Annotated in this window: 207 protein-coding genes (2 of these 207 only partly in view); 120 read left to right on the plus strand and 87 right to left on the minus strand. The window is 41.7% G+C overall.

Annotated features, from left to right (window positions below; all coding sequences use genetic code 11):
* The 27 genes from CXF81_RS14610 to tldD form a co-directional block, all read left to right on the plus strand.
* A protein-coding gene (locus tag CXF81_RS14610) for a BCCT family transporter (RefSeq protein WP_101182092.1) crosses the window boundary here: on the plus strand, nt 1-854 show its 3' portion. Its footprint begins 652 nt before the window's first position; only the last 854 of its 1,506 coding nucleotides appear in the window; its start codon lies off the left edge, out of view; its stop codon occupies nt 852-854.
* 88 nt (nt 855-942) lie between these two features.
* A complete protein-coding gene (locus tag CXF81_RS14615) occupies nt 943-1,731 on the plus strand; it encodes a hypothetical protein (protein ID WP_101182093.1) in 789 nt (262 codons plus the stop codon).
* Nucleotides 1,732-2,598: 867 nt separating this feature from the next.
* Nucleotides 2,599-3,591 (plus strand): biogenesis protein MshI, encoded by a 993-nt coding sequence (locus CXF81_RS14620; RefSeq protein ID WP_101182094.1) that lies wholly within the window; start codon nt 2,599-2,601, stop codon nt 3,589-3,591.
* The gene (locus tag CXF81_RS14625) at nt 3,588-4,202 is read left to right on the plus strand and encodes a PilN domain-containing protein (RefSeq protein ID WP_101182095.1); all 615 of its coding nucleotides are present in this window, start codon (nt 3,588-3,590) and stop codon (nt 4,200-4,202) included. The genes CXF81_RS14620 and CXF81_RS14625 overlap by 4 nt, the downstream gene beginning before the upstream one ends.
* Nucleotides 4,195-4,848 (plus strand): MSHA biogenesis protein MshJ, encoded by a 654-nt coding sequence (locus CXF81_RS14630; RefSeq protein ID WP_101182096.1) that lies wholly within the window; start codon nt 4,195-4,197, stop codon nt 4,846-4,848. Before CXF81_RS14625 ends, CXF81_RS14630 begins: the two co-directional genes overlap by 8 nt.
* On the plus strand, nt 4,838-5,230 hold the full coding sequence (locus tag CXF81_RS14635) for a hypothetical protein (protein WP_101182097.1): 393 nt from the start codon (nt 4,838-4,840) through the stop codon (nt 5,228-5,230). Before CXF81_RS14630 ends, CXF81_RS14635 begins: the two co-directional genes overlap by 11 nt.
* Nucleotides 5,223-6,896, plus strand: coding sequence for a pilus (MSHA type) biogenesis protein MshL (mshL, locus tag CXF81_RS14640; protein ID WP_198556414.1), 1,674 nt, complete (start codon nt 5,223-5,225; stop codon nt 6,894-6,896). The genes CXF81_RS14635 and mshL overlap by 8 nt, the downstream gene beginning before the upstream one ends.
* A gap of 2 nt (nt 6,897-6,898) precedes the next feature.
* Nucleotides 6,899-7,843 carry an ExeA family protein gene (locus CXF81_RS14645; RefSeq protein WP_101182098.1) on the plus strand — a complete coding sequence of 315 codons (945 nt, stop codon included), beginning with the start codon at nt 6,899-6,901 and terminating at the stop codon, nt 7,841-7,843.
* Nucleotides 7,840-9,078, plus strand: a complete 1,239-nt coding sequence (locus CXF81_RS14650; protein ID WP_101182099.1) for a lipopolysaccharide assembly protein LapB — start codon at nt 7,840-7,842, stop codon at nt 9,076-9,078. Before CXF81_RS14645 ends, CXF81_RS14650 begins: the two co-directional genes overlap by 4 nt.
* Nucleotides 9,079-9,081: 3 nt before the next feature.
* Nucleotides 9,082-10,914 (plus strand): GspE/PulE family protein, encoded by a 1,833-nt coding sequence (locus CXF81_RS14655; RefSeq protein WP_101182100.1) that lies wholly within the window; start codon nt 9,082-9,084, stop codon nt 10,912-10,914.
* Nucleotides 10,914-12,140 (plus strand): type II secretion system F family protein, encoded by a 1,227-nt coding sequence (locus CXF81_RS14660; protein WP_101182101.1) that lies wholly within the window; start codon nt 10,914-10,916, stop codon nt 12,138-12,140. The genes CXF81_RS14655 and CXF81_RS14660 overlap by 1 nt, the downstream gene beginning before the upstream one ends.
* Nucleotides 12,140-12,637: a hypothetical protein gene (locus CXF81_RS14665; RefSeq protein ID WP_101182102.1), complete on the plus strand. Its 498-nt coding sequence runs from the start codon at nt 12,140-12,142 to the stop codon at nt 12,635-12,637. Before CXF81_RS14660 ends, CXF81_RS14665 begins: the two co-directional genes overlap by 1 nt.
* Before the next feature lie 31 nt (nt 12,638-12,668).
* Nucleotides 12,669-13,274, plus strand: coding sequence for a Tfp pilus assembly protein FimT/FimU (locus CXF81_RS14670; RefSeq protein WP_101182103.1), 606 nt, complete (start codon nt 12,669-12,671; stop codon nt 13,272-13,274).
* 79 nt (nt 13,275-13,353) lie between these two features.
* On the plus strand, nt 13,354-13,854 hold the full coding sequence (locus tag CXF81_RS14675) for a prepilin-type N-terminal cleavage/methylation domain-containing protein (protein WP_304441724.1): 501 nt from the start codon (nt 13,354-13,356) through the stop codon (nt 13,852-13,854).
* Between the two features lie 23 nt (nt 13,855-13,877).
* Complete coding sequence (locus tag CXF81_RS14680; RefSeq protein WP_101182104.1) at nt 13,878-14,435, plus strand: Tfp pilus assembly protein FimT/FimU; 558 nt, start codon at nt 13,878-13,880, stop codon at nt 14,433-14,435.
* Entirely contained in the window at nt 14,425-15,066 is a 642-nt protein-coding gene (locus tag CXF81_RS14685; protein ID WP_101182105.1) for a prepilin-type N-terminal cleavage/methylation domain-containing protein, read from the plus strand. The genes CXF81_RS14680 and CXF81_RS14685 overlap by 11 nt, the downstream gene beginning before the upstream one ends.
* Entirely contained in the window at nt 15,066-15,938 is an 873-nt protein-coding gene (locus CXF81_RS14690; protein WP_101182106.1) for a prepilin-type N-terminal cleavage/methylation domain-containing protein, read from the plus strand. The genes CXF81_RS14685 and CXF81_RS14690 overlap by 1 nt, the downstream gene beginning before the upstream one ends.
* Nucleotides 15,928-16,419 (plus strand): type II secretory pathway component, encoded by a 492-nt coding sequence (locus CXF81_RS14695; RefSeq protein ID WP_232771946.1) that lies wholly within the window; start codon nt 15,928-15,930, stop codon nt 16,417-16,419. The genes CXF81_RS14690 and CXF81_RS14695 overlap by 11 nt, the downstream gene beginning before the upstream one ends.
* Nucleotides 16,420-16,422: 3 nt before the next feature.
* Nucleotides 16,423-21,855, plus strand: a complete 5,433-nt coding sequence (locus tag CXF81_RS14700) for a DUF6701 domain-containing protein (protein ID WP_232771947.1) — start codon at nt 16,423-16,425, stop codon at nt 21,853-21,855.
* A gap of 198 nt (nt 21,856-22,053) precedes the next feature.
* Nucleotides 22,054-23,097, plus strand: a complete 1,044-nt coding sequence (locus tag CXF81_RS14705) for a rod shape-determining protein (protein ID WP_006012812.1) — start codon at nt 22,054-22,056, stop codon at nt 23,095-23,097.
* Nucleotides 23,098-23,123: 26 nt separating this feature from the next.
* The gene (mreC, locus tag CXF81_RS14710) at nt 23,124-24,023 is read left to right on the plus strand and encodes a rod shape-determining protein MreC (RefSeq protein ID WP_101182108.1); all 900 of its coding nucleotides are present in this window, start codon (nt 23,124-23,126) and stop codon (nt 24,021-24,023) included.
* On the plus strand, nt 24,020-24,496 hold the full coding sequence (gene mreD, locus CXF81_RS14715) for a rod shape-determining protein MreD (RefSeq protein WP_101182109.1): 477 nt from the start codon (nt 24,020-24,022) through the stop codon (nt 24,494-24,496). The genes mreC and mreD overlap by 4 nt, the downstream gene beginning before the upstream one ends.
* Nucleotide 24,497: 1 nt before the next feature.
* The gene (locus tag CXF81_RS14720; RefSeq protein ID WP_101182110.1) at nt 24,498-25,082 is read left to right on the plus strand and encodes a nucleoside triphosphate pyrophosphatase; all 585 of its coding nucleotides are present in this window, start codon (nt 24,498-24,500) and stop codon (nt 25,080-25,082) included.
* Complete coding sequence (gene rng, locus CXF81_RS14725) at nt 25,079-26,545, plus strand: ribonuclease G (protein WP_101182111.1); 1,467 nt, start codon at nt 25,079-25,081, stop codon at nt 26,543-26,545. The genes CXF81_RS14720 and rng overlap by 4 nt, the downstream gene beginning before the upstream one ends.
* Complete coding sequence (locus CXF81_RS14730; protein WP_101182112.1) at nt 26,542-30,399, plus strand: YhdP family protein; 3,858 nt, start codon at nt 26,542-26,544, stop codon at nt 30,397-30,399. The genes rng and CXF81_RS14730 overlap by 4 nt, the downstream gene beginning before the upstream one ends.
* Nucleotides 30,399-31,232 (plus strand): carbon-nitrogen hydrolase family protein, encoded by an 834-nt coding sequence (locus CXF81_RS14735; RefSeq protein ID WP_101182113.1) that lies wholly within the window; start codon nt 30,399-30,401, stop codon nt 31,230-31,232. Before CXF81_RS14730 ends, CXF81_RS14735 begins: the two co-directional genes overlap by 1 nt.
* Nucleotides 31,229-32,674 (plus strand): metalloprotease TldD, encoded by a 1,446-nt coding sequence (gene tldD, locus CXF81_RS14740; protein WP_101182114.1) that lies wholly within the window; start codon nt 31,229-31,231, stop codon nt 32,672-32,674. Before CXF81_RS14735 ends, tldD begins: the two co-directional genes overlap by 4 nt.
* Before the next feature lie 46 nt (nt 32,675-32,720).
* On the opposite strand, the gene CXF81_RS14745 is transcribed toward tldD, so the two are convergent.
* Together CXF81_RS14745 and CXF81_RS14750 are read right to left on the minus strand one after the other, a co-directional pair.
* Complete coding sequence (locus tag CXF81_RS14745) at nt 32,721-33,470, minus strand: MBL fold metallo-hydrolase (RefSeq protein WP_101182339.1); 750 nt, start codon at nt 33,468-33,470, stop codon at nt 32,721-32,723.
* Between the two features lie 118 nt (nt 33,471-33,588).
* On the minus strand, nt 33,589-33,885 hold the full coding sequence (locus CXF81_RS14750) for a YebG family protein (protein ID WP_101182115.1): 297 nt from the start codon (nt 33,883-33,885) through the stop codon (nt 33,589-33,591).
* 337 nt (nt 33,886-34,222) lie between these two features.
* Here CXF81_RS14750 and CXF81_RS14755 point away from each other — a divergent pair, with 337 nt between their 5' ends.
* Both CXF81_RS14755 and CXF81_RS14760 read left to right on the plus strand, forming a co-directional pair.
* The gene (locus CXF81_RS14755) at nt 34,223-34,789 is read left to right on the plus strand and encodes an HAD family hydrolase (RefSeq protein ID WP_369828713.1); all 567 of its coding nucleotides are present in this window, start codon (nt 34,223-34,225) and stop codon (nt 34,787-34,789) included.
* 127 nt (nt 34,790-34,916) lie between these two features.
* On the plus strand, nt 34,917-36,644 hold the full coding sequence (locus CXF81_RS14760; RefSeq protein WP_101182117.1) for a helix-turn-helix domain-containing protein: 1,728 nt from the start codon (nt 34,917-34,919) through the stop codon (nt 36,642-36,644).
* Nucleotides 36,645-36,657: 13 nt separating this feature from the next.
* Here the strand turns inward: CXF81_RS14760 and CXF81_RS14765 are convergent, their stop codons facing one another.
* On the minus strand, nt 36,658-38,889 hold the full coding sequence (locus CXF81_RS14765; RefSeq protein ID WP_101182118.1) for a GspE/PulE family protein: 2,232 nt from the start codon (nt 38,887-38,889) through the stop codon (nt 36,658-36,660).
* Nucleotides 38,890-39,162: 273 nt separating this feature from the next.
* Nucleotides 39,163-41,445, minus strand: coding sequence for a peptidase U32 family protein (locus CXF81_RS14770; RefSeq protein WP_101182119.1), 2,283 nt, complete (start codon nt 41,443-41,445; stop codon nt 39,163-39,165).
* A 155-nt stretch (nt 41,446-41,600) separates the two neighbouring features.
* Here CXF81_RS14770 and CXF81_RS14775 point away from each other — a divergent pair, with 155 nt between their 5' ends.
* The 15 genes from CXF81_RS14775 to CXF81_RS14845 all read left to right on the plus strand — a co-directional run bounded on the left by CXF81_RS14775 (nt 41,601) and on the right by CXF81_RS14845 (nt 50,574).
* Complete coding sequence (locus CXF81_RS14775) at nt 41,601-42,251, plus strand: glutathione S-transferase (RefSeq protein ID WP_101182120.1); 651 nt, start codon at nt 41,601-41,603, stop codon at nt 42,249-42,251.
* Nucleotides 42,252-42,634: 383 nt separating this feature from the next.
* On the plus strand, nt 42,635-42,946 hold the full coding sequence (gene rpsJ, locus CXF81_RS14780) for a 30S ribosomal protein S10 (protein WP_006012796.1): 312 nt from the start codon (nt 42,635-42,637) through the stop codon (nt 42,944-42,946).
* A gap of 18 nt (nt 42,947-42,964) precedes the next feature.
* Nucleotides 42,965-43,603, plus strand: a complete 639-nt coding sequence (gene rplC / locus CXF81_RS14785; protein WP_006012790.1) for a 50S ribosomal protein L3 — start codon at nt 42,965-42,967, stop codon at nt 43,601-43,603.
* A gap of 17 nt (nt 43,604-43,620) precedes the next feature.
* A complete protein-coding gene (gene rplD, locus CXF81_RS14790; RefSeq protein ID WP_101182121.1) occupies nt 43,621-44,226 on the plus strand; it encodes a 50S ribosomal protein L4 in 606 nt (201 codons plus the stop codon).
* On the plus strand, nt 44,223-44,522 hold the full coding sequence (rplW, locus tag CXF81_RS14795; protein ID WP_006012785.1) for a 50S ribosomal protein L23: 300 nt from the start codon (nt 44,223-44,225) through the stop codon (nt 44,520-44,522). The genes rplD and rplW overlap by 4 nt, the downstream gene beginning before the upstream one ends.
* Nucleotides 44,523-44,536: 14 nt before the next feature.
* Nucleotides 44,537-45,361, plus strand: a complete 825-nt coding sequence (rplB, locus tag CXF81_RS14800) for a 50S ribosomal protein L2 (protein WP_006012782.1) — start codon at nt 44,537-44,539, stop codon at nt 45,359-45,361.
* A gap of 15 nt (nt 45,362-45,376) precedes the next feature.
* Nucleotides 45,377-45,652 (plus strand): 30S ribosomal protein S19, encoded by a 276-nt coding sequence (gene rpsS / locus CXF81_RS14805; protein ID WP_006012780.1) that lies wholly within the window; start codon nt 45,377-45,379, stop codon nt 45,650-45,652.
* A gap of 10 nt (nt 45,653-45,662) precedes the next feature.
* On the plus strand, nt 45,663-45,995 hold the full coding sequence (gene rplV / locus CXF81_RS14810) for a 50S ribosomal protein L22 (RefSeq protein ID WP_006012779.1): 333 nt from the start codon (nt 45,663-45,665) through the stop codon (nt 45,993-45,995).
* Nucleotides 45,996-46,004: 9 nt separating this feature from the next.
* Nucleotides 46,005-46,706: a 30S ribosomal protein S3 gene (rpsC, locus tag CXF81_RS14815; protein ID WP_006012777.1), complete on the plus strand. Its 702-nt coding sequence runs from the start codon at nt 46,005-46,007 to the stop codon at nt 46,704-46,706.
* Nucleotides 46,707-46,708: 2 nt separating this feature from the next.
* A complete protein-coding gene (gene rplP, locus CXF81_RS14820; RefSeq protein WP_026843313.1) occupies nt 46,709-47,122 on the plus strand; it encodes a 50S ribosomal protein L16 in 414 nt (137 codons plus the stop codon).
* Nucleotides 47,122-47,313 (plus strand): 50S ribosomal protein L29, encoded by a 192-nt coding sequence (rpmC, locus tag CXF81_RS14825; protein WP_006012771.1) that lies wholly within the window; start codon nt 47,122-47,124, stop codon nt 47,311-47,313. Before rplP ends, rpmC begins: the two co-directional genes overlap by 1 nt.
* Nucleotides 47,313-47,564 carry a 30S ribosomal protein S17 gene (gene rpsQ / locus CXF81_RS14830; protein ID WP_026843314.1) on the plus strand — a complete coding sequence of 84 codons (252 nt, stop codon included), beginning with the start codon at nt 47,313-47,315 and terminating at the stop codon, nt 47,562-47,564. The genes rpmC and rpsQ overlap by 1 nt, the downstream gene beginning before the upstream one ends.
* A 107-nt stretch (nt 47,565-47,671) precedes the next feature.
* Nucleotides 47,672-48,106: a Zn(2+)-responsive transcriptional regulator gene (zntR, locus tag CXF81_RS14835; RefSeq protein ID WP_232771948.1), complete on the plus strand. Its 435-nt coding sequence runs from the start codon at nt 47,672-47,674 to the stop codon at nt 48,104-48,106.
* Between the two features lies 1 nt (nt 48,107).
* Entirely contained in the window at nt 48,108-49,154 is a 1,047-nt protein-coding gene (locus CXF81_RS14840) for an SO_0444 family Cu/Zn efflux transporter (RefSeq protein WP_101182122.1), read from the plus strand.
* A 112-nt stretch (nt 49,155-49,266) separates the two neighbouring features.
* Complete coding sequence (locus CXF81_RS14845) at nt 49,267-50,574, plus strand: 3-deoxy-D-manno-octulosonic acid transferase (RefSeq protein ID WP_101182123.1); 1,308 nt, start codon at nt 49,267-49,269, stop codon at nt 50,572-50,574.
* Nucleotides 50,575-50,626: 52 nt separating this feature from the next.
* Here CXF81_RS14845 and CXF81_RS14850 read toward each other — a convergent pair whose 3' ends face one another.
* Nucleotides 50,627-52,798, minus strand: a complete 2,172-nt coding sequence (locus CXF81_RS14850; protein WP_101182124.1) for a M3 family metallopeptidase — start codon at nt 52,796-52,798, stop codon at nt 50,627-50,629.
* 340 nt (nt 52,799-53,138) lie between these two features.
* Here CXF81_RS14850 and CXF81_RS20550 point away from each other — a divergent pair, with 340 nt between their 5' ends.
* Entirely contained in the window at nt 53,139-53,813 is a 675-nt protein-coding gene (locus CXF81_RS20550; protein WP_101182125.1) for an OmpA family protein, read from the plus strand.
* Between the two features lie 96 nt (nt 53,814-53,909).
* Here CXF81_RS20550 and CXF81_RS14860 read toward each other — a convergent pair whose 3' ends face one another.
* On the minus strand, nt 53,910-54,692 hold the full coding sequence (locus CXF81_RS14860; RefSeq protein WP_101182126.1) for an RNA methyltransferase: 783 nt from the start codon (nt 54,690-54,692) through the stop codon (nt 53,910-53,912).
* A 199-nt stretch (nt 54,693-54,891) separates the two neighbouring features.
* Between CXF81_RS14860 and rlmE the strand changes: the two genes are divergently transcribed.
* A complete protein-coding gene (gene rlmE / locus CXF81_RS14865; protein ID WP_101182127.1) occupies nt 54,892-55,512 on the plus strand; it encodes a 23S rRNA (uridine(2552)-2'-O)-methyltransferase RlmE in 621 nt (206 codons plus the stop codon).
* Here the strand turns inward: rlmE and fdxA are convergent.
* Complete coding sequence (fdxA, locus tag CXF81_RS14870; RefSeq protein ID WP_101182128.1) at nt 55,509-55,832, minus strand: ferredoxin FdxA; 324 nt, start codon at nt 55,830-55,832, stop codon at nt 55,509-55,511. The two genes, rlmE and fdxA, sit on opposite strands and share 4 nt — an antisense overlap.
* Before the next feature lie 198 nt (nt 55,833-56,030).
* On the opposite strand from fdxA, the gene CXF81_RS14875 reads away from it, so the two are divergent.
* Nucleotides 56,031-57,653, plus strand: a complete 1,623-nt coding sequence (locus CXF81_RS14875; protein WP_101182129.1) for an NAD(P)/FAD-dependent oxidoreductase — start codon at nt 56,031-56,033, stop codon at nt 57,651-57,653.
* A gap of 68 nt (nt 57,654-57,721) precedes the next feature.
* Here CXF81_RS14875 and CXF81_RS14880 read toward each other — a convergent pair whose 3' ends face one another.
* A complete protein-coding gene (locus CXF81_RS14880) occupies nt 57,722-58,099 on the minus strand; it encodes a hypothetical protein (RefSeq protein WP_101182130.1) in 378 nt (125 codons plus the stop codon).
* 298 nt (nt 58,100-58,397) lie between these two features.
* Here CXF81_RS14880 and CXF81_RS14885 point away from each other — a divergent pair, with 298 nt between their 5' ends.
* A complete protein-coding gene (locus tag CXF81_RS14885; RefSeq protein ID WP_101182131.1) occupies nt 58,398-59,216 on the plus strand; it encodes an HAD family hydrolase in 819 nt (272 codons plus the stop codon).
* Between the two features lie 179 nt (nt 59,217-59,395).
* Nucleotides 59,396-60,025 carry a heme-binding protein gene (locus tag CXF81_RS14890; protein WP_101182132.1) on the plus strand — a complete coding sequence of 210 codons (630 nt, stop codon included), beginning with the start codon at nt 59,396-59,398 and terminating at the stop codon, nt 60,023-60,025.
* Between the two features lie 146 nt (nt 60,026-60,171).
* Here the strand turns inward: CXF81_RS14890 and purU are convergent, their stop codons facing one another.
* Nucleotides 60,172-61,020, minus strand: a complete 849-nt coding sequence (purU, locus tag CXF81_RS14895; protein ID WP_101182133.1) for a formyltetrahydrofolate deformylase — start codon at nt 61,018-61,020, stop codon at nt 60,172-60,174.
* Between the two features lie 308 nt (nt 61,021-61,328).
* Here purU and phbB point away from each other — a divergent pair, with 308 nt between their 5' ends.
* On the plus strand, nt 61,329-62,051 hold the full coding sequence (phbB, locus tag CXF81_RS14900; RefSeq protein WP_101182134.1) for an acetoacetyl-CoA reductase: 723 nt from the start codon (nt 61,329-61,331) through the stop codon (nt 62,049-62,051).
* Between the two features lie 218 nt (nt 62,052-62,269).
* On the opposite strand, the gene CXF81_RS14905 is transcribed toward phbB, so the two are convergent.
* From CXF81_RS14905 to CXF81_RS14935, 7 genes are all read right to left on the minus strand, one after another.
* Nucleotides 62,270-63,439 (minus strand): lytic murein transglycosylase, encoded by a 1,170-nt coding sequence (locus tag CXF81_RS14905; RefSeq protein WP_232771949.1) that lies wholly within the window; start codon nt 63,437-63,439, stop codon nt 62,270-62,272.
* A gap of 269 nt (nt 63,440-63,708) precedes the next feature.
* The gene (locus CXF81_RS14910) at nt 63,709-64,926 is read right to left on the minus strand and encodes a polyhydroxyalkanoate depolymerase (RefSeq protein ID WP_101182136.1); all 1,218 of its coding nucleotides are present in this window, start codon (nt 64,924-64,926) and stop codon (nt 63,709-63,711) included.
* 176 nt (nt 64,927-65,102) lie between these two features.
* Entirely contained in the window at nt 65,103-65,453 is a 351-nt protein-coding gene (locus tag CXF81_RS14915; RefSeq protein ID WP_101182137.1) for a phasin family protein, read from the minus strand.
* A gap of 33 nt (nt 65,454-65,486) precedes the next feature.
* Complete coding sequence (gene phaP / locus CXF81_RS14920; protein ID WP_101182138.1) at nt 65,487-66,236, minus strand: TIGR01841 family phasin; 750 nt, start codon at nt 66,234-66,236, stop codon at nt 65,487-65,489.
* 164 nt (nt 66,237-66,400) lie between these two features.
* Nucleotides 66,401-66,832 carry a polyhydroxyalkanoate synthesis repressor PhaR gene (gene phaR, locus CXF81_RS14925; RefSeq protein ID WP_101182139.1) on the minus strand — a complete coding sequence of 144 codons (432 nt, stop codon included), beginning with the start codon at nt 66,830-66,832 and terminating at the stop codon, nt 66,401-66,403.
* 122 nt (nt 66,833-66,954) lie between these two features.
* Complete coding sequence (locus CXF81_RS14930) at nt 66,955-68,772, minus strand: alpha/beta hydrolase (RefSeq protein ID WP_101182140.1); 1,818 nt, start codon at nt 68,770-68,772, stop codon at nt 66,955-66,957.
* Between the two features lie 66 nt (nt 68,773-68,838).
* Nucleotides 68,839-69,075 carry a hypothetical protein gene (locus CXF81_RS14935; protein WP_101182141.1) on the minus strand — a complete coding sequence of 79 codons (237 nt, stop codon included), beginning with the start codon at nt 69,073-69,075 and terminating at the stop codon, nt 68,839-68,841.
* Between the two features lie 364 nt (nt 69,076-69,439).
* Between CXF81_RS14935 and mrcB the strand changes: the two genes are divergently transcribed.
* The 3 genes from mrcB (at nt 69,440) to CXF81_RS14950 (ending at nt 73,672) form a co-directional block, all read left to right on the plus strand.
* Entirely contained in the window at nt 69,440-71,779 is a 2,340-nt protein-coding gene (gene mrcB, locus CXF81_RS14940) for a penicillin-binding protein 1B (RefSeq protein ID WP_101182142.1), read from the plus strand.
* Nucleotides 71,780-72,055: 276 nt separating this feature from the next.
* Complete coding sequence (gene glnK / locus CXF81_RS14945; protein ID WP_101182143.1) at nt 72,056-72,394, plus strand: P-II family nitrogen regulator; 339 nt, start codon at nt 72,056-72,058, stop codon at nt 72,392-72,394.
* A 30-nt stretch (nt 72,395-72,424) separates the two neighbouring features.
* Complete coding sequence (locus CXF81_RS14950; protein WP_101182144.1) at nt 72,425-73,672, plus strand: ammonium transporter; 1,248 nt, start codon at nt 72,425-72,427, stop codon at nt 73,670-73,672.
* Between the two features lie 168 nt (nt 73,673-73,840).
* Here the strand turns inward: CXF81_RS14950 and CXF81_RS14955 are convergent, their stop codons facing one another.
* Nucleotides 73,841-74,608 carry an exodeoxyribonuclease III gene (locus tag CXF81_RS14955; protein ID WP_101182145.1) on the minus strand — a complete coding sequence of 256 codons (768 nt, stop codon included), beginning with the start codon at nt 74,606-74,608 and terminating at the stop codon, nt 73,841-73,843.
* 375 nt (nt 74,609-74,983) lie between these two features.
* On the opposite strand from CXF81_RS14955, the gene ggt reads away from it, so the two are divergent.
* The 7 genes from ggt (at nt 74,984) to CXF81_RS14990 (ending at nt 82,395) form a co-directional block, all read left to right on the plus strand.
* Nucleotides 74,984-76,690: a gamma-glutamyltransferase gene (ggt, locus tag CXF81_RS14960; protein ID WP_101182146.1), complete on the plus strand. Its 1,707-nt coding sequence runs from the start codon at nt 74,984-74,986 to the stop codon at nt 76,688-76,690.
* A 3-nt stretch (nt 76,691-76,693) separates the two neighbouring features.
* Nucleotides 76,694-77,635, plus strand: a complete 942-nt coding sequence (locus CXF81_RS14965; protein ID WP_101182147.1) for a Dyp-type peroxidase — start codon at nt 76,694-76,696, stop codon at nt 77,633-77,635.
* A complete protein-coding gene (locus CXF81_RS14970; protein WP_101182148.1) occupies nt 77,632-78,438 on the plus strand; it encodes an ABC transporter ATP-binding protein in 807 nt (268 codons plus the stop codon). Before CXF81_RS14965 ends, CXF81_RS14970 begins: the two co-directional genes overlap by 4 nt.
* Nucleotides 78,435-79,775, plus strand: coding sequence for an ABC transporter permease (locus CXF81_RS14975; protein ID WP_101182149.1), 1,341 nt, complete (start codon nt 78,435-78,437; stop codon nt 79,773-79,775). The genes CXF81_RS14970 and CXF81_RS14975 overlap by 4 nt, the downstream gene beginning before the upstream one ends.
* 129 nt (nt 79,776-79,904) lie before the next feature.
* Entirely contained in the window at nt 79,905-80,864 is a 960-nt protein-coding gene (locus CXF81_RS14980) for a chemotaxis protein CheV (protein ID WP_101182150.1), read from the plus strand.
* 161 nt (nt 80,865-81,025) lie between these two features.
* Nucleotides 81,026-81,634 carry a hypothetical protein gene (locus CXF81_RS14985; RefSeq protein ID WP_101182151.1) on the plus strand — a complete coding sequence of 203 codons (609 nt, stop codon included), beginning with the start codon at nt 81,026-81,028 and terminating at the stop codon, nt 81,632-81,634.
* Between the two features lie 137 nt (nt 81,635-81,771).
* Entirely contained in the window at nt 81,772-82,395 is a 624-nt protein-coding gene (locus tag CXF81_RS14990; protein WP_101182152.1) for a lysoplasmalogenase, read from the plus strand.
* Between the two features lie 86 nt (nt 82,396-82,481).
* On the opposite strand, the gene CXF81_RS14995 is transcribed toward CXF81_RS14990, so the two are convergent.
* Nucleotides 82,482-82,949, minus strand: coding sequence for a phosphate-starvation-inducible protein PsiE (locus CXF81_RS14995; protein WP_232771951.1), 468 nt, complete (start codon nt 82,947-82,949; stop codon nt 82,482-82,484).
* Entirely contained in the window at nt 82,942-83,394 is a 453-nt protein-coding gene (locus CXF81_RS15000; RefSeq protein WP_101182154.1) for a malate synthase, read from the minus strand. Before CXF81_RS15000 ends, CXF81_RS14995 begins: the two co-directional genes overlap by 8 nt.
* Nucleotides 83,395-83,886: 492 nt before the next feature.
* Between CXF81_RS15000 and CXF81_RS15005 the strand changes: the two genes are divergently transcribed.
* Nucleotides 83,887-85,482, plus strand: coding sequence for a long-chain fatty acid--CoA ligase (locus CXF81_RS15005; protein ID WP_304441725.1), 1,596 nt, complete (start codon nt 83,887-83,889; stop codon nt 85,480-85,482).
* Nucleotides 85,483-85,851: 369 nt separating this feature from the next.
* Here CXF81_RS15005 and CXF81_RS15010 read toward each other — a convergent pair whose 3' ends face one another.
* A complete protein-coding gene (locus CXF81_RS15010) occupies nt 85,852-86,478 on the minus strand; it encodes a TetR/AcrR family transcriptional regulator (RefSeq protein WP_101182156.1) in 627 nt (208 codons plus the stop codon).
* 175 nt (nt 86,479-86,653) lie between these two features.
* Here CXF81_RS15010 and CXF81_RS19940 point away from each other — a divergent pair, with 175 nt between their 5' ends.
* The 3 genes from CXF81_RS19940 to CXF81_RS15020 all read left to right on the plus strand — a co-directional run bounded on the left by CXF81_RS19940 (nt 86,654) and on the right by CXF81_RS15020 (nt 90,061).
* Nucleotides 86,654-86,812, plus strand: coding sequence for a hypothetical protein (locus CXF81_RS19940; protein ID WP_157825570.1), 159 nt, complete (start codon nt 86,654-86,656; stop codon nt 86,810-86,812).
* Nucleotides 86,813-86,816: 4 nt separating this feature from the next.
* Nucleotides 86,817-88,043, plus strand: coding sequence for an FAD-binding oxidoreductase (locus CXF81_RS15015; protein ID WP_232771953.1), 1,227 nt, complete (start codon nt 86,817-86,819; stop codon nt 88,041-88,043).
* A 602-nt stretch (nt 88,044-88,645) separates the two neighbouring features.
* Nucleotides 88,646-90,061: an MATE family efflux transporter gene (locus CXF81_RS15020; protein WP_232771954.1), complete on the plus strand. Its 1,416-nt coding sequence runs from the start codon at nt 88,646-88,648 to the stop codon at nt 90,059-90,061.
* A gap of 214 nt (nt 90,062-90,275) precedes the next feature.
* On the opposite strand, the gene yeiP is transcribed toward CXF81_RS15020, so the two are convergent.
* From yeiP to CXF81_RS15045, 5 genes are all read right to left on the minus strand, one after another.
* Nucleotides 90,276-90,842 (minus strand): elongation factor P-like protein YeiP, encoded by a 567-nt coding sequence (gene yeiP, locus CXF81_RS15025; RefSeq protein ID WP_101182158.1) that lies wholly within the window; start codon nt 90,840-90,842, stop codon nt 90,276-90,278.
* A 125-nt stretch (nt 90,843-90,967) separates the two neighbouring features.
* On the minus strand, nt 90,968-92,008 hold the full coding sequence (locus tag CXF81_RS15030) for an adenylate/guanylate cyclase domain-containing protein (protein ID WP_101182159.1): 1,041 nt from the start codon (nt 92,006-92,008) through the stop codon (nt 90,968-90,970).
* Nucleotides 92,009-92,023: 15 nt separating this feature from the next.
* On the minus strand, nt 92,024-93,316 hold the full coding sequence (gene hemL / locus CXF81_RS15035) for a glutamate-1-semialdehyde 2,1-aminomutase (RefSeq protein ID WP_101182160.1): 1,293 nt from the start codon (nt 93,314-93,316) through the stop codon (nt 92,024-92,026).
* Nucleotides 93,317-93,318: 2 nt separating this feature from the next.
* A complete protein-coding gene (locus CXF81_RS15040; protein ID WP_101182342.1) occupies nt 93,319-94,335 on the minus strand; it encodes an aspartate carbamoyltransferase in 1,017 nt (338 codons plus the stop codon).
* A gap of 139 nt (nt 94,336-94,474) precedes the next feature.
* Nucleotides 94,475-95,143 carry a TetR/AcrR family transcriptional regulator gene (locus CXF81_RS15045; RefSeq protein ID WP_101182343.1) on the minus strand — a complete coding sequence of 223 codons (669 nt, stop codon included), beginning with the start codon at nt 95,141-95,143 and terminating at the stop codon, nt 94,475-94,477.
* A gap of 304 nt (nt 95,144-95,447) precedes the next feature.
* Between CXF81_RS15045 and CXF81_RS15050 the strand changes: the two genes are divergently transcribed.
* The 3 genes from CXF81_RS15050 to CXF81_RS15060 all read left to right on the plus strand — a co-directional run bounded on the left by CXF81_RS15050 (nt 95,448) and on the right by CXF81_RS15060 (nt 100,660).
* On the plus strand, nt 95,448-96,710 hold the full coding sequence (locus tag CXF81_RS15050; protein WP_101182161.1) for an efflux RND transporter periplasmic adaptor subunit: 1,263 nt from the start codon (nt 95,448-95,450) through the stop codon (nt 96,708-96,710).
* A gap of 3 nt (nt 96,711-96,713) precedes the next feature.
* Entirely contained in the window at nt 96,714-99,857 is a 3,144-nt protein-coding gene (locus CXF81_RS15055) for an efflux RND transporter permease subunit (RefSeq protein WP_101182162.1), read from the plus strand.
* A gap of 104 nt (nt 99,858-99,961) precedes the next feature.
* Nucleotides 99,962-100,660 carry a DUF2982 domain-containing protein gene (locus CXF81_RS15060; protein ID WP_101182163.1) on the plus strand — a complete coding sequence of 233 codons (699 nt, stop codon included), beginning with the start codon at nt 99,962-99,964 and terminating at the stop codon, nt 100,658-100,660.
* Between the two features lie 11 nt (nt 100,661-100,671).
* Here the strand turns inward: CXF81_RS15060 and CXF81_RS15065 are convergent, their stop codons facing one another.
* Entirely contained in the window at nt 100,672-103,821 is a 3,150-nt protein-coding gene (locus CXF81_RS15065; protein ID WP_101182164.1) for a hybrid sensor histidine kinase/response regulator, read from the minus strand.
* 137 nt (nt 103,822-103,958) lie between these two features.
* Here CXF81_RS15065 and parC point away from each other — a divergent pair, with 137 nt between their 5' ends.
* On the plus strand, nt 103,959-106,289 hold the full coding sequence (gene parC, locus CXF81_RS15070) for a DNA topoisomerase IV subunit A (RefSeq protein ID WP_101182165.1): 2,331 nt from the start codon (nt 103,959-103,961) through the stop codon (nt 106,287-106,289).
* A 108-nt stretch (nt 106,290-106,397) separates the two neighbouring features.
* Here the strand turns inward: parC and CXF81_RS15075 are convergent, their stop codons facing one another.
* Nucleotides 106,398-106,913, minus strand: coding sequence for a CBS domain-containing protein (locus tag CXF81_RS15075; protein ID WP_232771955.1), 516 nt, complete (start codon nt 106,911-106,913; stop codon nt 106,398-106,400).
* A gap of 192 nt (nt 106,914-107,105) precedes the next feature.
* On the opposite strand from CXF81_RS15075, the gene CXF81_RS15080 reads away from it, so the two are divergent.
* The 4 genes from CXF81_RS15080 (at nt 107,106) to CXF81_RS15095 (ending at nt 110,242) form a co-directional block, all read left to right on the plus strand.
* Nucleotides 107,106-107,612: a DUF3087 domain-containing protein gene (locus CXF81_RS15080; protein WP_101182166.1), complete on the plus strand. Its 507-nt coding sequence runs from the start codon at nt 107,106-107,108 to the stop codon at nt 107,610-107,612.
* A 229-nt stretch (nt 107,613-107,841) separates the two neighbouring features.
* Nucleotides 107,842-108,747, plus strand: a complete 906-nt coding sequence (gene rimK / locus CXF81_RS15085) for a 30S ribosomal protein S6--L-glutamate ligase (RefSeq protein WP_101182167.1) — start codon at nt 107,842-107,844, stop codon at nt 108,745-108,747.
* Nucleotides 108,748-108,749: 2 nt separating this feature from the next.
* A complete protein-coding gene (locus CXF81_RS15090) occupies nt 108,750-109,766 on the plus strand; it encodes a succinylglutamate desuccinylase/aspartoacylase family protein (protein ID WP_101182168.1) in 1,017 nt (338 codons plus the stop codon).
* Between the two features lie 44 nt (nt 109,767-109,810).
* The gene (locus CXF81_RS15095; protein WP_101182169.1) at nt 109,811-110,242 is read left to right on the plus strand and encodes a RimK/LysX family protein; all 432 of its coding nucleotides are present in this window, start codon (nt 109,811-109,813) and stop codon (nt 110,240-110,242) included.
* Between the two features lie 64 nt (nt 110,243-110,306).
* On the opposite strand, the gene CXF81_RS15100 is transcribed toward CXF81_RS15095, so the two are convergent.
* The 8 genes from CXF81_RS15100 to rpe all read right to left on the minus strand — a co-directional run bounded on the left by CXF81_RS15100 (nt 110,307) and on the right by rpe (nt 118,868).
* The gene (locus CXF81_RS15100) at nt 110,307-111,113 is read right to left on the minus strand and encodes a DUF1338 domain-containing protein (protein WP_101182170.1); all 807 of its coding nucleotides are present in this window, start codon (nt 111,111-111,113) and stop codon (nt 110,307-110,309) included.
* Between the two features lie 19 nt (nt 111,114-111,132).
* The gene (gene astD, locus CXF81_RS15105) at nt 111,133-112,605 is read right to left on the minus strand and encodes a succinylglutamate-semialdehyde dehydrogenase (RefSeq protein WP_101182171.1); all 1,473 of its coding nucleotides are present in this window, start codon (nt 112,603-112,605) and stop codon (nt 111,133-111,135) included.
* Between the two features lie 8 nt (nt 112,606-112,613).
* Nucleotides 112,614-113,648 (minus strand): arginine N-succinyltransferase, encoded by a 1,035-nt coding sequence (gene astA, locus CXF81_RS15110; protein WP_101182172.1) that lies wholly within the window; start codon nt 113,646-113,648, stop codon nt 112,614-112,616.
* 40 nt (nt 113,649-113,688) lie between these two features.
* Nucleotides 113,689-114,894, minus strand: a complete 1,206-nt coding sequence (locus CXF81_RS15115) for an aspartate aminotransferase family protein (RefSeq protein ID WP_101182173.1) — start codon at nt 114,892-114,894, stop codon at nt 113,689-113,691.
* Between the two features lie 371 nt (nt 114,895-115,265).
* Nucleotides 115,266-116,447, minus strand: a complete 1,182-nt coding sequence (locus tag CXF81_RS15120) for an HDOD domain-containing protein (protein WP_232771956.1) — start codon at nt 116,445-116,447, stop codon at nt 115,266-115,268.
* A gap of 55 nt (nt 116,448-116,502) precedes the next feature.
* Nucleotides 116,503-117,078 carry an aminodeoxychorismate/anthranilate synthase component II gene (locus tag CXF81_RS15125; RefSeq protein ID WP_101182175.1) on the minus strand — a complete coding sequence of 192 codons (576 nt, stop codon included), beginning with the start codon at nt 117,076-117,078 and terminating at the stop codon, nt 116,503-116,505.
* Nucleotides 117,079-117,176: 98 nt separating this feature from the next.
* Nucleotides 117,177-118,184, minus strand: a complete 1,008-nt coding sequence (trpS, locus tag CXF81_RS15130) for a tryptophan--tRNA ligase (RefSeq protein ID WP_101182176.1) — start codon at nt 118,182-118,184, stop codon at nt 117,177-117,179.
* A gap of 21 nt (nt 118,185-118,205) precedes the next feature.
* Nucleotides 118,206-118,868 (minus strand): ribulose-phosphate 3-epimerase, encoded by a 663-nt coding sequence (gene rpe / locus CXF81_RS15135; protein ID WP_101182177.1) that lies wholly within the window; start codon nt 118,866-118,868, stop codon nt 118,206-118,208.
* A 393-nt stretch (nt 118,869-119,261) separates the two neighbouring features.
* On the opposite strand from rpe, the gene CXF81_RS15140 reads away from it, so the two are divergent.
* The 3 genes from CXF81_RS15140 to CXF81_RS15150 all read left to right on the plus strand — a co-directional run bounded on the left by CXF81_RS15140 (nt 119,262) and on the right by CXF81_RS15150 (nt 120,679).
* A complete protein-coding gene (locus tag CXF81_RS15140; protein ID WP_101182178.1) occupies nt 119,262-119,903 on the plus strand; it encodes a TorF family putative porin in 642 nt (213 codons plus the stop codon).
* 275 nt (nt 119,904-120,178) lie between these two features.
* On the plus strand, nt 120,179-120,484 hold the full coding sequence (locus CXF81_RS15145; protein WP_101182179.1) for a hypothetical protein: 306 nt from the start codon (nt 120,179-120,181) through the stop codon (nt 120,482-120,484).
* Between the two features lie 12 nt (nt 120,485-120,496).
* Nucleotides 120,497-120,679 (plus strand): DUF2970 domain-containing protein, encoded by a 183-nt coding sequence (locus CXF81_RS15150; RefSeq protein ID WP_255409454.1) that lies wholly within the window; start codon nt 120,497-120,499, stop codon nt 120,677-120,679.
* A 33-nt stretch (nt 120,680-120,712) separates the two neighbouring features.
* On the opposite strand, the gene CXF81_RS15155 is transcribed toward CXF81_RS15150, so the two are convergent.
* The 11 genes from CXF81_RS15155 to pilM all read right to left on the minus strand — a co-directional run bounded on the left by CXF81_RS15155 (nt 120,713) and on the right by pilM (nt 132,485).
* The gene (locus CXF81_RS15155) at nt 120,713-123,073 is read right to left on the minus strand and encodes a bifunctional diguanylate cyclase/phosphodiesterase (RefSeq protein WP_198556415.1); all 2,361 of its coding nucleotides are present in this window, start codon (nt 123,071-123,073) and stop codon (nt 120,713-120,715) included.
* Between the two features lie 188 nt (nt 123,074-123,261).
* A complete protein-coding gene (locus CXF81_RS19945) occupies nt 123,262-123,420 on the minus strand; it encodes a hypothetical protein (protein WP_157825572.1) in 159 nt (52 codons plus the stop codon).
* A gap of 42 nt (nt 123,421-123,462) precedes the next feature.
* Nucleotides 123,463-124,296: a Dam family site-specific DNA-(adenine-N6)-methyltransferase gene (locus CXF81_RS15160; RefSeq protein ID WP_101182181.1), complete on the minus strand. Its 834-nt coding sequence runs from the start codon at nt 124,294-124,296 to the stop codon at nt 123,463-123,465.
* 56 nt (nt 124,297-124,352) lie between these two features.
* Nucleotides 124,353-125,918, minus strand: a complete 1,566-nt coding sequence (locus CXF81_RS15165) for an SPOR domain-containing protein (RefSeq protein ID WP_101182182.1) — start codon at nt 125,916-125,918, stop codon at nt 124,353-124,355.
* A 51-nt stretch (nt 125,919-125,969) separates the two neighbouring features.
* Entirely contained in the window at nt 125,970-127,043 is a 1,074-nt protein-coding gene (gene aroB, locus CXF81_RS15170) for a 3-dehydroquinate synthase (RefSeq protein ID WP_101182183.1), read from the minus strand.
* A gap of 40 nt (nt 127,044-127,083) precedes the next feature.
* Complete coding sequence (aroK, locus tag CXF81_RS15175; RefSeq protein ID WP_006011165.1) at nt 127,084-127,599, minus strand: shikimate kinase AroK; 516 nt, start codon at nt 127,597-127,599, stop codon at nt 127,084-127,086.
* Nucleotides 127,600-127,897: 298 nt separating this feature from the next.
* On the minus strand, nt 127,898-129,658 hold the full coding sequence (locus CXF81_RS15180) for a type IV pilus secretin PilQ (RefSeq protein ID WP_101182184.1): 1,761 nt from the start codon (nt 129,656-129,658) through the stop codon (nt 127,898-127,900).
* On the minus strand, nt 129,651-130,229 hold the full coding sequence (locus CXF81_RS15185) for a pilus assembly protein PilP (protein ID WP_101182185.1): 579 nt from the start codon (nt 130,227-130,229) through the stop codon (nt 129,651-129,653). The genes CXF81_RS15180 and CXF81_RS15185 overlap by 8 nt, the downstream gene beginning before the upstream one ends.
* Nucleotides 130,229-130,846, minus strand: coding sequence for a type 4a pilus biogenesis protein PilO (locus tag CXF81_RS15190; RefSeq protein ID WP_101182186.1), 618 nt, complete (start codon nt 130,844-130,846; stop codon nt 130,229-130,231). Before CXF81_RS15190 ends, CXF81_RS15185 begins: the two co-directional genes overlap by 1 nt.
* On the minus strand, nt 130,846-131,433 hold the full coding sequence (locus CXF81_RS15195; RefSeq protein WP_101182187.1) for a PilN domain-containing protein: 588 nt from the start codon (nt 131,431-131,433) through the stop codon (nt 130,846-130,848). The genes CXF81_RS15190 and CXF81_RS15195 overlap by 1 nt, the downstream gene beginning before the upstream one ends.
* Nucleotides 131,421-132,485 (minus strand): type IV pilus biogenesis protein PilM, encoded by a 1,065-nt coding sequence (pilM, locus tag CXF81_RS15200; RefSeq protein ID WP_101182188.1) that lies wholly within the window; start codon nt 132,483-132,485, stop codon nt 131,421-131,423. Before pilM ends, CXF81_RS15195 begins: the two co-directional genes overlap by 13 nt.
* Before the next feature lie 138 nt (nt 132,486-132,623).
* On the opposite strand from pilM, the gene CXF81_RS15205 reads away from it, so the two are divergent.
* From CXF81_RS15205 to CXF81_RS15230, 6 genes are all read left to right on the plus strand, one after another.
* On the plus strand, nt 132,624-135,299 hold the full coding sequence (locus CXF81_RS15205) for a penicillin-binding protein 1A (protein WP_101182189.1): 2,676 nt from the start codon (nt 132,624-132,626) through the stop codon (nt 135,297-135,299).
* A 197-nt stretch (nt 135,300-135,496) separates the two neighbouring features.
* Nucleotides 135,497-137,191: an NAD-dependent malic enzyme gene (locus CXF81_RS15210; protein ID WP_101182190.1), complete on the plus strand. Its 1,695-nt coding sequence runs from the start codon at nt 135,497-135,499 to the stop codon at nt 137,189-137,191.
* 262 nt (nt 137,192-137,453) lie between these two features.
* A complete protein-coding gene (locus tag CXF81_RS15215) occupies nt 137,454-138,527 on the plus strand; it encodes an efflux RND transporter periplasmic adaptor subunit (protein WP_101182191.1) in 1,074 nt (357 codons plus the stop codon).
* Nucleotides 138,528-138,614: 87 nt separating this feature from the next.
* Nucleotides 138,615-141,932: an efflux RND transporter permease subunit gene (locus CXF81_RS15220; protein WP_101182192.1), complete on the plus strand. Its 3,318-nt coding sequence runs from the start codon at nt 138,615-138,617 to the stop codon at nt 141,930-141,932.
* Complete coding sequence (locus tag CXF81_RS15225; RefSeq protein WP_101182193.1) at nt 141,929-145,018, plus strand: efflux RND transporter permease subunit; 3,090 nt, start codon at nt 141,929-141,931, stop codon at nt 145,016-145,018. Before CXF81_RS15220 ends, CXF81_RS15225 begins: the two co-directional genes overlap by 4 nt.
* Before the next feature lie 128 nt (nt 145,019-145,146).
* Complete coding sequence (locus CXF81_RS15230) at nt 145,147-146,598, plus strand: hypothetical protein (RefSeq protein ID WP_101182194.1); 1,452 nt, start codon at nt 145,147-145,149, stop codon at nt 146,596-146,598.
* Nucleotides 146,599-146,665: 67 nt separating this feature from the next.
* Here CXF81_RS15230 and argA read toward each other — a convergent pair whose 3' ends face one another.
* The 7 genes from argA to CXF81_RS15270 form a co-directional block, all read right to left on the minus strand.
* Complete coding sequence (argA, locus tag CXF81_RS15235) at nt 146,666-147,985, minus strand: amino-acid N-acetyltransferase (RefSeq protein ID WP_101182195.1); 1,320 nt, start codon at nt 147,983-147,985, stop codon at nt 146,666-146,668.
* Between the two features lie 40 nt (nt 147,986-148,025).
* Nucleotides 148,026-149,411, minus strand: coding sequence for an argininosuccinate lyase (argH, locus tag CXF81_RS15240; protein WP_101182196.1), 1,386 nt, complete (start codon nt 149,409-149,411; stop codon nt 148,026-148,028).
* A gap of 9 nt (nt 149,412-149,420) precedes the next feature.
* Nucleotides 149,421-150,641 (minus strand): argininosuccinate synthase, encoded by a 1,221-nt coding sequence (locus tag CXF81_RS15245; RefSeq protein WP_101182197.1) that lies wholly within the window; start codon nt 150,639-150,641, stop codon nt 149,421-149,423.
* Between the two features lie 92 nt (nt 150,642-150,733).
* The gene (locus CXF81_RS15250) at nt 150,734-151,654 is read right to left on the minus strand and encodes an ornithine carbamoyltransferase (protein ID WP_101182198.1); all 921 of its coding nucleotides are present in this window, start codon (nt 151,652-151,654) and stop codon (nt 150,734-150,736) included.
* 70 nt (nt 151,655-151,724) lie between these two features.
* Nucleotides 151,725-152,540 carry an acetylglutamate kinase gene (argB, locus tag CXF81_RS15255; RefSeq protein WP_101182199.1) on the minus strand — a complete coding sequence of 272 codons (816 nt, stop codon included), beginning with the start codon at nt 152,538-152,540 and terminating at the stop codon, nt 151,725-151,727.
* A gap of 2 nt (nt 152,541-152,542) precedes the next feature.
* Complete coding sequence (gene argC / locus CXF81_RS15260; protein WP_101182200.1) at nt 152,543-153,556, minus strand: N-acetyl-gamma-glutamyl-phosphate reductase; 1,014 nt, start codon at nt 153,554-153,556, stop codon at nt 152,543-152,545.
* A gap of 662 nt (nt 153,557-154,218) precedes the next feature.
* Nucleotides 154,219-155,022 (minus strand): Spy/CpxP family protein refolding chaperone, encoded by an 804-nt coding sequence (locus CXF81_RS15270; RefSeq protein ID WP_101182202.1) that lies wholly within the window; start codon nt 155,020-155,022, stop codon nt 154,219-154,221.
* Between the two features lie 282 nt (nt 155,023-155,304).
* Between CXF81_RS15270 and CXF81_RS15275 the strand changes: the two genes are divergently transcribed.
* Genes CXF81_RS15275 through CXF81_RS15285 form a run of 3 tightly spaced genes read left to right on the plus strand, consistent with a single transcriptional unit; the run spans nt 155,305 to nt 158,520 of the window.
* Nucleotides 155,305-155,991 (plus strand): response regulator transcription factor, encoded by a 687-nt coding sequence (locus CXF81_RS15275; RefSeq protein ID WP_101182203.1) that lies wholly within the window; start codon nt 155,305-155,307, stop codon nt 155,989-155,991.
* On the plus strand, nt 155,991-157,484 hold the full coding sequence (locus CXF81_RS15280) for an ATP-binding protein (protein WP_101182204.1): 1,494 nt from the start codon (nt 155,991-155,993) through the stop codon (nt 157,482-157,484). The genes CXF81_RS15275 and CXF81_RS15280 overlap by 1 nt, the downstream gene beginning before the upstream one ends.
* A gap of 7 nt (nt 157,485-157,491) precedes the next feature.
* A complete protein-coding gene (locus CXF81_RS15285; protein ID WP_101182205.1) occupies nt 157,492-158,520 on the plus strand; it encodes an alpha/beta fold hydrolase in 1,029 nt (342 codons plus the stop codon).
* Between the two features lie 29 nt (nt 158,521-158,549).
* Here CXF81_RS15285 and CXF81_RS15290 read toward each other — a convergent pair whose 3' ends face one another.
* From CXF81_RS15290 to CXF81_RS15310, 5 genes are all read right to left on the minus strand, one after another.
* Nucleotides 158,550-159,023, minus strand: coding sequence for a tRNA (cytidine(34)-2'-O)-methyltransferase (locus tag CXF81_RS15290; RefSeq protein WP_101182206.1), 474 nt, complete (start codon nt 159,021-159,023; stop codon nt 158,550-158,552).
* Nucleotides 159,024-159,068: 45 nt separating this feature from the next.
* A complete protein-coding gene (gpsA, locus tag CXF81_RS15295) occupies nt 159,069-160,091 on the minus strand; it encodes an NAD(P)H-dependent glycerol-3-phosphate dehydrogenase (protein WP_101182207.1) in 1,023 nt (340 codons plus the stop codon).
* A 6-nt stretch (nt 160,092-160,097) separates the two neighbouring features.
* Nucleotides 160,098-160,610: a protein-export chaperone SecB gene (gene secB, locus CXF81_RS15300; RefSeq protein ID WP_101182208.1), complete on the minus strand. Its 513-nt coding sequence runs from the start codon at nt 160,608-160,610 to the stop codon at nt 160,098-160,100.
* A gap of 133 nt (nt 160,611-160,743) precedes the next feature.
* A complete protein-coding gene (gene grxC, locus CXF81_RS15305) occupies nt 160,744-161,001 on the minus strand; it encodes a glutaredoxin 3 (RefSeq protein WP_101182209.1) in 258 nt (85 codons plus the stop codon).
* A gap of 14 nt (nt 161,002-161,015) precedes the next feature.
* Nucleotides 161,016-161,450 carry a rhodanese-like domain-containing protein gene (locus CXF81_RS15310; RefSeq protein ID WP_101182210.1) on the minus strand — a complete coding sequence of 145 codons (435 nt, stop codon included), beginning with the start codon at nt 161,448-161,450 and terminating at the stop codon, nt 161,016-161,018.
* A 281-nt stretch (nt 161,451-161,731) separates the two neighbouring features.
* On the opposite strand from CXF81_RS15310, the gene gpmI reads away from it, so the two are divergent.
* Nucleotides 161,732-163,267, plus strand: coding sequence for a 2,3-bisphosphoglycerate-independent phosphoglycerate mutase (gene gpmI, locus CXF81_RS15315; RefSeq protein ID WP_101182211.1), 1,536 nt, complete (start codon nt 161,732-161,734; stop codon nt 163,265-163,267).
* Nucleotides 163,268-163,290: 23 nt separating this feature from the next.
* On the plus strand, nt 163,291-164,442 hold the full coding sequence (locus tag CXF81_RS15320) for a murein hydrolase activator EnvC (RefSeq protein WP_101182212.1): 1,152 nt from the start codon (nt 163,291-163,293) through the stop codon (nt 164,440-164,442).
* Here the strand turns inward: CXF81_RS15320 and CXF81_RS15325 are convergent.
* Nucleotides 164,434-165,639, minus strand: coding sequence for an Nramp family divalent metal transporter (locus CXF81_RS15325; RefSeq protein ID WP_101182213.1), 1,206 nt, complete (start codon nt 165,637-165,639; stop codon nt 164,434-164,436). The genes CXF81_RS15320 and CXF81_RS15325 overlap by 9 nt on opposite strands.
* A gap of 105 nt (nt 165,640-165,744) precedes the next feature.
* Between CXF81_RS15325 and CXF81_RS15330 the strand changes: the two genes are divergently transcribed.
* The gene (locus CXF81_RS15330; protein ID WP_101182214.1) at nt 165,745-166,380 is read left to right on the plus strand and encodes a UPF0149 family protein; all 636 of its coding nucleotides are present in this window, start codon (nt 165,745-165,747) and stop codon (nt 166,378-166,380) included.
* A 140-nt stretch (nt 166,381-166,520) separates the two neighbouring features.
* Here CXF81_RS15330 and CXF81_RS15335 read toward each other — a convergent pair whose 3' ends face one another.
* Complete coding sequence (locus CXF81_RS15335) at nt 166,521-166,949, minus strand: CopD family protein (protein ID WP_101182215.1); 429 nt, start codon at nt 166,947-166,949, stop codon at nt 166,521-166,523.
* Between the two features lie 18 nt (nt 166,950-166,967).
* A complete protein-coding gene (locus tag CXF81_RS15340) occupies nt 166,968-168,674 on the minus strand; it encodes a chloride channel protein (protein ID WP_101182216.1) in 1,707 nt (568 codons plus the stop codon).
* A 138-nt stretch (nt 168,675-168,812) separates the two neighbouring features.
* On the opposite strand from CXF81_RS15340, the gene CXF81_RS15345 reads away from it, so the two are divergent.
* Both CXF81_RS15345 and erpA read left to right on the plus strand, forming a co-directional pair.
* Entirely contained in the window at nt 168,813-169,523 is a 711-nt protein-coding gene (locus CXF81_RS15345; protein ID WP_101182217.1) for a DUF6776 family protein, read from the plus strand.
* Nucleotides 169,524-169,604: 81 nt separating this feature from the next.
* Nucleotides 169,605-169,949 (plus strand): iron-sulfur cluster insertion protein ErpA, encoded by a 345-nt coding sequence (erpA, locus tag CXF81_RS15350; protein ID WP_101182218.1) that lies wholly within the window; start codon nt 169,605-169,607, stop codon nt 169,947-169,949.
* A 202-nt stretch (nt 169,950-170,151) separates the two neighbouring features.
* Here erpA and CXF81_RS15355 read toward each other — a convergent pair whose 3' ends face one another.
* A complete protein-coding gene (locus tag CXF81_RS15355; protein ID WP_232771957.1) occupies nt 170,152-171,249 on the minus strand; it encodes a hypothetical protein in 1,098 nt (365 codons plus the stop codon).
* 223 nt (nt 171,250-171,472) lie between these two features.
* Between CXF81_RS15355 and tatA the strand changes: the two genes are divergently transcribed.
* The 7 genes from tatA to hemB all read left to right on the plus strand — a co-directional run bounded on the left by tatA (nt 171,473) and on the right by hemB (nt 178,560).
* The gene (tatA, locus tag CXF81_RS15360) at nt 171,473-171,730 is read left to right on the plus strand and encodes a twin-arginine translocase TatA/TatE family subunit (protein ID WP_101182220.1); all 258 of its coding nucleotides are present in this window, start codon (nt 171,473-171,475) and stop codon (nt 171,728-171,730) included.
* 3 nt (nt 171,731-171,733) lie between these two features.
* Entirely contained in the window at nt 171,734-172,051 is a 318-nt protein-coding gene (tatB, locus tag CXF81_RS15365) for a Sec-independent protein translocase protein TatB (protein ID WP_101182221.1), read from the plus strand.
* Nucleotides 172,035-172,844, plus strand: coding sequence for a twin-arginine translocase subunit TatC (gene tatC / locus CXF81_RS15370; RefSeq protein ID WP_101182222.1), 810 nt, complete (start codon nt 172,035-172,037; stop codon nt 172,842-172,844). Before tatB ends, tatC begins: the two co-directional genes overlap by 17 nt.
* 79 nt (nt 172,845-172,923) lie before the next feature.
* Entirely contained in the window at nt 172,924-173,721 is a 798-nt protein-coding gene (locus CXF81_RS15375; RefSeq protein ID WP_101182223.1) for a TatD family hydrolase, read from the plus strand.
* The gene (locus tag CXF81_RS15380) at nt 173,721-175,628 is read left to right on the plus strand and encodes a diguanylate cyclase (protein WP_101182224.1); all 1,908 of its coding nucleotides are present in this window, start codon (nt 173,721-173,723) and stop codon (nt 175,626-175,628) included. The genes CXF81_RS15375 and CXF81_RS15380 overlap by 1 nt, the downstream gene beginning before the upstream one ends.
* Complete coding sequence (locus CXF81_RS15385; protein ID WP_101182225.1) at nt 175,625-177,544, plus strand: diguanylate cyclase; 1,920 nt, start codon at nt 175,625-175,627, stop codon at nt 177,542-177,544. Before CXF81_RS15380 ends, CXF81_RS15385 begins: the two co-directional genes overlap by 4 nt.
* A gap of 20 nt (nt 177,545-177,564) precedes the next feature.
* The gene (gene hemB, locus CXF81_RS15390; RefSeq protein ID WP_101182226.1) at nt 177,565-178,560 is read left to right on the plus strand and encodes a porphobilinogen synthase; all 996 of its coding nucleotides are present in this window, start codon (nt 177,565-177,567) and stop codon (nt 178,558-178,560) included.
* Nucleotides 178,561-178,600: 40 nt separating this feature from the next.
* On the opposite strand, the gene panC is transcribed toward hemB, so the two are convergent.
* The 7 genes from panC to sfsA form a co-directional block, all read right to left on the minus strand.
* Nucleotides 178,601-179,449, minus strand: coding sequence for a pantoate--beta-alanine ligase (gene panC / locus CXF81_RS15395; RefSeq protein WP_101182227.1), 849 nt, complete (start codon nt 179,447-179,449; stop codon nt 178,601-178,603).
* Between the two features lie 5 nt (nt 179,450-179,454).
* The gene (gene panB, locus CXF81_RS15400) at nt 179,455-180,249 is read right to left on the minus strand and encodes a 3-methyl-2-oxobutanoate hydroxymethyltransferase (protein WP_101182228.1); all 795 of its coding nucleotides are present in this window, start codon (nt 180,247-180,249) and stop codon (nt 179,455-179,457) included.
* 17 nt (nt 180,250-180,266) lie between these two features.
* A complete protein-coding gene (gene folK / locus CXF81_RS15405) occupies nt 180,267-180,794 on the minus strand; it encodes a 2-amino-4-hydroxy-6-hydroxymethyldihydropteridine diphosphokinase (RefSeq protein WP_101182229.1) in 528 nt (175 codons plus the stop codon).
* A 2-nt stretch (nt 180,795-180,796) separates the two neighbouring features.
* A complete protein-coding gene (gene pcnB, locus CXF81_RS15410) occupies nt 180,797-182,179 on the minus strand; it encodes a polynucleotide adenylyltransferase PcnB (protein WP_101182230.1) in 1,383 nt (460 codons plus the stop codon).
* Between the two features lie 156 nt (nt 182,180-182,335).
* On the minus strand, nt 182,336-183,268 hold the full coding sequence (gene gluQRS, locus CXF81_RS15415) for a tRNA glutamyl-Q(34) synthetase GluQRS (protein ID WP_232771958.1): 933 nt from the start codon (nt 183,266-183,268) through the stop codon (nt 182,336-182,338).
* 62 nt (nt 183,269-183,330) lie between these two features.
* Nucleotides 183,331-183,771 carry an RNA polymerase-binding protein DksA gene (gene dksA / locus CXF81_RS15420; protein WP_101182231.1) on the minus strand — a complete coding sequence of 147 codons (441 nt, stop codon included), beginning with the start codon at nt 183,769-183,771 and terminating at the stop codon, nt 183,331-183,333.
* Between the two features lie 190 nt (nt 183,772-183,961).
* Entirely contained in the window at nt 183,962-184,663 is a 702-nt protein-coding gene (gene sfsA, locus CXF81_RS15425) for a DNA/RNA nuclease SfsA (RefSeq protein WP_101182232.1), read from the minus strand.
* A gap of 189 nt (nt 184,664-184,852) precedes the next feature.
* Between sfsA and pepB the strand changes: the two genes are divergently transcribed.
* From pepB to CXF81_RS15440, 3 genes are all read left to right on the plus strand, one after another.
* Complete coding sequence (pepB, locus tag CXF81_RS15430; protein WP_101182233.1) at nt 184,853-186,133, plus strand: aminopeptidase PepB; 1,281 nt, start codon at nt 184,853-184,855, stop codon at nt 186,131-186,133.
* A gap of 278 nt (nt 186,134-186,411) precedes the next feature.
* A complete protein-coding gene (locus tag CXF81_RS15435; RefSeq protein ID WP_304441728.1) occupies nt 186,412-187,008 on the plus strand; it encodes a YhgN family NAAT transporter in 597 nt (198 codons plus the stop codon).
* A 51-nt stretch (nt 187,009-187,059) separates the two neighbouring features.
* Complete coding sequence (locus CXF81_RS15440; RefSeq protein ID WP_101182234.1) at nt 187,060-187,680, plus strand: YjaG family protein; 621 nt, start codon at nt 187,060-187,062, stop codon at nt 187,678-187,680.
* Nucleotides 187,681-187,792: 112 nt separating this feature from the next.
* Here CXF81_RS15440 and rsmD read toward each other — a convergent pair whose 3' ends face one another.
* Entirely contained in the window at nt 187,793-188,380 is a 588-nt protein-coding gene (gene rsmD, locus CXF81_RS15445) for a 16S rRNA (guanine(966)-N(2))-methyltransferase RsmD (RefSeq protein WP_101182235.1), read from the minus strand.
* A gap of 83 nt (nt 188,381-188,463) precedes the next feature.
* On the opposite strand from rsmD, the gene ftsY reads away from it, so the two are divergent.
* Genes ftsY through ftsX form a run of 3 tightly spaced genes read left to right on the plus strand, consistent with a single transcriptional unit; the run spans nt 188,464 to nt 191,389 of the window.
* Nucleotides 188,464-189,702 (plus strand): signal recognition particle-docking protein FtsY, encoded by a 1,239-nt coding sequence (ftsY, locus tag CXF81_RS15450; protein ID WP_101182236.1) that lies wholly within the window; start codon nt 188,464-188,466, stop codon nt 189,700-189,702.
* A 17-nt stretch (nt 189,703-189,719) separates the two neighbouring features.
* Nucleotides 189,720-190,412: a cell division ATP-binding protein FtsE gene (ftsE, locus tag CXF81_RS15455; RefSeq protein WP_101182237.1), complete on the plus strand. Its 693-nt coding sequence runs from the start codon at nt 189,720-189,722 to the stop codon at nt 190,410-190,412.
* Nucleotides 190,409-191,389 (plus strand): permease-like cell division protein FtsX, encoded by a 981-nt coding sequence (gene ftsX / locus CXF81_RS15460; RefSeq protein WP_101182238.1) that lies wholly within the window; start codon nt 190,409-190,411, stop codon nt 191,387-191,389. Before ftsE ends, ftsX begins: the two co-directional genes overlap by 4 nt.
* Before the next feature lie 36 nt (nt 191,390-191,425).
* Here ftsX and CXF81_RS15465 read toward each other — a convergent pair whose 3' ends face one another.
* Both CXF81_RS15465 and CXF81_RS15470 read right to left on the minus strand, forming a co-directional pair.
* Nucleotides 191,426-192,667, minus strand: coding sequence for an EAL and HDOD domain-containing protein (locus CXF81_RS15465; protein WP_101182239.1), 1,242 nt, complete (start codon nt 192,665-192,667; stop codon nt 191,426-191,428).
* Between the two features lie 21 nt (nt 192,668-192,688).
* Nucleotides 192,689-193,918, minus strand: a complete 1,230-nt coding sequence (locus CXF81_RS15470) for an EAL and HDOD domain-containing protein (RefSeq protein ID WP_101182240.1) — start codon at nt 193,916-193,918, stop codon at nt 192,689-192,691.
* A gap of 316 nt (nt 193,919-194,234) precedes the next feature.
* Between CXF81_RS15470 and rpoH the strand changes: the two genes are divergently transcribed.
* Nucleotides 194,235-195,086 (plus strand): RNA polymerase sigma factor RpoH, encoded by an 852-nt coding sequence (gene rpoH / locus CXF81_RS15475; protein WP_101182241.1) that lies wholly within the window; start codon nt 194,235-194,237, stop codon nt 195,084-195,086.
* Between the two features lie 154 nt (nt 195,087-195,240).
* On the plus strand, nt 195,241-195,681 hold the full coding sequence (locus CXF81_RS15480) for a DoxX family protein (RefSeq protein ID WP_101182242.1): 441 nt from the start codon (nt 195,241-195,243) through the stop codon (nt 195,679-195,681).
* Nucleotides 195,682-195,735: 54 nt separating this feature from the next.
* On the opposite strand, the gene CXF81_RS15485 is transcribed toward CXF81_RS15480, so the two are convergent.
* The 4 genes from CXF81_RS15485 to metJ form a co-directional block, all read right to left on the minus strand.
* The gene (locus tag CXF81_RS15485) at nt 195,736-196,644 is read right to left on the minus strand and encodes a bifunctional GNAT family N-acetyltransferase/thioesterase (protein WP_101182243.1); all 909 of its coding nucleotides are present in this window, start codon (nt 196,642-196,644) and stop codon (nt 195,736-195,738) included.
* A 134-nt stretch (nt 196,645-196,778) separates the two neighbouring features.
* On the minus strand, nt 196,779-197,216 hold the full coding sequence (gene dtd / locus CXF81_RS15490) for a D-aminoacyl-tRNA deacylase (RefSeq protein ID WP_101182244.1): 438 nt from the start codon (nt 197,214-197,216) through the stop codon (nt 196,779-196,781).
* Nucleotides 197,213-198,268 (minus strand): prolyl aminopeptidase, encoded by a 1,056-nt coding sequence (gene pip, locus CXF81_RS15495; RefSeq protein ID WP_232771959.1) that lies wholly within the window; start codon nt 198,266-198,268, stop codon nt 197,213-197,215. The genes dtd and pip overlap by 4 nt, the downstream gene beginning before the upstream one ends.
* Nucleotides 198,269-198,462: 194 nt before the next feature.
* Entirely contained in the window at nt 198,463-198,783 is a 321-nt protein-coding gene (gene metJ / locus CXF81_RS15500; protein ID WP_101182245.1) for a met regulon transcriptional regulator MetJ, read from the minus strand.
* A gap of 139 nt (nt 198,784-198,922) precedes the next feature.
* On the opposite strand from metJ, the gene metF reads away from it, so the two are divergent.
* The 3 genes from metF to CXF81_RS19950 all read left to right on the plus strand — a co-directional run bounded on the left by metF (nt 198,923) and on the right by CXF81_RS19950 (nt 201,155).
* Nucleotides 198,923-199,810: a methylenetetrahydrofolate reductase gene (gene metF, locus CXF81_RS15505; protein ID WP_101182246.1), complete on the plus strand. Its 888-nt coding sequence runs from the start codon at nt 198,923-198,925 to the stop codon at nt 199,808-199,810.
* A 193-nt stretch (nt 199,811-200,003) separates the two neighbouring features.
* A complete protein-coding gene (locus CXF81_RS15510) occupies nt 200,004-200,975 on the plus strand; it encodes a virulence factor BrkB family protein (RefSeq protein WP_232771972.1) in 972 nt (323 codons plus the stop codon).
* 33 nt (nt 200,976-201,008) lie between these two features.
* Nucleotides 201,009-201,155, plus strand: a complete 147-nt coding sequence (locus CXF81_RS19950; protein WP_157825573.1) for a hypothetical protein — start codon at nt 201,009-201,011, stop codon at nt 201,153-201,155.
* Here the strand turns inward: CXF81_RS19950 and CXF81_RS15515 are convergent.
* Together CXF81_RS15515 and mutH are read right to left on the minus strand one after the other, a co-directional pair.
* Entirely contained in the window at nt 201,152-201,397 is a 246-nt protein-coding gene (locus CXF81_RS15515) for a YfhL family 4Fe-4S dicluster ferredoxin (protein WP_101182248.1), read from the minus strand. The two genes, CXF81_RS19950 and CXF81_RS15515, sit on opposite strands and share 4 nt — an antisense overlap.
* A 151-nt stretch (nt 201,398-201,548) precedes the next feature.
* A complete protein-coding gene (gene mutH, locus CXF81_RS15520; RefSeq protein WP_101182249.1) occupies nt 201,549-202,235 on the minus strand; it encodes a DNA mismatch repair endonuclease MutH in 687 nt (228 codons plus the stop codon).
* 107 nt (nt 202,236-202,342) lie between these two features.
* On the opposite strand from mutH, the gene rppH reads away from it, so the two are divergent.
* The 5 genes from rppH (at nt 202,343) to CXF81_RS15545 (ending at nt 207,816) form a co-directional block, all read left to right on the plus strand.
* Nucleotides 202,343-202,888, plus strand: a complete 546-nt coding sequence (gene rppH, locus CXF81_RS15525; protein WP_101182250.1) for an RNA pyrophosphohydrolase — start codon at nt 202,343-202,345, stop codon at nt 202,886-202,888.
* Nucleotides 202,889-202,952: 64 nt separating this feature from the next.
* Nucleotides 202,953-205,241, plus strand: coding sequence for a phosphoenolpyruvate--protein phosphotransferase (ptsP, locus tag CXF81_RS15530; RefSeq protein ID WP_101182251.1), 2,289 nt, complete (start codon nt 202,953-202,955; stop codon nt 205,239-205,241).
* A 47-nt stretch (nt 205,242-205,288) separates the two neighbouring features.
* A complete protein-coding gene (locus CXF81_RS15535) occupies nt 205,289-206,095 on the plus strand; it encodes a sulfite exporter TauE/SafE family protein (protein WP_101182252.1) in 807 nt (268 codons plus the stop codon).
* A gap of 3 nt (nt 206,096-206,098) precedes the next feature.
* Nucleotides 206,099-206,908, plus strand: coding sequence for a prolipoprotein diacylglyceryl transferase (gene lgt / locus CXF81_RS15540; protein WP_101182253.1), 810 nt, complete (start codon nt 206,099-206,101; stop codon nt 206,906-206,908).
* A gap of 56 nt (nt 206,909-206,964) precedes the next feature.
* Nucleotides 206,965-207,816: a thymidylate synthase gene (locus CXF81_RS15545; protein ID WP_101182254.1), complete on the plus strand. Its 852-nt coding sequence runs from the start codon at nt 206,965-206,967 to the stop codon at nt 207,814-207,816.
* A gap of 79 nt (nt 207,817-207,895) precedes the next feature.
* On the opposite strand, the gene CXF81_RS15550 is transcribed toward CXF81_RS15545, so the two are convergent.
* The 5 genes from CXF81_RS15550 to rapA all read right to left on the minus strand — a co-directional run bounded on the left by CXF81_RS15550 (nt 207,896) and on the right by rapA (nt 215,733).
* Nucleotides 207,896-208,219 carry a hypothetical protein gene (locus CXF81_RS15550; RefSeq protein WP_101182255.1) on the minus strand — a complete coding sequence of 108 codons (324 nt, stop codon included), beginning with the start codon at nt 208,217-208,219 and terminating at the stop codon, nt 207,896-207,898.
* 142 nt (nt 208,220-208,361) lie between these two features.
* Nucleotides 208,362-209,342, minus strand: coding sequence for a DUF3530 family protein (locus CXF81_RS15555; protein WP_232771960.1), 981 nt, complete (start codon nt 209,340-209,342; stop codon nt 208,362-208,364).
* A gap of 148 nt (nt 209,343-209,490) precedes the next feature.
* On the minus strand, nt 209,491-211,926 hold the full coding sequence (locus CXF81_RS15560) for a TonB-dependent receptor (RefSeq protein WP_101182257.1): 2,436 nt from the start codon (nt 211,924-211,926) through the stop codon (nt 209,491-209,493).
* Between the two features lie 311 nt (nt 211,927-212,237).
* On the minus strand, nt 212,238-212,906 hold the full coding sequence (locus CXF81_RS15565) for an RluA family pseudouridine synthase (RefSeq protein ID WP_101182258.1): 669 nt from the start codon (nt 212,904-212,906) through the stop codon (nt 212,238-212,240).
* A 1-nt stretch (nt 212,907) separates the two neighbouring features.
* Complete coding sequence (gene rapA / locus CXF81_RS15570; RefSeq protein WP_101182259.1) at nt 212,908-215,733, minus strand: RNA polymerase-associated protein RapA; 2,826 nt, start codon at nt 215,731-215,733, stop codon at nt 212,908-212,910.
* 265 nt (nt 215,734-215,998) lie between these two features.
* Between rapA and CXF81_RS15575 the strand changes: the two genes are divergently transcribed.
* Nucleotides 215,999-216,355 carry a hypothetical protein gene (locus CXF81_RS15575; RefSeq protein WP_198556416.1) on the plus strand — a complete coding sequence of 119 codons (357 nt, stop codon included), beginning with the start codon at nt 215,999-216,001 and terminating at the stop codon, nt 216,353-216,355.
* Nucleotides 216,355-217,740, plus strand: coding sequence for a PhoH family protein (locus CXF81_RS15580; RefSeq protein WP_101182260.1), 1,386 nt, complete (start codon nt 216,355-216,357; stop codon nt 217,738-217,740). The genes CXF81_RS15575 and CXF81_RS15580 overlap by 1 nt, the downstream gene beginning before the upstream one ends.
* Nucleotides 217,741-217,917: 177 nt before the next feature.
* On the opposite strand, the gene CXF81_RS20725 is transcribed toward CXF81_RS15580, so the two are convergent.
* Complete coding sequence (locus CXF81_RS20725) at nt 217,918-218,202, minus strand: S24 family peptidase (RefSeq protein WP_157825574.1); 285 nt, start codon at nt 218,200-218,202, stop codon at nt 217,918-217,920.
* Nucleotides 218,203-218,605: 403 nt separating this feature from the next.
* On the opposite strand from CXF81_RS20725, the gene CXF81_RS15590 reads away from it, so the two are divergent.
* From CXF81_RS15590 to CXF81_RS15600, 3 genes are all read left to right on the plus strand, one after another.
* On the plus strand, nt 218,606-219,541 hold the full coding sequence (locus CXF81_RS15590) for a diguanylate cyclase (RefSeq protein WP_101182262.1): 936 nt from the start codon (nt 218,606-218,608) through the stop codon (nt 219,539-219,541).
* A 247-nt stretch (nt 219,542-219,788) separates the two neighbouring features.
* On the plus strand, nt 219,789-222,344 hold the full coding sequence (locus CXF81_RS15595) for a TonB-dependent receptor (protein WP_232771961.1): 2,556 nt from the start codon (nt 219,789-219,791) through the stop codon (nt 222,342-222,344).
* A 410-nt stretch (nt 222,345-222,754) separates the two neighbouring features.
* On the plus strand, nt 222,755-224,164 hold the full coding sequence (locus CXF81_RS15600; RefSeq protein ID WP_101182350.1) for a sugar porter family MFS transporter: 1,410 nt from the start codon (nt 222,755-222,757) through the stop codon (nt 224,162-224,164).
* A 46-nt stretch (nt 224,165-224,210) separates the two neighbouring features.
* Here the strand turns inward: CXF81_RS15600 and CXF81_RS15605 are convergent, their stop codons facing one another.
* A complete protein-coding gene (locus CXF81_RS15605) occupies nt 224,211-225,059 on the minus strand; it encodes a crotonase/enoyl-CoA hydratase family protein (RefSeq protein ID WP_101182263.1) in 849 nt (282 codons plus the stop codon).
* A 220-nt stretch (nt 225,060-225,279) separates the two neighbouring features.
* Between CXF81_RS15605 and CXF81_RS15610 the strand changes: the two genes are divergently transcribed.
* The 3 genes from CXF81_RS15610 to CXF81_RS15620 are packed head-to-tail and all read left to right on the plus strand — an operon-like array spanning nt 225,280 to nt 228,418.
* Complete coding sequence (locus CXF81_RS15610) at nt 225,280-226,839, plus strand: alpha/beta hydrolase-fold protein (protein WP_101182264.1); 1,560 nt, start codon at nt 225,280-225,282, stop codon at nt 226,837-226,839.
* 20 nt (nt 226,840-226,859) lie between these two features.
* Entirely contained in the window at nt 226,860-228,065 is a 1,206-nt protein-coding gene (locus CXF81_RS15615; RefSeq protein WP_101182265.1) for a trans-acting enoyl reductase family protein, read from the plus strand.
* A gap of 56 nt (nt 228,066-228,121) precedes the next feature.
* Entirely contained in the window at nt 228,122-228,418 is a 297-nt protein-coding gene (locus CXF81_RS15620; RefSeq protein WP_101182266.1) for a hypothetical protein, read from the plus strand.
* A 9-nt stretch (nt 228,419-228,427) separates the two neighbouring features.
* On the opposite strand, the gene CXF81_RS15625 is transcribed toward CXF81_RS15620, so the two are convergent.
* The gene (locus tag CXF81_RS15625) at nt 228,428-229,552 is read right to left on the minus strand and encodes a MalY/PatB family protein (protein WP_101182267.1); all 1,125 of its coding nucleotides are present in this window, start codon (nt 229,550-229,552) and stop codon (nt 228,428-228,430) included.
* Between the two features lie 240 nt (nt 229,553-229,792).
* A protein-coding gene (locus CXF81_RS15630) for an efflux RND transporter permease subunit (protein ID WP_101182268.1) crosses the window boundary here: on the minus strand, nt 229,793-230,686 show its final stretch. 2,217 nt of this gene lie beyond the right edge of the window; only the last 894 of its 3,111 coding nucleotides appear in the window; the start codon falls outside the window, past its right edge; it ends in the stop codon at nt 229,793-229,795.

A 230,686-nucleotide genomic window follows, 5' to 3' on the forward strand; every position in this document is an offset into this window, starting at 1 on the left:
TAATTGGCATTGAATCAAATTTTACGCTTGAGGTTCTCGTGGTCTGCACGTGTGTTGCTATTTTTGCAACAAGTGTTTATTTTGGCTTAGAAAAAGGCATGAAACGATTGAGTTCAGCGAATGTTTGGTTATCGTTCTTTTTGCTGGCATTTCTCCTGTTTGCAGGCCCAACCGTATTTATATTTAAAGCGAGTATAAGTGGTCTAGGCACTGTTTTACAAAACTTCATTCAAATGAATACTTGGGCAGACCCTTTCACAGAATCGAATTTTGTTGAAAACTGGACTGTTTTTTATTGGGCTTGGTGGGTTGCCTTTGGTCCATTTGTGGGTATTTTTGTTACTCGTATATCAAAGGGGAGAACCATGAAAGAAGTCATCGTTGGTATGCTTACCTTTGGTACTATAGGTGGCTCACTGTTTTATATGATTTTTGGTAATTTCTCGTTATATCAACAGCTTTCAGGTAATTTGGATGTGATAACGCTAATGAATGAAAGTGGTATACCTGAAGCGATTATTACCGTGTTTGAACAATTACCCCTGTCTAATATTGTTATTGGCTTGTTCTGTATTGTTTGTATTATTTTTGTTGCAACAACTTATGATGCAGCTTCTTATGTTCTTGCTAGCAGTGCAACGGCTGAACTGCCTGTGGGAGAGGATCCTCATCGTCTTCACAGAACATTTTGGGCCTTAACATTGGCATTGTTGCCTATTTGTTTGATGTATGTAGGGGGCCTCAAAGTAGCGCAAACTGCAGTGTTAGTTGTGTCATTACCTATTTTATTTGTATATATGATAATGACTTACTCGTTCTTGAGCTCATTAAAAAAGGACTATGGGACGACTTAAGCAGAATCAAGGTTAAGCAACATTAATTTCAACAAATAGCTTCAGGTCCACTGGAGCTAATATTCTTCCCTATCTCGGCGTATTTGTTATGAAAACTTTGCCATCACCCTCTTTTACTATTCCTAAATTAGGTATTATTGCCGCCCCTGGCTGGATTGATCCAACCGCTAGAGAATTTTCCAGCTTATCCAACCAAGTGATTGATATAGCTCAAACGATTATGCCCCCGGTAGGTTTTGATTATAGCTTTGAACAAATAGAGCAAGTAGAACCCCATATTGAAACTGCAGCTCAGTTATTGAAAGAAGCGGGTAGTGAGCTAATCATTCAGGTAGGCCCCGCTTTTGCTTATTTTAATAACTATACAGCCGCAGGAGCTCGGGCATTGCAACAGCGTTTAACGGATGCTTGTGGATGCAAAGTTATACTCAATGGTGTTGCTGTACTTGATGCCATTCAGGACTTGGCGCGTAAGCGTGTCATTCTAGCCTGTCCTTATTATGATGAACAATGGAAATCACGTTTTTTAACATTTTTACAATCCGTAGATGTAGTTATTGAGGGCTGTCAAACCTTCACAGAGCAAGGGCTATTTGCTTCACAACAAGAAGTTGACGCTCGCCATTATCATTTTAGTGAAAAAGAAATAAAACAAAGTATTCGCCTAGCCCGAGCGTCGGCACCGAATGCTGAATTGGTTTTAGTCGGGGGCGCGGGGCTTAGGTTCTTAAACATTATAGAGGGGCTAGAACAAGAATTTGGTGTGCCAGTAGTGTCTGCCGATGTTGCCTTGCATTGGGCCACTGCAAAAGCACTAAATATTGAGATTACAGATAAACATCTTGGTCGGTTATTGCGCTCCATTAAACCAAGCTAAGTCTTGCTACCTAGCTTTCTTACAATGTATTAAACATCACATTGATTATTGCCGCTTTGGCCTCTAGGGCGTTTGCTCAGCATGTTAAGTTATGTATTGCTTATATGCGTGAATACTTGCCTAGACCGCGTCATTTGCGACTCCTTTCGCGAGTAAAAAAAAAGTCAGAACAGGGCCTCATATTACTACTTTTGTCTATATTTTAAGGCTCGCAACCGTTAGTTTCTTTGACGTGCTGAGTATGCTTAGCAATGAATGTTAATGACCTTGTGTCCTAGCTACAAGCAAGGTCAAAATACATGAAATAGGAAGCGTTGAGAGGACTTTTGCGTCTTTTTATAAAATATCCCAAGGATTACCTTCAAAGAAAATAACCGCTTCGAAAAATCCAGCAGCATCGATAAATTGTTTATTCACCGAGTTTTTGTTGATAGATCAAGCGCTGTTAATCAATAAAATCGGATGATAGAAACTTATCTCCTTGCTTATTTTTTTATTTAGCGCTTAACAAAGATGATTTTTGTCGCATTAGATAATTCAAAATTGAGCATAAAATGTCCATAAAGGTCGTGTTCGAAGTCAATTGCAGTAAGTCTCTGCGCAATATTAGAGCAAATTGTATATGTATTGATACGTATGCGTCTGGCAACACGGTGTCCGTTTTTACATACGTAAACACTAAAACCGATCACATACACTTATATCGTAATTAAAAAACGTTAAAAGTTAAGAGAATTGTTTCCAAGTCGATAAACCCACGAGAGGGTGAAATACAATATTCGTATTTAACATCATACTTATTGGCGGAGAGGCACTTTATTGATGGTTTTTATGATAGCGAAAATAACTAATAGGCACGAGTAATTTATGCGTTTGAGTTGGCGACAACTTGTAAAGTCAAAATTAAAAGGAAAGTCATCGTACTTTTCTATCGGCATCGCTTTTTCTGGCGAAAGTGTACTTTTGTGCGCTTTACAAAAGCAGGACGATGAATTGCTTTGGGTATTGGACGCGAGCTTTAGCCACTCAAATTGGCAAGGGCAGTTGGCAGACTATGTTCAACGCCACAAGCTAGCGAATACAGATTGCTATGTGTCACTAACGTCACATTGGTATCAGTTGTTACAAGTCGAGAAACCTAAGGTACCTGATAATGAAGTTTATGCTGCACTTGGGTGGCCATTAAAAGACTTACTGCCGCCAAATACTGAGTATGTTTATGACTATTTAACGCCACCTATGCAGGTCGCTGGACAGTCAAAACTCAGCGTCGTTGCCATACCCCACAAAGACATCAACAATATTAGCAAGGGTATTTACGACGCAGATCTAACCTTGAAAAGTATTTTAATTGAAGAAACGGCGACGGTTGAACTGACACCAACATCAGATGATGCGGTCATTAGTTTGGTTCAAGAGCATGGCGAAGAAATTGTTTTAAATATTGTTAAAAATAATCAGTTGTACTTTACGCGACGCCTTAGGGGATTTGAAAACCTTGGAAGCTATAGTGAAAAAGAGCTCTCAATGGGTATTACTGAATCTCTCTGTGTGCAAATACAACGCTCCATGGACTATTTTGAGAGTCAATTGAGACAACCACCGGTGCGACAATTACTGCTTAAATTAGATACCACCTTAGCAGAACAGCTTGCAAGTCAGATCCAAGAAAGCATGGGGTTAACAGTCAATGCTTTTGAACCTGAAATAATCTGTGGCTCTGGCTTCAATTTCAAAATGGCTAGTTTTTCTTGTCTCGGTGCTGCATACGTCAAACAATCATTAATAACCGAGCAAAAACAGCTTAAGCAAGATGATACCAAAACAACGAGTCCAAAAAGGGTAGAGGTGTCCTCATGAACACACGTATTAACCTTTATAGGGACGAATTTAAACCCCAGTTTATATGGATCTCTGCAACCAACACGATGGTTTTTGGGCTCATCGCTTTGCTGATTATGGGCGCTACACATTTTGGTTTTTGGCAAGGACAACAAACACGTTTGCAAGAATTGTCAAAGGTGGAAAGTAGTATTGAAGCCAAGAAAAAAGAACTTAAGGAATTAACGGAGCAGCTGATGTTGCGTCAAAAAAATCCTGTTTTGTTGGCTGAGTTAAGTAAACAAAAATTGAGACTGTCGACCGCAAAACACCTCGCTGATAAGCTCAGAAATTTAAGTAAACTCCAAGATAAGCCTTTATCTAGTGCATTAACCTCGTTTGCAGAGGTAAACAATAACGATGTATGGCTAACAACATTTAAAGTTAACGATACCGACATCGTAATAGAGGGCAATATTAATCAGCCTGGTGCACTGCCGACCTGGCTGAAAGCTATTGGCAAAACCGATTTCTTTAATAATCGTGATTTTCGCACTGCCACTGTGTTTAGAGCAGACCAGCAATTGAGCTTTAAGATTGAAAGTAAAGTCTCCCAGAAACAGGCCGCGCAAGGGGAAACCAATGAGTAATTTTACGGATAACCTCGAGGCACGTTTCAATGCTATTTCGGAGCGAGAGCAAAAACTATTGTTTTATGCGGTTCCTTTTGTAATTTGTTTTGTTTTCATTTTAGGGTTAATCGAGCCGACCATTATGCAGACAATTGACACCCGTGATGAAATAAATATCAAAAAGCTTGGCCTCGTTGATGCATCTAACAATGTCGACATAGTGAAAGCCCAGCTCAGCCTGAATCCAGACATGGAAACAAGAAATCAAATTAACGGCGTTAATGAACAAATTGTGATATTAGAAAAACTGTTTGCTAACGAACTAGAGCAACTGGTGCCCCCTTACGCAATGCCTTTAGTACTTGAGCAATTATTAGCTAAAGCGAAAAAGCTGCGATTAATGAGTATGTCCTCTATACCGCCTAGCAATATTTTTAACGATGATGAAAATGCCATTGGTCCTGAATTATTTAAACACGGACTAAAAATTAGATTTGAAGGTTCATTTTTTGATACGCGTGACTTCTTGATCTCGGCAGAACAAATGGGCTGGAAATTACACTGGCGCGAAATTCTGTTTGAAGTGAATGAGTACCCACAAGCGCAAGTTGATATTGAGTTATTTACCTTAAGTAAAAGTGAGGCTTATATCAATGTTAATTAATAAATCGAGTAGGTTCTGTGGTGGTATTGCACTATTAATCACGCTGTTAATTGCACAATTTAGCGTTGCCATGAGGGTGCATGCAGAGACATTAAGTGATCCGATGCGTCCGCCAGGTAAAAGTGAACGCTTGCTCAATCCTGCTGAATCAAAGGTCGATACGTCAATTAATGTCACCGCGGTGTTCAAAAAAAATCAGACATTTTATGCTGTGATTAATAATAATTGGTTAGAAAGAGGTCAAAAAGTGGGCGCGTGGCGCGTGACCGAGATCACCAATTCCGGCGTATTTTTGAAGAATGAGAATGAACCGGAGGCAATGCCTCTACGGTTTTTGGTAAATGAAAAAAGCGATTTTAAGAAGCAGACAAATAATGAATAATTTACGAATCTGCAAAGCATTAAGTCTTTGTTTTATTGCGGTTTCACTGGCAGGGTGTCAAGCACCTGTTAGTAGTCACGTTGAAAAGTCACTGGCCAAAGAGTTAGATGCCCAAATGCGAGCGCCAGAACCTCAACCCAACCCTGAATTAGAGGCTGCGGTATCTGATTACCTGCTTGCTGGCGAGACAGCGAAGCCGAACAATACTCTATTTTTGGCGGATAAATACGACATTAATGCCAGACAAATTGATGCGGTTAGTTTCTTTTCAGGCTTAGTTAAAGACACACCTTTCTCGGTTGCTATGCACCCCGACATAAATGGTCTTATCTCCCTTGACTTAAAACAAGTTGACCTTGAGACAATTTTTGAACTTGTTTCTGACCTCTATGGCTTTCATATCGACCGCATTGGCAATATTTATAAGGTGTTTCCAGCGGGTATTCGCACCGAAACGTTCTCAATTAATTATTTGTTGATGCAGCGCGACGGCAGTACTCAAACCAGTATTATTTCTGGTGGAGTCTCTGAAAATTCGAGTAATAATAACAACAATGGCAACAATAATGGTGGCTCTAACAATTTCAGCGGAAATTCTCAGGTAAGTAACAATCAAGGTGGCAACAATGCTGGAAGGGCCAATGGTTCTAATGGCACCTCAATTACTACACGCACTGAGACGAATTTTTGGGCGAATCTCGAAACCAGTTTGAAAGAAATGCTGGGTACCGAAAAAGGTCGCTCCGTGCTTGTCTCGCCACAAGCGGGTTTAGTTACCGTGCGAGCTTTACCGAGTGAATTAAAGACAATTGGTAATTTCTTGAGCATCTCGGAGGAAAGCTTACAACGCCAAGTTATTATTGAGGCGCGCATCTTGGAAGTGATATTAGACGATGAATATCAACAAGGTATTAACTGGACGCAAGTACTCTCTAGTGCTGGTAGCACAGATCTCAATTTCTCTACTTCAGCTGGGAATTTTGCAAACGATGTAACAGCTTCCTTAGGTGGCCTCACAAGCTTGTCTTTCTTAAATAAAGATTTTAGTGGCGTGCTTAACTTGTTAGACACACAAGGCAAGGTGCAAGTACTTTCAAGCCCACGCGTGACGGCAATTAATAATCAAAAAGCCGTTATTAAAGTAGGTAACGACGAGTATTTTGTTACCGATGTGTCTACCTCAAACACGATCACGGCAAGTTCAACCTCGATTACACCTGATATTGGTTTAACGCCTTTCTTCAGTGGTATTGCACTTGATGTAACACCACAAATTGACGCCAACGGCAGTATTTTATTGCATATTCATCCGTCTGTCATTGAAACACAAGAGCAAGAAAAAGTGATTACATTGAACGAAGAGCAATATATTTTGCCTTTAGCTCAGAGCACTATTCGGGAATCAGACACCATTATTCGGGCAATGTCGGGCGAAATTGTGGTTATTGGCGGTTTAATGCAGTCGATTATCACAACAGAAAACTCACAAACACCGTTGCTAGGTGATATCCCGATTTTGGGTAACTTATTCAAAAGCAAACGTGAAAAAGAAACCAAAAAAGAACTTATTATTTTGCTGAAGCCAACCGTCGTTGGCAAAAACACCATGCGTCAGCAAATTGAAACCAGTCGTGCACAAATGGCCGATTGGTTGTACGTGGAATAATCATGTATTTATATCACTTTGGTATCAGAGAATTGCCTTTTACGCTCACCCCAAATACGAGTTATTACTTTGGGCTACCGAGTCATAAAGAAGCAATTGAAGTATTGTCCACGGCACTTAAAAGTGGCGAAGGATTCATCAAAGTGACGGGTGAAGTAGGCGCGGGTAAAACACTTATTTGCAGAAAGCTTCTAAACGAACTTCCTGATGGATTTGTCACTGCCTATATTCCAAACCCATATTTATCGCCGGCTGAATTACGTCGTTCAGTAGCAGCGGAGTTAAACGTCAAATTACCGGAGGGAACTGACCAGCAAGAGTTCACTCAATTGATTCAGCGGCGTCTGTTCGAAATTCATAAGCAACAAAAAAATGCCGTCCTTATTATCGACGAAGCACAAGCGTTACCGGATGAAAGTATCGAAGCGCTTCGTCTAATGACGAACTTAGAGACAGAATCACAAAAACTGTTGCAAGTTGTTTTGTTTGGACAACCTGAATTGGACGACAAACTAAAGCAACCTAAACTACGCCAGTTACTGCAGCGCATCACCTTTTCTTATAAATTAAAATTAATGGATGCTGACCAGCTCTATCAATATGTTCGCCACAGAATGGCTGTCGCTGGTTATCGAGTAGAAGGCTTGTTTGATGAAGCCTGTTGTGAGCTATTACATAAAGCCAGCGGCGGTACGCCAAGAATAGTCAACGTGTTGTGTCATAAATCACTCATGTTAGCTTATGGTGAAGGCGTGCAAAAAATCACATTAAACCATGTAAGAGCTGCTATTGGCGACACTGAAGCCACCTGCCCTAATGGTAAAAAAAGACCATGGGCTTGGTTGACAACCTCACTTTTTATTGCAGCCTCGGTCGTGTTGTTGGTGCTCACAAACAGCCCTGAGAATGTTAACTTGGTAAATTTGGGTTTAGGTTGGGTTAAATGAGTGTTGTAAATAAAATGCTTAAGGATCTTGAACAACGGGGCAATAAATCAGTTTACGAAGCTGATTATGTGCCTATGGAAACCCATATAGCAAGGTCACGAAAGTTTTATGTTGGTACTTTGGTGCTTGTCATCGTCACTGGTGCAATGACGTGGTTCTTGTTGCCAAAGCAGAGTATTGACGAAAAGGGCGATTCAATGGTCAGTGCTGCGTCCAACTTAATTACCCTGCCAGTGAATGAGTCTCCAGGTGCCGGTACTGACAGATTGTTACAAGAAATACCTGATAGTTCTCAAGAGCAGATCGTCTCAAGTGAACTTGATAAGGCCACGCTAATTAGTTTAGAAAGCGCAAAGCGGGCGGCAGCGGCTACCGCAATTGCAGAAGCCAAATTGGCAGAAGTGAACCGAGAGCTAGAACAGCAGATACAGCGTGTCACGGCAAAGGCGGCAGACATTCAGCAAGCAGAACAAAAAGTGGCCTTAGCAGCTCCAACAATACAGCAACCAGAGCAGCAACCAGAGCAGCAACCAGAGCAGCAAATAAAAGCCCAAATAACAGATACCGACACTGCCGTTCAAGTTAAGCTCAAAACCGCAACTGAAGTGGCCAAGTTCGCGATCGAAAAGCCGGTTTTCAACGTGACTCCAAGCAATAAGAGTGCCTCTACTCACCGTATGTTAGAGCAACGCATTCAGTTATCACTAAAGAATGGTGATACCGCAACAGCAATCAAGGACCTCAATAGTTTAATTGCGTTGGAGCCAAGAAACGCCAGTGCTCGAAAACGCCTGGCGAGTCTTGAGTTCGCTCAAGGCAATCCAACCAGAGCTGCGTTTTTATTGGATCAAGGTATTAAGTTGTTACCCCACGATAGCAGTGTGCGGCTAATGCAGGCGCGTTTGCTGTTTCGTGAAAATAGAAATACGCAAGCGCTAACATTGCTTATTGAGCACCCTAAAAACATGATTGCAGATGATGAGTTACTTAGCTTTCGTGCCGCACTTGCCGAAAAACAAGAAGATTACGCAACGTCTTTACAAGATTATGCCGTTTTACTGCAACGCCAGCCAGACAATGCACGTTGGATGCTGGGCTTGGCAATTAGTCAAGACAAGCAAAAAATGCATGCACAAGCCGTTGTTACTTACAGAAAAGTCAAATCATCGAATCAGTTATCAACTCAGGTTGTCAGCTTTGTTGATGGACGCTTAGCAGCTTTGGTAGGGTCATAAAATATGAAAATTCGATTAGGTGACTTGTTAGTCCAAAATAATTTAATTAATGATGAACAATTGAAAACAGCGCTGTCAGAACAGCGTCAATCGGGTCGTAAGTTAGGTGCAACCTTGATTACCCTGAATATGGTAAGTGAAGGGCAATTACTTGAGTTGTTATCAAAGCATTTAAATGTCCCCTTGATTAATATAGATGATTATCGTGTCGACCCCGAGGCGGTTAAGTTGCTTCCAGAAATTCAAGCGCGCAGATACCGTGCACTGGTGCTGGATGATAAAGGCGACAGGTTACTGGTGGGCATGAGTGATCCGGGCGATATAAATGCAGTGGATGACCTCACTAACCGCCTACCTAAACCAATTGAAATAGCCGTGGTTAGCGAAACGCAGTTATTTGCAGCTTACGAAAACTTTTACCGCAAAACCGAAGAAATTGCCTCATTCGCACAAGAATTAGCGGAAGAGTATGACGATTCACAAGACTTTGAACTTAATATTGGTGTTGATGGCGAACAAGATACCGCCGTTGCTAAACTGCTACATTCTATATTTGAAGATGCAGTCCTAGCTAAGGCATCGGATATACATATTGAACCTGAAGAAAATCAACTGCGCATTCGCCAGCGTGTTGATGGTCAGTTGCAAGAAACGGTCATACCCGAGCGCAACATTGCAGCAGCATTGGTGCTGCGATTAAAACTGATGTCGGGTCTGGATATCTCAGAGAAGCGTTTACCGCAAGATGGTCGTGCGCAGATAAAAATAAAAGGTCGCGTTATTGATGTTCGTTTATCGACTATGCCGGTGCAAAACGGCGAGTCAGTGGTAATGCGCTTACTTGACCAATCAGAGGGTATTTTAACACTAACTCAAACAGGTATGCCGCCAAGTATCGTTAAGCGATATAGAAGGCTATTGCAACGACCGCATGGCATGATCCTGGTCACCGGGCCAACGGGTTCAGGTAAAACTACCACGTTATATGGTTCACTGTCTGAGCTGAATAAGCCACACTCAAAAATAATTACAGTTGAAGACCCGGTTGAATACCGACTACCACGGATTAACCAAGTACAAGTTAATCCCAAAATTGACTTAACATTTTCGCGCGTTCTCAGAACTACGCTTCGCCAAGATCCTGATATTATTATGGTCGGTGAAATGCGTGACAAAGAAACTGTCGAAATTGGTCTTCGAGGCGCATTAACCGGTCACTTAGTGCTCTCTACTCTGCACACTAATGACAGTATTAGTAGTGCTATTCGTTTACTGGATATGGGTGCTCCTGGTTATTTAGTTGCCAGTTCACTGCGGGCAATAATCGCGCAACGACTCGTGCGACGTATATGTGATAACTGCAGTGTGGATGAAGAAGTCTCTAAGGAAGCTCATTTTTGGCTTAAAACGCTCAACGAAGACATCTCTAATATTACATTCAAAAAAGGCGCAGGCTGTCAAAAATGTAACCAAAGTGGTTATCGTGGACGTGTTGGTGTATTTGAATTACTCGAAATGACTGAAGCCATGATGAGTGCGTTAAAAAATAACGATACAAGTGCTTTCTCAGATGCTGCGCGCCTTAGTCCTGACTATAAACCATTGGCCCATTCGGCATTACTTTACGCCAAAGAGGGAATTACGAGTATTGATGAGGTCTTAAAACTGGTCGAAATGGTCGGTGATATGAAAGATGAAGACGATATCGAACACGCGGCAGAGGATGACATCCCCGCGGCGTTAATTCCACAACCTGAACCCGCACAGTCGAAGCTGTCTGATAGTCTGCAAAACGATTTTGGTCCATCAGGTTTATCACTCGAGGATGATAACTAATGGCCTTCTTTGCTTACAAGGGACGGGAGCAAGGCGGTGTGCTGGTTGACGGAACGATCGACGCGAGTGACGCCGCAACCGCCGCAAAAATGCTGACGACAAGGAATATCATCCCTGTTGATATTAAGGCGGTATCCAGTAAGTTGGAAAAAAAGGAAGGATCCAGTGATTTCGGCTTATTTGTTCCGCAAATCAGTATTGACGATTTAGTTATTTTTGCTCGCCAAATGCACTCATTGGCAAAAGCCGGTATACCCATTATTCGGTCTGTTGCTGGATTGGCGAATACAAACTCAAAACGTATGCGCCATGCACTTAACGCCGTTATTGAACAATTAGAACGTGGCCGAAATTTATCTTCTGCACTTGCTCAGCACCCAAAAATTTTCAATCAACTTTTCGTCAGCGTGGTGCACGTAGGCGAAAATACAGGTCGTTTGGATGATGCTTTTATGCAACTTGCACAATACCTGCAGAGAGAACAAGAAACTCGTAAACAGATAAAAGCAGCAACACGTTATCCCATGTTTGTCGTATTTGCCCTATTCGCAGCCCTCATTGTTATGAATATTTTTGTTATTCCTGTATTTGCCGGTATGTTTGAAAAGTTTGATGCCGAGTTGCCTGCTATGACCTTGTTTTTAATAGGAATGTCTAACTTCTTTGTTACCAAGTGGTGGGTCCTGATTATCCTTGGTATGGTATGTTTTTTCATAACAAGGCGCTATCTTGATACTAAACAAGGGCGTTACAAATGGGATAAGTTAATACTAGAGGTTCCATTGGTGGGTTCGATCATAGAACGCTCTTTGTTAGGTCGCTTTGCTCGCAGTTTTTCTATGATGCTAAAAGCGGGGGTGCCATTAACGACAGCATTGAATTTAGTTGCTGATGCGGTCAGTAATAGTTACATGAGAAAAGCCATCCTTGGTATGCGTCAACGGATTGAAAAAGGTGAAAATTTGTCTCGTGTAGCCCAGTCCAGTGGTTTGTTTACGCCATTGGTTATGCAAATGATTAATGTAGGTGAAGAAACGGGTCGTGTTGACGAGTTGTTGAAGGAAGTCGCTGAGTTTTATGAGCGCGAGGTTGAATATGACTTAAAGAGTCTAACCTCAAAGATAGAACCTATTTTGATAGCCATTGTGGCAGCTATGGTGTTGGTATTGGCGTTAGGCATATTCACACCTATGTGGGACATGATGAGCGTTGTGCAAGGTAAATAATGTCAAGCAGGCTGTTTCGCTTCGTGTGCGTGCTAATTGTCATCATGATGATAGCGGCGGGTCTTTACAAAAGCCTGTTGAGCGGCAATCGCGATACATGGCAAAACGTGGGTTTTGAAAATGTACAAGCAGCGATGGAGAAAGGCTTAGCTCAGATGCACTGGCAGTGGCAGTTCGAAGGTCGACCGAATTCGATTTTGTATGGAACGTCAAATGCTAAACGCGTTGAGCGTATTGAAATTAATAACAAAGGTTGGCCTGATTTGGCACAATCTAACGGAGCTTGCAGTGCTTTTTTAAATATATTTGCAGGCTCAGTAGTAGTTGAAGTAGGGGCCTTAGAACTTGATGTCAATGTTGAGAAACAGTTAGGTATCAAAATTGAGTTGATAGTACTACAGAGCGTTAATGACTCAAGCGAACTAGTCGATATATGTCGTTATAGTCGAAAAGGTCAAAAGTTTGAATATCATCTTGGCACAGGAAATGTGTTTTAAGATCCAATTGAATTAAATGGTAGGAGACATCATGGCAACGGTTAACGATCTGAAACAACAAGGCTTTACGCTAATAGAACTGATTATTGTTGTTGTTATTCTTGGGCTTCTAGCAGCAACGGCAATACCGCGCTTCTTGGATGTGCCCAAAGATGCTGAAGATGCCACTGTTGAGGGCGTTGCGGGTGGTTTTGCGACAAGCGTTGGTTTGGTTCGCGCGCAGTGGGAAATCGAAGGTCGGCCGCAGGACAACAACGATAACAATTTGAGTTTTGTGACCATTGAAGGGCTTTTAATTGGTGTCGATAGTGATACCGGTTATCCAACGGGTCAATTAAATAATGATACCAGTTCTGAAGACGACAGCATGAGTCGCTTGGACTGTGAAAGTATCTTTAACCTAATTATGCAGAGTGCACCAACGATTACGTCAACCTGGAGTACGCAGGCAGTAAAAGATTTTCGATACTTCACGAATGTGAATGAAAATGCAGGTTCGGGTGGTAACGATGTTTGTCATTACTATCTCACTCAAACTGTAAAGAACAACACTAATGAGCCGACTACCACGGATGTAGGGAACGGCTTTGTTTATGACCCACGGATTGGTCAGGTGATTGTATTTAGTAATAACTAGATAAATAGACATTACTCCATATTGTTATAACGTTTTAACTTTTAAATTTAATAAAAACATCCAATTCGAAGGAATTATTATGAAAAACCAAATGAGCAAGCAAAAAGGCTTCACGTTAATCGAACTAATCATTGTTATCGTGATACTAGGTATACTGGCTGTAACTGCAGCGCCCCGTTTTATTGACTTGCAGGCTGATGCTCGTGCAAAAACCCTTGAAGGTGTTAAAGCAGCTTTACAAGGTGCTTCACAGCTGGTCTATGCTAAAGCGGCTATCGCTGCCCAGCAAACCTCTGCAACGGCTACAACCACACTTTCCTCAGGTGTGACCTTGGCTACTGTGTATGGTTACCCATCGGCAACGGCTATAACGGGTGCGGCTGATGCTGAGGCCGAAGTAGCTAAATTCTTAGATTTGAGCACGGACGACTTTGACATTACTGATCCAACGACGCCTGCAACTAGTTTCATTATCACTTTTACGGGAAAACTAGTCGGTGACGCATGTTATGTTGCTTACACAACGGCAGCCTCGGCAAGTGCTCCACCACTTATTGATACAGTGTCAACTGGTTGCTAATTAAGTAAGCTAATGAAATGACAATGTTAAGGCACTTATCGGTTCCTAAATACACAAAAGCTCAAGGCGGGTTTACCCTCCTTGAGCTTGTTGTTGTGATGATTATTCTTGGTATTTTAGCTGTCTATGCTGCACCTAAGTTCAGCGGTGCTGGCGGCTATTCTGAATATACTTATCAAAACCGACTTATATCCGTGTTACGCAATATGCAAATTAGAGCCATGCAGGATTCACGTCCTTTGTTTTGTCATCGAATAAATTTTATTAACACAAGTAGCCAAGTCGGCTTCGGTCCTGCCTCAAGTAATTATGCATCAGGCAACGAATCGGGTACTTGCGCTAGTTCCATTGATTATAGCTCCCCAGAATATTTAAGAACCTCGGCTACAGAAATACTAGAAGCAAACGTATTAATGACTGCCTTTGATGGCTCAACATCTATTGGTGCTATTGATTTTGATTCCTTTGGTTCGCCACAAACAACCGCATCTAATTGCAGTGCCGGATGCACGATCACTTTTACTGGCGTGGCCGCTGCACAAGTTTGTATTAAATCGGAAGGCTTTATTCATGCGTGTTAATTTAGCCAATCAAACTCAGCTTGCGCGCTCTGTATCTATCAGAGCACAGCGTGGTTTCACCTTGATTGAACTGATTGTGGGTATTGTTATTTTTTCAATCGCCATGGTTTTGGTGGTTAGTTTTTTACAACCGCAAGTGAAAAAGGGTATTGATCCTATTTGGCAAGTACGAGCTGCGTCGTTAGGGCAATCGTTGAGTAATGAAATTTTAGCCAAATCCTTCGACCAACACTCAAATCAGGTTGGCGGCATGCTGCGATGCAATGAAAGCGTATTAGAACCGGCAGTGCCTTGCACCAGCAGCGATGATCTTGGTCCTGACGCTGGCGAGGATCGTGGCTCATTCAATGACGTTGATGATTACCACGGACTTAATGTTACTGGGGTATTGATTTTAAATTCACTGGGCTTAACTACCAACGTAGATGGTGTCAACATTTATGCCGGCTTTACTGCCCAAGTTAGCGTGTTCTACGATCAGAACTTTGACGGCATTAATGACGCAGACCTCGACCAAGATGGCGTTTTGGAGGACCCCGCATATGTTGCAAACAAGAAACTGGTGGCAGTCACTATTACAACGCCCGGTGGTGAGCGCATCAGAATGACAAGCTTAAAGGGTAATTTTTAATGGTTACTGCAAGAGCAAAACTTAGCAATAAAGACGGATTTACCTTAGTTGAATTAGTCGTGGTGTTGGTTGTATTAGCGATTGTGTCGGTCGGTATGGCCCGCTTTATTCGCTCATCTACGCAAATTTTCATTGACGCTAGCGAGCGTGAACAATTGTTGCGAGAAGGCAGCTTTGCGGTTGAACGAATTAATCGCGAAATTTCGGCGGCAGTGCCAAATTCAGTTCGACTCACGGGCAACGCTTCGGTTCATTGTCTGCAGTTTGTGCCAATCCGTTGGAGCTCATTTTACCTAACGCTGCCACTGACGCCAAGCAGTGATCGTGAAATCGATATTATCGAAATGCAAGACCTTGCTGGTAATGTGTTTTCCCCCGATGCAGGAAGTGACTATGTATTGGTTTATCCAACAAGCTCCAATGACGTGTATTCAAATACGAGCAATCGACGTCAGCTAATTAACGCCTGTAGCGACGATGGTGATGGCAATTGCGAAACCAACGATGATACTGACAGCGTGGTCCAACTGACAGTGGATGGCGCATTTTCCCAAGCTAGCCCTGCAAGACGTATTTATATTGCCAATTCAGCGGTAAATTACTGCGTCCGAAATAATGCGATTTATCGCCATGAGTCAGCTATCTCGGCAACCCAAACAACCTTTAGTAGCGGGGGCGTGTTGATGGCAGAAAACCTAGCCAATCAATTAAGTGCAAACCCTAATGCAGCAAATTCTAATAGTAAAAATCCGTTCAGAATTGTTGATGCTTCTTTGCGCCGAAATGCGTACACACAAACCCAGTTTATTTTTACCCGAGATGGTGAAAACATGACGTTTACTCAGGAGATACATGTTCCCAATGTCCCTTAGTAAAAGTATAAAAAATACACATGCTGTGCAGTCACTACGCTATCGCAATAATAGACTTCGTTCGGCTCAGCACCAGCATGGCAGTATGATTGTGATGGCCTTGTTTGCCATTATCGTTTTGACGCTATTAGCTGGCACGCTAGTTAATATGATCAGTACGTCGTCCAACTCAATCCTGTATGAAGTGTATGGCGTGCGTGCAAAAAATGCAGCGCAGGTAGGTATTCAAGAATTAGCTATGGCCTCCTTTCCGCTCGGAACGGGCCCACAACAATGCAATCAAGTTATTGCAAACTCCGCCACCTTTGGATCAATTGCTGGATTTCAGGCTTGTGAGTTTAGTGCAAGATGCACCACAACAGATATTAACTTTAACGGTGAAGACTATCGTTATTATCGCTTTTCGAGCTCAGGAAGCTGCGGATTCAATGGCATTGTTGTGAGTCGCACATTGTCAGTTGACGCTATGCAAGAGAATTAGAATATGAAAAACCAGAGTTTACAAAGCCTTAAAATAATAGCAATAAGCTTATTATTTATGGTTCCGACAGAAGTCATGGCTGTAACTTGCCTCGATGTTTTTCCAACGGTATTGTCATCTTCGGCAAATAATGGAAAAGTTAAGTTTGAGCAGGAGGTTCGTATTGATGGAACCAACGGTACAATCGATATTAGTATTGATGAAGATCAAACCAGCGGCTCAGCGTTAAGTTGTGTATCTCAACAATGCCAAGACTCAGGGACTAGGGCCAATGCATTGACCTTACCCAATTTTCAGAAGTCGAGCTCAAATCAAGACGAGAAAGCTGATAACGGCGACTCACTCAATATTCCTCAGGGCTCATATCATAAAGTTGAAGCAAAGTATCAAGCGAGTATACGCTTTACTCAAAACAGCCAAGATACCTTTATCAAAGAATTAAAAGCAGATGAGAGTTCAACGATCACATTCGATGCCGGTGTTTATTGGATTGAGAAAATCACGCTTAAATACCGAGCAAATATTGTAATTAACGGCAACGACAAAGTCATTTTAATAACCAAAGAAAAAGAGTTAAACAACAATGAGGTGTCTTACAACGTCAACGGAACCGCAGACCAGCTAGTAATAGTCGCCTATGAAGATGTCGAGTTTGGGTATAAAACCAGTCTTAAGGGCTTCATTTATGCAGACAAAAAAATCGAGCTAGAAAATGACAGTGCTTTTGAAGGCGCAATACATTCTGACGATATTAAGTTTAAGTACAAGGCATCCATTAATGACGCTCGTTCAACTATTGAGAGTGCTAACTTTAATGGTCTATGTACGGTAAGTCCGACCTCTAATCTCAGCGGTAACTTGATTATTGATAACACTTTTGAGGCTTACCTTTCGACTGATGATTCTGTGCAAGGTGTTTTTCTTAGTTCAGGAAATAACTGGCAAACCACTTATACGTTGCTAAGTCAGTTAACGCCAGGACAGGATTATTATTTACATATTAAAGCTGAAGACACGGGTGGAGCTGCGGGTTTTCTGGGCGATTTTGAAATAACGGGCACAGAACATACATTTTCTAATGGTCTTACTACCCTGACAACTAATACCACTGACTGGACGGTGAGCACCATCGGTTGGAATAATTATCAAACGCCGAACTCTTATGGTTCGAACGGATCTGCGCCGTGGGGAACAAGATCGAGTATAGATGCAAATGCCGAATGGATATGGTCATCAAATAATAACGACGATAATGCCACTTACTTTTCAACTCATATTATGGTGCCACCACTAGAGCCGTTGCTTGATTATCGTTTTGATGAATGCAGCTTAAATGGAGTGTCTGGAGATATTGTTGATCAAACAGGTAATTTCAATGGCGGGTCTAATGGCGTTTCAGACCCGATAGACGACGCAGTAATAAATAAATCTCTCGATTTAAGCGCAACTGATATCAGTGATTGGATTAGTGTTCCGAGCAGTGTAATTGATGGTATAGATGATTTCTCAATAGCGGTGTGGTTTAAAACGTCGGTAACGAAGTCTCAACAAGAAATACTACACGCACTTGGCAGTGATACTAATGACGACGAGTTAGAAATTTTCTTAAAGGACAGCAATATTGTTTATGTGAAAGTAAAGGGTAGCAGTGAAGAGCTTCTCAGTACTATCAACCTGACTGATGACAACTGGCATCACATGGTGCTCACAAGAGTTGGCCAAGATGTCTGCTTGTTTATAGATGGTGCCCAGCAACAATGCAAAAATAGTGTTAATTCTGGAATATTGTCAGTAACTAATGCAAATGCGATAGTGATTGGGCAAGAACAGGATGCTTTTGGTGGCAGTTTTACTGACGCGCAAAGCTTTGTTGGACAGTTAGATGAATTTAAAATTTTTGGCAAGAAAATCGCTGATATACAAATTTATAATATGTATCAAAACGAATTAGCCGGTAACAATTATGATGCTAGTCTGCGAGATGCGGTGCAGTGTGCCAATATTTGTTACGCTACCCCGGGTGAGTTAAACACCGTTGGCATTAGAATTGACGGCAGCAACGGAGCTGATGTGTCGCAGATAACCTCGACATCTCAAGCGTTAGAAATCCGGGCTGCTTGGCTTGCTGCAGGATCACCAGCATCAGGTTTGATAGATACTGGCAGGTATAATGTTGCCGCAAGTGGTTCAAGCACAGTTGACCGTATTGACTTTGGTGGAAGTCCTAGGAACTTTGCAGGCACGTTACCTTATCCGGGTATAGCGGGGGTTGGAGACGAGAGCTATTCAGATTTCTTAGTCCATACTGCCGGAACAATGAGTCTCGAGGCTGGGGAATACACAATCTATGTTGAGAGTGATGATGGCTTCAGTTTTGTGATGGATACACTGTCTGGCGACACTGTTTCATTTATTAAATTTGGTAAATCAAGCGCCGGTGCAGCAAACGAACTCCGGTTTGAAGGATCAACTGGCAATGCAAGCTCCGGCGGCTCTTTTACGTTAAGTCAATACTCTGTGTTTGAGATTGCAGCCGTATTTTTTGAACGTGGAGGCGGCGATTTTTTAGAAGTATCTATAATTAACGATACTATTACCTCCACCACAGGGACAGACTATGAAATTTTGCGCAACGGTGCTGTCAGCGATAAGGTAAAGTTTGGTCAATGCGCCTCGCCAGGGGCCCTATTAGAGTATCGTTTTGAGGAGAATACTTGGACTGGTAGCGCGGGTGAAATCATAGACAGCAGCGGCAACGGCTATAATGCAACGGTTATCAGCAATTCCATACCTGAAGTTACCGCTCCAGCCGTGGCTGGTAATCCTGGAACGTGTGGTTATGCAAGTCAAAACGATGGTTCCATTCAAGTCACGGGATTGCCATTAGATACGACTACGGCGGGCGTGAAAACGACAGTAACATTCTGGATGAATTGGGATGGAACAAACAATGTTATGCCGATGGGGTGGAGCATGCATGACGTTTGGATGAGAGACGGTGCAATAGGATTTAATACTGCTAATAGCGATCTTTATGGTATTTCAAGTGCGAATCTGGCTAACGTATGGCGCCATGTTGCGCTTGAATTTACCAATGGCAGTGTTACTAGTAATCGCATATATATAGACGGCGCAGAACAAGCCTTATCACAGCAAATAGGAACGCCAAATAATACCAACGCTATCGTTAATTCAGAAATGCGTGTTGGAGGCTGGTCCAACACTGGCGGATTTAATTTTCACGGTTTACTAGATGAGTTCAGAGTATACGAAGGCGCCCTGAGCCAAGCTCAAATTCAGATAATCATGGGCGAAACACATACTTGTAATGACCCTGTCATACACCATTATGAAATTGTTCACGATGGCCAAGGTTTAACCTGTGATACGGAATTGGTTGTTGTGAATGCATGTGCGAATGCCAGTTGTTCAACGTTAAGTACGCAGCCTGTCACGCTTGATTTTCTTGTTGACGGCACGGTGATAAGTTCGCCGGCATTCACTGGCAGTACCACCGTTAGCGTCAATAATACCGATGTTGAGACGGTAAGCTTTTCACTATCAAGCACCTCAATTACAGCTTCTAACTCAGTAGTATGCGACGATAGCAGCGGCAGTTCTTGTGAGATGGAGTTTACTAATGCGGGTTTTAGGTTTCTCTCCGGTGCAGGAAATGAGACGACCTTACCTAATCAAACTTCAGGCGCTGTCTTCAGTGACACGTTAAAGCTGCAAGCCGTGCAAGACGAAAATGGTGTATGTACTGGCTTATTTACCGGTAATCATGATATTGACTTATCGCAAGAAAATGTCGAACCAGGCGGTACCAATGGTCTTAATTTTACTGTTGATGGTGCTATTATCGCGAAACACTCAAGCGTCAGCAGCACTACATTGAACTTTGGTGCCCAGAGTATTGCTATTATACCAACCCCGATATATCACGATGCAGGACAAATTCGTTTACGTGCAAGGTATGATCAGGCCAGCGTGACAATGCTATCGGGCAGTAGCAATACGTTTTGGGTCAGTCCCGCCGAACTTCAGGTTAGCGCATCGTTAGGGGGAACTGCACTAAATGCAGCTACCGCAAATGCAACGGTGACCCATGAAGCCGGTGGAGATTTCGATCTAAGGGTAACGGCCTTAAATAGCCTTGGCGTTATTACACAGAATTATTCACCCGGACAAATACAGTTAATGCTGACTCGCATTGGCCCAATATTAACAGGTAGTGTGGACGGTAATCTGCGCTATGGAGGGGGCAGCATGATAGCCGCGAGCGTCAGTCCTGCGTTTCAGAATGCAACTCTTACTGCTTTTTCATCTGGGGTGTCTGCATATAATGCAGCGCAATATTCAGAAGTAGGTTTGCTTAACCTAGATATTCAAGACAGCAATTATGCCAGTGCTAATATTGTTATTCCTGCTACGGCAATCAATATTGGTCGTTTTATTCCTGATTACTTTACCCAAACAGTCGTCGATGATGGTTATTTTATTGCCACATGCAATGCGTCAACAGCATATGCTGCGTACAGCGGTCAAATGGACGAAGCTAGCAATAGCATGGGTGCTATTTCATACTTAAGTAATCCCATCTTGGCCATTACGGCCTACAACAAACAAGGCAATATTACCCAAAACTATTACCAGGACAGTCAGGGTAGTAGCAATGATTACATGAAGCTCAGTGCTTCAAATATTAACTTGATTACCCCGACCTTTGACGAAATAGCGGTAGGCGTTGATAGTAACAAACTTCCCTTAACGGCCAGTGTGAATACAGGTACCTTGAGTCAAACTAACTTGACCGCGTTATCTAGTGGTGCTGCATTACCCAAAGGCGTGCTGCACTATCAATTATCAGGTGCCGACCACTTTTTCTACAACCGATCTGCTAACGCATTAGTCGCTCCATTTACATCGGATATCAATTTTTCTGTCGCGAATATTACAGATACTGACAATGTAGGCGTAACAACCACAGTTGATGCGTCACCAACAGGTGTTGAAATTCGATTTGGTCGTTTGCTATTGGAAAATAGCTTTGGACCGGAAACTTCAAATTTCCCGCAACCGATGCAAATTGAACACTTTGATGGTACTACGTTTGTTGCCACCCCGGATGACAATTGCGCTGGTTACGATGCAGGTAAAATATCACTTACCCATATTAGCTTAGATCCTGGACTGACCAATGTACTTGGCGGAATGGGACGTTTCCTTAGCGGTAAAACCCAGATAATTGAATTGCAAGCTCCGGGTGCTGGAAATCAAGGTCAGATAGGTGTGTCATATGACGCCTATGATTGGTTTAAATATGATTGGGCCGACGACGGTGCTTATGATAACAGTCCTTCAGCTGTCGCCACATTTGGTATTTTCCGTGGAAACGATCGCACAATACACTGGCGCGAAGTCTTTAACGATTAGAAGCCTCTAGCGATTAGACGTCTTTACCGTTTTTGAAGTCATTAATGACTAAATTTTGCAGGCATTGCTTGCCCTTATCACAAGGCGTTGGTAAAATTAGCGAATTAGCCCTATAATTCTGTTCTAACTGCCCACTAGTTCTTTTTTCAACTGAATTTGTGGTCCCAAAAAATAACAAAAATAACGCAAAGGCATTCCATGTTTAAAAAGCTTCGAGGCATGTTCTCAAACGACCTTTCGATCGATTTAGGTACCGCGAACACGCTTATCTACATAAAGGATCAAGGTATTGTCCTCAACGAACCATCAGTAGTGGCTATACGCCAAGAGCGAGCAGGTGGTCCAAAAAGTGTGGCTGCAGTAGGCCACGAAGCGAAGCAAATGCTGGGCCGAACGCCGGGAAACATCAAGGCTATTCGACCTATGAAAGACGGCGTTATTGCCGATTTTTACGTGACCGAAAAAATGCTTCAACATTTTATCAAGCAAGTCCACGATAATAACTTCCTCAGACCAAGTCCTCGCGTCTTGGTTTGCGTGCCGTGCGGTTCAACGCAAGTCGAGCGCCGTGCAATTCGCGAGTCAGCATTGGGTGCTGGTGCTCGTGAAGTTTACTTAATTGACGAGCCAATGGCTGCTGCTATTGGTGCTGGCTTGCCTGTATCTGAAGCAACCGGTTCAATGGTTGTCGATATCGGCGGTGGTACAACCGAAGTGGCTATCATTTCTTTGAATGGTGTGGTGTATTCTTCATCAGTCAGAATTGGCGGTGATAAATTTGACGAAGCTATCATTAACTACATCCGCAGAAATTTTGGGTCGCTCATTGGCGAAGCTACCGCAGAGCGAATTAAGCACGAGATTGGTACTGCCTATCCTGGTGAAGAAGTAAGAGAGATTGAAGTTCGCGGCCGTAATCTTGCGGAAGGCGTTCCTCGTGGCTTTATTCTTAACAGCAACGAAATTTTGGAAGCACTACAAGAACCATTGTCAGGGATCGTCAGTGCAGTTATGGTTGCCTTAGAGCAGTCTCCACCAGAACTTGCATCGGATATTTCCGAACGTGGCATGGTGCTAACGGGTGGTGGTGCATTGTTAAAAGATCTCGATCGTTTATTAATGGAAGAAACCGGTATCCCAGTCGTTATTGCTGATGACCCTCTTACCTGTGTTGCTCGTGGTGGTGGTAAAGCATTCGACATGATTGATTTACATGGTGGCGACTTATTTAGTTATGAATAAGGTCTGGCGTTAGCCTTTATCTTAATATGAATGAAGTTTTTGCTCGTGGCCCAAGTTTATTTGTTAGATTAGCTATTATTTTGGTGCTATCCCTTGGCGCCATGATTGTAGATACCAAAGTGGCTAACTTTGCCACGGTAAGAACTTATCTGAACTCAATGGTAAGCCCGCTGCAATACATTGCGAACTTGCCAGGTGCGATGCTGAGCTGGAGTGCAGATCGTTTTAGTTCGCGCCAAACACTGCTAAAAAACAATGAAAAACTAACCAACCAAGTTACCTTGATGAGCGAGCAACTCCAGCGGTTTCGCATATTAGAACAAGAAAATAAAAACTTGCGCAAACTGCTTGATGCGCCAGTGCGCGACAGCATGCACAAGATGATCACTGAACTTATGGCCGTTGATACCAGTCCCTACAGCCATCAAATTGTGATAAATAAAGGGGCCTTAGATGGTGTTTTCCTGAGTCAGTCAGTGTTAGATGACAGCGGCATTGTTGGTCAAATATCTGAAGTTGGCACCACCAATAGTAGGGTGTTATTAATATCTGACGTTACGCATGCTATCCCCGTTAGAATTGAGCGTAACAATGTGCGTTTTATCGCCGTAGGTGACGGTAGCCTAGATTCCCTGCAACTGCAGCATGTGCCTCACAGCGCAGATATTGAAGAAGGCGATATACTTGTCTCATCTGGACTCGGAGAGGTTTTCCCTGAAGGTTATCCAGTTGGCACAATCACTAAAATTATACGCAACGAAAGTAGACCTTTTGCAGAAGTCACTGCAACACCATTTGCAAAGTTAGATCGTATAAAATACCTATTGCTCCTTTGGCCTCAAGAAACGGCTCCAGCAGGTGCTATTGCGCCAGATATGATATTAACTAATGCGGTATCGCCTCAAGACACAGAGGGGACGCTGTGAAGTTAAATCAGACGCTGATCCCGGCAAGCATCATTGTGGCGTTTATTTTGCAAATTATGCCGATGCCTGCATCTATTGATGTTTATCGACCGGATTGGTTGTTATTACTGTTATGTTATTGGACGATGGCGCTACCCAACCGAGTTGGTGTCGGCGCAACCGCTATTTGTGGGGTGGTTTTAGATGTGCTTTATGGCACTTCTTTGGGCGTGCATAGTTTTGCAATGGTCATTCCGGTGTATTTAGTTGCCGCTAACTATCAACGTTTTAGAAACTACAGTGTGGTGCAGCAAGCCATCATGATTTTTATCTTATCGATGCTCTATCATATGCTTGTTTACTGGCTACAATATTGGTTAACTGGCGTGCAGTTTAGATTCGAGTTTTTGTGGCCGGTTATCACATCTGTATTTTTGTGGCCTTGGTTGTTCTGGTTTCTAAGACGTTACCGCAGATTACTCCGAGTCACCTAATATGCCTAACTTGAGTGACTTACCTAAAGTCATCCTAGCGTCGGCCTCCAGCCGTCGCCATGCACTTCTATCGTACCTGCTTAGCGATTTTGAGATCCAAATGGCTGACATCGATGAAACGCCTTTTTCAGGTGAGTTGCCCGAGGCTCTTGTTCGCCGGTTAGCCAATTCAAAAGCGCATTCAATATGGCTTAAAAATCCAGATTCGATAGTTATTGGGGCTGATACTATTGTTACCTTAGGTGATGAAATTTTTGGTAAACCACTCAGCCAAAATGATAGTATGAGAGTCTTAAAAAAGTTATCTAGACAGCGTCATATTGTTATGACGAGTGTCGCAATGTTTGGTGCAGATAAAAAAATATCGAAAGTGGTGAAAACTGAAGTCGAATTTACTAGTCTGTCTGAGAAGCAAATAAACGCCTATTGGCAAACGGGCGAGCCCCAAGACAAGGCTGGTAGTTACGCTATTCAGGGCATAGGCGGCAAATTCGTCAAACAAATTAATGGCAGCTATAGCAACGTTGTTGGGCTACCTTTAGTTGAAACACAATTAATGTTAGCACAAATGGGAATACATGAATGAGCGCAGAACTGTTAATTAATGTGACGCCATCGGAATCCAGAGTGGCTTTAATCGAGAATGGTATTCTACAAGAAATTCACATCGAAAGGCACACGAAAAGAGGCTTAGTAGGGAATATTTATCGCGGCAAAGTCAGTCGGGTGTTGCCTGGGATGCAAGCCGCCTTTGTTGATATTGGCTTGGATAAGGCTGCATTTTTACATGCCTCGGACATTGCAGTACATGATGAAATTGCGGTTGAAGTATCTGAAACTGTCATAGAAAAAAAAGACATAAGAGAATTAGTTAGAGATGGTCAGGACATTGTTGTTCAGGTCGTCAAAGATCCTCTCGGCACCAAAGGCGCACGTTTAACAACAGACATTACGTTACCTTCGCGCTATTTGGTATTTATGCCTAATGTCACGCATGTCGGTATTTCACAACGTATCGAGGATGCATCAGAACGTGAGCGCTTAAAGAGCTTAGTTGAATCCTTGTGTGATGAAAATGGCGGCTTTATTTTACGCACGGCAGCGGAAGGTGTCTCTGAAACTGAACTGCATCAAGATGCCGATTTTTTACGTCGTTTGTGGGCAAAAATTCAATCACGTCTTAAACTTAAAAAAACCCATGTGTTGTATGAAGATTTACCATTAGCACGTCGTGTATTAAGAGATTTTGTTGGCACAGAATTAGATCGCATTCGAATTGATTCAAAGTTATCTTTTACCGAATTGCAGCAGTTCACCAAAGACTATGTTCCAGAACTCAGTGATAAACTTGAATACTATACAGGTGAACGCCCCATTTTCGATTTATATGATGTTGAAAATGAGGCTCAACGCATACTGGAAAGGCGAGTTGATCTTAAATCAGGCGGTTATCTAATTATCGATCAAACCGAAGCTATGACAACGATAGATATCAATACGGGCGCTTTTGTTGGTCATCGTAATTTAGAAGAAACCATCTTTAATACCAATATTGAAGCCACATTGTCCATTGCTAGGCAACTGCGTTTGCGCAACTTAGGTGGCATGATACTTATCGATTTTATCGACATGATGGAACAAGATCACAAAAGACGTGTCCTACATAGTCTAGAGGGCGCAATGAGCAAAGATCGAGCAAAGTCGAATATTCATGGTTTCACTGCCTTGGGTTTAATCGAAATGACTCGCAAGCGCACCAGAGAAAGCCTTGAGCATATTTTATGTGGTGAATGTCCGGCATGCAAAGGACGCGGCAGTATCAAAACAGTTGAAACCATTTGTTTTGAAATAATGCGTGAAATTGTCAGAGTGAATCGCGCTTACGAAGCGGATAAATTCGTCGTTTATGCATCGTCCATTGTTGCTGATGCACTTCTAGGTGAGGAATCTCATATGTTGGCCGAATTGGAAGTCTTCGTGTCCAAGCAAATTAAAATACAAACGGAGTTGTTGTATCATCAAGACAAATTTGATGTGGTAATGATGTGAATAGACTGTCAAGTGTAGCAACTTATATTGTTCGAAAAATATGGACACTCATTGCGATTACGCTAGTTTTATTCGCGCTTTTGATGAGCCTGCTACGCTATTCTTTGCCGTTACTAAACGACAAAAAACAAATTTTTGAAGACTATGCACAAACAAAATATGGCGTCGGTCTGCAAATTAAATCGATTTCTGCTTCTTGGCAGGGCGTTGGTCCTGCGCTCGTGCTCGAAGGTGTTACCCTTGAACAGAGTGAAAATTCACCTATTCAGTTGAATATCAGAGATATTTATATCCAAATTGATTTTTGGGATTCGTTGATAACGCGTCAAGTCTCGTCAAAAAGCTTTAGTTTGGATGGTTTGTCATTAGATATTGATTTACAACAAATTCAAACCTCAGGCAATGACTTTCCAATTCTTGATGCCTTGGAAGGGCTTTTTCTTGAGCAATTACAAACCTTTTCCTTGGTTAATAGTGAAGTAACAATTAGCGGGGAAAACAACCGTCAATCTTTTAATATCGCTAATTTATCGTGGATAAATAAAGGAGAACGTCATCAAGGATCTGGGCTTATTACGGTGTCTGAGATTGCAACCAATTCAGCGGTTTTTGTCATTGATCTAAAAGGTCGAGCCGATAATTTTGATGGAACTATTTATGCGAAAGCTGATGAATTGGATATATCGCCTTGGATCAATGAGTTTTCTGCTCTGGAGAGCGAATTGCTTGAGGGCAGAGCAAACTTTGAGTTTTGGGCTGATATTAATCGTAAAACTATTACGAAGGTGTACGGCAATATAAAACCAACCAGATTTATTTGGAAGCAAGATGAAGTTGACCTAACTAGTGGCATAGAATCAGGCGTGTTTGTCGCCCAGCCAGTGGATAATAAATGGCTGTTTAACGTCAACGATCTCACTGTCTCCGTTTATGACAAAACCATAATGACGAATTGGAAAGGGTCTATTTCCAAAAAGGGCGAATTGCAAGTTCAAGCTGCAGATAGCTTCGCCATAACACCGCTACTGCCAATCGTTGGCTTGTTCAATAGTAATTTACTCGAACATCTTAAAGATCTTAAACCAACCAGTACAATTTCAGATCTAGCTATTCAAAAAAGGCCCACAGGCGTTGCTGCACATTTTAATATAAACGACATTCAGTGGAGTTCTAGTCAACAAGTGCCTGGACTTTCAAGTTTAGATGCTGAATTTTCATGGCAAAAAAATACGGGTGCTATTCATGTATTGGGTAATAATATTGAGATAAAGGCTAACAAAATTTTTGCGCAAACCTTAAATATCGACAGTATTGATTTGCCCATTCAATTTTATCAAACCGATGATACTTGGATTATTTCTTCAACATCGGGTGCCATCGAGCTACCTGAAACTTCTATTAAGCCTACGTTTGAATATCAGGTTAATAATGACTTTTTATCTCTTGCTACTGATGTTGGTGAATTAGATGTATCGCATATTCGACGGTTTTTGCCATTGGAACCCTATCTTGGTGAAGGTGTTAGTCAGTATCTCAATGATGCCTTTTATGCTCAAGGTAAAATAGTAGGAGCTCAACTACTTTGGCATGGTAAGTTGAGTCAATTTCCGTTTACGCAAAATCAAGGCATCTTTCAAGCGAGTGTAGCAATACAAAATGCAGACTTTTCTTTTAGTCGCAGTTGGCCGAGCGTCAATGGCTTGGATATTGATTTGAGCTTTGAAAACTTGGGCTTATCAATGCAGAGTTCGGCGGCGACTATTGGAAGCTTGGAAGTACTAGATCTAAAAGGCTACATTCCATTATTTATTGCGGGCGCTGATCTTATTATTGAAGCGACGGCGACTGGCTCGGGCGATGATGTTTCGAAATTACTTACCAATAGCAGTTTGTCGGATGGCTTAGGAAAGATATTAAGTACAGATATTATCGTGAGCAACGATTTAACCACAAGACTTTCGTTATACATTCCTCTTGATGCTCCGCAGCAGACATCGGCCAGCGGCATTGTTACCTTGGTCGACAATTTTGTGCAAATTCCAAGTTTGTTAATAGACTTAGAGAATGTCGATGGACGCATAACATTCGACAATGATAACGTCACTTTTTCTGCTCTACAGGCCAATTTGCTTGGACAAGCTATTGTTGCTGATTTCAACGGTGCTAATATCAATAACGAATATCGTTTTGATGTATCGGTCGATGGAAATTGGGACTTAAAGCCGTTATTCCCGTTTGTAAGTGATGAATTGGGCGACTATGTGAATGGAAGAGCGACATGGAGCTCGGCTATCAACGTTGCGATAGGAAAAGAAGACTTTTCTTATATGGCTACATTGTTTACTAAATTAGATGAAGTCAGTTCTAGGTTACCAGCCCCCTTTGACAAAAAACAAGGAGATAACAAAACAATCAAGCTTAACGCTAGCGGTAATACACAAGCCTCAACTATAAAACTTGCCTTTGGTGAACAGATCCGCTTTGACGGTATTTTACCGCATAAAGAAATGCAGTTTAGTCGAGCGCATCTAGCGATTGGAGAAACTGATTTTGTTGGCAGAGGTGTGGGTTTTAGTGTCAGTGCGAAGTTACCAAAAATATACTTGGCTACTTGGTATCAGAGCATTTCAGCTCTACTCGCCGGTGTTTCTGATGATAATTCATCAGATCGAAAACCAATATTGGCCGCACCGCAACGTATTTTTATTGAAACTGAAAATTTGATTTTTGCAGGCCAAGCCCTGACCGATGTAAACGTGGCAGTAAAAACCACTAACAACGACTGGATACTTGATGTTTTGTCTGATGAAGCCAAAGCACAAATAATATTTCATAATCGTTGGATAGAGGAAGGAATTGAAATAGATGCTGACTTCGTCCGGTTTGATACATGGGTGGAGCAAGACAATCAGCCACGGCCCGAAATAGAACCGCAATCATTGCCTCGCATTAGAATTAATTGCAAAGAATGCCAAGTATTCGGTAATCATCTAGGCGAAATTAAGTTTGAGAGTTTTCCTAACAATGACGGTTTGAGAATAGAAGATATTCAAATCAATGGCCCGAACGGCAATATTCGTGCAAACGGCCAGTGGTATAACCGTAACGATGATCACTATACCTTCATTAATGGTGATTTAAAAAGCGAAGATTTTGGTGCGTTTTTAAAAGATTTTCAATTTGACTCTGGGATCAAAGACAGTGGAGCAGATATGGATTTTGCGTTTACTTGGAAAGCGTCTCCATTCGACTTTTCATTTGACCACTTAGATGGTGAAATGCAGTGGCAATTATCAGATGGTTATATAACTGAAGTCAGTGACAAAGGCTCACGCATCTTCACACTTTTGAGTTTAGATTCACTTGTTCGGAAATTAAGTTTAGATTTCAGAGATGTGTTTGCTAAAGGTTTCTTTTATGATGAGATGCAAGGCAGCTTACAAATTACAGAGGGCAAAGCAGATACCCGAGATACCAAGATAGATGGTGGAGCCGGTGAGATGGAAATTTATGGCTACACAGATTTGGTGGCTAAAGAGCTTAATTATAATGTGAGTTTTACCCCAAATGTAACCGGTAACCTGCCAGTGTTGGTCTACTTTATGGTTAATCCACCTACCGCGCTGGCGGCGTTGGCTCTAGATCAAGTTTTAACATCGGCTAAAGTGATTTCCAACGTCAATTATAGTATTACAGGCACTTTAGAGGCTCCTATACTAATCGAAACAGGAAGAGAGAGCACAGAAGTGGCGCTGCCAGCAAGAAGAGATCCATTGCCTGAAGTTGATAATAATTTTATGCCGCCAACCAAGGAAGACACACTAATGATGGAAGTGAACGATGGTGCTGAGTAATGACTGACCTAGTCGCCATTCAAATAACCTCGACACCGAGCATCGAACAAAATTTGGCATTGATTGAACGACAACTACTCCAGCTGCACGACAAGCAGCAGTTGGTCGTTTTACCCGAGTGTTTTGCTTTCTTCGGTGCCCGCGATAAGAAACAAGTCGATATTGCCGAAACTCTTGATGATGGACCAATACAGGCTGCGTTGTCGGCGTTCGCAAAGCGCTATAATAAGTGGATTGTCGCCGGTACGCTACCAATCAAACCTTTCAAAAGTGACGTTGTGACCGCTGAGGCCTCGAAATTCTATGCGGCGAGTTTGGTTTATAACAACGAAGGTGTGGTTGTTAGCCGTTATGACAAAATTCATTTATTTGATGTCAATGTTAATGACAACATAGGTCACTATGAGGAGTCCGCAACGACCTTACCTGGTGAAAATGTGGTTACTTTCGAGAGTCCTTGGGGCACTGTGGGTCAGATAGTTTGTTATGACCTGCGTTTCCCAGAGCTAATTCAAAAAATGCCGCAGCTTGACATATTAGTCGTTCCCAGTGCATTTACGTGCCGCACCGGTGAGGCTCACTGGCACCCCTTGTTGCAAGCTCGGAGTATCGAAAATCAGTGTTATGTAGTAGCATCTGACCAAACTGGCGTTCATAATAATGGACGCGAAACCTATGGAAATAGTTGTATTTATTCTCCATGGGGAGAATTACTTGCTAATCTACCGAGTCGTCAAGGTTGGATTGCAGCTAAATATGACAATGCATTATTGCTTAATATTCGCAAAGAAATGCCAATACAACAACATAAACATAATAGGAAACAATTTTGAGCCAATCTGTCGAACACAATCTTCTTACGGCCTCAGGGATTGACAAAAATAGGCTCTCTTGTTTATTAGAGGATGTGTTTTCGCATCAAGCCAATTTTGCCGATCTATACTTTCAGTCGAGTCAGCATGAGAGCTGGGTATTGGAAGATGGGATTGTTAAAGACGGTAGTTACAATATAGAGAGAGGCGTTGGTGTCCGTGTGATATCCGGTGAAAAAACGGGATTTGCTTACTCTGATGAAATTTCAAGTCGTGCTTTAGTAGATGCTTGCAAGGCTGCTAAGGGAATAGCACCTGCTGGAGGTATACAAAGGGTCGATGCGTTTACTGCTGTGAACCATAAGTCATTATACACTGAAAAAAATCCAATTTTGAGCATGCAAGATAGTGCCAAAATTACGCTTCTACAAACCGTAGATCGCTACATTAGAAAAACGGCTCCGCACGCAACTCAAGTGGTTGTTAGTTTAAGCGGTGTTTATGAAGAGGTATTAGTTGCGGCCACTGATGGTACTTTTGCAACTGATATTCGCCCACTTATTCGCTTAAACTGCTCGGTGTTACTTGAAAAAGAGGGCAAACGAGAGCGTGGAAGCGCAGGTGCGGGTGGACGTCGCACCTACGATTACTTTGAAAGTATCGTCAAGGACAATAAACCGTTATATGAACAGCTTGCAGATGAAGCGATACATATGGCCGAAGTCAATTTAGCTGCTGTTCCAGCACCCGCAGGAAAAATGCCGGTTGTTCTTGGCAGTGGTTGGCCCGGTGTGCTTTTACATGAAGCTGTTGGCCACGGACTTGAAGGGGATTTCAATCGCAAAGGTGCGTCAACATTTAGTGGGCGTATGGGGCAGCAAGTGGCAGCTAAAGGCGTCACCGTTATTGATGATGGCACGATGGTAGACCGTCGCGGATCATTATCAGTTGATGATGAAGGCGTGCCGACTCAGCGCAACGTGCTTATTGAAGATGGCGTGTTAAAGGGTTACATGCAAGACAAGCACAACGCTTCCTTAATGGGCTTAAGCCCCACTGGCAATGGACGACGCGAAAGCTATGCACATTTGCCAATGCCGCGCATGACAAATACCTATATGCTCGCGGGTAAGCATAGCCCCGAAGATATTATTGCATCAGTAGAGAGAGGCATTTATGCTCCTAACTTTGGTGGTGGTCAGGTCGATATTACTTCTGGCAAATTTGTATTCTCTACTTCTGAAGCTTACTTAATCGTAAATGGGAAAGTAACTACACCAATAAAAGGCGCAACGCTAATTGGTAACGGACCTGAAGTTATGAAGCAAATTTCTATGATAGGAAATGACTTATCATTAGATATGGGTATCGGTGTTTGTGGTAAAGATGGACAATCACTGCCTGTCGGTGTTGGGCAACCGACTCTGAAAGTGGATAAACTCACCGTAGGCGGAACCGCCTAAGCAATTCATTTCATAATAGGGGCTAGGATTTACTTCTTGGTCCCAGTTATCTTCCCAGTAACTTTCTCTTGATCATTCTGATCACCGCTACTTTATTTGTCTCTGGGGATATTGGCGCCTTGTTAAGTAAATCGGCATAGTCATGGTCGGTAAGCTTCAACTCACTTACATGCGCCATCATAACCGAATTTGGCTGCAATGCTTGTAGCTTTAAAAGAGACTGTTTGTAGAGCTCTGGTATGTAAACTGGAAAAGGAGGAGACAGTTTGTTTTTGACTTTAACAATGAGATCGGCGACATAAATACGCTTGCTTGGTGTATGCATAATCGATAGGTCTCTATCGGTATGTCCAGGAGTTTCGAACACTTGCCAATCATCAAAGCCGGGAACGGTTTGACTATCACCTAATGTCACGTCTGGATGCAAATGTGCTGGATACCAAATATTCTTCCTTGGCCGTTTCATTTTACCGGCTACCCAGAGTGCAAGCATAATATCGATAGCGTGAGCAAATCGGCCTTTGACACCTCTATACCATTGTCCCTCGCGCTTACAACTGACAATTTTGCAATTTGTTACCTTTCTCAAATAATGCGCGCAGCCAGCATGATCAGGATGCATGTGAGTAACAATGACGACTTTTAAGTCAGTCAGTGGACGTTTAAGCTCCTGTGTGAAAAACGTCTGCAATGTTTTAAAGTCGGCTTTGGAGCAACCGTCTAGTAACATGCACTTATCGGGATATTCAACTAAAAAGATGTTTTGTATAAACCCTTTTAATACATGAATTTTCATTGCAAACAGCACTCAACAAACTGATCATACCAGTTTTAATCCTACTCTTTTATCTGCTGACTCACTAATTTTTTTGGTGATGGTTACTTATTAGTGAGGGCAGTCTTTTAGGGTTGTACTATTTTTTTTTCTTTGCTGAGGATAATTCTACTACTTCGGCTGATTCGACTTCAAGAATACCGTCAACTTCACCCCCCTTCATTATCTTCATGACAGACTCTTTATTTTTGGATAACAGAATGCCTAACTCTTCAGAAATTGCTTCATCAAGCTCAATACCTTTGGCTGCTAAATAAGCACTAAGGTTGTCGGCAACCTCTAACATTTTGTCGTACTTATCAGCCTCTTTCTTATCTGTTGTCACCAATTTCTCAACTCCTTTATGCTGAACCACATACTGAGTGATAACTGCCATAATGGCCTCCATGATTTTTAATAAATAAAACTAAGAGTTACACTATACATATAATCACTGTATAAATAAACAGTTTATTGAGTGCATTGCTAGCCTAGATCTAGGTGAGCAATACCTTATATAAATAGATGTTAATACATTTGAACTATTACGCGGTTTGTACAGAACAAGTGTTGTTAATGTTTATTTGTGCAGTGTATTTATTAAGTGTATTTATTAAGTGGTTATATTAGTACTGACGCTAACTTATTTGTAATGATTTTTTGCATACGAAATTATACAGTCTAATCTGGTCAATAAATCTCTACTTTTTTAAAAATAGCGATAGGAGTGGTATATCAAATTTCAATTTACTCAGGTTAAAGGCATCATTTTTGATTTGGACGATACTCTGGTGCAAACAGGTCTGGATTTCGCTGCAATTAAGCGCGATATAGGCTGTCCAGTTAAAGAGGATATTCTCACTTTTATTAGCAATTTGTCTTGTTCTAAACAACAAAGCGAAGCAAATAGAATTGTTCTTGAACATGAACTGCATGACGCACAGACGTCAGTTTGGTTACCCGGCGCTGAGGCTTTTGTTGAGGTAGCAAGACAACATGCGTTGCCTCTGGCGATTGTGACTCGTAATTGCAGGCAGGCAACTGAGCTCAAACTGAACAGGAATAATATTGGCATCGACATCGTTATTACTCGTGAAGACGCTCCCGCTAAACCAGACCCGACGGCGTTACTTAGCATTGCTGATTGTTGGCGAATCGCAACTCATGAAATTGCTTATTTGGGTGATTATATCTATGACATTCAAGCCGCTCATAATGCAGATATGCAGGCTTGGTTATACACCTACCAAGCAGGTATTAGTGACTACAAAACGTGCTTGTCCTATATCAAAAAAACTTAAGACCTCGGATTTCAGAGTCCTGAGAGCTGCCTTCAGATATACCCTTCCTTTGATCAGTTGTTTATAGCGTGCTAAGTTAGCAATATGTATTAATGAATAAGCGCTTATTTAGTACAGGGAAGGTCGTATGTTTAGTGAACAAGTTAGTTACTCAAATGGGTATTTCTACTCACTTCTTGGCTTTGTGATATGCAGCCTTATTCTCTTGTTACTTGCTATTATTTTCTACTCTTTTTATAAAAAGCTGCTTTTAAAATACCAACACCTGATCCAAGAATTTAACACCCTTAACACTCGAAAAAAAGAAATATTGGATACGCTTAATTTTCAGCAAATTAGCGTGACTAATATTGGTGCAACAATTCAGTCGGTGATTACCGAGGAGTTTGAACAGCAAAACAGCGCACTGTTTTACGCCAACGAAGACAGTGAGCGAAGAGAGTCAAAAAAACACAACTGGCGTAAAGTATCGGAATTAGCTGAGCGACTCGCCTACTTTACATTACGAAATCAGAAAAGAGACGGCATTGATATTGCGGTTAGCACTAAATTGGTGTTTGCAGACAACGAAATGATGCTGAATGCGATACTCGCTCCGAAAGGTCAGCAGTTGGACCTTTTACAACAGGGCCATAGTATGCTCAATATACCTAAAGGGATGCTGGATAAAATAGTCAGAGGTTTGATACTACACGCCTCAAAAGTCGCACATCCAAAAACCACATTGAGCCTTCGTTGTGATGCTTGTGTCACTAGTTTTAATTTTAGTGTGACGGCCTGGGGTAAGGGAATAAGTAGCCAAGAAATTCATAATATTCATTTGTCTGTGCGCACTAATCCACGCTTCCATAATGCTAAACGAGCTGAAGACAATGAAGGTGATTTAAATTTAGCCAGTATTTACAGACTTGTTATCCAGTTTGGCGGTTCCGTCAAACTAGTCAGTGCTCTCAATTATACCACCGTGATTTATGTCTCTTTACCTGCAAGTTTCAGTGCTATAGCATCAGATAATATGGAACCTGCAGTGGTTCATGAGTCTCATCAAATAGGCACTTTAGAGCCTGTTGAACGCGGCAAACCGAAAGTGCTGATTATCGACCAAAATGAAACCAGTCAGATGATAATGCACAGAGCATTGCAATCAAACTATCTATGTTTTGCCTGCATAACACCTTTGGAGTCGATGCAGCTAATACACAAATTGCAGCCGTCAGTTATTTTGCTAGACCAAATATTGCCGGACATGGATCCCTTAGAGTTGATTAAACTCATTCGAGAAAATCCACAATCCGAAAATATACCGATAGTCATTAGCTGCGGTATCGCCGCTCAAAGTTTTAGGTTGTCGGCCCTAAGGTTAGGTGCCTGTTATATTATAGAAAAACCATTAAGGCCAACAGAATTGCAATTAACGGTTACTGGTTTAATCGAGCAGCAACAGCGAGTCGAAGAAAAAGTAGGAGAAAAGCTATCCGAATATCATCGTCAGCAACTTGATGTACCCCAAGCGGCTACTTTTGATAACGATAAAGGTAGAAGTTTCATTATTCGTTTTAATAAAATGATGGCCGAAAATTTTGCCAATGATCAATTCACTCGTGAAATTGCGGCCCACCATATGAATGTTTGTTTACGGACTTTGAATAGAAGGTTAAGTGAGTATTACTCACATAACTTTAAAGAGCATTTAAAAAAATATCGACTAGAGAAGGCGAAAAATCTACTAAATAAAGGCTATACAATCAATGAAGCTTCGTTAGAGGTGGGTTTTAGTTCAGCCTCTTACTTTAGTACTTGTTTTAAAGCAGAGTATGGTTTTGCGCCATCAAGACTGGTGGCGCAATTTGCATAAGCAAAGGTTTACATTAATGAACACCGCCACCTAATATTTGCACTTGGGCAATATCAGTATCGCCTTTCAATAGTTTAAGAATGGCATCTTGGATTAGCGTTCTCATGCCATCCGTTGCTGCTTGTGCTTTCATTTCCGGAACTGACGCTTCTTTGTAAACCATCCCTCTTAATTCGTTCGACATGCCGAGTAATTCGTGAACCCCCGTTCTGCCTTTATAACCTGTGCCGCCACAAGTATCGCAACCTGCTCCACGAGTGAGCTCGATGTCAGCATCAAAATCTATTTTTAATTCATCCAAATAGCTTTCACCATATTGGCGTCGAATAAATGCTTTGTCATCAACACTGGCGTTGTACGTTTCTTTACAGTCAGGACATATGGTTCTAATTAAACGCTGCGCTAATATACCCACACAAGCGTCGGCAAAGTTAACGGGATCCAAACCTAAATCGAGTAAACGCGTAATAGTTTCAGGTGCGGAGTTAGTATGCAGAGTTGATAATACTAAGTGACCCGTTAACGACGCTTCAATACCAGCATGCGCAGTCTCTTTATCACGCATCTCACCTATCAGTATTATGTCTGGGTCGGCACGCAAGAATGCTCTCAACGCATTAGCAAAGGTAAAGCCAATTTTGGGCGCTACTTGCACTTGCTGTAGTCCCGGCTGAGTAATTTCCACCGGATCTTCAGCAGTCCAAATCTTCTTATCAGGTGTATTCAGATAGCCCAACACAGCGTGTAACGTGGTGGTTTTTCCAGAGCCTGTGGGTCCCACAACGAGAAGAATGCCGTGTGGATTTTTAATCATGAGTTCTAACATGTCCATATTGCGCGGCGACAAATTCATCTTGCCAATAGGCATTGCACCCCCTGTCGCCAATATACGCATAACAACACCTTCACCAGCAATGGTGGGGATTGTGGCAACACGTACCTCGACAGGCTGACCAGACATCTTAAAGGTTAACTTACCATCTTGTGGCACGCGCTTTTCTGCGATATTCATGCTCGCCATGATTTTTATCCGCGCAACTACCGCATTATGGTGGGAACCAGGTACTTGATTGATGTCACGTATGACACCATCAACACGCATTCTTACGCGAGTAGGTGCACCCTTCTCAGGATCAACATGAATATCAGACGCGTTTAATCTTTTGGCATCATGTAATACACGACTAACCAATCGAACAACGGCGGGGGCGTCATCAGCAAGATCATCTCCCAGATCTTCAATTTCTTCACCGCTTGTACCAATTTCATCCAGAATTTCGTCTAGTTCACCGGGTCCAGACCCGCCTATATTGGCGCCTAGGTACTGCAAAATATGAGTTGGAAGGCCAACCGCAATTTCATAACTATCAATGCCTAACGCGCTTTCTATTTCCATTAAGAGCGTGGCGTTATTAGGCTCAGCCATCAACACAATAGGACTGTCATTAATATCCGATACAACGGCTACGTGATTGCGCTTCAAATAAGATAGATTGAGTCTGCTATCGCTCTGATACAAATGATACTTATCAGGCATATACCCGATAAAGGGGACTTGATAATGCACCGATATGGCGTTGCCAATCTCATCTTCAGCGATGCGCTGTTCTGATATAAGGCGTTGAATAACTTGTTTAGTAGTGGCTTGGTTTTCTGATAGTTCGTCGATAATTTTTTGCGACGTGAGTCCTCTATGAATTAAATATTCGAATTGATGTTTAGTGCCACCTAATTCATATCGGAATTTATCACCGAGTATTTGTGCAACCTTAACCGCAATTTCTACGTCTTTATCGTTGAATGGTGAATCATTTTTGTTAATAATTTGCATGACACCCATCAATACATCGGCATTAATAACGGGGACACACAGTATATTACGGGTTTTGAAAGTACCTGACTTGTCGAATTGTCCTGCAAACCTAAGCCTTGGATGCACTGAAGCTAGCTGCTCAGCGTTATAAGGATCGTCTATCACTAGCGGGCGTTGCGCTAATGCGACATAACCGGCAATGGAGAGTGGGCTTATCGGTACTTTAATTTGTTTGGTTTCTTTTCCGGTTTTAAATCGGGCTACCAGATCTTGATGTTGCCGTCTGCGTTGAAACAAGCTCATCCGTTGCGCGCCAAAAATCTGTAATATGATAGGCTCAACTTGTGCGTAAGCAGCCATCAGTGTTGGATGCGCATCCAACTGAGCTTGCAGGTTATCTATGGCTGGTTGATGCGCCGTACTTTCAATCATATAAAATCTTTTTTCCTCGATATGCGATTATCATAGAGTGATACCGCTTGTAGACCCAGACTAAATTTGAATACATACGTATAGCTAAGCTATCGGCAACGTTGCAAAAAATCGTGATTTTTTCTTAATTTGCAGCAAATTAGCTGCACTTTTGAGCAATTAACTCTTACTATAATTAAATTAATGTATGAATTGTAGACGACTAGTCGGACAGTTTCCTTATGTTAGTCAGGCGGCGGCATTCCGGCATACATGATGCTAAATGACGGAGCCCTATAAGCCGTTGTGATATTGCACATTGGTTGATTGTGGCACTAGCGTGTTTAAGTTCGCTTCTACTGTTGTATTGCCGTTAAGTAGCTGTTCGAACTGAGCAATCAGTTGCTCCTTATCGGGAGACATTTTGTCACCGGCGCCTATATTGGTTAAATCAATCATAAAACCATCAAACAGGTACGCTAAATCGTTAATAATTTCCATATTCATAAACTGATCTTGATTATAGATACTCGGATAACCTGCTTTTTGTTTATCGATGGCGAATGAGTCGCCTTTAAGGTTGGTTATGCTAGTCGATTTGTCACAAGACAGCATGCAGCCATTATCAATACGCGGCTTTTCACAGCCAACACTTTGTTGGAAGAAACATTGACGGCTCGTCATCAATAAAATGGGATGGTAAATGCTGTACATCATTTTAAAGTTTTTAGGACGTGCGATGGTTTGAATTTGTTGTCTGTTAATCTCATTAGAAATGAACGCACCACTGCAATTAAAGGTTTCTTGCATCGCTAATAATGCATATGAGTTTGTCGTATTTAAAAATGGACCTGCAATCCACTCGATACCGAGTTCGAAAGCGCGGTATGCAATACCGGTATTATTAGTCACAATGAGCTTAGGTTTTACTTGCTCTAAAATAGTAAGGGCAACATCGTAGTCTTTGCCAATCAAGACCGGTGGAAACCATGGAATTAAACGCGGATTTCTTTGCAAAAAATCAACATACTCGGTGCAGCCGCGTTTATAAGCGTCAGGTAATTTAAAGTAAATGTCAGCGTCGGTACTACCGGCTAAATGCACGTCGCTTTTGTCACAAATTAATAAAGACAATTTAGGCGACGCATCCATGTCTGCTTTTGGGTTTTTCTCAAGTCTTGGCAGCGTCACTTCTGGCAGCACTGCTTTGCTGTCATTTAATATAAGGGCTAATTCGTTTTTAAGTGCCGTAAGTGAACTAAATACTAAACTCAGGTTTGGCTTAACAGCGCCTGCATCAATTGTCGTTAGCGTGTAACGCGCGTTGTTAAAACTTTTGAAGCGCTTATCCAGCGTGACCATGTCGATGTTAGGCTCTTTGCTATTAATCAAGGGTTGGTTTGACAGCACTGTTATGGTTCTTTTATTACTTGGTGAACCAGGTAATAACCCATCTTCTTCAATCGTCGCTATTATCCTTAATGGGCTTCCAACTTCGCCACTAAAACGCAAACTCAACGATGCTTTGTCGACGCTCAAATGTTTTATTTTGTCAAAAACGGTTGCATTAATTTCCTCTTTTTCATGTTGCAGTTCTTGTTTTGCATCATAAATTTGTACGACCGAAATCGCATTTTTAGCAGCAATTATGTGATTGATTGAGTTATCTCGAGGGTTTTCAATAAACATCGATTGATTTAAGTCGCCGCGTAAAAAAGCATTGGTCAAATCCCGATTAAAAACTTTATACAGTCGTTCACCATCTTGAGTTAACTTGCCGGTCTGCAAATAACCATCGATTTGTTTACGGAAACTATCCACTACGGTATGCACATAACTCGCGCCTTTGATTCGTCCCTCAATCTTAAATGAATGAACACCTGCATCAATTAATGCGGGTAGGTCGAAAAAGGCCGAATTATCCTTAATGTTCAGTGGAAAATTATTGCCAGTTGCTGTGGTTTCATATTCTTCTCGACACGCTTGACTGCAGCGTCCACGATTTCCTGAATTGCCCACACTTGCCGAACTTGAATAACATAGACCTGAGAATGCGACACACAGAGAACCGTGAACAAACACCTCAGTTAATATATTGTGCTGCGACCCTGTCGCTGCCATTTCGGTTATTTCACGCAAGTTTAATTCTCTGGATAAATTAACCCGCGTTGCGCCTAATTTTTTAAGAAAAGGAATTTGGCCGATATTGTGTGTGGTCATTTGCGTTGAAGCGTGAATATTAAGCGTTGGAAAATATTTTTTAATGAGGTAAAACATGCCAATATCTTGCACAATTACAGCATCTAAAGTGGTGTTAGCTAATTTACTTAGCAACTTAGCCATCGTTTTGAATTCACGCTCCAAAATCACAATATTTAAGGTCAAAAATATTTCACAGTCATACTGATGAGCTAAACGAATAACACCCACGAGTTCATCAAATGATATATTTGATGCACGGTTGCGTGCATTAAAGCTATCCAAACCACAATAGACCGCATCGGCACCTGCTATAATTGCCGCTTTAATTGCTTCGATATCGCCACCCGGTGCTAACAACTCAATGTTTGAACTCATTTTCATCACTTATAACTATTATTATGTCGAATTAATTTTAAGAAGATCTTACCTGTATATTTACCGTCTTTATACCGATAAAGTGTATAGCGGGTAGAATATCGCTTTTAACTTGCTATATGCGCAAAAAATCAACTAAGTAGGGGACTATTTGAATGGCTTTACCGATCTTATATTCTCTTAGACACTGTCCCTTCGCAATGCGGGCAAGACTTGCGATTTTTAGGTCAAAACAAGCGGTTGAGTTACGTGATGTTAAATTAACAAATAAACCAGCCGCCATGCTTGTTGCTTCTGCAAAAGGTACTGTGCCTATCTTGGTGGTGTCGCCCAAACAAGTCATAGACGAAAGCCTCGACGTTATGCTGTGGACTCTAGGTAAGAGTGATCCCGCGAATTTACTGCTGCAAAGTGCAAGCAAGCTTCCCGACCTCTTAGCTTTTATTGCTGTGTATGACCTTGAATTTAAGCCTTGCATAGAGCGCTATAAAGCGGCAAAGCGTTATCATGAAACCAATGTAGAGGCATGCAGAAAAGCCTGTGAAGCGTATATTCAAGACTTAGAACAGCGCTTATCCGAACATGACTATATTTTTGGTGAACATGAAAGTATAGCTGACATCGCAATATTCCCATTTATCCGTCAATTCGCCAAAGTTGAGCGCCAATGGTACGTACAGTCCTCTTATCCAAACCTTAAACGTTGGCTAAACCGGTATTTGCAAAGTGGCATGTTCAATAAAGTGATGACGCTATACCCAATATGGGAAGAGGGCAATGAGGCGGTGGTATTTTGTGGCGATTAGTTACTACTTTATTTGCGGATATAGTCGGGGTGCTGCTGTGTTATTCGCATTTAGTTCTTGCCTTCCTGCTCAATGTCTGTATTATTTGCGCCCACTGTCTCCACGGGTGCTTTTAAAGCACTTTACAAAAGACATTGTTTAGCGGGTTAAGTAACTAGGTCTATAAGCTTATGCTTCTTTAGTTACACGCCACGTAGCAAGCAAACTGATTACACTAGTATTAATTTACTTGGGGTAAACTAACAGCAAGCAACACGCTAACATATGAACAGGACCTCAATTGTAGGTCAATGGTTTACGCACATCTTTTCATCCGCGCTTTTTAAGAAGGCAGTAGGAGTGAAAAGGTGATTTATTTTGTTCTTTCGATTGGAGCTTTATCGATGCCAAATCAAAGAATTCGTATTCGCTTAAAAGCGTTTGATCACAAGTTGATCGATCAGTCTACAGCAGAGATTGTAGAAACCGCGAAACGCACTGGCGCACAAGTATCGGGTCCAATTCCGTTACCAACACGCAAAGAGCGCTACACGGTTCTAACTTCTCCGCACGTTAATAAAGACGCACGAGATCAGTACGAAATCCGCACACACAAACGTTTAGTAGATATCATTGAACCGACTGATAAAACAGTTGATGCATTGATGAGATTGGACTTGGCTGCCGGCGTTGATGTTCAAATCAGCCTGGGCTAACAAGAGAGGGTAATAACAATGTCGATTGGTCTTATCGGTCGTAAAGTGGGCATGACTCGTATCTTCACAGAAGATGGCGTATCTATCCCTGTAACTGTTATTGAAGCGACCCCTAACCGTGTTACTCAGTTACGTACTGAGGAAACTGACGGTTATCGTGCACTACAAGTTACCGCTGGCACTAAAAAAGCCAACCGCGTCAATAAAGCTTCTGCAGGACATTTTGCAAAAGCTGGCGTGGAAGCAGGCCGCGGCTTGTGGGAATTCCGCCTAAACGAAAGTGAAGGTGGTGATATTGAAGTAGGCAGTGAAATCACTGTTGAGATCTTCAATGACACGAAGAAAGTCGATGTAGCAGGTACATCTAAAGGTAAAGGTTTTGCCGGTGTAATCAAGCGTTGGAATTTTAGTCATCAACGCATGACACACGGTAACTCACTATCTCACCGTGCTCCAGGGTCAATTGGTCAGAACCAATCACCTGGTAAAGTATTTAAAGGCAAGAAGATGGCAGGTCAGCTTGGTAACAAGCGCATCACCACTCAGTCTTTAGAACTAGTTCGCGTAGATGCTGAAAACAACCTTTTATTAATTAAAGGTGCCGTACCTGGCGCAACTGGCAGTGACGTTATCGTCTTGCCAGCTGGCAAAGCGTAACGTCTGGGAGTAATCTGATGGAATTAACATTGAAAGACGCGAAAGGCGCTCTTGAAGTATCCGACACTACCTTTGGACGTGAATTCAACGAAGCACTTGTACATCAAGTGGTTGTTGCATTCGGTGCAGGTGCTCGTCAGGGTACTAAAGCGCAAAAAAGTCGCGCTGAAGTACGTGGTGGTGGTAAGAAACCATGGCGTCAAAAAGGAACAGGCCGAGCTCGCGCTGGTACTATCCGAAGCCCAATTTGGGTTGGTGGTGGTCGTGCATTCGCAGCTAAGCCGCGTGACTTTGAACAAAAAGTTAACAAGAAGATGTACCGTGGTGCGATCCAAAGCATCTTATCTGAGTTGGTACGTCAAGAACGCTTAATTGTTGTTGAAAAATTTGGTGTTGAAACACCAAAAACGAAGGAACTTTTAGCTAAATTGAATGAATACGGCTTAACTGATGTATTAATTGTTACTCCTGAAGTAGATGAGAACTTGTTCTTAGCTTCACGTAACCTTTACAAAGTTGATGTTCGTGACGTTCAAGGAATTGACCCAGTAAGCTTAATCGCATTTGATAAAGTGTTGATTACAGCTGAAGCCGTTAAGCAACTTGAGGAGGCATTAGCATGAACGAAGAACGTTTATTAAAAGTCCTGTTAGCACCTCATGTTTCAGAGAAGGCGACTATGGCTGCTGAAGCAAGCAACACAGTTGTTTTCAAAGTTCTTAAAGACGCGAGCAAAGCAGAGATCAAAGCTGCAGTTGAAAAATTGTTTGAAGTTGAAGTGAACTCTGTTCGTACCCTAGTATGCAAAGGTAAAACTAAGCGTCATGGGCAATCTTTTGGCAAACGCAGTGACTGGAAAAAAGCATATGTTATGCTTAAAGAAGGTCAGGATATTGACTTTGCCGGTGCTACTGAGTAAGAAGGGGATTAGAAATGCCATTATTGAAAGCTAAGCCAACTTCTGCAGGTCGTCGTCACGTTGTTCAGGTCATTAATCCTGATTTGCATAAAGGTGCTCCACATGCTCCTTTACTTGATAAATTAAGCAAATCTGGTGGCCGTAATAACAATGGTCGTATTACTGTTCGTCATATTGGTGGTGGTCACAAACAACACTATCGTATAATTGACTTCAAACGTAATAAAGACGGTATTCCAGCAAAAATTGAGCGTTTAGAATATGATCCAAATCGTTCGTCTAATATCGCTTTGGTATTATACACAGACGGTGAACGTCGTTATATTTTAGCACCGAAAGGCGCTAAAACAGGCGATGCTATCCAGTCTGGTGCTGATGCACCGATTAAAGCAGGTAATGCAATGCCAATGCGCAACATGCCTGTCGGTTCAACAGTACACGCGATTGAAATGAAGCCAGGCAAAGGTGCACAAATTGCACGTTCTGCTGGTCAGTATGCACAAATCCTTGCAAGAGATGGAGCGTATATAACATTACGTCTCAAATCTGGCGAGGTGCGTAAAGTATTATCTGATTGCCGTGCAACTATCGGTGAAGTAGGTAACGCTGAGCATATGCTTCGTTCACTAGGTAAGGCCGGTGCTACTCGCTGGCGTGGTGTTAGACCAACAGTTCGTGGTGTTGCCATGAACCCGGTTGATCACCCGCACGGTGGTGGTGAAGGTCGTACATCTGGTGGTCGTCATCCAGTGTCACCTTGGGGTGTACCTACCAAAGGTAAGAAGACCCGAAGTAACAAGCGTACTGATAAACTTATCGTACGTCGTCGTAATAAATAACAGCGAGGATTCACCATGCCACGTTCTCTCAAGAAAGGTCCTTTTATTGACCTGCACTTGCTGAAGAAGGTAGAAGCTGCAGTGGAAAAGGGCGAAAAGAAACCAATTAAGACTTGGTCTCGTCGCTCTATGATCATCCCAGATATGATTGGGTTGACCATTGCGGTTCATAACGGTCGCCAGCACGTACCTGTTTTCGTCAGTGACGAAATGGTTGGCCATAAGTTGGGCGAGTTTGCGCCAACGCGTACTTTTCGCGGCCATGTCGCAGATAAGAAAGCCAAGAGATAAGGGGAATAAAATGGAAGCATTAGCTAAACACCGTTTTGCTCGTACGTCACCTCAAAAGGCACGCTTGGTAGCAGATCAAATCCGCGGATTACACGTTGAAAAAGCTTTAGAAGTTTTAACGTATAGCCCAAAGAAAAGCGCTGCGCTGATCAAGAAAGTGCTTGAGTCAGCAATCGCCAACGCTGAAAACAATGAAGGTGCAGATATTGACGAGTTGTCGATATTCAAAATTTTTGTTGACGAAGGCCCGACTATGAAGCGAATCAAAACACGTGCTAAAGGCCGTGCTGATCGTATCTTTAAGCGTAGCAGTCACATTACTGTGGTTGTAGCAGATAACTAGGAGTAGATTATGGGACAGAAAGTACATCCTACCGGTATACGCCTGGGTATCAGCAAGCCATGGACGTCTACTTGGTACGCTAATACAGCAGAGTATGCAGATAACTTGTTTAACGACCATCAGGTCCGTCAATATTTGACGAAACAGTTAAAGAGCGCGTCACTTTCGAAAATCGTTATTGAACGCCCAGCGAAGAGTATTCGTGTGACTATTCACACTGCTCGTCCGGGTGTTGTTATCGGTAAGAAGGGAGAAGACGTAGAGAAGCTTCGCAATCATGTTTCTAAGCTAGCCGGTGTGCCAGCCCAGATCAACATTGCCGAAGTTCGTAAACCCGAGCTAGATGCACAGCTTGTTGCTGACAGCATTTCAAGCCAGCTTGAACGTCGTGTTATGTTCCGTCGCGCTATGAAGCGTGCCGTACAAAATGCAATGCGTTTGGGTGCACTTGGTATCAAAGTTCAAGTAAGTGGCCGTTTAGGTGGTGCAGAAATTGCCCGTGCTGAATGGTATCGTGAAGGTCGCGTACCTTTACACACTTTCCGTGCTGACATCGACTATGCAACGTCTGAAGCAGCAACGACTTACGGTATCATTGGCGTGAAAGTCTGGATCTTTAAAGGTGAAGTATTAGGCGGTTTGCCTCTTACACAAGAGCAACCAGCTCCTGCACCTAAGAAGAAAGGCCGCAACGCTAAACGAGAGGGCTAATCATGTTACAACCAAAGCGTACGAAATTTCGTAAAATGCATAAAGGTCGTAACCGTGGTCTTGCTATTGCCGGAGGCAAAGTAAGCTTCGGGACTTATGCTTTAAAAGCTGTCGCGCGCGGTCGTATGACCGCACGTCAAATTGAAGCAGCTCGTCGTGCTATGACTCGTCACGTTAAACGTCAAGGTAAAATTTGGATTCGAGTTTTCCCTGACAAGCCAATTACACAGAAGCCTTTGGAAGTTCGTCAAGGTAAAGGTAAAGGTAACGTCGAGTACTGGGTATGCCAAATTCAACCAGGACGTGTGTTATATGAAATGGAAGGTGTTCCAGAATCTATAGCTCGTGAAGCGTTTGCATTGGCTGCGTCGAAATTGCCATTTAAAACAACCTTTGTAACTCGGACGGTGATGTAATGAAAGCTACTGAACTTAAACAGAAAAGTGTAGAAGAGTTGAACGTGGAGTTGATTAGTTTGTTTCGTGAACAATTTAATCTTCGCATGCAACATTCTACTGGCCAGCTTGAAAAAACTGACCAATTAAGAACAGTACGTCGCAGCATCGCACGTGTTAAAACTATTTTAACTCAAAAGGCTGACGCGTAATGACTGAACAGAAGATTCGTACAGTACAAGGCCGTGTAACTAGTAACAAAATGGATAAAACCATCACTGTTATGGTTGAGAGAACTGTTAAGCACCCAATTTACGGGAAGTTTATCAAGCGCTCAACTAAGCTACACGCCCACGACGAAGCTAACGTGTGTAATGAAGGCGATATAGTAAATATTACTGAATGTCGTCCTCTTTCTAAGTCTAAGACTTGGATGTTAGTTGACGTTGTGACCAAAGCTTAATTAAAAGCAAATTAAAAAAGGCGCTACCTTGCGAGGCTAGCGCCTTTTTTTTATCTTTTATTATCTGCATTAATTTCTTGACCTTAGATGTTACTCTAAGGTGTACAGTGTCTGTCTTGAATGATGATTTGGGTGCTAAAATGAAGATTAGTGAACTAGCAAAGCGGGCGGGAATGAGCGCTCACACCGTCAGATATTATGAAAAAGTGGGCTTACTGACTCCTTCACAGCGCACTGAGAGTAATTACCGTGTGTACACTAAAGATGATGTCATTACCGCTGATTTTATCAAACGCAGTAAAGAGTGTGGATTCAGTTTAGCTGAAACCGCGTCATTGCTCGCAATTAAAAATGACAAAAGCCAGCATGTATGCGCGGAGGCAAAACAAATTACACAAACAAAAATACTAGAAATAGCTGCGCAGATTGAAAAGTTAAAAAAGATGCAAAATACACTAACCGAGCTTGAAGCTTTTTGCTGCGGTGGACAAGAAAGTGCTGTGTTTTGTTCAATAATATCGTCCTTAGAGCAGGAGAGCTGATATGTTGGTACTCAATAATTTTGTTTTATTGTTCGTTGAAGCGTCCCCGTTCTTACTAGCGGGTATGTTGATAGCCGGTATTATCCATCAATTTGTACCAAAAAATTGGATAGAGAAAACCTTAGGAAGCAAGGGCTCTATTGTCAATGCAGCGCTCATTGGTGCGCCACTTCCGTTGTGCTCATGTTCTGTTATTCCTGTCGCAATGGGGATCAGGCGTAGTGGTGCGAGTAAAGCCAGCACGGCCAGCTTTTTAGTTGCCACGCCCGAAACAGGTGTTGACTCTATAGGCATAACATACGCCTTAATGGGCCCGGTAATGGCTATTGCTCGTCCTGTTGCGGCCATCTTTTCTGCACTATGCGCTGGAATGTTGGTACACCTATTTGGTACTAAGGAGACGGCTAAAAATACACCCAAGCTTATTGCACAGCAACAATCATCGAGCTGTTGTCACCCCTCTGATTCTGATGTTTTATCCATTAAACAAAAAGTCATATTTTCTTTTGCGTTTGGTTTCGGGCAACTATTGAGAGACTTTATGCTCTGGTTTGTGCTTGGGATTTTTTTTGCTGCGCTGGTCACCACGTTCGTTCCACCGTCTTTCTTTACTCAGCATGGTCAAGGCGTTTTCGCAATGTTGGTAGTCGTACTAGTTTCAATTCCGATGTACGTTTGCGCTACTGCTTCAACTCCTATAGCAGTGGGTTTGTTATTGTCAGGGATATCACCGGGAGCGGCTCTGGTGTTTATGCTTACAGGGCCTGCGACTAATATCGCCACGTTAATGGTGATAAAAAACGAATTAGGTAAGCGGGAGCTTATACTTTATCTCATTGCGATCGCAACGAGCGCTATTTTTGCCGGATTAACTCTTGATTCGCTGTTTACCTATTTTAATTGGCAACTAGACTTATCACTCGGAGTACATTCTGACATGGTGGGCGCGGTGTATCAGGGAAGTGCTCTAATCTTAGCGGGCTTAATTCTGTTGCAGATGCAGAAACGGTATTTACCTCGCATTTTTAGCGCCAACACCTCAGTATAATTCGAGATAACTGTTGAGCGTATTTAAAATAGATTAATTAGCTCAGTATGTGGCTATACTCATAATAAGCATATTGGTAACAACAACTCACTTTGGCATTAACTCGGAATTTATGAATACACCTTATACGCATCGTTGGTATCATTTTATATGGCGTTGGTGTTACACCCTTGTGCTTATCTTACTGTTGCCCCTTGGGTTGCTCAAACTGCTATTAAAATCGGATAAAACCGAAGGGCAGCGAAACCATAATCGTGAACGTTTTGGTTTTATAGGCAAGCCAACGACGCAAGGCATCTTAGTGCACTGCGTATCAGTGGGTGAGGTCAATGCTGCGAAGAATATTGTACTGCACTTGCAACAGCTCTACCCTAAACTTCCTGTGACCATATCAACCACGTCATCAACAGGTGCTAAACAAGCGCATGCTGTTTTCGCGGATAGTGTTCAACACCGGTATTTACCCGTTGATATTCCTGTCTGTATGTGGCTCTTCTTTTACAAACTTCAGCCTAAGCTGGTATTAGTAACCGAAGTTGAAATTTGGCCAAATATGCTTCATCAATGCTTTCGCCGTAATATCCCCGCGGTCTTGATCAATGGCAGAATGACCAACGATTCGCTTAAAAATTATCAGCGTTTAGCCTTTTTATTTAGACCTAGTTTGCGTAAGTTCTCACGCATTTGTACACAAGGTCAGCAAGACTTTGATAATTTTCTAAAGTTAGGTGTTTATAAACCAAATTTGACACTAACTAACAATATGAAGTTTGATCTCGAATTGGATCCACAAGATGAGATTAAGGCTATATTATTAACGCAGCAACTTGGACTCACTGAGCAAGCCGTTTTAGTTGCAGGCAGTACGCATGATCTAGAAGAAAGCATGTGTTTAGATTCGTTTAAAAAATTACGTATTACCCACAGTAATATGGTTCTAATCGTTGTGCCTCGCCATCCGCATCGTTTTGAAAAGGTTGTACAACTCTGTCAAGCGACCGGTTACGTCGTGGTTAAGGTAAGTGAATTAGCCAAAAAACCTTTGCAAACTACGCCAGATATTCTAGTTGTCGACGCTATGGGCTGGCTAAAGGCATGTTATCAATTGGCTTCTTGTGCCTTCGTGGGTGGCAGTTTTGCGCCCCGAGGTGGACATAACGCACTTGAGCCTGCTTTATATGGTGTTCCAACAATGATGGGTCCTAGTATTTTCAACAATCCAGTTATTTGTGATGCATTAGCAACGGCCGGTGGATTGAAAATCTTATCGGCATCAGAACAAATCGCTGATACTGCGTTGGAATGGTTAAATAATGCAGATGTCGCGCAACGAGCAGGTTTGGCAAATAAACGAGTGATAGAGCAAAATCGAGGCGCTATTGATCAAACAATAGAAGCAATAGGCGAGGTTTTTCAATAAAAAAGGAGCATATGGTATGCTCCTTTGTCGGCTTAACGTTTGGTTACGTTAATTAGTCACTTGAGGTCACTGGGAAGCCTCGGTCACGCATCAGTGCTTCTACTTTGGCATCTCTACCTCTGAACTTACGATACGCTTCCTCTGGGTCCATTGCGTTGCGCACAGAAAACAGGTACTTGACTAGTCGGTCAGCTACCTCTTTATCATAAAAACCACCGGGTGCTTCAGCAAACGCCTCGGCCGCATCAGAGGTTAATACTTCTGCCCACATGTACCCATAATATGCCGCCGCATAACCTTCGCCCGAAAATATGTGTCCGAACTGAGTTGTCCTGTGACGCATGACTATTTCTTTGGGCATACCTAGACGGCCTAATTCATCGCGCTCAAAACTATCGGGTTCAATTTTAGCTGGATCAGTCGTATGATAGAGTAAATCCATAATCGCAGACGCCATATACTCTGTTGTTTTAAAGCCTTCATTAAACGTAGACGCATTCTTAATCTTTGTCACTAAATCTTGTGGAATTGGCTCACCTGTTTTGTAGTGAACCAAGTAATTGTTAATGACCTCATCAGTTAACAACCAACGTTCGAGTAACTGCGACTGAAATTCCGTGTAGTCGCGTACCCCAGAGTGTGAACTTGGGTAAGCAACGGTAGCTGATAAGAAATGCAACGCATGTCCAAATTCATGAAAATAGGTTTCAGCATCATCCCATGAAATCAACGTCGGCTCGCCTTCAGGGCCCTTCACAAAGTTGGAGTTATTTGACGACAACACAGTCTGCTTGCCATCAAATGTGGTATAGCTTCGGTAAGTTGTTGCCCAAGCGCCTGAGCGTTTGCCTTGTCTAGCGAATGGGTCCAAGTACCATAGTCCAATATGCTCACCGCTGGTCTTGTCGGTCACATCCCATACTTTTACTTCGGGGTTAAATACCGGCACTTTGCCATCTGCTACTGGGGTAAATTCAAAGTTGAATAATTCACCTGCAACAAAAAACATCGCTTCGCGCAGTTTGCCTAGCTGTAAGTATTGTTTTACTTCATCAGAATCTAGTGCGTATTTATCTTTACGTACTTTTTCCGCATAAAAACGATAGTCCCAAGGCTCTATAGTAATACTTGCACCTTCAGCGTCCGCGATAGCTTGCATGTCAGCGACTTCTTCTTTGACTCGTGCAATGGCAGCCGGCCATACTTTTTCCATTAGGTCCATCGCACGTTCTGGTGTTTTCGCCATGCGATCCTCCAAACGCCACTGTGCATAATTGTCATAACCTAACAATGTAATGCGCTCATGACGTAACGTTAGAATTTTCTTGACCAATTCATTGTTATCGTACTCGTCGCCATTATCGCCGCGACTGTAATACGTATTCCACACTTTTTCACGTAATCCTCTATCTTCAGAATAAGTCAGAAAAGGGTCCATTGAAGAACGTGTGTTAGTAATCGCATACTTACCTTTATTGTCACGTATATCAGCCATTCCTGCGGCTGCATTGACAAATGATTGAGGTAAGCCAGTGAGCTGGTCCTGGTTTAAATACAGGACATAGTTTTCTTCATCCGCAAGGACATTGTTTGAAAACTGAGTATGCAGTGAAGCAAGTTCTTGGTTAATGTCGGCATAACGTTTTTTATCTTCATCGTTTAGTGTTGCGCCATTTCTTGCAAACCCATTGTATCTCATCCAAGTAATACGTTGTTCTTCACTGGTGAGTGACTTCAATTCTTCGCTTCTATATACCGCTTGAACACGTTCAAACAGATTTTTATTTTGTATTATTTTTGAAGAAAAAGCAGAAATTATAGGTGCCATTTCTTGTTGAATTTTTCTAAACTCGGGAGTCGAGTTGTTCGAACTCCATATTCCATAATAAGTGAACACGCGATCTAGCTCGCTGCCCGCGCGTTCCATTTCGACGATGGTGTTTTGAAATGTCGCTGGTTCTGGATTATTGGCTATTTTATCAATTTCAGCTAAATTCAGCTCCATGCCTTTTTCTAGTGCAGGCTTTAAGTCCGCTAGGGACATTTTATCAAAAGCGGGAACACCGCTATATGGTCCGGTGAATTCAGCAAGTAGCACATTGTCCATGCTTTGTGCTATTGCGGTCTCTGCCACAGCTTGTTCCGGTGCGCTGGGTTTGTCAGAGCAAGCAGCCATCGAAAGCGCTAGTGCGAGCACAGAAAGCGTTAATACCGCCTTTTTCATATCGTTTCCCTTTTTAATTATTATTAGCATTTTATTTAGCTTTATACTTCTTATCTTAAGATAAGGTTGTGTGCAATAGTAGGCATTCACTATGCACTTGGCAAGTTTGACCTGTATACTTTTGTACAGCTCTGTTGCCCGTTCGCTAAAATCACTTGACTACTGCACTTGTGTTTACGGTAGACTACAATGACAAGTTGAGAAGGGCACTAAATATCTCGGGGTCATAGCTTAATCCCATTATGGACTCAGAACTAAATGCTATTCACTCAAAGAGACTCACCAATCATAAATAAACAGTCGTTACTCACTATATTCAAATAAGTATAAAGGAAATTAAATGAAAATTTTAAGCGGAGCTATTTCTCTCTCCTGTCTTCTGCTAGTTACATCTTGCGCCACTTACGACCCTTACACGGGCGAGCAAGAAGTCAGTAAGGCAGGCAAAGGCGCAGGTATTGGCGCAGGTGTTGCTGCAGTTGTTGCCTATCTGGCAAATAAAGATAAGGATTCAGGGAAACGCAATGAAAGAATACTCAAAGCTGCTGCGGGTGGAGCTGCGGTTGGGGGCAGTATTGGTTATTATATGGATGTTCAAGAAGCGAAGCTAAGAGAACAATTACGAGGGTCCGGGGTAAGTGTTGAACGCGACGGCGACAATATTAATCTTATTATGCCTGGCAATATCACGTTCGCTTCGGGTAACGCTGATATCGCTCAAGGTTTTCTGCCCGTTTTAGATTCAGTCACTTTAGTGTTGACTGAGTTTAACAAAACATTAGTTGTTGTTAGCGGACACACAGACAGCACGGGTTCTGATTCTTTAAATCAAACCTTATCTGAAAAACGCGCGCAATCAGTGTCTGATTATTTTTACAAAAGCGGTATTATTAGAGACAGATTGGATGTTATTGGATTTGGTGAAACCCAAGCTATAGCAAGCAATACAACAGAACAAGGCAAGCAGCAAAATCGAAGAGTTGAAATTGCGCTGCTCCCAATCACTCAGCCTTAATTCGTTCAACTGACATAAAACGGACACAGTAACCTTACCAAGTGTGAGGTTGCTGTGTATCAAAAGTCAATAAAGGCTAGTCGCAAACTTGCCTCTTTAAACTGACAACTGATAAGCACATATACTTACCGCACTGGCTAAGTTGAGTGAGTCAATACTGCCGTTGCCTAAGATAGTAAAAGCATCTGCATTAGAGGCTGACAGTGCGTGAATCGGGACTCCGCGTGCTTCATTTCCAAATAAATAACACTCGTAATGAGCGAACTCACCGGTGTGGATATTGCTACCGTTTAAATCTAAATAAGCGAACTTGTCAAAACGAGTCGATAAATCGTCAAGCTCTATTTCTAGCTCAACAGGCACATGAAAAATAGCCCCCATACTCGCTCTCACTACTTTTGAATTGAATGGATCAACACTGTTGGGGCTGAGTAATAAACGAAAATTACCGAACCAAGCGAGGCTCCTTAAAATAGTGCCTAAATTTCCAGGGTCTTGTACTTCATGCAGATAAATACAGCGCTCGTGTTGTTTGGGAATATGTTGATCAGCTTTCATTTTAGTCGCATTGGGCAGCGGCACGCACGCAATTATCCCTTGTGGAGTTTTGGTGTCGCTAAGTTGTGCCATTTGTTTTTTGTTAATCGTCAATACTGTAAACTGGGCGGTTAACATGCTTGCCCACTCTGCATATTCTTCTGTTACATAAAGTGTCACATCTTTTACATTAGACTGTTGTTGAATACTTCTTTGTAGCTGGTCGCTTCGTAACTGAGCCTTTTGTAACTCAAGAATAAGATGCTCGCCCTCTACTAAATAATAGCCTAGCTGTGCGCGGTATTTTTTTTGATGCAGCTTCTTAACATCATCTAGTTTCATATAACGTTGCCTTTAAGTCCTTGTTGCGGTTTTAATTGTAGCGGTTTGAGTAATTTAAGTCAGGCAAAAAAAGTCAAATTTTGTTTATTCGAGTTAGTTTAAAATAAAAAACCGATTTAACAGCGCAAGGAATTTGCAAATCTGCTTTGCAAGTTTACAATACGTGCTGTTTCAGCGATATTAATAGTATATTCACTCTATGGCTCGATCAAAAACCAGTAAACAATGGATGGACGAACACGTCAACGACCCTTACGTAAAGAAGGCAAAAATTGACGGCTATCGTTCTCGCGCCAGTTATAAAATTATCGAAATCAACGAAAAAGATAAGATAATTCGCGCTGGTAATATCGTCATGGATTTAGGCTCTGCACCTGGCGGTTGGTCGCAAGTTGTAGCGCCATTGGTCGGTGATCTAGGGCGTGTTATTGCGTCGGATATCCTGCCTATGGATGGCATAATAGGGGTCACCTTTATTCAAGGTGATTTCACTGAAGCCGAGGTTTACGATGACATTCTAAGTACGCTGAATGGCGATAAGGTCGACGTTGTTGTTTCTGATATGTCACCTAACCTCAGCGGTGTAAATACCACCGACCAATATTCCTCTATATATCTTGTAGAGTTAGCCCTTGATATGGCCCGTAACGTGCTAAAACCGGGCGGTAGTTTTTGTGCAAAAGTGTTTCAAGGTGTGGGTTATGAAGAATATGCCAAAGAAGTCAGAAAGTCGTTTGATAAAGTGGTGGTTCGCAAACCTGCGGCTTCTCGTGCGCGGTCTCGTGAAGTTTACATAGTGGGTAAAGGCTTTAAGGGCTAACGCTCAAGTAACGCTAGCTTGTCGTCAACACCGTTCCATTTGTCCGCATCAGCGGGGGCAGGCTTAATGTCTATAATATTTGGCCATTCTTGACACAACTGGGCATTAAGTTCTAAAAAGTTAAGTTGTTCTGGTGGCAGTTTAGTGTCCTGATAAATGGCCTCGGCTGGACACTCAGCGACGCACAAGTCACAGTCGATACAAATAGCAGGATCGATAACTAAAAAATTGGGTCCTTCAAAAAACGCATCAACCGGACAAACGGCAACACAATCTGTGTATTTACATTTAATGCAATTGTCGGTTACTACAAAGGTCATGGTGGCTTAACTATCAAATCATTTTACGTTGCCACGATTGTAAAGTAGCAGTGTTAAAACACAAGTTTCTTTGCGACATTGTTTGGTTCAAGGTATCGATTTAGTTAATTACACAGGACTATCTAAACAAGGCCAACTGTTTTAAAATAGCGCGCCCTGACAGAAAGGCTGTCCGGCGTTACAAAGAGTAAGAGTATTATGCTGCGTTTAACCGATATTAAATTACCCCTCGATCATGATGAGCAGGCACTTGAGCTTGCCATTTTAAGCAAACTTGACATTAGCAAGAGCACTCTATTGTCATTTGACTTATTTAAACGGGGTTATGACGCACGCAATAATAGAAATATTCAGCTCATCTATACGCTCGACGTTGAGGTAGAAAAGCAGGAAGAATTATTAGCACAGTTTAGCCGTGATCCACATGTGCGCTTAACACCCGATATGCGCTATAAGTTCGTTGCCCAAGCCCCTGCGGATCTTACCCATCGGCCCGTCGTTGTTGGTCTTGGCCCCTGTGGTTTATTTGCGGCTTTGATTTTGGCACAAATGGGTTTTAAACCTATTATCTTAGAACGTGGAAAGGCCGTACGTGAACGCACAAAAGACACCTTTGGTTTTTGGCGCAAACAAGAGCTCAATCCAGAATCAAATGTGCAATTTGGTGAGGGTGGAGCCGGTACTTTTTCAGATGGTAAACTGTATAGCCAGGTTAAGGATCGCAAGCATTATGGTCGCAAGGTGCTGCACGAATTTGTCGCCGCCGGTGCACCTGAGGAAATCATGTATGTGAGTAAGCCGCATATAGGTACTTTTAAACTGGTAAACATGGTCGAAAAAATGCGCGAGCAAATTATTGCGCTAGGAGGCGAGTTCCGCTTTAGTACGAGAGTCGAAAAATTAGATTTAGAGCCTGATAATAAAAATTATAAAATCAAAGGATTATATTTGTCAGGAGGCGATTACATAAGCTGTAAACAGGTTATTTTGGCTATTGGCCATAGTGCTCGTGATACCTTCACTGCACTCTATGAACAAGGTGTTTACATTGAAGCCAAACCTTTTTCGATAGGTTTTCGCATTGAACATGAACAAAGTATGATTGATCGCAGCCGCTTTGGTGATAATGTAGGCAACCCAATTTTGGGTGCAGCCGACTACAAGCTCGTGCATCACTGTAAAAATGGCCGCACGGTATATAGTTTTTGCATGTGTCCTGGTGGTACTGTGGTAGCTGCAGCATCCGAGCCCGGTCGAGTGGTCACAAATGGAATGAGCCAATACTCAAGGCACGAACGCAATGCCAATAGCGCTATTGTTGTTGGAGTGACGCCTGAAGAGGACTACCCGGGTCATCCTTTGGCAGGAATTGAATTGCAACGCAGTTTGGAAGCCTTGGCATTTGCCGTTGGAGGCGAGAATTATCATGCGCCGGCTCAGTTAATTGGTGACTTTTTAACTGGGAAACCCAGTGCCGAAATCGGTGTGGTTAAACCTTCATATACGCCAGGCATCACGCTAACTGATTTGAGTAAAGTGGTACCTGATTATGTTATTCATGCGATTCGTGAAGCCATTCCCGCTTTTGATCGTCAAATAAAAGGATTTGCTAAACAAGACGGTTTATTAACTGGGGTTGAAACCCGCACCTCTTCACCTATCTGCATCAAGCGCGGGACCGACTATCAAAGTGTGAATGTGCAAGGCTTATATCCTGCAGGAGAGGGAGCGGGCTATGCTGGAGGCATATGGTCAGCTGGAATTGATGGCATACGTGTAGCCGAAGCAGTCGCGTTAGCTATTGCAGGCGAAGCGTCGTAAAAAATATGAACGTGTAACCGTTCTGCAAGTTACTCGCCAGCATTGATGTCTTTATATCTGGATTACGTTTACCCCCCTAACATGTCCCGAAGCTTGCGTTCTGCCAATTCCGCAGGCGTTAAACTGTGTTCATGGTTGCTACTTTGCACTTCTGCCTCGTCACCAAACAAAGCCGCTAATTGGGCTTCTGCATTCCCTTTCTTTTGCGTTTTTATTGCAAAAACTTGTTCTGATGGTGAAAAGTAATCACAAAAATTTGCTTTCTCTGTGTCTGTTACATCCTCTGCACTGGGTTCGTTACATCCATTTCGACCGTCAAATTCTCTACACATTTTGCAAACATGTTGATCGGCATTACAAACAGAGCAATCTTCGCGCCGCGACATCGGGAAAATAACGTTTTCAAGCAGATTTCCACATTGCCAACAACTAAGCTTTTGAGACATAAATAGTGCTCCTAAAAGTTAATGTTTTTGCCTAACACCAGACTAAAACAAACAGAATTTGAGTCAACTTATTGAATATAAATGTAATACCCAATAAAATCATAATATCGATATCACAATAATTATCTTGAGGTTTTGACTAATTTCAAGCGAAGTTTGTTTAGTGTTAGGCATAAGTAATACTCATTCACTGGCATATAAACTAAATTGTCTTTTAACACGTAGTGTATTGACATACTATCCATTTTAAACGCAGGGCCAAAATTTTCGCCCGTTATACTGAGCTATAGACATATTTATGCATCTCATTTTTTTTGATTTAGATGGCACCCTATTAAACGATGCATCTGAAATATCTCCCTTTACCAAAGAGACCCTTATCCTATTGCGAGAAAATGACATAGCCTATACTGTGGCGACAGGGCGAACTATGCTGTCGGCTCGAGAGATTGTTGAAGGTCATGATTTTAATTTACCTCAAATTTACAATAATGGGGTAACAGTGTGGGATCCTAAAATTCAACAACTCACACTGGAAAATCTGCTTAATCACGCTGAAGTAGCTACGATAATTGATTTAGCACTTTCACACAGAATTACGCCTTTTGTTAATACTATCGAAAACCATCATCACTTTATTTTTCACACTGACACACGTCACGATGTCGAAAGAGATCTAGTTCGTAAATATTTTTCTCGTACCAAAGCCAAACTTTTACCGCTAGACGCACTGCCGGTCGACAGTCAAGTGACTAATATTAGTATGATTGGTTGCGCTGATACTATTAATGAAATGTGGTTAGAACTTAATACACACCCAAATCTAATTGCCTACTCCGGACCAACTACGGAGGGTGACACTTTTAGATGGATGGATATTCACCATTGTCGCGCTAGTAAGGGCAATGCGGTTACCAATTTAAAAAAGCAATTAGGCGCCAGTAACATTATTTGCTTTGGTGATGGTGATAACGATTTGAGTATGTTTGCGCTTGCAGATGAAAGTTATGCCCCAGAAAACGCAAAAGCCGAAATTAAAAATTCTGCTAGCGCTGTCATTGGGCATAATCACAAGGATGGCATAGCACACTTTTTGCGTGAACGCTTCTCGCTATAAAAGCCCTAAGGCATCCTTGTGCTAAAAGTAAATGGATTTAATCGTCTGCCAACTATCATACTTTTTTTAAAAGTTTTCGAATCATGTATGCAATGCGGCATCAATTGCTTTCTCTATACAAGCGCTTACGCGCTTTACAAAGCTGGCTTTGAAATAGAAGCATAAACTAAGGATTTAAAGTGAAATCACTATTACCAATATTTGCATCAATTTTTGTGGCGGGATGTTCTGTGGTCGGTCAAAGTAATGTAGATACTGCACCCTATACTGTACTGAAATCTGACGATATTCAGAAAATTGAAGTTCGCAAATATGATTCAATGATATTGGTTTCAACAAGTATGTCTGGAAAAAATGGTAACAGTGCATTTAGAGAATTATTTAAATACATTGGCGGCGCGAATGAGGGCGCAACGCAGATAGCCATGACTGCTCCGGTTATCATGGATAATAAAAAAATCACAAAAAAAGGCACGGAAATTTCGATGACCGCTCCTGTGTTTATGAATGAAAGCGCTGACACTTCCTTAATGTCATTCGTTATGCCCAACGATTTCACCCTAGAGACGACGCCGAAACCCACTAATCCTGATGTTAAGGTGAGTGAACTTAAAGACTACAAAGTCGCTGCTATTCAGTTTAGTGGCACACTCAGTGACAGCAACGTAGATGAACACACAATAATTCTCAGCGCTTGGATTACTAATAACGGCTATACCGCTATAAATAAGCCGGTAAAAGCTGGCTACAACGGACCTTTTACTCTGCCAATGATGCGCCGAAATGAAGTGTTGATTGAGGTTAGATAGTCTCCCTTTACTGTGCCAATAATACACAGACTGAGAAACATAAAAACTAGACCTGAATAATGTTTTCAAGGATCCAAGCGGCTGTTGACTCAACGTCGATATTTTTTAACGATGCTCAGGCTGCGTTTTTAATTTAAAACAGCTACCTACGCAAATACCAACGTTTTGTTCTGATGGATAATAATGCGGTCCTGTAAGTGATATCGAATACCATTGGCTAATGCATTCACTTCACACCGCTTACCCTTTCGCACCATATCTTGAGCAGAGTCACTGTGACTAATACGCAAGACTTCCTGTTCAATTATGGGCCCATCATCAAGATCGGAAGTCACGTAATGACAGGTAGCACCAATTAACTTTACACCTCTTTCATAAGCCTGTTGATAAGGCTTTGCACCAGCGAAAGAGGGTAGAAAACTATGGTGGATATTGATCGCTTTCCCAGCCAGTTTGTGGCACAGATAATTTGGCACGATTTGCATGAATCGGGCCAGTACTGTTAAATCTATTTGATAATATTCGAGTAAACTCTCTACTTCCTTAAATGCTTTTGTTTTATCTGAAAAGTCAATAAAGTGAAACGGAACTTTATACCAGTCAGCATACTCTCGCATCGTTTCATGGTTGGCGATAATACATGGAATGTTGCATTGCAGTTCGCCAGTGTGCCATCGATGTAGTACATCAATTAAGCAATGAGACTCCCTGCTTGCCAACAGAGCAACGTTCATATTTTTCTGTGAATCATTAAGGGTCCAGCGCATCTCATAACGTTCGGCTACTTTACTAAACGCGCTTACAAAGTGCTCATGATCCACTGCAATCGACTTCGCATCTATTTCGTGGCGCATAAAAAACCGATTAAGTTGCAAGTCTGAGTGATGACTGGCTTCGAGAATGTTCGCGCCATACTCTGAGAGGAATTGCGATACAGCAGCCACTAGTCCAGTTTGGTCGGGACAATCGATAACAAGGCGGTAAGTAGATTGCAAAGCCAGTTTTCCTTTTGCGCAGATAAAGTTATGTTATGGATCCAAAGTATACCGTGAGTACTTTTTAATTGATAACGTATTTTACGGTCTACATTTTGCTTTGTTGAAATAAAGGTCAGGCTTTATTGTGATCTATATCAATTCCGTTGTCGCTAAATATAGCGGATAGACTAAAGTTTATAGCGGATAGACTATAGTTGCATTATTGTCATATGTAATTTGTATTATAGATATTTAACAAATAAGCAGTGAACGAATTTAGGGCCGTATTTTATTTAACAATTAAGTCACGCAAAAAAGGAATGGATATGACTAGAGTAGCATTAGTTACAGGCGGAACTCGTGGAATTGGTGAAGCGATTTGTAAGAAGCTTTTCGAGAAAGGTTACAAAGTTGTTGCTAATTACGGAGGTAATGATGTTAAAGCCACTGAATTTACTGTACGAACTGGTATTCCAGCAGCAAAATTTGATGTATCAAATTTTGAGCAAACAGCTGCTGGAATAGCTAAAATTGAAAGTGAATATGGTCCAATTGATATTTTAGTCAATAACGCCGGAATTACTAGAGATGGCACAATGCACCGAATGAGTTTTGAGCAATGGAATGCTGTTATTCAAACCAACTTGGCTTCTTGTTTTAATACTTGTCGTGCGGTGATTGATGGCATGCGTAGCAGAGACTTTGGTCGTATCGTTAACGTCGGATCCGTAAACGGTCAAGCAGGTCAATATGGCCAGGTTAACTACGCTGCCGCTAAGTCGGGTATCCATGGCTTTACTAAAGCACTGGCGTTAGAAAGTGCGAGTAAAGGTATTACTGTAAATGCTATTGCTCCTGGATACGTCGACACCGATATGGTGCGAGCGGTACCGCCAGAGGTTTTGGTGAAAATTATCAGAACCATCCCGGTGGGCCGTTTAGGTAAACCTGAAGATATTGCAAACAGTGTGGCTTTTTTAGTCGATGACGAATCAAGCTTTATTACTGGGTCAACATTGTCCATTAATGGTGGTCAACATATGTATTAAATTGGTGCATGAGCACCAATATGTATCAATTAGTTGCGTGATTAACTGCTTTATCATTTTTAATATACGGAACTAATTGTGAATACAAACGTGTAAATAAGGAGGCTATGTGGCCTCCTTATTTATCTCTACTAGTGACGTTGACGTCAGCAGAGAAAGCACCTAAAAAGAAGCACCTAAAAAGAAGCACCTAAAAAGAAGCACCTAAAAAGAAGCACCTAAAAAGCAAGTATGGCGTTGAAGGTCGCGGTTGACGGAAATCCATCGGCGATCATATTATTACGATCTTGAAATTCACGAATACCGGCTCTAGTTGCAGGGCCAATAATGCCGTCTGCACCACCAACATTTATACCCATGCCATTTAACTTGCGTTGCATTTGCGCCATTTGGTTAATGCTATACTTGGGTAATTCAGGTAAAGGCTTACTCAACTCATCATTACCCAAAATACGATTGGCAAGTTGTCCAACAGCAATGCCGTAAAACTCCGAATTATTCCATCTCAAAATGACATTAAAGTTGTGATAGGTCAAAAATACAGGTCCTTTATAACCAGCGGGCACAATTAATTTTGATGGAATGTCGGATTGTCCAATCGTTCTGCCATCGGCTTTTGTAATATGTAAATCCGACCAGTGGCTAACCGGTTTTCTTTCATTAGTGACGCTGGCATAATTGAAGTCGGCGGGCAGCAATACCTCACGGCCCCATCTTAGTCCGGGTTTCCAACCTAGTTGGTTCAAAAAATTAGCAGCCGAAGTGAGTGCATCTTTTTCGCTATTCCATAGGTCTGCTTTACCATCACCGTCGCCGTCGATGGCATATTTGGTGTAAGCGGTGGGCATAAACTGTGTATGTCCCATAGCCCCAGCCCACGAGCCAATCATTTGTTCTTTGCTAAGCGACTCTCTATCCATGAGTTTCAGTGCAAGCATTAACTCGCCAGTGAAATAGTCGCTGCGACGAGGGTCACAAGCCAATGTTGCCAATGAATCAAGTGTCGACATTTTACCTTTATAGGTGCCGAAATTAGTTTCAAGGCCCCAAAATGCAAGCAAATAATGCCCCGGAATTCCATATTTTTTGGTCAATCCGGTTAAAAATTCTTGGTTCTCAATTAAGGCTTTGCGGCCTTTTTCAATACGCCATTTATTCACTCTAGCGCTGTAATAACTGGGGAATGTTTGCACAAATTCAGGTTGATTACGGTCATACTCTAACACTTTTGGAACTTGCATTAAGTTGGGGATTTCAGCCGCTATACGAGTTTCTGAAACGCCTTGCTGGGATGCGATTTGTGCAAGTGACACTTTGCATTCAGCAAAATTTTGCTGTTTTTTGGCTGACGGGTCCACCATTGTTTGTGCGTAGGACAAGGTTGACATTGAGACTGCGATTAAAAGCGAAGATATGTAAATAAGTACACGAAATTTTCGCATCTTTGATGACCTGTTAATTTGAGAAAGCGGTCGAAACATAATAGTAATTATCCCTAATGCTAAAAATATCAATTGCTTTGACTACATTAAACGTAGGTTAAATGCAGATACATAGATTATTACTCATACTGACCATCAAATATACAAAAAGTGCGAGAGTTCGCACTTTTCGATTGTTGTTAACGCCATCACCGGGCTATATATTTACACGCATTTCAGGAATATTTATCAATAAATTCTGTTACTAATGGGCGGATATTCTTACGGTACATCGAGCCACTAAATATCCCGTAGTGACCAGCACCTAGCTGGGTATGATGTTTACGCATATTTTTTGGTATTTTTTGGCAAATATCTTGAGCAGCTTCAGTTTGCCCAATACCACAAATATCGTCTTCCGCACCCTCAACTGTCATCAGCGGCGTATTGGTAATTGCATTAAAGTCAACAGGCTTGCCAGCATATGTGATGGTTCCATTGGCTAACTCGTTATTTTTGAATACACGCTCGATGGTTTCTAAATAAAACTCTGCTGGCATATCTAAAACAGACAAATACTCATCGTAGAACGCTCTAAAGCGATCGGTATCTTCTGTCTCACCAATTAATAAATTCTGAAAATACTCCTGATGCTTCTTAATGTGAGTTTCCTTATTCATTGAAAGAAACCCACCGAGTTGCATAAATCCAGGGTAAACCTTTCTGCCCTCACCAGAATAACCTGTCGGAACTGTTTGAATAGCAACATTTTCAAACCAGCTCATTGGGTGTTCGTGTGAAAATTCATTCACCCGAGTTGGATTTTTACTAGTATCAATCGGACCTGCCATTAAGGTCAATGACTTCGGTATATTAGGATTTTTTTCTTGTGCCATCACTGCTGTTGCAATTAATGCTTGCACAGTAGGCTGGCAAATAGCAATCAAATGCGTTTCGGGCCCTAAATTGTTCATAAAATCGATTAAATAACTGACATAACAATCGAATGAGAATGGACCTTCTTCTAATGGAACGTCACGTGCGTCGAGCCAATCAGTAATATAAACTTCGTGGCGCGGTAAGAGAGCTTCAACAGTGCCTTTCAATAGAGTCGAATGGTGTCCAGATAGCGGTGCGACTAGCAGCACTTTGTCTTTGTCAGTTTGTCCTGCTTTGCTAAAATGAATTAGATTGCAAAAGGGTTTTCCTAATACTATTTCTTCTTTAACGGCCACCGCTTTACCATTTACATCAACCGTTGTGATATGAAAACCTAATTTGTCATAACGCTGTGTGAGTCGCATCGCTGATTCAAGCGTGGCGCTCGCAACACGGCCGCTCCAAGTATGCGAATATGGATTACTGGGATGTGAAATAAGCTCGTTAAGGAAGTAAAAACCTTCGCTCATTAATTGTCCGCTTTTTGCAAAATAATCGAATGCTTGATACTTCATCACGTCTCCTAATGCTCCAATGCAAGCAACCGAATTGGGCAGATGCTGGATAATTGCTTTTTAACAGTTATTGTTGAGTAAAAAAAACTCCAATTACCGAGATTGTCAAATCCCTGTGATTGGAGTTACTTTATATCTTTATACAAACCTAATCGGTGAGCACAGACCATGACGTATTACTTAGGTGTAGCAGCGGCAGACATTTTAGCTGTCATGCTTTCACTGAAGCCTTTAATCATTTCACCGGCTTTAGTTTGAGCACCGGAGACGAGAGTGTAAGTCTCTTTTGCTGATTCAGTTACCGTTGCTTGTAGACCTTCCAAATACGCTTTTTGTGCTTCAGCTAGGCTAGTTACGTCTTTTTGCTTGCTCACAGTTTCAGCAAATGAAACGCCACCGCTTAAAAGCGTTGAGAAAAGTGCATTTTGTTTTTCAGCAAGTGCTTGAAGAATAGACATATTTAGTGTCGCTAATTCAGTAACAGGTTTCATTGACTCTGTAAGTTGTTCGTTTACTTTATCTAACATGATGTATCTCCACTATTTAAGAATAAAATTTAATTAAGCTTTCGTCACAGGTGCTGATTTACTATCAGATACCGTTTTAACGTCATCAGCTTTTGTTTTTGCCGGTGCTTTTACTTCTTCAGCACTTAGCGTTACAACTGGCTTCGCTGCAGATTTAGCGACTGGCTTTTTCACTTCCACTGTCGGCGTTTGTTTGGTTTTGGTCGCTGTTTTTGCTAGTTCTGCTTTTTGTACCGTATCTGCTTTAATCGCAGGGGCTGCTTTAACCGCAGAAGTGGCATGAACGACAGGTGCTGCCTTCGCAGCAGGTGCTGCCTTCGCAACAGGTGCGGCCTTCGCAGCAGGTGCTGCCTTCGCAGCAGGTGCTGCCTTCGCAACAGGTGCGGCCTTCGCAGCTGGTGCGGCCTTCGCAACAGGTGCTGCTTTCACAACGGGTGCTGTTTTAACTGTCTCTTTCGCTACTACACTCGCGGTTTCATAGCCTGACTTTAATGCGTCAGTATATTTTTGCGAAACAGCACTTATCGTGTTGTACGTATTTGTAGTTGTACCGGTTAAACGCTCTCTTAACGATTCAGCATAAACTGCTTGAGCGGCCAATATGTCTTTCATTTCTGTTTGTTGGGCGATGGTTTGCATCAACTTAACACTGTCATCAATCAACCCAGAGAAAAATAGGGTTTGTTGCTTAGTCACTGCTTCCATTGCCTTAACATTAGCAGCGAGCAGCTCACTAGCTGGCTGTGATGAGTTTCTCATTTGTTTTGAAAATTGACCAAACATACCTGTTTCCCCTATTGTCTAACTAAGCTTTGCTGCGCTGCAACATTTCGTATATTCAAATAATAGACAAACTACAGAGAAGATCAAGTATTATTTTGCTGCGCTGCAACATATTATTGAGATGGAATAAAGTATTTGAGTGGAAAAACAGTTAATTAATTGTTTTAACTGTCTTTTTTATTTTTCGGGTTTGCGTTCCAAGCCGACATATTTTGCTCCATAATCTTTGAAAACATGCCGATTGGGCTGTTGTCGACCATATTCTTCATTAATCCTTGCACTTTATCTTGCTGTTCTATGAACTGAACAATGCTTTGTTCGAGGTACTGCCTAACGAACACTTCCATATCACTATCGTAAAACCGGATAAGTTGTTTCAACAACACATCGGTTAAAAGTGATTGTTGTTCATTTGCTTCGGACTCACTAATAATTTGCAAGAGTACCGACTTTGTAATGTCCGCGTCTGTTTTTGAATCCACTATTTTGAATTCAATCCGGTCATTTATCAGTATTTTAATAAAATCCAAATTAACATACTTGCTCTGTGAACTATCGTACAAACGGCGATTCGGATATTTTTTGATTAAGACCAAGTTAACCTCTAAGAAATAAAAAACAACAAATTACAGTGTAAAATAATAAGCCTCATTTTTGAGAGCCATCAGGTTAGCCTAATTTATCAAAAATTGCATGGCTTTGAGGCAATCTTGTTTTATTATTCATCTAGGCGTTTGAGCACATAGTCTCCTGGTGCGTCCATAATGGCCGGATATCGCTTACTCTTGCCTGGTTGTAGCGCATTAATTTTGTGTCCTGACGCAGATTGCATCCACTGATGCCAATCTGGCCACCAAGACCCTTTATGCTCTTTTGCTCCCTCTAACCAGTCTTGCGCTGAATCCGGAAGTTCATCATTTATCCAGTGCGGGTACTTTCCCCCTTCTGTCGGATTGATGACTCCTGCTAAATGCCCTGAGCCAGCCAGTACAAAGCGGCAATCGCCTGCAACAATTTTGGTTCCTTCATAAGCACCTTGCCAAAGCACGATATGGTCGGCGATGGTGGATAAAAAATAGCTTGGCATATCAATGTTACCTAAATCAATCGGAATATCATCAATAACTAAGGCCCCCGGATCCTTTAACTTATTTTCCCAATAAGTAGTGCGTAAGTACTGCTTGAGGCAAGCCGATGGAATATTAGTTGCGTCGCTATTCCAATAGAGGATATCAAAGGGCGCTGGGTCTTTACCTTTTAGATAGTTTTCGATAAAGAATGACCAAAATAAGCTGTTTTCGCGCAGCAAACTAAAACTCATACCCGTAATCCGCCCGTCGAAAACACCATTATTTTCAGCGTTTTTTTCAACTATCGGTAGCATATCCTCTGAGAAGTAATTACCAACTTCGCCGGGTTCACTAAAGTCTAATAATGTGGTTAGGAAAGTAAGCGAAGCAATGGATTCATCACCAATGGCCCTTAAATAGGCCGCAGTCATTGAACATAGAGTACCGCCAACACAAAAACCGGTTAGATTAACTTGTTTTTGTTTAGTTATTGCTTTGATTATCTCAATAGCCGCCAATGAGCCTTTGCGCATGTAATCTGTGAAATCGTAATCTGCTAATTCGGAGGTAGGGTTGACCCAAGAGATCATAAACACGCAATAACCTGCATTTAGCAACCCGCGCACCATTGACTTCTTTTCATCCAAATCAAGAACATAGTATTTGTTAATGAAAGGTGGCGTTATCAAAATAGGTATTTGATAGTGCTTTTCTTGAGTGGGTGTATAGTGAATTAGTTGGATCAGTTCATTCTGAAAAATTACCTTTCCGGGGGTATTCGCCAAATTTTCACCAAGCGTAAAAGCATTGCTGTCACTTTGGCGCATTTTAAACGCCTCCAACGGACTTTTCTCTAAGTCTTCCAGAAAATTTTGCATGCCTTTCACTAAGTTTTCGCCTTTGCTTTTAATCACTTCTTCGCAAACTTCTGGATTGGTTAAGATAAAGTTCGTCGGCGCTAGCGAATTAATATATTGACGAGTAAAAAACTTTGCTTGCTTGGCTGCTTTTTCATCACTAAATTCTAGCGTATCAATCATATTGTTGAGCATGTCTGAATTGACTAAATAGGACTCTTTTATATAATGGAATACCGGGTTGTCTTCCCAATCACTGTGCTCGAATCGGCGGTCGCCGGATGTCGTTTTAGGTGCTGTGGCTCCTGTATCGATTGTTTCAGCATTTGCAGCCAGAGCCTGACCCATCATTGCTTTGGAGGCTTGTTGCCATAAATCGGCTTGTTTTTGCATGTATTGCATTTGCTGTTGAATAAGTTTATTCGAATCAACTTTAATATCACCGTTTAGCAGCGAGGCTAATTTTTGCGGGTCGAACATGCCGGGTGCTGTCGCTCCAGCGCCTTCTGCCGTTTTGTTTGTTCTCGTCAACACCTCTTTGGCCAAGGCATTAAAAACGGTCGCATATTTCTCAATGTAAGCTAAAACTTCACTCTCATCAGTACCCATTTGATTCTCCATTGTGACGTGCTAACTGCCATTATTAGTCGCTATTAATGACAATATTATTCGTTACTAAGATTTATTCTGGCCTTTCAAAAAGCCATCCATCATTTTTTGATAGGCCGTAAAGCCGGTCAATCCAGTTTCTAATGAAGGTTTAATAAATGTTTCAAAGGCTTTTTGTGGATCTTCCGCACATTTTTCTGCAAGATCCGCTGTTATTGTTGAATGTAATTGACTAAAATCAGGCAGACCGAAAATTTCTCTGGCCTCGGCGGGGCTTAAGTCTAATTCAATTTTGACTTTCATAACCTTCCCTCCAAAATAAACCGTAATACAGATAAATAGCTTGTTAAAATACCAGTGGGTATTGCGCTTTCTGTTACTGCTGAACTTTTAGCCTATGTTGCAGCCCAAACAATGTCTATAGTTTTCGGTCATTATAATCGGAATTATCCAAGATTAGCTTGCGTCACATCATATTTTCTATGCTTAGCTTGCCTTATATTATGATCCTCAGCATGCAAAAATGTCTTTGCCAGGGTCACTTAACAACGATAACGTGGCAATTTATCAGTAGAATGCGCTAAGCTATAAATACGGTAATTGATAACTACAGTTATTTATGAAGAGAACAACATAATGAGAACAACATAATGAGAACATTTACGCTTTGAAGATAATAGAAATACCTCTACTTCCATTTAGGTGGTTAAAACGTCATTTTTGGAAGCTTTTTATTGTCCTCTTGGTGGCTTCTTCAGCCTATGTTATTTATGTCGATGCGCAAGTAAAACAAAGGTTCGAAGGAAACAAGTGGCAGGTGCCTGCGCAAATATTTGCGCGTCCGTTGACGCTGCAAGTTAAGCAAGAAATCAGCATTGATGAAGTCAAAGATGAATTGAGTCTGCTGGGTTATCGCAAAGTTGCTGCGGCTCAATCGACAGGTGAATATCAGATTTATTCAAATCAGCTTCGAATTCAACGCCGAGCTTTTCATTTTCCTAATGGTTTTGAACCAGAGCGAGATATACGCATTACTTGGCAAGGAGTGCGCATTATAAAAATTGAATACCTGATAGGGAAGGGGGCTAATCCGACTTCAAAATCGCTTGCTTTAATACGATTAGAGCCTTGGTTAGTGTCTCGTTTAGTGAATGGGCTTGAAGAAGATCGCATGCTAGTTGGCAGGGATAATATTCCCAAGCTATTACAAAAAGCATTGGTGATTGTCGAAGACAGAGACTTTTACCAACATTACGGCATTGCACCCACATCAATCATTCGAGCTTTATTTGCGAATATAATTGCAGGTAGAACCGTGCAGGGTGGCAGTACATTAACCCAACAGTTGGCTAAAAACTTTTTTCTCACCCGTGAACGCTCATATATTCGAAAAGCCAAAGAAGCAGTTATGGCGATCGTTATTGATGCTAGATATCACAAAGATGAAATCATTAATGCGTATATAAATGAAGTCTTTCTCGGCCAAAATGGCGCTGTTGCAGTGCATGGTTTTGGTTTAGCCAGTCACTTCTATTTTGATAAGCCATTGGCCGAGCTTACTATTCCTGAAATAGCCACGTTGATAGGTTTGGTCAAAGGCCCTTCATTTTATTCACCAAGTAAACATCCTGAACGTGCGTTGAAACGTCGTAATGTGGTGTTACGTTTGTTGTTTGAGGCCAATGAAATTGGTAGTAGCGATTATGCAGCCTACGTAGCTACGCCCTTAAATACAGCTAGTAGTGACAGTCTGGCAAGTGGTCAGCATCCCGCATTCATGGACAAAGTACGCGACGAACTCAACACAGTGATTAGTCGTCGTTCAGAACAATTATCCGGCGTTAAACTTTATACAACCTTGGATATTAACGCGCAACGCCGCGCCGAAGAAGCCCTCAAAGAACAAGTTGAGAGTATTTCACAAAAGCGCAACCAAGCTAAGTTGCAAGCTGCAATGGTGGTATCCGATGTAAAAACCGGTGAGATCAGAGCGATAGTGGGTGGTAAAAAAACCACATTTAGTGGCTTTAATCGTGCGTTAAATGCCTACCGGCCGATAGGCTCATTGGTAAAACCTGCTGTTTATTTGTCAGCTTTAGAGGATCCAGAACATTATAATTTAGCGACCATGCTCGAAGACACACCAGTAAAAATGCGCAGTACTGGTGGTAAATATTGGGAGCCGCTAAACGCTGACAAAGAGTTTCGTGGTCAAGTCGCATTAATTGAAGCCTTGATTAAATCGTATAATGTGCCAAGCGTTAAACTTGGCATGGCCGTAGGTTTAGACGAAGTGGCTCACACTATCAATCGACTAGGGGTTGATAAGGATATAACAAAAGTACCAGCGCTTACCTTAGGCGCCATCGATTTGTCTGTGTTGCAGGTAAATCAAATGTACCAAACGATTGCTAACAATGGAGTGCTGAATAAACTGCACAGCTTAACGGCTGTGACATCAAACGAAAACGAATTGCTTTATTTACGGGATGTTAAAAGTGAAATTCGGGCTGATGAGTCGGCAACCTATTTAATTAATTATGCGTTGCATAAAGTCACGCTGGAGGGCACTGCTAGTGCAGTAAGAAAAGCCTTCCCGAATATCAATATGGCGGGTAAAACGGGCACAACTAATGATTATCGGGATAGTTGGTTTGCGGGTTTTGATAGAAATTTGGTCACTGCTGTGTGGATGGGATCGGATGACAACTCTCCCATTAATTTGTCGGGTGCGAGCGGCGCCATGCAAGTATTTATTGCCTTTCAGAAAAAACAATCTCCTAAGAATTTATCTCGACGTTTTCCCGAAGGGTTAGGAATTGCGCACTTCGACGCACATACCGGTAAACTCTCTACACCAGGTTGTGGTGATATTTTAAGCGTGCCAGCAATTCTTGGCGCGCTACCTGCACAAGCCAAGGAAAAAGCCTGCGATGGCAAATCAGCTATTAAAACGCAAGCTAAAAAGAAGCCGAAAACACTTTGGGAGAAATTGTTTGGAAACTAAATTTTGCCGTAATAAACGCAGTATGACCTAACATAATATTGTCCAACACAATCTGAATTCAAGTAAATCACGATCCGCACATTCTGCTTTATCATCCTAACTGCGTCTTTATGGGGCAAACATTTCAATTTGCACCATTACGGTGCTTTAGATTCCCGTTATACCACTCTAATAAAATCTATCTTTATGATTTAACTGACTATTAACTATTGGCATCGGTCTTGAATAAGTAATTTCAAACTTACTATCTCTTTTTGAATTACGCAGGAGCACACTATGAAATTAGTCACCGCAATCATTAAGCCTTTTAAGCTCGATGATGTTCGTGAAGCTATCTCTGAAATCGGAATTGACGGTTTAACCGTCACCGAGGTCAAGGGGTTTGGTCGTCAAAAAGGTCACACTGAGCTATACCGCGGCGCTGAATATCAGGTTGATTTTTTACCTAAAGTTAAACTTGAAATCGCTGTTAACGATGATCAAGTTGAGCGATTGGTTGAAGCCATTGTTGGTGCAGCTAAAACAGGCAAAATTGGTGACGGAAAAGTATTCGTCTATGACTTAGAACAAGCTGTGCGTATTCGTACTGGCGAAGCAGACGCTGACGCTCTTTAAGTCGCGTAGCTAGATAATCGGAGAACAAAAATGGAAATAACATTCGAGCTTGGGTATGCACTAGATACCTTTTACTTTTTAATTTGTGGTGTGTTGGTAATGTGGATGGCCGCCGGTTTTACAATGTTAGAAGCGGGCCTTGTGCGCGCTAAAAATACAACCGAAATATTAACTAAGAACGTCGCACTTTACGCAATCGCAAGTATCATGTACATGGTTTGCGGTTACAGCATCATGTATGGTGGAAGCGATTTCGTTTTCTTCCTAGACGGAATTAGTGCTGATGGCGCAACCGGTGTTGCTGAGGATGCAGCAACATATGCACCTGCAGCTGACTTTTTCTTCCAAGTCGTATTCGTAGCAACGGCTATGTCAATTGTATCTGGTGCAGTTGCTGAGCGAATGAAGTTGTGGTCATTTTTAATCTTTGCCGTTTTTCTTACCGCGTTTATTTACCCAATGGAAGGTAGCTGGACTTGGGGTGGCGAAGCCGTATTTGGTTTGTACACCTTAGCCGATTTTGGTTTCTCAGACTTTGCAGGTTCAGGTATTGTGCACATGGCAGGTGCATCTGCAGCATTAGCGGGTGTTATCGTCCTAGGAGCTCGCAAAGGTAAATATGGTCCGGATGGCAAAGTGAACGCTATTCCAGGTGCAAATCTACCAATGGCAGCGCTCGGTACATTTATTTTATGGATGGGTTGGTTTGGATTCAATGGTGGTTCAGTACTAGCAACTGCGACCGTTGAAAGTGCCAACAGCGTAGCTGTTGTATTCATGAACACCAATATGGCTGCTGCTGGTGGTTTAGTTGCCGCACTATTACTTGCTAGGGTATTGTTTGGCAAAGCTGACTTAACGATGGCATTAAATGGTGCATTGGCTGGATTGGTCGCGATTACGGCTGAGCCTTCTACACCAACACCATTGGTAGCCGCAGTCATTGGTGCATGTGGTGGTTTGATTGTGGTCGGCAGCATTCTCGCACTAGACAAGTTTAAAATCGATGATCCGGTGGGCGCTATTTCAGTCCACGGTGTTGTTGGTTTGTTTGGTTTATTAGTTGTTCCATTGACTAACCCAGCGGCTAAGTTTGGTGGTCAGCTCCTAGGTGCCGCGACTATCTTTATATGGGTATTTGGAGCCAGTCTTGTTGTTTGGTTGGCAATAAAAGCGGTTATGGGTGTCAGGGTCACTGATGAAGAAGAGTTTGAAGGTGTTGACATGAGTGAGTGTGGATTAGAAGCTTATCCAGACTTTACGACTAGCCGTCAATAATCGGATTCGATAAAAGTTAAAGCGCTAGCAAAGGAAAGCTAGCTCTGTCAGGGAAATTCAAGGAAGATGAAAGGAAGCAAGAGTTGGCGTGAAAATAACAATAACTACACGCCAACCGTTAATGTAAGCATGACGATTAGCCTCGATTTATCGAGGCTTTTTTGTGTATTAATTAAGTGACAACTGCACACTAACAGGACAGTGATCTGAACCATGAATGTCGTTGTGAATATCCGCAGCACCGATCTGTTCCTGTAGTTTGTGGGATACCAAAAAGTAATCAAGTCTCCAACCTATGTTACGTATCCTTGCACCTGCTCGATAACTCCACCAACTGTACTTTACTGTGTCAGGGTATAAATGCCGAAAAGTATCCACGTATCCTGCTGCAATGAGGTTGTCTAAACCGTCTATTTCTTTCTGTGTATAACCCGCGCTCTTATTATAATTGGGTTTGGGTCGAGCGATATCAATGTCACGATGAGCCACATTTAAATCACCACATACGACAACTGGCTTTCGTGCTTCGAGCTGTTTCACATAACTTAGAAAATCAGCATCCCACTGTGTACGATACGACAAACGCTTTAAACTATCGCCGGAATTAGGGGTGTAAACCGTCACCAAATAGAACGCATCAAATTCTGCACACAATACACGACCTTCTTGGTCATGTTCTTCGATACCGATGTCTCTTGTTACATCAATGGGTTTGACTCGGGTAATGATACTGGTGCCAGAATAACCTTTTTTTATGGCTGAGTTTGTGAATACATGATATCCCTTTAGGTCGCACAAGGCCTCGATCACTTGATCATCTTGTGCTTTCGTTTCCTGTAAACATAGAACGTCACACTCTAGTGAAGCTAAAGACTCAAAAAAGTCTTTTTTTATCGCGGCTCGAACGCCATTAACGTTCCAAGATACTAATTTCATCAAGCTCTCCAATGTTGCTACTTAATTTTTGATAGGCCTGTATTGTATACATTAACCAGTTAATGCCAAGTGATGCTGAGTCGTTCTTTGTAGAGTAAAACCACTCGTATTAATCCCAACGTTCTTTATTTTCAGCAGATTCACTTTCTTGGCCGCGCTCACTACCCTCTGGACTATCTAATAATAGGGTCTACATCAATGGACAAACTTTATAGGATCCGTTGCAAGTAGTCTCAAATTCCCTTTCGCACTCTTCGCAAAACGGCGTTACACTGTTGTTATGACATCTGTTTGAATACTAAATTAAGAATAGATATCAATTAAACCAAACCAAATTAAATTAAATTAAATTAAATTAAATATAAAGAGTGCAGCATGCTTAAGTCGATTAAATCTAACTCTGTTCTGTTTTCTACTATGTTAATAACCTTACTTACTAGTCATGCTATTGCATACGACCGCATAACAGGCGAAACTTTTGCTAGTCGGTCTGAAGTGATTGCGCAAAATGGAATGGCGGCAACCAGCCAACCTTTAGCTACTCAAGTTGCCTTGGATGTTTTGAAAAGTGGAGGCAATGCCGTTGATGCAGCTATCGCTGCAAATGCCATGCTGGGTTTAGTTGAACCCACAGGTAGCGGCATAGGAGGAGACTTATTTGCTATTGTTTGGGATGCTGAAACTAAAAAATTGTATGGGCTAAATGCATCAGGACGCTCGCCAAAAGGGCTCACTCGTGACTATTTTGCTCAGAAAGGCTTGGATAAAATTCCGGCCTTTGGTCCATTACCTGTATCTGTGCCTGGCGCAGTTGATGGTTGGTTCATGTTAAATGAACGATTTGGCTCAAAGCCGATGCAAGAACTGCTTGCTCCGTCAATACGTTATGCTCGTAACGGCTTTCCTGTATCGGAAATCATTGCCTACTATTTTGAAATGAACCAAAAGCGCATAGGGCACTATCCGGGCTTTGAAGAAACCTTCACTATTGATGGAAAAACACCGAAGAAAGGCCAAATTTTCAAAAATCCAAACCTTGCAGCGACTTATGAAAAATTAGCAACCGGCGGTCGCGATGCATTTTATAAAGGCGATATTGCGCGCACTATTAGCGGATTTATGCAAAGCCAAAATGGATTGCTCAGTTATCAAGATCTAGCATCACACACATCAGAGTGGGTTGAGCCTGTATCGACTAATTACCGTGGTTATGACGTGTGGGAATTACCGCCTAATGGTCAAGGAATTGCCGCTTTGCAAATCCTTAATATATTGGAATTATACGATATTGAAAGTATGCAGCGCGATAGCGCGGAGTTTATACACATTTTCGTTGAAGCCAAGAAGCTTGCATTTGAAGATCGAGCTAAGTTTTATGCTGATCCTGACTTTAATCAAATTCCAGTCGACTGGTTAATTTCCAAAGAATATGCAGAAAAACGTCAAAAGCGGATCAATCCGAATAAATCGTCAAAGCGCGTGGACGCAGGTAAAAATGAAGGCGACACTATTTATCTAACTGTTGCCGACAGTCAAGGCAATATGGTGTCACTAATTCAAAGTAATTATCGAGGCATGGGTTCAGGTATGATCCCCACCGATTTGGGCTTTGTTTTGCAAAACCGTGGCGAAATGTTTTCCCTTGATAAAAACCATTTTAATTCTTTAGAACCCGGGAAGCGGCCGTTTCATACCATTATTCCCGCGTTTGTCACTCGCAATAATAAACCACTGATGAGCTTTGGTGTAATGGGTGGGGGAACGCAACCACAAATGCATGCACAAATTATTATTAATATGATTGATTTCGGTATGAATTTACAAGAGGCAGGTGACGCGCCGCGCATCTTACATAGTGGCTCCAGCTCACCCGAGGGAGATATTATGACCGACGGTGGCTACATTAGTTTAGAATCTGGGTTTTCCGCAAAAACACGTCGCGATTTGCTTAAAAAGGGACATACTATAAAAGATGTTTCAGGTGCTTTCGGTGGCTATCAAGCAATCATGCTAGACGATAAAAACAAAGTGTATTATGGTGCATCTGAAACTAGAAAAGACGGTCAAGCCGCAGGATACTAATTAATGAGTCAACCGCAAAAGGGTGTTTGTGCAGAGCCAAATTTGCATGCTCAATATTTGCTGTTTAACGTCGTCGATGACGACTTTCCGGCAATGCGTGAAAAGCTATCTCGTTTGCTTGATTTATTTGAGCATTTTGATGATGAACACTATGAAGCAATGGTGTCTGGTGTGATTGCCATAGGGTCAAGCTTTTGGTCTGAAATTTATCCGCACAGTTCGCCACAAGAATTAGTCGGTTTTCCAGATATGCAGAGCGAAGATCGTTGCGCGCCGGTCCTTCCTTGTGATTTGTTTATTCAAATTAGAGCGGATCGCCTCGATATTTGTCACGCCGTTGGTATTGAAGTGCTTGATCTACTGCGGGTACATGTTGAGTTAGTGGAGCAGGTTAGTGCCTTCCGATATCTTGATGGTAGAGATTTAACTGGTTTTCTGGATGGTGAAGACAATCCAAGAGGCATGAAAAAGATTGATATTGCCGTGGTCGGCGACAATGATCCAGAGTACAAGGGCGGTAGCTATATTCATATTCAGCGCTACCGTCATGATATGAGCCGTTGGAACGCACTTTCATTACGCCGCCAAGAGGGTGTTATGGGGAAAACTAAAGAGCATAATTTGCCTTTGGTCGACAGTGGGCGTTCATCACACAGTTTTCGTACTAAATTGACTGGCCTCAATGGCGAATACCCCAGTTTATTAAAGCAAAGTATGCCTTATGGTGACATGTTAATGCAGGGCTTATTTTTCGTTAGCTGCGCAAATAGCAGTAAATCATTTAGCAATATGCTGCACAGTCGCATTTTTGGAGATGAAATGGGGCATTATGACCGACTTCTGGATTATTCTAATGCGGAAACTGGAGCGGCTTTTTTTGCTCCATCAATCCAATTTATTAAACGTCATGCAAAAGAATACGACGATGAAAAATTTTCTTTTTGAGTAATTTACTCAATGAAGCTGGGGCTGATGGTTCCACACAGCCTTCAAAAAATCCTGTAAATACGCTCTTTAATGAGCAATCACCAGCGGTCCTTGTTGAATCAGTTGTGTTTTCCTACGTTTCGGGTAAGCGCATAATAGATATTAAAAAATGGCGTCTGAATAAATCAGAACATGTATTCTTATACGGCCCATCTGGTTGCGGTAAGAGTACTCTGTTGAACTTGTTTTCAGGTATTTTAACGCCGCAGCAAGGCAGTGTTAGTATTTTAAATACAGATATTACGGGCCTAAAACCGAGTAAACGAGATTGCTTTAGGGCTCAACATATTGGTGTGGTTTTTCAGCAATTTAATTTAGTTCCCTATCTAAGCGTGCTTGATAATATTCGACTGGCAATGCATTTTGCAAATGATGGCGCTGACAAACAAAGCACAGATAAAAAAAGCACGACCAAACAAGAACGCATAATCTCGATGCTGCAAGCCTTACAACTGCCCATAGATTGCATACAACGAAAAGCCAGTGAATTGAGCGTTGGGCAACAACAACGGGTAGCAATAGCCCGCGCATTGATTAATAAACCCGATGTGCTGATTGTTGATGAACCCACCTCAGCCCTTGATGCATCGGCGAAAGATGCCTTTATGAAGGTGCTTATTGAAACGGCAAAAAGTTCGAATGCTGCGCTAATTTTTGTCAGTCATGATCAGTCTTTAGCTAGCCATTTCAAACGTATTGAAGCGTTGTTTGATATCAACGATAGCGCTGCGTTAGGACCTGAATTGGATAGCAAAGTATGATTTTGAATGTTGCCAAACAAAGTTTATTGCACAGAAAAGTGTCAGTATTGCTGACGTTTTTAGCCTTGTTAGTCAGTGTTTCTTTATTGGTGTCTATCGAGCATATTCGAAAAGAAGCAAAAAACAGCTTTTACCGCACGGTTTCGGGTGTTGATTTAATTGTGGGCGCTCGAACAGGGCAAATCAATTTACTGTTAAGTTCAGTGTTCAGAGTGGGTGCCAACGCCAACTCCGTTAGTTGGCAAAGCTACCAGCGCATTATTGCTAATCCACAAGTAGATTGGGCTATTCCGCTGTCCCTAGGAGATTCGCACAAAGGTTTCGCAGTCATCGGCACAACCAATGATTATTTTGAGCACTATCGCTATGGTGACAAACGCAAGCTGAGCTTTCAAACCGGTGGACGTTTTACCAATAGTGACGTTAACGAGCATAAACAAGTGACGTCCATGAATAATCACTTCGATGTTGTTTTAGGTGCAGATGCAGCCAAGCAATTAAATTATCAAGTGGGCGAGCAAATTATTATGTCTCATGGTGTTGGTAAAGTGAGTTTTAGTCATCATGCTGAACACCTCTTTACTGTTGTTGGTATTTTGCAGTTTACAGGCACACCAGTTGACCAAGGCGTGCATGCTGGTTTGAACGCCATAGAGTCGATTCATGCACAGCCAAAAACAAGCTTGGCTAAAAAAAACCGTTCTCAGACTAGTTTGAGAACGTCTAAACAAGCGCAAGATCATAATCATGATGAGCATGATGAGCATGATGAGCATGATGAATATGGACTTGCACAGCCGACTCAAGTTTCGGCTTTTATGCTCGGACTTAAGTCACGTATTGCTGTTCTGCAAGTTCAACGACAAGTAAATCAAGACAAACTCGAACCACTGTCAGCTATTATTCCCGGTGTTGCCCTAGGTGAACTTTGGCGTTTGGTTGGTGCGGTTGAAAACGTATTGCGTATTATCTCAGCCGCAGTGCTGATTGCCAGTTTATTAGGCCTTAGCACAATGTTATTAGCTTCTTTGCGTGAGCGTAAGGCAGAGATTAGTGTGTTGAGAATTATGGGTGCAAAACCCAGCTTTGTATTCTGGCTGCTGCAATTAGAAGCGCTCAGTATCGCATTGGGTGCGTGTGTTATCGCCGTTGTGTTAGTCACGGGCACAATCTTTCTTAGTAATGATTGGTTGTTGGCAGAATATGGCCTGTCGTTGAGTGTAAATATTCTTTCGATACATACCTTGTGGGTAATTGGGGCGGTACTAATAGCGACATTTGTAATTGCCTTAATACCCAGCATCGGCGCATACCGCAGCGCGCGTGCGTTAGCCTAATTTATGTTGCCAAGGGCGCGGCTGAACTATTCTTAGAAAGGGCTAATAAACCCGCATTATCGGGCGATACCCTATAATAGTAATCAGACGATTTTTGTTCTGTATCTTTTTCGTATTCTAGAGAGTGTTATGTCTAATCTAATGTCATCAATTGATCAACGCACCAAGCTAGTGGGTGAAAATCGGCTAGAATTGCTGATGTTTAAGTTAGGTTCACGCCACACATTTGCGCTCAATGTATTCAAAGTTAGAGAAGTGATTACAGTTCCACCGTTAAATCAAATGCCTGGATCGCACCATCATATTAAAGGCGTAACGAATTATAGGGGCGGATCGATACCTATTATCGATTTAAGGACGGCTATTCATTTGAGCAATAACAATGATCATTATGAGGCTCAAAACGTCATCATCACCGAATATAATAGAAGCGTACAAGGGTTTCTAATTGGGCAAATAATGAACATCGTGAATACGTCATGGAGTGATATTCAACCGCCGCCATCTTCGGCCGGTAAGAATAACTATTTAACCGCTTTCACTAGAGTAGAAAACGATGGCCAAATAGAACTGGTAGAGATCATTGATGTTGAAAAAGTGCTTTCAGAAATTATTCATTATGATACCTCGATTTCAGAAGGCCTTTTAGATTCGGATATAAAAGAAAGCTTAATTGGTCAAAAGGTATTGGTGGTGGACGATTCTGCAACCGCTCTATGGCAAATTCGCGAGACACTGACGCAGTTAGGTATTGAAATTATCGAAGAAAAGGACGGACTGAGAGCGTTGAATCTTTTGAAAAGCTGGGCAGATGAAGGTAAAACAGTCACTGATGAAATTTTAATGATGTTTACTGATGCCGAAATGCCGCAAATGGATGGTTATCGACTCACCGCAGAAGTACGAAAAGACGAACGAATGTCTACTTTATTTATTGCGCTGAATACCTCGTTAAGTGGCAGTTTTAATGCAGCCATGGTTGAAAAAGTAGGATGCAATAGATTTATTTCCAAATTCCAGCCGGATTTGTTAGTCGAGGTTGTGCAAGAACGAATGAGAGAAGTGTTGAATGATAAGCACCTAGAATAAGGACCTAAGATAACTACTTTGCGCCACTTATACATCTGCTAATAGTTTGAATACAACAAGCATTGGCTGCTAGCTGCTCCCTTTAAGGAGGCAGTACTGGGCTTTTGCTTTAAAATCAAATAACCTAACGCATACGTTTACCGATTAGGCTCCCAATTTTTATGAAATCAGTTACGATTATAGCAATCACTTTTAACTTTTTACTCTGCCTCCCTGTCCTAGCGACAAACGTTGTCAAGTCAGCCCCGCTAGTTTCTATTCCCACGCATGATAACTTTTTCAATAGTATAGCGACGTTATGTGGCAAAGCATTCGAGGGCAAAGTTGTGTTTGATAACGATCCCAGTCCGACATTTGACAATAAACTGGTGATGCACGTCAGAAAATGCTCAGGTACACAATTACAAATTCCTTTGCATGTTGGAAACGATGCTTCACGCACGTGGATCATTAGCAAAACCGGAAGTGGTTTGAGTTTGAAGCATGACCATAGAAAGGAAGATGGCAGTGACGATCCGTTAACTATGTATGGTGGGCATACACTTGACGCCGGTCATGTTCAGGCGCAGTCGTTTCCAGCAGACCAGTATTCAAAAGAACTATTTACTCGAAGTGGGATCCCTCAATCGGCGGGCAATACGTGGCAGATGTCGATTTATGCTGAAAAGTTTACCTATAGAATGGTGCGTGAGGGCAGAGAGTTTCGCGTTGATTTCGACTTAACTAACCCTACTGAAGCGCCTGAAGCACCTTGGGGCTATGCTGACTGAAGTTAATTAGCTCTTCAGCATGACTGTGATTAGCGCAGAGGCTAAGTTCATTAGGTTTAGCCACGGGCACTTAATTTGAATAAAAAAGGGCTTTATGCCACAGTGCGATCATACTAAAACAACAAAAAGGTAATAAAATGCAAGCTATATACAATGCTTTATTCTTTGCCTTTTCATTACTGTACCTAGTGCTACTTTCTTTTGACCCACTGATGATATCTTGGCTCATCAAAATTTTACCGATCCTAATTTTAGTTATCGCCGTTGCCAACACACCAGTTTCTTCTAGCAGAACGCTATTGCTTTTAGCACTCGCATTCAGTGCCACCGGCGATGTTTTGCTCGAACAAGGTTTATTTATATTTGGCATAGCTGCATTTTTAATAGCTCAGTTACACTACGGCGTATTTTTTGCACGCAACTGGTCGTCAGTGACAACGCGTTGGCCCATTTCAGCATCCATTCTAATTTTTATGTTAGCAATGGCTTTTTTATTAAGCCCTCATTTAGGCGAACTTAACACCCCTGTTTTTGCTTACTTAGTGGTTATTGGTTTGATGGGACTTTTAGCTACTCAATCGGAGATGCCGCTCAAATGGGCTGTATTAGGGGCCTTTGTATTTATACTATCAGATTCTCTTATTGCCATTGACCGCTTCTTACAGCCCCTGCCATTGAGTAGCTATTTAGTCATGATAACTTATTACTGTGCGCAATGGATGCTCATTCAAGGTGCGTTGAATAAATGTAAATCGGCCTAGTTGAGTGGAGGACGAATATAGTTCAATTTGAGGCCCCCCCACTATTTTTGATTATGCTGTGTTGCATCGCGTATTAGTGTGTTTTATCAATCCTTGCGCATTCGGATAATAATAACCGCAGCAATCGCTAGTACCAGAATTGCAATTGCCTCATACAATATATTTTCAGGCGCCATATCCTTACCTTGCAAAATAATCAATCGTGCTATGGCTGTTATGGCAATAAAAATAGGGTAAACGAAAACGGAGCGACGATCTGAATAGAATATCGCCACCATGGCAATAACTTCTAAGTACAGAAACATAAGTAGTATATCGGCAAGACTAATGGTCTGTGCACGATAAAAGGTTTGAACTTCGAAGGCAACGCCTCCCAGCGTCATTAGAACCACAAGGGTCAACAATACCCGCTCAATCAGCTGAAAAATACCGAGTGCAAAAAAATTTTCGATTTTATTTGAGCCGGGTGCTTTGGAATTGCTATCAGGCTTTCGTTCTGAAGCTTGATTACTATTTTCTTTTTCGTTTGACGACATAATTGATAAATTACTCAATAAAATAATCGTCGTCCGCTTTAGAAGTAAATGTGCTCTGCGCGGGGAATTCGATATGTATCGATGCTCCAGCTCGGTTCATATAATTGCGGGTATTAAGAACTAATTCGATATGAACATTATTTTCTTTGAGCACTATTGATTCTGGAGTATCTTTGTGACCTGCAAAGGCAACAAACTGTTTTGGCTGCGCTAAACCACAGTGAGTACCATCCGCAAAGAAGGCCATTATATGGCGAAAGTAAATAACGTATTCTTTGACATCCTCGTGTGAACCATCCTGTAATGCAAAGTACTGGTCTAGGATTTTGCTTGGCTCGAGGCAACCATCAAGTACATCATAACTTGTATTGTGGTCTATCTGGCCAAAAAGAATGGCCAGCTCAGGGGCAAATAACGGCTTTTGAATGTCGAGGCGGTTAACGTCAGCGATTGGCATGCTCATAATGTATTCTCCGATGTGTATCAATTAGGTCTTTGCAATTTCAATATCATAAGCATAACCTAATTTGATAAATAATTTCACAAAGGAAATTATACAGAGTGAATTTTACAAAAAACAAAGCACTTTGAACCCGTCGTATTTTATTTAATAATGCCCTGTGGCCTTCTACCGAGGAAGGTAGTCATCAAATTTATGCTAAAAATACTAACAGCAAAAGACATTATTCCGAACACAATGAGTGCTACAAAAGCAGAAAAAATTCAGGTTTGATGTTGATGTAAAATCATTTAATTTGTGTCATATCTTGTAAATTTGCGACAAAACACTGAGCTTAAAAACTGCCCGAAGCTCAAGATAATCAGTTTGTTGTCCTCCAAATACCAAACAAATTATTCCTATTGCATAGAGCCGACTCATGGTTTATTTTGTTGTATTGGGCAATACAACGAATAATAAAAATAGAAGAGACCTATGCTTGGACAAATGATGAATATGCCGCTCACTATTGGTAGCTTGATCGACCACGCCGCTCGTTTTCACAGCAGCGGCGAGATTATCTCGGTCGAGACAACAGGTGGGATCGAGAACACCACATGGGGCGAAGTGGGGGCCAATGCGCATCGGTTGTCATCAGCACTACGCAAATTGGGGCTTGGAAAAAGCGCGCGCTGCGGCACAATTGCGTGGAATAACCGACGCCACCTCGAGATCTACTTTGGCGTGGCTGGAGGTGGGTTGGTCTGTCACACGATCAATCCGCGTATGGGGGCTGAGCAAATGGTCTATGTGATAAACCATGCTGAAGATCAGGTGTTGTTTATTGATGCTACGTTTGTGCCTGCTGCGGGCAAACTGACACCGGCACTCAAGTACTGCAAACACATTGTCATGCTAGGACCTCGTGACGAGGCAGCTGCACAGACTATTCCTGGGCTGATATTCTATGACGAGCTTTTAGAAACGGGTGATGCCTTAGAGGCTTGGCCAGACATTGATGAACAATCAGCGGCTAACTTATGCTATACCTCTGGCACCACAGGTGACCCCAAGGGCGTGCTGTATTCACACCGTTCGACGGTTTTGCACACGCTTTCTGGAAACCAGCCTGACGGGCTTAATATCTCCGCTAAGGATACTGTGCTACCTGTTGTGCCTATGTTTCATGTTAACGCTTGGGGTGTGCCGTATATTGCGGCGATAACGGGTTGTAAGTTGGTGCTGCCGGGGCCAAATTTAGACGGTAAAAGCCTTGTAAACCTGATTGATATTTCCAGTACGACGCTAGCGCTAGGTGTTCCGACAATATGGATGGGACTGCTTGGCGCTCTCAAAGAAACGGGATCGAAAATGCCTAGCCTCAAACGAACAGTGGTAGGCGGTTCTGCGTTACCGCCCTCAATGATCCCCGAATTTGCGGAATATGGTGTTGAGTTGATACACGCTTGGGGGATGACCGAAACCTCACCTGTAGGGTCTATGAATCAGCTACTACAGCGGCACACTAAAATGTCAGTGCAAGAGCAGGCAATACTGCGTCTTGGTCAGGGACGTCCGCTATTTGGCGTAGATCTGCGTTTGGTAGATGAAGTTGGAAGTATATTGCCCCACGACGGCATAGCCCAGGGTGATCTTCAAATTCGAGGTCTGTGGGTTATTGATACTTACTTTGGGAAAGATACATCTGCCCTCACGGCAGACGGCTGGTTTGACACCGGCGATGTGGCCACAATTGATGCCGAGGGCTTTATGATTATCCGTGATCGCTCCAAGGATATTATTAAGTCCGGAGGTGAGTGGATTTCAACGGTTACCTTAGAAAACATAGCGATATCTCATCCAGCGATCTCCAACGCTGCGGCCATTGCCGCGTTACATGAAAAATGGGACGAACGCCCTATCCTTATCGCAGTGAAGTCGGCGGAAGTAAGTGAGGAAGATCTGTTGGCCTTCTACAAGGGCAAGATTGAAAGTTGGCAAATACCGGACCGCGTAATTTTTGCAGACGCACTACCGATAGGATCGACAGGAAAAGTCCAGAAGAACAAGTTACGCGATGAGTATGGTCAGATTTTACTGCCCAAATCTTAACTGGTTATTTTCTAAAATGACGATAAAGCGCGTGATGGGTGGTTTGACCCCATAAGCGCCTGTCACATTCTGCCAAAAGCGGGAAACTGGCGCCTGCGCAAACGGGCGATTTTTGTCAGTCATTTACTGATAGAACTCTTGGGACGGCATTGCTACGTAATTACAACAAACCGCACTCCGATTCATTAGTGTAAATGTCAGCCAATTTGTCTGATTTTAGTAACGTATCACATCATTAGCCTATAAACGTTGTAAAGTAAACAGATGCAAGCTGAGCTTTATTTTCGTTACTATCAATGATGTTCCAAAGTCAGTTCAAGCGCTAATTCGAGCATTAATTCGAGCACAATACATGTTGATTAAATATTCTTAAGCACCCAGTGATGACTCTATTAACAAGTCTAAATATGCGTCCAGTAGACACTCATGTCCAGCCCATTGATATTCGCTTATTGTAATGAGATTCAGTGCAATACCATTCATATGGCAAATTACACCTTGAATTATTTTAAGTAACTGTTCGTCAGATTTCTCAGCAAATACCAGCTGAGTTAATGGCAAGAACACGTTATTCATGCGCACTTCAATATCAGCGTGATGAATGAAATAACTACTTTCAGATCCTGGACTATCTTCATTCAAAAATACCATACGGAAACGCGCTGGATGCTTAAACCAGTAATTCAAGTATTCATAGCAGGCGACTCTAAACTTATCGTGATGTGTGTTTTCAGCTGACACTTTTTCTTGCAGCCCGACAAATAACTCAACAATAAACTCATCCCAAATATGGTGAAGGATTGCGTTCTTGTTGGCGAAGTACTTATATAGGGTCATCACTCCCATACCAACATCCGCCGCAATTCTGCGCATGGAAACCGAATCAACACCTTCTTCATGAAATAATTTTTTAGCGGCTTCAATAATTCGTTTTTCTTTTAGCTCTGCTGCTTCAGGATCTTGCTTAGGCCTGCCTTTTTTAACGCTCTGCGTGATAAAGTCCTCCTCATATCATCGTATCTACCGTGGTTACTTTACGCTTTTCAAAAGGTCTAGGTCAAATTTTTCTTGACTTAAGGGTACGCGTACGACTAATTTATGTAATAATTGATTTAACTAATCATTAAACAAATACTTCCATTCACAATGGGATTAGTAAGGGAGCGCATACATGTCTGATTCTATAATAAATGCAATGAAAAAAAACCACTCTTTCTGGCAGCACAAGTACGCTAATTATAAGGCTAATGATGCTTTACCTGAAGGTCAGTACGAAGTTGATGTATTGGTCGTTGGTGGGGGGGTTTACCGGGCTGACGGCAGCACGTGAAATAATGAGAGACACACCTGAAAAGAAGGTGATGGTAGTGGACGCCAATGAAGTAGGTTTTGGTGCTTCGGGAAGAAACGGGGGCTTTAGCATGACATTATTCGGAATGGAACCGGAGACTACGGTGATGCGTTGGGGTAAAAGTAAGACGCAAGAAGCTCAGAATTATATGCAACAAGCGGTGGCATATGTTCACGACTTGGTTGAGAAAGAAAACTTGGATTCTGACTACGAGCATACCGGTATGTGGCGGGTTGCGTATAGTGAAAGCCAAGAGAAGCGATTGAAAAAAACCTATGATCTACTTACCAGTCTTGCCAAACCAAACAGTTATCAATTTTATGACCAAAGCAAAGTAAGGGAAAAGCTAAATGCACCGCAAATAAGAGCTGCTATCTTTGAACCTGAAACAGGCATCCTTGACCCTTGCAAACATGTTCGGGCTATTAAACAGTTAGCTGAAAAAGCAGGCGCTAAGATCTACGAAAACACAGCTGTTGTTGATATCCGCAAAGGAGGTGACGGTACCATCGTTAAGACGAACCAATCCACCATAAACGCCAAAAAGCTAATACTAGCAACCAATGCTTGGTCTCACACCTTAGCAGGACCCAAGAAAATACGTAATCGCCAACGACCTGCCTGGACCTATCAAATTGTCTCAGAGCCTTTAACAAAAGAAGAATGGCAAACTCTTGGTTGGCAAGATCGAATGTCCATCGAAGATAATCGACAGCTTGTGCATTATTTACGCATCACAAAATGCGGGCGTATCACCATAGGGGGAGGTGATATAGCGTATGAATATGGCAAAGAAATGGATAAGTGGCATGATCCTAAAATTTGGCAAGCGCTCGAAGATCATTTTCACTGGCTTTTTCCGACATTGAAACACAAGAAAGTCGATTACAAGTGGGGTGGTGCCGTTTCTGCCAATTTTGATATGGTGCCTGAAATCGGCTTTATCGGAGATGAGAATATAATCTATTCAAGCGGTTGTATTGGGCACGGTGTTTCTTTAACGCAATTGAATGGTCGATTGATCGCTGACCTTATCTCAGGCATTGATAGTGATATTAGTAAATTCTGGATTGTGAATCGTAAGGCTTTGCCAATGCCTCCGGGCAATTTCCTCGCCTACCTGGGGGTAAAAACCCTTACCGGTATACTTAAAGGCGTAGACTGGTACGAAGAAAGAGGGCTTAAATCCCGAGTACCCTCGCCGCACTAACCTGCAATTTAGCCATGTCGATTATATCATGGCAATATTATATGGAGTTATTTTGTTTACTGCTCTTACAGCCAAGAAACGATACTTTAAAGCGCTGCATGGCTGTACAGAGGAAAATACTTTATGTCTGCAATAGGTCGATACTTGTCCTTTTAGCTGGGAGCAAGAGTGACAATTTATTCGCAAAAATCAGCTCAATTGAAGTAAGTCCCACTGACGGCTTTTGGCACTATGCGACCGTGACGAGCTTAAAGCTTATGTCAGCCATGTCGGTTTAGATGTCATTAGCATATCAACCACTGATGCACTTCTAATCCTTAATACTTAGTCTCAAACTTTCATATATCCGGACAATCTATAAATAGTTAATTGTGCAAACAATCCCGTATTCCAAGACCGCAGCATATGCAGTATAATTTAATACTTATTTCGGCGCCCTTCCCTCTGGTATCGTTTATCGGACAAGCGCGTATAAAACCCATTGATCCCAAGTCGCCGGACGACTTCACACTGTTTTTTCATCATGCTGTAAAATATAATTACGATATTAAAAGAAGAATGAGTCATGCGTAGTGTTCCAAAGACGTTTAAAACAGATAATTATGCAGATTAATGTTCCGTTGACTGCCATGTTATATAAATTACGAAATAACAACACCTCAACTTTTCGGCAAAGCGTAAAACTTGCGTGGCCTATTTCGCTGCAAAGTATTCTGGTCACCATGCTGGGCATGAGCGACATTATGATGGTTGGTCATCTGGGGGACGCAGCGGTTGCGTCTGTTGGATTAGGTAACCGTATTCAGTTCGTTGTGCTGATCATCTTGTCTGGTCTTGCTACTGGCGTGGGAGTGCTCTCTGCGCAGTATTATGGTGCAGGTAAACTTACTCGCGTCAGTCCGGTAATCATTAAGGTTCTGATTATTGGAACTGGGCTTTTATTGCCGGTGGTGTTGCTGACCTTTTTTTTCGGCGATGTTATTGTTGGTTTAGGTACCACTGACCCTGCAATAATTAATACAGGCAAACAATATCTGTGGGTTACTATGCCCAGCTTAGCGTTCGTATTAATCGTCATGGTTTTTGAGAACGCCCTGCGTGGTTTCAGTCAGGTAAGGCTCTCTATGGCGCTCGGTAGTATTGCTATTATTATTAATATTGCGCTCAACTACTGGCTAATTAACGGCGGGTTAGGGGTGGATGCATTGGGCGTGCTCGGTGCGGCTTGGGCAACCTTTATAGCTCGAGCAATTCACGCCGTAATGATTGTATTTTTTCTAGCTAAAAGTAAGCATATTGTTTTTCCTACGGGTCTTACTGGAAATGACTTTTATGACATAAAACAGTGGTCACATTTAATTAAACTAGTGTGGCCGTTGATGGTGAGCTTCGGAGTCTGGTCATTAGGTACATTTGTGTATCAGCTCATATATGGTCGTATTGGCACACAAGAACTCGCTGTCATGAGTTTAATGGCGCCGCTGGAAGGTTTATTAGTCGCCTTCTTTTTTGGTTTTGCTTCTGCTTGTTCCATTATGATTGGCCAGCGACTTGGACAAAACGATTTCATGTCTGCTTGGTCTGTAGCGCGAGGTTTTGCGATTAGTGCGCCCATCGTGACACTTTTCTTAGGGCTACTGATGCTGAGTTTGGAATCTTTAATGTTCATGCCCTACGCCAATTTGGACCAGGGTACCTTGTCGGTCGCCCACGATATTTTTATACTGATTACATTTGGTACCTGTATAAAAGTATTTAACATGACAGCTTCGATGGGAATTTTGCGCGCTGGGGGAGATAACAAACACTGTTTGCTCATCGACTTCTCCGGCATGTGGATAATTGGCATTCCATTAACCTTTGCAGCTGCATTTTATTTTGCCTTGCCGATATATTGGGTAGTGTTGATCACTTATTCAGAGGAGATCGTCAAGTCGGTCCTGTTTTTTTACCGGGTCAAGGCAAGATATTGGCAACGTAACCTTACCGCGCATTCAGGTCCACAGGAGGTGATTTAATGCTCAATACACATACTCTTAGCGCTGCTAAGTCCTTATTTGATTGAGAGAATTTTGCTACTGTGTTCAGCTCGGTAAAAATTCAAGAGGGAGTCATGTTACGTTATTTAGGTGGGCAGAAGTTTAGGACAAATGGACCCTTCACTACAATTGAAGCTCACAATAGTGTTGAGTGAGTTATGGCACTCATTACGAAGTGCCATAACAGAGAACCTTAAGCTCTGCTGGTAAACTTAACGTCTGTCGTATTAACTTTTATTTTTTCGCCAGTTGAAATATATTCTGGCACCTGCACGGTTAAGCCAGTGGATAGTAATGCTGGTTTTGTGCGAGCACTAGCAGATGCGCCTTTGATCGAAGGGTCTGTTTCAGTAATAACTAAGTCAACTGAAGCCGGTAATTCAATACCGACTGGCTTATCATCGACGATTAATAGCTGCAGACCGATGGTTTCTTCAGTAATAAATAAAAGCTCATCGCTAATCGTCTCTTTATCTATCGAATAAGGGGTGTAATCTTCATTATCCATAAAGACATACTCGTCGCCATCGTTATATGAAAACATCACTTTCTTCTTGCTAAATTCGGCAGTATGTATCATCTCATCTGCTTTGAAACTTTCATCTGCTTTAGCGCCTGTGGCAACTTCATATAAACGCATTCTATATAAACTTGCACCTGCTCTGCCGCTAGGCGTCAGTTTTGTGATGTCTTTTACAAAATATACTTTCCCATTCAGTTCAATGGCGGCATTTTTCTTTATTTCACTGGCTTTTGGCATACTGCTCTCGTTAAGATCGGTAATAAAATTCGGGTTTGTTTAAAAATACAGCGGTCTAAGTGGATGATATACCATTTTTGTATGTCATGTCTGCTATTGATAGCTAGGCATGGCTTTACCTGTGGCTAATCATGTCCGAGTTGCAGTGCGCCGTCCCATTTTTCAGGTACGCCATGCAATATGAGTTGTTCAGTCCACTTGATATGATGTTTGAGGATAGGATCTTTTGGGCTCAACTTCTTGGCCGTACGAAATACGTCGAGTGCGCCTCGTAAGTTTCCTTCGATGCGCAAATCCAAACCTCGTTGAATAGCTTCAGCGTTATTGAGTCGTTGTTTTTGTAATTCATCGGGTAAATGTGACAGCACTTCAACAAGCTTTAACGGTTCGGTGCGTCCTTTCACTCTAACCCAATCGATAGTGCGAGAGGCAAATGCGTACTCTGCTGTTGCTACTAATTGATCTGTCACAATAATATCGACATTATATACGGGGGCAAGTGTTTCAAGGCGTTGTGCAATATTGACACTATCACCGATAACGGTTGTATCCATTCTATCGTCGGAGCCTACTGTACCGATTATAACGGGGCCAAAATGAATACCAATACCGATATTGACAGCACTATAACCACTTTTTTCACGATGTTGATTATATAAAAATAATGCACGTCTAAGGCCAATGGCAGCTCGGATAGAGTCTTGTGCTTTGTCGCAATCAGACCCTTCTGGATTATCGAATAGCGCCATGATGGCATCACCAATAAATTTATCAATAAAGCCTTTATTGTCATGAATAGGGGCATTCATCCGCAAGAAATATGAATTTAGAAAATTCATTAATTCCTGCGGACTCATTTTTTCAGAGAGACCAGTAAACCCACGGATATCGCAGAACATAATGGCGACATTGTCTTCGTCTGCATAACCGAGTTCGATTGATTGCCCTTGCTTGTAAATATGCTCTACGAATTGGCGCGGAACAAACTTTTGAAAGTTTTGGTTAAGATGCATCGCTTGGTCAGCTTTTTGCTGATAAGACTGCTTTTCGGAGTCAGTATATTGCACCAGTTTATTGTTAATGCGCTTCGCTTTGCGCAGGGTAATTAACCAGAGCGCAGTGCTAATAATCGCATAAATTGATAAACCAATAACCCAAAAGAGCACAGACCTGACTTCCCTTTACTTTGCCGTAATTTGTTTGAATGCCCTATCGGCTGCTTCAATCGTTGCTTCAACAACATCAATAGTGTGCATTTTAGAAACAAAACCTGCTTCATAAGATGCCGGTGCGAAGTAAACACCTTCGTTGAGCATTGCATGATAGAACTGATTGAACTGGGCTGTATTGCAATTGATTGCTTGCTGGTAATTAGTCACACGTTCAACGTCAGTGAAAAATAGTCCGAACATACTACCAGCGACATTTATGTTCATAGGTATATTATTTCTATGTGCTGTATCTCTTATACCTTCTGCCAATATTTTCGTATTTTCAAAAATACTGTCATAAAAACCAGGCTCGGCTAATTGTGATAGCGCTGCAAGGCCTGCCGCCATTGCAATTGGGTTGCCTGATAGCGTGCCTGCTTGATATATAGGACCCGTTGGGGCTATGTGCGTTAATATTTTCTTTTTACCGCCAAAAGCACCTACTGGCATGCCTCCACCAATGACTTTACCGAGACATGTAAGATCAGGTTCCACGCCGTAACGTTCCTGAGCGCCACCTAAAGAGACTCTAAATCCGGTCATAACTTCATCGAAAATAAGCAGTGCACCATAGTGGTCACAAATACCACGTAAACCTTCAAGAAAGCCTTCAACTGGTGGTATACAATTCATATTACCGGCCACCGGTTCAACTATAATGCAGGAGATATCGTCGCCATGTTCGTCAAATGCGGCTTGTACAGAATCTAGGTTATTAAAATCGACCGTTAAGGTATGCTTGGCAAAGTCATCGGGTACACCTGGAGAGCTAGGCACGCCTAAAGTAAGCGCACCAGATCCGGCTTTCACTAGCAAAGAGTCAGCATGGCCGTGGTAACAACCTTCAAACTTCAATATTTTGTCTCTGGCGGTATAGCCACGAGCAAGCCGTATAGCGCTCATTGTGGCTTCGGTACCTGAATTTACCATGCGTACCATTTCCATTGACGGTACTAACTTACTGACTAATTCGGCCATGATAATTTCGGCTTCGGTCGGGGCACCATAACTCAAGCCAAATGCAGAGGCGTCAATAACCGCTTGTCTAACTTTTGCGTTATTGTGACCTAGTACCATTGGTCCCCAAGAATTGATGTAGTCAATATAGCGATTACCATCGACATCCCACATGTAAGGGCCATCAGCCCTGTTAATAAATCGAGGAGTGCCACCTACTGCTTTAAATGCACGAACGGGTGAATTCACGCCGCCGGGAATAGTAATTTGAGCTCTTGCGAAAAGTGTTTCAGAATGGGTTGTCATAGTTAGCTTTGGCCTTTATTGCTGTACCAGTTCACGGGTCTATCAAAATTGGAGACTTTATCTTCAACGCCTAATGTCAGGGCAAACAATGCCATTCTGACCAACACGCCGTTATCAGTTTGTCTAAAAATCGCCAGATTTGGATTAAGATTTAAATCATTATCAAGTTCGTTTGCTTCCGCTCTCGAATCTCTAGGGAGGGGATGCATGATGACAGTCTTTGATTGGAAGTGTTTCGTATATGTTTGTTGATTTAAGCGAAACTTTCCGCGGTATTTGTTTGCTTCATCTTGCGATGGAAAACGCTCTTCTTGAATACGAGTTTGATAACAAATATCTGCATTGAAACTCCCTTCTAATTGCTCAGTGATTGTCAGCTTGTGACCTGCGTTTGTGATCATATCGCAAATGTAAGCGGGCATGCTTAATTCTTGCGGTGAAATGAAAGTGAAGTGCACATTTTTGTAAAAGCACAACAGTTTCGATAAAGAGTGTACGGTGCGACCGTATTTAAGATCGCCAATCATGGCAATATTTAAACCATCAATGCCTTCACTATGAAATTTTCTTTCTTTTTCTATAGTGTATAAATCAAGTAATGCTTGAGTCGGATGCTCGTTCGTACCATCGCCCCCGTTGATAACCGGAACTCGACTTCCTTCGGCAAATTCGGCGACTGAACCTTCTTGCGGATGGCGCATGGCGATGATATCTGAATAACCGCTTAGCACCCTAGCTGTATCATATAAAGACTCGCCCTTTGCTAGGGCGGAGTTACTCATGCCTGTGGTTTCTCGCACTTCGCCTCCAAGCAAGTTGAATGCGGTGCCAAAGCTGACTCGAGTTCTTGTACTTGGTTCGAAAAATAAGTTACCTAATATCGCACCTTCAAGCACTTGTGTGCGTTTTTTGCGAAGCGCATACGGCAACATGCTGTCAGCTACCAAAAAGACTTTTTCAATAGCTTCTCGATCGAATTGCGCGACACTTAACACGTGTTTACCGGTAAATTGAGTCATCAAAACGACGCCTTTATTGATTAAATATTCACTGCCGCGTAGTTTATCAAAAAAATGCAGGCTAGATGCTAAATTTTCGTCAATATCAGATAAAGGCGTCAGCACTTGTTGTGCTAGATCATAAGCGCTTCACATCGCTCTAGTATGTAAATAATTCGGCAATTTTGAGCGTTTTCTTAACGACCTTGTGCGCATAGGCTTCCAATGCTTCTGGTTTCTGTTCATAAGCTAAGCCGAGCATACTAAGCATGTGATAATTACCTTTCAAAAGATTAAAAAAATCAGTAGAAAGTTCTCTGGCGTCAGACTCTAATAGACCACACTCGGGGTGTTTCATTAATAAGTCTTTTACCAAATTGATGCTATGCAATGGTCCTGCCTCATAAAATAGTTGCGCTAAATGCAGGTTATTCTTTGATTCACCCATAACCACAGAGTACATAGCTATGACACGTTTATCGTTGAGTAGTTGGATAAAATTAAAGGCAATAGAATAAAGAGTTTCGTCAAGCGAATTAGAATCGATACAAACAGCCGCTTTTTCAATCCTGTATTCCTCACACTTACTTTCAATAACCGCAGTGTATAGCACGTCTTTATTTTTAAAATGCGAATAAACAGTTTGCTTGGAAACACAGCTTTGTTTTGCCACTGCATCCATAGAGGTGCGATCATAGCCTTGCTGCAAAAATAGTTCTCCTGCGTGATGCAGTATTTGCTTGCGTTTTTGGCTACTCTTTGGCCTGCCGATTATTTTTAGTCGGCTTTGCGATGGCGAATTTTTAGCTGATGTGGTTAACATAGTCATAAGGTTTTTACTGCATGTAAATTTTTTCACAATCGAGAAAGACATCTCGTGTCGATCTAAAGTAGCACAAAATCAGTAATCATACTAGACGGTCTAGTATTTATAGTCTAGCATGACCAGCGTTGCAATTGTGACACGACTTCATGTGGCACAATTGCAAAAGCGACAATTATAAAAGTGTTTCTATATATTTTGCTTCTAATAGTAAATGGAAGTAACCACTTTCACCGTTTTCAATAAGCTGGGACTAAGCTAACAGGCAGTAAAATAATATGACATTCTCTATAGCATTGAATTTAAAAACATGAGTATTAATACAGATCCTGATGGGAGCAATCCGTCAAGCTCAAGTTTGCATTCAGAGCAAGCTTCGACTCGGCCATCTTACCAAGATATGAAAGCACAAAATCAAATAAATCAGATAAATAGCGGTAAGTTCTCGCTGCTTGTTCTTTGTGTAAGCAGTTTTTTAGTGTTAATCGTATTGATTTTATTTTCGGGTGATAAAACGGCCACTGCATTTGCCGACGAGCAATCACTAATTATCCAAAATGCCAAAGTAAATGTGCAATCACTTTCTATTCAACCGTCTTACATAAAACAACGCAAAGTATATGGCTTAATTGAGTCTGCAAAACAAGCTAATCTGGGGTTTGAACTTTCTGGCGTTATCGATGAAACACCGGTTATGGAAGGCGAAAGAGTGGTCAAAGGTCAGGTTTTAGCGACTCTCGACAAGCAGAGACTATTTGCCCAAAGGAAAGAACTTGATGCTACGTTAGTAAGAGCGATAGCAGATGCAACACTGGCCAGTTTGTCGGCCAAACGCACCGCTGAATTAGTTAATAAACGCTTGGAACCGGAGCAGAGGCTAGATGAGGTCAATGCGAATTTAAACGCTGCAAACGCGTTAGTGAATGAGGTAAAAGCGAGGCACGAAAGCCTTGATGTCGAACTTCGGAAGTCGTCGCTAGTCGCCCCTTTTAGTGGCCAGGTTGTGCAGCAGTTATTAGATGTAGGCACAGTGGTAACGACAGGCCAAGCGGTATTTTCGCTAATGGCTGAAATGGACTTAGAGGCAAGAATAGGATTACCAACCCGATCTTCTCTAGCATTGAATTTAGGTCAACGCTATGAATTGAACTACGCAGGGGAAACGCTATCGGCAACATTAATTTCAATCGCGACACAACGAAATAGAGCCACTCGAGCGGTGGACGCTTTGTTTAAGATTGATGCACAAGCGGCACAAAAACGTTATCTTATGTCTGGCGATCTGGTGTCATTGTCAGTCGACGTAGAAATTGAAAAACAGGGTGCATGGATCCCTATGAGCGCATTATCTAATGGAGTTAGAGGCTTGTGGACTCTGTTTATAATTGACAAATCAAGCGGCACTCAAATTATTCAACCTCGCAGTGTGTCTGTCGAATATATGGGGCAAGAACGTGCATTTGTGTCAGGCCCTATTGCGCAGGATGAGTTGCTAGTTGTATCCGGTTTGCATCGATTAACGCCTAACCAGGTAGTGCAAAATATGCAAGTGATCAACACGGCGAGAAACTAGATAATGTCGACTGCGCAACATAATTCACCTTGGTATACGACGTTCTTTCGTCGCGGGCACTTGCTTGCTCTAAGTATTATCATCATTCTGGTCGCAGGTTTGTCGGCAGTGATAAACCTGCCACGTTTAGAAGACCCTCGTATCGATTTGCGTAATGTCACTGTTCTTACATCCTACCCTGGAGCGTCGGCGGAACGAGTTGAAGCCTTAGTATCAGATGTTCTTGAAGATGAACTGCGTGAGTTGTATGAAATTAAGGAAATCAAATCTACATCAAAAGCCGGATTCTCTAGCGTAGTGGTTGAATTACAAGATTGGGTCGACGATTCAACTAACCAGCAAATATTTTCAAAAATCAGAGATAGCCTCGAAAACGCTTCTGTCAGATTACCGGTTGGCGCGAGTAAGCCAATTTTAGAAGATAAGCGCGGAGCGACCGCATTTACTATGTTAATTTCGATTGACGCGGACATGCCAGAGACCACCTCATTGTCAGCTTCAGGAAGACTCGCTAGCGAGTTAGTAGATCGAGTGCGAAACGTGCCAGGCACAGAATTGGTGCGTTTATATGGAAACCCAATAGAAGAAGTTGTTGTTGCGCTCGATCCCCAAGCACTCGCTTCTGTAGGCTTAAGTATTGGCCAAGTTAGTGAGCGTATACGCACAGCCGACTCCAAGTTACCCGCTGGAATACTTCGGACATCACAAAAAAATATTCGAGTACAAGTGGCTGAACCACTTGAAAGCTTAAATATTATTGCGAATATTCCGCTCGTTGCCGCTGACGGTAGTTATTTGCGTTTAGCCGACGTCGCGACGATTGAGCAGTCTTGGCAAACACCAGAGCGCGAGTTTGCGATTGTCGACGGTCGGCGCACGATATTTATGGCAGCCCGCATGCAAAGCACTGTGCGGGTCGACCAATGGACAGAAGCTGTTAACAAAAAGATCACAGGTTTTAATAACGAGTTTGATGGCACTGCTCAAGCCAATATTGTGTTTGAACAAAATCAGTATACCCAAGCTCGGCTAACTGAATTAACCGAAAACTTGCTGTTGGGCTGTGTGGTTGTGATGCTAGTGATTCTTGTGTTTATGGGAGCTAAAGCAAGTTGGATAGTTGGCCTTGCTCTGCCGTTATGTGCTGCCTTTGCCATTTTCTCCTTAAGCTTTTTTGACCAACAAATTCATCAAATGTCTATTTTTGGTATCATTATTGCGATTGGTCTACTGATTGACAATGCGATTGTCATTACAGATGAAATTAGGTTAAACCTCCTTGACCAGAGCATAACCAGATTGCAAGCGCTTGAAAAATCCGTGAAGCATCTGTTTGCTCCTTTATTAGCGTCGACCCTGACAACGGTACTGGGTTTTATGCCGATTTTTTTATTGACCGGCAATATTGGCGACTTCATAGGCGCAATTGCCATCAGTGTGGTCATGGCATTGCTAGGTTCCTTAGCTATTTCACTGACTATCATCGCAGCCCTAGCAGCTAGGTATTTGCCCAGGGATGGCACAAGTGAACATGCTTGGTATCGCCGCGGTTGGCAGATGCCAGCGGTTTCATATCAATTCTCTCGATTGTTGGGTCGGTCAATAAAGCGACCTTTCCTCGTATTGTCCGTCATTGTCGTATTTTGTTTATCTGGTTTCGTTCTCTCCCAGCAACTACCCAGTGTCTTCTTTCCGAGTGCGGACAGAGATCAGTTTGAAATTTATGTATGGTTGCCAAACGGTACCTCAATCAATCAGACCAAAAAAGTAGCGCTAGGCATTGATGTACTGATCCGAGACAAACAAGAAGTACAACAAGTCACTTGGTTAGTAGGGGCGTCCACACCGTCCATATATTACAACCAGGTGATGTCACGAGATAACTCTCCTGAGTTTGCCAATGCTGTTGTTACGACCAATTCCATTTCCCAGGCTGCAGCGCTCATACCAACATTGCAATATGAATTACAAGATGCTTATCCAAATGCTCGCATCGTAGTAAGAGCATTTGGGCAAGGCCCGCCGATACCAGCGCCCATTGAAGTGGATGTATTCGGGCCAGACATTGACACGCTAAACGCCCTCGGTGAACAAGTTCGCTTGGCGATGACCAACGTTCCTGGTATTACGCAAACGATTGCGACTATCACTACTGGCGAACCAGAACTGCAATATGATGTGTCCGAAAACGAGTCATATATTGCACAATTGTCATTGACCGATATTGCTCAGCAACTACAATTAGCCTTAGCCGGAACAACCGGTGGTTCAGTATTGCAGGGCACTGAAGAGTTACCTGTTAGAGTCAGAGTTAACCAAAATCAACGCAGTGACATGAAAGAACTCGATGCTATGCCGTTGATGAACCAAGCATTGATGCAAAACCGAGCGAGTATAGGGGTTGCTGCGCTGGGTGAATTCACTCTACTGCCTAGTATTAGCGGTATTACTCGGGTGGACGGTGAACGTGTGAACAAGGTTCAGGCCTTCTTATTACCCGGCGTTCCCGCTATTGATGCTAGTGAGCAACTGCGAGAGTTGCTAGAAAACGGTGATTTTGTGCTGCCAAAAGGTTATCGACTGAAAATGGCGGGTGACGCGGATGAACAAAAACAAGCATTGGGTCAGTTGGCAACCTATGCACCTGTATTGTTGGTGCTAATGGTCACCGTATTAATTCTGACCTTTAATAGCGTGAGGTTTGCTGCTGTCATCGCAATGGTCGCGATATTGTCTGTCGGACTCGGCATGTTTAGTTTATGGGTGTCGGGCTTGCCCATTGGTTTCAATCCGTTATTAGGCAGCGCCGGTTTGATTGGTGTCGCCATCAACGGATCTATCGTAGTAATTGCCGCTATTAACGGTAATGTTAAAGCTAAAAGCGGTGATACTAGGGCTATTGTTGAAGAAACCATGAGTTGTAGTCGTCATATTTTATCCACAACTTTCACCACCGTGGGTGGTTTGATCCCTCTATTATTATTCTCTCAAGGTTCCTTTTGGCCGCCCCTTGCGGTTGTGTTAGCCGGTGGTGTAGGCTTCTCCGTTATTCTGTCATTATTTTTCACTCCCACTATCGTTGCATTAATGTGTAGAATACGTACTAGAAAACTACAAAAACGAGCGCACAAGACTGCACATGCCTAAATTTCTCCAACAAATTAAAGATTGGTGGCAAACAGATTGTGCTTTTTGCCGCCGTTCACGTTATATATGGTTATGGGGCTTAATTATGTTGGTATTTTATTTATATGTCTGGACCTGAATCCGAATTCGAATCGATTTTTATTAAAGCAGCATCATCTCACAATGCAATGACCTCGATTTTAATTGGGTCTGGCTTGGTCACGCTTGGTGCCTTTGCGTGTGTTGTATTACCAACACTATTTTTTCTTCCTGGTGTGTTTATTATCTGTGGCGGTATTGTTGGCCTTATTATTGGATTTTTTAAGTTAAGAGAGCCTAAGCACAGTCTTGAGTTAACCCGCGAACATATCATCTATTATCACCGACGCGGAAAGTGGCGTATTTCTTGGGAAAATATTCAGCGTATTGATGTACCTCGGATCACCAAAGGCATGGAGCAAGTCGACCTTGAAATGATAGGCTTTAAGTTGCGTGATGCCGATATTTTTCTGGATGAAATTTCACCGCGGTTAATTACCTATTTGCTGATGGAACAGCGTCCTTTAACGATGCAAAACCGCGCTCATAACGCTACAACAAGTCGGTCTTATGGTGCTGATATGATTGAGGATGAAACGTTTTTGCGAACCAGTGGTGAAACAGTAAAAGGCGTGTCTGCGATGTTTGGTCACCGAATGGGGAAACTTCGGAATCAACTGGGTTATGATATTTTTATTTCGACTAACGAAATCGACAGGGACGTCACGAAATTCATTTCGCTATTAAAAGACTGTCAGGATTCTGCGAGCAAACCGAAGACCTGATATTAATTTACTTAATCCTGGCCGCTGTGTTTTGACGGAAACTGCAGCGTATCATGCCATTGCTCTAAAATGGCTTCTGCCTCTACCAAAAGGGTAGATATTAATTTTGTCAATGATTGATACTGCTGTCGTTTTAAGTTGCTCTCCGTTTCGTAGCAGACTTTTTGAAAGCGAGTGGCACCTATATATGCGCTAGCGCCATGGAGTTTATGAATGCACTGTTGCAATGCCACAAAATCCTGCTTTTGCCAATGTAACTCTATTTCTGTGATGCTGCTGGGCAATATAGCGATAAATCCGGCAAGAAACTCACGAGCACCCTCATCGCTGCCGCGCGCCTTAGCAATTGCAATTTGCCAATTTATGGCTAGATTTTTAGTTTCAACAAATTCAGTTTTTCGGCACCAGCGTTTAATAGTGTTAACCAAGGTTTCTAAATCAACAGGTTTGGGCAGAAAATCATCCATTCCCGAAGACAAAAAACGTTCTTGTTCTTCACGGAACGCATGTGCCGTGATGGCTACAATCGGGGTGCCCATATTAAGTTCAGTTTGCCGTATATGTTTAGTTGCTTGGAGTCCATCCATTGTGGGCATTTGGATATCCATTAATATGAGGTCGTACTCGTTTTGCTTACACAAAGTGATTGCGTCAGCCCCGCAACTCGCTGTATGAAGGGCAGAGGGGGAGTCTCTTAACCAAGTTTCCAACAGTTTTAAGTTCAAAGGCATGTCGTCTACGGCCAATATGCGCACAGCAGGCAGCGATTTCGGCTCCGCTTTACTGTCTTTTTCGGCTGATTCAAGCTGTACTGTGTTTAGGTTATTAATGTTTTTTAAGGATAATGGCGAACGGATGACGATGGGCTGATTAACGACTCTGCCAATTTTCTGTTGTTCTGGCGGTGGGCCAGAAAAAATTAGCGCTGTTTTTTGCGAGCTAAGTTTCAATATTCGATTAATAATGCTGGTTCGATGGGCAATATATCGCATGGGTAAAGAGGCAAAAATATAGTCAAACGAAATATTCGACTGTTCAAAAGCGCTTATTGAATCATATGAGTAAGTGCTAAAACCAACACTTTTGAGCAGCCTACATGTGATTTTTCTACTTTGGGGAATAGGATCATAGATACCGGCTATTTTTGACACGAAACGATTCTGCACAACCGGTATTACTTGATCATTGACTTTTTTGAATGGCAGGTCTATCGTGAATTTACTGCCTTTGGAATAATGGCTTTGAACTTCAATGCTGCCCCTCATTAAAAATACAAGTTCTTGGCATATAACCAAACCCAATCCAGTACCTTGAAAGGATCTGTTTAATTCGTCATCAAGTTGATTAAATGGCTTAAATAATTTCTCCTTGTCTAAATTACTTATACCTATACCAGTATCTTCAACTTCAAAAGACAGCATATAGTTGTCATCGCCAAATTGTAACGATTTTGCGCGTAATACTATTTGGCCGTAATTGGTAAATTTTAATGCGTTACTTAGCAAGTTACTCATCAGTTGTTTAAGCTTAAAATTATCGCCTATTAGGACAGAGGGAAGCGTATCAATATCAAATATGAACTCTAATTGTTTCAAATGCGCAGACTTCGCCATCAAGCTTGCAATATCTTCGAATGCGTCTCGTGGTGAAAACGGCTTCTGATTAATGGTCAGTTTACCTGCTTCCATTTTGGAAAAGTCGAGAATGTCATTTACGATGGTCAATAAGTCGGACGCAGCGCTATTGATAATGCGCACATGTTCATCGCGTTCAGTTTCATTGGTTTTGCTTTCCAACTCACTACTAAAGCCAATAATGGCATTCAAGGGTGTTCGAATTTCATGTGACATATTGGCTAAAAATTGACTCTTAACTTTGCTCGCTTTGACTGCTTCTCTGCGAGCGATATCTAAGTGCACGTTTTGTTCTTCAATTAGATAAAAGTTATTTTCAGCATCGTTGGATGCTTGGCGGATTTCTCTCTCGAGACTGAATCTAACTTTCAGAATTATAGCTAATACAAAACATAAGGTTTGTGCCAATAATGCAGACTGAAATACGTAGGTTGTAAAAGAGTTAATCGGCAACCTGCCAGCAATAAATAGCGAACTAATAATCGAGCCCAAGCTTAAAAAAACCCAGCCTACCAAGACTGTTTTGGCGGGCGAAAATGCCTGATTTATATTTCTTATTGTGAACATGATATTAACAAGGACGGTCGCAAAACCGACAGTGCGGACAAGCGTGGCTTGTCCAAACTCGCTAAACCAGCCAAATAAAACAATGATAAAAGTGAAAACAAGTATTATGAATAACAACTTTAATGCTAAATAAACGCTACTAAAACTGCTTGGTTTAGGCAGAAAGGTGAGCGTAAATAAACTGGCAGATGCACAAATTAGGGGCGTTAGCAGATCGACGCGTTGGAAAAAACTCAAGGCGTGCCATTGTTTTGGCAATAATTGTACATGCCCACTCCATACCATATGCCACAAAAATAATAGGCAAACAAGCGTAAACAAAGCAATTGCACTGACTTCTCTTTTATCGATCAATACGAAGATGCAATACATTGCAATAACCAGCAGGGCGCCATAAAAAGTCCCCCAAATTAAGTAATCTAGTAGGGTTTCATACCGATGCTGTTCCTCACTCATCAATCGCACTGGCGCAATGATAGGAATGTACTTCGCTTTGACGAATAGATAGACTTGATACGCCTGTTCACTATCAAGAGTGACCCTAAACGTTGGAGTGCGATAGAAGTGATTGCTTTGCTCGCGACCACCACGGAGTCGCTCTAGCACTTTTCCATTTGAAACCAAATAGAAATCAACTTGGTCAAGTTGAGAAAAGTTAACATTGAGAACCCAACTTTGCGTATTCGAGAGATTTGTCACTTCTGCGTATAACCACACACCAGCACGATTGAACCCATAATTGGGAATAGTGTAGCTTTGATAGGAGAGATTAGTGCGGCTCAATTTGAACTCGTCAAAACTCAAAGCACGACCTTGTTGAGGGTAAACAGCAATTGCAGACGAAATGTTCACCTTAGATGAATCGTCTATTAATTTGACGGTCTCTATTGCTTGTGCATAAAACACTAAAAAGAATAGTGTGAATGCCAGTAACGCACGTATTTTTATTAGCTTAGACACAAGAATTGTTATGCTTAATTCGAAAATAATATAACATGATGCTAATATAGATTCTGCGGCATCATATGTACAGCCTGTTAGCCTAGCTACTGAGCAGTTTTTTGATTTTATCAAATAAGAATAAATAAAAGTCAATCATGAGCAATGAAATAACCATTAATACTGACGGTATTGAACAACTACCCCTAAGTCGGTTTGCTGAAGACGCATACCTCAACTATTCCATGTATGTCATCATGGACAGAGCATTACCGCATGTTGGTGATGGGCTCAAGCCGGTTCAACGGCGAATTATTTACGCTATGTCTGAACTTGGACTGAGCAATAACGCCAAATATAAAAAGTCAGCAAGGACGGTTGGTGACGTATTAGGTAAGTTCCACCCTCATGGTGACTCGGCTTGCTATGAAGCAATGGTGTTGATGGCGCAGCCGTTTTCTTATCGATATCCATTGGTCGATGGTCAAGGTAACTGGGGTGCACCAGATGATCCTAAGTCTTTCGCTGCGATGCGTTACACCGAATCGAGACTCAGTAAGTTTAGTGAAATATTACTGACTGAATTAGGGCAAGGCACTGCAGACTGGCAGCCAAACTTTGATGGCACCCTAGATGAACCCAAAGTATTACCAGCAAGACTTCCGCATATTCTATTGAATGGTATTACAGGTATTGCCGTTGGTATGGCCACCGATGTACCCCCTCATAATGTGCGTGAAGTAGCTAATGCCTGTGCATTACTGCTCGATAACAGCCGTGCTGAACTAAGTGAATTATTAGCCCATGTTCAAGGCCCTGATTATCCAACTGATGCTGAAATTATTACACCGCGCAGCGATATACAAAAGATTTACGAAACTGGCCGTGGTTCAATTAAAATGCGCGCCGTTTACCATGACGAAGGTGGCGATATCATAGTGACGGCGCTTCCTCATCAGGTTTCTGGTGGTAAAGTGTTAGAGCAAATTGCGGGTCAAATGCAAGCCAAAAAGTTGCCAATGGTGAGTGATTTACGTGACGAGTCTGATCATGAAAACCCAACACGTTTGTTAATTACACCACGTTCCAATCGCGTTGATGTTCATCAGCTTATGCAGCACTTGTTTGCCACAACCGATTTAGAAAAAAGCTATCGTGTAAATATTAACATGATAGGTCTTGATGGCCGTCCTCAGGTTAAAGACCTGCGTTCTATTTTGACCGAATGGTTAGTCTTCAGAAAAGACACCGTGACGCGTCGCTTGCAATATCGATTAGACAAAATACTTGCGCGCTTACACATTCTCGAAGGTTTGCTTATCGCATTTTTGAATATTGATGAAGTTATTCACATTATTCGCACAGAAGATAAACCTAAACCTTTCTTGATGGAGAGATTTAGTCTAACAGACACCCAAGCTGAAGCTATCCTTGAATTAAAACTACGTCATTTAGCGAAGCTTGAAGAATTTAGGATAACCGGTGAACAAGAAGAGCTAGCCAAAGAGCGCGACAGCTTGCAACTGCTATTGGGTTCTGAACGTCGTTTAAAAACGCTAATTAAGAAAGAACTTTTAGCCGATGCTGAAAAATATGGCGACGATCGTCGCAGCCCAATTGTTGAACGCGCAGAATCAAAAGCTATTTCTGAGAAAGAACTTGTTCCCTCAGAAGCGGTTACTGTTGTAGTTTCCGACAAGGGTTGGGCACGTTGTGCAAAAGGCCATGATATCGATGTTGAAGGCCTGAGTTACAAATCCAGCGATAAATTCCTTTGCAGTGCGAAAGGCCGAAGTACACAACTGGTTGCCTTTATTGATTCATCAGGTCGAGCATTTTCTTGTGATGCGCATGCATTGCCCTCCGCTAGAAGCCAGGGTGAACCTTTAACTGGGCGCTTTAGCATTGTAGGTGGGGAAAATATAGAACATGTCATTATGGGTGCTGATGATAAACAATACCTGTTTGGTTCTGATGCCGGTTATGGCTTTGTTGGTAAGTTTTCTGACATGCTGAGTAAGGCCAAAGCGGGCAAAGCCTTCGTTTCACTGCCACGTGCCGCAAAAGTGATACGTCCCCAACCGGTCTCCAATGTCAAAACCGACTGGTGTTTGTGTATCTCCAATGAGGGTAGGATGTTGCTTTTCCCACTTAAAGACTTACCCGTGTTAAGCAAAGGTAAAGGAAATAAGTTAATGAACATTCCATCTGCTAAGGCGAAAACGCGAGAAGAATACCTAACGGTGTTAACGGTTGTGCCTGACGGTGCTGACATTAAAGTGTTTGCTGGTAAACGAGGAATGACCTTAAGTGCAAAAGATTTAACTCACTATCAAGGTGAACGCGGTCGCAGAGGAAACAAATTACCCCGTGGACTGCAGCGTGTAGACGCAGTTGAAATAGAAGATAAAAAAGTAGTAACCGAGTCCCAATCTTCTGATTTAAAGATAGATAAAAAAAGTAGTGATATACCTACAAATGATGAGTAGTGACGTAAATACAAGTTATTAGTAGTTAGATAACTACTAATAACTAACACGTACATACCTTAATTACTGTGATCGGCATATTGTGAATCATCTTTGTGCTCGACGTTATCAATTATTGTGCGTCACTTTTTCGTACAGCCACTTTAATAGATCGCGCCAACTCACTACACCGATAGGGTTATTTTTACTATCAACAACGGGTAAGCAAGAAATTTTGTTTTCATAAAACAGTTCGATTGCCTCGCGCAACGACGTGTTCTCATGGACACAAATGAGTTTTCTATTCATTATTTGATGAACCCGTTTGTTTAACGTTGCTAAGTCTTTTGCCGTTGCTGAGGGCAGGTCGACGTTAGGATGAATTGCTTTGGTATAATCACGGTCAGAAATAACACCAGCAAGTTCCCCCGTATTATTAACCACCATAAGATGATGAAATGAATTTTTCTCAAACAATTCCTTTACCGTTGTTAATCTATCGTCGATGTGAACGGAGATAACGTTTGTCGACATTAAAGCGTCAATATTCAAGTTTGTTTCACCCGTGTTTTTACGTCCTGACAATATAGCTAGTTCGACGTAAATAGACAATGCAATGTTGATAAGATACTCAGCACATAACATATGGTTAGTGTTCCACTATTAATAACTAATAACTAATAACTAATAACTAATAACTAATAACTAATAACTAATAATTAATAACTAATAACGAAAGCAAATCAAAAAGACGTGATATATTGATTTGCTCGTTCGTTCGCTTGTTTCGTTACCATATTCGGTACTGTCTTTTAAATATCTAACTTTTAGGTTTTTATGCAACTCATTGATATCAATAAAAAACGTTACCGCCGTCATTTAAACTATACAATAGTTGCCTGTGTTATCTCTTTAACCGTGGGTTGTTTGGTCATTTCCCAACTACTAATAGCGGTATTTCCGGATGAAAGCGGCAGTCATTTTCATTGGAATCTGACGGGTGTTGTGATTACAAGTTTGCTAATTGGATTGATTCTCAACAAATACCGCAGCCACGATTTCATGACTGAAGTCGCTTATGTTTGGGATCTGAAGCAAGTACTGAATCGAATCAACCGTAAAATGCTAAAACTCAAAGCGGCCGCTCAAGAAGGCAATGTTAATGCATTACTCGCTATTAATTATAGCTACGCAGGCTCACGTCTTCTGTGGCAGTTAGACGACAACCTAATTATTATGGATCAACTGGCTATTGACCAAGCTGAAATTGATAGTTTAGCCATGACGTATAATTTGACGCTCAAGGCTGAAGATTATGATGAGGCTGTTTTAAAACAATTCTAGTGCCTCAAATTGCGTTTGGTTTGGCAAGCCGGCGCTGACCATTGTTGGTGATTCGTTTTCCCCAGTAGCCTGTTCTAAGGTATTTTTAGGACCCATGCGCATCCTTACAGTGTGATTATTGTAGCTGTATCAACAATCAAGAGTATCGTTAAATAAAACAAATAAAAGTATTCAAACACCAATTTTAAGGATATACACTTGCACTATAATACATTGCAAAAGGAATATTATGAAAATTGCTGTTTTGTCACGCAATCCTAAACTCTACTCAACTAGACGATTTGTCGAAGCTGGTGAAAATTTAGGCCATCAAGTCGAAGTCATCGACACGATGCATTGTTATATGGATGTAACTAGCAGCCGCCCTTCGGTTCGCTACAAAGGTAAAGCGCTACCACGTTATGACGCTATTATTCCACGGATAGGCGCGTCTGTTACCTTTTACGGCACTTCTGTCGTTCGTCAATTTGAAATGATGGGAACTTATTCAATTAACGAATCTGTTGCTATTAGTCGCTCAAGAGATAAATTACGTTCTTTGCAATTACTATCACGCAAAGGTATTGGGATGCCTCGAACTGGTTTTGCTAATCACCCTGACAGAATTGACGACTTAATTAAAAATGTCGGCGGTGCGCCAGTCGTTATTAAACTGCTGGAAGGAACCCAAGGTATCGGTGTTGTCTTGGCCGATACAGCTAAAGCAGCTGAGGCTATCATTGAGGCATTTATGGGACTTAAAGCGAGTATTTTAGTACAAGAATACATTGAAGAGGCAGGTGGAGCAGACATACGTTGTCTCGTTGTTGGCGGTAAAGTTATTGCAGCAATGAAGCGCCAAGGTGGACCGGGAGAATTTCGCTCGAATTTGCACCGAGGTGGCACGGCAAGCCTAGTCCGTTTATCTCCTGCTGAACGCAAAACTGCCGTGGATGCGGCAAAAACGATGGGCTTGAATATGTGTGGTGTTGATATATTGCGTTCAAAAAGTGGCCCTATGGTGATGGAAGTAAATTCCTCACCAGGATTAGAAGGTATAGAAAGCGCGACCGGTAAAGATATTGCCGGCATGATTATCGACTTCATTGCAAACACTGCTACCCCAAACAAAACAAAAACGATAGGTAAAGGTTAAACATGAAACGCGAAAACTTCACGATTGGTGGGGAAGTTATTAAACCAGGTGAACAGAAACGTTTGCAGTTGCAAATGCCTCCATTATACACCGACACTAGTATGGGTATCCCTGTCTTTGTGCAGCACGGTAAGCGCCCAGGACCTACGTTGTTCGTGAGCGCTGCCATTCATGGTGACGAACTAAACGGTATTGAAATCGTTAGCCGTTTAATTAAAACTCGGGCGATACAAAGTATTCGCGGTACCTTAATTGCGATACCAATGGTAAACGTGTACGGCGTTCTTAATCAAAGCCGTTATCTGCCCGACCGCAGAGATTTAAACCGCTGCTTTCCGGGTAGTAAAAAAGGCTCACTAGCCGGACGCATAGCCCGTTTATTTTTAGATGAGATAGTCAGTAAGTGTGATTACGGTATCGACCTTCATACAGGTGCTATACATCGCTCTAATTTGCCGCAAATACGCGCTAACTTGGATGATCAAGCGACACGAGAAATGGCAGAAGCCTTTGGTGTTCCAGTTTTACTTAATGCTGACATTCGAGATGGGTCGTTGCGCCAAGCCGCTGCAGATGAGGGCGCCAAAGTGCTTCTCTATGAAGCAGGCCAAGCGTTACGTTATGATGAGTTTTCAATCTCAGTTGGGGTAAAGGGTATTATCAAAGTAATGCGTCATGTTGGCATGCTAAATAGGACTAAGGTCGAAGGGCATCGGATTAAGCCCTTTGTTGCAAGACAAAGTGGCTGGGTAAGAGCCAACGAAAGTGGGTTTGTGATGCATAAGGCCCAGTTGGGTGACCATGTCGTCAAGGGAGATGTGCTGGCTGTTATTTCAAACCCATTTGGTGAGTTATTAGGGACGATTGACTCTCCTAGCACAGGTGTTGTTATTGGTAAGCAAAATATACCATTGGCGCAAGAGGGTGAAGCCATATATCACATTGCTTACTTTACAAAACCTGACGAGGTAGCAGAGCATGTTGAAATGTTGCAAGACAACTTAATTGTGGTTGATTAAGCAACTGATATGCGTGTCTAACTTTTACTATTGAGAGGTCCAAAATGAATGAAAAGCGTATTGTTGGTAATTTAGAGTTATGTGACTTGCCTGAGTTAGGGATAAAAGGACTGCATGTTAGAGTCGATACAGGCGCAACAACGTCATCTTTGCATGTGGACAACATCGAAGAAATTGATATTGGCGAGGATACATGGATCAAATTTGATATTCATCCTGATATCCACGATGTAAAGAAACTGATCCGCTGCCAAGCAAAAGTGGCAGGTCAACGTAAGGTTAAAAGCTCTACGGCGACCAGCCAGCGCCGCTATGTTATTGAAACAGATATCGTAATGGCAGATCAGCGTTGGCAAATTCAATTAACTTTAACGGATCGTTCTGAAATGACCTACTTGATGTTATTTGGACGCGAAGCAATGGCGGGCAAATTCATTGTTGATCCCCAGCTTGAGTATTTACTCAAGAAGGTATAGACAAGCGTCATCGAAAAAGCCAGATGAGACTCATATGAAATTAAATGAGTCTTGATAATGTTAATTATTGGGCGTTAGTGCTTTCAAAAATCTTATCAGCAGAAGCTGCCACAAATCCTTGATAATACTCTCCATTTGCCATTTTATAACGTTGGGCGAGTTCATAAAAGCAACTAGGAATGGACACTGTAGCGTCAGCGAAAACAACTTCAGATGAATCAGCCATGGTTGAAGATTGAGCCAAACAAACCTCTTCTCCCCCTTTGATTTCTCCACCAGATGAATTTAACGTAAACCCAGCCTGCTTTAAAATGTCATTCACTTCGGTCAGTTCATTAATGTTGTTTAAGTGATTAACACTAACAGTAAAGTGATTTGCTCGATAGCCCCAAGCGGCCATCCATGCTGCATATTCTGATTCGGCTAATAAGGTTTTATAGTCTTCATGTGAAACCGTCCAATGTGTTCCTGAATACAGGAAATTGTCTGCTTCAACAGTTTGCACGGTAACAGTGCCGATCATCTTATTAATAATCGCCTGCGCCGTCTCGCTGAGTTCTTCTACTCTCAACTCGCTAATAAATACCTTCGCTTGCGCCGTATCTGGATGCTCAAAGTGTTGTGCTGTCAGTTTTTTTGTTGCAAAGTCATAATCTCCTTTTTGCTCATAGCCAAGTGCAAGAAAGTGTGCCGCTAGCTTTTTCAAATTCACGCTTTGAAGGTTGAATGTACGTAAAGCAATATGGTCATTAATAATATCTGACTCGCCAGTTTTGGCGCCTAATAGTTCATGAATATTGCTCGCTGATGGCGTTATTTGAATATAGTCTTGCCAAAGCCCTTGGAACAATTTATTGATGTCTGTGTGCATGTTTATTCCTTAAAATCTATTAAAACTTGAGACCGGGACTAAGTGTAGACGGTAACGTAACTACATCCAGTTCTACCGAAGCAACTGGATAAGCACAGTAGTCAGCGGCATAATAAGCACTTGCTCTATGGTTCCCACTTTCTCCAATGCCACCAAAAGGTGCTGCACTGCTAGCGCCTGTAATAGGACGGTTCCAGTTGACAATACCAGCTCTAATACGTGCTAAGAAATACTCATAATCTGCTTTCGAGTCGCTTAACAAACCCGCAGACAAACCAAAGCTGGTATTATTCGCATGCGTAATTGCATCATCGAAATTGCTATATCTGATGACTTTCAAAAGTGGTCCGAAATGTTCCTCATCAGGCATATCATCAAGTATTGCTGTTACATCAATTATACCAGGGGTAACGAAGCCCGTATCTTTATCTGTGTGTTCAAGTGCCAGTAAACTTGTTGCACCTAAGCCCAAAAGTTGCTGCTGAGCGTTCGCCATTCCAGCAGCGGCAGTTGAACTTATCATCGATCCCATGAAGGGCTGTTCTTGCGCATCATAATGACCAACTTGAATACTTTTGGTCACCGCCAACAATCGTGCTAACAAAATATCACCTTGTTCGTTGTTTTGAATAAACAAACGTCGTGCACAAGTACAGCGCTGTCCACTAGTGACAAAAGCAGACTGCACAATGTCATGTACAGCAGCGTCAATATTAGCAACGTCTTTCACTATTAATGGGTTATTGCCGCCCATTTCGAGCGCTAAGATTTTGCCTGGATGACCGGCAAATTGTTCATGCAATATTTTACCTGTTCGAGAGCTGCCGGTGAAAAACAAACCATCAATATTAGGGTGACTGGCAAGTGCCTTGCCGGTTTCAACCTGACCTTGAATAAGATTTAACACGCCATTTGGTAAGCCCGCTTTTTGCCATAATTGAACAATGAATTCGGCAACCATTGGGGTTAAATCGCTAGGCTTAAATACAATTGTATTTCCTGCGATCAGTGCTGGAACGATATGTCCGTTGGGCAAATGGCCAGGAAAATTATAGGGGCCAAACACGGCCACGACACCATGTGGTTTATGTCTGATTATTGCTTGGCCAATAGGCATGGCATTTTCAACAGTACCTGTACGTTCGTTGTAAGCTTTTTCAGAAATCGCAATTTTTCCTATCATTGCGCCAACTTCGGTAGCTGTTTCCCATTCGGGTTTTCCGGTTTCCTTTGCAATAATTTTCGCCAACTCAGTTTTGCTTTCACCTAGTAATTCAGCAAATTGCTTTATGATGCTTAAACGTTCTTCAACCGACTTCAAAGACCAGGCAGGGAATGCATTTCGAGCAGCTACAACCGCTTCATTTACTTGTGCTTCAGATGCTGATTTTGCCGACCAAATCACGACATTTTTTGCAGGGTCGAGAGAATTAATCGCATGGCCTAAGCCCTCTATCCATTGACCATTGATAAAGTGTGTTGAATTTGACATGTGTGCTCCTAATGCTTTGTGTTAGCTGGCGAGAAACGAATTGAATCGCCATCTTTTATACCTAATGCCTCAGCACTAACTCGTTCAATTGCAACGCGATTACCGTCGACATAGGCGATTTCTGCGATACAAGCTCTGAAGTCTTGTATGGACGTATTAATAGCAAAGCAGGTTTCACCGTCTGTTTGAGCGAGGTTGTCGTTGATGACGACAGATGCTTTGCGACTGGCTTGTACTGTTGCGATGTTTTTAACATCCGCTTCTACAGTGGGACCGGCGTCAAAAATATCCACATAACCACGGCACTTAAATCCTTCTTGCTCAAGCAAACACAGAGCTGGTTTAGTTTTTTCGTGTACCTTTCCGATACAGTCTTGCGCCGCTTTACTGAGTAAATTAACGTAAATAGGGTATTTGGGCATCAGTTCAGCAATGAATACTTTGTTGCCGATACCGGTTAGATAGTCAGCAGTAGGGAAATCCATTGAGAAGAAATTTTCTTCGAGCCAAGCCCAAAATGGCGAAAGTCCTTTGTCATCGCTAACGCCACGCATTTCAGCGATAACAACATCAGCAAAACGTTCTTTGTGTTCAGCCATGAAAAGAAAGCGCATTTTGGATAGAAAGCGACCATTAAGACCTTTCCGCGCATTTTCTCTTAAAAATAAGGTGCAAATTTCACTTACGCCTGTGTAATCATTACAAAAGTGCAGTATATCGACGGTGTTATGCACATTTAATTCACGCGACGCATGTACCACCTTGCTTATATGGTAATGATAAAACGCATCTTGCAGGCCAACTGTTGCTTCAATACCAGTAGTACCGACAACTTCACCGGTTTCTGTATCTTCCATTACGAATAGGTAGCTTTGCATACCTGGTTCTGTTGGCGTCGATTGAACCGCTGCTTCAGCGTTTGTGATTTTACGGCGCAACAATTCTTCATTCACCGGCAGTGAAGTGAAACCGATACCCGACTCTTTCGCTATCTCATACAGCGTCTGATAATCAGACGCTTTAATTGGTCGAATAATTTTCATCAAATGATCCCTGTGCTTATCAAAGACAAGCTAAAAAAGACTAACCGGCAACGACTGAGGCAACCGCCTTCTCGAAACGAGCTAAACCTTCAATGATATCTTCATCGGGGATAACCAAAGATGGAGCAAAACGAATAACATTCATACCAGCAATTAAACACATAAGACGTTGCTCATTCGCCGCGACCATGAAGTCGCGGGCACGGCCGGCATATTTTTCATTTAACGCACAACCTAACAACATGCCTTTGCCACGTATTTCACTGAATACATGATACTTTTCATTAATTGCACCTAAAATTTCTCGATATAATGCTTCTTTCTTGAGCACTCCAGCGAAAACTTCCGGTTGGTTAATAACGTCCAAGACTCTTTCAGCGACCGCACATGCTAGTGGATTACCACCATATGTACTGCCATGAGTACCTGGTTTTAGGCTGCTAGCTATCGCGTCAGTGGTAAGCATAGCACCAATTGGAAAGCCGCCACCTAATGACTTAGCTGAGGTCAAAATGTCAGGTGTAACATCAACATCCATATAAGCAAATAAATAGCCTGTTCTACCAACACCACTTTGTACTTCATCAAAAATCAATAGTGCATTATGTTTATCACAAAGTTCTCTGACACCCCTCACGAATGCAGGGTCTGGCACGATTATCCCACCTTCACCTTGCAATGGCTCCATCATAATTGCGCAAGTGCGCTCTGACATCATGCTTGCCAGCATTTCTAGGTTATTGTATTCGCAATGCTCAATACCGCCGGGCTTCGGACCAAACCCGTCTGAATAGGCAGGTTGACCGCCCACGGTCACTGTGAAGAAAGTACGACCATGAAAGCCTTGTTTAAAGGCAATAATTTGGTCCTTGCTTTCGTTGTGATGATCAATAGCAAATCTGCGCGCTAGTTTCAATGCAGCCTCGTTTGCTTCTGCACCTGAATTAGCGAAGTACACTTTATCCGCAAAAGTAGCATCACATAATTTTTTAGCTAATCTGATTGCGGGCTCGTTAGTAAATACATTACTTAAATGCCACAATTTATTGCCTTGTTCTTGTAAAACGCTAACCAGTTCTGGATGACAATGGCCAAGAACGTTAACCGCAATACCGCCTGCAAAATCGATGTACTCATTGCCTTCTTGATCCCAAACGCGAGACCCTTCACCACGCACCGGCACCATTTGTGCAGGATTGTAGTTAGGCACCATTACATCATCAAACGTTGAACGAGTCACTTGCATGTTATACACCTCTTTGCTTAGCTATTCTGCACTCACACAATATTAGATGTATGAGTAATCTGAAGGTGTATTATGCCAGAAGAGACAGTTAAAGCAATCAACTTATTAGTCGCAAAGCCAGTAAAACTAGGGGGTGTGAACTGATTTGCAGAATTAGTGAATATTTATTTTAGGGGCAATATAGCGAAGAAAATAACCAGGTTTTGGTGTACGAGTACTGGCCGTAATGGCTTACAGACAAGCTACATATTTTCAAATGGGACTAATAACGCCGCAATCGTTGGCTTACACGCATCATATTTAGGCATATTCATGCAAAAGTACGTTGCTCAAACAACACCCCTGATTGCCTAATTAGAATGATAAATCGCTCAGTCGTTGCGCGCTCTTAGTGATTGTTGGATCTCAGGAATTTTAATTTCAAGCCCAGTTAAATTGGTTTTCATCAACAGCACGACATCGTCTGAAACGATACCAAAGTTGCGTAAATACAGCAACGATGCTTGTTTGGATATTAAGTTATTTCCTTTCATCATTTTAAATTGCATATAGCCCTGGCAACGAAACAATAAATTGGTTAGAGGATGTAAGTTTTTCTCTTTTACGTGTGCAAAGCTTATTTCTTTTATGCGAGTGTAATCTTCAAAGCCAATACCAATCATCAACCAACGGCACTTTAAGCTTGCAACTATGTCGCTGTTAAGTTTATCAGCGTAGCGATGCCATAATGAGATAAGATACTTGTGCGAAGGTACCAGTGTGTTAAGGGCTTCCGCTTGAACTGGATTATTTTTCCTTTGCTCTTCGATGATTTTTTCGCGTAGTTTACCTTCGAATGCTTTTAGATACATTGTGGTAATTGCACTGCGCCCGATGGTACTCATCAAACCGATGTTATACCCTAGATACCATTTCATTCCTTCTTTTTCGGCAACGGCTCGGCACGCTTTACCTGTGCCCAGAGTATATTCCCAAAGGTGCTTTTGTAATTCTGGAAATAGCGCTGATTTTGGCGGCAAACTGCGCTTTGCAATTAATGCGGGCAGCAAGGTGCGCAGACTTTCTATTCCAATGAAGCTCAGTGCACTGCGCAAAGTATCGATGACGATTAGTCTACCTTTTGAATCAAAACGACGATATGTTGGTTGTTTTATAAAGCTGACAATGGCATCTGACAGCCAATTTAATTCTTTAATAAAGACTTCTAGGCGAGATATCGAACAGGACTCTGTGTACAAAACATCTAAAATTTTACCTATGGATGGATCGAACCCAAGGACTTTCTCTAATACGTACGAGGTATTTCTAAATCTTTCAGCAAGATCATTCATAAGACCGACATGAAATTCAGCTTCAACTTGTTGAATAAACAAATGTTGTTTGTAATTTTTTTCTTCACGATTCTTTATGGTAACTTCTTCGACAAACAACAATTCTCTACGAGCGTCAGCTTGCTCTGACTCTTCCATAATGCGTTGTTTCTCAGTTTTTTTACCCGTCAGAAGAATAGCTTCATCCGAGCTGATGAGAAGGTGCTCGAATCTATTATTCATAGTCGAGGCTAATTGAGATACGCTTAACTTCATGTCGTTGTTCTACATCCGTCGTCTATTTTCTTAAAAAATTATTCAAAATTTTATGACCTTCCTGAGTTAACAATGATTCAGGGTGAAACTGAACACCAAATATAGGCATTGTTTTGTGCTGAATTCCCATTATCTCTGTATCGCCACTTTCGCTGCAAACTGCAGTAATTTCTAGCCGTTCAGGTAGTGTTTCTAATTCTAACAGCAAAGAATGGTATCTTGTTGCTGTAAATATACTCTGGATCCCTTCAAAGATCCCATGTGCATGTTTTACTTCTACTTCTGAAGTTTTACCATGTTTGATATTTTTTGCACGTACTACTTTGGCACCAAAGACCTGCCCTATCGCCTGATGGCCCAAGCATACTCCTAAAAGCGGGACTTTTCCTGCAAATGCTGCAATTGCATCTAAGCAAATACCCGATTCATTCGGTGAACATGGACCAGGAGATATCACTAAATGTGTAAATTCTAGTTCCTGTAGTTCACTAATACTAAGCTCATCATTTTTGATGACTTTTACCCTAGCACCTAACTCTTCAAAATAGCGCACTAAATTGAAGGTAAAAGAGTCATAATTATCAATGATTAAAACCATGTTAGTAACTCCAATGGCAAAGCTTGTTTTGCAAGCAAATCATATTCGTTTATAGCCAAGTCAATGCCTAGAGCTGGATAGAAATCCAGGGTACGGGGTTATGGTGCGACAAACCCAAGTGCTTTATATGTTTTTGCGAGCGTCACTGATGCTTTTTCCCTGGCTTTTATAGCGCTAGCTCGCAAAACATCATGTAAATAACTTTGGTCGGTGCGAATCCGAGCATATTCTGTCTGAATAGGAGAAAGCATAGAAACAACAGCCTCAGCAACATCACCTTTTAAGTGCCCATACATCTTGTCTTGGTATTGTGGGACCAAGCTCTCAATTGACTGTCCTGTTGTACAAGACAGTAACGATAATAAACTTGATACACCCGGCTTTTCAGCAACATCAAAATAAATACGTGCTTGCTCATCACTGTCAGTAACGGCACGCTTAATTTTTTTGCTCAGCTTTTTCGGATCGTCCAATAAGCCAATCACATTATTTGGATTATCATCCGATTTTGACATTTTTTTCAAGGGATCTTGTAAGCTCATAATACGAGCACCTGATTCAGGAATAAACGGGTCAGGGATGGTGAATATGTCACCATAGATATTATTGAATCGAGTTGCGATGTCTCGAGTTAATTCCAAATGCTGCTTTTGATCTTCACCGACAGGGACTTTATTTGCCTGATAAATCAGTATATCAGCAGCTTGAAGCACAGGATAGCTATACAAACCAACGTTGATATTTGACGCATTCTTTTGTGATTTATCCTTAAACTGTGTCATCCGATTGAGCTCGCCCATTTGCGTATAACAATTGAGTACCCAGCTTAGTTGCGCATGCTCCGGCACGTGAGACTGCAAAAAAATACTACTTTTTTTAGGATCAATACCGCAGGCTAGATATAATGCTAAGCCATCAAGGCAGGCTTGATTTAGCGCCGTAGGGTCCTGCCTAACTGTAATGGCATGCAAATCAACAATCATGTACAGGCAATCGTTGTCGTCTTGCATATTTACCCACTGCCGCAGGGCTCCCATATAGTTGCCCATGGTAAGTTGACCGGAAGGTTGGCAACCACTTAAAACGATCGGTTTTTGCAAGCTCATTTTGTTTACGACTTCCTCATGTTATTTACATTGATTTTTCATTGCCGCGATAGTGTCGGCGTAATTATCGGTATTGAATATAGCAGAACCTGCAACGAACATGTCCGCGCCTGCATCCCAAACCGACTTGATATTGTCGACCTTTATACCACCATCAACTTCTATTCGAATATTGAGACTTTTTGCCTCTATTATCTTCTTTAACTGTGTAATTTTAGTCAGTGTATTTTCGATGAAAGATTGCCCGCCAAACCCAGGGTTAACTGACATTAACAAAACATAATCAAGTTTTTCAAGGACACAATCCAGAACGTGTAATGGCGTTCCGGGGTTCAATGCCAGTCCGGCTTTGCAACCATTATTTTTAATTAATTGGATACTGCGGTCCAGATGCATCGTTGCTTCAGGGTGAAAACTAATCATACTTGCGCCAGCTTTTGCAAAAGCCTCGATCATAGAATCAACTGGCTGGACCATTAAATGCACGTCAATATCCGCCTTGATACCATATTTGCGCAATGCTTCACAAATCATTGGGCCGAAAGAAAGGTTAGGAACGTAATGATTGTCCATTACGTCAAAGTGAACTATATCTGCCCCAGAATCGAGCACGTTTTGAACATCTTGTCCTAAACAAGCAAAATCAGCGGACAGGATGGATGGTGCAATTAATGGTGTATGCATTAGTTAATCCCAAATCCCTTCAGTTTACCGAACTTTTGTGATTGACAAAAGCCTTAACCGCGCACTTTATTGGTGAGCATGCATCAAATTGGGGCATTTTTATTCACTAAATCAATTCAATGCGCCAAAAGTTTTTATGTAGCAAAACATAAAAATCAAAAAAATCTTTAAAATTCAATGTGATAATTTTTATTATACCGTTTTTTATATTTAGGCACTACTTTTGCTATACCTAATCCATACACGGATTATACAAATAAAATGAGTGAATGTTGTATTAACAACATAAATAAATTATCAATTTAATACGTAGCAGCATGGCAAAACAAATAATAATAATAAGACGACAAGAAGAAACCGCTTTAACAACTTGGAACCTTACGGAGAACTCACATGAAAACTTTTAAACACGCAGCAATAGCTGCCACAATTTTGACAGCAACGCTAACAAGCCAATCTGCAATAGCGGGTTGGTCAGCAAACATCGGTCTTGTTTCTGATTATCATTTCCGTGGTATTCAACAAACTGAGTCCGCGTCAGCTTATGCTGGTGTTGATTACGCCGCTGATTCTGGCTTTTATGTCGGTGCTTGGTCTGCTGAAGTGGAAGATGGGCTTGAAGTCGACTTATATGGAGGTTATGGCCTCGAATTAGAAAGTGGCATCTCGCTGGACGCCAATTTCGTTAGCTATCAATATACCGGTGACTTTGACAGTGCTTACAATGAAATTGGAGTAAGCGCTAGTTATGGTTTATTTTCGGTCGGATACGTTAACGGTAAGTGGGATGGTGCAGTAGGTGACGAGGATGCAACCGAAGGAGACTATACGTTAGTTACACTGGGTGTCGAGAAAAACGGATGGTCTGCAACTATTGGTTCTTGGGGCAAAACGTTCGATGGTGAGTATGCTGAAATTGCATATGGTACTGACATTGGCGGATTTGATGTTGGCGTAGGCCTTGTAGTCAGCGGTTCTGATTTAGATGACAGCGAATCGTTATACCTTTCGCTTAGCAAATCATTTGAGCTATAACGTAACACGTTAGGATTATATATAAAAAACCCTGCAAGCCTCAAGGCTTGCAGGGTTTTTTATTAATGATTAAATATTGTGCATTTTGACTTTTGCGTTATACTAACGTCTAACGTTTCATTTATTTATTGAACTACTATTGAACTACGATGTCATTATTGGTTCATAGGGTTAATGTTTGCATTTTCCAGCCTACCACAACGTGTTCGTACATAGCGTGTTCGTTTGTTATTGTATTTATAAAAGAGCATGTCGGTAAGAGTATAAAATTGAATATGAAGAGCCAGATAAGTAGAATAGCGCCAAGAAAAGCAACATTGATAAAATCAGTGTCCGTTGGCCTCTGCCTAATGCTTGGTATCTACTTTACTATTTTTTCTATTCAGCCATCTATAGGCAGTTGTAGCCAAAGCGATTTTGCAGTGCAAACAGATGAAAATGGCTTACCTGTAAGTATTCAATGTTCGCGCAAAGGCAACGAAGTAAGTTGGTTGGCGTGGATCACAAACAAGTCTACATCTAATCAGTTTCATTTTCTTGATTTGTTAGAGTTGCTCTCGCAAATTGGGTCTGATGAATAATAGGTAGTGTTAGTGCTCAAAAAATGGTTTCGATTAGTAAAAAGTGTATCCGCAAGTATGTTAGGCGTACAATCTCAAAAGAGTTACGAAGAAGATTTTACTGAACAATCAGCGGTCCCGTTCGTTGTTACCGGTATTGTTCTGGTCATAGTGTTTGTGGTAAGCCTTATTTTACTAGTTAGTTTTTTAGTTTAACTAATATTATCTATTTCTAGTTGCGCATGTGTATTATGGCTTGCCGTTCTCTTGTAAAAATACGACTAAGTCTTCATGTATAATGGGCTTAGAAATGAAATATCCTTGAATAAAATCACAACCCAATTTTCCTAATTGTTCAAATTGCTCTTGCGTTTCGGCTCCCTCCGCAACGACGGGAACAGAAAAACTGTGGATCATCTGAGTTAGTGAACCAACAATTCTTTGCTGTCTTGTATCGACGTCAATTTTGTCAAGCAGAGAGCGGTCTAGTTTAACCGTATTGTAATTGAATGAAGCCAAGTACGACAGAGAAGAATATCCTGCACCAAAATCATCTATCGCTACCCTAAACCCAATGCTAGCTGCCATTTCTATCCAAGCCTTAGCTTGTTTAAAGTTAGTAATTAACGTGGTTTCGGTTATTTCAAGTTCGATACGGTTCGGACTGACTTTATGGATTTCTAGCTGGTTAACAAGTAATTCAAGCGCTCTGTCATCAACTAGTTGGGAAGGACTTAAGTTAACTGAAATAACAACATCGCTGCGTCCAATACTCGTTAAATATGTCGCTTCTTGTATTACGTTGTTAACAATCCATTCGAACAATTTATTCATATTTTCACTTTCTTCCAGCACATCTATAAATGTTGGCGGTGGAATAAAGCCCAGCTCTGGATGCTTCCAACGGCAAAGCGCTTCAATTTTAGTTACTTTTCTCGTGTAACTGTCAACAATGGGTTGATAGACCAGAAATAGCTGCCCGTCTGCAAGTGATGCAAGAAAATCATTTTTGATAGTAAATTTTAACTGTGCTCGGGCTCTCATCGATTCATCAAAAAATTTATATCTGTTTTTTCCTTCTTCCTTCGCTTGATACATAGCAATATCAGCATATCTTAGTAATTGGTCTGCATCGATTGCTTTGGCTTTTTGGAGTGCAATACCAATACTGGCGCTAATCACGATATTCGTCTCATAAACATGAAACGGAGCTGCAAATAGTTGTACCAGTGATTCAGCCATTTGAAACAAGATTTTTTCACTGCTATAGTCGGTATAACAGATAACAAATTCATCGCCACCTATCCGATAGACCTTGATGAATTTGTTGGAAACCCCTTTTAAGCGATAACCTATTTTCTTTAACATAATATCGCCAGCTTCATGACCTAAATTATCATTAACAGGTTTAAATCCATCTAAATCTAAGAAAAAGATAGCAACATTCAATGATGACTCTGTATTGCGTATATGCCAAAGGTCATCCACCAGTACATTGCGTGTAAATAGACCTGTTATGCCGTCAATAGTGGCTTGACGCAGCAGTCTTTTCTGCGAAAAATCGAGCTCACGCTCATAGGATTCGAGCATGTCAATTGCATTTCTAAATTCATCTTCAAGGTCATGCAGTTCGTCATTAAACTTTCGCTTGCCGGATTGTCCAAGACGAAACCTAGCCGTATTATATTCTTTATTTGCAATCAGCCTTATGGCTCTGCGTAATTTGTTTATTTGTGAAATAGGGATGATTGAAAAAGTTATTAGAGTCAGTAAAATTCCCAATGTGACTGTCATAAAGATAATGATGATTTGTTCTTTTTGATGATTTTGCTCGGCAACAACGGATGTGACATCGCGTATAAATATAACCTTTAGATTAGAGCCAACTACGCTTAAGGTTTCAAACCAGATGAAAAATTCTCTTCCGTCAAAGGATTTTATTATCCCTTGTGTTTCAGCCTGTGTCAGTTCATCTTGTGTTAGTTGCGTCTTTAATAGGGCGTCAATTCGTCCAAGTCCGGTCATTATTTCTGTGCTATAACGCTTCAGATTGAGCTGATTTGTGATTGGTTCCTCGTTAGGTGCCAATACACCAACATCACTACCTACCATTTGATATAAAAATTCAATTGACGGCGCAATGTCAGCAACAAGAGTTAGCGACGCTATTTTACGACCAAACATAACTGGAACCGACGAGGCTAGCTCACAAATGCGATGGCATATTATAGCTGATTTTGCCTGTGAACTAGCAAACACCTCCTGCCGTAACAAAGTAGTTTCTTGTGCAGGAAAGTCGCCAAACTCGAATGTTTGCTCTGAGTTAGTAATAGACATAGAGGATAAACCGAAGCTGAGCTGGAGCCGAGGCCAAATTCCTTCGAAATAAGACGCTGCTTCTTGTGGTGTTTTATTCCCTAAACCACCGAGTGTAAAGACCTCTTCAGCAGTCAGTACTTGCTCTTTTAGCTGCTGTTGCAATAATAATTGAGCTACTTGCAAATGCGATTTTTTAATCGCTTTAACGTTTTCTATAAAACGTTTAGATTGCTGCGCTGTGACGAATCCATAGGACGCACTTAGCGACACAATGGCTACGACAATGACCAATAGAAGAGTCTTAAATAATAAACCGCGGATTCGAATCATGAACTAAATTTTGTAAACCAATTCCGTTGAAAGCAAAGTCCAATACCTTTTTTCAAATGCTTAAGGCTGCAATATAGAGCAGGGAGCAACCAAGCAGAACCCCCAACAAAGTGAACTTGACTGTTTAGGCTAACCTTCTTGTTTATTACCTAATTCAGTACGAATGTATAGTGTCGAGCTTTATCTGCTCGATAAAGTAAACCAAGCGGTTGTGCTTGGGCACGGCCGATATCATACAAATTCGCTGTTAATTTATCATATCGCGCCAATAGCGTCACTGGATTATCGACGCCATATCTTATAGTCATATAATTGCCTGCAAGAGGGCGTTTATTTAATATACCAGTTAATCACTTAGTTTCATTGCAAAAAACAGCAATGAGTTCTCTTACTGGCTTCCGGTTGAGGGGATTTTGACTGATCAATCGCCGGGCAAAAAAACTATTAAATTTTGCGCCTCGATATAAACGCCGCGAAAGCGGCGTATCGTGGTTACTGATAATCACCGTCACTGGACGTTTCGCTACAATGTCGAGCACTGTTTGTGCCAATTTTTCTTGAGCATCTAAGCTAAATCCGCTTGTTGCGTACTGAGTAAATGACGCTGTTTTGCTAATAGGAATGTATGGTGGATCGCAATAAATGACACTGTTATCAGGCGCTTTTTTGATGACTTCAACATAATCTAAATTAGTGAATTCAGCTTTAGCAAAACGCTCGGCAAAATAAGCAATTTCTGCCGATGGCATTTTTGGCTTTACATAGCGGCCAAAAGGCACATTAAAACCACCTTTGCGGTTGTAACGACATAAACCATTGTAGCCGTGGCGATTGAGATAAACAAACAACAAGGCTCTTCGAAATGCATCATCAGTGGCATTAAACTCCTCTCGACGCTGGTAATAGAAATCTGAATCGTTTGACTCTGGCGTGAATAATGGAGCTAATGCAGTAACAAAATGCTGTGATGAGTGTTGAACCAATTTGTACAAATCAACCAAATCGGTATTAATGTCGTTAAGTTGATAATTATCGTATTGCGCATTTAACGCGATAGAGCCGGCGCCAAAAAAAGGTTCGATGAGTTTTGGTGATTTAGGTAAGTGAGGGAGAATATGCTCAAGCAGAGAGTATTTGCCGCCGGCCCATTTCAAAAAGGCCCTGTTTTTAGTATTTTTATTCACGACTGTGATTCAAACTGCAACGTGTTTTGAAAAGTGGCGCTACAGTACCATAAAATCTAACGATTTCGTATTTCCAGCTTTATTTGTTTCAAGTCTTTTGCGAATGGTTGTGTCGTTTGCAATGACGATGGCAATAATTCGACAGCTTGGCGTGTTGCATTCAAGGAAGTAAAGCGCTGATTCAATAAAACCACATGCCAAGCGCCGCTGTATCTCGTGGTTTGATAAACCCATATCAAATCTTGCAATTGATTATCCACAATAAATTCATTTAATACACGTCTATTTTGAATGCCGGAGAGCTGCAATAACACGCCCGGTTCTGGCAATGCCAACAACATTGCCTCATCAAATTCGTATAAGCGATTATCCCTTAGGTCCTGTTTTTCTTGAGCTGCAGCTTGTTCTGGCAAAGTCGATAAAGTATCGTCAGATGCCAAAGTATCAATAGCTAGCTGCTCTTCTTGTGAAGGAGTCAATAATTGATTGCCCAATGTCGCATCAAGTTGTTCAACACTAATAATATCTAGAACCGCGAAATCACCGTCAGTCCCATAAGCGTCGATGACGTCGTCGTTTGCGACGGGTGTTACTTCGTCCAAGTTTGTGATGACCCCAGCATCCTGGTCTTGCGCAGTCCGCTGCCCGTTAATATTATCGTTAAGTGATTTAATTTTATCATTGCTAGTTTGCTTAGCGTCATCCCATGAAGTGATTAACTGAACCTTATCTTTAGTTGAATTCGAATGTAAATTGGACTGTATCTCCGCTGGTGTAGATAACTGCATTGATTCTTGTTTACTTAGGGATGAGTCAGTGAACTTTTCTTTTGTCTGCTCTTTTGTTGTTATTTCTTTGTCTAACTGCTCGTTTAACAGCGCCAACTTGTCAGTATTAAGTTGGGCTTCCGGTGGCAGAGTTCCTGTTTGTAGCAATGATTTTGCATGGTCTGGATATTGCCAACTCATGAGACCGATAAAAACCGACAGCAGTAGAACTAATATGCTCACAATAAACCATTTTTGGGTAACAATAGGCGGTGAAAATTCGTCTCGCTTAAATAAGGCGAGAGAAAATGAGGGACGTTCCTCAGCCATGAGGCTCTCTAATGCATTTACGTCGAACTTTGTTGAATCTATAGATTGAGTGGACAAAAGCACTGGACGACTACTGTTGCGCTTAGGAAGCCACTTTTTAGCCTTTTCTGCCCAAACTGTCTCACCAAAAAGTATGACGTTAACGTGATGATTTTGTGATTGTGTCTTACTCTCTGTTACCCAGTCCCATAGTTCTTGTAAAAATGCATTTGGAAGCGTTTGAGCTTGCTTAATACAGAGTAAATAGGGGCCTGGTTGCTCGTGTAAATCTTTGAGGAGTTCTTTCAATGGTCGAACAAAGCTACCTACTTTTTGGCCCAAAAGTTGACGACAAATAATTCGTCGAAAATCAGGCGACTCCATGCTTAGCTCAGAAGTGAAATAGGAAATTTCAGTGTTTTCTTTTTGCATCGACAAAAAATCTTCGAGGGTTCTTTGTTGCTGTGCAATACTGTCCCCGCTTACAAATATAAGCTGAGAAGAATAATTAACTAAGTGTTCCAATCGTTCTTGCAATTCTGACAAACAGTCATGTCCTTTTAAACTTGGTCTTACAAATTTTTGCAGCAGTTTGGGCTAGTTCAATATAGCCGTCAATTCTTCATTTTTAACGTCATCTATTATTTTAGCACGGCCTATAGATGTCGGAACGATGAATCGCATTTTACCGGATAGTACCTTTTTATCGTGCTGCATATGCGCAATATAGATGTCTGCAGACATATCTGCCGGTCCCGAAATCGGTAAGTTAAATAACGTCAATAGCCTTTGTATGCGACTGGATTCTGACATTGATATCCAATTACGCAGCACTGCCAGCTTTGTTGCAAGTGCCATGCCAGCAGCAACAGCCTCACCATGTAGCCAGACACCATAGCCTTTTTCAGCTTCTATAGCGTGACCAAAGGTGTGCCCAAGATTCAATAAAGCTCTAACGCCATGCTCTTTTTCATCTAAATTTACGACTTCAGCTTTTATCGCGCAACATTTTGTAATGAGATATCGCAGAGCGTCAGGGTCGCGATTTTTTATAGCTGTAGTTTGATTCTCAATCCAAGTAAAGAAATCTCCATCATACATTATCCCATATTTTATGACTTCAGCCATACCGGCAGAGAATTCTCTTTCGGGTAATGTAGACAGCGAGTTAGTATCAATAAATACCGCTTTGGGCTGATAAAAAGCACCAATCATATTCTTACCAAGAGGATGATTTACCGCTGTTTTCCCGCCAACGGAGGAATCAACTTGCGACAGTAGTGTTGTCGGTACCTGAATGAATGGTATTCCTCGCTGATAACAAGCAGCAGCAAAACCGCCCATATCACCAATAACTCCGCCACCCAAAGCAATCAGTGTTGTGTCTCTCGCTGCTCTATTTTCAAGTAACTGAGTTAACACAACATTGAAGTATTCCACTGTTTTGTATTGTTCGCCATCGGGCAGAATAATATCGAAGGAACTTATACCTGCGTTATTTAATGGCTTTTTTATGTTATTTAAAAACAGCGGCGCGACGGTTTCGTTGGTGACAATTGCGCATTGTTTTCCTTGAATAGCAGAAAGTAAAAAACCGGCTTGATTAAACAAACCGGTTTCAATGTAGATAGGGTAGCTACGCTCTCCCAAATCAACGTTTAATGTGGGCATGGCGCATTATCCTTCCTAAAAAATCCTAAAAATTAACCTGTTACAAACCGATTTTACTGATGATTTGGTTTGCTACTGCGCGTGCGCTTTGGTCATCCGTTTCAACTACATAATCAGCAACCTCTGTGTACAAAGGGTTACGTTCATCAGCTAAATCTCTCAACACTTGCTCAGGGTCATTATTCTGAAGAAGAGGGCGGCGCTTATCACGCTGAGTTCTAGCGACTTGTTTATCAATAGTTGTTTGCAAATACACTACGATGCCTCGTGCTGAAAGTCTATTTCTCACATTTTTTGAGACAATAGAACCTCCACCCGTGGCTAAAACGATACCTTGTTTATCTGTGAGGTCGTTTATGATGTCTTCTTCACGCTTGCGAAAACCATCTTCTCCTTCGAGATCAAAAATCCAGGCAATATCTGCGCCAGTGCGCTTTTCTATTTCCTGATCAGAGTCGTAAAAATCGAGGTGAAGTTCGTCTGCAAGATGTCTACCGATAGTACTCTTTCCTGCTCCCATTGGGCCAACAAGAAATATATTACGTTTTTCAGCCATGTCTGATTGATTCACATTCTTTATAAATGATTGAAGTCGGCTTGGTGTATTCGTAACAAGCAACTTTAACTACCACATCAACGCGTTTTATAATTTTTTAACGCCAATGCGAGCGAATAATTTCCTCTGTGGAAAATCTATGCGGGGATTATCTCAATTAACTAGCCTGATATGCAAGCATTCTTATTCAAGCAATGGGTAAAATACTGTGCTTTAGAACTGCAAAAGAGCGAAGGCCATGCCTTCACTCTTTATAACGGTTAGTGATACTAGTGTAAATATCTGAATAAATCAGTAATTAAAAGCTTTCTTCGATGATTTTTGGCGTTACAAATATCAGTAATTCACGTTTCTGTTCGATAGTTGACGTTGTTTTGAATAAATTACCGAAGTAAGGAATATCACCGAGCAATGGTACCTTAGTAACGTCGTTAGTACTAACTTGCTGGAATATACCACCAAGAACAATGGTTTCACCATTTTCAACCAGTACTTGAGTGCTAATCTCTTGCGTATCGATTGCAACGGCTGGACCGGTAGAAGTCGCGACAGTATCGCCACGCGTATCCTGAGTTACTACCAGATTTAAAATAATTCTATCATCCGGCGTAATATGTGGTGTTACCTTTAAACTCAATACGGCTTTTTTGAATTCTACAGATGTCGCGCCGCTTGATGTTGCTTGCACAAATGGAATTTCAGTCCCTTGTTCAATGTAAGCTTCTTGTTGGTTGGCAACTGTAATTCGCGGGCTTGCGATAATTTCGCCTTTGTTCTCGGCTTCTAAAGCACTTAGTTCAAGGTCTAAGATATTACCGTCAAGTAGATTAGCAATTTGGAAACCGATGGTGCCAGCGGCACTTGATACTGGTAAGTTGACGTTTAAGCGGTCACCAATATCAGGCACGTTACCCTGACCGGCAGTGTCAGCACCTACGATTGAACCTGAAACAGAATTGTTATCACTAGCGCCAGTGAATCCCCAACGAACGCCCAGTTGCTCGTCCACGTTGTCACGAACGGTGACCATACGAGACTCAATAAGTACTTGTTTGACTGGAATATCTAATGCATTTATGACACGACGTGCTTCATCGATACTTTCTAATGTATCGCGGATTAATATGGTGTTGGTCCGAGCATCGACGGTTACATTGCCACGGTCAGAAAGTATTCCACCATCGCTAGTTTTAAGGATGGTCGCAATTTCATCAGCCTTAGCATAGTTGATCTCAATATGTGCAGACTTAAGTTGTGCAAGATTTTGTACTTGTTGCTTAGATTGAAGTTGCTGCGTTTCACGGGCAGATAATTCTTCAGTAGGAGCGATAAGTAAGATGTTACCTTCTAAACGTTTATCCAACCCTCGAATCTTTAGAATCATATCAAGGGCTTGGTCCCAAGGAACACCAGACAAACTTATAGTGACATTACCGTTAACTGTGTCAGTTGTTACCAAGTTAAAACCATTAACTTGAGCAATAATCTGCAATACTTGGCGCACAGGTACGTCTTGGAAATCTAACGAAATTGGCTTGCCTTCATACGTTGTATTCTTAGATTGTTTAACTTCGTCTGGTGTTAACGGCGTTACGGCTAGAGTAACAACACCGTTCTGTTCTATTCTCTTAATTTTTACTACGCCATTATAGCGTATTTCAACTTTCGCTTTGTCTGCATCTTGGAATGTTTCAATGCTGTTCACTGCAGTACCAAACTGACTAACGTCAACTTCAACGTATTGGTCCTCAGCTAACATCGTTTCTTTCATTGTTAAGGTAATTAAACCTTTAGCTTCAACAACGGTTACCGATGGGATTTTGCCTTCAAATCCGATAAGCACGTTCCCCGTCTTTACAGATCGATTAAAATCAATGCTATTTAAGATGGCTGAACTTTCTAATGTAGATTCACCTTGCGGATCAACTAAATCAATCAAATTTTCAGATTCTTGAGCAACAGCACCCAAGCTGACAATGGCTAAAACGAACGCAATTATCAGGACCCAGTGAGGTCTGTTGCGGTTTAAGCGCTTGTTAAAAATATATTTATCAGACATTATCATTTTCCCCAGCTACTGATGACATAGTTAATGTGGCGATTTTTGTTTTCCAACATCCAGCACCGTCAGGTAACATTTCTTCAATAACCACTTCTTTATCCGTTATGTTAATAATTTTGCCGAAAAACAGGCCGATGTATTGACCTCGTTTCGCCTTGTGTAAAGTGCCATCATTGGCCTTGATAAGAACCCACTTTTGACTGCCAGAACTAAAGACACCAGCCATCTGTAATGCATCTATACCGTAAGATTCTAATTTTTCTTTAGGTCGTTGGCGATTTGGCTGATTGCAGTTAGCCGTTTGAACCATTACGCTTGATTTTTCTTCATTTCCTTGCTGCAACCTTTGGAATGGGCTGCGCAGATCACTAGCTGAATAATTAACCGGCTCCAACTGCTTAAACTTGGGATATTCTTCAATGCTGATATTCGTATTTGCTTTGACACTATCGGTATAAGCAATTAGGTCATCAATTTCTGCACTGCAAGCTGATAAACCAAGGCAAGTTGCAAGCACAAGATATTTATTCATCATGCTTTTAGGGAATTTTATAAATGTGTTTGTCATTATTTTTCCCCCTCAGTATTCATATCGGCCTGAGTCGTCGCAGCACGATAAGTTTTTGCTTGCATCTTTAAATTAAGAACGCCTTTATTGTTTGTAATGTCAAAGTCATGCAAGGTTACAATTCTTGGGAGATTAGCGATGTTCGAAGTAAATAAGCCAAACTCGTGATAAGTTCCTGCAACTTCAAGTTGAATAGGTAACTCAGTGTAAAATTCTTTCGGATTTTCTTGTTGCCAATTAAGTAACTTAAATGACAGGCCCGCGTCGGTGCCTACATAAGTAATGTCGTCCAACAACCCCGGTGTTTCATTGCTCGTTGGTAATGTTTTAAGCATTGAGGAAAAATCGCTTTGCATTCTTACGAGTTGTTTTTCATAGGCGTCTACATTGACGGCAATTCGAAATTTCGATTCAAATGTTGTTCTAAGCTCGGTTTCTTTGATTTTAGAACTGTCCAACTGCGGTAACTTACTGCTAATAATAGCGTAATAGCATATAGCACCCACCACGACAACACAGAAGATGGCAACGACCGTCTTGATTTCCTTCGGCCAAATAGCGACTTGTTCGAAGTCGAGATCGTTTATTTCCTTTAATTTAGAAAAATCAAAAGCCATTATTGACTCCTCCCTTTATCCGGTTCTACATTTTGAACCGGAGCAACCTTCGGCGTAATAGAAAATGTTAATTTAAAGTCACTCACCGCATTCGATGTGCTCACATCAGCAGTAATTGAAGACAAGACGCCGCTGGTAAATACATCGGACTGCTCAAGTTTTCGCATAAACGCAGACAAACGGTTGTTCGATTCACTAATGCCAATAATTTCAATTAAGTTGCCGCTACGGGACATTTTCTCAAATGAAACACCTGCTGGAACAATTCGTGCTAACTCATCAAAAACAATGGGTGATACGTTTTTACTCACTTGCAGTTGCTCAATGAGTGCCATACGTTGGGCAATCTCTGCTTTTGAGCTGCGGATGTCTTTGATGCGTTGAATTTGGGTGTCTAACACCCCGATCTGCTGTTCTAAATAATTGTTCCTTGAGTTCTGGTTGCGAACTTGTTGATCAATGACTTCGCCTAATATCCAGAACACGGCAAGTACAGCAATCGAAATAACAATCAACGAACTAATGTATTGTTTTTTATGACGCTGACGCTGCGCTTCACGCCATGGAAGTAAATTTACATGTGCCATTGCGAGTAACTCCTACTTGCTAATCCCATCGCGATCGCCAATTGTGCAGCAAATTTATTCAATTTCTCGGCGTCGACGTTTTCAGCGATGGTTAAATTTGAAAACGGATTGAACGCTTCGACTTCAATGCCGAGGTCCTTCGATAATTCTTCAATGACCATTGGTAATGAACCAGCGCCACCAGAAATTAAGATTTTTTCGGGCTGCGTCTTGTGCGTTGTTGACGTATACATTTGTAACGCACGTTGTATTTGTTGTTGCAATGCAGATAAAAACATTGGCAAGGTATCTTTAAACCATGACTCAGGTGCTGAACCATCGGCTATTTGATTCTCTACTTCTTGAATGTCTAGCGAGTGAATGACCGCTAAATCTTGTATGAATTTGTTCATACCGAAGTTGTGTTCTTTGCTATAAATCACTTCACCATCTTCAACGAAACAGACTTGCAGTAAACTTGCACCTACGTTGATACAGCAAGTTGGACTGTCTTTTCTATGCGTTGCAAAGTGGATAAGAGCATTACCTAGAGCATAACCTTCTATGTCCATAATTACGGGTTCGAAAGGCGCTTCTCTGACAAGTGTGATGCGACTGTCAACCATGTCTTTGTGTGCGGCACTCAGTAATACTTCAACTTTTCCGCCATGCATTTTACTTTCACCCAATTCTTCAAAGTCCAAATAAACTTCTTCCAAGGGGTATGGTATTAGGCTGTCTGCTTCGATTTCAATTTGGCTTTCCAATTCAAAATCAGTTTGATTTGGCTCCATGAAAACCACTTTACTTAAAACGGATGCGCCGGCAACGGCTATCGCGACATTTTTGTTTTTGGTTTTCAAGTTATGCTTAATTTTGGCCAGTGCTTTGCTGACGGCGTCAAAGTCTTTTATCTCACGCTCATTAAATGCGCCACCTATGATAGGTTCGCAAGCGAAAGCATTTACTTTGGCTACAGAACCGCTAACATCTAGGCATACCGCCTTGATGTACTTGGTTCCTATGTCTAATCCGATTATACTCTGGACTTTTTTCTTAAAAAGCGATTTCATTGATTAGTAGCTCTGTCATAGTTCTAGTATCATAGGTACAAATAATACTGATTTTTTTAAACTGTATGGTTCTGTTAACGACACCTAAGTATAAAAATTGAGTATTTAATCCCAATAAATAAAAGTGAAACCAGCACAGTGAAGTTAATAAAGAAACTCATGTTACTGAGCGGATTAGGTTTTTTCCTAGCGGTCATTAGCATCATAGGTATGTATTTTTATCTCAAACCCGGGCTTCCAAGTGTGGAAATTTTGAGAGAGGTCAAGTTACAAACCCCTATGCGTATATTTACCCTAGACGGTAAACTGATATCCCAATATGGGGTAAAAAGAAGAATACCGGTTTCTCTCGATGAAGTCCCCGAGACATTGGTACAGGCACTTATAGCAACTGAGGATAGCCGCTTCTACAGCCACATTGGGGTAGATCCTATTGGTGTTGGTCGTGCCTTTTTAAACTTGATTACCACTGGCGAGATGGGGCAGGGAGCTAGCACCTTGACCATGCAAATGGCGCGTGGTTTCTTTTTGACCAAAGAAAAGAAGTTTAGTCGTAAAATCAGGGAATTGTTTATTGCATTGCATATGGAGCAAGAATTAAGCAAAGATGAAATTCTTGAGCTATATCTAAATAAGGTTGAGCTAGGCCACCGGGCTTTTGGTTTTGGCGCAGCTGCACAAGTGTATTATGGAAAAAATTTAAAGCAGTTGGATCTTGCTCAACTTGCCACGTTAGCTGGATTACCGCAAGCCCCGTCAGTGCTTAACCCAATAAGCCGACCCGAGCGCTCAAAAGAGCGCCGACGTATCGTTTTATTGCGCATGTTAGATGAAGGTTATATTGACCGGCAACAGTTCGATGAAGCCTCCCAAGCTCCCGTAACAGCCAAGAAACACGGTGCAGAACTTGGACTTGATGCGCCTTATTTAGCTGACCTTATTTATAACGAAATGGTTGAAATCTACGGCAAAGAAATAGCCGAAACGAGTGGCTTTAATGTTTTTGCGACGGCAACTTATGATATGCAAAAGGCAGCCCAAGAAGCAGTTATACAGAACTTGCATGATTATGACGAAAGGCATGGATTTAGAGGACCTTTGGCGCAACTTTGGGAACCAGTTATGCCTGCAGTTGTTAAGCCGGTCGCGGTTGTTGATGGTTTAGAACAAGGCAATACTAGGCCAGTAGAAATGCCTCCTCATATCAATAAAAATGCTTGGTCTATTGAGAAAGTCACCGCATATCTGGATAGCGTTGAAGAAATAGATCCGCTGTTGCCTGCGGTAGTTATAGCGATGCAAGAAAAATCGGTTGATGTCATTATCGCAGATGGTCGAATCATTCAATTAGTTTGGGACGGTCTGGATTGGGCAAGGGCCTACATCGACGATCAGACACAAGGAGATGAACCTGAAGTTGCGGCAGATATTCTTCAAAAAGGTATGTTGGTATATATCCGAAAGCGACCTCAAGACGCTGTTTGGCAACTCGCACAACTGCCTGATGCGGCTGGTGCCTTAGTCGCGCTAGATCCTTACAACGGCGCTGTAAGGGCTGTGGTAGGCGGGTATAGCTTCTACAAAAGCCAGTTTAACCGAGCGACACAGGCAAAGCGCCAAGTGGGTTCAAATATAAAACCGTTTGTGTATGCCAGCGCCATTGGAAATGGATATACGCTTGCGAGTATTATGAATGATGCGCCTATTAATCAATGGGATAGCTCGTCTGGCGTTGCATGGCGTCCACAGAATTCGCCTGCCGTTTACGAAGGTCCAATACGCTTGCGTGTCGCATTAGGAATGTCAAAAAACGTAGTGTCAGTTCGTCTGCTACGAGGTGTTGGCATAGATGAGACAGTGGACTATATTTCGCGTTTTGGATTTGACAAAGACGACATACCCCGCGATGAAACTCTTTCCTTAGGTTCAGGTTCACATACGCCTTTAGAGGTCGTGTCCGGCATTGCAGTGCTCGCCAATGGTGGTTTTGCTGTGCGTCCTTATTTTATCGAGAGAATTGAGAATGATCTGGAGGAATTAATATGGCAAGCAGAACCTGCTTATGCTTGTAATCCATGCCATGATGACTCACCAGAACCAGAAAAATCAGTAGATGAATCTGATATTGAAGCCAGATTAGCGGCACAGTTCAGTCAAAAATCAGGACGTAATAGTCAGAAAAAGAAAGTCAAACAATCGGCAGAACAAGTCATTAGTCCGCAAACCGCATTTTTGGTTACCGAAATGATGCACTCCGCTGTTAAGGCGAATGGTAACTGGAACAAGAAAACATTTTGGTTAGGCACAGGTTGGCGTGCGACAAACCTGCTGCAACGTGACGATATTGGGGGTAAAACAGGGACGTCGAATGATTCAAAAGATACCTGGTTTAGTGGCTTTGCTGGCAGTTTAGTTGCAACTACGTGGGTTGGATTTGATGATGCATCGCGCCAACTAGGTCGAGTTTCGCGGAATCAAAATCTAGTAAACAAAAATCCTGAAAAATTTAATTGGATTGGTAACGCACTTATCGGCACTGAAGCGGGTGCCATGAGCGCTCAACCCGCTTGGATACGTTTTATGCAAGTGGTACTTAAAGACCAGCCGCAAGTGCCTAGAGAAATCCCAGAAGGCATTGTTAGAGTTAGAATTGATCTCAAAACAGGTAAATTAACACGACGAACCGACCACACTGCAATGTTCGAATATTTCGAAGTTGGAACTGAACCAACCACTTATGTAGTAGATGATGAGTTATCATTACCAATTGATGATGAAAACCCTGAGCCACCTGAAATTGATGATATTTTTTAGTTATTTTGGCTTTTGTTCAGATTTTTGTAAGCAAGCTTCTATACTAAGGCCTCTTAACCTTCAACGATCTTGTGTATTGTGGAAGGCTAAGAGACGCAACGTAAAAATAAAAAGAACGTAAAAAGAACGTAATATGAACGTAATAAACAGCCCAACAATAACTAACTAACATATCATGCATAAAAGAGAATTCACGAATGAGCGACAACAGTCAGCACAATCACCTATATATTCCGCATTCAGGGCCTTCTTTACTTGAGACACCTCTATTAAATAAAGGTAGCGCATTTACCGAAAAAGAGCGTAAAAATTTTAATTTACTGGGCTTACTGCCGCCCCGATACGAAACTATTGAAGAGCAGGTCAGCAGAGCTTATAAACAATACAAAGGGTTCGAGAACCCGTTGAATAAGCACATTTATTTACGCGCAATTCAAGATAATAACGAAACTTTGTTTTATCGACTCCTGCAAGCCCATATTGAAGAAATGATGCCCATTATCTATACGCCTACTGTCGGTGATGCATGTGAGAGTTTCTCGGATATCTATCGCAGCTCGCGAGGCTTATTTATTAGTTATGAAGAGCGTTATTTGATGGATGATATTTTACGCAACGCAACCAAACGCAAAGTGAAAGTCATTGTGGTGACTGACGGTGAGCGGATTCTTGGCTTAGGTGATCAAGGTATTGGAGGCATGGGTATTCCAATTGGTAAACTCTCATTATACACAGCGTGCGGTGGCATCAGTCCCGCGTATACATTACCTGTAATGTTAGACGTTGGAACCAACAACGAAAAATTACTCAACGATCCAATGTATATGGGTGCTCGGCATGAAAGAATAAATCAAGAACAATACTATGAGTTTGTGGATATGTTTATCTGTGCTGCGCGCAGACGTTGGCCTGAAGTGATGATCCAGTTTGAAGATTTTGCACAGCCAAATGCAATGCCTTTATTGAAGAAGTATCGTGAAGAAATATGCTGCTTCAATGACGATATTCAAGGCACTGCGGCAGTGACGCTGGGCACTATTTTAGCTGCGTGTCGAGTTCGTGGTGCTAAGTTATCGTATATGAACATCGCTTTTGTGGGCTCAGGGTCGGCTGGCTGTGGCATTGCTGAAATGCTTATTCAGCAAATGATTTTTGAAGGTTTAAGCGATAAAGAAGCCCGTAAACAGGTGTTTATGATTGACCGTTTTGGCTTGCTGACGGAGGGTATGCAAGACTTACGCGATTTCCAACAAGCATTACAGCAACCCAAAGAAGCGCTACAAAATTGGTCGTACAGTGGAGAATATGCGTCTCTATTAGACGTTATTCATTGTGCAAAACCCGATGTCTTGATTGGCGTCTCAGGTCAACCAGGCTTATTTAATGAGCAAGTGATAAGGACCATGGCGCAAAATAGTGAAAAACCCATTATCTTCCCACTGAGTAACCCGTCTCGTCAGGTTGAAGCAAGACCTGAACAAGTAATTGAATGGACTGACGGTAATGTAGTGATTGCTACCGGAAGTCCCTTTAAGCCTGTCGAGTACAAAGATAAGGTTTATGCAATTGTCCAATGTAATAATAGTTATATATTCCCTGGCATAGGTTTGGGCGTTATTGCCGCTAAAGCGCGCCTAATTAGTGATGAAATGCTAATGGCAGCAAGCAACGCACTCGCCGATGCTTCGCCGATGGTGACTGATCCTAATGGCGAATTGCTGCCACCGCTGACTGAAATTGGAAATTTGAGTAGAAAAATCGCATTTGCAGTGGCGAAAGTAGCAATGGGGCAAGGGCTTGCACTGCCTATTCCAGACGAAATGTTAGAGCAACGTATTGAAAGTAACTTTTGGAAACCAGAATATCGCTCATACAAGCGTGTCAGCCTTTAATTAAATCGCTGTTACCTTTTTATGCCTGTTTGTGTCAATTGCAAACAGGCATTTTTGATTAATCTTATTGAGTCCATTAAAAACAGCCTGTAACCTTCTCACCGCCTCGTCTTCCCCAATAGAAAGCACTGTCAATCTACCGCGTTAATCTTGTCGATATTTATTCTTGGTCACGAGTAGTTACAATTAAGAACAGAAGCTATTTGTATCTCATTTCCTAATGCGGATAATATAGCCACAAATCTTAAATCAGTGGATTGCTATGAGCCTGAAAACACCATCTACTTTGCTATTATTGTTAGTTGCTACATTAGCCGCTTGCACTCCAAACCCAGCGCAGGAAGAAAAGGTCAAGGAGCAAGTATATAAAGTTCCTGTTGAAACAACGCTCGTTGAAAATAGAACGATATCTAACACTTATCGAACAACCGCTATACTTGAAGCCAGAGCGGAGAGTAAAGTCACGAATAAAGTCAGTGGCATGATTGACACGATTTTGGTTGAAGTAGGAATGTCTGTAAAAAAAGGACAAATCTTAGCCGAAATTGATTCCGAAAATTATTTATTAGAACTAGAACGCACCACTATCGATCTTAATTCAGCAGTGGCAGAGTTTAATCGCAGTAAGCCAGTTAACGGCAAACAGCTTATCGCGGCAAAAGACTTTGAAAAACTTGAATTCTTAGTTAAAACGCGAACAAACCAACAAAAAGTAGCCGCCATCCAAGTTCGTGACTCCAAAGTGCGTGCACCGATATCCGGTGTTATCGCACAAAGAATGGTAAAGGAGGGCAACATGACGGCCCAAGTGGGCAGTGAAATGTTTATGATAGTGGCGCTTGATAGCCTGCAAGGCGTTGTCTATTTGCCAGAAGCTGAAATAAATAACGTACATATCGACCAACAAGCTTATTTAGATTTTCCATCTACCGCTCTAGTTATTCCAGCCTCGGTGGTTTTAATATCTCCGATTATTGATACTGAGACAGGCACTTTCAAAGTGACTTTGAAAGTGAACAATGATGATCATCGTTTAAAGCCTGGCATGTTTGCCAAAGTGTCTCTTACCCTAGATGTGCACGATAATGCCCAACTAGTACCTCAAAAAGCCTTGCGTGTGACCGACACTGAAACCAGTTTATTTGTAGTAAAAGACAATAAAGCAAAGAAAATTGTTGTAGAAACTGGTTTTGAACAGGACGGTTATGTTGAGATTTTAACCCCATTAAATGCACAAGAGCCAATAGTGATTGTTGGTCAACAAGGCTTAAAAATTGATAGTGATGTGCAAATTTTGGGGCAAGATACCAGCGACGACGCGTTGACACAAAATTAGTTGATGTTGCTACTCAGTTACTTGTTACTTAATCGCGTGTCTTTAAATCGCGTGTCTTAATAATTGTGCCGCAAAAGGATCTTTTTTATGAGTATTGTTAGTACGGTGGTTAGGCGCCCGGTAACAGTCGCGATGTTTACCCTCGCAGTGATGTTATTTGGTATGGTTGGTTTTTCGCGTTTGTCGGTGTCTTTATTACCCGATCTGTCTTATCCCACACTAACAATCCGAACAGAAAATCCTGGTGCGGCTCCTGCTGAAATAGAACAATTGATCAGCAAACCTATCGAAGAATCGGTAGGCGTTGTCAAAGGCATTCGCAAAGTACATTCCATCTCAAAAGCCGGGCAATCGGACGTTATTATTGAGTTTGAATGGGGTACGGCCATGAATTTCGCGATCCAAAATGTGCGTGAAAAGTTGGATATCATTGCGCTACCTATCGATATTAATAAACCCGTTATATTGCGTTTTAACCCAGCACTAGACCCTATTATTCGCTTAGGTTTATCCACTGAGAATACCCATCCTCGTGCATTAAAAGAAATACGCACCTTTGCTGAACAAGAAATAAAACGTCAAATTGAAACTATTTCAGGTGTCGCAGCAGCGCAACTTGGCGGTGGTTTAGAGCAAGAAATTCAAGTTGTTTTCGACCAACAAAAAGCAGCACGCAGAGGGATCACGGCGCAGAGTATTGTTGCTCGAATTCAGAGTGAAAATATCAATATGTCGGCAGGGCGTGTATACGATGGTCAGCAAGAATACTTGGTGCGCACGGTTAATCAATTTGTTTCGTTAGATCAGCTCGGCAATATGATTATTAAACAGGTCGATGGCAAAACCATTTATCTAAAAGACATTGCAAGCGTAATTGATGGCGAGAAAGAACGTACCGGTATCACTCGAGTTAATAATAATGAAGCCATCGAATTGGCAATTTATAAAGAAGGTGACGCTAATACGGTAACCGTAGCAAAAGCGGTGAATGCGAAATTAGCCGAGCTTGTAAAGACCTTACCTGAAGAGCTCACTTTTACAGTAATTTACGATCAGTCTGAATTTATTGTGAATGCGGTGGATGAAGTAAAAAGTGCTGCCATTTTAGGCGGATTACTCGCTATGCTGATTTTATATTTATTCTTAGGTAATTTTTTCAATACTATTATCATTTCATTGGCCATACCTGTTTCGATTATTGCCACTTTTAACCTGATGTTTGCTAATGATATCAGCCTTAATATTATGTCATTAGGCGGCATTGCGTTAGCGGTCGGTTTATTGGTGGATAACGCCATCGTGGTGCTTGAGAATATTGCACGATACCGAGAAAAAGGGGCGAGTATTATGGAAGCGGCGGTGCGCGGCACCGATGAAGTTTCTGGCGCTGTAACCGCGTCCACGCTGACCACATTAGCTGTCTTTTTCCCTTTGGCCTTTGTCACCGGATTCGCAGGGCAATTATTCAGTGACCAGGCCATCACCGTGACTTTTGCCTTACTTGCTTCGTTAGCGGTGGCATTAACATTAATTCCAATGTTGGCCTCCCGTCAATTCGATAAGCGTAAAATTACAACTGATAATGGTCTTGTTTTAGCAGATGAAAAAACACAAAAGGTACCGGCTAGCACGGCTAAAAAAAGCCTCAATATAATAGCTAAAGTTGCGGCATTCCCCTTTGTACTAATTTTTAATTATTTGCCGATGTTGATAACAAAAGCGGTATTACTGTTGACCAACCTGATCACCAAAATCATGACTTTGGTTTTTAAGCCCGCACATAAAATATTTAGTTTTTATTTTGAAAAAATAGCCCTAGCTTATTCAAGATTACTAAAATCCACACTGCAACATCGACTTGTCTTAATTGCCTGTAGTGTGATTTTTGCCATTGCAGTGCTGAGTCTATTACCCAAAATCGCGGTTGAATTAGTGCCCGAAGTAGAAAAAGCTCAATTCACCATTGAGTTAACCTTGCCCCAAGGCACACCTATCTCGGTGACGGATACGAGACTAACAGAACTCGCGGCAACGATTGCCAACGATAAGCGCGTCAAGCACAGCTATTCCCTCGCTGGAAGTGGCAGTTTGATGATGAGTTCCGCCAGCAAAGGGGGTGAAAACTGGGGCCAATTATTGGTCGCAGTGAATAACAGTGAAGACGTTGATGCGGTGAAATCTGTGGTCAGGGATAAAGTTGCACAAATGGCCGATGTTAGTGCTGAAATAGCGCAAGTAGATATGTTCACTACAGAGCGGCCTCTGCAAATTATTTTATCCGGATACGACCTGGTTGCCCTCAAAAAATATAGTGATCAACTTATGCAAAAGCTGTCGCTAGACAAGCAGTTTATTGATTTAAACAACAGTTTACGAGCAGGACAACCTGAACTAAACATAAGCTTTGATAATCAGCGCTTGGCCAGTCTGGAGCTAAGGGGAGCAGATATTGCTGAGCAGTTGGTGACTAAAATTGCGGGCTCAGTTGCCAGCAAATATAACCTGCAAGACCGACAAGTTGATATTTTAGTGCGCGCCGATGAAAGTGCTAGAAGTTCGGTACAAGCTATTCGCCAATTAACCATCAATTCGGAGCAAAGTAGGTCGTTGCCGTTGTCGGCAGTCGCGGACATAACTGAAAGTATTGGACCGAATGAAATTAACCGTATTGGCCAGAGTCGTGTGGCCATTATTTCAGCCTCTTTGGCTTTTGGTGATTTATCAGAGGCAGCCCAAAAGGCAGAAAATTTAGTCGGCGATTTGTATTTGCCGCTTAACATAAAAGCCACCGTTGCTGGGCAAAATGAAGAAATGAATCGTTCCTTTTCTTCATTAATGATGGCCTTGGCTTTGGCTATATTTTTGGTTTACTTAGTGATGGCATCACAATTTGAGTCATTATTAAATCCGTTTATTATTTTGTTTTCGATCCCCCTTGCCGTATTAGGATCTGTATTAGGCTTGTTTGTAACCGGCACCAACATAAGTGTGATTGTGCTCATCGGGGTTATTATGCTTACTGGAATAGTGGTGAATAATGCCATTGTGTTAGTTGATCGAATTAACCAGCTACGCCACTGCGGAGTTGAAAAAACGGCTGCAATTATAGAAGCCAGTAGTTCTCGTTTTCGACCGATTATCATGACCTCCTTAACCACAATATTGGGTTTAGCTCCCCTAGCGTTCAGCAGTGGCGAAGGCGCCGAGTTGCGCGCTCCTTTGGCGATTACGGTCATGAGTGGTTTGCTGCTTGCAACCTTACTAACACTGTTACTAATTCCAGTGTTATACAGTTTATTAGATAGAAAAAACTATCAAATAGAAAGTGACGAACTGCCCAATGAAGCTGTTGAAAGCGATGGTCCTGGCAATTTCCCTGATAAAACAATTGAGGCGAAAATATGACAGCCCCCAATTTTCATAACAACCGATTTACGCAAAAATTAGCAGACTTGCCGGCCACAGTTTGGTTAACGGCCTTAGCCATAAAGCGACCTGTCACCACGGGTATGTTAATAATGTCGCTTTTTGTGACTGGGCTTATTTCGAGTAAGTTGTTGCCACAAGAAAGCTGGCCGGCACTCAATATTCCGATAGCATTTATTAATGTGCCCTACAATGGTGCAACCCCAGAAGAAGTTGAACGATTGATAACCCGTCCAATCGAAGAAGCGGTATCGACTTTAGGCGGAATTACCGAAATGCGTTCTACTAGCCGCGCAGACAGAGCATCTATTCAAGTCTTTATGGATCTTGGTACGGATTTGGATAGCAAAATATTAGAAGTACGAGAAAAAGTCGACACGGTGCGATACCTTCTACCTGATGATGTGGAAAGAGTCTTGGTGCAAAAGTTTTCGACCCAAGACCTGCCTGTCATCAGCTTAGTCTTGTCAGGTGATAAAAATTTATCTCAAGCTTATGATTTTTTGGACCAAAGACTACGACAACCACTAGAACGCCTAGAAGGTGTTGGTCAAGTTGAAATGCGGGGCGTGATTAAACCTTATATTGAAATTCAGCTAGATAGCACTCAGTTATCCATGAACCGGGTGGATCAAGCTACATTATTGCGTGATTTAAGAGCCAGTAATTTTTTAGTCAAATCCGGATCTATTCTCAATGCGGGTCGCAAATTTAGAGTGTCACCTGACGGCCAATATCAGAGTTTGGCAGATATCCAAAACTTCCAGGTTAGAGCCGGGGTAAAATTAAGCGAAGTAGCAACGGTTGGATTAGTGACGCCACCCCGAGACAGTGAAATTCGAACGGACAGAAAAAAATCCGTCGGCATAGAAGTGTTTAAAGAGTCGGATTCAAATGTGATTGATGTGACCAATAGCATTGTTGCCTTCGTTGAAGCATTGCGTCTAGAGGATGACTTTGAAGGTATTACGATCGGTATTGAAGACAATAGCGGTGAAGAAATTCAACAATCATTGGGTGGTTTACTGAGTGCAGGTGGGCTCGGTATTGTGTTGTCTTTTATCGTTCTGTTTATCTTTTTGCGTAATATTCAGATCACGTTGGTGGTAGTCGCCTCTGTCCCTATGTCATTAAGTTTTGCCCTAGCTGGCATGTACTTTATGGGTTACAGCTTAAACATGCTGACACTTGCTGGACTGTTTATTGCCGTGGGTTTATTGATTGATAACTCGGTGGTTATTTGTGAAAGTATTCTTCAGCAAAAAGATAAGTCATTAAGCGCCATAGGAAGAGTTCTCAAAGGCGTTGATAATGTCAGTATTGCGATAATCAGTGGCACATTGACCACTACCATCGTTTTTATGCCCTTAGTGCTTGGCGAAAAAAACTTTATTACCATCCTGGTTGAACAAATAGCAGTCGCCATATGTTTACCTTTGTTTGCTTCATTAATTATTTCCAAAACGGTTATTCCATTAATGCTAAGTCGGATAGACCAAACTGCGTTATCAGGGGTCGTGACACAAGGACGTTTAGACAGATGGTACCGTCCAAATCTTATCAGAATACTGACATACCCAAAAGCCACCGGTGCGTTCATTTTTTTGCTCTGTATTAGTGGTTTTTTCACCAAACAATTAGTCAATGCCAATAGTGTGATGGGCAAAGGGGAGACAGAAGTCATTATTGTTTACCATATTCAAGGTCAACAAAAATTAGCGGATGTCAGTCTTTTAGTGGATCAAATGGAGCAATACTTATATGACAACCAGGAAGCCTTTGAATTTACCCAGGTGAATAGTCGGATTTTTTCAAACTATGCAATGTCTCGTGTGAAACTAAACGAGGGTTACTCAATACCTTTTAATGATTTAAAAGAACAAATTAAACAAGGATTCCCTGAAACTGCGATTGCGAAACCCTCATTTGAGCGCTCTGAACAAAAGCAAAAACTGGTTAAGATGACGTTAAACGGTAGTTCTACAAAACGCTTATTGGAAATAAGCGGATCCGTTATCAGTCGACTGAGTGATGTAGAGGGTTTTTCTGAGGTCGGTATTGATGATGAAAATCAAGATATGGAATTGGTATTGCGTATCGATCGCGAAATAGTGTCGCGCTTAGGGTTAAACACCCAAGATATTGCGATGCGTATTGCAAACTCACTGCGGGGTATCAATCTGCGTTCTTTTCGCGATGCGACGTTAGGAGAAGTTGATATCCGGTTGGTTTACCATCCTGAACAAGCGGTACCTATGGAGCGCATCAAGCAATTACCTATTTATGAAAGTAATGGACGCATTATTACCTTACAACAACTTGTAGTCTTCGACACACAGCCCATTACGCGACAGATCAAGCGCGTGCAACGAAGAACGGCATTAGGTATTTCCATTAACCTTGCTGATATCAGCCGTACTCAAGCTGCCGAAAAAATCAAAGAGGTAATGGATAATGTTGCCTTGCCTTCGGGTTATGATTGGAACTTAGGGCGCCAGTTTACTGAAGATAGAGAAGCGGCAAAAGACATGTTGATAAATATGATGCTCGCCTTAGCGCTTATTTTTATCGTGATGGCGGCGTTGTTTGAATCATTGTTAATGCCGATCGCTATATTATCGTCTATCGGCTTAGCCTTTATTGGGGTGTATTGGACCTTCGCGATAATGGGAATGGGTTTGGGTGAAACTGGCATGATCGGCATGTTGATTTTAATGGGTATAGTGGTGAATAACGGCATTGTACTAATTGACCAGATTAATAAGTTGAAAACCGATTCAGCAACACTCATTACGCCAATTGTAGACGCGTGTGTGAGCCGAATTAGGCCGATTTTTATGACGGTAGCGACAACTATAATAGGTATGGTTCCGTTAACGTTCGCTGCCAATGATACCCAAACTTACCCAATGGCTGTCGCCATTATCGGTGGCCTATTGTTTTCAACTTTTACTAGTTTGTTTTTGGTTCCATTTTGCTATTTGATGCTGGTCAAGTTCGGTGAACGGTCAAGCCAGCGTTTTGGCCAGGCCAAAGCATTTGCGGATAAGAAAATGCCGAGTTAACTTACTCAGATGGCTCACCTGTTAAGTATGAATTTCACATGCAAACAGTGATTAAGCATACCTTATTGGAAGTAAAAATTAGACTATACTCGCCTTTAATATACAACTGCCAATATTAGGTAACATTTATGCATGGCCCCATGGGTGAATCTTCCTATACTAAATCGGTTTCTAATTTGGTTAGGAGCATCCAAAGTAGCACAGCACAAAAAGACTCCCTATTCGAACAAGCGCGGCTTTTCTTTGAAAATGTAGACATACATAAGCAGGTCAACCTAGAACAACAAAGAAAGATAAAATCTCTGGAAGATTCTTTGCAAGTAGCAGTTGCAAAGGATAAGGACATAATCGTTAAAAAGCTTTATGTTGCTCGGCGCGCTTTAGACAAAGACGATGCTCGCCAAGAAGACATGCGTATCCTAAGATTGCAAAACGTATTGGACATATGTTCTACTTTACTCGTGCTTTGTGAAGCAGAAAATTGGCAAAAGACGCAGGTTAACAGCGCAAAACTATTAGGTACTTTGCAATTACTTTCTCCCAGCGAAGGCGTAAAAATTGCGCATAAAAACCAAAGATTAAAACCTGCCTATAGGGGAGTATTGGCAGTTAGATTGCTAGATAAACTGCTAAAAAGTGGCCAAATCAATAATCAATATATCAACGAACGCTATCAGGCTAACCTGCGTTATCCAGAAAAAGAAAGTGGTTTAACTCTTTATCAACACCAAGTCGCTATTCCTGTCATCATGGCCGCGCTATTTCAAGATATCGGATCATTGCACCCCGACGCACAGATTATTTTAAAGGGCGAAGATGGAACACTCGACGAATTTAGGCTACTGGACAAAGAAGAGCGACTAACTTTACTTAAAATAAACCATGAGCAGACACTAAACTTTATTACCTATGGTTTGGGTATGGAGAGATATGTAGGGAATTGCAAAGCACAAAGAACAGAATTTGTTCAAGACCAAAAAAAGCGTCTGAATTTCATTCGCACGCTTTTAATTAGTGCGCTTAAACCTAAATTGGTCGTGGGGAATTTAATCAAAGCGCCACAAATTTATGCGTCTATAATTTTTTCTTCTAAACAAAATCACAACTTTTTTGATCTGCCCAAAGCGATGCTAATAGTAGGTAAAGCAGCTGAGCGAGAGAGTATTAGTAAAGTAGTAGCAGATAGCTTACTCGCGATAGTAGGACATTTCCCCCAAGGTTATGGCATTACCTATATTCCTAAAGACGATGATAATAAAAGTATAGATCGTTACGAATACGCCATAGTGACGGGACTCAATCCTAAAGATCCTTTTGTACCGACATGTCGAATAGCAACGCGTAATTTGACTTTTATTGCCTCCGGTCAGATAGTTTCTATCGACAAGAAAAGTAATCTTTACTTTTCCACAACAAAAAAGAAGCTAGAAAAAATTAGTCCTGCTCGTTTACAAGAAATACTGCGCAAGCTGGCGTCAAATTTTGAAGAGCGTAAAGAACTCGATATTATTCCAAGTTATTGGAATCCTTATGGATTTTTTGGATATAAGAAACTGCAAAACTTATGGAAAAAAGTGTAAAAGAATGACGCAGAGCATCACCGCGTTGGATTAACTCATGGCAAGTTCACGTTTGTTGTGCACTCTTTTAGTTGACAAAGAGTGACAACATAAAAACCTTACTGTTACGCGTAAAGTTATACATTTCCTGTTTAGCTGAGGGTAATGCTTCAATCGTTTTTTCTTCGAAGCCTTGTTCTAAAAACCAATGACCAGTGACGGTGGTTAGAACAAAAATACGCTCTAGGCCACCTAAAATAGATTTTTTACGAATTTCATCAAGCAGGCGCTCGCCTCTGTTTCCGCCTCTATAATCGTGATGTGTTGCAACGCAGGCCAACTCTCCACAAGCGTCGTTTCTATACATATATAAAGCAGCACAGGCGATAATCATCCCATCTCGAACAATAACGGTAAATAGGCCAATTTCATTTTCTAATCGTTCACGTGAGCGTTTTACTAAAGCACCGCTTTCTTCTAATGGTTTGATTAGCTTCAAGATGCCTCCAACATCGTCTATCGTCGCTGTTCTAAGCTGTTCATAGTGGTTTTGCAATACAAGTGAACCTGCTCCATCACGCGTAAATAACTCTCTCAGTAACACGCCATCAGTGTGATAATTGACACAATGTGCTCGCGATACCCCAGCTTCAACAGAGCTTATCATGGCTGTTAAGCAGGTTGTTTCAGCGTCAATATTGTTAGCTGCTAACTCTTTCTTGATCAGATTTAATTCAGTTGTTCTTAACAACTCACCTGCTTTATCAAAAATACCGTCGCGTTCTGAGAGCGTGATAATTTTGTCCGCTTTCATTGCAATAGCAGCCTGCGTGGCAACGTCTTCATGGGATAAGTTGAAAATTTCGCCGGTGGGTGAATATCCCATAGGTGAAAGCAATACAATTGAGCCATCGGAGAGGTGATCGTTGATGCCTTGCACGTCGACACGGCGAACTAGGCCCGTATTTTCAAAGTCGACGCCTTCCTTTACACCTAAAGGTCTAGCAACCACTAAATTTCCTGAACAGACTCTAATTTGCGAACCGTGCATGGGTGAATTAGGCAAACCCATGGTAAGTAAAGCTTCAATTTGACTGCGCAGCGAACCTGCCGCGTCTTTGACACATTCTAAGGTTTCTTTATCGGTAATCCTGATATTGTTCTTAAACTTCGATTCTTTATTACGAAGTTTGAGGCGCTGATCAATTTGTGGTCGAGCGCCATGCACCAGAATAAGTCTGACACCTAGGCTGTTAAGCAGTGCGATGTCTTGGATTATCCTAGGAAAATTAGGATCCTCAATCGCTTCGCCACCAAACATGATCACAAAGGTTTTACCACGATGCGCGTTGATATAGGGAGCAGAACTCCTAAATAGACGAATACTTTCCGAATCAGACAATGCCATCTTAATCTCTCTTCACATCAACAATAAGCAGGCTCATTGGCTACCCCAAGAGCTGGTCGAGTTTTTCTAGTTCGATATATAATGCTTTGGTAACTAACTCTTTGTTAGTGCCACCAAGTACATTACGTTTATTTAAAACTGACTCTAATTCCAGCATAGGATAGACATCGTTTTCAATCTTATCGTTTATTGTTTGCAACTCCGAAATACTTAATTCTTCGAGCGCTTTGCCTTTTGATATTGCCATTACCACAGCCTGTCCGGAAATATCATGTGCAGTTCTAAACGGGATACCTTTTGCCACTAGATAATCGGCTAATTCCGTTGCGTTCGCATAGCCCTGCTGAGCGGCTGCTCGACACCTTTCTTCGTTTAACGACAACGTATCGAGCACTTCCACTGCAATACATAAACAAATATGCCATTGATTGACACTGTCTATCGCTCCTTCTTTATCTTCTTGCATGTCTTTGTTGTATGCCAGTGGTAAGCCTTTCATGGTAACTAGTAGGCCTTGTAAATTACCAAATACGCGGCCACATTTGCCGCGCATCAGTTCAAGTGCGTCTGGATTCTTTTTTTGTGGCATGAGTGACGAACCCGATGTAACGGAATCCCCCAATTGTAAAAAACCAGCTTCGCCACTGTTATAGAATATTAAGTCTTCGCTCATGCGTGACAAATGCATCATGCTTGTGCTGGCGTTGAAAAGGAGTTCGAGCACAAAATCACGGTCGGAAACAGCGTCTAAACTGTTTAAACAAGGAGATTCAAAACCTAACTCTGCTGCGATCTTATGACGATCAACCGGGAATGTGGTTCCTGCTAATGCACCAGAGCCTAAAGGACATTGATTTAAACGCTTTTGTAAGTCTTCAATTCGACTGACGTCACGTTTTAACATTTCGACATAGGCCAGACACCAATGTGCAAAATACACAGGTTGTGCGCGTTGCAAATGTGTATAGCCTGGAAGAATGGCATCTTGGTGGCGAGTCGCTGCTTTTAACAGCGCACCTATTACATTTAGGCAATCGTCTCTCAGTGACGTTAAGTGTGAACGACACCATAAGCGAAAATCAGTCGCCACTTGATCGTTTCTGCTGCGACCGGTATGTAGCTTTCTGGCAACATCACCTAATTCAGCTGTTAAGGTCGCCTCTACAAAACTATGAATATCTTCTTCAGGCGAGTTAGCAAAATCAAGAGTGCCTTCTTCTGCTTGCTTTCTCAATGCGTTTAGTGAATTTTCGAGCTGAAGTTGCTCATTTTCGCTCAACACGCCAGCTTCTTTTAGCGCACGAGACCAAACAATAGAGCCCAAAATATCTTCAACCGCCATGACATAATCGAACGGCAATGAATCATTAACTTGCTTAAACATATCGCTACTGCCGGACTGAAAGCGCCCACCCCATAATGCCATGATGCTTCCTTATTTTTGTTTTAATGCTTTAATTCTGCTCGATAGACTAAACAATCTGATAAAACCTTCAGCATGACTTTGATTATAAACGTCATCTGCGCCAAAGGTGGCAAAGTCTTCCGAATATAGGCTGTTTGGTGATTGACGCTGCACGACCGTCGCTTGGCCTTTGTATAACTTCACGACTATTTCGCCAGTAACCAATTTTGCGAAGCTTGCCGCGCTGGCTAATAAAGCGTCATTTAGCGCTGTAAACCAGCGTCCATCGTACATTACATGTGCAAATTCGAGGGCAAGTTGTTCTCTGAATTTTAATGCTGACTTGTCCAAAACAAGACATTCTAGTGCTTTGTAAGCTTTCATCATTACCGAGCCGCCAGGAGTTTCATAGCAACCACGTGACTTCATGCCTACCAGTCTGTTTTCAACAATATCTATACGACCAACACCATGTGGAGCAGCAAGTTGGTTAAGCGCCACTAATGCTTGATAAGGCGATAATGCGTTGCCATTGACATGCGTTAGTCGACCTTCATCAAATACAAGGGAGATGCGTTCAGCTTTGTCTGGTGCATCCTCGGGATCGGTGGTCATCGTCCACACTTGTTTGCTCGGCTCGGACCATGGATCTTCAAGCTCACCGCCTTCGTGAGAGATATGCCATGCGTTTGCATCACGGCTGTATATTTTAGTTGCTGAGGAGGACGTTGGAATATTTCGACTCGCTAAATAATCGAGTAAATCTTCACGCGAGACCATGTCCCATTCGCGCCACGGGGCAATCACTTGTAAATCAGGCGCTAGTGCGGCGAAAGCACCTTCAAATCTGACTTGGTCGTTACCTTTGCCGGTGCAACCATGGCTCAAAGCATCAGCGCCTACTTTGCGCGCAATATCAACCTGTGCTTTGGCTATAACAGGGCGAGCCATTGAGGTGCCTAATAAATATTCGCCCTCATAAACGGCACCCGTGGTGATGGTCGGGTAGATGAAATCACGCACAAACTCTTCTTTCAGATCAACGATATGACACTCACTTGCACCTGATGCCATCGCTTTGTCATATAACCCTTCAAGTTCGTCATCACCCTGACCAACATCAGCTGCAAAAGCGACAACTTCACAATCGTAGTTTTCTTTAAGCCAAGGCATAATTGCTGAGGTGTCGAGTCCGCCTGAGTAGGCCAGTACGACTTTCTTTATTGCGCTTTTGTTATCTGTTAATGCCATTTTTAAATCCTTAATTACTGATGAGCCGATGGTTATTCGATCAGTTGTCTAAATAGGTAGTCGTGCTGTTTAATCTAGTGTAGTTCGTCATATTAATCTAATGTGACATTACCAACCAGCATCGCTAAAATTGCGTTTTGTGCATGCATGCGGTTTTCAGCTTGCAGCATTAACAACGATTGTTCACTGTCCATCAAGCTACCGCTAATTTCTAAGTCGCGGTGAGCTGGTTGGCAGTGCATCACATAACTTGCGCCTGATTTTTGCATTAGTGCTTCGTTCACCTGATAAACTGCAAATTTATCTTTTATTTCTGCCAGAGGGGTATTGTCGCCCATCGATAGCCAAGTGTCTGTATATAGAATGTCAGCCTGTCCTAATTCGTTAATATCATTCGCAATGGTTAAGCTAACGTTGTTTTCATAAGCTAATTTAGCGGCATGCTTAGCGATATTAGCGTTTATTTCGAATCCTTTTGGCGTAATAACAGTTTGGTGACAACCTAATAACGCACCCACAATCAACAATGAATGAGTTACGTTGTTACCGTCACCTATATAAGCCATTGTTTTACCTTTCACTTCGCCAAATTTTTCGAACATGGCTAAATAGTCAGCTAACGCTTGGCAAGGATGGTATAAGTCGCATAATGCATTGATGACCGGAATATTTGCACCTGCGGCAAGGTCTACCAGTGTTTTGTGTTCATATACCCGGGACACAATTGCATCGGCCCAGCAAGCTAGGTTGGCGCCAACATCAATTGGGTCTTCCCGATCCTTCAATGGAGAGCCTTGGCTATCCACATAAACCATATGCCCACCCATTTTATTAATACCGATATCAAAACTTACTCGGGTGCGCAAAGAAGGTTTTTCAAAAATGGCAACAATGGATTTCCCTTCTAATGGTCGACCAAATTTCTCAGGGGTCTTTTTGAGTTCGACAGCAAGCTTTAGTAGCGAGTGCATTGACGTTGAATTCCAATCTCTAAAACTGAGTAGGTCTTGCATCTCTTATTCCTTTTACTTTTTATTCGTTGATGTTATTCATTTTACTTTTTATTCGTTGATGTTATTCATTTTACGATGAAGAGCCACTCGACGTGATAGTAGTACCCGTATTTCTATGCAGTTCATCGATTAATATACTGACATCATTCCAGCTACCAATTTGGACGGCCTTTCCCAGTGTTCTAGACGCTTCTTGGGCTGCTTTCACTTTTACAATCATACCGTCAGTAATGACTCCACTATGAACTAATTGCTGTATTTTGCTATCATCTAAATGTGCAATTAGTTGCTTATTTTCGTCTAATACACCGCTAACGTCTGATAAAAGATACAAGTCTGCATACAATAATGATGATATACAAGTAGCCGCTTGGTCCGCATTAACATTGTATAAGCGACCATTAAGATCACTACCAATTGAACATATTATAGGTGTTAAATTAGCGTGCATAAGTTGGTGCAATAATTTCGCACTTCGCGGATGAGGGTAGCCAACGGCACCCAACATTGGCGCAACTTCTTCGCACACCGCTAAATTACCATCGGCTAAAGAAATCCCCACGCCGGTTAAACCAGCCTGCGCAGCCATACAAACCATTTTTTTGTTTAATGTACCGGCCAAAACCCCGGTAACCGCTGGCATCTGCTCATCAGGCGATATGCGCAATCCTTCATGCTTTTCACTTTTAAATCCAAGCGCGGTTAGTTGCGTTTGTAGTTGCGCTCCACCACCATGCACTATCGCCACATTGTGACCTTGATTTTTCAGCGTTGCGACAGATGCAAAAAAACTCGCTTGTGCTTGCTCGTCTTCAAAAAAGTCTCCACCGACTTTCAACACAATATTGCTTACGTGGTGTTGGGGTAAGTGCTGCGTATTATTCATGTTTACAATAACCCTGTTTCTGTTGGCTGATTAAATACCAAATTTGCGCATTGAATTGCCTGTGATGCTGCGCCTTTCAATAAATTATCTATCGCTGAACTTACCACTAAATAGCGGCTGTCTTCGTCGAACTTCCAATAAATATCGCAAAACGAAGTATTGGCAACGTCATCAATTTTGGGCCATGAATCACGCAAACGAACCATCGGTTGATTGGCATAATGCTGTTCATACCTTTGCTGTATATCTGAGGTTTTCACGCCTTCGCGCAATCGCATGGTGATTGTTGCTAAGATACCTCTTTTGAATTGCCCTAGGTGAGGCGTAAAGATAACTTGCGTACCACAATAATCTTCAATTTCCGGTGTATGACGATGTCCTAGTACACCATATGCTTGCAAGCTTACTTCATAATAACTGGTGGTCATCGATGGCTTTCTGCCAGCCCCGCTTACACCTGAAGTTGCGTTAATAACCGGTCTCACGGCTGGGTCAATAAAGTCAGCTTCTGTCATTGGCTTGATCGCCAATAAGGATGCGGTAGGGTAACAACCGGGTACAGCTACAAAGTTGGCCGTTTTAATTGCATCAGCATGCCACTCCGCCAATCCGTATATTGCATTACTGAGTATGTCAGCATGTTCATGTTTAAACCCATAAAATGACTCGAATACTTGTGCGTCTTGCAGTCTAAATGCACCAGATAAATCAAATATTTTGGCTTTTTTGCCACTTAGTGCTGCAGCCCAATCGTGGCTAGCTTCGTGTGGAGTAGCTAAAAATATAGCATCAAATTTCTCAGCCATTTGAACCAAGTCGTCTGGGTTTAGGGCGATGGTCACTAGGTCCGTTTGAGCAGATAATTGTGGGTGAACAGAGCCAATCGGCTTATTACTATCAGCACTACCATTGGACACATAACAGGCGTCTAATGAAAATAGAGGGTGGTGAACAATTAATTTAATTAGTTCAGCACCGGTATAACCACTGGCGCCAATAATACAAGTTGAAATCATAATGGTGTCTTTTCTTGAAAATAAAATTTCTCTCACCCTGGCACAACAGAGAAGTGTTGGTTGCGCCAAGGGCGAAAGTGCTATGTTTTGCTATACAACAATCTTAAAATCATGTCGTCGTAACATTTTCTCACAGCAAGGAGAGAGAGGAAAAGGAGCCAATGGCATTGGTAACAAAAAATCATGAATTAAATTAGTCACTTAAAAATTCGAACGCTCTTAGGTCTCAAGCAAAAAATTTGCACCGAGTTGTGTACCGAGATAGTAACAAAATTGAATAATTATTCAATATAAATGTATAAATAATTAATTTATTTTTACCTGGCTGCGCTTTCTAAAACTATAAATAGTATTTTAGTGATTAAATGTGAGCTACGTTTACCATATAAAGAATACAGTAATGCGTTTGAAAATCCCTGCACTGATGTCCAGCGTAGACTGCAAATCCGACTTATATAGGATCAACGACTAGTTTGTTTATTTTGCATGCACTGTTCTGTGCTGGTGAGGATAAGTCAGATATACCTGACAACAAGTGACAGGCATCGAGTAAAAATTTTTATTCAGTATTCAACAACCTCATGCGGTAATTAGCCGACACCTTATCGCGGTGAATAACAACAATGAATTCGTTTACTTGGGTCTTTATTCAACTGGCATACTCAGTTTGATAAATATTCGTTTTCATTACTGTCATCATCGCGTTTGTTGTTTCTTTTACCTTTTTCAGATTTTTTCATCATTTTTTCAAACTTTTCACCTTGTTCCGCGTTGAGTAGACTTAAGATATCAAATCGAGACTTGATCTTGCTCACCGCCATATCAAGCTTTTGCTGTTTATTTTGAGCATGCACTGCTAACCATGCACTATCATCAAATTCTTCAGCTTGAATAATAGGAGTCAGTTGCGCTCTAATATTTTTAACTTGCTCTTTGTTAGTTGCTCGTCGAGCTTTATCATTTGTCATCATCACCGTTAACTGAGTTTGCTGATCGCTGTTAAGAGCGAGCGCTTTAGCTAGACGTTGTATGTTTCTTTTAGGATTTCCATTCCTTTTTGTGCCTTTTTTATCATCACGATTAGCGATGAATTGAGCTTGTTGCTCTGCGCTCAATTGATTGAATACTTGGTTTTTACTTTTGGCTTTAATCAACTGAAGTTGCAACGTGAGTTGCATCTGTTGCTCTATTGCGTTGGTAACCGCGACCTGATCCCATGAACCTGATTGCAGAAGCGCGCGCATACTGGTGCGGACTTGTTCTTGTTCGGCGCGATAAATACCTAAATCCTGCTTCGTTTGTTTGAATATTTGCTTAATATCTTCTTTTTGTTGTTGAGTTAACGAAGGATTCGTGATTATTTCACGTTCAATATCTCTATGACGTTTTCCTTCGTGTGCACTTATTGAATATGCACTAACACTTAATAAACTTGCGACGGTCAAACTGAGTAATAATTTTTTCATTGCCATTCCTCTCGAATTAATAGGGTCATAAATTTTAGCTATACACAAACTATCGAGATAAATAATAGCCCATTGAATGCAAAGAAATGCCAAGCAAATGTAAAGCTTTTGTAAAGGTTTCTGAGCTTTGTTGCAAATTCACTTATGATAAGGTTATAGAGTGCTTATACTGAGTAATAGACAAAACTCGGCACTGTGTGTTTGATGCTTAGCTCAAAAGAGTTGGTAGCCCTTTAACTAGGGGTAAATATACAGCGGTAAATATAGCTTTAAGGCGAATACATGTATCACGTATTAATAATTGATGACGATATCGCATTGACGCAAATGCTTGCAGAATATTTGCAGCAAAATGGATTTACTGCGGACATCGAAAATAGTCCAGTGTCAGCAATTGCGAAGTTGCGAGAGCAAAGTGTTGATGTTGTGCTACTTGACGTCATGATGCCGGAATTGGATGGTTTTGAAACCCTGAAGCAAATTCGCACCTTTTCCGTTGTGCCGGTCATAATGTTAACTGCAAAGGGTGAAGACTACGATCGTATACTAGGTTTAGAGTTAGGTGCTGATGACTATTTAGCTAAACCATTTAATCATCGAGAACTGCTTGCTCGAATGAAGGCGCTCACCCGTCGATTAGACGAACTAAGTAGCTTTAATCAAGTTCAACACTTAGACTTTCACGGTATCAAAATTGAAGAAGCCAGCCAAAGAGCGATGGTAGGGGCGCATGAGTTAGATCTGACTAACACTGAGTTTCAACTGCTCATGTTATTGATGCGACACGTCGGCCACTTGTTGAGTAAGGAGAAACTGAGTGAGGATATACTTGGGCGAAGACTCAGTGCGTTTGACCGTAGCTTAGATATGCATGTGAGTAATGTACGCAAAAAGCTATCACAACAGGGTATTGAAAACGTGATCAAAACGATGCGTGGGTCAGGTTATATATTTAAGAGTGAAGTGTAATGAGACTGGCCAAGTTTAACCCTTTTAATTCCTTATTCGGTCGCGTTTTTATTTGGTTTTGGACTGCATTATTGGTTATCTTGTTGAGTGCTTTTTTCCTAGCCAAGCAATTGACCGACGTTTTGGAGGTAAATGCAGTCAGCCAACAGCAAGAGTCTGAGACTGCGTTAATAATGCAACGTTTTAGAAACGTAGTTGAGCGTAGCAACAACTTAAATCAATCATTGCGCAGGCTAGGGCAGCGTAAGGGCATTCACATAGTGGCCATAAATACGAAGACAAACCAACTTAATGCCAGTTTTCCTGCTCCTCTATCTCGCAATATCGATGAGTTAAACGCGTTCGTTGAAAGCGACAGTCCGTTACTTATCAGGCTCAATAATATGGAATTTGTGGGTCCATATGAAGTGATCTTCAAGGGCTCCAAATATAAAATATATTTTGGACGTTTGCTGCTGCGATCGGAACGACATATGAGGCCTCGTTCTACAGTGGCAATTTCTGGCTTGGCGTTAGCTATTTTGCTCAGTACTGTATTTTGCTTTGCGCTGGTGCTAAGTATTACGAAACCGTTGGGTTCCCTGCGGTTAGCCAGCAACCGTTTGGCCAAAGGTGATTTGACCACTCGCATTGAAGGTCTTGAAAATAGAAAAGATGAAGTGGGCCATTTGGCTGAAGATTTCAATACAATGGCGACTCGTTTGCAAAGCTTAATTGACAGCCAAAAACAGTTGATGGCAAACGTATCGCATGAATTACGCACTCCATTAACCCGCTTGCAGTTAGCTGTCGCCTTGCTAGAGGACCAGCTCAACGCGCAGACTGGAGACAGTATAAACAGTCAGCATGCAAAGCACTTGTCACGAATTGAAAACGAAATTGTCAAGATGGATCAGATGATTGGACAGGTACTCACATTGGCTAAAATAAACGCCTCTATGCAACGCGTTGACCTTCAAGAAATGACGCTGACAGCGCTGTTAAATAACGTCTTACAGGATGCACAGTTTGAAGCTGAAGCAATGAATAAGTCACTGCTTGTGAGCATTATTCCTGAGGTTAGCATTAAAGCTGACATGATTTTACTGATCAGTGCGATTGAAAATATCCTTCGCAATGCAATTCGTTTTGCCGTCAATGAGGTGAACTGTGAACTCAACATTGCGGCGCACAATTTGGTTACAGACTTTGTTGAAATTGTCATTAATGATGACGGAGTAGGAATGTCTGCTGCGGAATTAAAAACCGTGTTTGACCCATTCTTTCGTGGCAGCCACCAAGTACATGAAGTGAGTAAAGGAGCTGGACTTGGTTTGTCTATTGCGAAAGCTGCGATCGAAATGCATGGCGGCAGTATCCAAGTTAAAGCGCGCTTTGATAAAGATATTAGCCAAGCCCATATTCAGGAAGGTAAAAGAAGTTGTGCAGAACAATCGCCTTTAACGGGCTTATCAGTGATAATACGATTACCTATTTTCAGTAAAACCTCATAGCGATTGCATGCAGTTAACCAAAGAAACCGAATTACCAGAAAAGTTTGATACTTATATCAAGCCTTGGTTTGAACATAATATGGCATCTGGATTCTGGATGCTCAGTGACGGTACTTCACTGCACTATCGGTATGCTCATCACAATGAAGCAAAATCAATTATCGTTATTTCATCTGGGCGCGTTGAATGTGCTGCCAAATACGCTGAACTGATCTATGACCTACATCAAAATGGGCATTCGGTATTTATTCATGACCATCGTGGACAGGGCTTGTCTACGCGGCTAAAAGAAAATCCACAGCTTGGTTATATTAACGATTTTAATCAGTATATAATTGATTTTAATGATATTATTGATAACGTTTTATTTCCGATACTGGATGATAAGTACCTCAAAGCAAGTCAACAGAAGTCTAATGGCCCGGCTATCATGCTGCAACAAACTTACCCGCCATTGCATTTACTCTGTCATTCGATGGGGAGCGCAGTGGGAGCGCTGCTTGTCAGGGCAAGACCCAAATTATTTTCCAAAGCCGTGTTTTGTTCACCTATGTTTGGGATCACGCCTCCGCTTCCGCCATGGATCATGACTATATTAGTTCGACTTGGTGTTGTTTTTAACCAGCTTAGAGGAAAAAAGACCAGCTATTTTTTTGGGCACGACGACTACATGCCAACGGCTTTTTATAAAAATCGCTTAATGAGCAGTAAGGTTAGGTATGATATTTTTCGCAAAACTTATGCACAGCAGCCTGAACTGCAATTAGGGGGGGTTACTTATGAGTGGCTTTACGCATCATTAGTGGCTATGAAAGAGATACGCCAGCAGGCCAGTAAAATTACTGTGCCTTGTATTATTTTATATTCTGGCGCGGACACGGTTGTAGCTAACGAGGAGATTGAGCAAGTAATTAATGATATTAAAGACTGCGAATCAACCTTGATCCCAGAAGCGCTGCACGAATTATTTTTCGAAAAAGACAAGTTTAGGGTGCCTGCATTAACCAAGATCCTAAGCTACTTTTCAACACCCTGACTGGATTAGTATCGACGTTAAAGGCTTCTTTACAAATCTATATCTGGCATACCAAAACCAAGTTGACGCCATGCTTCGTAACTTACAATCGCGATTGAGTTGGACAGGTTTAGGCTACGGGCATTCGCTAACATCGGGATCCTTATACGCCTGCTTGGGGCAAAAGCGTTGCGAATATCGTCAGGTAAGCCCGAGGTCTCTGAGCCGAATAACAGAACATCACCTGCTTGATAAGTGGGTTCGTCATGTGGAATTGAACCTTTGGTGGTTAATGCAAAAATTCTTCTGTCCCCTATTTCTTGCAAAAACGCATTATAATTTTTATGAATGGTTACGTTAGCAAGGTCACGATAATCGAGGGATGCCCTCCTTAGTTGCTTCTCTTCCATACTGAAACCCAACGGCTCGATAAGATGCAAATGACAACCATTATTCGAGCATAGTCTGATAGCGTTACCTGTGTTTGGCGCAATTTGTGGTTCGAAAAGAGCAATATGAAACATGAATTTATGTTACCTACCATTATCGTTAATATGTCAGTGCGGTGACTATTCTTGGGTTTGTTCGCGGCTTAATAACGCAACAGCAGCTTCTGTTGCTGGCTTGCCTTTATACAATACTTGATATATTTGTTCGCAAATTGGCATTTCTATGCAGTTGGCTTTTGAAAGTAATCTTACTTCTTCGGTGTTACGATAGCCTTCAACTACTTGGCCAATGCTGTGTATTGCTGCATCGACCGACATGCCTTGACCTAAAGCTAAACCAAAGCGTCGATTCCTAGATTGGTTATCGGTGCAAGTTAACACTAAATCGCCTAAACCGGCCATGCCCATAAAGGTTTCTTGTTTTGCCCCGATTGCCAAGCCGAGCCTGCTCATCTCAGCCAGTCCACGGGTGATTAAGGCGATACGTGCGTTAGCACCAAAACCTAAACCATCAGCTAAACCAGCACCGATTGCAATGACGTTTTTAACCGCTCCACCTAATTGAACGCCAATTAAATCATCGTTTTTATAAACACGAAACCCTTTGGAGCAATGCAGTTTTTGTGAAAACGATCCACAAAGCTTTGCGTTAGTCGAAGACAACGTAATGGCTGTGGGTAGGCCTGCAACCATTTCTTTAGCAAATGTTGGACCCGAGACGACAGCGAAAGGAATAGTGTCACCAAGTACGTCAAAAGCAACTTCTTGCAATATTCTCCCAGTACCAGGTTCTAGGCCTTTGGTTGCCCAAATTAATCTATGTTGCTCAGTTAGATACGGCTTAATAGCCTGTAGACTTTCTTTAAATGCATGACTAGGGACAACAACAAGCACATCTCTTGCGCTTTGCAGTGTTTGTTTTAGATTGGAGGAGACTAAAAGCGCATCGGGGAATATTGCATTTGGCAGGTACTTATTATTACGACGAGTCTTGCGCATTGCAGAAACGTGTTGTTTATCACGTCCCCACAGTACTGTTGGATTACCATTTCGAGCCAAAACAAACGCTAGCGCAGTGCCGTATGAACCAGCACCAATTACGGCTATGCCTGACTCGAATTTGTTATCCGTTGCTTGCTTCACTAGTTATTATGAATCAAGCTGTTGTGGTGCGTCAGTTGCGCCGGCTTGCTCAGCCCGTTTTTGCATGTAAGCTGCAAAAATGGCGTCGAAGTTTACAGGTGCCAAGTTAAGTGGTGGGAAAGTACCACGATTAACTAAGTTTGAAACAGCTTCACGAGCATATGGAAAAAGCATGTTCGGGCAGAATGAACCCAAAGTGTGTGCTTTATTTTGATCGGGCATTTCGCCCAAGGCAAAAATACCAGCTTGCTGAACTTCACATAAAAATGCGGTGTCTTCGCCAAGCATTGCAGTCACAGTTACTGATAAGACAACTTCATATAAATTAGCTTCAATTTCGTTTGTGCGTGTATCGATATCAAGCTTTACTTCTGGCTTCCACTCTTTTTGGAAAATGCTAGGACTGTTAGGCGTCTCAAACGAAATATCTCTAGTGTAGATGCGTTGAACGCTAAATTGTGCGCCTTGTTGAGCCTGTTCTGGTTCTGGTGCCACTGGTGTGTTGTTGTCTTCGGCCATGAATTATTCCTATCGATATTTCTTATCGTTATATTGTTTGAAAATAAAAAAAGGCTATGGGTCCATAACCTTTTAAATTGTGTGATTTAGCACTCAATGAACAAATGCCCATATCTTGCTTAGTCGCTCCTGATTAAGCGTTCAAAACGGCGTCAAGCTTACCAGCTGACTCTAATGCGAATAACTCATCACAGCCGCCTACATGTGTTTCGCCAATAAAAATCTGTGGAACAGATGTTTTTCCCTGCGCACGTTCAATCATGACAGGACGTAATTCTGGATTTTTGTCAATTTCATAATCAGTAAACGTGATACCTTTCTGGCCTAACAGAGATTTGGCTCGAGTGCAATATGGACAAAAACCTCTGGTAAATAACTCTACTTTTTGCATGTTTAACTATTCTCTTATTTGGAGACGGGAAGGCTGGCTGATTGCCATGCGTTCATTCCGCCCTTTAAAACGGTGACTTTTTCAAAGCCCACTTTTAGCATCTGAGCAGCTGTCTTTTTCGCTGTTGCTCCCATTGCGCATACTACAATAATGGGCTTATCTTTCGAGTTTTCAAGCTTAGCGAAGTTTCCGTTTTTTAGCTCTTCAGCTTTTATTTGCTTAGAACCTAAGATATGTCCTGCTTTGAATTCATTTGTTGCGCGAGTGTCTAGCACAATCGCGTCTTCTCTGTTCATTAACAAAGTAGCTTCATGCGTGGACAGCTCTTTAATTGGGGACAATGCCGCACCAACATAGGAATAAATGATAAGTCCTACTATCACTACCCAAGAGATTGATAAAATTGAAATCAATGTCGAACTGGTAGCAAACTCTATTATTTGGTCCATAAAAAACTCTGTCATCCTGTTACTGGTTCAAGTTGGCAAAGTATATAGAAAAAAAGGACAGAAACCAGCATTTAAGCGGTTTCATGTGTAATTCTTTTTAACTTGAATACCCTAAGTACGGGTATAAGAACGGTTTTACGCAACAAAATTCTCTGTTATTGACAACGAATTGTGGAAATGGACATAAAAATAAGCATAAACAGTTTATAACACGACGTTTTATTGATAACTTGAGCCTTGGGTTTATTCTCTTTTTGTTACATCAAATTTCAAGGTTAATCATGGCAAACACTAAAACAACATTAGCTCTTATCATATTAGATGGTTGGGGATATCGAGAAGAAACGACCAACAATGCCATCGCGTTGGCCAATACTCCTGTGTTAGATGACTTATTTGCAAACCGACCAAGTACGTTAATCTCAGGGTCAGGAATCGATGTAGGGCTACCTGATGGTCAAATGGGAAATTCAGAAGTAGGCCACGTCAATCTCGGCGCAGGTCGTGTTGTTTACCAAGATTTTAGCAAAATCACCCAAGCGATTAGCGACGGCAGCTTTAAAAGCAATCCGGTTATTGTGGCTACCATAGATAAGGCTGTTGCTGCAGGCAAAGCCGTTCATATTATGGGGTTACTGTCGTCAGGGGGCGTTCATTCGCATGAAGAACACCTATTTGCTGCCGCAACATTAGCCGCCGAGAAAGGCGCAAAGAAAATTTATCTGCATGGATTCACGGATGGCAGAGACACACCACCAAGAAGCGCTGCGTCGTCAATTAAAGTGGCAGAGAAAGTATTTGCTGAGTTAGGTGTTGGTCAAGTTGCTAGTATTGTCGGACGTTACTTTGCGATGGATCGTGACAATCGCTGGGATCGGGTTCAACAAGCCTATGATTTGATTGTTTCAGCGCAAGCTGCTTATTCATATGCTACTGCCTCTGATGCACTTGCAGCGGCTTACTCGCGTGATGAAAACGATGAATTCGTAAAAGCGTCCGTAATAGGCGGTTATGAAGGTGTTGAGGACGGTGATGCCATTTTATTTATGAATTTTAGAGCTGACCGAGCACGCGCAATATCGCATGCGATGGTTGACGCTGATTTTAGTGGCTTTGAGCGTAGTAAAGTGATGCATACAGAATTTATGATGCTGACAGAATATGAATCTAATTTGCCTGTTCCATGCGCATATCCACCAACACCGTTGGTTAATGTCATGGGCGATTGGTTGGCTAAAAATGATAAGACTCAACTTCGCATTAGCGAAACTGAAAAATTTGCGCATGTTACTTTTTTCTATAGCGGCGGCAAAGAAGACGAATATCCTGGTGAAAAACGTATTCTGATCCCTTCACCAGACGTAGCAACTTACGATTTGCAGCCAGAAATGAACTCAGAGAAGCTCACTGATGAACTAGTAGCAGCAATAAAATCACGAGAATTCGATGTGATTATTTGTAACTACCCAAATGGCGATATGGTCGGTCACACCGGTAAGTTAGACGCTGCCATTCAAGCGTGTGAAGCAGTTGATCACTGCATTGGTCGCATTATTAACGCTTTAAAAGAAGTTGGCGCAGAGTGTTTGATTACAGCCGATCACGGTAACGCAGAGCAAATGGTCGACCCTGAAACCGGTGTATCACACACAGCGCACACGAGTGAGCCGATGCCATTTATTTACGTCGGCCGCGACGCGACGCCAAGAAGCGGTGGTACACTTAGTGATGTAGCGCCAACAATGTTGCATTTGATGGGCATGCAACAACCAGCTGAAATGACGGGTAAAACCATTATGACGCTGAAAACCAGCTAATCTGTTTCTTTAAAGGCAATGGAATGAAGTTGAGCTTAAAAAAAATAGTGTATGGTCTAAGCAGTTATCTGTTAGCTGCCGGGCTTATTTTGCCTGTTCCACAGGCACTTGCGCAAGATGCCGACTTAGCCACTATTCAAGAAAAGATAAAACAAACGCAAGCACAACTCGACACTAAGCTCAAGTCGTCTGAGCGTTTACAGCAAGAACTTAAACTTGCTGAACTTGAAATTGCTAAAACCGCAACACAATTAAATCAAACTGATACATCATTAAAGACAACACGCAGCGAAAAAATCAAACTTGAAGGCGAAAAGTCACGAATTTCAAATGTGATTAAAGATCAACAAAAACAACTAGCAGGTCAGCTTAAATCGGCTTTTATGGCAGGTAACTACGATTTTGCAAAGATGTTTTTTAATCAAGACGATGCTGGTCGATTTGAGCGAACCCTTACCTATTATAATTATCTGAATAAAGCGCGTCAGGACGAAATTGGTAAATTTAGAGCCCTTGTGTTTGAGCTTGAGCAATTAAACATAAAGTTAGTGGATAAGACTGAACGCTTGGAAGGATTGTTGGTGGCGCAAAAACAACAAAGTAGTCAATTAAGAGAACAACAAACATCGCGTCATCAGAAATTGAAACAATTGGACCGACAGATCAAGTCAGACACGGTTAGAGTTGCGCAGCTTCAACAGGAAGAACGTGCTTTAATGAATGCTATTGAACAAGCTGAAATTGATGCCAGAAGTAGAATAAGAGATGAAGATGTGGTGTTGGTTGGGTTAGCGCCATCGAAAGGTAAACTAACGCGTCCCGCCTCTGGACAAATTCAACAACTATTCGGTAAAAGAAGGCAAGGACAAGTTCTCTGGAAAGGCATTGTGGTTAATAGTAGCGAAGGCTCACCGGTGCGGGCTGTGTATGATGGTAAAGTACTCTATGCAGACTGGCTAAAGGGATTTGGCTTGGTAACGATAGTCGATCATGGCGAGGGATACATGACTGTATATGGACGTAACCAAGCATTGTTGAAACAGCCAGGAGACTCTGTCTTACAGGGCGAAACGATCGGCTTAGTGGGCAGTAGCGGTGGTCAAATGAGCTCAGGTTTGTACTTTGAAATTCGCCACAAAGGCAAAGCACTTAACCCTAAAAGCTGGCTAAAATAGTAGGCTTGAGAGCGTGTTACCGCCCAGTACAGTAATGACAATGAGTATGCAGCCAGCAACAAGATTACTAAACAGTGTATTTGTATGCGCCTTCATTATTTTCTTTTGATTCATAACATAGAGTAAAAATAATACCGAAATTGGCAATAATAGAGCATTAGAGGCTTGAGCTAAAACGATAACGGCCAAGGGTTTAAAGCCTGAAGTTGCTATTAACACACCACACAATAATATGGCGATGCAAACCAGTTTGAACTCCTTCGCCTGAAGTGTAGGTTGCCATCCAAATAAACCACAAATGGCGTACCCTGCAGCCAATGGGGCTGTTATTGCACTGGTTAAACCGGCAGAAAACAAACCAAGAGCAAAAAACAGGTTTGCGTAATCACCCAAAATAGGCTCTAGTTGTGAGGCAATATTACCTGGGGAAAGCACGTTATCAGTTAAGTAAAAAGCATTAGCAGCACAGGACATAATAGCAAAGGTAACGATACCTCCCAGTCCAATGGATGCAAATAACTGTTGCTTGTGTGCCGGCAGATGAGCACTAATCTCAGATTCAGAAAGGGTTGCCTCAAGCGACTGTTTTGCACTTAAGCCGGCGTGAAGAAATAAATTATAAGGGACAATCGTGGTGCCAATAATAGCAAGTAATAACGATGTGTCGGACAATCCTAGGTCAGATAAACCACTCATTAATGCGGTCGTGTCGACACCCGCAATTAGCATAATAGTAACAAATACAACGCTCATTAAAGTGACTAAGCCAATGAGCACTTTTTCAAGCAAATGATAGCGATTACTGAGCAGTAGAACAAAAGCAATAGCGCCTAAAATAAAAACCCACACGATTATGCTACCGGGTAATACATTCGCCAAGCCAAGTGCTGCACCGGTTAAATTACCACCTTCATATGCGGCATTACCTACTCCAATAGCGGTACAAACAAGAATGATGCTAAACCACTTGATAAGATTATTTTGACTAATATTCACGATGGCTTCGGACAAGCCTTTGCCGCTAACTAAGCCCAGCCGAGAGGCCATTTCTTGCAGAATGTAAGTAGCAAGAATTGAAAAGCAAAGCGCCCAGACAAGTCCGTATCCGAGGCTTGCACCGGCCATGGAAGCGGTTGTTACTGTTCCGGGACCAATAAATGCTGCAGCAATGACAAGGCCTGTTTTTCCTGATTTCATGTGTAACCTTCCCCAAAACATGTTTTTTAGTTGTTATTCGCTTGGAATTCCCTTTATCATCTATTGCATTGTTCGAATTCGCAAATTTAAGTCTTTACATTAATCATGGATCTACTGCTAATTTATCAAAACTCAGATATCGTCGATGTTTTGCATTCACGATATTACGTCGAAGGCATAATATTTGGTGCGGGTGTTTCACCCGAAATACCGATGCCAGATGTCTGGTTGCCATGGGCCATCAAACATCATGGTCAGATGCAAAATAATCAACAAGCTGATGTGATTACAGATGTATTGTTTGACTACTTTAAGTATTGCCTGCAGCAGATGAAAGACAACGCTCAAAGTATACCAAATTACGGTGTTTTTGAAGATGATAGCGATAAGTGGGGTGTAAGCTCTCCGCTGTCGCAATGGTTGCAAGGCCTGCTTACTGCCCATTCAAGTATGGAGCCAGTGTGGCAAAATGCGTGGCAATTAATGCAAGATAAAAGTCCTAATAATGCGCCGGTGTTGGCCAAAAAGCTGAAACACAGTTTAGGCATGTTTAGCACATTTGCAGATGTTGAGCTTGCGATCGAGCAAGCGAAGAAGCGAGGGCAAATGGATTTTGAGAATAAACTGTCATCAATAGCGCCATCACTGCCTGATGCGTTTAATACTTATGTTTCAATTTCTGGGGAGCTTGCAAGTTACTTGCCGAATCAGTTTGAGACTTTTGTGCAAACACCAGTTTAGCTTGTTAATTAAAAGTAGGCCAAGATTCGGCGCTGATTTGCTGCAATACTACGGTGCTGAAAATAGTAATCCGAACTATCGTTAGTTGTAATATAAAAAATAGCTTTGTCGTTAAATTCGCCTATCTGCAGCAAAAGGCTTTAAAAAGGCTTTAAAATTGACAAGAGTACAATAGCAAGTAAGGCTAATACTGGAAGCTCATTGATGATCCTATAGAAAAGCGGGCTTTTCGTGTTTTTATCTGCTGCAAACATCTTAACTAAGTAATACAAGTAAACATGATATGCGTAAAAAAGCGCCACTACAGTTAGTTTTACGTGCAACCAAACCGATGCCTTGAACCACTCAAGGCCATATTGATACACGATCAATATTCCTAATATAAGTGTCAATAAGGCAAATGGGGTTACAAAAAACCAAAGACGACGTTCCATTATTTTGAATTGGTCTTTAGTTTCCTGATGCTTACTTGCTGCATGGTATACAAACAATCTAGGCAAATAGAAAATACCAGCCATCCAGGCAATCATAAAAAATACATGGAAAGCTTTTAACCACAAAATACTCATCACTACTACCTTCTGCTCTTAATGTTGTTGTCTAAATAAATAACTGTGTAACATATTCCAAGTAATAATACCTATTAGCTTGGGTTTACCATGTTCAATTACATGCGCATTAAAATAAAGCTCCTCATAGATATAAACTGCTCCCTGTCGCTTTTTATGCAATGTTTCGTAAACCTCGGCCATAGTGGATTGGTCACTCAAGCCTTCCATCGAGTGAATAGCCAGTGGCAAAACACCCTCCTGCAAACTGACGTCCATTGATACTATTTGATACTCTCTGTCGATTTCAAATATATGTTCTTGTACCACTAGGTGACTAGGATTCACCTGTAAATATTTATACAAGGCTTGTTTGGGAGCATCAATAAAGTGTTTGAATTCTGTCTGCATAATAGCCATAACACCGGTTTCTTGCAACGCGTCACGAATCGAAGATGTTGTGTAAGGTAAGTTCTGAAATTCGAGTTGCTGAATAAAAATTGAACGATTGTTACACAGTTGCTTGCTAGTCACATAGGCACTCACAATCACAATAATTGCGGGCAGTATGACGTGTGAACTTGCGGATAACTCCATAACGGCAGACAGCGCTGCCATTGGAGCGTGCAAAACCGCAGCTAGCATGCCAGCTAAGCCGAGCAAAGCAAACGTCGATGTCATTTCTGTTTCACCGCTTATACTGTAAAGCGGCTGTAATAATATAACGCCAGCCAACATACCAATAACCATGACTGCACCAATAATTCCGCCAGGAACACCTAAACCAATGGCGAGCACTGCAAGAATGAATTTTAATGCAAATAGCAATAATAAAAAGTTGAATTGTGGGTTGTTAGCGAATAATGTTTCTATGGCAACGAATTCAGCACCCAATGCTTGTGGCATAAAGTAGCCAACGATACCCGTAATTGCTCCAGCTAGTAGCAAGCGAGTAATCATATTGACATGGCGAAACGCGCTGATTACTAGCATGAGTTGTTTGTTAAATAACGCCGCTAACAGACCCAACGCAATACCAAATAAGACGAGGTAGGGCAGTAAAACGTTGCTTATGACATGAAAAGTCAGAAATATCAGTTCATTTTCATTACCAAACACAATGCGAGTTAACACCGAACCGCACCCAGCAGCGAGCATAATGGGAATAAAAACATGCACTCGGTATTGACGCAAAACGACTTCCATCACAAAAATAACGGCGGCGAAAGGCGTATTAAATACCGCCGAGACACCAGCTGCTATTCCACAACCCGTTAAAATTCGTAAACTATTGTAGGGTAGCCTAAACCATTGGCCTAGAAAGTGGCTGGCTGCTGCAGCCAAATGCACGGTAGGACCTTCTTTGCCAACCACAAAACCGCCCGCCAAGGAAAATATGCCGCCAAAAAACTGATTGATTGACGTGCGAAATGGAATGTGTCCGTAGTGTGTTTTGATGCGATGTATAACAAATGGGATCCCCATCCTATAATGCTTAAAACCGGTAAACTTAGCAACGATAATGACGCAAATAATCGCCGAAATAGGCAGGAAAAGTAAATATTTACTCTCAACTCCAGCGTACTGCGCTACACCACCAAGAAGTAGTTTTTGTATGAATTCAAACGTTAATCTAAATATAATAATGACTGTTGCCGCACACACGCCGGCAGCTATGCCTAGCAAGCATAATTGAATCGATGTCCTTGGATGCGAGACTTCTCGTCTCAGCGAGTGCAGAAACATATTGGGTTTGGGTTTATACTATTTAGAATTAAGACTATCATAGCGCTTTGAGCACTCGCTTGCCATCTGTGATTCGGTTGTAGTTGCTCATATATTGGTTATTTATCAATAACAATGCCTTGGATCATGGAGAATTCATTGAAATTAAACGAACTGCGCAGCCAACTTGGTTTCGTTAAATACTACTTAGCAATGGTTTTTGTGCTTGCTTGTCTATTTTATGCTGGGCATGAGTTTGCGGATAAAAAGAATTATCTTTTGTCTGCCAAAATTGACGTCATGCAAAGTAGTATTGATAATTTAAGCTCTGAAAACCAAGCTCTTAATTCTGAGTTAAATGTAAAAAAAGTAGAGCTTGAAGTGGCCAGTATTGCTAATGAACAGGCACAATTGTCGTATAAAGAATTTATGCGTAAGGATGCTGAACTTCGCGAGCAAATAAGCTTTTATCAAAAAGTCATGGCGCCTGAATTAACGCAAGACGGTTTTGTGGTTGAAAGTGTTGAAATTGTATCCACGGTAAGCGCTAATAATTACGCTATATCGGTAATGATGTTGCAGCGAGAAAATATCAAGGCGATTATTAAAGGCACACTAAATTTAACGCTACAGGGAAGTCAAAATACAGTTCCGATTAACTATGATTTGAAAGAACTACTGGATGATAAAACCGAAAAAATGGCTTTTTCATTTAAATATTTTCAAGTTCTGGAGTTGAGAGTTACGTTACCTGAAGATTTTATTCCTGAACAAATTCAAATCAAAACAGATATCTACAAGTACAAAAGAAAACGTGGTTCGTATGCTAGCACGATCGAGTGGGACGAAGCGTTTAGTGAATCTGATTGAATACTTGATTAAATTACTCAGGTATTAGATAATCTAGCTAGTTTATTTATGAGCCACATACGTTTTTACCAGGGGAATATTATGTCCGAAGAAATGACATTGCCAATTGAGTTTTCTGAAGCTGCGGCAAAAAAAGTGAAAACGTTAATTGTTGAAGAAGAAAATCCTGAACTGAAACTCCGCGTGTATGTAACCGGTGGCGGTTGTTCAGGTTTTCAGTATGGTTTTACGTTTGACGAAAAAATAAACGAAGGTGATATGACCATCGAAAAAGAAACTGTGACCTTGGTTATTGATCCAATGAGTCTGCAATATCTTGTTGGCGGTATCGTCGATTACACTGAAGGTTTGGAAGGTTCAAGATTTTTCGTGAACAATCCAAATGCATCAACCACATGTGGTTGCGGCGCAAGCTTTAGTATGTAGTTGAATAGCAAAGTTAAACAAGCCTGAACTCAACTGGAAACAAATAAACTTGTTAACCTTTAAAGATTCAGCTTGTTTTGCCCGCTTGATTGGTTGTCCTTGCGTATAGCGTTCGGCTATTCTGCAGTATCCAACTTGTTTTCTTTATCAATCAATCAGCCAGTCAGAATAAACAAGCACAAGAAACAGACCTCCATACCTTTTAGTAATGAGGAAAATGGACTTCCGCTCTAATCGCTACCCCAAATGATGTTCTGAAATTTTCTTCTCGCAACCAAATTACATATGGCTCGACCTCTAAATATAGCCAACTTCGCAATACATTTCTTTTGTACCTCATACTTACAAGCACTTGTTCTTCGCGATATGACGGTTTATTTGAACCATCAACCATGGCGCTAAATAAATAACTGGTTTTACCATCCTTTAAGAATAAATATTGGATCTCATGCCGCCAGAAAAGATCTTCTGTTTTATCGCGGTAGCGAAATGTATTGTCGAGTTCAATCGCTGTATTTTTCGATAATGTATGGATTAAAGATATTCTAGTTTCGACGCCCAATTGGTCTTCAGTGTAGTAATTTGCCTCGGCAGAAAAGTTAATTCTGTTACGTTCATTTACGTCAAATTTGTCACTGTATCTTGCTCGAGTATAAATTTGAGAACCACGGCCTAGGCCAATCCGATAGGCAATTTTCGAGTCCGGTTTATTTTTAAATTGGAGGGCTACTGTAGCCTGGTCATCACTACCTAATTGTTGACTACGAGCTGCTTTAACGGCCTGTTGATTTGCATCTTCTTCATCATCTGAGAGTAATAATTCTAACCTGTCTTGCAACGCTGGGAGTTTTACGCGGATTTTAAAACGAAAGTCAAATTGGCTTAAATCGCCGCTACGAGGCTCCCATCCAAAACGTAACTTACCGGATGCTTGAGCTCGCTTAGATATTATTGGGTAGTCAGTCACAAACCATCTATTGACTTCTATTATTGAGTTTTCAACGCCATAATTGAAGTGACAATACCAATCGTCGAGCCAAGGTTGACCACCGCAATAATTGAACTCTGAGGTCTCCAACTCAAGTTCTTCTGCGGCAACGTTGTCGGTATTTGTTGTTGAACTTGGTGTTTCAACCTTCGGTTGTTCTTGTATAAACGTTTTTGTGAAAAGTATTTCTGTTTTTTTTGCTTCGATAGCAAACGAAAAATTAGCATTGAGCAGGCTTAAAATCAGTAGGCACAAAAAAGACCTTACCCTGCGGTAACGCTCATTTTTGAGTGCTATTGAAGAATCAATCACGTCATTTAACCACGCATAAAATAGTAAACAAATGTGTGCAAATTCTTGCTATAAAACGTGAGTATAAAAACAAGTTAATGAAAGCCCGTGATATTTGTTAAAAGCAACGTATAATGCATTTAAGAATTCCGTTTTGCATCTTAGTTCTAAATGCTCATGTTGATGCATCTTTGATTTATAGAAGGTAGCAAAACAATAAAATTTTAACAATGGAGATTTACTAATGGGTCCTAGTGTTTGGAGTATTATTGTCATACTGCTAATAGTTGTTTTACTATTTGGTACAAAAAAATTACGCAATGTCGGTGGTGATTTAGGCTCAGCGCTCAAAGGTTTTAAGAAAGCGTTGAGTGATGACGATACCGATACCGATAAAAAAGAGGCTGATAAGTCAGATGCAGATTTTGAATCCGTTGAACACAAAAGCGATAGCGACAAAACGGTAAAACCAACCGAAACTAAGACCACTACGAAAGAGTAGAGCATGTTCGATATTAGTTTTTGGGAACTTTTCATCATTGGCATAGTAGCTTTGCTTATACTCGGTCCTGAGCGTTTGCCGGGCGCAATTCGCTCAACTGTGAAAACAATGCGTAATATGAAAAACATGGCTTCAGGTTTCAAAACTGAGATTGAAGAGCAATTACGTGTTCATGAACTGCACGAAAACCTTAAAAAAGCAGAGACAATGGGACTTGATAAAGTCAGTCCTGAAGTTGCCCAGAGTGTGGAAGAGTTGAAGCAAGCTGCATTATCCGTTCAAGAACCCTACAAGAAAAAGCAAGATGACGAGCCAAAGTAGTCTTATAAGTCACCTCGTTGAGTTGCGAACTCGCGTACTAAAAGCACTTTCGTCGGTGTTAATTATTTTTATGCTCTTAGCCTATTGGGCTCAGGATTTGTACGGTATTTTAGCTGCTCCACTGGTTGCCACTATTCCTGAGGGGGCATCAATGATTGCAACGAGTGTCGCGTCGCCATTCTTTGCACCGTTTAAATTAACCATGGTGCTGTCCTTTTTTATTGCTATTCCTTATGTTTTGTATCAAATATGGGGCTTTATAGCACCAGGCTTGTATCGAAATGAAAAAAAGCTAGTCGCGCCTTTATTATTGTCCAGTACCTTATTGTTTTACAGTGGAATTGCCTTTGCTTATTTCGTTGTGTTTCCACTCGCGTTTAGTTTTTTCAGCGCGGTAGCGCCCGATGATGTGCTCATTAGCCCTGATATCTCTGAATATCTTAGCTTTGTATTAAAAATATTTTTCGCATTTGGCGTTGCTTTTGAAATCCCAGTTGCGATTATTTTGATGTGTTGGACCGGAATGACAACGCCAGAACAATTACGCAAAAAGCGGTCTCACGTCATTGTTGCCGCATTTGTGGTTGGCATGTTGTTAACCCCACCAGATGTTATTTCGCAAGTATTGTTGGCGATCCCAATGTGGTTTTTGTTTGAGGTGGGAGTCGTTGTCGGCAGTTGGTACACCAAAGATGCAAATCAACAAGACGACATTAATGCTGACGATACTGAATACGATGGCTCTACTGGCAGACAGAAACACGATAATCAAGAAAATGAGACTAAATCCTAATGATGATTTCCTTTATTAGTGCATTTTACCTGTCTAAATGTGACTGTAGGCAAAGCGTTAGAGTGAAGAGAGTGAAGTAATGCATTGGTTTGACATTGGCGTCAATTTACTCGATCGACGCTTTTGTGCAGCCGACGTCATTGCAAGGGCTGCTGAGCAGTCAGTCGATCAGCTTTGCGTCATCAGTTCAAACCTCGAAGAAACGCTAGCTGCTCAAGCATTTGTGCAAAATCACAATGATCGTGTCGGCTTTCAACAATTGGTTTATACGGCAGGCGTTCATCCTCATCATGCAGATGGCTTTTCTGCTGACATCGTTATTCAATTAAATCAACTTGCGTCCGATAATAACATGGTTGCAATTGGTGAATGTGGATTGGATTTCAATCGAAACTTTTCAACACAAGAAAATCAGTTGAGTGCCTTTGAAGCTCAGTTGGTGTGTGCTGCCCAGTGCAACAAAACGATTTATTTGCATGAACGTGATGCTTTTGAGCAGCAAATTCGTTTATTGAAAGAATATTTACCCAGTATCCCAAACGCAATTGTGCACTGTTTTACAGGGTCGACTAGGCAAATGGAGGCCTACTTGGAGCTTGGTTGCTATATTGGTATCACAGGCTGGGTTTGTGATGACAATAGAGGCATTGATTTGCAGGAAGCAATAAAATATTTGCCACTCGACAGGTTGTTGCTTGAAACAGATGCTCCTTATTTGTTCCCAAAAAATGTGAAACCAAGAGCAAAAAATAATGAACCTTGTTTTTTACCGCATGTCGCTAATAAAGTTGCTGATTTAAAAGGTATAGATGTCGAGCTACTTTCAGAGGTATCGCTTGAAAATACATATAAAGCATTTGGTCTAGCTGTTATTTGATGAGCAACGCAGAGCGAGGGCTATCCTACAATTCCTATTGGCTTGCTGTTTTAGTCGCCGGATTTACTGCGCTCATGCTTTATATGGTTACTTCCTTAGGGCGGGATATCGAAAAGCACGCTTTGGAACAACCAATCTATCATTTTGCAGATCTGTTAAATGAACAAACAATTAATACTATCGATCAGATTGAAAGTGCCGTCTGGGTTAAAAATAACAATCAGAACTTTGGATTAACGGATGCTTCACAATGGCTGAAGGTTGACCTTCCAAATACACAAAACAGCCAAGTTTTGGAAGTTGACTATGCAATGATAGATAGTATTCAGTTATGGTTTCGGCGCAAAAATGACAACAGCGACTATCATCCCAACAGTGACAGCGATTACCGTATTGTTGAGTATTTCAATTTAGGCGATGGCCTCAAGTTCTCAGAGCGCCCCATTATTCATGATAAGTTTTTAATCCCACTACCAGATGCACCTGAGGGTATTCAATTGCTGCTAAGGTTGCAATCTGATGGTCCGGTGAAAGCACCTCTGAAGCTTTGGTATAAGCAAGACTATATTGTTTACACCGCATCACATCGTCTCTTTATGGGATTATTCTTTGGCTATATGTTGGCCATGGGGATTATTGCTCTGTTTTTGTTTGTAACAACCCGCAATGTCTCGTTTATTTATTACGCTGCTTATGTTTTCTCCTTCGGCTTACTGATCGGTGCCATTCATGGCCTTGGTTACCGCTTTATTTGGCCACAAAGTCCTTGGTTTGAAGAACGAGCCGCCGCGATTTTTGCTTTTACGATGATGAGCTTTGTCCTTTTATTTTCATCACAAATTTTAGAGCTGAAAACGCAAAGCCCAAAATATTACTTGGTATTTAAGGTTTTTTTCATCATCTATGCCTTAGGTACTGTTTGCTCGCTTTTTGTTGCATATGCAATCATGATTAAGCTACTACTGCTGTTGCTGCTGTTTTCTATTCCTGTGATATTGCTTGTTAGCTTAACTTTAGCGGTGAAAGGCAGTGATATTGCCAAATTTTTCAGTGCAGCGTGGGTTGTCCTGCTTTTTTCTGGACTCACCGCGTCGGCTGATAATTTTCATTGGATCAATTTACCTATCGATTCCAGTTATTTATTGATGGTCGGTGCAATCACTGAAACACTGCTGTTGGCGCTTGCTGTCGCAACTAGCTACAGTGTGCAGCGCCGCGAAGTAAAAAAAGCCCACCGTGAAGCTACAGAGAACGAATTACATGCAATGCGGGCACAAGATGACGTGCTTGCATTACAAAAACAGGCGCAAATTAGTCTTGAAGAACAAGTTATGTCGCGTACCCAAGAATTTGAAGGGGCCTTAGCGGGCTTGTCCAAAGTACATGATGAGTTACAAGGGATGAGTGAAACCGATACGCTGACAGGGTTAACTAACAGGCGTTTTTTTGAAAAACATATTGTTGCTGAAGCCGCCAGAAGCAGACGAGAAAAGCAACCACTTGCGGTCGCCTTACTCGATATCGATAATTTCAAAAATGTCAACGACAGTTACGGTCATCAATGCGGAGATGATTGCCTGATAGCCTTCGCAAATGCGCTCAAGAAAATCATAAAGCGGCCCGGTGATTCGCTGTCGCGCTACGGTGGAGAAGAATTCGTTATTTTACTTCCTGACACCACCATTGATGGTGCAAACAAGGTACTTGAAAAATTCAGGCTAGCAGTGCACAGTTTAGTCGTCGAAACCCAAGGACAGCGCATTAAGTTTACGGTTAGTGCTGGGGTAACATCGAGTGTTATTGTTGCAGATAATGAGTGGGACAAAATGTTGGCATTTGCTGACAAACTCTTGTACCAAGCCAAGGAAGCGGGTCGAAATTGTATTAAGTCGGGTAGCTTGCAGTGAACAATAAAAGCAGCAACATAATTAATGAAGTCAATCTAGACGCGGCAACAGCATTTAATCGTAATGGTTTGTGGGTTGCCTTGCTTATTATGTTGCTTGGAATTGTCCTTTTCAGTTTGATTTCCAATTCGTCAGGGCAGGGTGAAGGTCCGCTGATAAATAAAAAAGCTAAATTACATATAGCATCAACTGACACTGATGATATTCACAAAATTATGTATTTAGCTGATTCTGAATGGGAATCCATTGAGCATAGTAACTTTGGGATATCGCCAAAACCACATTGGTTTATGGTCCAAATACCGAGCAATGCGGCTACAGACCAGCGTTTGATCGAAGTCTCCTTCGCAAATTTGGATTTTGTAGATATTTGGTTTGTTGACAAAACTCATGAACAACCCGTGATCCTAAGTCAATCTAAAAGCGGCGACGATTTTGCTTTCATGCACCGAGAAATAGCCCACGATCAATTCATCTTTGCTATCCCAGATAGTGCTTCGACTCTGTCACTCTTCCTACGTGTTGAAACTCAAGGGGTTATTAATGTCCCTATCAAATTGTGGACAGAAAAGGAATATATTCAATATATCGCCTCGCATAGAGTCTTCATTGGTATTTTTTATGGTTTTATGGCTGCGATGGCGCTGCTTAATTTATTCCTGTTTGTGACATCCCGAAATATAATCACTTTGTTGTACGCCGGTTATGTGATTTGTGTAGCTGTTACCTTAGCAAGCAGTCAAGGAATAGCTTATCGGTTCTTGTGGCCTGAAAGTATTCTTTTTCAGCAGTATTCAACCCCGTTTTTTGCTTCTTCCATGGTGTTTTTCTTGAGTCATTTTACAGCTAAGTTACTCGATATAAAAAGTGATTTTTACCCTCTGTACAACCTCTATAGAGCTATTCGCATTGTGATCGTTGTCTATATTTTTTGCATGTTTATTCTGCCTTTCAGCGCTATGGTTACAATTTTAGTACCCATGGTCTTAATGGTAATGTTTGTCATATTTTCGTCAACTATTTATATTGCGTTTAAAGGAAACTCAATTGCTAAATATTTGATAGCAGCTTGGTGTTCATTGTCGTTAAGTAGTTTCTTTGTATTGGCAGACAGCTTAGGTTGGATAAGTGTAAAACTCGACCTCACTTATCTAATGATGGTTGGAGCCACTATGGAAACTCTTTTAATGGCTCTAGGACTAGCAATGCGATTTAACGCGCAACGTATCGCTGCCAAGCAGGCACATATAAAAGCCAGAGAAAACAAACAAAAAGCGATGCAAGCAAAGAAAGAATTGATGCGCCTGCAGATAGAAACAAAAGAGCGTCTTGAATACGCTGTAGACGCAAGAACCTATGAGCTAGAAATTGCGATTCGAGAGCTTAATGAAGCAAATCATGAACTTGAACGCAAAAGCGCTATCGACGCCCTGACTGGTGTTGCCAACAGAAGACTATATGATAAAAGCGTGTTAGCTGAAGCTCGAAGAAGCCGCCGAGAAAAAACCCCGCTTGCCATAGCGATGTTAGATATTGACGATTTTAAATCGGTTAATGATACCTATGGTCATCAATGCGGTGACGAGGCATTGAAGCATTTTACTGCTATCCTTAAGGAATGTATTAAGCGTCCTTCTGATACAATTTGTCGCTATGGTGGCGAAGAGTTTGTGGTTATTTTACCAAATACCGATTTAGAAGGGGCCGCACTGTTGATGGAAAGTGTTCGTGCTATGACCGAAGCTAGTCAGCTAAATTGCGAAGGCGAGATGATTAAGTTTACCGTCAGTATTGGTGTTGCTACGCGAGTTATTTCGTCAGATTCTGAATCTGAACTGCTAAACGCATTTGCCGACAAGTTATTATACAAAGCAAAAGAGGCCGGACGAAATCGAGTGATGTCTGGTGTATTTTAAAATATTAATAAAGGAATAATATGTCACAATTTCCACTTAGCCGTCCCCGTAGACTGCGTTATACATCTTCAATCAGACGATTAGTAAGTGAGTCAGTACTTACCGTTAACGACCTCATTTATCCAATGTTTGTAATAGAGGGCATTAATCAGGTCGAGTCAATTGAATCGATGCCTGATGTGTTTCGATTTAGCATAGATAAGCTAATCGAGGAGGTACAGGAGGTAATTGATTTAGGTGTGCACGTATTCGCCTTATTCCCAGTAACGCCATTAGATAAGAAAACCCTGTGCGCGAGTGAAGCTTTTAATCCAGAGGGCTTAGCTCAGCGTGCGGTAAAAGCACTAAAACAAAAATTTCCAGATATATCGGTGATCACCGATGTCGCACTCGACCCATTCACCGTGCACGGCCAAGATGGTTTGGTTGATGAAAACGGCTATGTGATGAATGATGAAACGACGGATGTTTTAGTAAAACAAGCGTTATCTCATGCCCAAGCCGGTGCCGATATTGTGGCTCCTTCAGACATGATGGATGGGCGTATTTGGGCAATACGTGAAGCGCTAGAATTAGAAGGTTTTAAAAATACGAGTATCATGGCGTACTCAGCAAAATATGCTTCTAGCTATTATGGTCCATTTAGAGACGCAGTGGGTTCGGCTGGCAGTATCAAAGGTGGTAATAAGAAAAACTACCAAATGGATCCGGCCAATTCAGATGAGGCCTTAAGAGAAATTGAACTTGATATCAATGAGGGGGCTGACATGGTGATGGTGAAACCTGGAATGCCATATTTAGATATTGTCCAACGCTGCAAAGAAGAGTTTGGCGTACCCACTTTTGCGTATCAAGTCAGCGGCGAATATGCCATGCATCAAGCCGCTTTTGCTAATGGTTGGTTGAATAAAGACGCGGTTATTATGGAGTCATTATTGGCGTTTAAGAGAGCCGGGGCGGATGGAATACTGACCTATTTTGCAAAAGAAGCGGCTAAGCTTCTGCGAGCTGAGTAAGCGAACTTCGGTTTCAAGAGGCAGTTAACACTGCCTCAAATTAAATCTGAACTTGAATATTATCAATGATTCGGGTTTTTCCTAAAAAGCCTGCACCGAGAATAACCAGCTCAGTGTCTTCATGACTTGGTTGCAATAAACTACTGGCAGAACGAATATCGATATAGTCAGGCTTGAAGCCAATACTTGCCAAGCGTTCTCTATTTTCCTGAAGCAATATCGAAAAATCTCTGCGACCCGCTTTTATTTCCTCGGCAATGTTTGCGATCAATTTATACAGACCTGGTGCAATTTCACGCTGTTTCTTATCCAAATAATTATTTCTCGAACTCATCGCTAGGCCATCAAATTCACGCTCTGTGGTTACCCCATGTATGGTCAAATTCATCGATAAGTCAGTCACCATGGCCTTAATTACTTGCAACTGCTGAAAGTCTTTTTCTCCAAAAAAAGCCATATTTGGCTGCACCATATTAAACAATTTACACACGATAGTAGCAACGCCTCGGAAATGTCCTGGACGACTGGCACCGCAAATCATATAAGACAGACCGGGTACCTCAACAAACGTTTGTTGTTCTAAACCCCTGCTGTATATGTCACTGACTTTGGGCATAAACAAAACATCAACACCCAATTCGGCTAACGACGCTTTGTCTTGTTCTATTGTTCTTGGGTAGGCATCCAAATCTTCGTCTGGCCCAAATTGCAAGGGGTTAACGAAAATCGAGACCACCAATCGGCTTGCGTACTTCTTAGCTTCTTTAACCAGCCTTAAATGCCCGTTGTGTAAGTTGCCCATCGTCGGTACAAATGCAATCACCTGTTTCTCTGATTGCCATTCGCGGCGAGTTTCTCTTAGTGTTTGTATGTCACTGACTATTTGCATATAACTTACTCGAAAGAATGTTCAGGAGCAGGAAAACGTGTCGCTTTAACGTCGTCTATATAGGCGGTTACGGCTGAGCGCATGTCAGTGCTCTCGACTAAGTAGTTTTTACTAAATTTAGGCATATAATTAGCGCTAATACCGAACATGTCATGCATCACCAAAATTTGTCCATCGGCACTCACTCCGGCTCCGATACCTATTACTGGAATTTTTAAGGTTTCGGAGATGAGTTTGGTAACGGAACTTGGAATACATTCTAAAACCAGTAATTGAATACCCGCAGTTTCAAGTTTAATCGCAGCGGCTACGATTTTTTGGGCTTGCTCATTTTCCTTTCCTTGCACTTTAAAGCCACCAAAAACGTGCACCGATTGAGGCGTTAAACCTAAATGTCCGCAGACAGGGATCCCGCGTTCGACCAGTCCGGTGACTGTTTGTGCGAGCCACTCACCACCTTCAACCTTGACCATACTTGCACCACTTGCCATTACCTTTGCAGCGTTGTTATAAGCCTGTTCTGGCGTTGCGTAACTCATAAATGGCATATCCGCTACAACAAAAGCTCGGTTGACTCCTTTACGGACGCAAGCCGTATGATAGGTAATATCATCAACGCTAACAGACAATGTGTCGTCGTCACCTTTCAGTACCATGCCGAGTGAGTCACCAATGAGAATGACATCGATTAATTGCTCATCAAACATTTTTGCAAAGCTGGCATCATATGCCGTAAGCGCTGCTATTTTTTCGCCTTTTTGCTTTAATTGCATTAGCGTTGATGTGGTCACTTTTTTCATCTGCTTATCTCTATTAATTACGTCGCACTAGCGTTTATTTTGATACTAAACGTTTTTGCATCAAGACGATACAGCCCTTCTAAATTACATTTGGCAACCCAGGTAGCGACAGGATGCCCATCTTGCATGATTAAATCGGGCGAAATTTCAAATAATGGCACCAACACAAACTCTCTCTCGTGCATACCATAGTGAGGCAGCGTAAGGTCTTTAGTTTTTAAAGACATATCATTATAAAGCAATATATCTAAATCCAATGTACGAGGACCCCAGCGATCACCCTGACGCTGGCGACCTTGTTGATTTTCAATGTTTTGTAGTGTTGCCAATAACTCTTGCGGTTGCAGGGATGTCTTAATTTTACAAACGGCGTTTACGTAGTCAGGTTGATCTTGAGGTCCCATTGGCGAACTGGAGTAAAAATGCGAACTAGCAAGCAACACCATTTGGCTGTGCACACCGATTGTTTCCAATGCTTTTTCTAGCTGTTTTACAGGAGCGCCAAGATTACTTCCTAGACCAATATACGCAATATCCGACAGCATGATTAATTCGCTTTCCGTTTTTTGTTAAACTTTCTTTTCTTGGGAGCGCTAGATTCCTTGCGCAAATCAGAAATCATGTCTTTACGTTGCTCGGGCGTAACTTCTTGAAACTCCGTCCACCATTCCCCTAGCTCAAGTAAATCACCACCTTCAATTTCGCCTCTAATCAGCAAGAAATCATAAGCAGCTCTAAATTTTGGATGGCTTAATGTTTGATATGAGCGACGGCCAAACCGTTTAGGTAGGCGCAATTGCAGTTGCCATATTTCGCGCACCGGCATACTGAAGCGTTTGGGGATCATGATACGCTGAGTTTGCTTATGCAAAACCTCGCCGACAGCAATATTAAATGCATCATGATGTGCAACGCCAGATTCACTCATTATTAACTGAGTGCGTTCTTCAACAGGATACCAAAGAAACGCTGCGTACAGAAAGGCTGGCGTGACACGTTGTTCATTGTTGATGCGGTCGTCGGTGTTTTTAAGCACTTTTTCAACAAGTTTCATTTCTCTACAAGTATCATCAATGAGTAGGGGAGCAAGTTGCGGGAATAACTGTGCAAATAGCCCATATTCGTGCAACAAATGAAAAGTGCGAAGTCCGCAACCACCCACTAACAATTTAAGTACTTCTTCAAACAATCTCGCGGCAGGGATGTTGGCAAGTAAATGAGCTAGTTCTTTAATTTGGTCACCAACTTCGGCAGGGATCGACATACCTAGTTTAGCGCTAAAGCGAATCGCTCGAATCATGCGCACTGGATCTTCGCGAAAACGCGTTGCTGGGTCCCCAATAAGTTCTATTTTCTTTTCTTTGATGGACGCCATTCCATCGGCAAAATCAATGATACTTTGATCTTTGGCACTAAAATACATCGCATTGAAAGTAAAATCACGACGTTCGGCATCTTCTTCAATACTGCCAAATACGTTGTCACGCAACAATTGCCCCTGTTGGTCTTGTTTTGCTAGCACATCATCGACTTGGTTGCCACGGCGTCCTTTTACCTGAACCTTATTATCTTCTTCGTTCGCATTCACCTCTTCATGGTGTCCGCGAAATGTCGCTACTTCGATAACATCTCTGCCAAAAACGATGTGCGCTAAACGAAAGCGTCGACCTATTAATCGGCAGTTGCGAAAGCAGTCTTTTACCTGTTCAGGAGTTGCGTTCGTCGCAATATCGAAATCTTTGGGCGTTTTGCCCATTAATTTATCGCGAATACAGCCGCCTACTAAATAAGCTTCATATCCTTTCGCGTTTAGTCGTCGAAGCACTGAAAGCGCGTTGTCACTAATATCAGAAAAAGTTACTGGGTGTTGTCCCTTTGGGATAACCTCTGGATTAATCACTGATTGTTTTGTTGTTGGGGTGCTTGGCATGCCACCTTGACCTATTATTAACGACGCTATTGAGAGTCGTCTTTGTTATTATTGTATTGTATGTCGTATTCATACTGTTTTGAAACCGTCTTAGATTCTATTTAACTTTATTCTATAATCGCAACGTAAAATCGCAATGTAGATAAAGTGGGTAAATTATACTGTATTTATAGCAGAAATCAGAATTTCTCTTCGCTTTGCTAATAAATTAGGCGACCAATGCGCTAAAGCCCAATGAATAAGCTCCTCAACCGTCATTTTTTCTGATAATGAGTGGCTTGACATGCCAATTACCGACAGTGCATCTACTAGGTTTTTCGACGCTCGTCTGTTTTCAATTGCCGTAGCTTGGGTTTGTTTACTTAACTTTTTACCATCTTCGCTACAAATAGTAGGCAAATGCAGGTATTTGGGGCCGTTTTTATCTAATACCTTATATAGGTGTCGCTGTTGTAGGGTGGTATCGATAAGATCAGCGCCGCGAACTACATGGGTGATGTTTTGTGTAATGTCATCAACGACTACGGCAAGGTTGTAAGCAAATAAACCATCTTTTCTTTTTATGCATACGTCTTCATTACAGAATAACGGATCAACCAGTACTTCGCCCAAGTTAAGGTCCTGAAAGCGACAGTCATGGCACGTGTTGATTACTCGAATGGCGTTATTTTTAAACGGTAAATGCAAATTCCGACAGGTGCCTGTGTAATATTTTCCTCTGGACTTAATCGATTTTCTGGTGCACGAACAGGCATAAATCAGCTGTTTTTGGTGCAATATATCTACTGCGCTCTGATACGCGTATTGTCTATTTGTTTGGTAGATAATGTTACCGTCCCATTGCATTCCGTGTGCAATGAGTTGAGATAATATTATTTGGTCGGCTCCTGCTTTGACTCGCGTGGTATCAACATCTTCAATTCTCACCACCCATTGACCCTTAGCTTGGCGAGCATGCAGAAAGCTTATTAGCGCGCACACCAATGAACCAAAGTGAAGTGGTCCGCTAGGGGATGGAGCAAATCGACCAATGTAAGACTGCATCATAAAAACCTGATCATAAAAAATAGTACGTGGTTTAATATGCAATAAAAAACCGTGAGGCATACGCTAACACGGTTTTAATCAATTCAATAGAAACGTCAGTGCGATTAACCTTGTAGTTGTTTCTCTTTAATTTCGGCCAATGTTTTGCAGTCTATACACATGTCCGCAGTTGGACGCGCTTCTAACCGTCGAATACCAATTTCGATGCCGCAAGTATCGCAAAAACCAAAATCGTCTTCTTCGATACGCTTCAACGTTTTTTCGATTTTCTTGATTAACTTTCTTTCGCGATCTCGCGCTCGCAATTCCAAACTAAATTCTTCTTCCTGCGCCGCTCTGTCGACCGGATCTGGAAAATTAGCCGCTTCTTCTTTCATATGGTGAACGGTACGATCGACTTCCATACGAAGTTGGTTGCGCCACGCCTTTAGAATCAACCTAAAGTGATTCATCTGAGCATCGTTCATGTATTCTTCGTCGGACTTTTCTTGGTATGGCGTAACGTCAGCTAAACCAAGTAATCCTATTGCTTTTCCTGTTGGCATTTGCCATTTCTCCTAAACGTCGACATTTTGCATCCCTCTGCCTGATGTTAACTGGCAAATAACATCATACAATAATGTCGTTTCTTGTTTATTTAATGCATTTTTTCGCAGTAAATACAATAATTCTGCAAATCACTTTTTTCTTTAAGCACGTCAATATGGTGATTTTCACACAAAAATCAATCTTTTTTTAATCGGAATTTGGTATCGAATCAGCTAACTCAATAAAATCACTGGAAAAATTGCAACCATAACAAATTATTTCAACCCCCACTTTTTTGGCTTTTGCCACGGCTTGAGCATATTTTACATCAATATGGCTCGCAATGTTGAAATGCGTTATACCCGAATGTTGTGCGCAAAATAGTAAAATTGCTTTATGTCCTGCTTTTGCTAATTTAGCTAATTCGTCGGCGTGTTTTGTTCCTCTCTGAGTAACGGTATCAGGAAAAAGCCCAAGCGAATTTTCGCATAGAGTCATCGATTTTACTTCGACATAGCAGTCGGGCATGCCGTCGCCCTGCAATAGAAAATCTATTCTGCTATCACCCACTTTGTATTCAGGCGTAATTTGGTTATATTCGGCCAACTCTATTATTCTGCGCTGCTTAAGTGCGCTTTTTACTATTTTATTTGCGTTATTGGTATTAATCCCAATCCAATGTCCTTGATTGTCGATTGCCATTTCCCACGTATAAGCGTACTTACGTTTTTTATTAGTCGACTCGCTCAACAATACCGTCCAGCCGGGTTGCGCACAATTTGTCATCGCACCTGTATTTGGACAATGCACCGTTAATATGTCACCGTTTTTTAACTTAACATCAGCTAAAAAACGCTTATAACGCTGTATTAGGACAGCTTGTATCAAAGGTGAATCGAACCTAACCATGCCAGTTTTTTCCTATTGGTGCGTTATACATTATACATTATGGTACTTATTATAGCGTTTTGCTTTTATTTTTATTGCTACTATTTGGTGACGTGAACATTGCGTTTTGCGAATTTGCCCGCACTTATAGTCTCACAAACAAGCGGATATACGCCGTAAAACAATTCATAAAACCCTGTTGGAGTCCTAATGTCAAATTTCCTCGTTTCATTGAGCCATGAACCTGCCTGCGCTGCATGGGGCGCAAGCAGTAAATTATCATTTGCTGCAGGTGGCGCAGTATTACACCTTCCAGATGCAGGTTTACATTTGCGTCAAATTCAGCAGTCGACGCGAAAAATAGCGTCACTAGGTATACAAAATATCGAATTCTCGGGCCTGTGGGATGCTGAACAGCAGTGGGCATTCGCAACCAGTTATTGCGGTGCTGGTTTCAAAGGTAATATTACGTGGTGCAAGAATTCAGATGAAAACGACCTAAGTACTCGTTTTGCTGCGATGCAGTTTACCCGACAGTTGGTTAATGAAACGCCTGAAGAACTGAGCCCTGTATCCCTAGCTACTGAAGCCGCGGCATGGATAAAATCATTGTCCCCTGAGCATGTTAAAACAACTATGCTAACCGGAGACGAACTACTTAAAGCCGGTTGGAATGGCATTTATGAAGTCGGTCGCGGCAGTTGTCGTCCACCGGTGCTGCTTGAATTAGACTATAACCCCACTGGCAATCCTGACGCCGTTGTTGATTTTGCGTTGGTTGGCAAAGGTATTACCTTTGACAGCGGAGGTTATAGCATCAAGTCCAGCGAAGGTATGTTGGACATGAAGTGTGATATGGGCGGCGCGGCAACAGTGACTGGTGCGCTCGGACTTGCAATTATGCAAGGGCTGAAAAAGCGAACCAAACTTTTTCTTTGCTGCGCAGAAAACTTAATAAGCGACCATGCTTATAAGTTAGGCGATATTATTACATATAAAAATGGAGTAACCGTTGAAATAGTCAATACCGATGCAGAAGGTCGCTTAGTACTGGCAGACGGCTTAATGGCAGCAACAGAGTCGGGTGCGCGCAAAATTATTGATGCTGCAACACTGACTGGCGCTGCAATCATGGCGGTTGGTAAGGAATTCAATGCTATTTTTAGTTTAGACGAAGAATTTCAGTCATCGTTCTTAAGCAGTGCCCAAAAAGTGAATGAACCGCATTGGCGCTTACCTCTTATGACTTGGCACCAAGATCAATGCGCATCGCCATTTGCAGACACCGCAAACAGCCGCACAATGAAGGGTGGCGGTGGCGGTGGTGCTTCTAATGCAGCCGGCTTCTTATCGCGCTTTGTGAGCAATGACGGACAAGGTTGGTTGCATATCGACCTAGCCGCAGCATACAATCGAAATGGCAGCGACATTATGCCAAATGGCGCAACAGCGATAGGCATAAGAACAATTGCCGACCAACTTATCGGCTAGTGTGAAAGCAAGGACGGTTTAGAGGTCGCCTACTCTTGCCGTCAATTCTTGTCGCTAAATATTTCTCTTTTGAGTCTTTCAACTCTTGGGTATCGAACACCAACAAACTTAGCTACTTAATTCACCGTCATCAACGGCATTTTTTGCTCCTATTTATGGATAATAGAAGAAAGCGAAAAAAGGCGAATACTGACAGTGCTCTTGAGTTCTTTGGTGTTTTACTGCCATTTCAACGCACAATAGCGCATAATCACGATTTTTCAGGAGAGATTAGTTTGATCGAAATATTATCTGCAGCAACGATGCTTTTTCTGATCATGGATCCTCTAGGGAATTTACCAATTTACATGTCGGTTTTGAAAACAATCGACCCCAAGCGTCGACGCATTGTCATTATCCGAGAATTGTTATTTGCATTAATTATTTTGATGGTGTTTTTGCACAGTGGGCAAGTCCTTCTCGATTTTCTTAAAATAGAGCAGGAAACGGTCAGTATTGCTGGTGGTATTATTTTGTTTATCATCGCGCTTAAAATGATTTTTCCACAACCCGGTGGGATCATGGGCTTACCTTCTGGTGAGGAACCATTCATTGTTCCTTTAGCGGTTCCTATGATCGCTGGACCTTCAACGATGGCGGTTCTTATCTTGTTATCGAATCAAGGACCCAACAAGATGACTGAATGGAGTATTGCCTTATTTGCGGCCTGGTTGGCAAGTGCCATTATTTTAACTATGTCCAGTACTTTTCACCGCTTGCTCGGTGAAAAAGGATTGAATGCCGTTGAGCGATTAATGGGTATGATACTCGTTATGATAGCAATTCAAATGTTGCTGAATGGTGTTGGTACCTATTTCCAACATCAGCTAAGCTAAAAAATCGTGCAAATGGCACAAACTATTAATTTTTAAACTGAGTTATCTATAATGTCGAATGCAAACACTAAACAAAAAAGTAAAGGCGATTTTACGGGCGACAAGCTGAGTACGTTTCAGCAGGTTAGGGAGCTTTCAAAAAAGCCAGCAGTTGCCTTTTCTGCCGCCCTACTGCAACGAATGCTGCCTAATTATGAATTATTTTGTGATGTCAGTGAATTCGGTGACAAAGAACTCGCGGCTAAGCTAGTTGACCTCATTTGGGAATGGCTGAATGCATCAAAAGCAAAAATCAATATTGCAGTGCAATTAGAAAAGCTCGAGGAAGTGACGCCCGACATAGAAAATTTTGATACTTTTGGTGTATATCCAGCATTAGATTTTTGCATGGCACTTACCGCAACACTACAACTCATGTCCGACGAAGAGCCCGGTGGAGCAGTTATAGTCGCAAAATTAAGTCAGGGCGGTGTTGAAGCGTATTTGTTAGCGTTATCTGCAACAGACTTAAGTAATGAAGAGATAAAGCAAGACCCGTTGATGCAGTTCGAAATTGATACTCAACTTGAAGTATTAGTAATGTGCAAGGATAAGTCTATTGACTTCAAGTCGCTGCGTAATGAAATGAAAGCGCAAGAGATGTCTAATATTGGTCTCAGTTTAGGTGACTAGCGTGGATGAATGGCTTAGGTTAGTGCCTTAGGTTAGTGCCTTAGGTTGGTGCCTTAGGTTGGTGCCCTAGGTAAATAGCTTGCAGTCAACGGATGACATTGGCGTTCTTGCATTACTCTACTAAATATAATTGGGCACTGACTTGTTGAGTCGATTTGTCCTTAATGAGTCGCCAACGGTCAGGTAATTGCAATAAGTCGCCGTTAACTTCCCTTTCTATGTAAATTTTAGTACCTAACTTCACAATGTCCCTGGATTCGATAAGCGTAATACAAGGTTGTACTAAATTTTGCTGAAATGGCGGGTCGATAAAGATAATATCTACCGTTGTTGAAAATTGGCTTAGTAGATGTAAAGTATTACCCTGTAAAACGCACGCTTGTTCTGAGTTGTATCTAAGCAATGCGGCATTGGCTCTAAGTTGTCTGGCGGCTTGTTTGTCCAACTCCATAAAACTGACTACCGCTGCACTACGAGACAATGCTTCGAAACCGAGTGACCCTGCACCAGCGAAACAATCAAGACAACTTGCATCTTGCACGTCCAGCATTAACCAATTAAACAAAGTTTCTTTAGTCCGATCAGTTGTTGGACGAAGTCCATCTGCATTGAGCACTGGCAGCTTTCGACCACGGTGGCTGCCGCCAATTATCCGAATGGAACCTATGCTTGAATTGGCTTGTTTTCTTGCTCGCGTCATGTGCTATGAAAGTGTTAGTATTGAATCATAATTGTAATTATATCTGAATCTACCCATCTGCTGTTAAGGATTTTTTGAACAACATGGCAAATCTGTTTAATTGGTTTAAAAAAGACCAACCTAAAAACTTATCTACAAACCAGCCTGAAACGACTGAAGAAAACGCGCATGGGGCAGTGCAAGAAGATATTGCATCCTCTGATGACGCTTCTCAAACTGAAAATTTAATAGAAACTGCGGTCGATAATTTATCAACATTAGAGACTGTGAGTGCAGATAATGGCGACAATATAACGGTTGAAAGCGACTCATCGACTATCGAATTAGACCAAAATATTCAATCGGTCGATATTGCTACCATAGAAAAGCCAAGTTCGGGCGGTTTTTTTAGCCGCCTAAAACAAAGTTTATCTCGCACTAAAGAAAGCATTGGTACAGGCTTCGTATCGCTGTTTGCGGGCAAAAAGATTGACAGTGATTTGTATGAACAGTTAGAAACACAATTGCTTATAGCTGATGTTGGTATTGCAACGACTGCCAAAATTATCAATAGTCTCACTGAAAGTGCGAAACTCTCTCAGCTAAAAGATGGTGAAGCGCTTTACGACCTTCTCAAAGCGCAAATGAAAGCGTTATTGCAACCGGTTTCGCAACCCTTTGATTTAGCCACTCAAAGCGATGAGCAAGGCAATAAGCAACCGTTTGTAATTTTGATGGTTGGTGTTAATGGTGTCGGCAAAACCACTACCATTGGTAAGTTAGCTAAGCAGTTTCAAAGCGAGGGTAAGAAAGTCATGCTCGCTGCAGGTGATACTTTCAGGGCCGCTGCCGTCGAACAATTGCAGGTTTGGGGTGAGCGTAATAATATTCCCGTGGTTGCTCAACAAACAGGGTCAGACAGTGCATCTGTGATATTTGACGCCCTCGCATCTGCTAAAGCAAAAGGCGTTGATGTGCTTATTGCTGATACAGCAGGACGACTACAAAATAAACAACATTTAATTGAAGAACTCAAAAAAATAGTTCGAGTAATGAAAAAAATTAATCCAGATGCACCGCATGAGGTGATGTTAACGCTTGATGCCAGTACAGGCCAAAATGCAGTGAGTCAAACCAAAATATTCAACGAAGCGGTTGGCATCAGTGGTATTAATGTAACAAAATTAGACGGAACGGCAAAAGGTGGTATTATTTTCTCATTAGCCGACCAATTCGGTATTCCCATCCGCTATATTGGGATCGGAGAGGGTATTGACGACCTTCGTCCATTTGAAGCTCAGCAGTTTGTTGATGCATTGTTTAGCCAGGATGTTACCGAGTAATAGTAAAGGATGTCAGGTTGATAAAATTTGAGCAGGTAAGCAAAACCTATCCCGGAGGCCAGCAAGCGTTGCGAAAAGTCGACTTTCATGTAGAGAAAGGTGAAATGGCGTTTTTAACAGGCCATTCAGGCGCAGGGAAAAGTACATTACTTAAGTTAATAAGTATTATGGAAAGGCCTACTGTGGGTAGAGTACTCGTCAATGGCCACAATTTAAGTTCGATAAAACGCAGAGAAATTGCCTATATTCGCCGAGATATAGGCATGATTTTTCAGAGCCATCAGTTGCTCATGGATAAAACAGTTTTTGATAATGTGTCATTACCCCTAGTTATCGAAGGCCATACCAGAAAAAATATTGCAAAGCGGGTTGACGCTGCGCTGGAAATGGTTGGCTTGCGTGATAAAGCTAAAAATATTCCAATCACATTGTCCGGCGGCGAACAACAACGCGTTGGTATTGCCAGAGCCGTAGTTAATCGTCCTCCGCTATTACTAGCCGATGAGCCCACTGGTAATCTTGACCCCAAGCTTTCTATGGAAATTATTAGGCTGTTTGAAGACTTTAATCAAGCTGGTGTGTCTGTGTTTATAGCGACCCACGATTTGGGTCTCATCGCGCGCATGAAATACCGTACGTTGACGCTTAAAAATGGGCAAATGATAACAGATGGTCTGAATGAGCAACCTAACCAAGGTTTGTATGTATGAGTCTATTGTTTAAAGGCCGTGCACAAGGTGCTGAGGCTATCAAAATTGGCGTTTTGCAATTGCTCATTATGTTTTTTACAGACCATTTGCGCCAAGCAGTAAATAGCCTCGGGGAACTATGGCGGTCGCCATTTGCCTCATTGATGACAATTGGTGTGTTAGGTTTCAGTATCACCTTACCCAGTACGCTCTACGTGCTAGTTAAAAATACCGAACAAATCAGTCAACAGTGGGAACAAGCATCAGAAATTTCATTGTTTTTAAGGACAGGAGTAACCGATGCCAGTGCTCAACAGCTATTAACGCGATTGCGATTATGGCCTGAAGTTGCCGAGGTCGCCTATATTAGTCCCGCGGAAGGCTTAAAAGAATTTCAAGTGTTGTCTGGGCTCGGTGACGCGTTGAATTACCTCGAAACAAATCCACTACCAGGCGTCGTCTTAGTTGTGCCTACCGTTAAGCATTCGAGCCCTACGTCGGCGGGTATGTTGCTAAACAAACTACGCAAAGAAAGAGAAGTTGAGATTGGTAAATTAGATATCGAATGGTTAGAACGTCTCTACGCACTTATCGGTATCGCAAAAGATCTAGTCACCCTGTTAGCGGTGCTGCTATTTTTTGCCGTGGTGCTGATAATAGGTAATACAATACGGCTTAATATTTTAAGTAAAAGAGATGAAATTGTGGTTATGAAACTGGTGGGAGCGACTGATGCTTTCATACAAAGACCCTTTTTATATACCGGTTTTTGGTACGGTTTCTTAGGTGGTATCATGGCTTGGGTAACCGTACTGTTGATTTTGTTATGGGTTGATTACAGCATGCAAGGTTTCATGGAAAAATATCAAGTCAGCTTTAATTTGACGGCGATGGACTTAAGTACGTTAATTGTAATGTTGTTGGTTTCTGTGAGTTTAGGGATAGCAGGGTCGCTCTTATCCGTGCAACGTCATGTGAAAGATATTGAACCACGTTAAGGGTATGTGTTTGGACGTGAATGTGGTGTTGTCTATTTAGCGTTGAGGCCTAGATTTTGGGAAGAAATCAGATAGTGCTTGACGCATTTCATTACTCCAACGAATGGCATCATTAAAAATGCCATGCAGTTCTTTCTGAGAAATATCTGACTTTGCAGCTTGTGTCATTATTTTTCCCCATAACCCGCTTTCAAACGCTCTCGCCGTTTCAAGATACTGTAAATAATTACCCTCAACGCCCTGTAGTGCCTGCTTTATATCTTCACTGATAGGTAGTTTTTCTAGAATCGTCGACATTTCGCCATCTAAAATAGTATCTAGCAGCGAAAACAAGCCAACAATGAATGCCGACATCGCTTTTTTCTTGCCATGCTTATGAATTTCAAAGAGCTCACAAAACTTTGCTCTAACCACTGATACTTGAAGTAACTCAACAGGCTTCTCGTCATTTAGACTGGCAAGGGATAGCAGTGCAATGAATTTTTTGACTTCAACTTCACCAAGATAATGCAAGGCATGACGCAGCGATGTTATTTTTTCGCGTTTATTGATCATTGGGTTATTAATAAAGCGCAGTAATAAATACGACAGTGCCGCATCACGTTCAATAATGGAAACTACTTTTTCTAAGTCAAATTGAGAAGTTGCACTGTGCGACATCAACTCCAACAAGATGAGTTTAGAGGAAGGTAAGGATTTCGCCGTTTTGGTATTAGGTTGAGTAAAAAAGTAGCCTTGGAAATAATCAAAACCTAAGTCAAGGCACATGGCAAATTGGTCCAGTGTGGAAACTTGCTCCGCGACCAGTTGAATACCTGAATCGGCTAAAGTGGGGATGTGTTTCTCGAGCATTTGTGGACTGATTTTATTTATATCAACCTTAACAATATCAATATAAGGATATGGCGCTAACACAGCTGATTGTAGACGATTGTCATTCAGTGCAATTTGATACCCAGACTTCTTAAGAGACTCACAGGCATCCATTAAGCTGGTATTGACCGCCGGATTTTGGGTCAACTCAACGATGATCTTGTCTGCCGTAAGCTCTGCTGGAAATCGGTTAATTATGGTTTCTGGTAGAAAATTGATAAAAGCACGTTGATTGCCCGAAATGTCATCGATACCCAATGTATTGAATCTCGAATTGATTAACTCTGACTTTTTTGGTTCATGTTCAGGGTATGCGCCATTGGCACCATCTCTGAATAAAAGTTCGTAGGCAAATAGATCTTGGTCTTTGTCCAAGATTGGCTGGCGAGCAATAAATGCAAACATCTCTACTTCCTTTCTTAGGTTTTAGCTAATTGAATCATTCATATTTTGAGCCCAATGCATCGCTTCATAATACAGCGTGTACAAACGCTCACCGGTAAGCTCAAACTGAAGTGCGATGTAATCTATCTCGTCCCAATTAGCTTCCTCAAACGCAAAACAAGCTCGCATTTGCAGGCCCAACGTTGAATCGATGTTCTTTTTACACAAGGCGTCGCGTAATTCTTGACCAACCGGAAGCTTTCCAACTAAATTTTCCATGGTTTGGTCGAGTAACGCGTCAAGCATTGAAAATAAGCCCAATATAAAGCTGGTTGGCGGATTCTCGGGTAATTCTAGTTCAATTGACATAAGAGAGCAAAAACGTGCTCTAACTAAGGATTGAATGAGCAGTTCAGTGGGTTTTTCGCCGCGCATATTTGCGAGTGCAAGCAGGGCGATAAACTTCTTAATTTCAACATGGCCCATATAATTAATGGCGTGTTGCAGCGATTCAATTTTTTGCCGTTTATTAATCATTGGATTATTGATAAAGCGCATCAACTTGTAAGCTAGACCAACATCCTTTTCAATAACCTTGATGACTTCTGCAGTATCAAAATTAGGTGAATTACTTAAACTAACAAGTTTGGTGACTGAATTCAGTGAGGCATTCAAATCACGATGTCGGATCATCTCTGGTCGAGCTAAAAAATAACCTTGAAAGAGCTTCACTCCCATTGCTTTGAATCGTTCAAACTGTTCATGAGTTTCTACTTTTTCAGCAATAATCCTAATGCCTTGGGCATTTAGTATTTGAATTTTCGCTATTGCAGCAGCGCCTTGCTTCTCTATTTCCTCAACTTCAACCTTGATAAAGTCGATAAAAGGAAGAAATACATCCCAGCGCGGAGCAAAATCGTAATCATCAAGTGCGAGTTGATAACCAAGGTCGCGAATGTGTTTGCAGGCTTGCACTAGCTCATCGTTAACTTCAACAGTTTCGACTATCTCAATTACAACGCATGATGGGTCGAGCGTTGAGGGAAATCGGTATAAGAGCGTGTCTTGATGAAAATTGATGAAGGCAGGCTTTTTGAAGGTAATATCTTCAATACCTACAGTCAGATGACTGTTAGCAATCATGCTACTAGTGGCCTCGTCCGGAGACATGTCAGGGAAACAATTACTATCACCATTCCTGAATAATAACTCATACGCGAATACACGTTTTTCAACATTATAAATAGCTTGCCTTGCAACATATGAAAACATTAATTAACTGCTCAAAGAAGGAAGCAATAATAAAAATAAATTGCTTGTTTTATGATCGTTTTACGAATTTAGCATATAATAATAAAGTGTAATCATTTAATTAGAAAGAAAATCGCTTAAAGACACTTTTTTATTACTTGGGGCTTGAGTTTTGACTAAGAATCCTCATATACGCTCTAATAATTTAGTCGAACTTTTGTTCTAGTGCGATGTCTACATACGGTGTGCACAAAATTGTGTGTTACAATGCCGATGAGTACACAGTGAAATCAGCAGCACTGAAAGTAATTTTGTAGAATGAAGTAACGAGGTAAAAATGAGTACAAAAATGCAAACATTAGCATTAAGCGTTCCGCGAATTGGCAGTATCGAAAGCTATGTTCAAGCGGTTAGTCGCATTAATATGCTAACAGCAGACGAAGAAAATTCCTTAGCCGTGCGCTTATTTGACGAGGGTGACCTTGAAGCTGCGCGCAAATTAGTTATGTCTCACCTGCGATTTGTCGTGCATGTTGCAAAGTCTTATGCTGGTTACGGTTTGCCACAAGCGGACCTAATTCAAGAAGGCAATATTGGTCTAATGAAGGCGGTTAAGCGCTTTGATCCTAATGTTGGCGTACGCTTGGTATCGTTTGCTGTGCACTGGATAAAAGCAGAAATCCATGAATTCGTATTGAAAAATTGGCGTATCGTAAAAGTTGCAACAACGAAAGCGCAACGTAAATTATTTTTTAACCTTCGAAAAGCCAAAAAGCGTTTGGGTTGGTTTACGCACGAAGAAGTACAAAAAGTCGCCGAAGAGCTTGGTGTTAGTACCAAGGAAGTATTGCAGATGGAAGCTCGCATGAGCAGCCACGATGCATCGTTTGATTTATCAGCTGACGATGATGAGTCAAGCACGTTTGCGCCAGCTCAATATCTAGAGGATAAATCGACTGACGTTGAAATGGACGTTATCAACACCGCTCATGATCAAAATGCATCGAAAAGTTTGCACTCAGCGATCAAAACGCTAGATGCAAGAAGTCAGCACATTATTGAAACGCGTTGGTTGTCGGATGATAAAATGACGCTACAAGACTTGGCTGATGAGTATCAAGTATCGGCTGAACGTGTTCGTCAAATCGAAAAGAACGCAATGAAAAAGCTACAAGCAGCGATGGCTTAAGTAGATATTTTTGCGGTTTGTTGTGTCGTTATTTGCTAGAAATACCTAAAAAGTGCCCATGGAAACATGCGCATTTTTTTTTGTTTAACACTATCGCTTTTACATAAGCGACATAATTAATCTAAAAAACGCACCTATAAAAAGGATTTTAGATATGCAAAAAATAACTAAGCTAGTTGAGTTGCCCAGTTTGCTCTTGGGCCGTTTTTTACTGGGAGCTTATTTTATTATACCAGGTGTTCAAAAAATCACGCAATACGAATTCATGATGCAATACATGTCTAGACACAGTGTGCCATTTATTGACGTATTACTTCCGGTCACTATCATATTGCAAATTTTGTTAGGTTTGGTTGTTATTTTCGGTTTTAAAACCAAGCTGTCTGCATTCTTATTGGCTGCAATAACACTGCTAATTAGCATGTATATGCACAATTTCTGGGATCTGCCTGAGGGTTCAGATGTGGTCCATGAAACCCAAAATTTCTTCAAAAATATGGCAATTATGGCGGGCTTATTAGTATTGTCTGCAAGAGGCGCTGGTGAATTTAGCATAGATAATTGGCGCTCTCAGCGTAAGCTCAATTTAGCTTAGCGCTGAGGGTAGCGCTGTTTGCCAATAGTTAAAGCAATTGTGCTGCTAGTTTAATTATTCGTCTTTTATAGGTGGAATAACCCAGTATTTTCCGGTAAAACGTGCTACCGAAGTGTCACCATCATGAATATCAACAGTGAGTTCAATTGGGCACTTTTTATTTTCTTTTAGTAAATCAAAACGGGCTTTTACTGACTCAATATTACAAATAGCACGAGGACGAATTGTAATCGGCCTATGATAGTGAATATTGCCCTCACCGAGCACAATCTCTCCCGTTAAATGTTTTTGTTTAAGCTGTAAGAATATCATTCCCCAACCGGTTAGAGTTGCTTGCGAAAAGATACTGCCAGCAAACATTGAACCGTGCAGATTAATATTTTTATTTAACGATGCTCTCGTTTCTATTGTACGTTCAGTATACTGATATAACTTGATACCCATGTGTTCTGTAATCGGAATTTTTTCATGCCAGGTATCTTGTAATTCTTTACACCACTGCGGATGCAATATGAGTACATTGTTGTCCACTAGTATCTTGAACATGTGCTTGCGTTTTAGTTTACCAAGCTCTGTTGGTGCTTTGCTTTCGACTTCAAAACCACATGCAGAAAAAAATGATATTGAGGTTTCACGAGAATTTGTAACAGCTCTCATTGCGCCTAGATCACGAGCGACCACTTCCAATGCACCTAGTATGATTTGCCCAACTCCTTTGCGGCGGTATTTCTTATCAACCGCTATATGCCTAATTTGCGCCTCTTCCCCTGAGTTTAAATGTATCCTACCGCAAGCAACAATATCGCCAGACGGACTCAAAACAACTCTATGCTCGCTGACTGTCTCGTATTCATCTTTCTCAGAACCGGGAGGAAAGCCCCATTGCTCACGAAGCCACTGCCATCTAAAATGGAAATAGTCATTGAGTTCTTGTTCTGATCTAGGTGTTGATATAGTAAACAATAGCTAACCTCGTTCGTCGTTTCGCGTTGACGTCGTCTTTTGGTAATCGTGCAGTGTATCTTGAATGGCGCACGGTTGACTAGTGGCTAGTAGGCTTTTGCGCTTCGATAGTAAATGTATGGGTGATGTTCGCTCTATGTTTCAATCCAAAAAGTTACAGGCCCGTCATTTATTAATGATACAGCCATATCTGCACCGAAGACGCCTGTTTGGCACTCACGGAATTCAGTTGCAACATGTTTAATAAATGCCTGATAGATTAACTCCCCGTGTGCTGGCGTTGCACCTTTCGAAAAGCCGGGTCTGTTGCCTTTTGTGGTATCGGCGACTAAGGTAAATTGGGATACCACCAACAATTCGCCGTTGATGTCAAAAAGGCTTTTATTCATTTTACCCGCAGCATCAGTAAATATTCGATAATTGAAAACCTTACGAGCCATTTTTTGGATCTGTAATGCACTATCATCTTTTTCAACGCCAAGTAAAAGAACAATACCAGTGCCAATGTTCGCGACTATTTCTCCATCTATACGAACGGATGCTGATGTTACTCTCTGAATCAGGCCTTTCAAAAATCATCACCTATTTCAAACATTTCATTCATTATATTAATCAGCTCCTTGGCAATGCCTACTTCAGACATACTGTGACCCGCATTATTAACGATTTTTAGCGTAGATTGAGGCAGTGCTTTGTGGACACAATAAGCGGCTTCTAATTTGCAAACCATGTCATATCGCCCGTGGACGATATGACATGGTACATCTATAATTTTTGTAATATTGTCCAATATGTAGTTTTCTTCAATAAAGCATTTATTGAGAAGATAGTGGCACTCTAGTAGTGCTAAGCTTTTTATTTGCTTATCAGCACTAAAATCACTCATCATCACATTTGGCGCAGAAAGTCGGGAGATGCATCCCTCCCAATCAAACCACGATTTTAACGCTGAGAGACTAATGTTAGGATCATTATTTTGGAATAAACTAATAAATTGTTTGCACACCGCATCAGCTGACGAAGAGTCAATAATATGTTTTGAAAATTTTTCGTATGCCTCTGGGTAGACTTGTGCCGCGCCGCCTGATGGCAGTAAAAACCAGTCTGCGTCTTCTTTACGTGCAAGGAATACGCCGCGTAAAACTATTGAGATAACAAATTCAGGGTATTTAATCGTGTAAAGTAAGGCTAGGGTTGAGCCCCATGATCCGCCGAACACCACCCATTTATCAATACCCAACTGTTGGCGAACAGCCTCAAAATCGCAAAGTAGCAACTGAGTCGTATTGTTATTGGTATCTCCAAATGGAATAGAGCGTCCACACCCTCTCTGCTCAACACCAATGACATGGTATTTTTTCGGATTGAAGGGCCATTGATAGTTTTCGCATAAACCAGCACCTGGGCCACCGTGCATGTATATTACAGGGATGCCTTTGGGGTTACCGCTTTGCTCAATGTACAGTTCATGTCCATCTGAAACTTCGATAGTTTGATGCTGATAAACAACGTTAGTGTGAAAATTTGGGCTAATATCCCGCAATGGACTACGCTCTATAAATTGATATTTTGAAACATAAAAAACGCTACGAAAGTCGACATTCTCTTTTTGCTTTTTAAACAAAATGTAAACTGTTATTGGTAAAATCTAAATCTCATAATACGATTTTAAAGGTCTTTAAGTCAATTTAATGGCGTTTGTTTAATTAGTGTATTGACTACAATTGACAGTAGCGTCACCCACGCGGTTCCACCTGTGTCATTAGTCGATCGTGTAGAGGACACTGAAAACACCCAAAAAGAAGCGTAAGCGTTCTTCTATTCGGCTTCTACTGCATCAATATCAATGCCCATTTCTCGCATGATTTCTCTTGCCGACGCTGGAATCCGATTCGTATTATCTTTTTTCAGATCACTATCATAAGGCAACGGCTGGCCTGTAAATGCATGCAAAAATGCTTCACACAACAATTCTGAATTAGTGGCATGACGCAGATTGTTCACTTGGCGTCGGGTGCGTTCATCCGTAAGCACTTTTAATACATTAATTGGAATTGAAACTGTGACCTTCTTAACTTGCTCGTTTTTTTTGCCATGCTCTGCATACGGGTGTATATATTTACCATTCCACTGTGCCATGTGAATCCTTGTTGTTTTAGTTATTTCAAAATTCTAACCCGTATAGGAAAAATATCAATCTAGAAGTGTAAACTTCTTGACGTCTAAGCGTATAAAACGTATTTTAGACGTCTAAACGTCCAAAATAAGCAGTAAAACAATGGTTTCATATGCCCAAGGCATCGATGCATTAAATCAATCTCTATCAGAATTGAAAGATATAGATGTTTCCTTTGAATTTTTTCCTCCAAATTCAGAGGCAATGGAAAATACATTATGGAAGTCTGTTGAACGCCTCGCTCCGCTAAAACCAAAATATATGTCTGTTACTTATGGAGCGAATAGTGGTGAAAGAGACAGAACCCACTCGGTAGTTAAACGAATTTATAAAGAAACCGGGGTTTCAACCGCACCACATTTGACGTGTGTGGATGCAACACCCGATGAGCTTAAGTTAATTGCAAAGGACTATTGGGATTGCGGAATTCGACGCATAGTGGCTTTGCGCGGCGATTTGCCACCAGGTATCCATAAAACTGACATGTATGCTAGTGATCTGGTGACGTTATTGAAAGACGTTGCTGATTTTGACATCTCTGTTGCTGCGTATCCAGAAAAACATCCAGAAGCACCGAATGCACAATTTGACCTATTGAATTTAAAACGTAAAGCAGAAGCGGGTGCAAATGAGGCGATTACTCAGTTTTTCTTTGATACCAGCGTTTTTTTGCGTTTCAGAGATAGAGCTGCGGCTGCTGGTATCGATTTAGATATTGTACCAGGTATTCTTCCTGTAACGAATTACCAAACACTGCAGCGATTTGCCGGATTCACCAACGTGCACGTGCCTAACTGGTTACATAAAATGTATGATGGTTTACACGCCGACGACCAAGCGACCAGAAATTTGATGGGTGCAAATATTGCCATGGATATGGTTAAAGTATTAGCCAAAGAAGGCGTGAAGCACTTTCACTTTTATACATTGAACCGCTGTGAATTAAGTTATGCAATTTGTCATATGTTAGGTTTGCGTAGTCAAAAATAAGCGTTTTTATTAAGCACCCGTATAAGATAGGTTTAAGTTCAATGCTGTTAGAGGTAAGCTAATGGTCTTACGGTGCCTCTTCTATCTTTCATTTTGAACTATTAAAAGACGCTACTAGCAGCAACAAGTGGAGCTTGCTGAGTTGAATTTATCCAATAATATCACTAAAAAAGTAAGTTATTATCAACCGCTAATAATTGATGTTGGTAAGGCTTTTATCGAACATATGCGTTCTGAGCGGATTACTATTTCAGCGGGGCACTTGGCTTACGTTTCTTTGCTTTCACTGGTTCCTGTTATCATGGTTTTTTTCATGATTATGTCAGCCTTTCCAGCATTTGCTGAAGTTAGAGGTCAACTAGAAAACTTTATATTTAGCAACTTTGTGCCTACGGCCGGCGATGTAGTGCAAGATTATGTGGCTGAATTTGTGGCCAATGCATCGGGTATGGGCGCTATTAGTATTGTCTCACTATTACTAGTAGCGCTGCTATTGATATCCAATATCGATAAAACCTTTAACCATATATGGCGAACACAAGCCCAACGTCCGCTCATTTATACCTTTGCGATTTATTGGATGGTTATCACCCTAGGTCCGTTTTTAATAGGCTCTAGCATAGTAGTCAGTTCTTACCTTGCGGGGCTTGCCAATTTTGCCGAAGAATACACTCCAGGACTGGGAACCTTCTTTCTCAAGCTGGTGCCCAGTTTTGCTGCTATCGGTGCGTTCTTAATCTTATACATGATAGTCCCTAATCGAACGGTAAGAGCAAAATATGCATTTTGCGGTGCCCTATTAGCCACAGTATTGTTTGAGTTATCTAAGAAGGGCTTCGCGCTGTATGTGACCAGTTTTCCATCATATCAGGTCATCTATGGCGCACTGGCTGTCATTCCTATTCTTTTTGTTTGGGTATACTTGAGTTGGGTTGTGGTTTTATTAGGAGCCGTCTTTACGTATAGCATCACAGTGACTTGTGAAGCTCGTGATGAATTAGCCGAGAAAGAAAGCAAAGGCGAACGAAGTAATAGTGGCAAAAATAGTGGTAAAAATAGTGGCAAGAATAATGACAACGAAGCCGCCAAGGGCAGCGTTGTGCTGTCATCCGAGGGTCTAGCGCATAGCGATAGCAAGCTAAAAAACACCGCAGAAATTAAATGAATACAATGTATTCGTCATTTGACAAGGGACACTATGCGTAAAACTATTTTTCAAGTGCTGATAGGGATTAATTTATTTGTTGATCTGATTTCTCTCCTTGTTCCCCTTATGGCTTGGCTTTTGATTATTCCACAAACCTCACTTGCATCACGTTTACACGACTTGCTAACAATCGCTTAGGCCTGTAAATGCTCAAATTTTTCAGCTAATTGTGCTGCCGTTTCTTTGCGTTTTGGATTAACTTCAATGCATTCTGTGGGGCAAACATCAATGCAGCTTGGCTGATCATAATGACCAACGCATTCGGTGCACTTGTCAGCATTAATTTCGTAAATTTCAGCGCCCATTGTAATCGCTCCGTTTGGGCATTCTTCGACGCACAAGTCACAGTTGATGCATTCTTCAGTAATAAAAAGTGCCAAAACAATGTGCCTCGGTTGAATAGATCAATGGATAACGTCGACTCATTGATAAATAGTATGAAAAGGAGTAATACCCAAAAAATAGCAGGTAACAGAAATTCTGCAATAAGCACTTAATTGATCATTGATCCGGCTCAATAAATTAGTCAATTTAATCCACAAAAGCGGTTTCTAAGATATGTTGAGTGAAATTTTTGCGTAAATAGAAGCCCCTTGGCCGTGTTTTTATCAACTGCCCATCTTCACCAATCGCCTCTGTAACGGATGCACCATTGGCGGCTTTGGGACGAAGTTGCAAATAACTTCCCACGGTTGCGTCTATGCGCTCCACTTGACCTAAGCTAATCATGTCCATCAATTCTTCCCAGTCATGCTGCAATTGCGCGTTTTGTTGCGCGCTAGGTTGCCACAAAATAGGGGATCCTACGATACGCTCACTCGGTGGTATTTCTCTTTCACCTTGCACGGGTAACCACAATACACACTGTAATTTATTGCGTACGTTACAATTTTCCCAATTTACGCCAGTGTTGTTAGTGAGCGGTGCATAACAGACATAGGTAGTTTCAAGTGGCTTATTTTCATATGACAGAGGTAGTGTTTTCAATTCAACACCTAGTTCAGGGAAATCTTGCTCAGGCTTCGACCCCGCACTTGCCCCCAGCCAAAGTTCGATTAACTGTCCGGTCCAACCTTTCTGAATTTTGAAATTAACCGGTATCTCTATATTCGCTGCTCTCGCTAAGTCACCCAGGGTATGGCCTGCTAAAGCGTGCGCTCGTTGCATAAGGTCCTCAATGGATGAAGGAGGATTCGGTGGTGTTTGTATTGATTGCATGGACTTAAGGCTTCACTTATTAAATAATTAACGCTATTGCTTTGCATAATCCCTAGTTTATGGAAGAATGGCAGAATATAAAAGTATAAATGCGCTGGGTAGTCTAAGTGATTGATGCCGAAGGATTCCGCGCGAATGTTGGCATTATTATATGCAATAAAATGGGTCAAGTATTTTGGGCTCGTCGATATGGTCAACATTCATGGCAGTTCCCACAAGGCGGAATTGACCAAGGGGAAACTGCTGAACAGGCAATGTATAGGGAACTTCACGAGGAAGTGGGGTTGCTTGAGAAAGACGTAAGTATAGTTGGGGTGACCCGAAACTGGCTTCGTTATAAATTGCCTAAACGCCTTGTAAGAAAGGGATCTAACCCTGTATGTATTGGCCAAAAACAGAAATGGTTTTTGCTCACTCTAAAATGTGATGAAAAAGATGTCGATCTTTTACAGTCAGGGCATCCTGAATTTGATGATTGGCGTTGGGTTAGTTACTGGTACCCAATACGCAATGTGGTATCGTTTAAACGCGATGTTTATAGAAAAGTCATGAAAGAGTTTGCGCCTGCAGTATTGCCTGCACCAAAGCCTCATTCTCATTTGCCTAATAACAACCGAAAAAACAAACGGCGTCGCCCAAGACCGCAAACATAGCCCAAGGCAGTTGATGTTTGAAGTTTGCTTTACTCGTTTTGTTAACCGCAATGGAGCCTAATGCATGCTAACAACCCTGAAAAGAATAGTTCAAGAAGTAAACCAAATTCCAGGTCTGGAGCCTGCTTTGGCTCGCCTCGCTATGTTGGTTAGAGAAACAATGAAAGTGGATTCTTGTTCTATTTACTTGGCCGATTATAAGAATCAAGTACTTGTTTTGAAAGCCACTGATGGACTTGATAAAACGGCGATTAATCAGGTTAAGATAGGCTTCAATGAAGGTCTGATCGGTTTAGTTGGTCAAAGAGAAGAACCACTCAATATCGAAAATGCGCCTCTGCACCCCCGCTTTAAACACTATCCTGAGGTCAATGAAGACGCCTTTTTTGCATTCATAGGCACACCAATAATCCATCAGCGTAAGTTGTTGGGTGTTATGTCGATGCAGCAAAAATCTATTCGACGTTTTAGCGAAGATGAAGAAGCTTTTTTAGTGACTCTGGCTACGCAAATTGGACTCGAGATTGCGAATGCCGAAATTCGTGGCGTTCTGGATGTTAACTCTGAAACAACTATTGATACCCATAAAAGTATCAATGGCGTGCCTGGCGCCCCTGGCTTGGCCTTAGGTCAGGCTGTTGTGTTAAATATGAAGCATGAGCTAAGTCAACTCATCGTTCGTAAAACGACCGATCAACAAAAAGAAGTAGAGCGCTACCGACAAGCTGTTGAGCTTACCAGAACTCAAGTTGCCAGCTTGTCGGATAATCTCGGCGACAGCCTACCCGAAGACGTAAAAGCAATATTTCAGCTGTATGAGCAACTACTTGACGCTAATAGCCTGGGGCGAGAAGTAGAACAAAAAATTCGTGAATGTTGGGACGCAGCATCTTCATTGAAATTAGTTGTGGATAGTTACGCTGCGCGATTTGCAGCGATGGAAGACCCGTATATGCAAGAACGGGCGGTTGATATAATTGACTTGTCTAATCGTATATTGCATAACATTATGAATGGGTCAGGCTCACCCATAAACACCGATACAAACATACCGCAGAATGCCATTCTTGTTGCTCGTGAAGTATCAGCGCCGATGCTAGCTGAATTTCCTGCTGGAAAATTAAAAGCAATAGTGTCGATTCAAGGTTCCAACAACTCGCATGCCGCCATTTTAGCGCGTGCCATGGGCGTGCCCGCTGTCATGGGTTTAGGAGGTGTTCCGCTTAGCTTGTTGAATCATCAAGAATTGTTCGTTGATGGTTATTCAGGACAGGTTGTTTTAGCCCCAGAAGAGTATGCTCGGACTGAATTTCTGCAGTTGATTGCTGAAGAGGAGGCGCTGCATCAACGTATTGAAAGTGAAGCGGAGCAACCGGCTAAAACCGAAGATGGCTGTGAAATGACATTATTGGTGAATGCAGGCCTTTCCGCTAATTTAGAAATGGAGCAAAACAAACAGGGTGCTGGAGTCGGTTTATACCGAACTGAAATTCCCTTTATGTTGCGCGAACGTTTTCCGTCTGAGCAGGAGCAATTTGAGCTTTATCATAGTTTGTTGAGTGCGCATCCGGATAAAGAAATGACTATGCGTACACTAGACGTTGGAGGTGACAAGCCTCTATCTTACTTTCCTATATCAGAAGAAAATCCTTTTTTAGGCTGGCGTGGTATTCGTCTGACGCTAGATCATCCAGAAATTTTTCTGGTGCAGGTTAGAGCAATGCTACGCGCTAGTATAGGCTTAACTAATTTGCATATTTTGTTACCTATGGTGTCGACTATTAGCGAAATTGATGAAGCAAATAGACTTATCAAGCAAGCTTTCCATGAAGTAAAAGAAGAAGCGGTCAAGACTAATAAGGTGTTGTTCAAACCCGCCATAGGCGTCATGTTAGAAGTTCCTGCAGTCATCTTTCAGTTAGAACAGATTGCAAAAAAAGTTGATTTCTTTTCAGTCGGTACAAACGATTTAACTCAATATCTTCTGGCGGTTGACCGTAACAATTCCCGTGTCGCTCAACTATATTCAAGCTACCATCCGTCGGTATTAATTGCCCTCAATCAAATTGTGCAAACATCTAACTTTTGTAAAATCCCAGTGACTGTTTGTGGTGAATTAGCTGGCGAACCGAGCGGCGCATTGATTCTGATTGCCATGGGGTATCGTAAATTGAGTATGAATGCACATAGCCTGCGTAAGATCAATTGGGTTATTCGCAATGTTGCTATTTGTGAACTCGAGGCATTGTTACCTCAAATATTATCATGTTCTGGTCCAGACCAAGTCAAAGAGATTGTCGATCAATATCTTGAAATAAGAGGGCTCGGCGGACTCGTAAGAGCGGGGTCTTGAATTTTTTATTACGTATCACCCTTGTCTGTATAATGAGCAAAATGTAAATGGATCCAAATCTCGAAATATTTTTATTGTGCGTAATGTTGGGTTCTATCGTGGGCGTATTTGCCGGTTTACTCGGTATTGGTGGTGGCTTATTAATCGTTCCTGCCATGGTCTTTTTACTGCATTTTTTTCTACAAATAGATATTGAAATTGGAATGCCAATTGCGATAGCAACCTCTCTATCTACGGTTATTATGACCGGACTATCCTCAGCACGTAGCCATTATAAACTAGGTAACTTAGACAAACGAATTATTACCTATTGTGGTTTTGGCATCGCTATTGGTGCGACTCTGGGTGCGCAGTTTGCTAGTTTTATCTCAGGTGTTTTATTGCAGCGTATTTTTGCTGTGTTAGTTATTTTAATTGCACTACAAATGGTGTTTGGTTCCCGAAAAACCTCACAGCATACAATCGGTAAACCCGGGCTTAGTGGAATAGGTTGCACCAGCGGTTTTATTTGTGCGCTAATGGGCATTGGTGGTGGCGCATTAATCGTTCCAGCACTACTGTGGTTTCAGGTAAATATTCGAAAAGCCATTGGCTGCGCCGCTTTTAGCGGCATTATAGTTGCGGTTTTTGGTACATTGAATTTTGTCATTATGGGCTGGAAAAATCCGGATTTACCTGAATGGTCTTTAGGCTATGTTTATTTGCCTGCTACCTTCGGGATTATTGCAACGTCGATGCTAACCGCGCCAATTGGTGTTAAACTCGGACAAAAATTAGATACTGCTAAATTGAAGAAAGTTTTTGCGGCTTTCTTGGTCTTAGTAAGCATACGTATGATCATAGGAATTGAGTAATACATGAGCATCTCAGCACAAAATATCCCTGCGCATTTAGATTTTCCAACGATAAACGCTGTTATTTTCGAAATTGGCCCACTTGCACTGCGCTGGTACGGCGTTATGTATTTAATTGGCTTTTTAGCTGCGTTTTGGCTCGCCAACAGGCGACTTTCACGCACTGATTGGAGTAAAGAGCAGCTCAGCGATTTGCTATTTTGGGGCTTTATGGGTGTTGTAATAGGCGGCCGTATTGGTTATGTACTGTTTTATAATTTTAGCGTTTTTGTTGATAACCCGCTCTATCTCTTCCGTATTTGGGAAGGCGGCATGTCCTTCCACGGCGGCTGCTTAGGAGTTATTGTTGCTGCGTTTTGGTTTTCTAGAAAACAAGGTTGGCCATTTTTACGCGTGGGTGATTTTATTGCCCCATTAGTGCCCATTGGTTTGGGCGCAGGGCGTATTGGCAACTTTATCAATGGTGAGCTGTGGGGCCGGACTACTGACGTGCCTTGGGCATTCGTGTTCCCTGGTGCCGGTGCCATGCCGCGTCACCCATCACAGCTTTATGAATTTGCACTGGAAGGTGTTCTATTATTTGTGATTTTGTGGCTCTATTCAGCTAAACCGCGTCCGGTTGGTTCGGTAGGAGGCTTGTTCTTATTAGGTTACGGTACTTTTAGGTTTTTTGTTGAGTATTTCCGTGAACCAGACGCTCATCTTGATTTGAATGCGCTTGGATTATCGCAAGGACAAATGTTATGTATACCAATGATATTAGCTGGTGCAGCATTGATTGCGTATGCTGTTAAAAAAGGTCAAAAAACCTAATTCACACTTAGTAAAAGTAATGTTGGGTGTTAAATTAAAGGTAAGGAATTGTCATCATGAGTCAGTATGAACAGCTATGTCAGCGCATTGTCAATGAAGGGACTTGGTTAACCAATGAACGCACAGGGCAAAAGTGTTTGACAGTTATTAATGCTGAGCTTGAATATGATGTTGAAAATAAGTCTTTCCCACTTATAACAACGCGCAAAAGCTTTTATAAGGCGGCTATTGCTGAGTTACTTGGCTATTTACGTGGTTATCAAAGCGCGGCTGAGTTCCGTTTAATTGGTTGCAACACTTGGAATGCAAATGCAAACGAAAATCAAGCTTGGCTAGCGAACCCGCATCGCAGGGGTAAGGATGACATGGGTCGAGTTTACGGGGTTCAAGGCAGAACTTGGCAAAAGCCAGATGGATCAACATTGGATCAATTGGCGAAAGTTATCGATAACTTGTCCAAAGGTATCGATGATCGCGGCGAAATTGTTACATTCTATAATCCGGGTGAATTTGACCTTGGCTGTTTGCGCCCATGCATGCACACACATACATTTTCACTATTAGGCAAGGATTTGTATCTAACTAGCTATCAACGTTCTTGTGATGTTCCTTTAGGCTTAAATTTCAATCAAATTCAGGTGTACATTATGCTCGCCTTGGTAGCCCAAATTACGGGGACTAATCCAAAAAAAGCGTACCACAAAATCGTTAATGCTCATATTTATGAGAACCAATTCGAATTGATGAGAAATGTGCAGCTGACTCGAACGCCATTTCCTAACCCTAGCTTGACGATCAATCCTAAAATCACGTCACTGACAGATTTGGAAACATGGGTAACCACCGACGACTTTGTAGTTGAAGGTTATGAGCACCACGATGCCATTGTCTACCCTTTTTCTGTCTAAAACTTTATAATAAATTAATATTTCGTTAGCTGAACACCGCTAACAAGCTCTTGATATCGCCATATTAATTTTGACTGCCTTAGGGGCGTATACCGACAACATCTAATGGACATAAACCTTGCCCTTCTAAACACAAAATACACATCAATAATTGAGTTTTAATACAATCGTCGTTGCGTATTAATGGTTCCTCCCAATAATGAGTTTGGTGCAATACGTGCCAAAATATTCTTTCTTTATGACTATACGCTTGTGACTGTGGGTTTTTTACTTGTGACCATTCTTCAAACGTGTCCCACAAAAAGCATTCGAGCTCCGCATAGGGAAGTTCGTCTTGCCAGTAAGAACGCATGTAAAAAGCAAGTTGTTTTGCCTTGCGATCGATAAAATGTTGAACCAACAAAGTAATCTACCAACGTAGTTATATTAGGGTATGTATAAAGTATAGGTAGTGAAAATAAATTCGTGGAGCCACAACTTAGGTGAATACTTAAGTCACTGTATAATATAGATATATAGAAAGGATTAAAATATCGAAAGAAGCATCACCAACCTAAATAAGTTGTCCAACCCTTAATTTGGCGGGCAATGTACTGCATTTGTATCTGGTCCAAAGGTTGACCAATAATATCCGCTTGTCGATACACTTCTTTGAGTTCGGTCCTTGCTTTGATTCTTCGTTTCCGCTCAGTTTGTTTGCTCCAACTATTGTCCCATTGACTGACTAGGTCCAGAACGGGTATCGGGGTTTGTGCAATGATCATCGGTAATTTATTATTCAATTTACGGATCGGCCAATACGGATTATTAATCACAAGTGTATCAATTTGCTGCATCAGCGTGTCACGATCAGAAACTAGCTTGGCAATAGTTGCTGCTGTAATCCCCTGAGTAACCACAATACGATGTCCCATTGTCGTTCTCATGTGCGTGAGGGTGGCAGCAAGATAGGCTTCTACTTCTTGCGAATAAACAATCAATGCAGCTTCACTTGCTGCAGATACAGCGGAGCTGCTATTTATGCTATGTGTTACTGTACCTTTGCTTTTTTCACTGATTGAATTCTTTAATGCTTGTTCTGCAGCGGCGATTGTAACATCGTCCGCATTGGCCTCTTGGGTATCGTTGATGACTTGGGCATCGCTACTCTCAATGGGGACCACCATATTAGAAACAAGGCTTAAGCCTAAAGATGGCATAACCACTGTAGTCCAGCCAATTGAGGGTAAGTATTTAGCAACATGAGAGAGTGAATCTTGTCTACCTAAGGGCATATTGGCGTCACCAATAATAAGGACGACGCCCTTGGTGATAGGCTGCTCTGATAATGATATTAAAATGGGCACTTTATTGTCACCCACATCGATAAGCGTAAATTGGTCGCTGTGTAATTGATATTGCATGTCTGCACTTGTTACTTCGGTAAAAGACGCCGATTGTGCCGCAACGCTAAGTGAAAGCATGCTACTTAGCAATACAAAGCCAACTAAGAATGAAGCGATAGCATGTTTTAGAGTTGTTAGCATAGCCAGAGATTAGTATTTGTTAACGCGTGATAGTGACTTTATCGGCTTATTGACTAGATGCTTAAGATACATTGCTGATTTGTTTTAGGATAAAAAAAAGCAGCCTAAGGGCTGCTTTTAGTTTTTAGGTTTGCACACTCTAATTATTTTAGAACTCGAACGACACTGACGCGCCAAATAATCTAGGTTGGTTCGGATAAGCATTGAAACTGCCGCTTTGAATTGGTGGTGGAAATGCAGATAAGTAATACTCATCGTTGTTCAAATTACGCACATAAATTTGAAAGCTAAGGCCATTTTCCATAGTTAAACCAGCACTTGCATTTATTGTGCTCACAGCGCGGGTGATTTCTGGTGGTACGTTTGCTACCAACCCTACTTCACTTTCGTATTGATAGTCTGTGCGAATGTAACCGAACATGCCATTGTCAAATTCGAAGTTATACGTAATTCCCGCATTTAACGTACGCTCAGAAATACCCAGTGGTTTCTCTCCAGATAAGTCTATGGGGCCATTTAAGCCTGATGCACCTATAAACGAATCATAAATTGGATCCAGTAACATACCCGCTATAGTAATATCGACGCTATCACTAACATTAAAGGTTGAATCAAATTCCACCCCTTTAGTCGATTGTTGACCCGCATTCGCTAATACAAAGCCCGTTCCAACAAACGTACTTGATTGGAACCCTTTAATCGTCTGATCGAAAGCAGTTAAGTTAATGGCCGCATTTCTGAATCTAGTTTTAATACCCAGCTCGTAAACTTCCGATTCTTCTGGACCGGCGAAACGAGTACCGTAACTCTGGTTAGCCCGCAACAAACCTGCAGCCGCTAGTGCTGCTTGGTCACCAGGAAATGGACGTGTGTCACGCGATAAGTTCCAAGACGTTCCTTTAAATCCGGTTGCTGCTGTTGCAAAAATATTCACGTTCTTGTTAACTTCATAGGCTAAACGTAAGCTCCATGTAGTTTTGCTGTCTGAGCTTTTACCACTCTCTAGCGAATTTGGAAAAACAAGTTGTGGTGGCAAAAATTGCACGCTTTGTAGCGTTGGTATAAATGGAGCTAAGGGTGGAAATTGACTTAATGGTATAGCCAGTACGGTTGGCGTAGAGGTAAAATCGATAGAGGATAATATTTCGGTATTATCTGATTCGATGGTAACTTCTTTTTCGTCATTGGTATAACTTACGCCTAAGGTAGCGGTTAAGGCATCACTTAGGTCGTAATCAAGGCTAACGAATAAAGAATAAGACTCGTTGTCCTGCATAAATTCGCTATTAATATATTGATCGGCGGCAAAGAAACTATTTGGTGGTAAGCCATAAATCCCTTCTACACCAGGAAATAGAGCGCCAAAACCGAGTACATTAAAGAAGTTTCGAGTCCCTGTTCCGTAAAACAGTGTATCACCAGTATCCACAGTCTCATTAAAGTAGAAACCGCCTACCATCCAGTCAAACTTGTTGTCGCCAGTTGAAAACAAACGAAACTCTTGGGTAAAGGTATCAATATCGGTATGACCTTCTTCGGTCAAAATATCCAAGGATGTATAATCCACATCAACCAAATAATCTGATTTGTTGTTACGCATAGCTGTTATTGAGGTGAATGCAAATGTGTCGTAATCTACATCGATTTGTAACGAAATGCCGCCATCTTCGATTTTGTTATTAGGGTCGATATTCAGTGCCGATTCAAACCCAAATGGTTCTGCTGCATCTAATACAACACCGCCAAGAGCTTGAACTGCTGCGGTTGTTGGACCATTGATAACATCGGCCACGGTACAGCAATGCTCATCTATTTCACTGTAATCAGCGATAAAGCGGAAACTAACATCTTCAGTTGGTTCATATAAGAATTGACCTCGCAGATTCCAACGGTCCTTATCATTGATATCACCTAAGCCCACGACACTTTTGGTATAGCCATCGCGGGTGTTCATACCACCTGACAAACTAAAGGCAAGGTCGTCGGTAATTGCATTGGTCACAAAACCTTTTAAAATCTGTTGGTTATAGTTACCTAGTGTCGCTTCAACTTTACCTTCAAGATTAAATGATGGCGCTTGAGTTCGAACGTTGATAACACCAGCGGAGGCATTTTTACCAAACAAAGTGCTTTGCGGTCCACTTAATATTTCTATTTGTTGTAAGCGCGGTAAATCACCAATTTGAGCTGCCGCTCTCGAGCGGTAAACACCGTCTATGAAGACACCAACTGAGGGTTCTATACCTGTGTTGTTGGTGCCGTTGCCAAAACCACGAATAGAGAAGTTAGTATTGGTTGAGCGCTGCAGTGGCGTTACGCGCAAAGTGGGTACCAAGCTTTGCAAATCACCTATATCCAAGACTTTGGTTTGAAGAATATCTTTTGCACTGGTAACAGTCACCGCAATTGGTGTTTCTTGTAATCCAGTTGAACGTTTTGATGCTGTGATGACAATTGTTTCAAATTCTTCTTCGGCATCAGCTTCTTCTTGAGCCAATGCACTATTAGACATAAAACCCAGCGACATAGCTACAATCAACGCTAAAGGTTTGGTTTTAAACTGTTTGGGTAAATATTGACTCATTTGTGTTCTCATCATATTACGGGAAGATTGTTATTTTTATCTGAGCATAAGATTAAGTACACAACAGTTACCCGCTCGTAACCATATGGTTTATTTAACCCTATATCACCGCTAACTCATTTACTTGACATCCTAGCTAACGTTTCAAGTATGTTAAATTTATGTTGCAGGACAAGTTAAGAATAGACGTATTTTATAAGCTAGGCAATACTAAAAGTGTGATTTGTTATAACTCTGTTAGCTATTTGTAATTAAGATGCCACAGGTAAGAGTAAATATGTGCATAAAGGCAGGGTATTTATTTTAGTTATCTATAACTCTTTTTTAAATGAATGCGGCGATTCAAATCGCAGTGTCACACCACTAACAGGATGCGCGAATTCATGCATTTGTGCATGTAAGCAAAGACGCGGATTTTTAGCTCTGGCTGCTTGATGTGCATACAATCGGTCACCTAAAATTGGATGTCCTAATGCCAACATATGAACTCGCAGTTGATGGGAGCGCCCGGTAATTGGCGTTAGTTTCATTAATGTTGAATTGCGGTCGCGCTGCACAACTTGCCAATGGGTTTGTGAAGGCTTACCCCTTTGATAGTCGACCATTTGTTTCGGTCTATTCGGCCAGTCGCATATCAGTGGTAAATCAATGTTACCAGACTCACCCTCAACATGACCAAACACACGAGCAACATAAGTTTTTTTTGTCTGACGGTTCTCAAACTGGCGAGATAAGTGCACGTGCGCTGGTTTATTTAATGCCATCATCAGAATACCTGACGTGGCCATATCTAGGCGATGCACAATACTCGCCGTAGGGAAAACACGCTGTACACGAACTTGCAACGAATCTCTAAGGTCTCTCGATTTACCTGGCACGGTAAGTAGCTCTGCAGGTTTGTCTAATACCAAGATATCTTCATCGCGATATAATATCCTGAGATAAGGATATGTAGGTGGCGAATAGTGCAATAGTGTCATTTTAAGGGTTATTTACGACAACGCGCAGACTGTCTAAATAAGGTTCCGCATTGCTTATGATATTGGTGAGAGTCGCCTTTTGCGCTTCAATAAAGTCGATTTCTTCATCTCGAATAGAAGGATTGGTTTTTTGTAGAGAACGTAATCGGTCAATTTCACCACTAAGTTCAGATTGCATTGCCTTTAGCGCAACTGATTGCTGCTCAGCCAAGTCAGCATGACCTAATTTCAGACTTGCCTCTACACCAGCGGTAATTGGGTCTGCAAGTGCCTGTAACAGTTGCAGTGCAATTTTGCGTTTTACTTTAAATAATTGCTCAAATTCGACTTCTACAGGTTGGTTTTTAGCATCAAGACAAAGACGAACAGGTGTCGGTGGTAAGAATCGATACAATTGCAAACTGGCTTCGGCACTGGCAGATAAAACACTCGTTGTCTCTATCCAAAATGCACCGGTAGGCTGCGTAGGATCTTTGGTAAACGCAATACTACTTTTACCCAAAACATCGGTAGTGACAGATTCTAAGCAATGACTCACTATTTCGCTGTCCCAGCTAAGAAACTGTAACTGCTCAAACTTAGTCGCACTATTGCGCTGATAAGTCACTTCTAAACCGTCTTCCGTTAAGCCTGGAATTTGATGTATTAATTGTTCAGTTGGGCGAAGAATAAAACTGTGGTCGTCTTTTTCTTCTTGCGTTACGCCCAACGCGTCAAACAATCTACTCATAAAATTGAGCAGACCAACTGGGTTTTCAGCAGCAATAATTTTGTCTAGTAAATCGTCAATTCGACCAAAACCAGAGGCATTTAATTCGAGCAGTTTGTCTCTGCCCTTCTCTATTTTTTGTTTAAGCTCTTTTGTTAGTGCTGCAGTTTGGCCAATGATATCTAGTTTTAGCTCAGTGTCTTCGGGGTTTTTGAGTGCAGACATTAAATCAGATTGTAGTTGCTTAAATACATCGCTTCCAACGGGACAGGTAGATTCAAACGCGCCTAATCCATCCTGATACCAATCAAACAATACTTCTTGAGCGGTGTTTTCAAAGTAGGGGATATGCAGGTTAATATCGAATTTCTGTCCAATTCGGTCAAGGCGACCAATCCGTTGTTCTAACAAATCTGGCACCATTGGTAAATCAAATAGAACCAAGTGACGTGAAAACTGAAAGTTGCGGCCTTCACTGCCAATTTCGCTGCACAACAAGACTTGCGCACCCTGTTCGTTAGTGGCGAAGAAATGCGCGGCTTTATCGCGTTCAATAATACTCATTCCTTCATGAAAAACGGTATGCCTGATGGCTGTTTTTTGACGTAAATATTCAGCTAATTGCAGCGCTGTTGATGCGTAGGCACAAATAACTAGAACCTTTTCACCTTTATTTGTTTCTAGTAAATCAACCAGCCAAGTGACACGTGGGTCATACTTAGTCCAGTTATCGTTCACCAAAGGGGCTCGTTCAGGGTGCAGACTAAGGACAACATCTTCTTCTAATGATATCGACACTGCATATTCTTTTGGCAGCTTTAATGGCGCCGGCATGGCAATCCTGTCAGGAAAGCCTTTAATGCTGGCTCGACTATTTCTGAATAACAAGCGACCAGTACCATGTTGGTCAATGAGTTTAGTCAGCAAAGCATGCCGCTGTTCGCCACTTGCCAACATAGCATCCGTTACTTCTTCATCTTTAACCACCGCATTTAGCTTGTCAATTTGCGCTGAGTTCATATGTGCATTATCAATAAGAGGCGCAACCGCTTCAGCTAGTTCTCCATAATGGGTTTCTTCTTCAAGAAACTGTTGATAATCGTAAAATCGTGCAGGATCTAGCAAGCGTAACCGTGCAAAGTGACTTTCATGGCCAAGTTGGTCAGGTGTAGCTGTCAATAGCAGAACACCTCTGCTTATCTTACAAAGTTGTTCAATTGCACTGTATTCCTCTGAAACATGCTCCGATGACCATTGCAAATGATGCGCTTCATCAGCCACTAAAATATCCCAATCTACGGCAGTTGCTTTTGCTAATACTTTCTCTTGTTTGATAAAGTCGATACTGCATAGTACCAGTTGTTCTTGCTCAAAAGGATTGTCTCCACTTTCAGCCATCGCTTCCATGCGCTCTTCATCAAATATTGAGAAGGCTAGGCTAACTCGGCGTAGCATTTCAACTAACCACTGATGCACTAAGCTTGAGGGCACTATAATAAGCACACGTTTGGCTTTGCCTGTAAGCAATTGCTGGTGCAAAATTAATCCGGCTTCAATGGTTTTACCTAAGCCTACTTCATCGGCTAGCAATACGCGTGGCGCAAAACGGCTACCTACTTCATTTGCAATATGTAATTGATGCGGTATGAGTTCGACACGAGCGCCAACTAAGCCAACGGCACCAGAGGTTGCATGTTCGTATTGTTTCTGCAGGCATTCGTGGCGAAGATCAAACCATTTAGGTGAATCAAGCTGACCGCTAAATAAGCGCTTTTCAGGTTGATTCAGTTTAACGTTGCAATCCAGTGCTACTTCAATGATGGACGCCTGTTCACCATTGTCTGTGCGCATACCAGAATAAATATAAAGACCGTCTTGTGAGGTGACATTGGTGATTTTTAAGTCCCATCCATCGCTGTGAAGGGCTAGCTCGCCTTCGCTTAAAATTAGCCGAGTAATAGGTGCCTGAGCGATAGCATAAGTACGGTCCTCTTTAACTGCAGGAAAGAGCATATCTATTGTACGGTTGTCGGTTGCAATAACAACACCCAAGCCTAAATCAGCTTCTGTATTGCTCAACCAACGTTGGCCAACGGTAAACTCTTGTGCTGCGTACATAATCAAAATCCAATGTGAAAAATAAACTGGGTGCGTATTGTACTGATACTCGGCGCCACTGTCAGCTATCTATTCAAATTAGCTTAAAAAAGGTCGTGATAATTTTAGCAAACTCATTTACAGTGGTTTTGTTGTTAACGCTTTCTAACGCTAATGCACACTGCGCCGCCGTATTAACGCACTTACACCGGCTGCGCAGAAACATTATTTTCTCACCTTTGAGGCAACGAGCTCATGCTGTTGCTTAGTATTATTAGAGTCGCTAATGCCGCAACAAACACAAATTACACCTGTTAATTTGAATGATCAAACTGGCGCTAAGGTCGTATCTCTATACAGTCCTAAATTGTATGCCCTGGGTACTAATATTCTCTTGCACGAACAGCTAGCCTCCACGTCTTTTGAAGAAACCAGCCAATTTACCGGTATAGTAAAGTCAATTACTACCAATTCAGTAGAAGCACTCGACTTCGGCTATGAGCGTCTTATTTCTCGGAGTGCTAGGAGAATACCGCCGAAAAATATTGGGCAAGCCATGGTCCTGCATGCATTGCTCGACCCACATATCGATTTAATTAGCAAGAATGAATCAAAGATAGCTCCTCTTAAGGTAAATTTATAATGAAATATTCAAATGAAAATCGTAACCCTAGAATTCTAGACACATCAGCATTAGTGCATGATCCAAAAAGCCTACTAGCATATAACGATGATATTTATATCTGTTTAACCGTACTTGAGGAATTAGATTCTTTAAAAGAGCGTCTAGATAAAAGTGTAAGTGCAGATGCTCGTATCGTTATTCGAATGCTTGAAGATATCATTAACGGTCACTCAGCCGAGGAGATGGAAGCAGGTATTCCGCTGCCATCAACTGAGACGGCTAAGCGCGGACGATTATTCATTGGCATTGATACTCAGTTAGATTTTGCTAAAGAGTTAAAGCACAGTATTGGTAGTGACGCTGATAATCGTATTATTAATTACGCTCTTCATATGCAACATGAATTAAAACAAAATGTCACCATCGTAAGTCGAGATATTAATATGCGTCTCAAAGCAAGAACCATAGGTGTTCATGCTGAAGATGTTTTAGTTGATAACCAGTTTTCTGATATTGACATGCTCTACTCAGGCGTTCAGGCATTTAAAGGAGATTTGTTTGATAGAATAGAATCAGACAAAGATTTTAAATTGACGGGCGAAGTTTATAAATTTCCAGTTAGCTTGTTTAACGATGAAGTACAAGCAAATATGTATTGGTATGATGATGTTGGACACATTGGTCTCATCACTGAAGTTGCTGATGATAGTGTTTACACAAAGCTGTTAACAAGACAGCAAGAAAAGATTTGGGGTATTTCACCCAAAAATCACCGTCAAACCATTGCACTTAATCAATTGACAGACCCTTTTTATGATTTAAATATTATCCTCGGCCCCGCTGGTTCCGGTAAGACTTTTTTAGCGATTGCGGCCGGGCTGCATCAAGTGCTTGAAACGAAGAAATATAAAAAGATTGTTGTCGTGCGTAGTCGAGATTTTATGGATGATGATCCTGGTTTTTTACCTGGTGATCTAACAGAGAAATCTTTACCTTTACTAGCTGGAGTTACGGACGCCCTAATCTCACTGCATACAGCTGGTGATATTGACGAAAAGAGCACACGTGCAACAGTTGAACATATTATTGATAGAGCAAATATTGAGTTCACCTCAATGGCGTATTTCAGAGGTAGATCCATTGACGATGCTGTTTTAATAATAGATGAAGCACAAAATATGACACGAGCACAAATGAAGGGAATGTTAAGTCGAGGAGGAAGAAACTGTCGTACAATAGTACTCGGTAACCTTAGCCAAATTGATGACCGATTTGTGACTCCGGCTTCCAGTGGTGCCTCCGCTGCGGTAAATATTTACAGACATTATGAAAAAGGCTCTATACTCATTTTTGATGAAGTGGAGCGAAGCAGCCTAGCTGAATTTACAGAAAAGAACATGTAGTTTTATCCGCATTCTCAGATCCAATTCTGGCAACGCGTTAAGACGAATATCGAGTCTGTAAGGTTTTAGATTAAATATTTTCAATAGCGTATTTCTTCATTTTGATATGTTCCTCAGTGCATGTTTGCAGCATGCACCGAGGATATATTGAATAAATTACAGCTCAAGTCCTTAGCGTTAATTGGAAGTATGGAGGAATACTACGCCGAGAATATCGTTTGAATATACTTTGCCCAATGTATCAGCAGAAACACTATGGCGGTTGTCACCAGCAATAGTATGACCACAGCTATAATCGAGATGAATCAACCGTTTAATAATGAGCCCAAAGCAAGCATGCTTTACAAGAACTATGTCTGCGACTTCAAGTTTTTTAAGCCAAGTTGCCCTTACCATTACAAAAGCTTTGGGTTTTATAGTGGGCAACATGCTATTGCCAACTACTTTAAGAATGTTGATCACTCTTTTTACTTAGCATTTAAGTTCGGATAAATTACACTTTCAGCAGGCAGATACGGACAGACAGAAGTGCAGGTATCTACTCCTTTGGTTCGCCAAAAAGCATCAGCGAATTGGTTAATTTATATTGTGGAAAAGCATAGGACCTTTTAAGACCATGCGAATTTTAATTTAGATGGGGTTGTTAGGAACCGTCTAAGGGTATTTGTTGAGAAGGGGCTATAACCTAGTAACTTAGTCAATTGATGCTATTATGTGTTCTAGATTTTGTGCGGTAGTTGATCAGCGATTAATCTTAATTGTTTAGCTGGTAGGCCAAAAAAATGAAGAATTTCTGAGCTGAGAGATAGCGTTACACCGTTTCATGGTATATTAATCACTCAAAATATAATGAAGTAGGACATATATGGTAGAACGACGCGCCACAATTCTTATTGTCGACGATGAACGTACCAATATTCAAATCTTAGATAATGCATTGGGTAACGAATATAATATTCTTGCAGCAATGAGCGGTGAGCAAGCTATTGCAGTCGCTGTTGAATCGCTTCCATGCCTTATTCTACTCGATATTATTTTGCCCGATATCAGCGGTTACGATGTCTGCAAAGCATTAAAAAGTAACAAGTTAACCAAGCATATTCCGGTTATTTTTGTGACAGCACAAAGCCTACCAGAAGACGAACTCAAAGGCTTAGAGTTAGGCGCTATTGATTATTTCCGCAAACCTTTTTTAGTGCCGCTGATTAAAGTGCGTGTTCGCAACCAAATTGAACTAGTACAAAAAACGGCAGCGCTTGAGCAACTGGCATGGATTGATGGTTTAACCGGCATTTCAAACAGACGTTCATTTGATAAACGCTATTTTGAAGCCTGCAAATATGCTATCCGTAACAAACGTAGGATTTGTCTTATAATATTAGATATCGATTTTTTCAAACAATACAATGACCACTATGGTCATGCGCAAGGTGATGTTGTCCTGCAACAAGTTGCAAGGGCAATTGATCAAGTGGCCTCCAGACCACTTGATTTAGTTGCCCGCTATGGTGGAGAAGAGTTTGTCATCCTACTTACCGATTCTAGCGAAAAAGAGGGTGCTTTGCTTGCTGAGAAAGTGCGTGAAAAAATAGAAGCGTTAGCGATCCCGCATATTAAATCAAAAATCCATAGAGTATTGACGATTAGCATTGGTGTAACGTCAAGTTCCAATGACGGTTGTAGTTTTGATACCAAAGCCTTACTAGAAACTGCTGACGCTTGCTTATACGAAGCCAAAGCGATGGGTCGAAATACGGTTGTTAGTACCGATTTTAAAGAAAAGACTCCTCGATCCTTTTAGCTTCGTTTAGCGATTCTCAGGTGCAAAAACACGTAAAATTCAATTGCTTTAACATCTACTTTATTTCCATAGCATGACGCTTCACTTTATTTAATCACAAATCACAAATCACAAATCACAAATCAATAAGCTATCAATCCCTTTCTAATTAGCGGGTTTAATTAATGTTATATTATAACTTTACACTTAAAATGTTATAGTATAACATCCTGTTAAATACAAAAATAACTCCCATTACGGATCATTAATGTTGAAATGCTTACCTAAACCGCTCAGTCTGTTGTCAATCTCTATTTTATCTACTTTTGCCATTTCAATTCAAGCACAAACTCTCAGTGGCCTTGTTCTCGACAAAGCGGGAAACCCCCTAGTCAATGGCAGTGTGCAAATTATGGGGACTAATAAAACGGCTTCAATTCAGTCAGATGGCCGGTTCATCTTTGAGAACGTAAGACCTGGAAATGTTGAAATTCATGTTGCAAGCCCACGACACATTCATTCTAAATCAGAATTGACAGTTCCTGAGGCAGGTCTATTTAATATTGAAATTACAGTCGCTAATTCGAGTATTGAAATATTTGACGTTACGGCAAGTGCCTTTCATGCTTCAACAATCGAATCGGCAGCCCCTGTTAGCGTTCTAGCGGGTGACGAACTACGCAGAAAACAAGCATCTACGCTGGGTGATACTCTGAAAAACGAAGTTGGAGTGCATTCTACTTTTTATGGTTCAGTTGCCAGTTCGCCAATTATTAGAGGACTTGACGGTCCCCGAGTATTAGTGACACAAAATGGGTTGGACTCAGGAGATGCATCTCGCGTTGGTCCCGATCATATAGTTGCTACGGACGCCTCAACAGCAACACAGATTGAGGTGCTGCGGGGTCCCGCGACCCTGTTTTATGGTAGCGGCGCGATTGGTGGCGTTGTCAACGTGGTAGATCAACGTATTCCTGACAATAACGATTGGGAAGGACGTGTATCGACAGATCGCAATACAAATAACAGTGAAGAAGCCTTTTCAGGCTACATTAAAGGCGGCGAGGGAAATATTGCGTTTAACCTACAAGGCTATTATCGTGATGCCGATGATTATCGGATCCCAGGTTACGCAGAGAATCAGGACACTCACTCCGATGAGGAGCATGACGATGACCTAGGTGCAGAACATGAAGAACATGAAGAGCACGAAGACGAGCGTAAAGGTGTGGTTGAAAATTCTTCCAGTAGAACCAAAGGAATTACTTTTGGCGCAAGTTATTTATTAGATAATGGACATATTGGTTTCTCTGTAGAACACATGTCTAGCTTTTATGGTATTCCTGGACATGCTCACGGTGAGGAGCATGGCGAAGAGCATGGTGAAGAGCATGGTGAAGAGCACGGAGAAGACGTCGATGAAGGACTTGGCGAAGAGGTGGTTCAAGGTGATCTACAGCAAAATCGCTATCAAATTTCAAGCAAGCACCAGTTAAGTACAGACTTTATTAGTGCGATTAATACTGGTTTTGCTTTCACCGATTATAAGCACGCCGAAATTGAAAATGGAGAAATAGGGACTATTTTTGAGAACAAATCACATGAGGCTCGTGTAGAAGTGATCCATCAGCCTTTAGCGGGATGGCGAGGTGGTCTCAGTTTTCATTACAAATCGAGTGATTTTGAAGCGGTTGGTGAAGAGGCATTTACACCTCCTTCAAAAACCAATAGTTTTGGCCTTGGTATAATAGAAGAACAACACTTCGGTAACGTTTTGTTTCAATTGGGTGCAAGAATTGAACAAGTAGAAATTGATGTGCCAACAATTCAAATCGGTGAAACGGAGTTTGAAGCAATTCACTCTGCAGCAGAACACGGTGAAATTGAACATCATCATGAAGACGGCCATGCCAATCTGCTGGACGCAAGTCAGTCGAGCAGTGTTTCTTTTACACCGTTAAGTGCGTCAATTGGTGCGGTTTGGGATTTTACCGAAGGTTATAACTTAGGATTGTCTTACGTACACGGTCAACGTGCACCATCTAGCGCAGAAATATACAGTTTTGGCCCGCATATTGGGACCAGTACATATGAAGTTGGCGCCTTTTATGATATTACCGAAGATGGCGATGTGGTTTTTAACGGACGAGATTTGGCAGTTGAAAAATCAAATAATGTGGATATCTCACTCAGAAAGTTTAGCGGTGAATTTGGTTTTGTCTTAAATGCATTTTATAATCAAGTAGATGATTACTATTTTTCTGCAGATTCTGGTTTCGTTGTTGAAGAAGGACACGACGATATTGCTTCAGAGCTTCGAGAAGATGACATGGCTGACGAGCATGAGGGCCACGAAGATGAGATGCCGGTATTTCTTTTTACTGCCCTTGATGTCGATTTATATGGCTTTGAAGCAGAAATTAATTGGCAAGCCACAGCATCATTGCAGCTGCAAGCTCAGGGTGATTTAGTGCGCGCCAAGCTCGCTAAAAACATGGGGGAGAGCCAATACCTTCCAAGAACACCGCCGTCAAGAATTGGTGTAAGCGCTAACTACGTTGTTGGAGATTGGCAAGCTGGTTTATCACTTCATAGGTACTTTACTCAAGACAAAGTGGCTGAATTTGAAAGCGAAACCAAAGGCTATACCTTAGTCGATCTTGATGTTAGTTATGTCACTTCTTTTAAAAATACCGACGTTACTTTTTATTTAAAAGGGCGTAATTTGGCAGATGAAGAAGCGCGAGTGCATACGTCCTTCTTAAAAGATTTGACACCGGTGCAAGGTCGTTCATTTATATTGGGTGCAAGAGCTCATTTTTAAATTAATCTGCTAGGGTTTGGATGTATTTAAGCAATGAGTCGGTCTTATTAGGTGTTATGTGAATGGCAACATAATGTAAGCTACTTAATAATGGGCTGACTCATGGCTTGCTTACCCGAAAATTCTATTTATAAACGCTTGGCGTTAAGAACTAATACCCATATTGCCATTTCGCTATTTTTGTTAGTTTGTCTGCTGCAGAGCCCGCAGAAGAACCTTGCGACTCACTAAAAGTAAAAATCACCTTTGTTTTTGCTAAAATGAGCTTCTGTTCACCGTCATCTACCTTTGAGTGTGAAAATTCAAATGAGTCTTAGACAGAGTATTTTTTCCCCGTTAATATAATAGCGCTATTTTAAATATCCATGGACAGGTAAATAGTGGAACAAATTATCAATGAAGGGGAAGAAATGAGTTCTAATCAAGCAAACGAAAACATGCCGTATATTGTTTTAGTCAGTTGCGCAGCAACTATTGGTGGCTTTTTATTTGGTTTCGATAGTGGCGTTATAAACGGCACATATGACGGTTTGGCGGCTGCTTTTAATACATCTGATTTGTCCGGCGGGTTCAATATAGCGAGCATGCTCTTAGGTTGCGGCATCGGTGCTCTTTTTGCTGGCGTTTTAGCTGATAAGTTTGGTCGTAAAACGTTACTCATCGTGGCTTCAGTCTTTTTCATTGTCAGTGCTTGGGGCTCTGGTGTTGCTAGCAGTTCATTTGAATTTGTCATTTATCGAATTTTAGGTGGTTTGGCGGTCGGCGCTGCATCGGTTATGGCACCTGCCTATATCAGTGAGATAGCGCCTGCGCGAGTCCGCGGTCGTTTGATATCCATACAGCAGATTGCGATAATCTTTGGATTATTCAGTGCATTCATCAGTAATTACGCTTTGGCAAAGTACGCCGGTTTATCCACCGATATTTTATGGAACGGATTTGAGGCGTGGCGCTGGATGTTTTGGATTGAACTTATACCGGCTGTTTTGTTCTTTTTTATTCTTTTTCTTATTCCTGAAAGTCCACGCTACTTAGTCATGAGTCAACAGCCAGAAAAAGCGGCTATTGTGCTTAACAAACTCTACGGCTCCGCCACCGCAGATGTTCTTGTAAAAGAAATTCAAGGTTCAATTGAAAATGACGGACAAAAGCCAAGCATCATTGATCTAATTGATAAAACTAAAGGTCGGGTAAGACCGATTATTTGGGTTGCCATCGGACTCGCCACTTTGCAACAATTAGTGGGTATAAACGTTGTTTTTTATTACGGTGCGGTGCTTTGGCAAGCGGTCGGCTTTTCTGAATCAGATGCGCTATTAATTAATATTATAAGTGCTGGTGTGAGTATTGCAGCTTGCCTAATTACGCTTAAAGTCATCGATAAAGTAGGTCGTAAGCCGCTATTAACAGTAGGTTCAATTGGTATGGTGATAACATTAAGCTTAATGGTATTTGCCTTTATTAATTCAGAATTTGATACCCAAGCTAATCAATTAGTGATGGGTGACCTCGGCACATTGGCGCTAGTTGCCGCTAACGCTTATGTTTTCTTCTTTAATTTGTCTTGGGGCCCGGTCATGTGGGTGATGCTGGGTGAAATGTTCCCTAACCAGATCCGTGGATCAGGTTTAGCCGTCGCTGGCTTAGCTCAATGGGGCACCAACTTTGCCATTATCATGCTTTTCCCATTAATGCTCACCTCTATTGGACTGGCCGGTGCTTATAGTTTTTATACTCTTTGCGCAGTCATCTCTATCTTTTTCGTTATTAAATACGTACAAGAGACGAAGGGCAGAGCATTAGAAGATATGCAAGGGTAACGCATACAGAGGCCGTATTTATTGATGCTTTACCAAATATGTTTTATCAATTACCGGTTTTAGGCAACAGGTTGTCGAACGTTGGTCGACGCTTTTGTTGTCCTGCGCTCATGGCTTCCATTACGTCTGGCATTTGTAGCATACCGCTTTGCCAAGTCGCCATGTAATTTAAACTATCCGCAACATCATGGTCTCTGGTGTAGTTGATCATCTCCTTGCAACCAGCGACGGCCATTGGTGAGTGTCCTGCAATCGTTTTTGCAATTTTCATTACTGCAGTCAACATTGTTTCCTGGTCAGCATAAACATGATTTACCAAGCCACTAGACTGCGCTTCTTGGCTCATCATATTTCTACCAGTATAAGCAAGCTCTCTGACTAAACCTTGTGCAATAAGGTGGGGAAGACGCTGTAATGTGCCTACATCGGCGGTCATTCCAATTTGCGTTTCTTTGATACAAAAAAACGCGTCTTGGGTACAGTAACGACTGTCACACGCGCTTATCATATCGACTGCGCCTCCAATAACACCACCTTGAACAGCAACCAAAACAGGCATTCTAACTTGTTCCAGCGCATTAAATGCGTCTTGTAACTTCAATACATGTCGCCTAAACGCTTCTGCTCGTCTGGCGGGTTCACCTTTAAAGCTAGCGCTCATATTTTGAAAAACAGATAAATCCATGCCTGCACTAAAGTGTTTACCCTGAGAGGAAATCACAATTACGCGCGCCAATGCATGTTCATCTATATATTTAACCGCTTCTGGAAGCTCAGTCCAAAAAGCGGTAATCATGCTATTCATTTCCTGTGGTCGGCATAGCTGTATATGCGCAATTTCATCGGCGATACTGATTGCGATTGTGCTGTAGTTTTCAAGGCTTGATGTCGGCATTTTTTTCTCTATTGTGACTGAATAGTTATCATTGACTAATGTAAACTATAACCGATGTGAGAGATTATTATATTTTGTTTACATATAATGTGGAATAAACTTTAATTACTGTATGACAAAAAACAGTCAGTTGTCAGATGTCCGATTATTTGTTTTCGGATTGTAGTAGCATCAATTTTTTGATTGTTTGAGGTAAACGGATAATGAAACAGGGATTTATATGAAAAAACTACCACTGATGTGTTTTATTCTATTATTGCTTTTAGATTTTTCTAAGGCCAACGCTAATGACAATATAAAGGTAAATGTTAACAGACAGAATACTAAAGTCGACATAACAAGTGCGCAAGCGATCCCATCTGAGGGTCGACTCTACCTGATTTTCTCTCCTTCTGCAGAGCAAGAACCTCGATTTTATAGTGCGTGGCCCACTAGTAATGTTGATCCTCTTTTTGCAAAAGACATAGGTGGATTCAACGTCAATGAAACACACAGCTTTACCGATACTGTTATTGGTTTCCCACATAAAAAAATGGCTCAAATACCTAGTAAAAAATGGTATGTGCAGGCAATTTACGATACTGATTTTTTAGACTCTAGAATAAATTCACCTTTAAATTTTTATTCGAACATCGTTGAATTGGATCTCGATGACGACAGTGACATTGCGCTGACGTTAAATTTAGAAAAGCAGATTGCAAAAGAGTCATTACCTGAAGAGGATCAATTTCTTAAGTTTGATAAAGTACCAAGTCAACTGCTGTCTGACTTTTGGCAAAATCAGATGTTTTTGAGAGTTGGCGTTATTTTGCCAAAAACCTATTATGACAATCCATCCCATAAGTTTCCTGTGGTCTTTGATATTGGTGGTTATCACGCTCGATATACGCGGGCGAAAAATTTATATGAGAACGACGCTTTTAAAGCGTTCTGGTTTAGCGACGATGCACCACAAATGGTCATGATTTTTTTAGATGGAGAGGCTCCATTGGGCGATAGCTATCAAATAGACTCACAAAACAATGGGCCTTACGGTGAGGCAAATATGCTGGAGTTGCTCCCCTACCTAACTCAAAAATACAAGTTAGTTGATGACGGTAACTCACGTTTTACAACAGGGTGTTCAACCGGTGGTTGGGCGAGTTTAGCCTTACAGCTGTTTTATCCTGAGCAGTTCAATGGAGCGTGGTCATTCAGTGCGGATGGCGTTGATTTTAAGTATTTCCAGCTTGTGGATATTTATAGCGACAATAACGCATTTATAAATGAACACGGAAATGAGCGGCCTTCTTATAGAGCCAAAGATGGTGAAATTATTTTTAGCATTCAACGCGAAATAATGATGGAGAACGTTATTGGTCGAGAAGATTCCTTCGCATTTAGTGGTGGCCAGTGGGGTGGGTGGAATGCTGTTTTTGGGCCCAAGAAAGAAAATGCACAACCCTCGTTAATATGGGACTCAGTTACTGGTGAGATTGACAAGGAGGTTGCAAAAGCTTGGGAGAACTATGATCTGCGGTTGTACACGCAGAACAACTGGGCGACTTTGGGGCCAAAATTGGCTGGTAAATTACACATTTGGATGGGGGACATGGATAACTTCTATTTGAATAATGCAATGAACTTGTACCAAAATATGCTCGAAAAGCAAGATGAGCCAGAGTCTGATGCGATTTTTACTTGGCAGAGAGGTGTTGGCCACTGTGACTATAAAAAAGTGCCTATGTTAAAGAAAACGCTGTCACAAATGCAAAAAAGACTAAGTAAAAGCATAAATTAAAAATAAAAAGGTAACAAAAAATGAGCAACAGTGAGCAACAATTCGATTTTATTTTATATGGCGCAACTTCTTTCGTTGGTCAAATTATGGTGGAATATCTAGCTGGCTACACGAGCGAAGAATATACCTGGGCAATGGCGGGTAGAAGCGAACGTAAACTGCAAGAATTGAAACAGCGTTTAAATTTAAATGAAGTCCCCTGCTTTGTTGCTGATGCCACTGATGAAACTGCGCTAAAAGCGCTATGTGAAAAAACCAAAGCGGTGGTAAGTACAGTTGGTCCCTACGCGCTTTTTGGCGAAACTCTGGTCAAAGTGTGTGCGCAATCCGGCACAGATTATTGTGATTTAACGGGTGAACCGCAGTGGATAAAGCAAATGCTAGGCAAGTATGAAGCCGATGCAAAAAGTTCTGGTGCACGCATTTTACATAGTGCCGGGTTTGATTCGATCCCGTCCGACCTAGGCGTCTATAAGTTACAACAAGCGGTTATTGAACAAACTTCGGCACCTGCAAAACACATCAAAATGCGAGTAAGAAAAGTCAAAGGGGCAGCATCGGGTGGCACCATTGCTAGTATCTTAAACGTATTCAAAGAAGTAAAAGAAAATCCCCAGTTGCGCAAAGTGTTGATAAATCCTTATGTTCTTTGCCCAGATGGACACCCGTTTAAACAGCGTCAGAAGAATCATAAGGGTGCTGAGCATGATAAAACATTAGGTGTATGGACGATGCCTTTTGTTATGGCCTCAATTAACGAACGCATTGTTCATCGCTCAAATGCTTTATTAGGAAATCAATATGGTGAAGATTTTCTTTACGATGAGGCTATGACGGCTAAAAGCGGCTTGCAAGCGTGGACATTTACCCTGGGTTTAGGCGCTTTCATGCTAGCAGCAAGTTTATCGCCATTAAGAAAGCTATTAGCCAATTACGTTTTAGCCAAACCAGGCGAAGGCCCTACTCCTAAGCAACAATTGGACGGCATGTTTGATATGCGTTTTTACACTGATATGCCCAATGGTAACAAATTAGTAGTAAAAGTAGAGGGTGATCGTGATCCCGGTTACGGTTCCACAGCAAAAATGTTGGCGCAGGCTGTGCTCTGTTTATCAAAAGATATTCCAGATTTAAACGGTGGCTTTTGGACCCCCGCTTCGGCGTTAAATAGACCTCTAATTGGGCGCTTAGCTAAACATGCGGGTGTTACGATTGAGGTGATGTAGCTAAGATGAAAGACAATAAAAACAGCGTGCATTTAATTAAATAGAATGGGTTTACTATGCAGTTTAAACCGTTTTCAAGTGCTACGGTGATATTCTCTGCAATGACTCTGTCTGCGCTAGTATCAGACATGCTTGATGGCAATAAAATGAACAATGTCCTCAGGTTATCTGCGCCGGTGCCTGCAGACAGTGCCGGCAAACCAGTGACCTTAGCAGGTGAATTAGTCAAAAAGGAAATGAATGCAGAGCAACTGGCGCACTTCAATCAAGACGTCCAGGGTGGCTCTGATGCATTGAAAGAAGGCGTTGTTTATCAAATTCTTGCTGGTAGTGTCAAGATCCCTAAAGCGTAAAAATACGCGCTAAGAAGACAGTTTCTCAATGGCTTCTACTAAATAGTCGCGAGAGCAGCCAAAGTTGAGCCTGAAAAAGTCTTTTTTACCAAAGTCTCTGCCGGGCGAAGGGCCTATGCCCTTCTCCTCACACCATTTTTGAGTGTCTGATACTTGCAGATCACTTGCGTCAACCCAAAGTAGGAACGTCGCTGCCGGTGAGATAGCTCTCAAGCCAGGTATTTTGTTTATTTCAGTAACCAAGTAATCACGGTTAGCTTTTAAGTAATCGAGTTCGCCTTGATGCCAATCATCACAATGTCTTAAAGCCGCATTTGTAGCGGTTAAGCCTGTGACTGTTACCCAAGGTACGATCCCTCGAGTCGATTTATTAAACGCAGCTCGTAATGTCGTGTTTGGAATAATCGCGAAAGAAGTACCTAAGCCAGCTATATTGAAGGTTTTACTGGCTGCCATCAACGTAATTGAGTGCTCGGTTAATTCTTTATGTGCACCGGCAGGTAAATGTTTAACATCATCTAAGATTAAATCGCAGTGAATTTCGTCAGAACAAATTAAGACCTGGTGCTTTCGACAAATGCTAGCCACTTTGTCCATCTCTTCTTGAGTTAGAACGGAACCGACTGGGTTCATGGGGTTGCACATTATAAAGAGAGTTGCTTTGGGATCCGCGGCTGCTTTTTCTAAGGCAGCGAAATCCAAAGTCCAGCGGCCTTCTATTTCAATTGTCGGTACGCAAGTTCGATCAAGCCCATTGATCTTAGGCGCGGCTAGTAGCGGCGGATAATTAGGCGTTTGCACAATAATAGTATCACCTGTATTACAATAGGCTTTTATCGCGACGTTGAACGCAGGCACGACACCCGGCGTCCATATTATCCAGCTAGGATCGACCTTCCAGTTATAGTGTTTTTTGCACCAGCTAACAATAGCATTAATTGCATCAGTATCATGTGCTGGCAGCGTATAACCAAACAGACCATCTTCAATACGTTGGTGTAATGCGTCTAGGATCGGTTCAGCGCAACGAAATTCAGTATCGGCAATCCACATCGGCAATATATCGGTGCCTTTGTACCTTTCCCACTTATAGGCTTTTGATGCTGTACGGTCTGGTTTGTTACTAAAATTCATTGCGGGTCCTTTGATTATTGATGTGTTGGCAGCACTGCGTTGTTGATAGAGTAAAAGGCGTATACAAACAAAAAACGTTGATGCAAAAAACGCTTCGTAGGCATCATCACTCCTGAGTCTAAAGCACAAACTTTAATTACTAAAGCACTAGTAGGAATATTTCATTATGTTGAGCACAGGCTCAGTGCCTCAGGTCCCCTAATCGCAGAAGTCTATTCCCTTTTAAAGTGACAAACGATATTACGCATCTTGTTGCTCAGTTGCCTCCAGTTCAGTTTCCAAACGGTTACTTTCATCTGCTCTCGGTTTCGAGAATGGCGCAATAAGTTGATACAGCACCGGCGTTAAAAAAAGAGTAAACACAACGGCAATACCTAAACCACCAAATACCACCCAACCAATCGAATTTCTCGCTTCAGCGCCTGCTCCCGTAGACAGTATCAAGGGCAGACCACCCAATATAGTCGACATTAAGGTCATCATAATTGGGCGTAACCTAACCGAAGCCGCCTGAACGATGGCATCATTAACCGCCATTCCTCGATCGCGCAATTGGTCAGCGAATTCAACAAGTAAGATGGCATTTTTAGCAATTAAGCCTATTAGCATCACCAGCCCGATCTGAGAATAAATATTAATTGAAGTTCCGGTCAAATAGAGTGCATAAATTGCGGCTGCAATACCAAAAGGAACGGTTAGCATTACTACAATTGCGCTATTAACACTCTCAAATTGTGCCGCCAACACGAGTAATACAATAATGAACGCAAATAAATAGGTCATGGTAATCTGGTTCGAGGTTTCTTCAAAGGTAAGTGCTTCGCCCAAAAATACTAATCCGATGCCGTCGGCTAGGTTTTCATTAGCGATATCACGTAATTGCTTAACCGCATCGGCCATCGGTATGCTATCGGGTAGTTCTAATTGAATTTCAATGGCTCTGCGTTGAGCGTGACGCTCTAATTCAGCGGCAACGCCCTCTTCGGTAATGTACGCAAGGCTAGATAATGGCACCAAAATACCACTATTAGATTTTACAAAGAGATTGGTTAAATCTGACGGATTGGCCTTGTTTCTATTCGACGACTGCAATATTAACGGGACCGCTTGGTCACCAATATTGAGATCGGTTAC

It is taken from the genome of Glaciecola sp. 33A, from assembly GCF_002836745.1.
In the GTDB taxonomy this organism is placed as follows: Bacteria; Pseudomonadota; Gammaproteobacteria; order Enterobacterales; family Alteromonadaceae; genus Glaciecola.

What these genes read in the sequence shown, in the direction of transcription:
- CXF81_RS15465 (WP_101182239.1), bottom strand. Translation starts at nt 192,667, where the DNA reads ATGTTTGCATTTATTGCTCGCCAGCCAATCTTGGACAAAGACCAAGAT.
- aroB (WP_101182183.1), bottom strand. Translation starts at nt 127,043, where the DNA reads ATGCCCACATTAAACGTTGATTTGGGAGAGCGTAGCTACCCTATCTAC.
- metJ (WP_101182245.1), bottom strand. Translation starts at nt 198,783, where the DNA reads ATGGCACAGTGGAATGGTAAATATATACACCCGTATGCAGAGCATGGC.
- CXF81_RS15005 (WP_304441725.1), top strand. Translation starts at nt 83,887, where the DNA reads ATGCCGCTCACTATTGGTAGCTTGATCGACCACGCCGCTCGTTTTCAC.
- CXF81_RS14680 (WP_101182104.1), top strand. Translation starts at nt 13,878, where the DNA reads ATGTTAAGGCACTTATCGGTTCCTAAATACACAAAAGCTCAAGGCGGG.
- CXF81_RS15615 (WP_101182265.1), top strand. Translation starts at nt 226,860, where the DNA reads ATGAGCAACAGTGAGCAACAATTCGATTTTATTTTATATGGCGCAACT.
- CXF81_RS15535 (WP_101182252.1), top strand. Translation starts at nt 205,289, where the DNA reads ATGGATCCAAATCTCGAAATATTTTTATTGTGCGTAATGTTGGGTTCT.
- rplD (WP_101182121.1), top strand. Translation starts at nt 43,621, where the DNA reads ATGGAATTAACATTGAAAGACGCGAAAGGCGCTCTTGAAGTATCCGAC.
- CXF81_RS15270 (WP_101182202.1), bottom strand. Translation starts at nt 155,022, where the DNA reads ATGAAAAAATTATTACTCAGTTTGACCGTCGCAAGTTTATTAAGTGTT.
- argA (WP_101182195.1), bottom strand. Translation starts at nt 147,985, where the DNA reads ATGGCATTGTCTGATTCGGAAAGTATTCGTCTATTTAGGAGTTCTGCT.
- CXF81_RS15610 (WP_101182264.1), top strand. Translation starts at nt 225,280, where the DNA reads ATGAAAAAACTACCACTGATGTGTTTTATTCTATTATTGCTTTTAGAT.
- folK (WP_101182229.1), bottom strand. Translation starts at nt 180,794, where the DNA reads ATGCTGTCGGATATTGCGTATATTGGTCTAGGAAGTAATCTTGGCGCT.
- CXF81_RS15190 (WP_101182186.1), bottom strand. Translation starts at nt 130,846, where the DNA reads ATGGCTTTTGATTTTTCTAAATTAAAGGAAATAAACGATCTCGACTTC.
- CXF81_RS14950 (WP_101182144.1), top strand. Translation starts at nt 72,425, where the DNA reads ATGGAAATAACATTCGAGCTTGGGTATGCACTAGATACCTTTTACTTT.
- CXF81_RS15140 (WP_101182178.1), top strand. Translation starts at nt 119,262, where the DNA reads ATGAAAACTTTTAAACACGCAGCAATAGCTGCCACAATTTTGACAGCA.
- rpmC (WP_006012771.1), top strand. Translation starts at nt 47,122, where the DNA reads ATGAAAGCTACTGAACTTAAACAGAAAAGTGTAGAAGAGTTGAACGTG.
- CXF81_RS15060 (WP_101182163.1), top strand. Translation starts at nt 99,962, where the DNA reads ATGTCTGGACCTGAATCCGAATTCGAATCGATTTTTATTAAAGCAGCA.
- CXF81_RS15560 (WP_101182257.1), bottom strand. Translation starts at nt 211,926, where the DNA reads ATGAGTCAATATTTACCCAAACAGTTTAAAACCAAACCTTTAGCGTTG.
- CXF81_RS14860 (WP_101182126.1), bottom strand. Translation starts at nt 54,692, where the DNA reads ATGAAACTAGATGATGTTAAGAAGCTGCATCAAAAAAAATACCGCGCA.
- CXF81_RS15600 (WP_101182350.1), top strand. Translation starts at nt 222,755, where the DNA reads ATGAGTTCTAATCAAGCAAACGAAAACATGCCGTATATTGTTTTAGTC.
- CXF81_RS15090 (WP_101182168.1), top strand. Translation starts at nt 108,750, where the DNA reads ATGAAACGCGAAAACTTCACGATTGGTGGGGAAGTTATTAAACCAGGT.
- CXF81_RS15320 (WP_101182212.1), top strand. Translation starts at nt 163,291, where the DNA reads ATGAAGTTGAGCTTAAAAAAAATAGTGTATGGTCTAAGCAGTTATCTG.
- CXF81_RS14685 (WP_101182105.1), top strand. Translation starts at nt 14,425, where the DNA reads ATGCGTGTTAATTTAGCCAATCAAACTCAGCTTGCGCGCTCTGTATCT.
- CXF81_RS14665 (WP_101182102.1), top strand. Translation starts at nt 12,140, where the DNA reads ATGTCAAGCAGGCTGTTTCGCTTCGTGTGCGTGCTAATTGTCATCATG.
- CXF81_RS15210 (WP_101182190.1), top strand. Translation starts at nt 135,497, where the DNA reads ATGAGCGACAACAGTCAGCACAATCACCTATATATTCCGCATTCAGGG.
- CXF81_RS15290 (WP_101182206.1), bottom strand. Translation starts at nt 159,023, where the DNA reads ATGTTTCATATTGCTCTTTTCGAACCACAAATTGCGCCAAACACAGGT.
- CXF81_RS14690 (WP_101182106.1), top strand. Translation starts at nt 15,066, where the DNA reads ATGGTTACTGCAAGAGCAAAACTTAGCAATAAAGACGGATTTACCTTA.
- CXF81_RS14655 (WP_101182100.1), top strand. Translation starts at nt 9,082, where the DNA reads ATGAAAATTCGATTAGGTGACTTGTTAGTCCAAAATAATTTAATTAAT.
- gpmI (WP_101182211.1), top strand. Translation starts at nt 161,732, where the DNA reads ATGGCAAACACTAAAACAACATTAGCTCTTATCATATTAGATGGTTGG.
- CXF81_RS14880 (WP_101182130.1), bottom strand. Translation starts at nt 58,099, where the DNA reads ATGTCTCAAAAGCTTAGTTGTTGGCAATGTGGAAATCTGCTTGAAAAC.
- CXF81_RS15250 (WP_101182198.1), bottom strand. Translation starts at nt 151,654, where the DNA reads ATGCAAGACCTACTCAGTTTTAGAGATTGGAATTCAACGTCAATGCAC.
- CXF81_RS15245 (WP_101182197.1), bottom strand. Translation starts at nt 150,641, where the DNA reads ATGGCATTAACAGATAACAAAAGCGCAATAAAGAAAGTCGTACTGGCC.
- CXF81_RS15330 (WP_101182214.1), top strand. Translation starts at nt 165,745, where the DNA reads ATGGATCTACTGCTAATTTATCAAAACTCAGATATCGTCGATGTTTTG.
- rsmD (WP_101182235.1), bottom strand. Translation starts at nt 188,380, where the DNA reads ATGACGCGAGCAAGAAAACAAGCCAATTCAAGCATAGGTTCCATTCGG.
- tatB (WP_101182221.1), top strand. Translation starts at nt 171,734, where the DNA reads ATGTTCGATATTAGTTTTTGGGAACTTTTCATCATTGGCATAGTAGCT.
- rpsJ (WP_006012796.1), top strand. Translation starts at nt 42,635, where the DNA reads ATGCCAAATCAAAGAATTCGTATTCGCTTAAAAGCGTTTGATCACAAG.
- pilM (WP_101182188.1), bottom strand. Translation starts at nt 132,485, where the DNA reads ATGAAATCGCTTTTTAAGAAAAAAGTCCAGAGTATAATCGGATTAGAC.
- CXF81_RS15440 (WP_101182234.1), top strand. Translation starts at nt 187,060, where the DNA reads ATGTCGAATGCAAACACTAAACAAAAAAGTAAAGGCGATTTTACGGGC.
- CXF81_RS15620 (WP_101182266.1), top strand. Translation starts at nt 228,122, where the DNA reads ATGCAGTTTAAACCGTTTTCAAGTGCTACGGTGATATTCTCTGCAATG.
- rpe (WP_101182177.1), bottom strand. Translation starts at nt 118,868, where the DNA reads ATGCATACACCATTAATTGCACCATCCATCCTGTCCGCTGATTTTGCT.
- mreC (WP_101182108.1), top strand. Translation starts at nt 23,124, where the DNA reads ATGAATGAAGTTTTTGCTCGTGGCCCAAGTTTATTTGTTAGATTAGCT.
- argC (WP_101182200.1), bottom strand. Translation starts at nt 153,556, where the DNA reads ATGATTTCAACTTGTATTATTGGCGCCAGTGGTTATACCGGTGCTGAA.
- rpsS (WP_006012780.1), top strand. Translation starts at nt 45,377, where the DNA reads ATGCCACGTTCTCTCAAGAAAGGTCCTTTTATTGACCTGCACTTGCTG.
- CXF81_RS14700 (WP_232771947.1), top strand. Translation starts at nt 16,423, where the DNA reads ATGAAAAACCAGAGTTTACAAAGCCTTAAAATAATAGCAATAAGCTTA.
- CXF81_RS15080 (WP_101182166.1), top strand. Translation starts at nt 107,106, where the DNA reads ATGCAACTCATTGATATCAATAAAAAACGTTACCGCCGTCATTTAAAC.
- CXF81_RS15310 (WP_101182210.1), bottom strand. Translation starts at nt 161,450, where the DNA reads ATGGACCAAATAATAGAGTTTGCTACCAGTTCGACATTGATTTCAATT.
- CXF81_RS14775 (WP_101182120.1), top strand. Translation starts at nt 41,601, where the DNA reads ATGGCTTTACCGATCTTATATTCTCTTAGACACTGTCCCTTCGCAATG.
- CXF81_RS15470 (WP_101182240.1), bottom strand. Translation starts at nt 193,918, where the DNA reads ATGTTTTCATATGTTGCAAGGCAAGCTATTTATAATGTTGAAAAACGT.
- CXF81_RS15000 (WP_101182154.1), bottom strand. Translation starts at nt 83,394, where the DNA reads ATGAGCATGCCAATCGCTGACGTTAACCGCCTCGACATTCAAAAGCCG.
- argH (WP_101182196.1), bottom strand. Translation starts at nt 149,411, where the DNA reads ATGGCATTATGGGGTGGGCGCTTTCAGTCCGGCAGTAGCGATATGTTT.
- tatC (WP_101182222.1), top strand. Translation starts at nt 172,035, where the DNA reads ATGACGAGCCAAAGTAGTCTTATAAGTCACCTCGTTGAGTTGCGAACT.
- CXF81_RS14875 (WP_101182129.1), top strand. Translation starts at nt 56,031, where the DNA reads ATGCTGCGTTTAACCGATATTAAATTACCCCTCGATCATGATGAGCAG.
- CXF81_RS14645 (WP_101182098.1), top strand. Translation starts at nt 6,899, where the DNA reads ATGTATTTATATCACTTTGGTATCAGAGAATTGCCTTTTACGCTCACC.
- CXF81_RS14650 (WP_101182099.1), top strand. Translation starts at nt 7,840, where the DNA reads ATGAGTGTTGTAAATAAAATGCTTAAGGATCTTGAACAACGGGGCAAT.
- CXF81_RS14985 (WP_101182151.1), top strand. Translation starts at nt 81,026, where the DNA reads ATGAAATCAGTTACGATTATAGCAATCACTTTTAACTTTTTACTCTGC.
- tatA (WP_101182220.1), top strand. Translation starts at nt 171,473, where the DNA reads ATGGGTCCTAGTGTTTGGAGTATTATTGTCATACTGCTAATAGTTGTT.
- CXF81_RS14930 (WP_101182140.1), bottom strand. Translation starts at nt 68,772, where the DNA reads ATGGGTACTGATGAGAGTGAAGTTTTAGCTTACATTGAGAAATATGCG.
- fdxA (WP_101182128.1), bottom strand. Translation starts at nt 55,832, where the DNA reads ATGACCTTTGTAGTAACCGACAATTGCATTAAATGTAAATACACAGAT.
- hemL (WP_101182160.1), bottom strand. Translation starts at nt 93,316, where the DNA reads ATGACAACCCATTCTGAAACACTTTTCGCAAGAGCTCAAATTACTATT.
- CXF81_RS15340 (WP_101182216.1), bottom strand. Translation starts at nt 168,674, where the DNA reads ATGTTTCTGCACTCGCTGAGACGAGAAGTCTCGCATCCAAGGACATCG.
- rplW (WP_006012785.1), top strand. Translation starts at nt 44,223, where the DNA reads ATGAACGAAGAACGTTTATTAAAAGTCCTGTTAGCACCTCATGTTTCA.
- rpsC (WP_006012777.1), top strand. Translation starts at nt 46,005, where the DNA reads ATGGGACAGAAAGTACATCCTACCGGTATACGCCTGGGTATCAGCAAG.
- parC (WP_101182165.1), top strand. Translation starts at nt 103,959, where the DNA reads ATGAGCAATGAAATAACCATTAATACTGACGGTATTGAACAACTACCC.
- grxC (WP_101182209.1), bottom strand. Translation starts at nt 161,001, where the DNA reads ATGCAAAAAGTAGAGTTATTTACCAGAGGTTTTTGTCCATATTGCACT.
- CXF81_RS15115 (WP_101182173.1), bottom strand. Translation starts at nt 114,894, where the DNA reads ATGCAAGTGACTCGTTCAACGTTTGATGATGTAATGGTGCCTAACTAC.
- CXF81_RS15095 (WP_101182169.1), top strand. Translation starts at nt 109,811, where the DNA reads ATGAATGAAAAGCGTATTGTTGGTAATTTAGAGTTATGTGACTTGCCT.
- CXF81_RS14660 (WP_101182101.1), top strand. Translation starts at nt 10,914, where the DNA reads ATGGCCTTCTTTGCTTACAAGGGACGGGAGCAAGGCGGTGTGCTGGTT.
- panB (WP_101182228.1), bottom strand. Translation starts at nt 180,249, where the DNA reads ATGAAAAAAGTGACCACATCAACGCTAATGCAATTAAAGCAAAAAGGC.
- rplB (WP_006012782.1), top strand. Translation starts at nt 44,537, where the DNA reads ATGCCATTATTGAAAGCTAAGCCAACTTCTGCAGGTCGTCGTCACGTT.
- CXF81_RS14935 (WP_101182141.1), bottom strand. Translation starts at nt 69,075, where the DNA reads ATGAAAGTCAAAATTGAATTAGACTTAAGCCCCGCCGAGGCCAGAGAA.
- CXF81_RS15280 (WP_101182204.1), top strand. Translation starts at nt 155,991, where the DNA reads ATGAGACTGGCCAAGTTTAACCCTTTTAATTCCTTATTCGGTCGCGTT.
- CXF81_RS15275 (WP_101182203.1), top strand. Translation starts at nt 155,305, where the DNA reads ATGTATCACGTATTAATAATTGATGACGATATCGCATTGACGCAAATG.
- pcnB (WP_101182230.1), bottom strand. Translation starts at nt 182,179, where the DNA reads ATGCCAAGCACCCCAACAACAAAACAATCAGTGATTAATCCAGAGGTT.
- CXF81_RS14675 (WP_304441724.1), top strand. Translation starts at nt 13,354, where the DNA reads ATGAAAAACCAAATGAGCAAGCAAAAAGGCTTCACGTTAATCGAACTA.
- ftsY (WP_101182236.1), top strand. Translation starts at nt 188,464, where the DNA reads ATGGCAAATCTGTTTAATTGGTTTAAAAAAGACCAACCTAAAAACTTA.
- CXF81_RS15125 (WP_101182175.1), bottom strand. Translation starts at nt 117,078, where the DNA reads ATGGTTTTAATCATTGATAATTATGACTCTTTTACCTTCAATTTAGTG.
- CXF81_RS15185 (WP_101182185.1), bottom strand. Translation starts at nt 130,229, where the DNA reads ATGACAAACACATTTATAAAATTCCCTAAAAGCATGATGAATAAATAT.
- CXF81_RS14990 (WP_101182152.1), top strand. Translation starts at nt 81,772, where the DNA reads ATGCAAGCTATATACAATGCTTTATTCTTTGCCTTTTCATTACTGTAC.
- rplV (WP_006012779.1), top strand. Translation starts at nt 45,663, where the DNA reads ATGGAAGCATTAGCTAAACACCGTTTTGCTCGTACGTCACCTCAAAAG.
- pepB (WP_101182233.1), top strand. Translation starts at nt 184,853, where the DNA reads ATGTCAAATTTCCTCGTTTCATTGAGCCATGAACCTGCCTGCGCTGCA.
- phaP (WP_101182138.1), bottom strand. Translation starts at nt 66,236, where the DNA reads ATGTTTGGTCAATTTTCAAAACAAATGAGAAACTCATCACAGCCAGCT.
- CXF81_RS14635 (WP_101182097.1), top strand. Translation starts at nt 4,838, where the DNA reads ATGTTAATTAATAAATCGAGTAGGTTCTGTGGTGGTATTGCACTATTA.
- CXF81_RS14840 (WP_101182122.1), top strand. Translation starts at nt 48,108, where the DNA reads ATGTTGGTACTCAATAATTTTGTTTTATTGTTCGTTGAAGCGTCCCCG.
- CXF81_RS14845 (WP_101182123.1), top strand. Translation starts at nt 49,267, where the DNA reads ATGAATACACCTTATACGCATCGTTGGTATCATTTTATATGGCGTTGG.
- CXF81_RS15120 (WP_232771956.1), bottom strand. Translation starts at nt 116,447, where the DNA reads ATGAATAATAGATTCGAGCACCTTCTCATCAGCTCGGATGAAGCTATT.
- secB (WP_101182208.1), bottom strand. Translation starts at nt 160,610, where the DNA reads ATGGCCGAAGACAACAACACACCAGTGGCACCAGAACCAGAACAGGCT.
- CXF81_RS15050 (WP_101182161.1), top strand. Translation starts at nt 95,448, where the DNA reads ATGAGTATTAATACAGATCCTGATGGGAGCAATCCGTCAAGCTCAAGT.
- CXF81_RS15580 (WP_101182260.1), top strand. Translation starts at nt 216,355, where the DNA reads ATGAAATATTCAAATGAAAATCGTAACCCTAGAATTCTAGACACATCA.
- CXF81_RS15335 (WP_101182215.1), bottom strand. Translation starts at nt 166,949, where the DNA reads ATGAGTATTTTGTGGTTAAAAGCTTTCCATGTATTTTTTATGATTGCC.
- mshL (WP_198556414.1), top strand. Translation starts at nt 5,223, where the DNA reads ATGAATAATTTACGAATCTGCAAAGCATTAAGTCTTTGTTTTATTGCG.
- sfsA (WP_101182232.1), bottom strand. Translation starts at nt 184,663, where the DNA reads ATGGTTAGGTTCGATTCACCTTTGATACAAGCTGTCCTAATACAGCGT.
- CXF81_RS15015 (WP_232771953.1), top strand. Translation starts at nt 86,817, where the DNA reads ATGAGAGACACACCTGAAAAGAAGGTGATGGTAGTGGACGCCAATGAA.
- CXF81_RS19945 (WP_157825572.1), bottom strand. Translation starts at nt 123,420, where the DNA reads ATGACTATAAGATATGGCGTCGATAATCCAGTGACGCTATTGGCGCGA.
- CXF81_RS14965 (WP_101182147.1), top strand. Translation starts at nt 76,694, where the DNA reads ATGAGTCAACCGCAAAAGGGTGTTTGTGCAGAGCCAAATTTGCATGCT.
- CXF81_RS15215 (WP_101182191.1), top strand. Translation starts at nt 137,454, where the DNA reads ATGAGCCTGAAAACACCATCTACTTTGCTATTATTGTTAGTTGCTACA.
- aroK (WP_006011165.1), bottom strand. Translation starts at nt 127,599, where the DNA reads ATGGCTGAAAAACGTAATATATTTCTTGTTGGCCCAATGGGAGCAGGA.
- CXF81_RS15225 (WP_101182193.1), top strand. Translation starts at nt 141,929, where the DNA reads ATGACAGCCCCCAATTTTCATAACAACCGATTTACGCAAAAATTAGCA.
- metF (WP_101182246.1), top strand. Translation starts at nt 198,923, where the DNA reads ATGGTTTCATATGCCCAAGGCATCGATGCATTAAATCAATCTCTATCA.
- CXF81_RS15380 (WP_101182224.1), top strand. Translation starts at nt 173,721, where the DNA reads ATGAGCAACGCAGAGCGAGGGCTATCCTACAATTCCTATTGGCTTGCT.
- CXF81_RS15040 (WP_101182342.1), bottom strand. Translation starts at nt 94,335, where the DNA reads ATGACTCAATTTACCGGTAAACACGTGTTAAGTGTCGCGCAATTCGAT.
- CXF81_RS19940 (WP_157825570.1), top strand. Translation starts at nt 86,654, where the DNA reads ATGTCTGATTCTATAATAAATGCAATGAAAAAAAACCACTCTTTCTGG.
- CXF81_RS14695 (WP_232771946.1), top strand. Translation starts at nt 15,928, where the DNA reads ATGTCCCTTAGTAAAAGTATAAAAAATACACATGCTGTGCAGTCACTA.
- CXF81_RS14910 (WP_101182136.1), bottom strand. Translation starts at nt 64,926, where the DNA reads ATGAAGTATCAAGCATTCGATTATTTTGCAAAAAGCGGACAATTAATG.
- CXF81_RS15055 (WP_101182162.1), top strand. Translation starts at nt 96,714, where the DNA reads ATGTCGACTGCGCAACATAATTCACCTTGGTATACGACGTTCTTTCGT.
- panC (WP_101182227.1), bottom strand. Translation starts at nt 179,449, where the DNA reads ATGCAAATAGTCAGTGACATACAAACACTAAGAGAAACTCGCCGCGAA.
- CXF81_RS15220 (WP_101182192.1), top strand. Translation starts at nt 138,615, where the DNA reads ATGAGTATTGTTAGTACGGTGGTTAGGCGCCCGGTAACAGTCGCGATG.
- CXF81_RS15575 (WP_198556416.1), top strand. Translation starts at nt 215,999, where the DNA reads ATGCCGCAACAAACACAAATTACACCTGTTAATTTGAATGATCAAACT.
- CXF81_RS15545 (WP_101182254.1), top strand. Translation starts at nt 206,965, where the DNA reads ATGAGTCAGTATGAACAGCTATGTCAGCGCATTGTCAATGAAGGGACT.
- CXF81_RS15595 (WP_232771961.1), top strand. Translation starts at nt 219,789, where the DNA reads ATGTTGAAATGCTTACCTAAACCGCTCAGTCTGTTGTCAATCTCTATT.
- CXF81_RS14770 (WP_101182119.1), bottom strand. Translation starts at nt 41,445, where the DNA reads ATGAGTTCAAACATTGAGTTGTTAGCACCGGGTGGCGATATCGAAGCA.
- glnK (WP_101182143.1), top strand. Translation starts at nt 72,056, where the DNA reads ATGAAATTAGTCACCGCAATCATTAAGCCTTTTAAGCTCGATGATGTT.
- rpsQ (WP_026843314.1), top strand. Translation starts at nt 47,313, where the DNA reads ATGACTGAACAGAAGATTCGTACAGTACAAGGCCGTGTAACTAGTAAC.
- CXF81_RS15480 (WP_101182242.1), top strand. Translation starts at nt 195,241, where the DNA reads ATGCAAAAAATAACTAAGCTAGTTGAGTTGCCCAGTTTGCTCTTGGGC.
- yeiP (WP_101182158.1), bottom strand. Translation starts at nt 90,842, where the DNA reads ATGCCAAAAGCCAGTGAAATAAAGAAAAATGCCGCCATTGAACTGAAT.
- CXF81_RS15100 (WP_101182170.1), bottom strand. Translation starts at nt 111,113, where the DNA reads ATGCACACAGACATCAATAAATTGTTCCAAGGGCTTTGGCAAGACTAT.
- CXF81_RS14670 (WP_101182103.1), top strand. Translation starts at nt 12,669, where the DNA reads ATGGCAACGGTTAACGATCTGAAACAACAAGGCTTTACGCTAATAGAA.
- CXF81_RS14625 (WP_101182095.1), top strand. Translation starts at nt 3,588, where the DNA reads ATGAACACACGTATTAACCTTTATAGGGACGAATTTAAACCCCAGTTT.
- CXF81_RS14745 (WP_101182339.1), bottom strand. Translation starts at nt 33,470, where the DNA reads ATGAAAATTCATGTATTAAAAGGGTTTATACAAAACATCTTTTTAGTT.
- CXF81_RS15605 (WP_101182263.1), bottom strand. Translation starts at nt 225,059, where the DNA reads ATGCCGACATCAAGCCTTGAAAACTACAGCACAATCGCAATCAGTATC.
- CXF81_RS14735 (WP_101182113.1), top strand. Translation starts at nt 30,399, where the DNA reads ATGACTGACCTAGTCGCCATTCAAATAACCTCGACACCGAGCATCGAA.
- CXF81_RS14630 (WP_101182096.1), top strand. Translation starts at nt 4,195, where the DNA reads ATGAGTAATTTTACGGATAACCTCGAGGCACGTTTCAATGCTATTTCG.
- CXF81_RS15075 (WP_232771955.1), bottom strand. Translation starts at nt 106,913, where the DNA reads ATGTTATGTGCTGAGTATCTTATCAACATTGCATTGTCTATTTACGTC.
- CXF81_RS14885 (WP_101182131.1), top strand. Translation starts at nt 58,398, where the DNA reads ATGCATCTCATTTTTTTTGATTTAGATGGCACCCTATTAAACGATGCA.
- CXF81_RS15145 (WP_101182179.1), top strand. Translation starts at nt 120,179, where the DNA reads ATGAAGAGCCAGATAAGTAGAATAGCGCCAAGAAAAGCAACATTGATA.
- dksA (WP_101182231.1), bottom strand. Translation starts at nt 183,771, where the DNA reads ATGCCAACAGGAAAAGCAATAGGATTACTTGGTTTAGCTGACGTTACG.
- CXF81_RS14955 (WP_101182145.1), bottom strand. Translation starts at nt 74,608, where the DNA reads ATGAAATTAGTATCTTGGAACGTTAATGGCGTTCGAGCCGCGATAAAA.
- trpS (WP_101182176.1), bottom strand. Translation starts at nt 118,184, where the DNA reads ATGAGCTTGCAAAAACCGATCGTTTTAAGTGGTTGCCAACCTTCCGGT.
- rplC (WP_006012790.1), top strand. Translation starts at nt 42,965, where the DNA reads ATGTCGATTGGTCTTATCGGTCGTAAAGTGGGCATGACTCGTATCTTC.
- CXF81_RS14850 (WP_101182124.1), bottom strand. Translation starts at nt 52,798, where the DNA reads ATGAAAAAGGCGGTATTAACGCTTTCTGTGCTCGCACTAGCGCTTTCG.
- CXF81_RS20550 (WP_101182125.1), top strand. Translation starts at nt 53,139, where the DNA reads ATGAAAATTTTAAGCGGAGCTATTTCTCTCTCCTGTCTTCTGCTAGTT.
- CXF81_RS14765 (WP_101182118.1), bottom strand. Translation starts at nt 38,889, where the DNA reads ATGATTGAAAGTACGGCGCATCAACCAGCCATAGATAACCTGCAAGCT.
- CXF81_RS14615 (WP_101182093.1), top strand. Translation starts at nt 943, where the DNA reads ATGAAAACTTTGCCATCACCCTCTTTTACTATTCCTAAATTAGGTATT.
- CXF81_RS15625 (WP_101182267.1), bottom strand. Translation starts at nt 229,552, where the DNA reads ATGAATTTTAGTAACAAACCAGACCGTACAGCATCAAAAGCCTATAAG.
- ptsP (WP_101182251.1), top strand. Translation starts at nt 202,953, where the DNA reads ATGCTAACAACCCTGAAAAGAATAGTTCAAGAAGTAAACCAAATTCCA.
- rlmE (WP_101182127.1), top strand. Translation starts at nt 54,892, where the DNA reads ATGGCTCGATCAAAAACCAGTAAACAATGGATGGACGAACACGTCAAC.
- CXF81_RS15195 (WP_101182187.1), bottom strand. Translation starts at nt 131,433, where the DNA reads ATGGCACATGTAAATTTACTTCCATGGCGTGAAGCGCAGCGTCAGCGT.
- hemB (WP_101182226.1), top strand. Translation starts at nt 177,565, where the DNA reads ATGTCACAATTTCCACTTAGCCGTCCCCGTAGACTGCGTTATACATCT.
- CXF81_RS15020 (WP_232771954.1), top strand. Translation starts at nt 88,646, where the DNA reads ATGCAGATTAATGTTCCGTTGACTGCCATGTTATATAAATTACGAAAT.
- rpoH (WP_101182241.1), top strand. Translation starts at nt 194,235, where the DNA reads ATGAGTACAAAAATGCAAACATTAGCATTAAGCGTTCCGCGAATTGGC.
- rng (WP_101182111.1), top strand. Translation starts at nt 25,079, where the DNA reads ATGAGCGCAGAACTGTTAATTAATGTGACGCCATCGGAATCCAGAGTG.
- CXF81_RS14975 (WP_101182149.1), top strand. Translation starts at nt 78,435, where the DNA reads ATGATTTTGAATGTTGCCAAACAAAGTTTATTGCACAGAAAAGTGTCA.
- CXF81_RS14750 (WP_101182115.1), bottom strand. Translation starts at nt 33,885, where the DNA reads ATGGCAGTTATCACTCAGTATGTGGTTCAGCATAAAGGAGTTGAGAAA.
- rapA (WP_101182259.1), bottom strand. Translation starts at nt 215,733, where the DNA reads ATGTACGCAGCACAAGAGTTTACCGTTGGCCAACGTTGGTTGAGCAAT.
- CXF81_RS14760 (WP_101182117.1), top strand. Translation starts at nt 34,917, where the DNA reads ATGTTTAGTGAACAAGTTAGTTACTCAAATGGGTATTTCTACTCACTT.
- CXF81_RS15555 (WP_232771960.1), bottom strand. Translation starts at nt 209,342, where the DNA reads ATGCTAACAACTCTAAAACATGCTATCGCTTCATTCTTAGTTGGCTTT.
- mutH (WP_101182249.1), bottom strand. Translation starts at nt 202,235, where the DNA reads ATGCAATCAATACAAACACCACCGAATCCTCCTTCATCCATTGAGGAC.
- CXF81_RS14705 (WP_006012812.1), top strand. Translation starts at nt 22,054, where the DNA reads ATGTTTAAAAAGCTTCGAGGCATGTTCTCAAACGACCTTTCGATCGAT.
- ggt (WP_101182146.1), top strand. Translation starts at nt 74,984, where the DNA reads ATGCTTAAGTCGATTAAATCTAACTCTGTTCTGTTTTCTACTATGTTA.
- CXF81_RS14905 (WP_232771949.1), bottom strand. Translation starts at nt 63,439, where the DNA reads ATGTCAACCTTGTCCTACGCACAAACAATGGTGGACCCGTCAGCCAAA.
- CXF81_RS14620 (WP_101182094.1), top strand. Translation starts at nt 2,599, where the DNA reads ATGCGTTTGAGTTGGCGACAACTTGTAAAGTCAAAATTAAAAGGAAAG.
- phbB (WP_101182134.1), top strand. Translation starts at nt 61,329, where the DNA reads ATGACTAGAGTAGCATTAGTTACAGGCGGAACTCGTGGAATTGGTGAA.
- CXF81_RS14980 (WP_101182150.1), top strand. Translation starts at nt 79,905, where the DNA reads ATGTCTAATCTAATGTCATCAATTGATCAACGCACCAAGCTAGTGGGT.
- CXF81_RS15590 (WP_101182262.1), top strand. Translation starts at nt 218,606, where the DNA reads ATGGTAGAACGACGCGCCACAATTCTTATTGTCGACGATGAACGTACC.
- CXF81_RS15565 (WP_101182258.1), bottom strand. Translation starts at nt 212,906, where the DNA reads ATGACACTATTGCACTATTCGCCACCTACATATCCTTATCTCAGGATA.
- lgt (WP_101182253.1), top strand. Translation starts at nt 206,099, where the DNA reads ATGAGCATCTCAGCACAAAATATCCCTGCGCATTTAGATTTTCCAACG.
- argB (WP_101182199.1), bottom strand. Translation starts at nt 152,540, where the DNA reads ATGAATAATACGCAGCACTTACCCCAACACCACGTAAGCAATATTGTG.
- erpA (WP_101182218.1), top strand. Translation starts at nt 169,605, where the DNA reads ATGTCCGAAGAAATGACATTGCCAATTGAGTTTTCTGAAGCTGCGGCA.
- ftsX (WP_101182238.1), top strand. Translation starts at nt 190,409, where the DNA reads ATGAGTCTATTGTTTAAAGGCCGTGCACAAGGTGCTGAGGCTATCAAA.
- CXF81_RS15230 (WP_101182194.1), top strand. Translation starts at nt 145,147, where the DNA reads ATGCATGGCCCCATGGGTGAATCTTCCTATACTAAATCGGTTTCTAAT.
- CXF81_RS15180 (WP_101182184.1), bottom strand. Translation starts at nt 129,658, where the DNA reads ATGTCTGATAAATATATTTTTAACAAGCGCTTAAACCGCAACAGACCT.
- CXF81_RS14915 (WP_101182137.1), bottom strand. Translation starts at nt 65,453, where the DNA reads ATGTTAGATAAAGTAAACGAACAACTTACAGAGTCAATGAAACCTGTT.
- astD (WP_101182171.1), bottom strand. Translation starts at nt 112,605, where the DNA reads ATGTCAAATTCAACACACTTTATCAATGGTCAATGGATAGAGGGCTTA.
- CXF81_RS15325 (WP_101182213.1), bottom strand. Translation starts at nt 165,639, where the DNA reads ATGAAATCAGGAAAAACAGGCCTTGTCATTGCTGCAGCATTTATTGGT.
- CXF81_RS15375 (WP_101182223.1), top strand. Translation starts at nt 172,924, where the DNA reads ATGCATTGGTTTGACATTGGCGTCAATTTACTCGATCGACGCTTTTGT.
- CXF81_RS14720 (WP_101182110.1), top strand. Translation starts at nt 24,498, where the DNA reads ATGCCTAACTTGAGTGACTTACCTAAAGTCATCCTAGCGTCGGCCTCC.
- rimK (WP_101182167.1), top strand. Translation starts at nt 107,842, where the DNA reads ATGAAAATTGCTGTTTTGTCACGCAATCCTAAACTCTACTCAACTAGA.
- rplP (WP_026843313.1), top strand. Translation starts at nt 46,709, where the DNA reads ATGTTACAACCAAAGCGTACGAAATTTCGTAAAATGCATAAAGGTCGT.
- CXF81_RS15285 (WP_101182205.1), top strand. Translation starts at nt 157,492, where the DNA reads ATGCAGTTAACCAAAGAAACCGAATTACCAGAAAAGTTTGATACTTAT.
- CXF81_RS15045 (WP_101182343.1), bottom strand. Translation starts at nt 95,143, where the DNA reads ATGACTATGTTAACCACATCAGCTAAAAATTCGCCATCGCAAAGCCGA.
- CXF81_RS19950 (WP_157825573.1), top strand. Translation starts at nt 201,009, where the DNA reads ATGCGTAAAACTATTTTTCAAGTGCTGATAGGGATTAATTTATTTGTT.
- astA (WP_101182172.1), bottom strand. Translation starts at nt 113,648, where the DNA reads ATGAAAATTATTCGACCAATTAAAGCGTCTGATTATCAGACGCTGTAT.